Origin of the sequence: Knoellia tibetensis (genome assembly GCF_048606415.1) — a bacterium.
Lineage (GTDB): Bacteria > Actinomycetota > Actinomycetes > Actinomycetales > Dermatophilaceae > Knoellia > Knoellia tibetensis.
This window is the reverse complement of record NZ_JBMBWF010000006.1, coordinates 1-218516: the sequence shown is the minus strand read 5'-3', so window position 1 is coordinate 218516 and position 218516 is coordinate 1. Positions and strand designations below refer to the sequence as shown.

General features: G+C 72.1%; 199 protein-coding genes and 1 riboswitch. Of the genes, 86 read left to right on the top strand and 113 right to left on the bottom strand.

The features are described 5' to 3' along the window. From ACOJV7_RS17670 to ACOJV7_RS17660, 3 genes are all read right to left on the bottom strand, one after another. The coding region (locus ACOJV7_RS17670; protein WP_420191551.1) for a hypothetical protein at nt 1-260 on the bottom strand (260 nt) is incomplete at its 3' end. A 255-nt stretch (nt 261-515) separates the two neighbouring features. After that, a complete protein-coding gene (locus tag ACOJV7_RS17665) occupies nt 516-2309 on the bottom strand; it encodes an ABC transporter ATP-binding protein (RefSeq protein ID WP_420191550.1) in 1794 nt (597 codons plus the stop codon). Between the two features lie 16 nt (nt 2310-2325). Beyond that, nucleotides 2326-4107, bottom strand: a complete 1782-nt coding sequence (locus tag ACOJV7_RS17660; protein WP_420191549.1) for an ABC transporter ATP-binding protein — start codon at nt 4105-4107, stop codon at nt 2326-2328. Nucleotides 4108-4184: 77 nt separating this feature from the next. On the opposite strand from ACOJV7_RS17660, the gene ACOJV7_RS17655 reads away from it, so the two are divergent. The 3 genes from ACOJV7_RS17655 (at nt 4185) to guaA (ending at nt 7033) form a co-directional block, all read left to right on the top strand. Then, on the top strand, nt 4185-5021 hold the full coding sequence (locus ACOJV7_RS17655; RefSeq protein WP_420191548.1) for an SURF1 family protein: 837 nt from the start codon (nt 4185-4187) through the stop codon (nt 5019-5021). Then, nucleotides 5014-5382, top strand: coding sequence for a DUF3817 domain-containing protein (locus ACOJV7_RS17650; RefSeq protein WP_420191547.1), 369 nt, complete (start codon nt 5014-5016; stop codon nt 5380-5382). The genes ACOJV7_RS17655 and ACOJV7_RS17650 overlap by 8 nt, the downstream gene beginning before the upstream one ends. Nucleotides 5383-5449: 67 nt before the next feature. Then, nucleotides 5450-7033: a glutamine-hydrolyzing GMP synthase gene (gene guaA / locus ACOJV7_RS17645; RefSeq protein WP_420191546.1), complete on the top strand. Its 1584-nt coding sequence runs from the start codon at nt 5450-5452 to the stop codon at nt 7031-7033. 167 nt (nt 7034-7200) lie between these two features. On the opposite strand, the gene ACOJV7_RS17640 is transcribed toward guaA, so the two are convergent. After that, nucleotides 7201-7518: a hypothetical protein gene (locus tag ACOJV7_RS17640; protein WP_420191545.1), complete on the bottom strand. Its 318-nt coding sequence runs from the start codon at nt 7516-7518 to the stop codon at nt 7201-7203. Between the two features lie 124 nt (nt 7519-7642). On the opposite strand from ACOJV7_RS17640, the gene ACOJV7_RS17635 reads away from it, so the two are divergent. Both ACOJV7_RS17635 and asnB read left to right on the top strand, forming a co-directional pair. Then, on the top strand, nt 7643-11500 hold the full coding sequence (locus tag ACOJV7_RS17635) for a phage tail protein (protein ID WP_420191544.1): 3858 nt from the start codon (nt 7643-7645) through the stop codon (nt 11498-11500). A 90-nt stretch (nt 11501-11590) separates the two neighbouring features. Beyond that, nucleotides 11591-14266, top strand: coding sequence for an asparagine synthase (glutamine-hydrolyzing) (gene asnB / locus ACOJV7_RS17630; protein WP_420191543.1), 2676 nt, complete (start codon nt 11591-11593; stop codon nt 14264-14266). Nucleotides 14267-14344: 78 nt separating this feature from the next. Here the strand turns inward: asnB and ACOJV7_RS17625 are convergent, their stop codons facing one another. Beyond that, nucleotides 14345-15394, bottom strand: a complete 1050-nt coding sequence (locus tag ACOJV7_RS17625) for a lysylphosphatidylglycerol synthase domain-containing protein (RefSeq protein WP_420191542.1) — start codon at nt 15392-15394, stop codon at nt 14345-14347. Further along, nucleotides 15391-16245 carry a PIG-L deacetylase family protein gene (locus tag ACOJV7_RS17620; RefSeq protein ID WP_420191541.1) on the bottom strand — a complete coding sequence of 285 codons (855 nt, stop codon included), beginning with the start codon at nt 16243-16245 and terminating at the stop codon, nt 15391-15393. The genes ACOJV7_RS17625 and ACOJV7_RS17620 overlap by 4 nt, the downstream gene beginning before the upstream one ends. 26 nt (nt 16246-16271) lie before the next feature. Here ACOJV7_RS17620 and ACOJV7_RS17615 point away from each other — a divergent pair, with 26 nt between their 5' ends. Together ACOJV7_RS17615 and ACOJV7_RS17610 are read left to right on the top strand one after the other, a co-directional pair. Then, nucleotides 16272-17417 (top strand): glycosyltransferase family 4 protein, encoded by a 1146-nt coding sequence (locus ACOJV7_RS17615; protein WP_420191540.1) that lies wholly within the window; start codon nt 16272-16274, stop codon nt 17415-17417. Next, nucleotides 17414-18100: an NUDIX hydrolase gene (locus ACOJV7_RS17610; protein WP_420191539.1), complete on the top strand. Its 687-nt coding sequence runs from the start codon at nt 17414-17416 to the stop codon at nt 18098-18100. The genes ACOJV7_RS17615 and ACOJV7_RS17610 overlap by 4 nt, the downstream gene beginning before the upstream one ends. 61 nt (nt 18101-18161) lie before the next feature. On the opposite strand, the gene ACOJV7_RS17605 is transcribed toward ACOJV7_RS17610, so the two are convergent. After that, nucleotides 18162-18599 (bottom strand): hypothetical protein, encoded by a 438-nt coding sequence (locus ACOJV7_RS17605; RefSeq protein WP_420191538.1) that lies wholly within the window; start codon nt 18597-18599, stop codon nt 18162-18164. A 3-nt stretch (nt 18600-18602) separates the two neighbouring features. Next, nucleotides 18603-20117, bottom strand: coding sequence for a PspC domain-containing protein (locus ACOJV7_RS17600; RefSeq protein WP_420191537.1), 1515 nt, complete (start codon nt 20115-20117; stop codon nt 18603-18605). Between the two features lie 126 nt (nt 20118-20243). Here ACOJV7_RS17600 and ACOJV7_RS17595 point away from each other — a divergent pair, with 126 nt between their 5' ends. From ACOJV7_RS17595 to ACOJV7_RS17585, 3 genes are all read left to right on the top strand, one after another. Beyond that, a complete protein-coding gene (locus tag ACOJV7_RS17595; RefSeq protein ID WP_420191536.1) occupies nt 20244-21494 on the top strand; it encodes an ATP-binding protein in 1251 nt (416 codons plus the stop codon). Then, nucleotides 21494-22201 (top strand): LuxR C-terminal-related transcriptional regulator, encoded by a 708-nt coding sequence (locus tag ACOJV7_RS17590; protein WP_420191535.1) that lies wholly within the window; start codon nt 21494-21496, stop codon nt 22199-22201. Before ACOJV7_RS17595 ends, ACOJV7_RS17590 begins: the two co-directional genes overlap by 1 nt. 148 nt (nt 22202-22349) lie before the next feature. Next, complete coding sequence (locus ACOJV7_RS17585; RefSeq protein WP_420191534.1) at nt 22350-22691, top strand: hypothetical protein; 342 nt, start codon at nt 22350-22352, stop codon at nt 22689-22691. 30 nt (nt 22692-22721) lie between these two features. Here the strand turns inward: ACOJV7_RS17585 and ACOJV7_RS17580 are convergent, their stop codons facing one another. The 7 genes from ACOJV7_RS17580 to ligD are packed head-to-tail and all read right to left on the bottom strand — an operon-like array spanning nt 22722 to nt 28722. Further along, a complete protein-coding gene (locus ACOJV7_RS17580) occupies nt 22722-23723 on the bottom strand; it encodes a quinone oxidoreductase family protein (protein ID WP_420191533.1) in 1002 nt (333 codons plus the stop codon). Nucleotides 23724-23745: 22 nt separating this feature from the next. Then, nucleotides 23746-24795, bottom strand: a complete 1050-nt coding sequence (locus ACOJV7_RS17575) for a sulfate/molybdate ABC transporter ATP-binding protein (protein WP_420191532.1) — start codon at nt 24793-24795, stop codon at nt 23746-23748. Then, nucleotides 24792-25583 (bottom strand): ABC transporter permease, encoded by a 792-nt coding sequence (locus ACOJV7_RS17570; protein ID WP_420191531.1) that lies wholly within the window; start codon nt 25581-25583, stop codon nt 24792-24794. Before ACOJV7_RS17570 ends, ACOJV7_RS17575 begins: the two co-directional genes overlap by 4 nt. An 11-nt stretch (nt 25584-25594) precedes the next feature. Next, nucleotides 25595-26413: a molybdate ABC transporter substrate-binding protein gene (gene modA, locus ACOJV7_RS17565; RefSeq protein ID WP_420191530.1), complete on the bottom strand. Its 819-nt coding sequence runs from the start codon at nt 26411-26413 to the stop codon at nt 25595-25597. Next, nucleotides 26410-26802, bottom strand: a complete 393-nt coding sequence (locus tag ACOJV7_RS17560; RefSeq protein WP_420191529.1) for a TOBE domain-containing protein — start codon at nt 26800-26802, stop codon at nt 26410-26412. The genes modA and ACOJV7_RS17560 overlap by 4 nt, the downstream gene beginning before the upstream one ends. A 56-nt stretch (nt 26803-26858) precedes the next feature. Then, on the bottom strand, nt 26859-27719 hold the full coding sequence (locus ACOJV7_RS17555) for a uracil-DNA glycosylase (protein WP_420191528.1): 861 nt from the start codon (nt 27717-27719) through the stop codon (nt 26859-26861). Between the two features lie 13 nt (nt 27720-27732). After that, complete coding sequence (gene ligD, locus ACOJV7_RS17550; RefSeq protein WP_420191527.1) at nt 27733-28722, bottom strand: non-homologous end-joining DNA ligase; 990 nt, start codon at nt 28720-28722, stop codon at nt 27733-27735. Nucleotides 28723-28855: 133 nt separating this feature from the next. Between ligD and ACOJV7_RS17545 the strand changes: the two genes are divergently transcribed. Beyond that, the gene (locus tag ACOJV7_RS17545) at nt 28856-29689 is read left to right on the top strand and encodes a phytanoyl-CoA dioxygenase family protein (RefSeq protein WP_420191526.1); all 834 of its coding nucleotides are present in this window, start codon (nt 28856-28858) and stop codon (nt 29687-29689) included. A gap of 136 nt (nt 29690-29825) precedes the next feature. Beyond that, a complete protein-coding gene (gene pcrA / locus ACOJV7_RS17540; protein ID WP_420191525.1) occupies nt 29826-32303 on the top strand; it encodes a DNA helicase PcrA in 2478 nt (825 codons plus the stop codon). Nucleotides 32304-32428: 125 nt separating this feature from the next. Here pcrA and ACOJV7_RS17535 read toward each other — a convergent pair whose 3' ends face one another. Together ACOJV7_RS17535 and ACOJV7_RS17530 are read right to left on the bottom strand one after the other, a co-directional pair. Beyond that, nucleotides 32429-33127 (bottom strand): M23 family metallopeptidase, encoded by a 699-nt coding sequence (locus ACOJV7_RS17535; RefSeq protein WP_420191524.1) that lies wholly within the window; start codon nt 33125-33127, stop codon nt 32429-32431. A 246-nt stretch (nt 33128-33373) separates the two neighbouring features. Next, nucleotides 33374-34372, bottom strand: a complete 999-nt coding sequence (locus ACOJV7_RS17530; protein ID WP_420191523.1) for an esterase/lipase family protein — start codon at nt 34370-34372, stop codon at nt 33374-33376. Between the two features lie 170 nt (nt 34373-34542). Here ACOJV7_RS17530 and sucC point away from each other — a divergent pair, with 170 nt between their 5' ends. The 7 genes from sucC to ACOJV7_RS17495 all read left to right on the top strand — a co-directional run bounded on the left by sucC (nt 34543) and on the right by ACOJV7_RS17495 (nt 41525). After that, nucleotides 34543-35718 carry an ADP-forming succinate--CoA ligase subunit beta gene (sucC, locus tag ACOJV7_RS17525; RefSeq protein ID WP_420191522.1) on the top strand — a complete coding sequence of 392 codons (1176 nt, stop codon included), beginning with the start codon at nt 34543-34545 and terminating at the stop codon, nt 35716-35718. A gap of 39 nt (nt 35719-35757) precedes the next feature. Next, the gene (gene sucD / locus ACOJV7_RS17520) at nt 35758-36657 is read left to right on the top strand and encodes a succinate--CoA ligase subunit alpha (RefSeq protein ID WP_420191521.1); all 900 of its coding nucleotides are present in this window, start codon (nt 35758-35760) and stop codon (nt 36655-36657) included. Nucleotides 36658-36736: 79 nt separating this feature from the next. Next, the gene (locus ACOJV7_RS17515; protein ID WP_420191520.1) at nt 36737-37435 is read left to right on the top strand and encodes a hypothetical protein; all 699 of its coding nucleotides are present in this window, start codon (nt 36737-36739) and stop codon (nt 37433-37435) included. A gap of 70 nt (nt 37436-37505) precedes the next feature. Next, on the top strand, nt 37506-38753 hold the full coding sequence (locus ACOJV7_RS17510; protein ID WP_420191519.1) for a cell division protein PerM: 1248 nt from the start codon (nt 37506-37508) through the stop codon (nt 38751-38753). A gap of 22 nt (nt 38754-38775) precedes the next feature. Beyond that, nucleotides 38776-39375: a phosphoribosylglycinamide formyltransferase gene (gene purN / locus ACOJV7_RS17505; RefSeq protein ID WP_420191518.1), complete on the top strand. Its 600-nt coding sequence runs from the start codon at nt 38776-38778 to the stop codon at nt 39373-39375. Continuing rightward, nucleotides 39376-39454: riboswitch (ZMP/ZTP riboswitch) on the top strand. It abuts the gene before it with no gap. Between the two features lie 50 nt (nt 39455-39504). Further along, on the top strand, nt 39505-41142 hold the full coding sequence (gene purH / locus ACOJV7_RS17500; protein WP_420191517.1) for a bifunctional phosphoribosylaminoimidazolecarboxamide formyltransferase/IMP cyclohydrolase: 1638 nt from the start codon (nt 39505-39507) through the stop codon (nt 41140-41142). A 197-nt stretch (nt 41143-41339) separates the two neighbouring features. Continuing rightward, nucleotides 41340-41525 (top strand): hypothetical protein, encoded by a 186-nt coding sequence (locus ACOJV7_RS17495; protein WP_420191516.1) that lies wholly within the window; start codon nt 41340-41342, stop codon nt 41523-41525. 156 nt (nt 41526-41681) lie between these two features. Here ACOJV7_RS17495 and bar read toward each other — a convergent pair whose 3' ends face one another. The 13 genes from bar to ACOJV7_RS17430 form a co-directional block, all read right to left on the bottom strand. After that, nucleotides 41682-42830, bottom strand: coding sequence for a barbiturase (bar, locus tag ACOJV7_RS17490; protein WP_420191515.1), 1149 nt, complete (start codon nt 42828-42830; stop codon nt 41682-41684). Between the two features lie 24 nt (nt 42831-42854). Continuing rightward, nucleotides 42855-43823 carry a carbamate kinase gene (locus ACOJV7_RS17485; protein WP_420191514.1) on the bottom strand — a complete coding sequence of 323 codons (969 nt, stop codon included), beginning with the start codon at nt 43821-43823 and terminating at the stop codon, nt 42855-42857. A gap of 136 nt (nt 43824-43959) precedes the next feature. After that, nucleotides 43960-44820, bottom strand: a complete 861-nt coding sequence (locus ACOJV7_RS17480) for a class I SAM-dependent methyltransferase (protein ID WP_420191513.1) — start codon at nt 44818-44820, stop codon at nt 43960-43962. Nucleotides 44821-45040: 220 nt separating this feature from the next. Then, nucleotides 45041-46135 (bottom strand): alpha/beta fold hydrolase, encoded by a 1095-nt coding sequence (locus tag ACOJV7_RS17475; RefSeq protein WP_420191512.1) that lies wholly within the window; start codon nt 46133-46135, stop codon nt 45041-45043. 3 nt (nt 46136-46138) lie between these two features. Further along, a complete protein-coding gene (locus tag ACOJV7_RS17470) occupies nt 46139-47653 on the bottom strand; it encodes a carboxyl transferase domain-containing protein (RefSeq protein WP_420191511.1) in 1515 nt (504 codons plus the stop codon). Beyond that, on the bottom strand, nt 47650-48822 hold the full coding sequence (locus ACOJV7_RS17465) for a CaiB/BaiF CoA transferase family protein (RefSeq protein ID WP_420191510.1): 1173 nt from the start codon (nt 48820-48822) through the stop codon (nt 47650-47652). The genes ACOJV7_RS17470 and ACOJV7_RS17465 overlap by 4 nt, the downstream gene beginning before the upstream one ends. 108 nt (nt 48823-48930) lie before the next feature. Continuing rightward, the gene (locus ACOJV7_RS17460) at nt 48931-49209 is read right to left on the bottom strand and encodes a hypothetical protein (RefSeq protein WP_420191509.1); all 279 of its coding nucleotides are present in this window, start codon (nt 49207-49209) and stop codon (nt 48931-48933) included. Nucleotides 49210-49247: 38 nt separating this feature from the next. Further along, on the bottom strand, nt 49248-49565 hold the full coding sequence (locus tag ACOJV7_RS17455) for an HAAS signaling domain-containing protein (RefSeq protein WP_420191508.1): 318 nt from the start codon (nt 49563-49565) through the stop codon (nt 49248-49250). Continuing rightward, the gene (locus tag ACOJV7_RS17450; protein WP_420191507.1) at nt 49562-49906 is read right to left on the bottom strand and encodes a PadR family transcriptional regulator; all 345 of its coding nucleotides are present in this window, start codon (nt 49904-49906) and stop codon (nt 49562-49564) included. Before ACOJV7_RS17450 ends, ACOJV7_RS17455 begins: the two co-directional genes overlap by 4 nt. A gap of 58 nt (nt 49907-49964) precedes the next feature. Beyond that, complete coding sequence (locus ACOJV7_RS17445; RefSeq protein ID WP_420191506.1) at nt 49965-50441, bottom strand: nucleoside deaminase; 477 nt, start codon at nt 50439-50441, stop codon at nt 49965-49967. Nucleotides 50442-50463: 22 nt separating this feature from the next. Further along, on the bottom strand, nt 50464-51300 hold the full coding sequence (locus ACOJV7_RS17440) for an NmrA family NAD(P)-binding protein (protein WP_420191505.1): 837 nt from the start codon (nt 51298-51300) through the stop codon (nt 50464-50466). 4 nt (nt 51301-51304) lie between these two features. Beyond that, complete coding sequence (locus tag ACOJV7_RS17435; protein ID WP_420191504.1) at nt 51305-53302, bottom strand: hydantoinase B/oxoprolinase family protein; 1998 nt, start codon at nt 53300-53302, stop codon at nt 51305-51307. Next, nucleotides 53299-55407 (bottom strand): hydantoinase/oxoprolinase family protein, encoded by a 2109-nt coding sequence (locus tag ACOJV7_RS17430; RefSeq protein WP_420191503.1) that lies wholly within the window; start codon nt 55405-55407, stop codon nt 53299-53301. Before ACOJV7_RS17430 ends, ACOJV7_RS17435 begins: the two co-directional genes overlap by 4 nt. A 328-nt stretch (nt 55408-55735) precedes the next feature. Between ACOJV7_RS17430 and ACOJV7_RS17425 the strand changes: the two genes are divergently transcribed. After that, nucleotides 55736-55927, top strand: a complete 192-nt coding sequence (locus ACOJV7_RS17425; RefSeq protein WP_420191502.1) for a hypothetical protein — start codon at nt 55736-55738, stop codon at nt 55925-55927. A 118-nt stretch (nt 55928-56045) separates the two neighbouring features. On the opposite strand, the gene ACOJV7_RS17420 is transcribed toward ACOJV7_RS17425, so the two are convergent. The 7 genes from ACOJV7_RS17420 to ACOJV7_RS17390 form a co-directional block, all read right to left on the bottom strand. After that, nucleotides 56046-56978: a carbon-nitrogen hydrolase family protein gene (locus ACOJV7_RS17420; protein WP_420191501.1), complete on the bottom strand. Its 933-nt coding sequence runs from the start codon at nt 56976-56978 to the stop codon at nt 56046-56048. Beyond that, on the bottom strand, nt 56978-57655 hold the full coding sequence (locus tag ACOJV7_RS17415; protein ID WP_420191500.1) for an SRPBCC family protein: 678 nt from the start codon (nt 57653-57655) through the stop codon (nt 56978-56980). The genes ACOJV7_RS17420 and ACOJV7_RS17415 overlap by 1 nt, the downstream gene beginning before the upstream one ends. After that, nucleotides 57652-60045 (bottom strand): aerobic carbon-monoxide dehydrogenase large subunit, encoded by a 2394-nt coding sequence (gene cutA, locus ACOJV7_RS17410; RefSeq protein ID WP_420191499.1) that lies wholly within the window; start codon nt 60043-60045, stop codon nt 57652-57654. Before cutA ends, ACOJV7_RS17415 begins: the two co-directional genes overlap by 4 nt. 72 nt (nt 60046-60117) lie before the next feature. Continuing rightward, nucleotides 60118-60633, bottom strand: coding sequence for a (2Fe-2S)-binding protein (locus ACOJV7_RS17405; RefSeq protein ID WP_420191498.1), 516 nt, complete (start codon nt 60631-60633; stop codon nt 60118-60120). Beyond that, nucleotides 60630-61514, bottom strand: coding sequence for an FAD binding domain-containing protein (locus ACOJV7_RS17400; protein ID WP_420191497.1), 885 nt, complete (start codon nt 61512-61514; stop codon nt 60630-60632). The genes ACOJV7_RS17405 and ACOJV7_RS17400 overlap by 4 nt, the downstream gene beginning before the upstream one ends. 85 nt (nt 61515-61599) lie before the next feature. Beyond that, nucleotides 61600-63123: a uracil-xanthine permease family protein gene (locus ACOJV7_RS17395; RefSeq protein ID WP_420191496.1), complete on the bottom strand. Its 1524-nt coding sequence runs from the start codon at nt 63121-63123 to the stop codon at nt 61600-61602. A 165-nt stretch (nt 63124-63288) separates the two neighbouring features. Continuing rightward, nucleotides 63289-64437 carry an ROK family transcriptional regulator gene (locus ACOJV7_RS17390; RefSeq protein WP_420191495.1) on the bottom strand — a complete coding sequence of 383 codons (1149 nt, stop codon included), beginning with the start codon at nt 64435-64437 and terminating at the stop codon, nt 63289-63291. 119 nt (nt 64438-64556) lie between these two features. On the opposite strand from ACOJV7_RS17390, the gene ACOJV7_RS17385 reads away from it, so the two are divergent. After that, the gene (locus ACOJV7_RS17385; protein WP_420191494.1) at nt 64557-65843 is read left to right on the top strand and encodes a DUF1479 domain-containing protein; all 1287 of its coding nucleotides are present in this window, start codon (nt 64557-64559) and stop codon (nt 65841-65843) included. 158 nt (nt 65844-66001) lie between these two features. Here ACOJV7_RS17385 and ACOJV7_RS17380 read toward each other — a convergent pair whose 3' ends face one another. Continuing rightward, nucleotides 66002-67330 carry a PucR family transcriptional regulator gene (locus tag ACOJV7_RS17380; RefSeq protein ID WP_420191493.1) on the bottom strand — a complete coding sequence of 443 codons (1329 nt, stop codon included), beginning with the start codon at nt 67328-67330 and terminating at the stop codon, nt 66002-66004. Between the two features lie 77 nt (nt 67331-67407). On the opposite strand from ACOJV7_RS17380, the gene ACOJV7_RS17375 reads away from it, so the two are divergent. The 4 genes from ACOJV7_RS17375 (at nt 67408) to ACOJV7_RS17360 (ending at nt 71957) form a co-directional block, all read left to right on the top strand. Then, the gene (locus tag ACOJV7_RS17375; RefSeq protein ID WP_420191492.1) at nt 67408-68103 is read left to right on the top strand and encodes an oxamate carbamoyltransferase subunit AllH family protein; all 696 of its coding nucleotides are present in this window, start codon (nt 67408-67410) and stop codon (nt 68101-68103) included. Continuing rightward, nucleotides 68100-69596 carry an FdrA family protein gene (locus ACOJV7_RS17370; protein ID WP_420191491.1) on the top strand — a complete coding sequence of 499 codons (1497 nt, stop codon included), beginning with the start codon at nt 68100-68102 and terminating at the stop codon, nt 69594-69596. The genes ACOJV7_RS17375 and ACOJV7_RS17370 overlap by 4 nt, the downstream gene beginning before the upstream one ends. Further along, nucleotides 69593-71029: a YlbE family protein gene (locus ACOJV7_RS17365; protein WP_420191490.1), complete on the top strand. Its 1437-nt coding sequence runs from the start codon at nt 69593-69595 to the stop codon at nt 71027-71029. Before ACOJV7_RS17370 ends, ACOJV7_RS17365 begins: the two co-directional genes overlap by 4 nt. A 64-nt stretch (nt 71030-71093) precedes the next feature. Then, nucleotides 71094-71957, top strand: coding sequence for a bifunctional methylenetetrahydrofolate dehydrogenase/methenyltetrahydrofolate cyclohydrolase (locus ACOJV7_RS17360; protein WP_420191489.1), 864 nt, complete (start codon nt 71094-71096; stop codon nt 71955-71957). A gap of 90 nt (nt 71958-72047) precedes the next feature. On the opposite strand, the gene ACOJV7_RS17355 is transcribed toward ACOJV7_RS17360, so the two are convergent. From ACOJV7_RS17355 to ACOJV7_RS17340, 4 genes are all read right to left on the bottom strand, one after another. After that, nucleotides 72048-73514 carry a S8 family peptidase gene (locus ACOJV7_RS17355; RefSeq protein ID WP_420191488.1) on the bottom strand — a complete coding sequence of 489 codons (1467 nt, stop codon included), beginning with the start codon at nt 73512-73514 and terminating at the stop codon, nt 72048-72050. A gap of 323 nt (nt 73515-73837) precedes the next feature. Then, a complete protein-coding gene (locus ACOJV7_RS17350) occupies nt 73838-74881 on the bottom strand; it encodes a glutathione synthetase (protein WP_420191487.1) in 1044 nt (347 codons plus the stop codon). Beyond that, nucleotides 74878-76047 carry a peptidase MATCAP family protein gene (locus tag ACOJV7_RS17345; protein ID WP_420191486.1) on the bottom strand — a complete coding sequence of 390 codons (1170 nt, stop codon included), beginning with the start codon at nt 76045-76047 and terminating at the stop codon, nt 74878-74880. Before ACOJV7_RS17345 ends, ACOJV7_RS17350 begins: the two co-directional genes overlap by 4 nt. Further along, nucleotides 76044-76865: an N-formylglutamate amidohydrolase gene (locus ACOJV7_RS17340; protein WP_420191485.1), complete on the bottom strand. Its 822-nt coding sequence runs from the start codon at nt 76863-76865 to the stop codon at nt 76044-76046. The genes ACOJV7_RS17345 and ACOJV7_RS17340 overlap by 4 nt, the downstream gene beginning before the upstream one ends. Before the next feature lie 127 nt (nt 76866-76992). Here ACOJV7_RS17340 and ACOJV7_RS17335 point away from each other — a divergent pair, with 127 nt between their 5' ends. After that, nucleotides 76993-77811, top strand: coding sequence for a ceramidase domain-containing protein (locus ACOJV7_RS17335; protein ID WP_420191484.1), 819 nt, complete (start codon nt 76993-76995; stop codon nt 77809-77811). Between the two features lie 72 nt (nt 77812-77883). On the opposite strand, the gene ACOJV7_RS17330 is transcribed toward ACOJV7_RS17335, so the two are convergent. Then, nucleotides 77884-78873, bottom strand: coding sequence for a malate dehydrogenase (locus ACOJV7_RS17330; protein WP_420191483.1), 990 nt, complete (start codon nt 78871-78873; stop codon nt 77884-77886). Between the two features lie 96 nt (nt 78874-78969). On the opposite strand from ACOJV7_RS17330, the gene galE reads away from it, so the two are divergent. Together galE and ACOJV7_RS17320 are read left to right on the top strand one after the other, a co-directional pair. Beyond that, complete coding sequence (gene galE, locus ACOJV7_RS17325; RefSeq protein WP_420191482.1) at nt 78970-79983, top strand: UDP-glucose 4-epimerase GalE; 1014 nt, start codon at nt 78970-78972, stop codon at nt 79981-79983. Further along, a complete protein-coding gene (locus tag ACOJV7_RS17320) occupies nt 79980-80432 on the top strand; it encodes a GNAT family N-acetyltransferase (protein ID WP_420191481.1) in 453 nt (150 codons plus the stop codon). The genes galE and ACOJV7_RS17320 overlap by 4 nt, the downstream gene beginning before the upstream one ends. A 151-nt stretch (nt 80433-80583) precedes the next feature. Here the strand turns inward: ACOJV7_RS17320 and ACOJV7_RS17315 are convergent, their stop codons facing one another. Then, nucleotides 80584-82794: an NADP-dependent isocitrate dehydrogenase gene (locus tag ACOJV7_RS17315; protein WP_420191480.1), complete on the bottom strand. Its 2211-nt coding sequence runs from the start codon at nt 82792-82794 to the stop codon at nt 80584-80586. A 122-nt stretch (nt 82795-82916) separates the two neighbouring features. Continuing rightward, nucleotides 82917-83753: an aquaporin Z gene (gene aqpZ, locus ACOJV7_RS17310; RefSeq protein WP_420191479.1), complete on the bottom strand. Its 837-nt coding sequence runs from the start codon at nt 83751-83753 to the stop codon at nt 82917-82919. Between the two features lie 87 nt (nt 83754-83840). On the opposite strand from aqpZ, the gene ACOJV7_RS17305 reads away from it, so the two are divergent. Next, entirely contained in the window at nt 83841-85007 is a 1167-nt protein-coding gene (locus tag ACOJV7_RS17305) for a nucleotide sugar dehydrogenase (RefSeq protein ID WP_420191478.1), read from the top strand. A 69-nt stretch (nt 85008-85076) separates the two neighbouring features. Here ACOJV7_RS17305 and ACOJV7_RS17300 read toward each other — a convergent pair whose 3' ends face one another. Genes ACOJV7_RS17300 through ACOJV7_RS17290 form a run of 3 tightly spaced genes read right to left on the bottom strand, consistent with a single transcriptional unit; the run spans nt 85077 to nt 87494 of the window. Continuing rightward, nucleotides 85077-85706: an acetyltransferase gene (locus ACOJV7_RS17300; RefSeq protein WP_420191477.1), complete on the bottom strand. Its 630-nt coding sequence runs from the start codon at nt 85704-85706 to the stop codon at nt 85077-85079. Further along, nucleotides 85703-86347, bottom strand: coding sequence for a sugar transferase (locus tag ACOJV7_RS17295; RefSeq protein WP_420191476.1), 645 nt, complete (start codon nt 86345-86347; stop codon nt 85703-85705). Before ACOJV7_RS17295 ends, ACOJV7_RS17300 begins: the two co-directional genes overlap by 4 nt. A 7-nt stretch (nt 86348-86354) precedes the next feature. After that, nucleotides 86355-87494, bottom strand: a complete 1140-nt coding sequence (locus tag ACOJV7_RS17290; protein WP_420191475.1) for a DegT/DnrJ/EryC1/StrS family aminotransferase — start codon at nt 87492-87494, stop codon at nt 86355-86357. Between the two features lie 39 nt (nt 87495-87533). On the opposite strand from ACOJV7_RS17290, the gene ACOJV7_RS17285 reads away from it, so the two are divergent. Then, on the top strand, nt 87534-88343 hold the full coding sequence (locus tag ACOJV7_RS17285) for an exodeoxyribonuclease III (RefSeq protein WP_420191474.1): 810 nt from the start codon (nt 87534-87536) through the stop codon (nt 88341-88343). On the opposite strand, the gene galK is transcribed toward ACOJV7_RS17285, so the two are convergent. Further along, on the bottom strand, nt 88330-89499 hold the full coding sequence (gene galK, locus ACOJV7_RS17280) for a galactokinase (protein ID WP_420191473.1): 1170 nt from the start codon (nt 89497-89499) through the stop codon (nt 88330-88332). The two genes, ACOJV7_RS17285 and galK, sit on opposite strands and share 14 nt — an antisense overlap. 31 nt (nt 89500-89530) lie before the next feature. Here galK and trpS point away from each other — a divergent pair, with 31 nt between their 5' ends. From trpS to ACOJV7_RS17265, 3 genes are read left to right on the top strand one after another with little or no spacing between them, the layout of a single operon-like run. Next, on the top strand, nt 89531-90577 hold the full coding sequence (gene trpS / locus ACOJV7_RS17275; protein ID WP_420191472.1) for a tryptophan--tRNA ligase: 1047 nt from the start codon (nt 89531-89533) through the stop codon (nt 90575-90577). Between the two features lie 10 nt (nt 90578-90587). Continuing rightward, nucleotides 90588-91100, top strand: a complete 513-nt coding sequence (locus ACOJV7_RS17270; RefSeq protein WP_420191471.1) for a 2'-5' RNA ligase family protein — start codon at nt 90588-90590, stop codon at nt 91098-91100. 3 nt (nt 91101-91103) lie between these two features. Continuing rightward, nucleotides 91104-92252 (top strand): YihY/virulence factor BrkB family protein, encoded by a 1149-nt coding sequence (locus ACOJV7_RS17265; RefSeq protein WP_420191470.1) that lies wholly within the window; start codon nt 91104-91106, stop codon nt 92250-92252. 10 nt (nt 92253-92262) lie between these two features. Here the strand turns inward: ACOJV7_RS17265 and rfbD are convergent, their stop codons facing one another. After that, entirely contained in the window at nt 92263-93117 is an 855-nt protein-coding gene (rfbD, locus tag ACOJV7_RS17260) for a dTDP-4-dehydrorhamnose reductase (protein ID WP_420191469.1), read from the bottom strand. After that, the gene (rfbB, locus tag ACOJV7_RS17255; protein ID WP_420191468.1) at nt 93117-94112 is read right to left on the bottom strand and encodes a dTDP-glucose 4,6-dehydratase; all 996 of its coding nucleotides are present in this window, start codon (nt 94110-94112) and stop codon (nt 93117-93119) included. Before rfbB ends, rfbD begins: the two co-directional genes overlap by 1 nt. Nucleotides 94113-94185: 73 nt before the next feature. On the opposite strand from rfbB, the gene rfbA reads away from it, so the two are divergent. Together rfbA and ACOJV7_RS17245 are read left to right on the top strand one after the other, a co-directional pair. Then, nucleotides 94186-95064 (top strand): glucose-1-phosphate thymidylyltransferase RfbA, encoded by an 879-nt coding sequence (rfbA, locus tag ACOJV7_RS17250; RefSeq protein WP_420191467.1) that lies wholly within the window; start codon nt 94186-94188, stop codon nt 95062-95064. After that, nucleotides 95064-95657, top strand: a complete 594-nt coding sequence (locus tag ACOJV7_RS17245; RefSeq protein WP_420191466.1) for a dTDP-4-dehydrorhamnose 3,5-epimerase family protein — start codon at nt 95064-95066, stop codon at nt 95655-95657. Before rfbA ends, ACOJV7_RS17245 begins: the two co-directional genes overlap by 1 nt. A 51-nt stretch (nt 95658-95708) precedes the next feature. Here ACOJV7_RS17245 and ACOJV7_RS17240 read toward each other — a convergent pair whose 3' ends face one another. The 3 genes from ACOJV7_RS17240 to manA form a co-directional block, all read right to left on the bottom strand. Next, nucleotides 95709-96998 carry a D-alanyl-D-alanine carboxypeptidase family protein gene (locus ACOJV7_RS17240; RefSeq protein ID WP_420191465.1) on the bottom strand — a complete coding sequence of 430 codons (1290 nt, stop codon included), beginning with the start codon at nt 96996-96998 and terminating at the stop codon, nt 95709-95711. Between the two features lie 51 nt (nt 96999-97049). Continuing rightward, a complete protein-coding gene (locus ACOJV7_RS17235) occupies nt 97050-98216 on the bottom strand; it encodes a glycosyltransferase family 4 protein (RefSeq protein ID WP_420191464.1) in 1167 nt (388 codons plus the stop codon). Between the two features lie 73 nt (nt 98217-98289). Continuing rightward, a complete protein-coding gene (gene manA / locus ACOJV7_RS17230; protein ID WP_420191463.1) occupies nt 98290-99486 on the bottom strand; it encodes a mannose-6-phosphate isomerase, class I in 1197 nt (398 codons plus the stop codon). Nucleotides 99487-99580: 94 nt separating this feature from the next. Here manA and ACOJV7_RS17225 point away from each other — a divergent pair, with 94 nt between their 5' ends. Continuing rightward, nucleotides 99581-100666 carry a mannose-1-phosphate guanylyltransferase gene (locus tag ACOJV7_RS17225; RefSeq protein ID WP_420191462.1) on the top strand — a complete coding sequence of 362 codons (1086 nt, stop codon included), beginning with the start codon at nt 99581-99583 and terminating at the stop codon, nt 100664-100666. A 27-nt stretch (nt 100667-100693) separates the two neighbouring features. Here ACOJV7_RS17225 and ACOJV7_RS17220 read toward each other — a convergent pair whose 3' ends face one another. Together ACOJV7_RS17220 and ACOJV7_RS17215 are read right to left on the bottom strand one after the other, a co-directional pair. Continuing rightward, nucleotides 100694-102292 (bottom strand): ABC transporter permease, encoded by a 1599-nt coding sequence (locus tag ACOJV7_RS17220; RefSeq protein WP_420191461.1) that lies wholly within the window; start codon nt 102290-102292, stop codon nt 100694-100696. After that, nucleotides 102289-103203 (bottom strand): ABC transporter ATP-binding protein, encoded by a 915-nt coding sequence (locus ACOJV7_RS17215; protein ID WP_420191460.1) that lies wholly within the window; start codon nt 103201-103203, stop codon nt 102289-102291. Before ACOJV7_RS17215 ends, ACOJV7_RS17220 begins: the two co-directional genes overlap by 4 nt. A gap of 54 nt (nt 103204-103257) precedes the next feature. On the opposite strand from ACOJV7_RS17215, the gene ACOJV7_RS17210 reads away from it, so the two are divergent. From ACOJV7_RS17210 to ACOJV7_RS17195, 4 genes are read left to right on the top strand one after another with little or no spacing between them, the layout of a single operon-like run. Next, nucleotides 103258-103758 carry a GbsR/MarR family transcriptional regulator gene (locus ACOJV7_RS17210; protein ID WP_420191459.1) on the top strand — a complete coding sequence of 167 codons (501 nt, stop codon included), beginning with the start codon at nt 103258-103260 and terminating at the stop codon, nt 103756-103758. A gap of 35 nt (nt 103759-103793) precedes the next feature. Next, entirely contained in the window at nt 103794-105017 is a 1224-nt protein-coding gene (locus ACOJV7_RS17205) for an amidohydrolase (protein ID WP_420191458.1), read from the top strand. Next, nucleotides 105010-105408, top strand: a complete 399-nt coding sequence (locus tag ACOJV7_RS17200; protein WP_420191457.1) for a cytidine deaminase — start codon at nt 105010-105012, stop codon at nt 105406-105408. Before ACOJV7_RS17205 ends, ACOJV7_RS17200 begins: the two co-directional genes overlap by 8 nt. Before the next feature lie 40 nt (nt 105409-105448). Beyond that, on the top strand, nt 105449-106738 hold the full coding sequence (locus ACOJV7_RS17195) for a thymidine phosphorylase (RefSeq protein ID WP_420191456.1): 1290 nt from the start codon (nt 105449-105451) through the stop codon (nt 106736-106738). 13 nt (nt 106739-106751) lie between these two features. On the opposite strand, the gene ACOJV7_RS17190 is transcribed toward ACOJV7_RS17195, so the two are convergent. Further along, nucleotides 106752-107675, bottom strand: a complete 924-nt coding sequence (locus tag ACOJV7_RS17190) for an alpha/beta hydrolase (RefSeq protein ID WP_420191455.1) — start codon at nt 107673-107675, stop codon at nt 106752-106754. A 60-nt stretch (nt 107676-107735) separates the two neighbouring features. Beyond that, entirely contained in the window at nt 107736-108359 is a 624-nt protein-coding gene (locus tag ACOJV7_RS17185) for a TetR/AcrR family transcriptional regulator (protein WP_420191454.1), read from the bottom strand. A gap of 66 nt (nt 108360-108425) precedes the next feature. Here ACOJV7_RS17185 and ACOJV7_RS17180 point away from each other — a divergent pair, with 66 nt between their 5' ends. After that, the gene (locus tag ACOJV7_RS17180; RefSeq protein WP_420191453.1) at nt 108426-109511 is read left to right on the top strand and encodes an adenosine deaminase; all 1086 of its coding nucleotides are present in this window, start codon (nt 108426-108428) and stop codon (nt 109509-109511) included. A gap of 3 nt (nt 109512-109514) precedes the next feature. On the opposite strand, the gene ACOJV7_RS17175 is transcribed toward ACOJV7_RS17180, so the two are convergent. Continuing rightward, entirely contained in the window at nt 109515-110336 is an 822-nt protein-coding gene (locus tag ACOJV7_RS17175) for an RDD family protein (protein WP_420191452.1), read from the bottom strand. Nucleotides 110337-110378: 42 nt separating this feature from the next. Here ACOJV7_RS17175 and ACOJV7_RS17170 point away from each other — a divergent pair, with 42 nt between their 5' ends. After that, nucleotides 110379-111374, top strand: a complete 996-nt coding sequence (locus ACOJV7_RS17170; RefSeq protein WP_420191451.1) for a stage II sporulation protein M — start codon at nt 110379-110381, stop codon at nt 111372-111374. 4 nt (nt 111375-111378) lie between these two features. On the opposite strand, the gene ACOJV7_RS17165 is transcribed toward ACOJV7_RS17170, so the two are convergent. From ACOJV7_RS17165 to ACOJV7_RS17105, 13 genes are all read right to left on the bottom strand, one after another. After that, a complete protein-coding gene (locus ACOJV7_RS17165) occupies nt 111379-112566 on the bottom strand; it encodes a YibE/F family protein (RefSeq protein WP_420191450.1) in 1188 nt (395 codons plus the stop codon). Nucleotides 112567-112592: 26 nt separating this feature from the next. Further along, the gene (locus tag ACOJV7_RS17160) at nt 112593-113885 is read right to left on the bottom strand and encodes a DUF58 domain-containing protein (protein WP_420191449.1); all 1293 of its coding nucleotides are present in this window, start codon (nt 113883-113885) and stop codon (nt 112593-112595) included. A 16-nt stretch (nt 113886-113901) separates the two neighbouring features. Continuing rightward, a complete protein-coding gene (locus ACOJV7_RS17155; RefSeq protein WP_420191448.1) occupies nt 113902-114897 on the bottom strand; it encodes an AAA family ATPase in 996 nt (331 codons plus the stop codon). Then, nucleotides 114894-116072 carry a DUF4350 domain-containing protein gene (locus ACOJV7_RS17150; protein WP_420191447.1) on the bottom strand — a complete coding sequence of 393 codons (1179 nt, stop codon included), beginning with the start codon at nt 116070-116072 and terminating at the stop codon, nt 114894-114896. The genes ACOJV7_RS17155 and ACOJV7_RS17150 overlap by 4 nt, the downstream gene beginning before the upstream one ends. Beyond that, nucleotides 116069-116698: a DUF4129 domain-containing protein gene (locus ACOJV7_RS17145; protein WP_420191446.1), complete on the bottom strand. Its 630-nt coding sequence runs from the start codon at nt 116696-116698 to the stop codon at nt 116069-116071. The genes ACOJV7_RS17150 and ACOJV7_RS17145 overlap by 4 nt, the downstream gene beginning before the upstream one ends. Further along, nucleotides 116695-117945 carry a DUF7847 domain-containing protein gene (locus ACOJV7_RS17140; protein WP_420191445.1) on the bottom strand — a complete coding sequence of 417 codons (1251 nt, stop codon included), beginning with the start codon at nt 117943-117945 and terminating at the stop codon, nt 116695-116697. Before ACOJV7_RS17140 ends, ACOJV7_RS17145 begins: the two co-directional genes overlap by 4 nt. A gap of 63 nt (nt 117946-118008) precedes the next feature. Next, nucleotides 118009-120042 carry a vWA domain-containing protein gene (locus ACOJV7_RS17135; RefSeq protein WP_420191444.1) on the bottom strand — a complete coding sequence of 678 codons (2034 nt, stop codon included), beginning with the start codon at nt 120040-120042 and terminating at the stop codon, nt 118009-118011. Nucleotides 120043-120072: 30 nt separating this feature from the next. Next, the gene (locus tag ACOJV7_RS17130; protein ID WP_420191443.1) at nt 120073-121458 is read right to left on the bottom strand and encodes a magnesium chelatase ATPase subunit I; all 1386 of its coding nucleotides are present in this window, start codon (nt 121456-121458) and stop codon (nt 120073-120075) included. A gap of 78 nt (nt 121459-121536) precedes the next feature. Further along, nucleotides 121537-122154, bottom strand: a complete 618-nt coding sequence (locus ACOJV7_RS17125) for a uridine kinase family protein (protein WP_420191442.1) — start codon at nt 122152-122154, stop codon at nt 121537-121539. Next, nucleotides 122151-123065 carry an aldehyde dehydrogenase family protein gene (locus ACOJV7_RS17120; protein ID WP_420191441.1) on the bottom strand — a complete coding sequence of 305 codons (915 nt, stop codon included), beginning with the start codon at nt 123063-123065 and terminating at the stop codon, nt 122151-122153. Before ACOJV7_RS17120 ends, ACOJV7_RS17125 begins: the two co-directional genes overlap by 4 nt. A 2-nt stretch (nt 123066-123067) precedes the next feature. Then, complete coding sequence (locus ACOJV7_RS17115) at nt 123068-124507, bottom strand: aldehyde dehydrogenase family protein (protein ID WP_420191439.1); 1440 nt, start codon at nt 124505-124507, stop codon at nt 123068-123070. Between the two features lie 23 nt (nt 124508-124530). Then, nucleotides 124531-125544, bottom strand: coding sequence for a deoxyribose-phosphate aldolase (deoC, locus tag ACOJV7_RS17110; RefSeq protein ID WP_420191438.1), 1014 nt, complete (start codon nt 125542-125544; stop codon nt 124531-124533). An 83-nt stretch (nt 125545-125627) separates the two neighbouring features. Then, the gene (locus tag ACOJV7_RS17105) at nt 125628-126128 is read right to left on the bottom strand and encodes a DnaJ family domain-containing protein (protein WP_420191437.1); all 501 of its coding nucleotides are present in this window, start codon (nt 126126-126128) and stop codon (nt 125628-125630) included. Between the two features lie 68 nt (nt 126129-126196). Between ACOJV7_RS17105 and ACOJV7_RS17100 the strand changes: the two genes are divergently transcribed. Further along, nucleotides 126197-126763: a GNAT family N-acetyltransferase gene (locus ACOJV7_RS17100; protein WP_420191436.1), complete on the top strand. Its 567-nt coding sequence runs from the start codon at nt 126197-126199 to the stop codon at nt 126761-126763. A 9-nt stretch (nt 126764-126772) separates the two neighbouring features. On the opposite strand, the gene ACOJV7_RS17095 is transcribed toward ACOJV7_RS17100, so the two are convergent. Together ACOJV7_RS17095 and ACOJV7_RS17090 are read right to left on the bottom strand one after the other, a co-directional pair. After that, nucleotides 126773-128491: a phospho-sugar mutase gene (locus ACOJV7_RS17095; protein WP_420191435.1), complete on the bottom strand. Its 1719-nt coding sequence runs from the start codon at nt 128489-128491 to the stop codon at nt 126773-126775. A gap of 12 nt (nt 128492-128503) precedes the next feature. Then, nucleotides 128504-129352 carry a purine-nucleoside phosphorylase gene (locus ACOJV7_RS17090; RefSeq protein ID WP_420191434.1) on the bottom strand — a complete coding sequence of 283 codons (849 nt, stop codon included), beginning with the start codon at nt 129350-129352 and terminating at the stop codon, nt 128504-128506. 28 nt (nt 129353-129380) lie between these two features. On the opposite strand from ACOJV7_RS17090, the gene ACOJV7_RS17085 reads away from it, so the two are divergent. Both ACOJV7_RS17085 and ACOJV7_RS17080 read left to right on the top strand, forming a co-directional pair. After that, nucleotides 129381-130799, top strand: a complete 1419-nt coding sequence (locus tag ACOJV7_RS17085; RefSeq protein WP_420191433.1) for an NAD(P)H-quinone dehydrogenase — start codon at nt 129381-129383, stop codon at nt 130797-130799. Nucleotides 130800-130887: 88 nt separating this feature from the next. Next, nucleotides 130888-131682, top strand: coding sequence for an antitoxin (locus ACOJV7_RS17080; RefSeq protein ID WP_420191432.1), 795 nt, complete (start codon nt 130888-130890; stop codon nt 131680-131682). Between the two features lie 163 nt (nt 131683-131845). On the opposite strand, the gene ACOJV7_RS17075 is transcribed toward ACOJV7_RS17080, so the two are convergent. Further along, nucleotides 131846-133621 carry an acetyl/propionyl/methylcrotonyl-CoA carboxylase subunit alpha gene (locus ACOJV7_RS17075; protein ID WP_420191431.1) on the bottom strand — a complete coding sequence of 592 codons (1776 nt, stop codon included), beginning with the start codon at nt 133619-133621 and terminating at the stop codon, nt 131846-131848. Between the two features lie 57 nt (nt 133622-133678). After that, nucleotides 133679-134182, bottom strand: coding sequence for a MarR family winged helix-turn-helix transcriptional regulator (locus tag ACOJV7_RS17070; protein ID WP_420191430.1), 504 nt, complete (start codon nt 134180-134182; stop codon nt 133679-133681). Between the two features lie 39 nt (nt 134183-134221). Between ACOJV7_RS17070 and ACOJV7_RS17065 the strand changes: the two genes are divergently transcribed. Both ACOJV7_RS17065 and ACOJV7_RS17060 read left to right on the top strand, forming a co-directional pair. Continuing rightward, the gene (locus tag ACOJV7_RS17065; protein WP_420191429.1) at nt 134222-135223 is read left to right on the top strand and encodes an EamA family transporter; all 1002 of its coding nucleotides are present in this window, start codon (nt 134222-134224) and stop codon (nt 135221-135223) included. Beyond that, a complete protein-coding gene (locus tag ACOJV7_RS17060; protein WP_420191428.1) occupies nt 135199-136035 on the top strand; it encodes an aldo/keto reductase in 837 nt (278 codons plus the stop codon). The genes ACOJV7_RS17065 and ACOJV7_RS17060 overlap by 25 nt, the downstream gene beginning before the upstream one ends. A gap of 123 nt (nt 136036-136158) precedes the next feature. Here the strand turns inward: ACOJV7_RS17060 and ACOJV7_RS17055 are convergent, their stop codons facing one another. The 3 genes from ACOJV7_RS17055 to ACOJV7_RS17045 form a co-directional block, all read right to left on the bottom strand. Next, nucleotides 136159-137103, bottom strand: a complete 945-nt coding sequence (locus ACOJV7_RS17055) for a hypothetical protein (RefSeq protein ID WP_420191427.1) — start codon at nt 137101-137103, stop codon at nt 136159-136161. Nucleotides 137104-137236: 133 nt separating this feature from the next. After that, nucleotides 137237-138706, bottom strand: a complete 1470-nt coding sequence (locus ACOJV7_RS17050) for a VWA domain-containing protein (RefSeq protein ID WP_420191426.1) — start codon at nt 138704-138706, stop codon at nt 137237-137239. 32 nt (nt 138707-138738) lie between these two features. Beyond that, entirely contained in the window at nt 138739-139665 is a 927-nt protein-coding gene (locus ACOJV7_RS17045) for an AAA family ATPase (RefSeq protein WP_420191425.1), read from the bottom strand. A gap of 45 nt (nt 139666-139710) precedes the next feature. On the opposite strand from ACOJV7_RS17045, the gene ACOJV7_RS17040 reads away from it, so the two are divergent. Continuing rightward, entirely contained in the window at nt 139711-140634 is a 924-nt protein-coding gene (locus tag ACOJV7_RS17040; protein ID WP_420191424.1) for a PfkB family carbohydrate kinase, read from the top strand. 34 nt (nt 140635-140668) lie between these two features. Here the strand turns inward: ACOJV7_RS17040 and ACOJV7_RS17035 are convergent, their stop codons facing one another. From ACOJV7_RS17035 to ACOJV7_RS17020, 4 genes are all read right to left on the bottom strand, one after another. Next, complete coding sequence (locus ACOJV7_RS17035) at nt 140669-141391, bottom strand: LuxR C-terminal-related transcriptional regulator (protein WP_420191423.1); 723 nt, start codon at nt 141389-141391, stop codon at nt 140669-140671. Further along, nucleotides 141388-142647: a sensor histidine kinase gene (locus tag ACOJV7_RS17030; protein ID WP_420191422.1), complete on the bottom strand. Its 1260-nt coding sequence runs from the start codon at nt 142645-142647 to the stop codon at nt 141388-141390. Before ACOJV7_RS17030 ends, ACOJV7_RS17035 begins: the two co-directional genes overlap by 4 nt. Nucleotides 142648-143217: 570 nt before the next feature. Beyond that, on the bottom strand, nt 143218-143409 hold the full coding sequence (locus ACOJV7_RS17025; RefSeq protein ID WP_420191421.1) for a hypothetical protein: 192 nt from the start codon (nt 143407-143409) through the stop codon (nt 143218-143220). 59 nt (nt 143410-143468) lie between these two features. Continuing rightward, entirely contained in the window at nt 143469-143867 is a 399-nt protein-coding gene (locus ACOJV7_RS17020; protein ID WP_420191420.1) for a MerR family transcriptional regulator, read from the bottom strand. Nucleotides 143868-143930: 63 nt separating this feature from the next. Here ACOJV7_RS17020 and ACOJV7_RS17015 point away from each other — a divergent pair, with 63 nt between their 5' ends. The 3 genes from ACOJV7_RS17015 (at nt 143931) to ACOJV7_RS17005 (ending at nt 147903) form a co-directional block, all read left to right on the top strand. Continuing rightward, nucleotides 143931-145121, top strand: coding sequence for an acyl-CoA dehydrogenase family protein (locus tag ACOJV7_RS17015; RefSeq protein WP_420191419.1), 1191 nt, complete (start codon nt 143931-143933; stop codon nt 145119-145121). A 28-nt stretch (nt 145122-145149) separates the two neighbouring features. After that, nucleotides 145150-146733, top strand: a complete 1584-nt coding sequence (locus ACOJV7_RS17010) for an acyl-CoA carboxylase subunit beta (protein ID WP_420191418.1) — start codon at nt 145150-145152, stop codon at nt 146731-146733. A 105-nt stretch (nt 146734-146838) separates the two neighbouring features. Beyond that, the gene (locus tag ACOJV7_RS17005) at nt 146839-147903 is read left to right on the top strand and encodes a S8 family serine peptidase (RefSeq protein WP_420191417.1); all 1065 of its coding nucleotides are present in this window, start codon (nt 146839-146841) and stop codon (nt 147901-147903) included. A gap of 68 nt (nt 147904-147971) precedes the next feature. Here ACOJV7_RS17005 and ACOJV7_RS17000 read toward each other — a convergent pair whose 3' ends face one another. The 3 genes from ACOJV7_RS17000 to ACOJV7_RS16990 form a co-directional block, all read right to left on the bottom strand. Beyond that, the gene (locus tag ACOJV7_RS17000) at nt 147972-148640 is read right to left on the bottom strand and encodes a Maf family protein (RefSeq protein ID WP_420191416.1); all 669 of its coding nucleotides are present in this window, start codon (nt 148638-148640) and stop codon (nt 147972-147974) included. Nucleotides 148641-148825: 185 nt separating this feature from the next. Further along, nucleotides 148826-149173: a hypothetical protein gene (locus tag ACOJV7_RS16995; protein ID WP_420191415.1), complete on the bottom strand. Its 348-nt coding sequence runs from the start codon at nt 149171-149173 to the stop codon at nt 148826-148828. Between the two features lie 205 nt (nt 149174-149378). Continuing rightward, the gene (locus ACOJV7_RS16990; protein ID WP_420191414.1) at nt 149379-151283 is read right to left on the bottom strand and encodes a Na+/H+ antiporter; all 1905 of its coding nucleotides are present in this window, start codon (nt 151281-151283) and stop codon (nt 149379-149381) included. Between the two features lie 139 nt (nt 151284-151422). Between ACOJV7_RS16990 and ACOJV7_RS16985 the strand changes: the two genes are divergently transcribed. Beyond that, nucleotides 151423-152700 (top strand): lipase family protein, encoded by a 1278-nt coding sequence (locus ACOJV7_RS16985; RefSeq protein WP_420191413.1) that lies wholly within the window; start codon nt 151423-151425, stop codon nt 152698-152700. Nucleotides 152701-152795: 95 nt separating this feature from the next. Here the strand turns inward: ACOJV7_RS16985 and ACOJV7_RS16980 are convergent, their stop codons facing one another. Then, the gene (locus ACOJV7_RS16980) at nt 152796-154418 is read right to left on the bottom strand and encodes a DUF885 domain-containing protein (protein ID WP_420191552.1); all 1623 of its coding nucleotides are present in this window, start codon (nt 154416-154418) and stop codon (nt 152796-152798) included. A gap of 422 nt (nt 154419-154840) precedes the next feature. Then, nucleotides 154841-155755, bottom strand: coding sequence for an endonuclease domain-containing protein (locus ACOJV7_RS16975; protein WP_420191412.1), 915 nt, complete (start codon nt 155753-155755; stop codon nt 154841-154843). A gap of 68 nt (nt 155756-155823) precedes the next feature. Here ACOJV7_RS16975 and ACOJV7_RS16970 point away from each other — a divergent pair, with 68 nt between their 5' ends. After that, nucleotides 155824-156480: an MOSC domain-containing protein gene (locus tag ACOJV7_RS16970; RefSeq protein ID WP_420191411.1), complete on the top strand. Its 657-nt coding sequence runs from the start codon at nt 155824-155826 to the stop codon at nt 156478-156480. 165 nt (nt 156481-156645) lie between these two features. On the opposite strand, the gene ACOJV7_RS16965 is transcribed toward ACOJV7_RS16970, so the two are convergent. Next, the gene (locus ACOJV7_RS16965; protein WP_420191410.1) at nt 156646-156939 is read right to left on the bottom strand and encodes an acyl-CoA carboxylase epsilon subunit; all 294 of its coding nucleotides are present in this window, start codon (nt 156937-156939) and stop codon (nt 156646-156648) included. Beyond that, nucleotides 156936-158576, bottom strand: a complete 1641-nt coding sequence (locus tag ACOJV7_RS16960; protein ID WP_420191409.1) for an acyl-CoA carboxylase subunit beta — start codon at nt 158574-158576, stop codon at nt 156936-156938. Before ACOJV7_RS16960 ends, ACOJV7_RS16965 begins: the two co-directional genes overlap by 4 nt. A gap of 24 nt (nt 158577-158600) precedes the next feature. Here ACOJV7_RS16960 and ACOJV7_RS16955 point away from each other — a divergent pair, with 24 nt between their 5' ends. Genes ACOJV7_RS16955 through ACOJV7_RS16940 form a run of 4 tightly spaced genes read left to right on the top strand, consistent with a single transcriptional unit; the run spans nt 158601 to nt 162175 of the window. After that, on the top strand, nt 158601-159362 hold the full coding sequence (locus ACOJV7_RS16955) for a biotin--[acetyl-CoA-carboxylase] ligase (protein WP_420191408.1): 762 nt from the start codon (nt 158601-158603) through the stop codon (nt 159360-159362). A gap of 26 nt (nt 159363-159388) precedes the next feature. After that, nucleotides 159389-160447 (top strand): adenylate/guanylate cyclase domain-containing protein, encoded by a 1059-nt coding sequence (locus ACOJV7_RS16950; RefSeq protein ID WP_420191407.1) that lies wholly within the window; start codon nt 159389-159391, stop codon nt 160445-160447. Between the two features lie 27 nt (nt 160448-160474). Next, nucleotides 160475-161152, top strand: a complete 678-nt coding sequence (locus tag ACOJV7_RS16945; protein WP_420191406.1) for a response regulator transcription factor — start codon at nt 160475-160477, stop codon at nt 161150-161152. Between the two features lie 6 nt (nt 161153-161158). Beyond that, nucleotides 161159-162175, top strand: a complete 1017-nt coding sequence (locus ACOJV7_RS16940) for a sensor histidine kinase (RefSeq protein WP_420191405.1) — start codon at nt 161159-161161, stop codon at nt 162173-162175. An 11-nt stretch (nt 162176-162186) separates the two neighbouring features. On the opposite strand, the gene ACOJV7_RS16935 is transcribed toward ACOJV7_RS16940, so the two are convergent. Continuing rightward, nucleotides 162187-162693: a GtrA family protein gene (locus ACOJV7_RS16935; protein WP_420191404.1), complete on the bottom strand. Its 507-nt coding sequence runs from the start codon at nt 162691-162693 to the stop codon at nt 162187-162189. A gap of 69 nt (nt 162694-162762) precedes the next feature. On the opposite strand from ACOJV7_RS16935, the gene ACOJV7_RS16930 reads away from it, so the two are divergent. Both ACOJV7_RS16930 and purE read left to right on the top strand, forming a co-directional pair. After that, nucleotides 162763-163935, top strand: coding sequence for a 5-(carboxyamino)imidazole ribonucleotide synthase (locus ACOJV7_RS16930; protein ID WP_420191403.1), 1173 nt, complete (start codon nt 162763-162765; stop codon nt 163933-163935). A gap of 5 nt (nt 163936-163940) precedes the next feature. Beyond that, on the top strand, nt 163941-164468 hold the full coding sequence (gene purE, locus ACOJV7_RS16925) for a 5-(carboxyamino)imidazole ribonucleotide mutase (RefSeq protein ID WP_420191402.1): 528 nt from the start codon (nt 163941-163943) through the stop codon (nt 164466-164468). Between the two features lie 17 nt (nt 164469-164485). Here purE and ACOJV7_RS16920 read toward each other — a convergent pair whose 3' ends face one another. Next, nucleotides 164486-164938 carry a CoA-binding protein gene (locus tag ACOJV7_RS16920; protein WP_420191401.1) on the bottom strand — a complete coding sequence of 151 codons (453 nt, stop codon included), beginning with the start codon at nt 164936-164938 and terminating at the stop codon, nt 164486-164488. 61 nt (nt 164939-164999) lie between these two features. Here ACOJV7_RS16920 and ACOJV7_RS16915 point away from each other — a divergent pair, with 61 nt between their 5' ends. Continuing rightward, nucleotides 165000-166025, top strand: a complete 1026-nt coding sequence (locus ACOJV7_RS16915; RefSeq protein ID WP_420191400.1) for an LLM class F420-dependent oxidoreductase — start codon at nt 165000-165002, stop codon at nt 166023-166025. A gap of 115 nt (nt 166026-166140) precedes the next feature. Next, nucleotides 166141-167307, top strand: coding sequence for an acyl-CoA dehydrogenase family protein (locus ACOJV7_RS16910; RefSeq protein ID WP_420191399.1), 1167 nt, complete (start codon nt 166141-166143; stop codon nt 167305-167307). Between the two features lie 87 nt (nt 167308-167394). Here ACOJV7_RS16910 and ACOJV7_RS16905 read toward each other — a convergent pair whose 3' ends face one another. Then, nucleotides 167395-168696, bottom strand: a complete 1302-nt coding sequence (locus ACOJV7_RS16905; protein WP_420191398.1) for an LCP family protein — start codon at nt 168694-168696, stop codon at nt 167395-167397. Between the two features lie 84 nt (nt 168697-168780). On the opposite strand from ACOJV7_RS16905, the gene ACOJV7_RS16900 reads away from it, so the two are divergent. From ACOJV7_RS16900 to ACOJV7_RS16890, 3 genes are read left to right on the top strand one after another with little or no spacing between them, the layout of a single operon-like run. Continuing rightward, complete coding sequence (locus ACOJV7_RS16900) at nt 168781-169821, top strand: glycosyltransferase family 2 protein (RefSeq protein ID WP_420191397.1); 1041 nt, start codon at nt 168781-168783, stop codon at nt 169819-169821. Between the two features lie 46 nt (nt 169822-169867). After that, the gene (locus ACOJV7_RS16895) at nt 169868-170665 is read left to right on the top strand and encodes an ABC transporter permease (protein WP_420191396.1); all 798 of its coding nucleotides are present in this window, start codon (nt 169868-169870) and stop codon (nt 170663-170665) included. Next, nucleotides 170665-171411: an ABC transporter ATP-binding protein gene (locus ACOJV7_RS16890; protein ID WP_420191395.1), complete on the top strand. Its 747-nt coding sequence runs from the start codon at nt 170665-170667 to the stop codon at nt 171409-171411. The genes ACOJV7_RS16895 and ACOJV7_RS16890 overlap by 1 nt, the downstream gene beginning before the upstream one ends. Nucleotides 171412-171443: 32 nt before the next feature. Here the strand turns inward: ACOJV7_RS16890 and ACOJV7_RS16885 are convergent, their stop codons facing one another. Both ACOJV7_RS16885 and ACOJV7_RS16880 read right to left on the bottom strand, forming a co-directional pair. After that, a complete protein-coding gene (locus ACOJV7_RS16885; protein WP_420191394.1) occupies nt 171444-172787 on the bottom strand; it encodes a cytidylyltransferase domain-containing protein in 1344 nt (447 codons plus the stop codon). A 95-nt stretch (nt 172788-172882) separates the two neighbouring features. Then, the gene (locus ACOJV7_RS16880) at nt 172883-173920 is read right to left on the bottom strand and encodes a PseG/SpsG family protein (RefSeq protein ID WP_420191393.1); all 1038 of its coding nucleotides are present in this window, start codon (nt 173918-173920) and stop codon (nt 172883-172885) included. A 154-nt stretch (nt 173921-174074) separates the two neighbouring features. Here ACOJV7_RS16880 and pseB point away from each other — a divergent pair, with 154 nt between their 5' ends. Genes pseB through ACOJV7_RS16865 form a run of 3 tightly spaced genes read left to right on the top strand, consistent with a single transcriptional unit; the run spans nt 174075 to nt 177024 of the window. After that, entirely contained in the window at nt 174075-175061 is a 987-nt protein-coding gene (gene pseB, locus ACOJV7_RS16875; RefSeq protein WP_420191392.1) for a UDP-N-acetylglucosamine 4,6-dehydratase (inverting), read from the top strand. 2 nt (nt 175062-175063) lie between these two features. Next, on the top strand, nt 175064-176191 hold the full coding sequence (locus ACOJV7_RS16870) for a DegT/DnrJ/EryC1/StrS family aminotransferase (protein WP_420191391.1): 1128 nt from the start codon (nt 175064-175066) through the stop codon (nt 176189-176191). Nucleotides 176192-176196: 5 nt separating this feature from the next. Beyond that, nucleotides 176197-177024, top strand: a complete 828-nt coding sequence (locus ACOJV7_RS16865) for a hypothetical protein (RefSeq protein ID WP_420191390.1) — start codon at nt 176197-176199, stop codon at nt 177022-177024. A 21-nt stretch (nt 177025-177045) separates the two neighbouring features. On the opposite strand, the gene ACOJV7_RS16860 is transcribed toward ACOJV7_RS16865, so the two are convergent. From ACOJV7_RS16860 to ACOJV7_RS16840, 5 genes are read right to left on the bottom strand one after another with little or no spacing between them, the layout of a single operon-like run. Beyond that, entirely contained in the window at nt 177046-178701 is a 1656-nt protein-coding gene (locus tag ACOJV7_RS16860; RefSeq protein ID WP_420191389.1) for a class I SAM-dependent methyltransferase, read from the bottom strand. Further along, nucleotides 178698-179528, bottom strand: coding sequence for a hypothetical protein (locus ACOJV7_RS16855; RefSeq protein WP_420191388.1), 831 nt, complete (start codon nt 179526-179528; stop codon nt 178698-178700). Before ACOJV7_RS16855 ends, ACOJV7_RS16860 begins: the two co-directional genes overlap by 4 nt. 16 nt (nt 179529-179544) lie before the next feature. Beyond that, nucleotides 179545-181887, bottom strand: coding sequence for a glycosyltransferase (locus ACOJV7_RS16850; RefSeq protein WP_420191387.1), 2343 nt, complete (start codon nt 181885-181887; stop codon nt 179545-179547). Nucleotides 181888-181903: 16 nt separating this feature from the next. After that, the gene (gene pseI, locus ACOJV7_RS16845) at nt 181904-182974 is read right to left on the bottom strand and encodes a pseudaminic acid synthase (RefSeq protein WP_420191386.1); all 1071 of its coding nucleotides are present in this window, start codon (nt 182972-182974) and stop codon (nt 181904-181906) included. After that, a complete protein-coding gene (locus ACOJV7_RS16840; protein WP_420191385.1) occupies nt 182971-183474 on the bottom strand; it encodes a GNAT family N-acetyltransferase in 504 nt (167 codons plus the stop codon). Before ACOJV7_RS16840 ends, pseI begins: the two co-directional genes overlap by 4 nt. A 130-nt stretch (nt 183475-183604) precedes the next feature. On the opposite strand from ACOJV7_RS16840, the gene ACOJV7_RS16835 reads away from it, so the two are divergent. Genes ACOJV7_RS16835 through ACOJV7_RS16820 form a run of 4 tightly spaced genes read left to right on the top strand, consistent with a single transcriptional unit; the run spans nt 183605 to nt 186222 of the window. Further along, the gene (locus tag ACOJV7_RS16835) at nt 183605-183856 is read left to right on the top strand and encodes an acyl carrier protein (protein ID WP_420191384.1); all 252 of its coding nucleotides are present in this window, start codon (nt 183605-183607) and stop codon (nt 183854-183856) included. Then, nucleotides 183853-185076, top strand: a complete 1224-nt coding sequence (locus ACOJV7_RS16830) for an AMP-binding protein (protein WP_420191383.1) — start codon at nt 183853-183855, stop codon at nt 185074-185076. Before ACOJV7_RS16835 ends, ACOJV7_RS16830 begins: the two co-directional genes overlap by 4 nt. Then, a complete protein-coding gene (locus tag ACOJV7_RS16825; RefSeq protein ID WP_420191382.1) occupies nt 185069-185818 on the top strand; it encodes an SDR family NAD(P)-dependent oxidoreductase in 750 nt (249 codons plus the stop codon). Before ACOJV7_RS16830 ends, ACOJV7_RS16825 begins: the two co-directional genes overlap by 8 nt. A gap of 14 nt (nt 185819-185832) precedes the next feature. Next, entirely contained in the window at nt 185833-186222 is a 390-nt protein-coding gene (locus ACOJV7_RS16820; protein WP_420191381.1) for a hypothetical protein, read from the top strand. On the opposite strand, the gene ACOJV7_RS16815 is transcribed toward ACOJV7_RS16820, so the two are convergent. Next, complete coding sequence (locus ACOJV7_RS16815; protein ID WP_420191380.1) at nt 186219-187838, bottom strand: hypothetical protein; 1620 nt, start codon at nt 187836-187838, stop codon at nt 186219-186221. The genes ACOJV7_RS16820 and ACOJV7_RS16815 overlap by 4 nt on opposite strands. Nucleotides 187839-187937: 99 nt before the next feature. On the opposite strand from ACOJV7_RS16815, the gene ACOJV7_RS16810 reads away from it, so the two are divergent. The 4 genes from ACOJV7_RS16810 (at nt 187938) to ACOJV7_RS16795 (ending at nt 192511) form a co-directional block, all read left to right on the top strand. Continuing rightward, nucleotides 187938-188804, top strand: a complete 867-nt coding sequence (locus ACOJV7_RS16810) for a glycosyltransferase family 2 protein (RefSeq protein ID WP_420191379.1) — start codon at nt 187938-187940, stop codon at nt 188802-188804. 11 nt (nt 188805-188815) lie between these two features. Further along, entirely contained in the window at nt 188816-189805 is a 990-nt protein-coding gene (locus ACOJV7_RS16805; RefSeq protein ID WP_420191378.1) for a hypothetical protein, read from the top strand. Nucleotides 189806-190016: 211 nt separating this feature from the next. Continuing rightward, complete coding sequence (locus ACOJV7_RS16800) at nt 190017-191954, top strand: N-acetylmuramoyl-L-alanine amidase (protein ID WP_420191377.1); 1938 nt, start codon at nt 190017-190019, stop codon at nt 191952-191954. Between the two features lie 47 nt (nt 191955-192001). Beyond that, nucleotides 192002-192511: a GtrA family protein gene (locus ACOJV7_RS16795; RefSeq protein ID WP_420191376.1), complete on the top strand. Its 510-nt coding sequence runs from the start codon at nt 192002-192004 to the stop codon at nt 192509-192511. 77 nt (nt 192512-192588) lie between these two features. On the opposite strand, the gene ACOJV7_RS16790 is transcribed toward ACOJV7_RS16795, so the two are convergent. Then, entirely contained in the window at nt 192589-193353 is a 765-nt protein-coding gene (locus ACOJV7_RS16790) for a glycosyltransferase family 2 protein (RefSeq protein WP_420191375.1), read from the bottom strand. Between the two features lie 5 nt (nt 193354-193358). Continuing rightward, entirely contained in the window at nt 193359-194033 is a 675-nt protein-coding gene (locus ACOJV7_RS16785; protein WP_420191374.1) for a methyltransferase domain-containing protein, read from the bottom strand. Between the two features lie 119 nt (nt 194034-194152). Between ACOJV7_RS16785 and ACOJV7_RS16780 the strand changes: the two genes are divergently transcribed. Further along, nucleotides 194153-196417 carry a hypothetical protein gene (locus tag ACOJV7_RS16780; RefSeq protein ID WP_420191373.1) on the top strand — a complete coding sequence of 755 codons (2265 nt, stop codon included), beginning with the start codon at nt 194153-194155 and terminating at the stop codon, nt 196415-196417. Between the two features lie 4 nt (nt 196418-196421). Here ACOJV7_RS16780 and ACOJV7_RS16775 read toward each other — a convergent pair whose 3' ends face one another. After that, nucleotides 196422-197057 (bottom strand): 3-oxoacid CoA-transferase subunit B, encoded by a 636-nt coding sequence (locus ACOJV7_RS16775; protein WP_420191372.1) that lies wholly within the window; start codon nt 197055-197057, stop codon nt 196422-196424. A 3-nt stretch (nt 197058-197060) separates the two neighbouring features. Then, nucleotides 197061-197846, bottom strand: a complete 786-nt coding sequence (locus ACOJV7_RS16770) for a CoA transferase subunit A (protein WP_420191371.1) — start codon at nt 197844-197846, stop codon at nt 197061-197063. Nucleotides 197847-198157: 311 nt separating this feature from the next. On the opposite strand from ACOJV7_RS16770, the gene ACOJV7_RS16765 reads away from it, so the two are divergent. Further along, nucleotides 198158-199996 carry a peptidoglycan-binding domain-containing protein gene (locus ACOJV7_RS16765; RefSeq protein WP_420191370.1) on the top strand — a complete coding sequence of 613 codons (1839 nt, stop codon included), beginning with the start codon at nt 198158-198160 and terminating at the stop codon, nt 199994-199996. A 30-nt stretch (nt 199997-200026) separates the two neighbouring features. Here the strand turns inward: ACOJV7_RS16765 and ACOJV7_RS16760 are convergent, their stop codons facing one another. Beyond that, nucleotides 200027-200752 (bottom strand): TIGR03089 family protein, encoded by a 726-nt coding sequence (locus tag ACOJV7_RS16760; RefSeq protein WP_420191369.1) that lies wholly within the window; start codon nt 200750-200752, stop codon nt 200027-200029. 105 nt (nt 200753-200857) lie between these two features. On the opposite strand from ACOJV7_RS16760, the gene ACOJV7_RS16755 reads away from it, so the two are divergent. Next, nucleotides 200858-202975: a hypothetical protein gene (locus ACOJV7_RS16755; RefSeq protein WP_420191368.1), complete on the top strand. Its 2118-nt coding sequence runs from the start codon at nt 200858-200860 to the stop codon at nt 202973-202975. Here ACOJV7_RS16755 and ACOJV7_RS16750 read toward each other — a convergent pair. The 4 genes from ACOJV7_RS16750 to ACOJV7_RS16735 all read right to left on the bottom strand — a co-directional run bounded on the left by ACOJV7_RS16750 (nt 202962) and on the right by ACOJV7_RS16735 (nt 206080). After that, a complete protein-coding gene (locus ACOJV7_RS16750) occupies nt 202962-203750 on the bottom strand; it encodes an inositol monophosphatase family protein (RefSeq protein ID WP_420191367.1) in 789 nt (262 codons plus the stop codon). The genes ACOJV7_RS16755 and ACOJV7_RS16750 overlap by 14 nt on opposite strands. Before the next feature lie 90 nt (nt 203751-203840). Next, nucleotides 203841-204602: an alpha/beta hydrolase family protein gene (locus tag ACOJV7_RS16745; RefSeq protein WP_420191366.1), complete on the bottom strand. Its 762-nt coding sequence runs from the start codon at nt 204600-204602 to the stop codon at nt 203841-203843. A gap of 15 nt (nt 204603-204617) precedes the next feature. Then, complete coding sequence (locus ACOJV7_RS16740) at nt 204618-205658, bottom strand: succinylglutamate desuccinylase/aspartoacylase family protein (RefSeq protein WP_420191365.1); 1041 nt, start codon at nt 205656-205658, stop codon at nt 204618-204620. Next, complete coding sequence (locus tag ACOJV7_RS16735) at nt 205655-206080, bottom strand: ATP-dependent zinc protease family protein (protein WP_420191364.1); 426 nt, start codon at nt 206078-206080, stop codon at nt 205655-205657. The genes ACOJV7_RS16740 and ACOJV7_RS16735 overlap by 4 nt, the downstream gene beginning before the upstream one ends. 79 nt (nt 206081-206159) lie before the next feature. On the opposite strand from ACOJV7_RS16735, the gene ACOJV7_RS16730 reads away from it, so the two are divergent. After that, on the top strand, nt 206160-207350 hold the full coding sequence (locus ACOJV7_RS16730; protein ID WP_420191363.1) for a RimK family alpha-L-glutamate ligase: 1191 nt from the start codon (nt 206160-206162) through the stop codon (nt 207348-207350). Between the two features lie 421 nt (nt 207351-207771). Then, complete coding sequence (locus ACOJV7_RS16725) at nt 207772-208464, top strand: class I SAM-dependent methyltransferase (RefSeq protein ID WP_420191362.1); 693 nt, start codon at nt 207772-207774, stop codon at nt 208462-208464. A gap of 24 nt (nt 208465-208488) precedes the next feature. Here ACOJV7_RS16725 and ACOJV7_RS16720 read toward each other — a convergent pair whose 3' ends face one another. Beyond that, complete coding sequence (locus tag ACOJV7_RS16720; RefSeq protein ID WP_420191361.1) at nt 208489-209124, bottom strand: trimeric intracellular cation channel family protein; 636 nt, start codon at nt 209122-209124, stop codon at nt 208489-208491. 71 nt (nt 209125-209195) lie between these two features. Between ACOJV7_RS16720 and ACOJV7_RS16715 the strand changes: the two genes are divergently transcribed. From ACOJV7_RS16715 to ACOJV7_RS16690, 6 genes are read left to right on the top strand one after another with little or no spacing between them, the layout of a single operon-like run. Next, complete coding sequence (locus ACOJV7_RS16715) at nt 209196-210419, top strand: MFS transporter (RefSeq protein ID WP_420191360.1); 1224 nt, start codon at nt 209196-209198, stop codon at nt 210417-210419. Between the two features lie 11 nt (nt 210420-210430). Next, on the top strand, nt 210431-211561 hold the full coding sequence (locus ACOJV7_RS16710) for a glycosyltransferase family 2 protein (protein ID WP_420191359.1): 1131 nt from the start codon (nt 210431-210433) through the stop codon (nt 211559-211561). Continuing rightward, nucleotides 211554-213494, top strand: a complete 1941-nt coding sequence (locus ACOJV7_RS16705) for a glycosyltransferase family 4 protein (RefSeq protein ID WP_420191358.1) — start codon at nt 211554-211556, stop codon at nt 213492-213494. Before ACOJV7_RS16710 ends, ACOJV7_RS16705 begins: the two co-directional genes overlap by 8 nt. A 30-nt stretch (nt 213495-213524) precedes the next feature. Beyond that, on the top strand, nt 213525-214457 hold the full coding sequence (locus ACOJV7_RS16700) for a lysylphosphatidylglycerol synthase domain-containing protein (protein WP_420191357.1): 933 nt from the start codon (nt 213525-213527) through the stop codon (nt 214455-214457). Next, a complete protein-coding gene (locus ACOJV7_RS16695; RefSeq protein WP_420191356.1) occupies nt 214454-215314 on the top strand; it encodes a class I SAM-dependent methyltransferase in 861 nt (286 codons plus the stop codon). Before ACOJV7_RS16700 ends, ACOJV7_RS16695 begins: the two co-directional genes overlap by 4 nt. Continuing rightward, a complete protein-coding gene (locus ACOJV7_RS16690; RefSeq protein ID WP_420191355.1) occupies nt 215311-216243 on the top strand; it encodes a DNA-3-methyladenine glycosylase family protein in 933 nt (310 codons plus the stop codon). The genes ACOJV7_RS16695 and ACOJV7_RS16690 overlap by 4 nt, the downstream gene beginning before the upstream one ends. 77 nt (nt 216244-216320) lie before the next feature. Here the strand turns inward: ACOJV7_RS16690 and ACOJV7_RS16685 are convergent, their stop codons facing one another. Together ACOJV7_RS16685 and ACOJV7_RS16680 are read right to left on the bottom strand one after the other, a co-directional pair. Beyond that, nucleotides 216321-217991 carry a vWA domain-containing protein gene (locus tag ACOJV7_RS16685; protein WP_420191354.1) on the bottom strand — a complete coding sequence of 557 codons (1671 nt, stop codon included), beginning with the start codon at nt 217989-217991 and terminating at the stop codon, nt 216321-216323. Nucleotides 217992-218119: 128 nt separating this feature from the next. Further along, the coding region (locus tag ACOJV7_RS16680) for a hypothetical protein (RefSeq protein WP_420191353.1) at nt 218120-218516 on the bottom strand (397 nt) is incomplete at its 5' end.

Here is a 218516-nt window from a genome sequence, read left to right as displayed (position 1 = left end):
GTGGGGACGCCGCCCTTGCCCAGGACGGTGACGCGGGCGGTGCCGCCGGCGGTGATGGGTCCGGTGGCGCCGAGGTTGGTGCGGGTGTCGAGGACGCGGGCGGGGGCGAGGGACACGAACGAGCCGGGCTGCGTCGGGGTCGCCGCAGCGACAGCCGACTGGGACGCGGGAGCCACCGCCTGGTTCGCGAGGGCCGGCGCGGCACTCAGGGCCAGGGCGGCGACGGTCAGGGCGGCAAGGCGTCGAAGCGTGGTCCTCATCAGGGGCCTTTCGCGGGTACCGGCGGCGGGGCAGCCCTGGACGCCATCGGCACACGAAGGTCGGCGAGGTTCCCCTAACGAAGGACCGCGCAGGCGCGCTGTCCGAGGGCAGTCTCGGGCCACGCCCGCGTCGCTACGACCGAACGATGGAGAATCATCCTTCCGGACTACTCGGGCCTAGTCCTCCGCCCCACTCGCGAGTGTGGGACCCCGGGCCTCTACTCCGCGCACGCAGAGCGTGAGACCCGGTCCCGCTTACTCCTCATCTCGCCAGGCGCGCCACAGGGCGGCGTAGGCACCGTCGCGCTCGATGAGCTCGTCGTGGGTGCCGAGCTCGGTGATCCGCCCGTCCTCCACGACGCAGACCCGGTCGGCGTCGTATGCCGTGTGCAGCCGGTGTGCGATCGCGACCACCGTGCGGCCCTGGGTCACCGCCGCGAGCGACCGCTCGAGGTGGCGGGCCGCGCGCGGGTCGAGCAGCGACGTCGCCTCGTCGAGGACGAGGGTGTGCGGGTCGGCGAGCACGAGCCGGGCGAGCGCGAGCTGCTGTGCCTGGGCCTCGCTCAGCTCGTGACCGCCGGACCCGACCCTGGTGTCGAGTCCGTCCGGCAGGGCACGGACCCAGCCGTCCGCGTCGACCGCGGCCAGCGCGGCATACATGTCGTCGTCGGTGGCCTTGGGCCGCGGGAGCCGGAGGTTGTCGGCCACGGTGCCGACGAAGACGTGGTGCTCCTGCGTGACGAGGGCGACCTCGCCGCGCAGCGTCGACAGCCGGAGGTCGACGAGCGGCACGCCGCCGACGGTCACGCGGCCGGTACGCGGTCCGTCGATGCCCGCCATGAGCCGGCCGAGCGTCGACTTGCCGGCGCCCGAGGGCCCGACGATGGCGAGCCGCTCGCCCGGTCGCAGCGTGAGCGAGACGCCGTGCAGGACGTCGCGGCCCTCGCGGTAGGAGTAGCGGACGTCCTCGACCTCGATGGTCTCGCCGCGAGGCTCCTCGCCGGTGGCGATCCGGTCCGGCGGCACCTCGCCGACGCCGAGCACGCGCGCGAGCGAGGTCGCGGCGAACTGGATCTCGTCGAGCCAGCTGATGAGGTCGCCGAGCGGGTCGAGCATCTGCTGGATGTAGAGCGTGACCGCGGTGGCGGCGCCGATGGACACGTGACCGTTCCAGGCGAGCCAGCCGCCCCAGAGCACCGAGACGGTGATGGGCAGGAAGAAGCCGATCTCGAGCCACGGGAACCAGCGCAGCCGCAGGCCGACGCCCACCCGCTCCGCGCGACCCGCCTCCTCGAGGGCCTCGTCGAACCGCGCGGCGCGTTCGGCCGAGAGGCCGAGGTTGTCGATCGTCCGCAGGCCGTCGATCGTCTCAGCGCCGACCGAGTTGAGCCGCGCGTAGCTCGCGTGCTCCCAGAGGTAGACCCGCCCCGCGCGCTTCAGGTACCACCGGGTCGAAGGGACGTGGAGCAGGAGCGGGGTGAGCAGCGCCAGCGCGGCCAGCGGCGAGGTGAGGACCGCTGCCACGACCGTCGCCGTCACCGACATGACCGACACGACGACCGCCGGGATGCCGAAGCGGATGACGTGCGTCATCGCGTCGATGTCGTTCGTCGTGCGCGCGACGAGGTCGCCGGTGCCGGCCCGCTCGAGCGTCGACAGCGGCAGGCGCACGGCGTCGCGGACGAAGTCCTCGCGCAGCCGGGCGAACACGTGCTCGGAGAGGATGAACGCCGCCCGCCGCGCGAACCAGGTGAGCACCGTCTGCGCAAGGATCGCGGCGACGAGGACGGCGATGAGCACGTCGATCCGCTGCAGGCTCGCCGCGCGCGGACCGGAGCGTGTCACCTCCTCGACGACCTGGCCGACGACCCACGGGCCGACGAGCCCGACGAGCGCGGCGAGCCCGTGCAGGACGAGGACCACGAGGAGCGGACGGCGATGGTCGCGCAGCAGCACGCGGGTGTGCGCGACGACGGTCTGCCGGCTCGCGATGGGCAGCGACCGCTTGGCGTGGTCGGTCTCGCCGAGCTGCTGGAGGATCGGGGTCATCGCTCAGTCCTCATCATCATTCGTCCTCCACTTCGCGGAGCACGACGCGCCTGTATGCCGGTGAGCTCCGCACGAGGTCGCGGTGCGTTCCGACGGTGGTCACCCGTCCGTCCTCGACGAGGAGGACCCGGTCGGCGCGGTCGAGCAGCAATGGGCTGGCCGTCACGACGACGGTCGTGGAACCGTTGCGGTGCTTGGGGATCCGCTCGGCGATGCGCGCCTCGGTGTGCGCGTCGACGGCGCTCGTCGGCTCGACGAGGACGAGGACCTCTGGGTCGCGCACGAGCGCGCGGACGAGGGCGAGGCGCTGGCGCTGGCCGCCGGAGAGAGAGCGTCCGCGCTCCTCGAGCTCACCGTCGAGGCCGCCGTCGATCGACTCCACGGCGTCCATGGCGTCGGCGGTGTGCAGCGCGGCGAGCAGGGCGTCGTCGTCGGGCTGGTCGAGGGCGCCGAGCTCGCGGCGGACCGGCCCGCTGAAGAGGTGGGGGTCGGCCTGTGAGACGACGATCGTGCGCCGCACCTGCTCGATCGGCACGTCGTCGAGTGCGACGCCTGCCCAGGTGACGCCGTGGCGTCCGGGCACAGTGCGGCCGAGGCGGGCCGCGATCGCCGCGGACTCCTCCGGGCGGGCGGAGACGATCGCCGTGAGCTCGCCGGGCACGATGCGCACCCCGGACACCGGGTCGACGAGGTCGACGTCCCCCGACCCGAGGTCTTCCGGCCGCGGCGGCGGCAGGACGTCGGAGCCGAGGGACCCGTCAACCGACCCACCGACCGACGCCGGCGTGGGCGCGTGGTCGGGCTCGGACGCGAGGATCGAGACGAGCCGCCGAGCCATGACCCGGGAGTTGATGAGCTTGTTGACGAACTCGGTCGCCGTCCGCAGCGGCATCGTGAGGAAGGCCGTGTAGCCGTAGAACGCGACGAGCTGTCCGGGCGAGATGTCCCCGGCCACCGCCAGGTGCGCGCCCAGGCCCGTCACGACGACGACGAAGACGCCGGGCAGCAGCACCTGCGACGCGTCCAGCACCGCTTGCACACCCGAGAGGCGCACACCGGCGGCACGCACGCGACCGGACTGGCCGGCATACCGGCTCAGGAAGGTCTCCTCGCCACCGACGCCGCGCAGAACACGCAGCCCGGTGACGGTGTCGGCGCCGAGGGCTGTGAGCTCACCGGACTCGGTGCGCTGCGCCTCCTGGCGCTTCTGCAGCGGGCGCATGACGAAGGCGAGCGAGGCGAGGAGCAGAGGACCGCCGACGAGCATGACGAGCCCGAGCAGCACCGAGCCGCGGAGCAGGATGACCGACACGACGACGAAGCTCGCGATCGCGCCCGCGAACCGGGCCGAGACGTCGAAGGCCATGCCGACCTTCCAGAAGTCGTTGGCGAAGGCGGTGAGCACCTCGCCGGCGGGCTTCTCCCGCGTCAGCGCCGGACCGGCTCGACGGACGGCGCGCTCGGTGACGATCGCCGACCGGAACGCCGCGAAGAGCCAGTTGCGCACCGCGAACCAGTGCCGCAGGTTCGTCGTCGCCGCGCTGACGAGGCCCATGCCGAGGATGACCGCCGACCAGAGGACGAGCGCCCGGCCGTCGCGCGCGACGAGCCCGTCGTCGATGGCCTTGCCGATGGCGGCCGGCACGAGCGCGATCGAGAGCATCCACGGGATCCCGAAGGCCGCGCCGGCGAGGAGGGTGCGCCACTGCCACCGGACGAGCCAGAGGAGGAGGCGGTCGGCGTCGTGTGGGGGAGTGGCCTCGTCGGGAAGCGAGTAGGTCCAGGGTGTCGTCGGCATGTCAGGTCCACGGTAGGAGCCCGCACCGACGCCGATCCACCGAGTTTCGGCTCAGGTCAGCGGTTTAGGCTCCAGACGTGCTCCGGACCGCGATCAAGCCCCGCAACCTCGCGTTGCTGGCGGTCGCCGTCCTCGTCGTCATCGCCTTCGTCCAGCTCGGCCGGTGGCAGCTCGGCGTCGCCGAGGACGAGGCGCTGCGCGAGTCGCTCGAGAAGGCCCGCTCGCAGCAGCCGGTGGCCATCGAGACCGTCCTGCGGCCGCACACCGACTTCCCCGGCGAACTGGGCACGCGCCCGGTCACCGCGACCGGCGAGTTCGGGACCGACCAGGTCGTCGTCGCCAACCGGCGCCTTGACGGGCGCCCCGGCTTCTGGGTCGTCGCCCCGCTGCGCGTCGCGTCGACGGGTGCGACGCTGCCCGTGCTCCGCGGCTTCGTCATCTCGCCCACGGACCTCCCGCCGGTCCCGTCGGGATCGGTCACCGTCACGGGTGGGCTGGCTCCACCCGAGTCCCCGTATGCCGGCCAGTCACCTCCCGAGGGCCAGCTCGGCTCGGTCGACACCTCGGTCCTCGTCGGGCGCTGGCCGGGTGACCTCTACAACGCCTTCGTCTTCCAGCAGGAGGAGTCGCCGGCCGCGACGCCGGCCACGCTCGGCTCGATGGAGCGGGTGCCCACCCCGTCGGGTGAGACGGGCTTCAAGTGGCGCAACGCGGCATACGCGTTCCAGTGGTGGGCCTTCGCGCTCTTCGCGCTCTACATGTGGTGGCGGATCGTGCGCGACGAGCAGCGGGATGATGACGAGGCGAAGGCGGAGGCGGCTGGTGTGGGGCCGGGCGAGGAGGCTGCCGAGAAGCAGGACGAGGCCACCGCGGAGGCTCTCAGGGGGAGCAGTGACAATGGGCCGCGTGAGTGACGTGAGCCAAGCCAGCGCGCAGAGCGGGATCCGGGACGAGACGGCGGCGCGCAAGGCGCTGACCTTCTTCAAGGTCATGGCGTTCATCGTCGGCGTCGGGCTGCTCGTGCTCGTCGTCGAGATGGTGCTCGAGTACGCCACGTCGATGAGCGGCGAGCAGAACCCGCTCAGGTGGTGGCCGCAGCCGCACGGCTTCATCTACATGGTCTACCTCGTCGCCACCGCCAACCTCGGCTTCAAGGTGGGCTGGTCGCTGCCGAAGATGGTCGGCGTCATGCTCGCGGGCTGCGTCCCGTTCCTCTCGTTCTGGGTCGAGCGCCGCGTCGCCGCCGAGGTCGAGGGCCGTCTGGGCGCCCGTTGACCGACCGGACCGTCCCGGGGCCGGAACTGCGTCCGGGCCGGGGTCCCGCCGCCGGTAGCCTGTCTGCGTGAGCGAGACCCCCCACCTGTCCGACCGCCCGGTGCTCGTCGTCGACTTCGGCGCCCAGTACGCCCAGCTCATCGCGCGCCGCGTGCGCGAGGCCAACGTCTTCAGCGAGGTCGTCCCCTCGACGATGGCCGCGAGCGAGATGCTCGCCAAGGATCCGGCTGCGATCATCCTCTCCGGCGGGCCGAGCTCGGTCTACGAGGAGGGCGCACCCAGCCTCGACGCCTCGCTGCTGGAGGCAGGGGTGCCGGTCTTCGGCATGTGCTACGGCTTCCAGGCGATGGTCCAGACCCTCGGCGGCACCGTCGAGCGCACCGGTCTGGGCGAGTACGGCTCGACCCCGGCGCAGGTCTCCGACACCCACTCGACCCTCTTCAACGGCCAGCCCTCCGACCAGTCGGTGTGGATGAGCCATGGTGACGCGGCGACGGCCGCGCCCGAGGGCATGCGGGTCACCGCGACGACGTCCGGCGCGCCGGTCGCCGCCTTCGAGGACGACGAGCGCCGGCTCTACGGCGTGCAGTGGCACCCCGAGGTCATGCACTCGACGTTCGGCCAGCGGGTGCTCGAGAACTTCCTCCTGCGCGGCGCCGGGCTCGCGGGGGAGTGGACGGCGCACAACGTCGTCGAGTCGCTCGTCGAGCAGGTCAGGGAGACCGTCGGCGACAAGCACGTGCTCTGCGCGCTGTCCGGCGGTGTCGACTCGTCCGTCGCAGCCGCGCTCGTGCAGCGCGCCGTCGGCGACCAGCTGACCTGCGTCTTCGTCGACCACGGGCTGCTGCGCTCGGGCGAGGCCGAGCAGGTCGAGAAGGAGTTCGTCGAGGCGACCGGTGTCGACCTCGTCGTCGTCGACGCCAAGGAGCAGTTCCTGGGCGCCCTCGCCGGGGTCTCGGACCCCGAGGAGAAGCGCAAGATCATCGGGCGCGAGTTCATCCGCGTCTTCGAACAGGCCGCCCGCGACGTCGTCGGCTCCGCCGAGCGCGACGGCCACCCGGTCGAGTTCCTCGTGCAGGGCACGCTCTATCCCGACGTCGTCGAGTCCGGTGGCGGCACCGGCACGGCCAACATCAAGTCGCACCACAACGTCGGCGGACTGCCCGACGACCTCCAGTTCACGCTCATCGAGCCGCTGCGCCTCCTCTTCAAGGACGAGGTGCGCCAGGTCGGCCTCGAGCTCGGCGTGCCGGAGGGCATCGTGTGGCGCCAGCCCTTCCCCGGGCCCGGCCTCGGCATCCGCATCGTCGGCGAGGTGACCGCGGAGCGGCTCGACATCCTGCGCGCCGCCGACCAGATCGCCCGCCAGGAGCTCACCGCGGCCGGTCTCGACCGCGAGATCTGGCAGTGCCCGGTCGTTCTCCTCGCCGACGTCCGCTCGGTCGGCGTCCAGGGCGACGGGCGCACCTACGGTCACCCCGTCGTGCTCCGGCCGGTCTCGTCGGAGGACGCCATGACGGCGGACTGGACTCGCGTGCCCTACGACGTGCTCGCGAAGATCTCGACCCGCATCACCAACGAGGTGCGCGAGGTCAACCGGGTCGTCCTCGACGTGACGAGCAAGCCGCCGGGCACCATCGAGTGGGAGTGACCTCGGCAGGTCGCTGACCTGCGGGGACGGGTCAACGTCGAAGATGGCCCGCGAGGTTTCCACCGGTTTCGCCATTCGCGTGGTAGGCGCTTCGACGGTGCCCTAGCCTGACACGGCCACACGTCGAATCTTTCCCCCGGGGGACCCCCAATGGCTGCACCTTCTCGTCATCTTGCGCTGCCCGCGCGCCTCATCCTGGCGCTCGCGCTCGTCGTGAGCCTGCTGCCTGCCATGGGGTCGGCCGCACAGGCCGCGGTCGTCGCGCCCACCGAGCTGTCGTCGAGCCCTTCCGGTTCGTCGACGCCGACTCTCTCGTGGAAGCGCGTCGCGTCGGCGACGAAGTACGACGTCGAGGTCTCGGCGTCGTCGGCGTTCTCGACGACGCTCTTCAAGCAGTCCACGACGAACCGGATGATTGTGCCTACGGTCCTCCTGCCGGGAGGAGTGGTGTATTGGCGGGTCCGGGCAGTCGAGGGCTTCACCACGACGAGCGCCTGGGCCTCAGCGACTCACTCCGTTGGTGGCCAGACGGCCCCGCAGCTGAAGACCCCCTTGGACAGGTCGGCTCTCGAGCAGCCCTCCGACCCGCCTCTGTTGACGTGGTTGGGCGTGACCGGTGCGACCGCCTATCAGATCGAGGTGGACTCCGATGCCGAATTCATCGAGGCATCGAGCTACACCACGAAGAGCACGTCATTCGTCGTCCCCGACCCCAAGGCCGACGGCACCTACTTCTGGCGAGTGCGCGCACAGCTGAGCAACGGGCTCTACACCGCCTTCTCACCCGAGCGTAGTTACACGATTGGGCAGTTGCCCAAGGTCGAAGGCACGTTCCCGCTCGACAACGAAGACGGGGAGATTGACGACGTCGTGCTCAAGTGGGCGGCTGTCCCGGGCGCGAAGACCTACGACCTTCAGGTGAGCACCGACCAGCAGTTCAATACGATCGTCGACACCCGTGTGGGCATCAAGAGCACCCAGTACTCCCCGCCGGTCACCTACCTCAACGACCAGTACTACTGGCGCGTGAGGGCACGGAACAACCAGGACCAGACCTTCGACTGGTCCTCCCTCGAGGTGAAGCGCTACAACTTCCAGCGCAGCTGGGCCAGTGCTCCGACGCTCGTGCATCCCCTCAACCAGCTCACTCCCGCAGTCCCGGATGACTTCTACTTCCAGTGGACTCCGGTCGACCGAGCGACGACGTACCAGCTCGACGTGGGCACCGACCCGAACTTCTCCAGCCAGAACGTCACGTACCAGACCTGCTACACGGCGGGGACGACGTACGCGGCGGGGTATCTCGTTCCGCCGAACATGATGCCGACCGACAAATGCATGCCGAGCCAAGGGGCGGTGACGTACTGGCGCGTGCGGGGCCTCGACGAGCCCAAGGGCGTGCAGGGCATCTTCTCGCCGATCCAGTCCTTCGTGTACTCGTCGGGAGTCGTCCAGCGCCAGTCGCCCGTGGACGGCGGAACTACAGCCGTGCCGACGCTGACGTGGCTCGCGGCGCGGGACGCCGTGAAGTACCGCGTGACACTGACGAACAGCGCAGGCCTTTCCCGGACCTATGACACGCACTCGCTGAGCTGGACTCCCACGAGCTCGAGCTTCTTCGACCCGACGAAAGGTCCCTTCCGCTGGTTCGTCCAGTCCGTCGACGGTGACGACCGGCTCTCTCCCAGGCCCCCGGACTGGACCTTCACCTTGGAGGGCACCCCACCGACCACTGGTAAGGTTCCATTGACTCCGCTCACCCCGGCGGGCACGCAGTCGACGCGCTTCCCGAACCTCACGTGGGAGCCGCACCCGGACGCGAAGCAGTACGTCGTCAGCATGGGCATCGCCGGCAGCGGTTTCTACTTCGGTCGCGACTACGCGCCGATCCTCAAGGACAACCACCTCTACCCCTCGGCGACGGACACGGGTGAGGTGCTGCTCAACCCCGGGCTCTACGACTGGCAGGTTCAGGCCCTCAACGCCACGGGCGGTGTCATCGCCACGGGCTCCGTCAGCAACTTCCGCATCCTCGACCTGCCTGCGGTCACCGGGCAGAGGATCGCCCTCAACGGGAGGGGCTTCGACCCTGCCTCTCCGGCGTTCTGTGCTGCCCGGCTCGCTGCGACGTCGGGTCCGACCAAGTGCGAGGGCGTCCCCGCGACCCCAGTGCTGGACTGGGCGCCGGTGGCTGGTGCCGGTCTCTACAAGGTCTACGTGGGCCAGGACCAAGAGCTCACCAGCCTGATCTACGACAAGGTCCCGGCCACGGTCGGCAGCATGTGGACGCCGCGCGCGAGCGACTTCACGATCATCCCCTCAGCGCTGCCTGACAGCCAAGCGGGACAGGCGTACTACTGGTACATCCGCCCGTGCAAGACGAAGAACGTCTGCGCACCCGACCCCGTGTCGACGAAGGCCGCGGCAACGAACGCCTTCAACAAGACGTCCCCGGCAGTCGAACTGCAGAAGCCACTCGACGCCAAGGCGTATCCATCCACTCGCGTAGCGAACCAGGTGACCTTCGAGTGGAAGGACTACCTGGAGACGAACGAGGCTGCCAGGTACCCGCTCAGCACCACCACTCCCAGCTGGCAGGCCGCGAAGCACTACCGCATCCAGGTGTCGACCTCGCCGAGCTTCGCGACGCTCGTGGACACCCAGCTCGTCGACCAGACGACATACACCGCCTTCGACCGCACCTACCCCGAGGGCACCTACTACTGGCGCGTCCAGGCTGTCGACGCGGCGAACAACGGCCTGACGTGGTCACCGACCCAGTCCTTCGTCAAGCAGAGCCCCGCACCTGTCCTCGACACTCCGACAGGCGGGGTCAGCACCTCCGGGCTGACTGCCTTCAAGTGGGCTCCGACGACCTTCGCAGGCAGCTACACGCTTGAGGTCTACAAGAACAACGACTCCAACTGGTCTCCCGCCAACCGCGTGGTGAGCGTCACCGGCAAGCAGGTCGCCTACGCCCACTCGACGCCGTTGCCGGCCAGCGCGTCCGCCTATGTCTGGCGCGTTGCCAGGCTCGATGCGGACAACCGCCCCGGCCAGTGGTCGACCACGGGCAGGTTCTTCTCGAAGGGTGCTGCGCCCGCCCTGACGTCCCCGACCCCGGGCGCGACCATGAGCGGCTACAGCCCGATCTTCGACTGGTCCGAGGTGACCGGCGCCGTGACCTACCGCTTCGAGCGGCGCGCCAAGGGCTCCTCAACCCTCGCCGAGAACGTCGTCACGGCCGCCACCTCGTGGGCGTCTCCCGCTGCCATCCTCAACGGCACCTGGGAGTGGCGCGTCACGGCACTCGACGTCACCGGCTCGACCCTCGGTGAGAGCACGTGGCAGTCCTTCGTCGTCGACAACGACAAGGGCATGTTCACCGCGATCTCGCCGACGCGTGTCCTCGACACCCGCTCCGGCCTCGGTACGTTCATGGCGCGCAAGATCGGCGCGGGCCAGTCCATCAACGTGACGATGCCGAACCTCGCTCCCGGTACGACCGCCGTCACCCTCAACGTGACCGCGGTGAACCCGACGGCGAGCAGCTACCTCACCGTGTGGCCCTTCAACCAGCCACGCCCGACGGCGTCGAACGTCAACTTCGCCAAGGGCGCGACCGTCCCCAACCAGGTCATCGCCAAGGTCGGTCAGGGCAACCAGGTGAGCATCTACAACGCCAACGGCACTGTGGACGTCCTCGCCGACCTTGCGGGCTACTACGCCCCCGACCTCGGCTCTGCCTACACGCCGGTCGCACCCAAGCGAGTCCTCGACACCCGCAGCGCGCTCGGCACCTCGAGCACGAGTAAGGTCGGACCGGGTCGTGAGGTCGTCCTCGACATCACCGACCTCCCGGCCGGTGCCGAGGCGGTCACGCTCAACGTCACGGCCACCCAGCCGACGGCGCCGAGCTACGTCACCGTCTGGCCTGCCAACGCCAGCCGGCCGAACGCGTCGAGCCTCAACTTCACGACCGGGCAGACCGTGCCCAACCTCGTGACGGTCAGGGTGAGCCCGGACGGCAAGGTGCGCCTGTGGAACGCGGGCGGCAGCACCCACCTCTTCGCCGACCTCGCCGGCTGGTTCGCCAGCGACACGGCCGGCAAGTACACCGGGGTCGCCCCGAAGCGCGTGCTCGACACCCGCCTCGGCACCGGCGCACCCAAGGCCAAGCTCGGCGCGGCCCCGAGGACGATCACGCTGACCGTCCCGGGCATCCCGGCGGGCACCACCGCGGTGGCGCTCAACGTCACCGCCACCGGCCCGACGAAGACGAGCTGGCTCACGGTCTACCCGGGCAACGTCGGCAAGCCCAACGCGTCGAACCTCAACTACGTCGCCGGCCAGACGGTCGCCAACATGGTCGTCGCCAAGGTGGCGCCGGGCAACCAGGTGACCTTCTCCAACGCCGTCGGCAGCGTCGACGTCATCGCCGACCTCGCGGGCTACTACACCCCCTGACCCTGACCTCGTCCCGGTCCCGCCCACCACGGGCGGGGCCGGGACGAGTGGGTGGTGGGCGGCCGGCATACGGCCATTAGGGTTGGTCGCATGTGCGGCATCGCGGGCTACTACGGACTTCCGGCGGACGAGGCTCTCCTCGCCACGATGAACGACTGCCAGCAGCACCGCGGTCCCGACGGTGACGGCCTCTTCGTCGAGGGGCCGTGCGGCCTCGCACACCGGCGCCTGTCGATCATCGACGTCGCCCACGGCCAGCAGCCCATGGCGACCGCCGACGGGCGCTTCACGATCGCCTACAACGGCGAGGTCTACAACTACCTCGACCTGCGGGCCGAGCTCGAGGGTCTCGGCCGCACCTTCGAGACCGACAGCGACACCGAGGTCGTCCTGCAGGCCTTCGCGCAGTGGGGCGGCGAGGCGTTCGACCGCTTCAACGGCATGTTCGGCCTCGCGATCTGGGACCGCGACGAGCAGCGCCTCACCCTCGCGCGCGACCACTTCGGCATCAAGCCCGTCTACGTATGCCGGGTGCCCGCCTCCGACGGTGACGTCACCGGCGAGGCCCTCCTCTTCTCCAGCGAGATCCGGCCGATCCTCGCCAGCGGCCTCTACGAGAAGAAGCCCAACGAGCGCTCGATCTACCGCTACCTGCGCTTCCGCGCGCACGAGGACGGCACCGAGACCTTCTTCGACGGCATCGAGCGGCTCCAGCCCGGCGAGATGCTCGAGGCCGACGCCGACGGCATCCGGCGCTCGATGTTCACCCGCCTGCGTGAGGAGCTCGCCGAGCTCGCCCTCGAGCAGCGCCCCTACGACGACGCCGCCGCGGCCGAGTACAAGGAGCGCTTCGTCGAGGCGGTGCGGCTCCGGCTCCAGTCCGAGGTCCCGGTCGGCACGTCGCTCTCCGGTGGCCTCGACAGCTCGGCCGTCGCCGTCGTCATCAACCAGCTCATCAACGAGGGCGACGAGCGCACCCAGTCGGTCGGTGTGCAGCAGAACACCTTCAGCGCCGTCTTCCCGAACTCGATCAACGACGAGGAGCAGTACGTCGACGCCGTCCTCGACATCTGCAAGGGGCACGTCGACGGCCACAAGATCCTCCCGACGGCCGACGAGTTCAAGGCCGACCTGCGCGACTTCGTGCGCACGCAGGAGGAGCCGCTCATCTCCAGCGGCCCCTACGCGCAGTACCAGGTGATGCGCGAGGCGACCAAGCACGTCACGGTCCTCCTGGACGGCCAGGGCGCCGACGAGATGATGGCCGGCTACATCCCCTACTACGCCGTCTACCTCCGCCAGCTGCGCGCGCAGGGTGCCAAGGTCGCCGCCGCGGAGCTGAGCAAGAGCCTCGACGTGCTCTTCCGCCTCGGCCGCTTCCGGGTCAAGGCCAAGCTCAAGGGCCGCAAGGACGTGCCGGTGACCTCGCTGCTCAAGCGCGACTTCACCTCGCAGTTCACCGACGAGCGCTTCCCCGTCGAGCAGTCGAACCTCAAGAAGCGGCTCATCGAGGACCTCTTCCACAACAGCCTGCCGAGCCTGCTGCGCTACGAGGACAAGAACACGATGCGGTTCTCGCTCGAGGGGCGCGTGCCGTTCCTCGACAAGGAGGTCGTGAAGTTCATCTTCAGCCTCACCGACGAGGCGATCATCAAGGACGGCTGGAACAAGCGCATCCTGCGCGATGCCACCCGCGGCCTGCTGCCCGAGTCGATCAACCGTCGCCGCAACAAGATCGGCTTCACGACCCCCCAGTCCGAGTGGTTCATGCGGCTCAAGAACCACTTCTACTCGATCTTCCTCAGCGAGTCCTTCGCGGGCCGCCCCTACTTCGAGCAGACCGAGGTCCTCCACGCCTTCGAGGGCTGGATCAAGGGCAGCAACAACGCCGACACGATGATGTTCTGGCGCTTCCTCAACCTCGAGCTGTGGCTCCAGGAGTTCTTCGACGAGGCCCCGCAGGAGGACAAGGCGCAGGTCCAGGCCGCGCCGAAGTCCGACCTCGAGCCCAACGCCGGCAAGGTCCTCGACATCACGACCGAGCGCGGGGAGACCGTGCGCCGCTACCCGCTGCGCACCGAGCTCTTCGCCGCCGACGACGACCTCGACGCCAAGGTGCTGCCGCGCATCGAGGAGTTCTTCGCCGCCCTGCCCGAGGGCGGGCCCGAGCACGACGCCGCGACGAAGGGCCGGTGGTACCTCTTCATCTCCGAGAAGATCATCGCCATCACCCAGGGCCGGTCCTACTTCATCTGGGACATCAAGGTCGGCAAGCCGGCGCGGATCCTCTCCAAGTACGTCACGCGCACGCCGGCCGGCATCGGTCTCGGCTCGCCGTTCACGATGCAGCTCGCCATCGAGGAGGCCGGCCTGCCGCGCGTCCTCTACGCCGCCGCCGGTGGTGCCGTGGGCAAGGCGATCGGTCGCAAGGGCCTGTTCTACGAGCTCGTCGGCAACGACATCAGCGCCATCGACGGCCCGACCGAGTACTCCGCCTACCCGTCGAACGTCTCGGCCAAGCTCGCGCCCAAGGACCCCGACCGGGTCGCCGCGCGGCTCTCGCGCGCGATCCGCGACCGGGTGCCGACGGCATACCAGGGGCAGTTCGCCGGAACGATCGTCATGGACGCCAACGACATCGGCCGCAACGTCCTCGGCAGCGACGTGCCGGGCGACAAGGCGCGCTTCGAGGAGATGTTCGCCGACAACCCGCTCGGGCAGGGCAGCGAGCAGACCCCGATGGCGATCGTCTTCGTCCGGGACTGACCCCGACTTCTTGCGAGTCCTGGCGGCTCTGGACGCCCGTCACCGACCGCGGAAGCGCCAGAACTCGCAATACGTCGGTCAGTGGCCGGCGACGGCCTCCACCGGCTCGTCCTCGCCCGAGGCGCCCGTAACCCGCGGGGTCATCGACCAGGCGAGCCAGCCGAGCGCCCCGAGCGGCACCTCCAGGAGGTGGGTGAAGATCGAGAAGAGGAAGATGCCCGCGGCCGCGGCCTCGGGCGGGGCTCCCCAGCCGACGAGCGCCGCGACCGAGGCGATCTCGGTGACGCCGACCCCACCGGGCGTGACCCCGACCGCGGTGAGCAGCCGGCCGATGGCGAACGCCGCGAAGAGGATGCCCAGCGGCATGTCGACACCGACGGTGCGCATGATGAGGACGAAGAGCAGGTAGTAGAACCCGAAGAAGCCGATCATCCCGAGCGTCATCTGCACCCAGCCGGTCCGGACGACCTCGTTGATCCGGCCGCGCATGTCGTGGACGAGCTCGCTCACGCTCATCGTGCGCTTGCGCCGGCGGAAGAGCGGGCCGAGCACCCGGTCGAGCCCGCGTCCGATGCTCTGGGCGGCCTTCTCGCTGGCGAGGATCGCGACGAAGGCGGCGAAGATCGCCAGCCCCGAGATGGTGGCCGCCCAGGCTGCACTCGTCAGCGACCTCGGCAGGCCGTCGTTGCCGACCCACAGCATGATGATGGCGACGATGGGCAAGGCAATCCGCGCGAGGGTGTTCCAGACGCCGGTGACGATCGCGGAGGTCGAGACGTCGCGGTTCCTGAAGCCCCACGACCGCAGGATCGTGTAGGTCGCCGCGAGTCCGACCGCCCCACCCCCGGGCAGGAGGTTGCTCACCGACGAGCCGCAGATGTTGACGATGAAGGCGCGCCACTGGCTCAGCCCGGGCAGCGACCCGGTGAAGGTGAAGGTGTAGCAGCCGAGGCCGAGCAGCACGAGCCCGAGGAACCCGAGGGACTCCACGACGGTCACCCGATGCAGCTGGTCGAAGACCTCGCCCCACGTCGTCTTGGCCACCTTGGGGAAGCCCCAGCCGAGCAGCGCGACCGCGAGCGCCAGCCCGATGACGGCACGCAGCACCTGCTTCGCGCGCGGGCTCACGAGAGCCCCTCGAAGACATCGGTCCGTATGCCGTCCGCACCCGACCCGCCGCCGTCGCGCCCCACGCTCGGGTCGCGGAACCACTCGCGCCCGAAGACGAGGTCGTAGAGCGGGCGCGGGATCCTCAGGAACGCGGCGAGGGTCCGGTCCCCGCTCTGCGAGCCGTCGTTGGAGGCCTGCGAGGCGTGGGCGCGCATCGACGCGCGCTTGGCCGGGATGTGACGGCGGACGTCGACGCGGTGGGTGATGTCGGCCCGCGCGGTGAACGCGCGCTCGAAGCTCGTCGGGTCGAACTCCTTCGGGAAGGGATAGACCTTGCCCGCGAGCCGCACCGCCCGCGCGATGGTGTCGCGCGGGACGGTGGCCTCGAGCACCCGCTGGGTGCCGGCGATCTCGGCGGCTAGGGCGCCGACCTCGTGCACGCGCACGTGGTCGCGGTGCCCATATCCACCGGCCGCGTCGTAGGTGAGGAGCACGTCGGCGCGCTCGGTCGTCAGCACGGCGGCGAGGCGCTCGGCGGCCTCCTCGACCGGGGCCCGGCAGAAGCGCACCCGCCCGGGCGGGTCCGCGGGCACGGGGCCGTCGTGGCCGGAGTCGGCGTAACCCAGCCACTCGACGTGGTCGACCCCGAGGACCTCCGCGGAGGCGCGGGCCTCGTCGAGGCGGGTGGCGGCGAGGTCGCCGTCGGTGCGGAAGTCCTCGGACGCCAGGCCCAGCGCGCCGTCCGTGGCGACCACGAGAACGACACGGTGCCCCTGCGCTGCAGCCTTGGCCATGGTGCCGGAGGTGAGGAGGGCCTCGTCGTCGGGATGGGCGTGGAAGGCCACGAGCGTGCGAGTCATCGCGCCCATCCTGACGCATGGCAGGCTGGTCGCTCGTGAGGATCGCCCTTTTGTCGGACTGCTACCTGCCGCGCCTCGGCGGAATCGAGGTCCAGGTGCACGACCTCGTGCACCGGCTCGCCGCGGCCGGGCACGAGGTCGACGTCGTCACCGCTACCGCGGGTGAGACCCGGCAGCACTCGACGACCTCCACGGGGGCCGTCACGGTCCACCGCCTCCCGCTGCCCGTCCCCGGGGCGCCGCCGGTCAACCCGTTCGTCAAGGACGAGGTCCGCGCCCTCCTCGACGAGGGACGCTTCGACGTCGCGCACGCCCACATGGGCGTCGTGAGCCCGTTCGCCACCGACATGGTCGGCGTCGCGCTCGCGGCGGGCCTGCCGACGGCGACGACGTGGCACTGCGTCATCGACCGCAGCGCGCCGGTCTTCCGGCTGCTCGGCCACGCGCGACGCTGGCACGAGTCGGGGGTGGCGCTGTCGGCCGTCTCGGGAATGGCCGCCGAGCGGGTCGGCGACGTCGCCGGCACCACGGACGTGCGCGTCGTCGGCAACGGCATCGACGTCGACCACTGGCGACCGCCGCAGGACCTCGGCAGGCCGCGCCCCGACGACGGCGTCGTGCGTGTCGTCAGTGCCCTGCGCTTCGTCCGGCGCAAACGACCGGGTGCCCTCGTCGAGGTGCTCCGCAGCGCCCGCGAGCGGCTCGACACCCTGGCGCCGGGCGTCCGGCTCGAGGCGCACCTCGTCGGCGAGGGACCCCAGCGGCGCCTCGTGCGCGCCGTGCTCGACCGTCATGGCCTCGACTGGGTGCACACCCCGGGCCGCCTCGGCCGTGACGCGCTGCGCGACCTGCACTGGCGCAGCGACGCCTACCTCACCACGGCCCGGCTCGAGGCCTTCGGCATCGCCGCCCTCGAGGCGCGCACCGCGGGTCTCGCGGTCGTGGCCCGGCAGGGCACGGGCGTCGACGACTTCGTGCAGGACGGGCGCGACGGCATACTCCGCTCGTCCGACGAGGGGCTCGCGACCGCCCTCGCAGAGCTCGCTGCCCACCCCGAGGAGCTGGCGCGGCTGCGCGCCCACAACCTCGCGACGCCGCCTGCACAGTCGTGGGAGCGCGTCGTGGACGCGACGCTCGACGAGTACGCCCGGGCGCGCACCCTCCATGAGGCGGCGCGGTGATCGCCGTCGTCGCCCTGCACGGGGGAGACGAAGTGGTCCGCTTCGAGCTCGGCCACGGCGCGGACCCGGCGACGGAGCTCGCCGCGCTCGGCTGGACCGGCTCACCGCTGTCCGCCGACCGCAGCGCGGTCGACGACCTCGAGATCCGGTATGCCGTGAAGCGCTTCCGTGGCGACCTGTCCGCATTGCCGGGGCCGAGCGTGCCGCGCGACGACGGTCTCACCGAGGTCGACGTCGCGAACGCCGTTCCCTACCAACGCATCGCGGCGTATGCCGTCGTGCGCAGCATCCGTGGCGTGCTCCTCACCGAGCTGTCCGAGCGGACCAACGCGGCCGGGCTGTGGAACCTCCCCGGCGGCGGGCTCGACCCCGGGGAGGAGCCGGTCGACGCCGTCGTCCGCGAGGTCCACGAGGAGACCGGTCAGCGGGTCACCGACGTGCGGCTCGTCACCGTGCTCACGCGGCACTGGGTCGGTCGGGCGCCGAGCGGGAGGGTCGAGGACTTCCACGCGGTGCGGCTCTTCCACACCGCGACCTGCCACGAGCCGACCGACCCCGTCGTGCTCGACGTGGGTGGGTCGACCTCCGCAGCCAGGTGGGTGACGAGGACCGAGCTCGCGAGCCTGCCGCTCGCGAGCTCGGTCCCCGATGCACTCGCCGTCGCCGGCGTGCCCGCCCAGTGACCTCTCCGCCTTCCGCGGCGTCGGCACTGAACGGACGTCACCTGGGTGCCTGCGTCGATCCTCAGCCCCTGTACCGCTGACCACGCAGACCCGCCAGCCCGAGGACGACGAGCAGGACTCCGGCGCCCACCACGGCGACGGGTCCGACGACACCCCAGGGGATGTCGAGATCGGTGGCCTGCGCGACGAGCACCGCGATGACGGTGAGCAGGCCGAGGAGGCCGACGACGGAGGTCGTCGGGGCCGGACCCGACTTGAACTCGGGCGTGGCCCGGTGGGCGTCGTAGGGCGACCAGCTCGTGGTCGCGCCCGTGGCGCCGGACGCCTCGGTGGTGCGGGGCGCCTCGGTGGCGCCGGAGGCCTCGGCGGTCCGGGGCGCCTCGGTGGTGCTGGACGTCTCGCTGGTGCCGGGGTCCTCGGTGGTGCCGGGCTCCTCGCGCGAGCCGGACTCGTCGAGAAGGGTCTCGATGCGGGTCGTGTCGTCGTGCTGCTGGCTCATCGGTCAGCCCTCCTGGATGGTGATCTGGCCGACGGTGATGTCGGCGCGGATGATGACGTCGGGGGCCCCGGTGCCGAGGTCGAGGCTCAGCGTCTCGCTCGGTCCGTCGTTGCGCCCGTCGTCGCGGTTGGAGAAGCCCTCGGGCAGGTTGCCGACGACACGGACCTCGCCGAACTCGGCGTTGGCCCGGATCTGGGCGTTGGCGCCGGCGGGGACGAGGATCGTCATCTCACCCGCGCCCTGCTCGATGTCGAGGTCCTGCGGCGCGACCGCGGGGTCGGGGACGGGCACCGAGCCACCGGACGGCGTGGGCCGGGCCGCGAGCGAGGCGAAGAGCGGGCGCAGGTCGATCGTCGTGCGGCCGACGCTGTGGTCGAACTCCTGCGGGGTGGTCGACGCCGACGGGGTCCAGGTCCGGAGGCCGCGGTCGCCCTCCCACGAGCTCTCGACGATGCCGGCCGTGCCGACGCCGAGGCCGAGGATGGCGACGAGCGTGGCCGAGAGGAGGCTGCGGCGTCCCGTGAGGCCGATGATCATCGTCGCGAGCGAGGCCGCGCCGAGGGCGAGGACGCCACCGAAGAGCTCCCGCGACCCGGGGAAGCCGACCGGGCCGTCGAGCATGAGCCCGGCGCCGTAGCCCACGACCGCGAGGCCGAGGACGAGGGCGAACCCGGCGAAGCCGGCGGTGCGGCGACGCGGACGCGGCGGGGGCGGGGGTGCGAGCGGCACGTGGGCACGCGGCGGCACCGGGGGTGCCGGCGGCGGCTGCCACGAGCCGGTCGGCGGCACGTGACCGCCGGGCGTCGCGGGACCGAACGGGCCGGCGGGAGCGCCCGGACCCATCGGACCGGCCGGGCCGGTCGTCGGAGCCGTCGGGGCGCCGGCCGTGGCCGTCGCGCCCGCTGCGAGCGGGACGCCAGCCACGGGAGCGGTCGTGCCGGGGGCGGTGGTGCCGACCGGAGCGTTCGCCCAGGCGGGAGCGGGAGGTGCGCTCGCGGCATACGTCGTCGTGGTGCGGTCGGGGCTCGCGGCACCGCGCGCGGACTGCCACGACGCGTTGCGCTTGCCCTGCTCGTGGCGCCAGAAGAGCCAGCCGACGATCGCGAGCGGGATCACGCCCCAGCCGATGAGGATGCCGTTGTCGCCGAAGACGATCGCGGCGATGACGAGGACGGCGATGACCGAGAGGACGATCGCGCCGCTCGCGTCGGCGCCGTTCTGGCGGTCGAGCGCGTCGCGGGCCATGATGCGGCCGCTCTCGTCCGGCAGGAGCAGCCAGGCGACGAGGTAGGCCACGATGCCGAACCCGCCGAAGAGCGTGAGGGCGATGAAGGCCGCGCGGATGAGGACCGGGTCGACGTCCACCCGGCGGGCGATGCCGGAGCACACACCGGCGAACCACTGGCGGGAGCGGTCGCGGCGGAGCCCGGTGGAGAGGATGTCGTCCCAGAACCTGCTGCCCTGCGGGCGCTCCTGGGAGGCGGCGCCGGTCTGCGCCTGGTGCGGTGTCTGCGTCATGTCCTCAAGAGTGCTCGACCACGACGACCCCTGCCATGAGGGTCGACCCTGACGACTCCCTGAGGGGACCCCCACGACACCCCTGCGGGGGTCACCAGCACGGCGATCGTGCGTCAGGATGGACTCGTGCCCACCCCCTACGAGCGCGTCACGACGCCGGCGGACCTCCCCACCCCGGGACGCCCGCCGCTGACCCGACCCCTCGACGGGCGCTGGGTGGGCGGGGTGTGCGTGGGCATCGCCGAGCACCTCGACGTCAGCCGCCGGGCCGTCCACATCGTCTTCGTCGTGCTGGCCCTCCTCGGGCCGGGCCTGCCGATCTACCTCTTCCTCTGGGCGGTCACCCCGTCGAGCGACACCGTCGGCGGCCAGCGCGAGCCCGGTGCCCTGCGCGCCGTGAGCGGTCTCGGCGAGTCGCGCTGGGGGCTGTTCGTCGCCGGCGGCGCGCTGCTCGTCCTCATCGGGGCCGTCGTGGGCCTCCAGCTCTCGGGCGTCGACGTGCGCGCCGGGGTGCTCCTGCCGCTCATCCTCATCGCCGTCGGCGTCACCGTCGCGTGGTCGCACCTCGACGACGCCGAGCGCACCAAGTGGCTCGGCACGCAGCAGCAGGACCGCGGCATGCTCTGGCTGCGCCTCGGTCTCGGCATCGTCGTCGCCGTCATCGGCATCCTCGTCCTCACCATCCGCGGCGGGTCGCTCGCCGAGATGGGCGACGCCCTGCTCGCCACGGTCGCCGTCCTCGTCGGCTGCGCGCTCATCGCCGCGCCGTGGGTCGTCCGGCTCTGGCGCGACTACCGGGAGGAGCAGGAGGTCGCCGCTCGCGCGAACGAGCGCGCCGACATCGCCGCCCACCTCCACGACTCGGTCCTCCAGACCCTCGCTCTCATCCAGCGTCGCTCTCACGACCCGGCCTCGGTGACGCAGCTCGCCCGCGCCCAGGAGCGCGAGCTGCGCTCGTGGCTGTATGCCGGCCCCGCCGGTTCCGACGAGACCCTCGCCTCGACCGTGACCGCCGCCGCCCACGACGTCGAGGACCACAGCGGCGTCGTCATCGACCTCGTCGTCACCGGCGACCGGCCCCTCGAGGAGCACGGGACAGCCCTGGCCCGGGCGATGCGCGAGGCCATGCTCAACGCGACGCGGCACGGCAAGCCGCCGGTGACGGCATACGTCGAGATCGGCCCGACCGGGGTCGAGGCGTTCGTGCGCGACCGGGGGGACGGCTTCGAGATGGACGACATCCCCGAGGACCGGCTCGGCGTGCGGGCCTCGATCCTCGGCAGGATGGAACGACACGGCGGCACCGCCCGGCTCCGCCGCCGTGAGGACGGGACCGAGGTGGAGCTCACGCTGCCGCCTCTCGAAGGAGACGAGTGATGTCCACCCAGCCCAAGCCGCAGGGAACCGCGGCCCCCGTGCGCGTCGTCCTCGTCGACGACCACCGGATGTTCCGCACCGGCGTGCGCAGCGAGCTCGCCGAGGAGGCGGGCGCGGCCATCGAGATCGTCGGTGAGGCGCCGGACGTCGAGTCGGCGGTCAAGGTCGTGCGCGAGACACAGCCCGACGTCGTCCTCCTCGACGTCCACCTGCCCGGCGGCACGGGCAAGGGCGGGGCGGACGTCATCAACGGCTGCTTCGGCGTCGAGTCGCTCGCCGGTGCGCCGGTCCGCTTCCTCGCCCTGTCGGTCTCGGACGCCGCCGAGGACGTCATCGCCGTCATCCGTGCGGGCGCCCGCGGCTACGTCACGAAGACGATCACCGCCCGCGACCTCGGGACCGCGGTGCGGCGGGTCGCCGACGGCGACGCGGTCTTCTCGCCGCGGCTCGCCGGGTTCGTCCTCGACGCGTTCGGCGCGGCCGCCGGCGAGATCGCCGAGGTCGACGAGGAGCTCGACCGGCTCTCCGCGCGCGAGCGCGAGGTGATGCGGCTCATCGCCCGCGGCTACCAGTACAAGGAGGTGGCCAAGGAGCTCTTCATCTCGGTGAAGACGGTCGAGACCCACGTCTCGTCGGTGCTCCGCAAGCTCCAGCTCTCGTCGCGCCACGAGCTCACGGCGTGGGCCATGGGGCGGCGTCTCGTCTGACCGAGGGGCCCGGCAGGCTCTGCGCCGGTCGCGCGAGCGGCGCTCAGATGGGTGACCGGCGCACGTGTGGGGGCGCCGTTGGTCAGGTTCTGCGCCGTTGGCGTGACCGGGGCACGGATGCCGCGACCTCGGTGTTTAACCTCGAGCCATGGATGCCCTCAAGATCGTTGTGCTCGTGCTCCACCTCCTCGGCCTGCTCGCCATCGTCGGCAGCGTGGTCGTGAGGCGGGGCGTTCCGACGCCGGCCCTGGTCTGGGGCGCGCGGGCGCAGATCCTCACCGGTCTGGTCCTCGTCGGCATCAACGAGGCCGGCGACGGCGAGGTCAACCACACGAAGATCGCCGTCAAGCTGCTCGTCGCCCTCGGAGTCGCGGCGTGCGCGGAGATCGCCGCAGGTCGCGAGCGCCGCGGTCAGGGCAACCCCAACCTCGTCCACGCCGCGGGCGCGCTCGCGATCGTCAACACACTCGTCGCCGTCCTCTGGAACTGACGACACCTGCCACGGGGCCGGTCCCGCCCCTCAGGGGACGAGGACGAGCTTGCCCTGCGTGCGGCGTCCCTCGAGGTCGTCGTATGCCGTCCGGGCGTCCTCGAGCGGGTAGCGCCCACCGATCGTCACCTTCACGTCGCCGGACTCGATCCACTCGAAGAGCTCGGTCGTGCGAGCCCGCAGCTCGTCCGGGGTCGCGATGTAGGCGCCGAGGCTCGGGCGGGTGACGAAGAGCGAGCCCATCGCGTTGAGCCGCTGGAGGTCGAACGGCGGGACCTGCCCGCTCGCGCCGCCGTAGAGAACCATGAGCCCGCGCGGCTTGAGCGAGGCGAGCGAGGCCTCGAAGGTGTCCTTGCCGACGCCGTCGTAGGCGACGTCGACACCGACACCGTCGGTGAGGTCGCGCACGGCGGCGGCGAGGTCGTCGACCTGGCTGTAGTCGAGAAGCTCGTCGGCGCCCCGCTCCCTGGCGGTCTGCAGCTTCTCGGGCGAGCCGGCGGTCGCGATCACCCGCCCGCCACGCAGCTTGACCATCTGCGTGAGGAGCTGGCCCACGCCACCGGCCGCCGCATGGACGAGGGCCACGGTGCCCTGCTGCACGGCATACGTGCTCGTCGAGAGGTAGTGCGCGGTGAGGCCCTGGAGCATCGCGGCGGCCGCGGTCTCGAGCTCGACGCCCTGCGGGACGTGGACGAGGTTCCTGGTGTCGACCGGGGCGTAGGCCTGCGAGGAGCCGAGGCCCTGCCCCCACGCGACGCGGTCACCGACGACGAAGTCGGTCACGCCCTCGCCGACGGCGACGACCTCCCCGGCGCCCTCGCTGCCGGAGACGAACGGCGTGGGGATCGGGTAGACACCCTCGCGCTGGTAGGTGTCGATGAAGTTGACGCCCGCGGCGGCCACGCGCACGAGGACCTGTGCGGGACCCGGCTCGGGCAGCGGCTGGTCGCGGACCTCGAGCACGTCGGAGCCGCCGTTGCGGGGCACGACGAGGGCCGGGGCGGTCTCGGGCAGCGCGGAACCTGAGGTCATCACCTCAGGCTAGCCATGGCGATCATGCCGGGTGCAAGTGGACCTCGGTCGCCTTGACCGAGAGGACGACGGCGGTGCCGCGGCGCAGGTCGAGGTCGGCGACCGCGGGCGGCGTGATGTCGGCGCTGAGCAGGTCGGTGCGCACCCGCACGAGCTGTCCGTGCGGTTCGAGGTCGGTGACCGTCGCGTCGAGGCTGTTCCGAGGGCTGCCGTGCGGCGGCTCGAGGTGGACGCTCACGGCCGACGGCGAGACGACCGCCGACGCCGGGTCTCCGTCGACGAGCGGCGTCTCGGCGATGCCGTGGAGGACGCGACCGTCGGTCATCCGGAGGTCCCCGCCGCTGGCGACGCCGCGCACGAGGTTGAGCCCGGCGAACCGCGCCCCGAAGTCGCTCGTCGGCCGGCTCAGCACCCGCCCGGTCTCGCCCTCCTCGACGACCCGGCCCTCGTGCATGACGGCCACCCGGTCGGCGAGCAGGGCGGCGTCGAGGACGTCGTGGGTGACGAGGACCGTCGTGCGGTCGTGCGTCACGCGGCGGAGCAGGTCGCGCACGTCGGGCGCGGACTCGACGTCGAGCGCCGCGAGCGGCTCGTCGACGAGGAGGACGTCGGGCTCGGTGGCCAGCGCCCGGGCGATCGCGACCCGCTGCGCCTGGCCTCCCGACAGCTCGCGTGGCCTGCGTCGTTCGGATGCCGTCATCCCCACCTCCGCGAGCCAGTGCGCCGCGCGCTCGCGGGCCGCGGCCCGCCCCTCGCCGGAGGCGGTCGGGCCGAAGGCGACGTTGTCGAGGGCGCTGAGGTGGGGGAAGAGACGGGCGTCCTGGGCGAGGAGCGCGATGCCGCGACGGTGGGGCGGGACCCACGTGTGCGCCTCTGCGTCGGACAGGGTGCGGTCGCCGAGCCGCACCGTGCCGGAGTCGGGGGCGACGAGCCCGGCGATGGCGGCCAGGACGGTGGACTTGCCGGCGCCGTTGGGCCCGAGCAGGGCCAGCGTCTCGCCGGCGCCCACGGTGACGTCGACGTCGACACCCCTGGCGTCCACGCCGACCCGCAGGTGCAGGGGGAGGGTCACGACACGACTCCGACGGGGTCGCGCCGGGCGCGGGTGAGGCCGATGACGAGCACCGCGACGGCGACGAGGACGAGGCTGAGCGCGACCGCGGCTCGCGGGTCGCTCTCGCGCTGGAGGTAGATCTCGAGCGGCAGTGTGCGGGTCGTTCCCTGGAGGCTGCCGGCGAAGGTGATCGTCGCGCCGAACTCGCCGAGGCATCGGGCGAAGGCGAGGATCGTGCCGGAGAGGAGGCCGGGGAGGGCGAGCGGCAGCGTCACCCGGCGGAAGGCCGTCGTCGGCCCGGCGCCGAGCGTCGCCGCGACCTCCTCGAACCGCGTACCCGCCGTCCGCAGCGCCCCCTCGAGGCTGAGCACGAGGAACGGCATCGCGACGAAGGTCTGGGCGATGACGACGGCGGTCGTCGAGAAGGCGACCTGGAGCCCGGCGACCTCGAGGGTCGACCCGAGGAGGCCGCGCCGCCCGAAGGCCTGGAGCAGGGCGATGCCGCCGACGACGGGCGGGATGACGAGGGGGACGAGGACGACCGCGCGGAGCAGGGTCGCTGCCGTCCCGGAGGTCCGGGCGAGGACGACGGCGAGGGGGATCCCGAGGAGGAGGCAGAGGACGGTGGACACCGCCGCCGTGCGCAGGCTGAGGAGGAGGGCGTCGGTCGAGGCGTCGCTCGTGACAAGGGAGCCGAAGCTGCCCCAGTCGACGCTCAGCGCCATCGCGACCACCGGCAGCCCGACGAAGAGCGTGCCGAGCGCGGCTGGCACGAGCAGCCAGCGCGGAAGGGCCAGCCGGGTCACGGTGCCCGTCCTCACGGCGCCCGGAAGCCGGCGTCGAGGAGGATCTCCCCGCCCTCGCCGCCGGTGACGAGGGCGACGAACTCGGCCGCGAGGTCGGCGTCGACGGCGTCTCGCAGGGCCGCGATCGGATAGGTGTTGACGACCGCGGACGCCTCGGGGACGTCGATGCCGACGACCTCGGCGCCGGCGGAGGCCACGTCGGTGACGTAGACGAGCCCGGCGTCGGCCTCGCCGGACCGGACCTTGCCGAGGACGTCGGTGACCGACTGCTCCTCGCTCACCGGTCGGATGTCGACGGCCGCCGCCTTCTCGAGCGCGGTGCTCGCAGCTCCGCACGGGACGGCCGGCGCACAGAGGACGACCTGGGTGCCGGGCCTCGCGAGGTCGGCGAGCGACTGCACACCGGCCGGGTTGTCGGCCGGCACGACGACCTGGAGGGTGTTCGAGGCGAAGGGCTTCGGGTCGCCCGTGATGAGGCCGTCCTCCACGGCGTCGGCCATCGTCGGCTCGTCCGCGGTGGCGAGGACGTCGCCCGGCGCCCCCTCGGAGAGCTGGGCAACGAGGCCCGACGACCCGCCGAAGCTGAAGCGCACGGTGACACCGGCGTGGGTGTCCTCGAAGAGCCGGCCCATCCGCTCGAAGGGCCGCTGCAGCGACGCCGCCGCGAAGACGGTGAGGTCGCGCGACGTCGTCACCCGTGGGTCGGGACCGCCCAGCGGCTCGAGGGTGCCCGTGCCACTCGAGCACGCGCTGGCCAGGAGCGCCACGGAGGCGGCGACGACCGCGGAGGCCGCGCGGACGGCATACCGGCTTGTCCGCGCGGCGCTCACGGGGTCTCGACGATCACGGACGTCGACTTCACGACGGCGACGGCGACCGAACCCAGCTCGAGCCGCAGCTCCCGGACGGCTTCCGACGACATGAGGGAGACGACGCGGAACGGGCCGCACTGCAGCTCGACCTGTGCCATGACGGTGTCCATCGTGATGTCGGTGACGAGCCCGACGAACCGGTTGCGGGCGCTGCGCCCGACGGTCGACGGGTCGGCGACCGCTCGTGCCTGCTCGCGGGCGAGGAGGGCGACGGCGTGCCCGTCGACGACCTTGCGGCCGGCGTCGTCGGTGTCGGCGTCGAGGGCTCCGCTGTCGACCCAGCGACGGACGGTGTCGTCGCTGACCCCGAGGAACTGGGCGGCTTCGGCAAGACGCATCTGCGGCATGCGTACCACCTTAGCCCCGCATCTGCGGCGTCAGCAGCCCATCAGGGGCACTGGGGTCAGGTACGGAGGCTGATGAGGACCTCGTCGAGCATCGCCGGGGTGAGCCGCCCCGTGTAGGTGTTGTGCGGGCTCACGTGGAAGCACCCGACGAGGCGGACCGGGTGGCCGGTCGGCGTGTGCAGGGTCGTCTCCGCGGCGTGGCCGAAGCGCGGCCGCGGGCGCGGCACCTCCCAGCCCAGCGTCGTCGCGGCGGCGAGCACGCCGCGCCAGCCGATCTCGCCGAGCGTCATGACGACCCGCAGCCGGTCGCCGAGTAGCTCGACGTCCCGGCCCAGCCAGGTCGCACACGTCGCGCGCTCCGCCGGTGTCGGAGCGTTCGCCGGTGGCGCGCACCGCACCGCCGCGACGATCCGTATGCCGTCCAGCTCCAGCCCGTCGCCGGCCGCGACCGAGGTCGGCTGGCTCGCGTAGCCGGTGCGGTGGAGCGCGGCATAGAGGAAGTCGCCCGAGGCGTCGCCGGTGAACATGCGCCCGGTGCGGTTGGTCCCGTTGGCGGCCGGGGCGAGGCCGACGATGAGCGCGTCGGCGTCGGGGTCGCCGAACGACGGCCCCGGCCGGCCCCAGTAGGGCTGGCCCGCGAACGACGCCCGCCGGCCCTCTCGCGCGACGCTCTCGCGCCAGTCGACGAGGCGCGGGCACGCCCGGCACACCGAGACGCGGGCGTCGACGTCGGCGAGCGACACGGCGGACGCCGCGAGCTCCGTGACGTCGGTGGGGGAGTGCGCGACGGGCGTGCCCGCGTCAGCGGGGTCGCGTGGCCAGCCGGTGCCGGGAGGCACGGGCGAGAGGAAGGGCTCGCCCGTCACCGGGTGCGGGTCCGGGCCCACCCGCACGACGCCGTCGTCGGCCGTGCTCATGACCGGCGAACGCTCATGGCGCGGTGTCGTCGTCCTCGGGCTCGGGCGGGGTGTCGGCCCCCTCCTTCTCGTCGCGCTCGGCCCACTCGAGCAGCGGCGCGATGTCGAAGACGGCGTCGTCGATGTCGGCGTGCAGGTCGCCGAGCTCGGCGAACCGCTCCGGGACGGTGGCGATCGTGCAGTCCTGCGGCTCGACGTCGTCGACCTCGTCCCAGCGGATCGGCGTCGAGACGGTGCCGGCCGGGTTGCCGCGGACGGAGTAGGCGCTCGCGATCGTGTGGTCGCGGGCGTTCTGGTTGTAGTCGACGAAGACCGCCTCGGGGTCGCGGTCCTTGCGCCACCACGTCGTCGTCACGTCCTCGGGTGCACGCCGCTCCACCTCGCGTGCGAAGGCGAGGGCCGCGCGGCGGACGTCCTTGAAGCCGTGGTCGGGCCTGATCCGGACGTAGACGTGGAGGCCGTGGCCGCCGCTCGTCTTCGGCCACCCCGTCGCGCCGAGCTCGTCGAGGACCTCGTGCGCGACGTGCGCGACCCTGCGGACCCGCTCGAAGGGGGCATCGGGCATGGGGTCGAGGTCGATGCGCCACTCGTCGGGCTTCTCGGTGTCGGCGCGCCGGCTGTTCCACGGGTGGAACTCGACGGTGCTCATCTGCACGGCCCAGACGACGTGGGCGAGGTCGGTCGGGCACAGCTCGTCGGCGTGCAACCCGTAGCGCGGGAAGTGCAGCCGCACCGTCTCGAGCCACGGGGGAGCGCCGCGTGGGACGCGCTTCTGGTGGACCTTGTCGCCGTCGACCCCGTCGGGGAAGCGGTGGAGCATCGTCGGCCGCTCGCGCAGCGCGTTGACGATGCCGTCACCGACCGAGACGTAGTAGTTCGCGAGGTCGAGCTTGGTCTCGCCTCGCTCGGAGAAGTAGACCCGCTCCGGGCTCGACAGCCGGACCTCGTGGCCCGCCACGTCGAGGATCACCGGTTCGCCGAACTTCCCCTTGCTCGAGGCCATGCACGACACCGTATGCCGTCCGCGCGCCTCCGCGCGGCTTCTTGCCAGCCCCTTCCAGCGGTGCTTCACTGCTGTCGATCATGGGCCGGCCACAGGTGCTCCGGCCCGCTGAACAGGGAAAAGGTGACTGACAATGGTGTCCGTCAGTGGTGTGAACGTCGACGAGTACTGGCAGAAGGGGTTCACGATCGTCCGGGGTGTCTACTCCCCGGCCGAGATCGCGGACTTCCGCAAGAAGGCGCTCGCGGAGCAGGGCAAGCATTCCGGTGACCTGCTCTCGCACCCCACGCTGCGCAGCGTCGTCACCGACGGCCGGCTGCTCGACGTGGCCAAGCAGATCCTCAAGCGCGACGACATCGTCTACTACGGCGACAGCGCGGTCGCCATCCGCGAGGGTGCGCCGGGCTTCCACAAGGACAACGCCGACCGCACCGACCCCAAGGCGCCGGACTGGAAGTCCGACTACACCCAGATCCGGTTCGGGATCTACCTCCAGGACCACCACACCCACAGCGGCGGCCTCAACGTCCGCGAGGGCTCGCACAACCTCGTCAACACGACCGAGGGCAAGGTCCGCCAGCTGCGCACCAAGGTCGGCGACCTCGGCGTGTGGAGCATGCGGACGTCGCACAGTGCGGCCGGCACCATCCTGCGGTGGCCGTTCAACTTCGTGCAGCCGCACTACAGCGAGGTCAAGAAGTACCCGAAGTGGCTCCTCGCCCCCAAGGACGGGCAGCGCATCGCCCTCTTCTCGGCGCTCGGTGCCGACGACGAGCACCTCGACCGCTACCTCGAGTACATGAAGTCCCGGGCCTACGTCCTGCCCATCTGGCGGGCGTCGGTGTGGTCGCCGGAGGCGATCGCCGAGGCCGAGGCGTCCGGGCTGCGGCTGCGCAACGCCCCGGCGGAGATCATCGGCGTCGAGGGCCTCGGCCAGAACGTCGACTACAAGCCCATCCCGTACTGACACGACCATGCAGCGGCGGCCGGGAGCACCTGCCGGCCGCCGCTGCACGTCGGTCCGCCAGGCGGTGATGGTCCAGGCGTGAGTGCCGCGGAGGCGTCGGGCGCTGTGGGCGCGACGACGTAGGGTTGGACCCGAGATGAGCACCCTTTTCGACGGCATGGACTTCGGTTCACCCGACTCCGCCAAGGCCCCGCAGACCGACCCCGCCACGCACGACAGCGCCCACGCCGCGCTCGTCAACGCGGCCGGCGTCCCGTCGTGGGCGGTCGCCGAGGGGGCGGGTGGCGAACCTGCCGCCGCCCCAGCGTGGGGCGGTCGCACCACCGACCCCGACGAGCTCCTCGAAGGGCTCAACGAGGAGCAGCGCGAGGCAGTCCTGCACGCCGGGAGCCCGCTCCTCATCATCGCCGGCGCCGGCTCGGGCAAGACCCGCGTGCTCACCCACCGCATCGCCCACCTGCTCGCCGCGCGCGGCGTCCAGCCCGGGCAGGTCCTCGCGATCACCTTCACCAACAAGGCCGCCGCCGAGATGCGCGAGCGCGTCGCCGACCTCGTCGGCCCCCGCGCCAAGGCCATGTGGGTCATGACCTTCCACAGCGCGTGCGTGCGCATCCTGCGCCGCGAGGCCGACAAGGTCGGCATGAGGTCGACGTTCTCGATCTACGACGCCGCCGACAGCCAGCGGCTCATGTCGATGGTCATCCGCGACATGGACCTCGACCCCAAGCGCTACAACCCGCGCACCTTCAGCCACCAGGTCTCCAACCTCAAGAACGAGCTCATCGACGAGGAGACGTATGCCCTCCGCGTGGGCGGGGAACCCAGCGCCGAGAACCCGGGTGGCACCCACACCGAGCGGCTCCTCGCCGAGGCCTACACGGCATACCAACGTCGTCTGCGGCAGGCGAACGCGCTCGACTTCGACGACATCATCATGCTCACGGTCCACATGTTCCAGGCGTTCCCCGACGTGGCCGAGCACTACCGGCGCCGGTTCCGGCACGTCATGGTCGACGAGTACCAGGACACCAACCACGCGCAGTACCAGCTGATCCGCGAGCTCGTCGGGCACGAGAGCAAGCGGAACGAGCACTCGGTCGAGCCGAGCGAGCTCGTGGTCGTCGGTGACGCCGACCAGTCGATCTATGCCTTCCGTGGCGCGACGATCCGCAACATCGTCGAGTTCGAGGAGGACTACCCGGACGCCCGGACGATCCTGCTCGAGCGCAACTACCGCTCGACGCAGACGATCCTCACCGCCGCCAACGCGGTGATCTCTCGCAACGAGTCGCGCCGCAAGAAGAACCTCTGGACCGACTCCGGCGCCGGCGCACAGATCATCGGCTACGTCGGCGACAACGAGCACGACGAGGCGTCGTTCGTCGCGCGGAGCATCGACAAGCTCGGCGACGACCACGGCACCAAGCCCGGCGACGTCGCGGTGTTCTACCGGACCAACGCGCAGTCGCGTGCCCTCGAGGAGGTCTTCGTCCGGGTCGGCCTGCCCTACAAGGTCGTCGGCGGCACCCGGTTCTACGAGCGGCGCGAGGTCAAGGACGCGTTGGCCTACCTGCGGGTGCTGTCGAACCCGTCCGACACGGTCAACCTCCGCCGCATCCTCAACGTGCCCAAGCGCGGCATCGGCGACCGGGCCGAGGCCGTCGTCGCCGCCCTGGCGGAGCGCGAGCGCATCTCCTTCGTCGAGGCGCTCGGTCGCCCCGAGGACGCGCCCGGCATCGCCACCCGCTCGGTGACGTCGATCAAGGCGTTCACCGCGCTGCTCGAGGAGCTCGGCAAGGTCCGCGACGACGACGAGGCAGGGGTCGCCGACCTGCTCGAGGCCATCGTCGAGAAGTCGGGCTACCTCGCCGAGCTCCGCGCCAGCCACGACCCGCAGGACGAGACCCGCATCGAGAACCTCGCCGAGCTCGTCGCCGTCGCGCGCGAGTTCGACGAGGCCCGCGCCGAGACGGGCGAGGTCAACAGCCTCGAGGACTTCCTCGAGCGCGTCTCGCTCGTCGCCGACGCCGACGAGATCCCCGACTCCGCCGAGGCCGAGGAGCAGGGCGTCGTCACCCTCATGACGCTCCACACGGCCAAGGGCCTCGAGTTCCCGGTCGTCTTCCTCACCGGCATGGAGGACGGCACCTTCCCGCACCTGCGCTCGCTCGGCGACCCCAAGGAGCTCGAGGAGGAGCGGCGCCTCGCCTACGTCGGCATCACCCGGGCCCGCGAGCGGCTCCACCTCTCCCGCGCGGCCGTGCGCTCGGCGTGGGGTGCGCCGCAGTACAACCCGCCCAGCAGGTTCCTGGACGAGATCCCCGGCGACCTCCTCAGCTGGGAGCGTGAGCTGAGCGGCGCCGCCGCCATCGGGAACCGCGGCCAGCGGCCCGCCGTCGCCTCGCTCGCGGCCAGGCCGGGCGTGCGCTCGCCGGGCAACCGCCCGATCATCCCGCTCTCGCCGGGCGACAAGGTCACCCACGACACCTTCGGCATGGGCAGCGTCGTCCGCACGATGGGCGAGGGCGACAAGACGCAGGCCGAGGTCGACTTCGGCGGCGACACGGGCGTCAAGCGCTTCCTGCTGCGCTTCGCCCCGCTCGAGAAGCTCTGACGCCGCGCCGGCGGGCGCCCGGCCGCCCCGGGTGAGCCGCGCCCGCCCACCTGGGCGGACGGCATACACGACAGGGCGGCACCCTCATCGGGTGCCGCCCTGTGCGACGTGGAGTGAGCCTCAGCTCATTGGAGGCCCTTGTCGGCCAGCCACGGTGCGGGGTTGACCGCGCCGCCGCCGTCCGGGTGGATCTCGAGGTGCAGGTGCGGGCCCGTGGAGCGACCGGTGTTGCCGGTGCGGCCGACCATGTCACCCGGCATGACCGACTCGCCGACCTGGGCCGAGAAGCTGTCCATGTGGGCGTAGTAGGACTCGGTGCCGTCCCAGTACTTGATGCGGACGAGCTTGCCCATGTTGCCGTGGTAGCCGACGAAGGTGACGGTGCCCTTGGACATCGCACGGAGCGGCGTGCCGACGGAGGTGCCGAAGTCGTTGCCCCAGTGCATGCGCCCCCAGCGCATGCCGTAGCCCGACGTGAAGGTGGCGCCCTCGATGGGCATGACCCACCGCTTGCCCTCGCGCTCGGCCTTCGCGGCGGCGGCGGCCGCGGCGGCAGCCTTGGCCTTGGCGACGGCGGCGACGCGGGCGTTGTTGCGGGCGACCCGCTGCTGCTCGGTGACACGGCCCTGCAGGGCCGCGCTCTGGAGGGCGACCTGCTGACGGCGGGAGGAGAGGTCGGCCTGGTCGGCGACCTCGGTCGCGGCCTGGTCACGGGCCGTCTGCGCCTGGGCTGCGGTCAGGTCGAGGGTCAGCGGTGCCGACTCGGCAACGGATGCCCCGGTCGCCGTGACGACCAACGCAGCGGCAGCGGCGCTGGGCAACACGAAGCCCGGGTGCAGGGCGCGGGGGACTCGGCTGGTCGCAGGTTTGCGATGCCGACCCCGGTGGCGCCCCTCGTAGGGGGTACTCAAGGCAGGGAAACCTCACGTGCAGGGGACACGGGAGCGACCACCGTACCGTGACCTGACCGTTATCCAAACCCGGGTGTGGGAATCAGCGACCGGGGGAGCGCGCGCGGCCACTGTTTCCGCCGCTCTCACCACGATGTTTGCCTCGCGATGTGACGCGCGTCACTTTCCGGACGACGCCGTATGCCGTCCGCTCACCCCGCGCGCGAACCGGCGCGCGTCGCCGCCGGACCGTTCCCGTGGCGCGAGCGGAGTGACGCCCGGCGTCACCGTCGCGCCGTCGTGGTCCAGCTCGGCGAGCGCGGTCGAGATGCCGTGGACGACGTCGCCCACGACGGCGAGCGAGATGTGCCCGACGCCGTGGAGGCGGATGTTGCGCACCGACAGGTCGGGGTGGCGCAGCGCGCCGCTGCCCTGCGGGACGATGACGAGGTCGCTGTCGGACCAGTAGCAGATGAACCGGGTCGAGCAGCCGGTCGCGGGCTCGTCGAGCTCGCGCAGGAGACCGCTGCCGGGGCGCATCTGGGCGGTGAGGCGCGTCGGTGAGGCGTACGCGGCATACGTGCCCTGGTGGGGCGTGCCGAGGGTGACGAGCGTGTGGACGCGCTCGTCGCCACCGAGGCGGGTGACGTAGTAGCGGGCGATGAGGCCACCGAGGCTGTGGCCCACGACGTGGATCTTCTCGTAGCCGGTCTCGGCGACGATCGCCTCGATCTCCTCGCCGAGCTGCGCGGCCGCGGTGCGGACGTCGGCGGTGAACGGCGAGTAGTTCATGGCGTAGACCGAGCCGAAGCCGCGGCGGGTGAGGCCGCGGCGGAGCAGGGTGAAGATCGAGCGGTTGTCGATGATGCCGTGGACGAGCAGGATCGGCGTCCCCGCCGCCTCGACGTTGGAGATGAGCAGGCCGCGCTGCACGGGGGCCAGGTGCTCGATGCGGTAGCCGCGCCCGCCGTCGGCCTTCGCCTGGAAGATCCCGAGCGGGTAGGTCGCCAGGTGGGTCGTCATCCACGCCGTCTCGATGGCCATCCCGACCATGGCGCGCGGGGTGAGGAGCGGCCCCAGTCCGCGGGCGGCGGCCGTGGCCGATCCGAGGGCGCGGCGGGCGCGAGCCATCGTCGACGCCCGCTGGGCCGCGGGGTGCATCCACATCGAGGCATCCATGGTGCGGTCACCGTATCTCCCGCCATGGGGCCTTCGGGGTGTCGTGCGAATCACCGTTGCCGACGTGTCCGGATCGAGACCCGCGGGCGTTCGGCCCCTCGCGGCGGCGCTAGAGTCGGCCCGAACGGACCAGTGGTCACCCAATGACACGTGAGGACGGGAACGAATCCGTGGACCTTTTCGAGTACCAAGCACGCGATGTGTTCGAGAAGCACGGTGTACCCGTGCTGGCCGGTGCAGTCGCCACCACCGTCGAGGAGGCCCGAGCGGCCGCCGAGACGATCGGGCAGAAGAGCGGAGGCGTCACCGTCGTCAAGGCGCAGGTCAAGACCGGCGGTCGCGGCAAGGCCGGCGGCGTCAAGGTCGCGAAGTCGGCTGACGAGGCCGGGCAGCTCGCCGGCGAGATCCTCGGCATGGACATCAAGGGCCACACGGTCCACCAGGTGATGATCGCCCAGGGCGCCCAGATCGCCGAGGAGTACTACTTCTCCGTGCTGCTCGACCGCACGAACCGCACCTACCTCGCGATGTGCAGCAAGGAGGGTGGCATGGACATCGAGCAGCTCGCCGTCGAGCGTCCCGAGGCCCTCGCGCGCATCGCCGTCGACCCCAACGTCGGCATCGACACCGCCAAGGCGCAGGAGATCGTCGACGCCGCCGGCTTCGACGCCGAGACCGCCGCCGCGATCGTGCCCGTCCTCGAGAAGCTCTGGACCGTCTACCGCGACGAGGACGCGACGCTCGTCGAGGTCAACCCGCTCGTCAAGACCAACGACGGCGACATCGTCGCCCTCGACGGCAAGGTGACGATCGACGAGAACGCCGAGTTCCGCCAGCCCGAGCACGAGGCGCTCGAGGACAAGGCCGCGGCCGACCCGCTCGAGGCCAAGGCCAAGGCCAAGGGCCTCAACTACGTCAAGCTCGACGGCCAGGTCGGCATCATCGGCAACGGCGCCGGGCTCGTCATGAGCACCCTCGACGTCGTCGCCTACGCCGGTGAGGAGCACGGCGTGAAGCCCGCGAACTTCCTCGACATCGGTGGCGGCGCCAACGCGCAGGTCATGGCCGACGGCCTCGACGTCATCCTCGGCGACGAGCAGGTCCGCTCCGTCTTCGTCAACGTCTTCGGTGGCATCACCGCGTGCGACGAGGTCGCCAACGGCATCAAGGGTGCGCTCGAGATCCTCGGCGACTCCGCGACGAAGCCCCTCGTCGTCCGCCTCGACGGCAACAACGTCGAGCAGGGCCGGGCGATCCTCGACGAGCTGAACCACCCGCTCGTCACCCAGGTCGACACGATGGACGGCGCCGCGGCCAAGGCCGCCGAGCTGGCCGCCGCCAACTGACCCGCCGACGGTCGACGAACTTCAAGGAAGCGCACACACATGTCTATCTACCTCAACGCTGACAGCAAGATCATCGTCCAGGGCATGACCGGCGGGATGGGCTCGAAGCACACCGCCCTCATGCTCGACGCCGGGTCCAACATCGTGGGCGGCGTCAACGCCCGCAAGGCCGGGACGACGGCCGAGATCGGCGGCAAGGAGCTGCCCGTCTTCGGCTCGGTCAAGGAGGCCATGGAGGCCACCGGCGCCAACGTCTCGGTCGCCTTCGTCCCGCCGCCCTTCGCCAAGGACGCCGCCATCGAGGCGATCGACGCCGAGATCCCGCTGCTCGTCGTCATCACCGAGGGCATCCCGGTCAAGGACACCGCCGAGTTCTTCAACTACTCGATCGGCAAGAAGACCCGGATCATCGGCCCGAACTGCCCCGGCATCATCACGCCGGAGGAGTCGCTCGCGGGTATCACGCCGCACACCATCGCGGGCAAGGGCCCGGTCGGGCTCGTCTCGAAGTCGGGCACGCTGACCTACCAGATGATGTACGAGCTGCGTGACTACGGCTTCTCGACGGCCATCGGCATCGGCGGCGACCCCATCGTGGGCACCACGCACATCGACGCCCTCGAGGCGTTCGAGGCGGACCCGGAGACCAAGGCCATCGTCATGATCGGTGAGATCGGCGGCGACGCCGAGGAGCGCGCGGCCGACTACATCAAGGCGCACGTGACCAAGCCGGTCGTCGGCTACGTCGCCGGCTTCACCGCCCCCGAGGGCAAGACGATGGGCCACGCCGGCGCCATCGTCTCCGGTTCGTCGGGCACGGCGCAGGCCAAGAAGGAGGCCCTCGAGGCCGCCGGCGTCAAGGTCGGCAAGACGCCCTCCGAGACGGCCGAGCTCATGCACGAGATCCTCAAGGGAATGGGGCTCGAGCCGCGTTCCTGACGCGTCCACGCACCGCGAGCGGGCGGCATACCGAGAAGGCTGCGGTATGCCGCCCGCTCGCGTTCGTCACAATGGTGCGGTGAGCGGTGATGGTGTGACGGGAGAGCGGCTCGAGGTCGCTGTGCGGGCGAGCGCGGCCTGGTATGCCGACGTCTTCGAGGTGCACGGAATCCCCAACGGATCCGAGGACGGGTTGTGGAGCGCCGCCGCCGAACCGCCGCGGTGGCACTCGGCCGCCAAGACGCTGCGACCCGGCGTGCCGGCCGAGCGGGTCGTGGCTGCAGTGCAGCGGTTCCGGGAGTGCTCGGTGGCGGACTCGTACGGCGACCTCGACCTGGGGTCTCACGGCTTCAGGCGGCTCTTCAGTGCGTCCTGGGTCCACCGTGACCCTCGTGAGGGTGGGGCCACCTGGCCAGAGAGCTGGTCGGTCGTCGGGGACGCGGCTGACCTCGCCAGGTGGAACGCGCTCCACGACACGCAGGACGTGCTGCTGCCCGCCCTGCTGACCCACCCGCGGTTCACCTTCCTCGTGCGGCACGACGGCGACGAGATGGTGGCGGGGGCCGTCCTGCGCGACGTGGGCGAGGCGGTCGAGCTGTCGAACACGTGGGCGACGTCGGACGGGGCGGACGAGGTCACCTCCCTCGTCGCCTGCGCCGCTGTGCTGCACCCCGGCCTGCCGATCGTCGGCTACGACCGCGGCGAGGCGCTGGCCCGGCTCGTCGACGCGGGGTTCGCCGAGGTGGGCCCGCAGGTGGTGTGGGTGCGCGAGCCCTGAGCCTCGGATTCGCCCCGGCTCGGCGTGTGCGGCCGGGTCGCGGACGCGTCGCGGGGGAGACTGGGCCCCGATGACGGTCCTGGAGATGCTTCGTGGTGCGCGCCCCTCCGCCGACGCGGACGACACGGGGGGCGAGCCCACGCCGTCGTGGCTGCCCGAGCCCGTGCGTGACGTCGGTGTCGGCCTGCTCACTGCTCTCGTCTCGCTCCTCGTCGTGGTCGTGCCCACCGTCCTCGGATGGCTGCTCGACCCGCGCGCCGGTGACTCGTTCGCCGACCCCCTCGGCGCCGGTGCGTCGCTCTGGCTGCTCATCCACGGCGCGCACCTCGGCGCCGGGGCGACCAACGTCGCGTTCGTCCCCCTCGTGCTCGGCGCCCTCGTCGTCTGGATCGCAGCCCGCGGCGCCGGCCGCGCCCTCGACACGGCCGACGTCGACGACGCCTTCGCGGCGGACCTGCTGCCGCGCTCCGTCCTCGTCGTCGCCGGGCGCTGGTGGCTCGGGTATGCCGTCGGCACCGGTCTCGCCGCGGCCCTCACCCTCGCCGGGTCCCTGCCCCTGCGCTGGCTGAGCCTGCCGGTGGCGCTCGCCGTCGTCCCTCTCGTCGCGCTCGCGCTCGCCCTCCGCCGCCTCGCCCGTGCGGCCGACGTGCTCGGACCACGGCTCGACGCCGTCGTCCTGCCCGACACCGTGCGCCGGGCCGCGGGTCCGGCCGCCCGTGGGCTGGCCCTGCTGCTCGGAGCCGCCTCGCTCGTCGTCGTCGGGGCCGTCGCGCTGCGCTGGGGTGAGGTGACGAGCCTTCAGTCCGAGCTCGGTGCCGGCTTCCTCGGCGGTCTCCTCCTCGTCGCCGCCCAGCTCGCGGCGCTGCCCAACCTCGCCCTGTGGGTGGTCGGCCTCCTCGCCGGGCCGGGGTTCTCCGTCGTCGACGGAGCGCACACGTCGCTGGCTGGGGCGACGAGCGGGCTCATGCCGCTCGTGCCGGTCTTCGGCGCGATGCCCGGACCGGGGGAGTTCCCGTGGTTCGTGCGGCTGCTCGTCCTCGTGCCGGTGCTCGTCGGCGGCCATGTCGGTCGCCGCTCGCTCGCCTCGGTCGCCCGCCTCTCCTCGCTGCGCACCAAGGCGTCCGTCGCCGTCGTCGCCTGCTGCCTCGTGGCCGTGGCAGTCGGGGTCCTCGACGGCCTCGGCGGCGGGTCGCTCGGCGCCTACCGTCTCGGTGACATCGGCACCCCGGCGTGGTGGACCGCGCTGGCGGTGGCGTTCGAGCTCCTCGTCGGCGCGCTCACCGTCGTCGCGTGGGACGCCTGGCGACTGCGCCGCTGACCTCTCGACCGCGGTCGGTAGGGTGCTCGGCGTGAGCGCACCCGCCGGCATCGTCGTCCTCGTGTCGGGGTCCGGCACCCTCCTCCAGGCGCTGCTCGACGCGAGTCTCGACCCGGCATACGGAGTTCGAGTCCTCGCGGTGGGAGCCGACCGGGACGACATCGAGGGCCTGCGCCGCGCGGAGCGTGCGGGCGTTGAGACCTTCGTATGCCGGGTGCGCGACTTCGCGGACCGCGGCGCCTGGGACGTGGCGCTGGCCGCCGAGATCGCCTCTCGCGCACCGGACTTCGTCGTCACGGCGGGCTTCATGAAGATCCTCGGCCCGGCGACGCTCGAGGGTCGGACGATCCTCAACACGCATCCGGCGCTGCTGCCGAGCTTCCCCGGCGCGCACGCCGTGCGCGACGCCCTCGCCCACGGCGTGAAGGTGACAGGGACGACGGCGCACCTCGTCGACGCGGGCGTCGACACCGGGCCGATCCTCGCGCAGCGGGCGGTCCAGGTCCTCGACGACGACACCGAGGAGAGCCTGCACGAGCGCATCAAGGTGCAGGAGCGCGAGCTGCTCGTCGAGCTCGTCGGCGCGATGGGGCGCGGCGAGGCAGGTCCAGCGGGCCGTTAGACTCGGGGCGACGACTGGCGAGGGTGGACCACCACCGGGGAGTCAACGAGGGAGCGCATCGCCCGCCTGGGTGCACCCGGCCACCTGACCGCACGCCCGCACCCCTCGTCGCTGAATTGGAGCCTTCGCATGGCCGTCTCCGTCACCCCGCCCGGACCCACGCAGGACCGCCGCCCGATCCGTCGGGCACTCGTCTCGGTGTTCGACAAGACCGGTCTCGAGGACCTCGCCCGCGGCCTGCACGAGGCCGGCGTCTCGATCGTCTCCACCGGTGGCTCGGCCGCGCTCATCGAGGGCCTGGGCATCCCGGTGACCGAGGTCGCGGACCTCACCGGCTTCCCCGAGTGCCTCGAGGGGCGCGTCAAGACGCTGCACCCGATGGTGCACGCCGGCATCCTCGCCGACACCCGCAAGCCCGACCACGTGTCGCAGCTCGGTGAGCTCGGGGTGGAGCCGTTCGACCTCGTCGTCGTCAACCTCTACCCGTTCGCCGACACGGTCGCGTCCGGTGCTGCGGCCGACGACGTCGTCGAGAACATCGACATCGGCGGGCCGTCCATGGTGCGCGCGGCCGCCAAGAACCACCCGAGCGTCGCCGTGGTCGTCGACCCGACGGCATACGACGCGGTGCTCGAGGCCGCGCGCGGCGAGGGGTTCACCTTCGAGGAGCGCAAGGCGCTGGCCGCGAAGGCCTTCGTGCACACGGCGACCTACGACGTCCACGTCGCGTCGTGGATGGGCAACGCCTACGTCGACACCTCCGACGGGTCGGGCTTCCCGGCGTGGGCGGGCGCGACGTGGACGAAGACGGCGGTGCTGCGCTACGGCGAGAACCCGCACCAGGCCGCGGCGCTCTATGCCAACGGGTTCGCGCCCCAGCCCGGGCTCGCGCAGGCGAAGCAGCTGCACGGCAAGGAGATGTCCTACAACAACTACGTCGACGCGGACGCCGCGGTGCGTGCCGCATACGACCACGGCGACCAGCCGACGGTGGCGATCATCAAGCACGCCAACCCGTGCGGCATCGCTGTCGGCACCGACGTCGCGGAGGCCCACCGCCGCGCACACGCGTGCGACCCCGTGTCGGCCTTCGGCGGGATCATCGCGACGAACCGGCCCGTCACCGTTGAGATGGCCCGGACCGTCGCCGACATCTTCACCGAGGTCGTCGTCGCCCCGTCGTTCGACGAGGACGCCCTCGAGGTCCTGAGGGCGAAGAAGAACATCCGTCTGCTCGAGACGGCCGCGCCGTCGCGCGCCGGCGCCGAGATCCGGCCGATCTCGGGTGGGCTCCTCATGCAGCACCGTGACGCGGTCGACGCCGTCGTCCGGGACGAGTCGGGCGAGGTCGTCGGCGGCGACGACGCGGCGTCGTGGCGGCTCGTGGCCGGCGACGCGGCGGACGAGGCCACCCTCGCTGACCTCCAGTTCGCGTGGCGTTCGGTGCGCGCGGTGAAGTCCAACGCGATCCTGCTCGCCTCCGACGGTGCGTCGGTCGGCATCGGCATGGGCCAGGTCAACCGGGTCGACTCCTGCCACCTCGCGGTGTCACGGGCGAACTCGGGCAAGGTCGAGCGTGCGGCCGGGGCCGTGGCGGCTTCCGACGCGTTCTTCCCGTTCGCCGACGGGCTCCAGGTGCTGCTCGACGCGGGTGTGCGTGCCGTCGTGGCGCCCGGTGGCTCGATGCGCGACGCCGAGGTGATCGAGGCGGCCCAGGCGGCCGGCGTCACCCTCTACTTCACCGGCACCCGCCACTTCGCCCACTGACCTCCTCCGCCGCAGCCTCCGCACTGATTGCGCAGGAGCGACACTTCAGGGCCGAATTTCCGGTTCTTCGTGTCGCCCCTGCGCAATCAGTGGGGATGGGTGGAATGGTGCAGGTCCGGCCTCTTTCCCGACCCTCCGCTCCGCTGGCACATTGGGGGCCAGCCGAGGCAGGGGCTCCGGCGGAGAGGGGTGGTCACATGTTCTGGACCGTCACGGGGATCGTTCTGCTCGTCGTCCTCCTCCTGGCGTGGGTCTACGACCGCCGCACCGGAGGGCGAGACCTCACCGCGAGGGACCGTGCGGCATACACCCGCGAGACGCACGATCGCGCGCACGCCGACGGGTCGGTGACCCAGCTGGGGCAGTGGAACGGTCCTGACTGACCTCGGGGAAGGCTGGAGCGGCCGGCCCACGTCGACCGACCCCGGGGCTGACCGTCGCTGCCGCCCCGGCTATCCGGAGGGAAAGTTGAGGGTCCGGAGGCTTGCACGCCTCCGGACCCTCAACGTTCCCCCATGGGGAGCAAAAGCTGTGGTGCGTCAGGTGGTGGGTGCCCCCGGAGCGGCGTAGCCGGTGGGCTCGCCCTCGCCGAGGTCGACGATCGCGGCCACGGGGCCACCGCCGTCCGGGCCCTGGTGGGCTGCCGACACCGAGACGAAGACGGCCGGGTCGCCGGTCACCGAGGCGGTGACGCCACCGACGGCGGACTTGATCTGGCGGTGCCAGTGCACGTCGGAGTCGTCGAGCATGGCGTTGCGGCGTCCGCGGACCTCGCCGTCCTGGCTCACCTCGCACTTGAGGAAGACGTTGACGAGGCGGCCCTTGATGTCGCTGGTGTGCGCGCGCTCGGGCAGCTCGAGACCGGCGTCCTTGATGGCCTCCCAGATGCCGTCGGCGTCGAGGGCGTCGCGCATGACCGAGTGGCCGATGCGGTAGCGGCCGCCGACACCGCGGGCGTTGCCCACGACGACGACCTGCGCCTGGTCGAGCTCGACACCCGACGAGCAGGAGGCGACGGACGAGTAGAGCGAGCGGTTCTCCATGACGTCGGCGTCGGTCGGCATCTCGATCTCGCCGAGGGCGACGGCGATGCCGAGGCCGGTCGTGCCGTTGGACAGGTCCATCGACTCGTGCGTGTGGTGGGTCCACACCTTCTTGCCGCGCGACTCGGCGTCGCGGATCGTGTGGATCGTCAGCAGCGGCGTCTTGGTCTGGACGTAGTGGACGTCCTTGGGGTCGGTGATCCCGGCCCGCTCCATCGCGACCTTCACGGCCTCGGCGACCTTGGAGATCATGCCGGTGTAGCCGATCTCCTCGGGCAGGATCGGCTCGCTCATGGCGAAGCCGACGGTGAGGCGGAGGTCGTCACTCGGCTCGGCCTTGTCGGCGGGCACCGTGGCGAAGATCGTCGCGTGCGGGCTGATGATGCCGTCGGTGCCACCGGACCAGACGATCGGGACCTGCTTGACCTGGTCGGCGGGAGCGCCCTTGGCGACGAGCACCTCGCGGAACGCGCGGTCGGCGATGATCCGGGTGTAGTCGTTGACACCGCCGTTGCCCTCGGTCTTGCCGATGATGGCGATGACGCGGCTCGCCTCCATGACGCCGTCGTCGATGAGCTTCGCGAGCTCGGAGGCGTCGGAGACGCTGTGGATCGGGACCTTGCGGACCTCGATGGCTTCTGGCACGGCTGAACCTCTCTTTGTTGGGACCTAGTCCTCGGGACTGGTGTCGATGACGGTGCCGAACTCGCTCTCGACCGCGTCGGTGATGTGCTCGAGGGACGTGATGATGCTGCGGCCTCCGGTCTCTGCGAAGCGCAGCGCGGCGTCGACCTTGGGACCCATGGAGCCGGACGCGAACTGGCCGTCCGCGGCATACGCCTGCATCTGCGCGAGGGAGGTGAAGCCGAGGGCGCGCTCGTCCGGGGTGCCGTAGTCGACCATCGCGTGGTCGACGTCGGTGGCGATGATGAGGATGTCGCAGCCGAGCGTCCGGGCGAGAAGGGCGGCAGTGAGGTCCTTGTCGATGACCGCCTCGACGCCGCGCAGCGAGCCGTCGGCGTCGCGCACGACCGGGATCCCGCCACCGCCGGCGGCGACGACGACGTGGCCCGCCTCGACGAGGACGCGCAGGGGGCCGAGGTCGAGGATCTCGCGGGGCTCGGGCGAGGCGACGACGCGGCGCCAGCCGCGCTCGCCGCGGTCCTCCCACTGCTGCCCGTGGTCGATCATCTGCTGGGCCTGGTCGGGCGGCAGGTAGCGGCCGATCGGCTTCGTCGGCGACTGGAAGTGAGGGTCGTCGGCGTCGACGAGGGTCCGCGTGACGAGGGCCGCCACCGGGCGGTCGACACCGCGTCGGGCGAGCGCCGTCTGGAGCGCGTCGAGGATCGTGAAGCCGATCGTCCCCTGCGTCTGCGCACCGCACCAGTCGAGTGGCACGGGCGGGACGACGTGGGCAGCGACCTCGTTCTTGACCAAGAGGTTGCCGACCTGTGGCCCGTTGCCGTGGGTGAGGACGACGTCGTGCCCGGCGGCAACGAGCTCGGCGACGTGCTCCATGGCGCCGGTGATCGCGCGGACCTGGTCGCCGGGCGTGGCCGTGCCGTCGGGAGCCGTCATGGCGTTGCCGCCGAGAGCCACGAGTACCCGCACCGACCCCACCTTCCGCTTCTCGGACACACCCCGTCGGTATGCCGTGACGCGAGCCTAGGGAGGGGGTCGGGGCCGGGCGTTGGCATGACCTGACAGGTGCGGCTCCCTCGTTTGTCAGGTGTGACGGTGCGCCGGGGTCGGTGCGGGTGCCGCAGGGAGCCGCTCAGGTCCGGGTGGCCGTGAGCAGGAGGTACTCCCAGTCGAGCACGGTCGATCCGGTGCCGCGGTCGAACCGTTCGGCCAGGGCGACCAGGTCGGCGTCGAGCGCGGCCACCCGCTCCGGGTTCTCGGCGATGTGGCGGTAGACCGCGATCGTCGGGCCGTAGTTCGCCTTGAAGAAGTCGACGAAGTCCCGGGGCGTCGCGAAGAGGTCGACGACGAGGTCCTGCTGGACCGCGCTCTCGATCCGGACACGGTCGCCGAAGAGACCACGCACGTGGTCCACGTGGCCCCACAGCGGCGGGGGCTGGGCGCCGGGCGGGGGTGGGGGAGCGTAGGGCTTCATCGCCGCGAACATCTGGCCGATGAACCCCTCGGGGGTCCAGCTGAGGAGTGTGATCGTGCCGCCGGGCCGGACGACGCGCACGAGCTGGTCCGCGACCGCCTCGTGGTGCGGCGCGAACATCACGCCGACACAGGACACGACGGTGTCGAACTCGCCGTCGTCGCAGGGCAGGTGCTCGGCGTCGGCCGCGACCCACTTCACCGTGAGCCCTTCGGCCTCGGCTGCCTGCCGTCCACGCTCGAGCAGCTCCGGGGTGAGGTCGGTGGCGACGACCTCGGCGCCGGTCCGGGCCGCCGGCAGGGCGACGTTGCCCGAGCCGGCGGCGACGTCGTGGACCCGCTGCCCGGGTCCGATGCCCGCGGCCTCGACGACGATCGGGCCGAGCGGTGCGATGACCTCGCTGGCGACGGCGGAGTAGTCGCCGAGTGCCCACATGGCGCGGTGCCGCGCCTTGAGCGCCGCGTCGTCGTACGCCGTCGGCGGGGGCTGGGTCTGGTCGGTGGTGGTGGTGGTGCTCATGGTGCGCTCCTCGTCGGTGTGGTTCGGGTGCTCCCAACGTAGGAACGCGGACCGGACCCCCGCATCGGCGCGTGCACGCAGTGAGGCACGCGGGCACGGAGGTGCGCTGACGGCATACGCGTATGCCGTCCCGTGCCCCGCCGTGCACAACTCACCAATTCCTCCCCTCCGGTACGCGGCCCCGGCAGCCGGCCCACGGCGGGGAGAACTCGGAAGGCGGTCAGGTCGCGCTGAGGAGGCGCGCGACGGCGGCCGTGCGGGCCGATTTCCCGTGCAGGTCGAGCTTGGCGTAGACGTTGCTGAGGTGGCGCTCGACGGTGCGCGTGCTGAGGACGAGCTCGCCCGCGATCTCGTCGTTGTCGAGACCTCGGGCGGCGAGCGAGAGGATCTCGCGCTCGCGGGTCGAGAGGGTGGAGAGGGAGGCCGGCGCCACCGTGGCGGCAACGGATCCGACTGTGCGAGAGGGGTTTTCGAGGAAGTCGCGCAGCTCGGCCCGGAAGACGGGCCATGCGGGTTCGTCCTCGAGGACGATGTGGTTGTCGCTGTCGAGGCAGACGAGCCGGGCGCCGTCGATGTGCGCGGCGAGGTAGCGGGCCTCGGAGAAGTCGTTCATCCGGTCGCCGCGCGAGTGCAGGACGAGCGTGGGCACGTCGAGCGACCCGAGGAGGTGCGAGGCGTCCGCGGTGAGGCGCTGGCGGCGTGACGTGCGGGCCGTCTCGGCGTCGGTCGAGACGCGCTGCAGCTCGTCGAGCCAGGTGTGCTGCTGCTCCGTCGCGTTCGGGATCATGAGCGAGGTGAAGACGCGGCGGAACGCCGAGTCCGGCCGGGCCCACCCGACCTTGATGAGCGCGTCGAGGGTGTCGTTGAGCTCGGACTCGGTCGCGTCCTTGCCCTGCTGGCCGGAGTAGCTGCCGTAGAACGCGAGCCGCGACACGCGCTCGGGGTGCTTCGCGACGTAGGCGATGGCGACCGGGCCACCCTGCGCCATGGCGAGGAGGTCGAAACGCTCGTGGCCGGCGTCGTCCACGACCGCCTCGAGGTCGGCGAGCCGCAGCTCGAGGGAGTGGTCCGTCACCCCACGGTCGGACAGGCCATGGCCGCGCTCGTCGAAGCGGATGACGGTGCGGTAGCGGCCCCACTCCTCGAGGTAGTGGCGCCAGACGGGCGAGACCCAGTCGTGCTGGAGGTGGCTCAGCCAGCAGGAGTCGACGAGGAGCGGCGGGCCCTGTCCGTGGACGGCATACGCGATCTGCACCCCGTCGGCGGAGCGACAGAAGCGGATCTCTTGCCGTGGTGACGGTGCCTCAGCGGCCACGCCTCATCGTAGGACCGGGCTACTCCCGAGGCGGCGGTATCGCGAGTGCCGCCCGTCGAGGCGTTCGACCGGGTCGAGCTCGCCGAGGTCGGTGAGCTCGTGCCGGATCGCCTGCGCCATGCGGCGGCAGAACGCCTCGGGCTCCTGCGCGGCGTCGGGGTGCTCCGCGACGATCCGGTCGATGATGCCGTCCTCGAGGAGGTCGAGGGAACGCACCCGCTGGCGCTCGGCGAGCTCGGGCGCCCGGTCCGGGGTGCGGTGGAGGATGGCCGACGCGCCCTCCGGGGGCAGCGGTGAGAGCCATGAGTGCTGCGCGCTGATGACCCGGTCGGCCGGCATGAGCGCGAGGGCGCCGCCGCCGGTGCCCTGGCCGAGGAGGACGCAGACCGTCGGCACCTCGAGGACGACGAGCTCGGCGAGGCAGCGGGCGATCTCGCCGGCCATGCCGCCCTCCTCGGCCTCCTTGGACAAGGCGGCGCCGGCCGTGTCGATGATGCTCACGAGCGGCAGGTCGAGCTCGGTCGCGAGCCGCATGCCGCGACGGGCGACCCGCAATCCCGACGGCCCGAGCGGAGCCTCGGTCTGCTCACCGCGGCGGTCCTGCCCGAGGACGACGCAGGGTGTGCCCTCGAACCGGGCGAGGGCGAGGAAGAGAGAGCGGTCCCACTCGCCGGCGCCGGTGCCGAAGAGCGGCAGGACGTCGGTGGCGCCGAGCTTGAGCAGCGCGCGCACACCGGGGCGGGCTGTGTTGCGGGAGCGGATGATCGAGTCCCAGGCCGGGACGTCGGGCAGTGGCTCCTTGGGCACGTCCGGTGCGGGCTGGGTGTCGTGCGGAGCGAGCACGAGGTCGAGGAACCTCGCGGCCGTGGCGGTGAGCAGCTCGACCGGCAGGACGGCGTCGAGGAGTCCGTGGGCGAAGAGGTTCTCCGCCGTCTGCACGCCCTCGGGGAAGGGCTGCCCGTAGAGCGCCTCGTAGACGCGCGCACCGAGGAAGCCGATCGTCGCGCCGGGCTCACCCACGGTGACGTGGCCGAGTGAGCCCCACGACGCGAAGACCCCCCCGGTCGTGGGGTGGCGCAGATAGGTGATGTAGGGCAGGTGCTCGCGCTTGTAGGCCGCGACGGCGGCCGAGATCTTCACCATCGTCACGAACGCCGGGGTGCCCTCCTGCATCCGCGTGCCACCGGAGGCCGGCGCGGCGAAGAGGGGGAGGCGCTCGCGGGTCGCCCGCTCGAAGGCGAGGACGATCCGCTCCGCGGCGGCGACCCCGATGGACCCGGCGAGGAACCTGAACTCCCCGGCGATGACCGCGACGCGGTGACCGCCGATCCGGCCCTCGCCGGTGACGATGGACTCGTCGGTGCCGGCCTTCTCGGCAGCGGCGGTGAGCTCGACGGCATACGGGCTTCCCTCGGGGGCGACGGCGAGCGGCGCCTCGTCCCACGACTGCCACGTGCCGTCGTCGAGGACGGCGGCGATGAGCTCGCTCGACGTCGGCCGGGCCGGCTTGTCGCTCACGCGTGGTCCTCCTCGGCGAGCCACGCCCGGACGCTGTCGTTGTGCTGCCCGAGGGTCGGGGGAGCGAGGTGGGTCTCACGACCTCCGGCAAAGGCGTTGTCGTCCAACCGGATCGGCGGCCCGGGGATCTCGATCGAGCCGAGCACGGGGTGGTCGACGTCGAGGACGAGCCCCTGCGAGCGGGTCTGGTCCCAGTCGTAGACGCGGTCGATCGTGCGGACCTCGCCGGCCGGGATGCCGAGCTCGTCGAGACGGGGGAGGAGGTCGTCGAGCCGCCACGTCGAGAAGGCCTCGTTGAGGGTCGCGGTGACGCGGTCGCGGTTGGCGGTGCGCTCGCGGTTCGTCGCCATGCCGGGGGCGGCGGGGTCGATGTCGAACGCCTCCGCGAGCCGGACCCACAGCGACTCCGAGCCGCAGGCGACCTGCACGTCGCCGTCGGCGCAGTGGAAGAGACCGTAGGGCGAGAGGGCCGGGTGGTGGTTGCCCTGCGCGTGCCCGACGTGCCCGGCGACGGTGTAGGCCGTGCCTTGGAAGGCGTGCGCCCCGACGACGGCGGCGAGCAGCGAGGTCCGCACGACGCGACCGATGCCGGTGGCGTTGCGCTCGTGCAGCGCGCTGACGACGCCATAGGCGCCGTACATGCCGGCGAGGAGGTCGCCGATGGGGACGCCGATGCGCTGGGGGGAGTCGGCGTCGGGACCGGTGACCGACATGAGCCCGGCCTCGCCCTGCGCGATCTGGTCGTAGCCGGCGCGTCCGCCCTGCGGCCCGTCGTGCCCGAAGCCACTGATGCTCAGCACGACGAGACGCGGGTTGAGGTCGTGGAGACGCTCGTTGCCGAAGCCGAGGCGGTCCATGACGCCGGGGCGGAAGTTCTCGATGAGGACGTCGGCGCGCTCGACGAGGCGCGTGAGGACGTCGCGCCCGTCGTCGGACTTGAGGTCGAGGGTGATCGACTCCTTGTTGCGGTTCGCGCTGAGGAAGTAGGTCGAGATCGGGTCCTCCTCCGGCCCGACGAAGGGCGGGCCCCAGCCGCGGGTGTCGTCACCCGTCGGTGACTCGACCTTGATGACGCGCGCGCCCATGTCGCCGAGCATCATCGCCGCGTGCGGGCCGGCGAGGGCGCGGGAGAGGTCGACGACGATGACGTCCTGCAGGGGTCCACTCATGTGCCGAGCCTAGGGAGCCGCGTCCGGCGGGGGTTCGGTGCATCCGTGGCAAGACGCGGCAGTCGTGGTGTCACCTTCTGCCAAAGAGCCCCGCCGTATGCCGTGTGCTCACCTCGGCCCGCCGCGTCGCCCGGCTGAGCGGACCAGACGGACCAGGACGCCGACGGCCATCGCCAGGGCGAGGGCCGAGACTGCAGGACTGAGGAGTGAGACGTCGGCCAGCCCGGCCGCGGACAGCGCCGCGAGCGTCACCGGGTAGAGAAGGATCGACCGGAACTTGTCCGCCGCCCCCCAGACCTCCGTCATGGACGTGAGCACCACGAGGCAGAACCAGGGGAGGAGGAAGCCCGTGGCCGCGAAGACGACCTCGGAGGCATGAGGCTGCACGGATCCGGACCCGAGAGAGCGGAGGAGGGTCAACAAGATCAGCAGGGCCAGCCCCGCAGCGTTGAGGAAACACGCGACGTGAGCCAGCCACGGCGAGGGGCGCGGGCGCCGAGCCGGGTGACAACGCTCGCCAGCTGGCCGGCATACGTCTCGTCGGCGACGGACTGCGGTGAGCCGAGGTCGGCGAGCACGCGGCGGACGTCGGCGTCGCTCGACCCGGGTGGGAGGGTCGCGTCGAGGTGCTCGTGCACGCCGGCGAGGACCTCGGCGCGCTCGCCCGGTTCGACGCCGTGGAGCAGGAGGTCGAGGTCGCGTAGCCAGGCGGCGACGAGTGGGTGCGTCGTGGCTGGAGTCATGCTGGGCCCCCTTGGATGGCGGAGTCGACCGCGTCCCGGAACGGCTTCCAGGTGCGGGTGAAGGTGTCGAGGGCGGTGAGCCCGTCGCGGGTGAGGGCGTAGTAGCGCCGGGGCGGTCCCTCGGCGGACTCGCGCCACGTCGTGTGGACGAGCCCGGCCTTGCGGAGCCTCGCGAGGAGGGGATAGAGCGTGCCCTCGCCTGACAGGAGGATGCCGTCGGTGCTGAGCCGGCGGGCGATGTCGAGGCCGTAGAGCTCGTCGTCGCGCAGCATTGCGAGCACGCAGTACTCCAGCGCACCGCGTCGTAGGTGCGTCAGGATGGCGTCGTCGCCGGGTACCATGCGACACAAGATAGCGCATCGGGTGAAGCGGCGGAGGGGTTCTGCGACAGCGGCGGCGTCAGTAGTCGGTGCGGTCCGTGGTCCGGGCCCAGGCGTCGAAGGGCTCCTGCGACCGCGGCGTCGGCACGTGGAGGCGCTGCAGCGGCCAGGCAGCGAGGTCCGGTGTGGGGTCGAGAAGCCCGTGGAAGACGGCGTCGTCGAACCCCGCCCCTGCCGCTGCGTGACGGTCGGCCGCGTGGACGACCGCTTCGACGCGTGCCCACAGGGCGGCGGACAGGCACAGCGGGCAGGGCTCGCACGAGGCATAGACCGTGGCGCCGACGAGTGAGAAGTCCCCGACGGCCCGGCAGGCCTCACGGATCGCGACGACCTCGGCGTGGGCGGTCGGGTCGAGGGTGGCGGTGACGCGGTTCGCACCCTCGCCGACGACGATGCCGTCCCTCACGACGACCGCTCCGAACGGGCCACCGCCGTCGGCGACGTTGGCGATCGCGAGGTCGACGGCACGGTCGAGGAAGCCCTGGTGGTCGGTCACCGGCTCATGGTGCCACTGGCTCTCAGGCGGCACGCACGAGCACGTCTCGCCAGGTGCGCGGCTCACGACCAAGGAGGGCCCGCAGGTCGGACGGGTCGCCGACCAGCCCTTCGCGGTCGTAGCTGCGGAACATCGCGGCCAGGTCGTCACGCGCCTGCTCTGGCAGGGAGGCAGCGGCCCCGTCCAGCCACTCCTGCAGCGGCACGGCCACGGTCTCGACCGGTCGCTCCAGCACCTCGGTGGCGACCGCTGCCAGGTCCCGGACGGAGAGGCTCTCGGATCCGGCGAGGTCGTGCGTCGAACCCTCGTGCCCCTCCTCGGTGAGCACCAGCGCGGCGACCTCGGCCACGTCGTCGAGGTCGACGTTGGTGAAGGGCGTGTCGAGCGAGTAGGGGACGGCGATCCGCCCCGCGAGGGCCGCGTCGACGAGGTTCTGGTGGTAGGCCGCCGGTCGCAGCACGACGGCGCTCGGCACCACGTCCCGGACGGTCCGCTCGGCCTCGCCCTTGCGCACGTGGTGCGGCATCGACGAGTCGTCGGGGTGGAGCACCGAATGGAAGGCGAAGTGCGAGATGCCTTCTGCCGCAGCGGCTTCGGCGACCCGTCGAGCCATGCCCACCTCGTCGGGGTGGACGTTGGGCGCGAGGTGGTAGACCGCGTCCACCCCCGCCACAGCGACCGGTAGGCCGGTGCCCGACACGAGGTCGAGAGGCACGACGTGGACCGACGGGCCGGCATACGGCGTGCTCGTCGACCCGGGACGCACGGCCGCACGCACGACCGCACCACGCGCGAGCAGGGCCCGCGTCACGGCGCGGCCGGTCTTGCCGGCCGCACCGATGACGAGGACCTCGCTCATGCGGTCACATCCAGTCGTACTCACTCGCCCGCGCACCGTCCGGCGCGAGCTGCGCATAGCCGGGTCCGCGGTCGAAGAACGGCTCGTCCGAACGCTCCTCGCGCATTCGCGCGCGCAGCTCCTCGCTCGCCTCGACGTCGATGCTCACGTCGTCCTTGCCGCCCGAGGCGACGACGCCGTATGCCGTCCGCGCGCCCTCGAGGGACACCTTGCCCCAGCGCAGGTCGCGCTCGACCTCGTCGAGGGGGCGGTCGAGGGGGTCGCCCCAGCCGCCACCACCGGTGGTGCGGATGCGGATGACCTGACCGGCCTTGACCGGCTCGGCGTCGGCGAGGGCCTCGACGACGCGCTCGTCCGGCCCGCCCACGTCGATGGTGACGTGGAACGGCATACCGGCCTTGCCGCCCTTGACGCCCCAGCAGGCGAGGATCGAGCGGTCGGCGATCGACATGAAGTGCGCGTCCTCGAGCATCCGGATGTGCTTCTCGTAGCCGAGGCCGCCGCGGTAGCGACCCGCGCCGCCGGAGTCGACGGCGAGGCCCAGGCGCTCGACGATGAAGGGGAAGCGCGACTCGGTGAACTCGGTCGGCAGGTTGCGCGAGTCGGGCACGACGTGGATGGTGTCCTCGCCGTCGGCGTAGTAGCGGCCACCGGAGCCGCCTCCCAGGACCTCGCGCATGAGGTAGTCGTTGCCGTCGCGGTCCTTGCCGTAGACGCCGGTGTAGCGGATCGTCTCCTGGTCGGCCGGCATCTGGCCGTCCACCGCCTTGGCGACGACGCCGGCGAGCACGCCCAGCAGGCGCAGGATGACGAACGTGCGGGCGTTGGTCGGCGCGGGGTAGATCGGCGTGAGCAGCGTGCCCTTCTCGGGGAAGCGCATCTCGATGAGCGGCACGATGCCCTCGTTGACGTCGAGCTCGGCCATCCGCTCGGGGGTGTCGGCGAGGTTGCGCAGGATCGGCGCGAGCCACTTCTTGAGGAAGTTGCCCCCGACGTAGTCGCCGCAGTGGTTGATCGGGCCCTTGGCCTGGGGCGCGGTGCCGGTGAAGTCGACGATGAGGCGCGGGCCGCCGGGGAAGTTCGTCTCCGGGTCGGCCGGGGCGTCGTCGACCTTGGTGAGCGTGATCCGCTGCGTGTGCAGCTGCGGCTCGTCGACGCCGTCATGCTCGGCGTAGTCCTCCCACACGTAGGTGCCGGCGGGGATCTTGGACAGGATCTCGCGGCGGTAGGTCTCGGTCGTGCTGTCGAGGATCGCGTCGAATGCGGCCTCGACGCTGTCGCGGCCGTAGCGGGCGAAGAGGTCGGAGAGGCGGCGGGCGCCCATGAGGCAGGCCGAGCACTCGGCGTCGAGGTCGGCGGCGAGGCTGTCGGGCATGCGCGAGTTGCGCGTCATGATGCGCAGGGCGGCCTTGTTGGGCACGCCGGCGTCCCAGAGCTTGATCGGCGGGACCGAGAGACCCTCCTCGTGGACGCTCGTCGCGTTGCTCGGCATCGAGCCGGGGACGGCGCCGCCGATGTCGTCGTGGTGGCCGAAGGCCTGGACGAAGGCGACGACCGCGCCGTCGTGGAAGACGGGGACGGTGACGCAGAGGTCGGGCAGATGGCCGATGCCGCCCTCGGACTCGTAGACGTCGTTGTGGAAGAAGACGTCGCCCTCGTTCATCTCCTCGAGCGGGAAGTCGCGCACGATCGGGTGGACGAGCGCGCTGTAGGAGCGGCCGGTGAGCTTGCGCAGCTGGCGGTCGTGGATGCCGGCGCGGAAGTCGTGGGCGTCGCGGATCATGGGGGAGCGCGACGTCCGCGAGATCGAGGTCTCGACCTCCATCTCGACGCTGGCCAGCGTGCCCTGGACGATCTCGACGAGGATCGGGTCGACGCTCGTGCCGGGGTCGGTGAGCCGCTTGCCGTGCTCGTATGCCGTGGGCAGGCCGGCGGGGTTGGCCGGCGGTCCGGACGGGGCCTGCGGGGCCTGCGGCGCCTGCGTCGAAGCCGTGGTGCTCACTTGTCCTCCTTGGTGATGACGAGGTTGCCGTAGGTGTCGACGCGGACGACGAAGCCGGGGTGGACCGGGACGGTCGAGCCGAACTCCTCGATGATCGCGGGGCCGGTGACGACGTCGCCTGCGGCGAGGTCGGGGCGCCACCAGACGCCCGTGTCGACGTAGCCGTCCTCGGCGTCGAAGCAGACCTGGCGGGTGGAGCGGTGGGCCCGCTCCTTCGCCGATCCGCCCTCGGCAGAGGGCAGCTCGCGCAGCTCGGGCCGCGTGATGGGGCCGACGCCGGTGACGCGGAGGTTGACCCACTCGACCTGCTGGCTCGGGTCGTTCCTGAAGTCGTAGCCGTAGAGCTGACGGTGCTCGTCGTGGAACGCCTCGGCGACGTGTCCGGCATACGCCTCGTCGATCGCGGCGTCGGCAGGCGCGGTCACCCGGACCTCGTAGGCCTGGCCGAAGTAGCGCAGGTCCACCGTGCGGGTGAACTGGTGCTCCTCGGCGGCGAAGCCCTCCTTGGCCAGCGCGGCCGCGGCCCGCTCGGTGAGCGAGGCGAAGGTCTTCTCGATCGCCGCGTGGTCGAGGGCGGTCTGCTTGGCGACCTGCGTCTGGACGTAGTCGTTCTTGACGTCGACGGTGAGCAGGCCGAAGGCACTGACGTTGCCGGGGTTCGGCGGGACGACGACACCGGCGAGGTCGAGGATGTCGACGAGGCGGCAGGCGAGCAGCGAGCCGGATCCGCCGAAGGTCGTGAGCATGAAGTCACGGACGTCGAGGCCGCGCTTGACGCTCACCTGGCGCAGGGCGTTGGCCTGGTTCCACGCCGAGATCTCGAGGATGCCTGTGGCGCAGCGCTCGAAGTCGAGCCCGAGCCGCTCGGCGAGCGCGGTGATGCCCTGCCGGGCCGCGTCGACGTCGAGCGGGATCTCGCCGCCGAGCAGGTGCGGAGGGATCCGGCCGAGGGTGACGTGGGCGTCGGTGATCGTCGGCTCGGTGCCGCCCTTGGCGTAGCAGAGCGGGCCCGGGTCGGCACCGGCCGAGTGCGGGCCGACCTTGAGCGCGCCCTCGGGGGAGACCCATGCGATCGAGCCGCCACCGGCGCCGACGGTGACGACGTCGATCATCGGGATCTTGCTCGGGTAGGCGCCGACCGTGCCCTCGGTCGTCAGGGTGGGCTCGCCGTCGAGGACGACGGAGACGTCGGTCGAGGTGCCGCCACCGTCACAGGTGAGGATCTTGTCGAAGCCGGCCTTCTGGGCGATGAGCGCGGCGCCGAGGGCACCGGCCGCGGGGCCGGAGAGGACGGTCGTGATCGGCTGGTGGACGACCTCGTCGGCGGAGAGGACGCCGCCGTTGGACTTCATGATGTAGAACGGGATCTCGCGCTTCGTGCCCTCGGTCCCGCCGGTGAAGCCGTCGAGCCGCTCGTGGATGTTGGTGACGTAGCGGCTGACGTTGGGCTTGACCGCGGCGTCGACGAGGGTCGTCATCGAGCGCTCGTACTCGCGGTACTCGCGCAGCACCTCGCTCGAGATCGAGACGATCGCCTCGGGGTGCTCCTCGCGCAGGATCTCGCGCATCCGCAGCTCGTGCTCGTCGTTGGCGTAGGAGTGCAGGAAGCACACGCCGATCGTCGTGATGCCGTGCTCCTTGAACCAGCGGGCCGCGGCGACGGCGCCCTCCTCGTCGAAGGGGCGGATCTCGTTGCCCTCGAAGTCGAACCGGCCGCCGACGGTGCGCACGGCGTCCGCGGGGACGATGCGCGCCGGCTTCACCCAGAAGTAGGAGTTGCCGTAGCCGTCGGGCACGGCCTGACGGGCGATCTCGAGCATGAACTCGTAGCCCTCGGTCGTGATGAAGCCGAGCTGCTCGACCTTGCCCTCGAGGAGCTTGTTGGTCGCGACGGTCGTGCCGTGGCAGACGGCGGTGATGTCGTCACCGCTCGCGCCGAGCAGGCCGAGCACCTTGTCGATCCCGTTGATGAAGCCGTCGGCGGGGTTGCTGGGGGTGCTCGGCGTCTTCGTCGTGACGAGGTCGCCCGAGTCCTCGTCGAAGGCCACCACGTCCGTGAACGTGCCGCCTGTGTCGATGCCGATCCGAATGCGTCGCGAAGCCATGGCAGAGATTCAAGCCGGGTATGCCGGGGCCTCGCCTTGTCAATGAGTGCCAACGGATGGCGGGTATCGCCTCAAACCCCGCCAACCCAGACCGGCGAGCCCTCCGGCACCACAGGATGACCGGAGCCGGCGCGCTGGAGCCCGGGTCCGGCATACGCCGTCCTGGTGTCGGACATCCGGGGCCATCCTGACCGGGCCAACCCCGGGAACCCGACACCCGCCGCCACCCGGATCTGTTTGTCCTGGCCCGGACCGGGTAACCCCCGACCTGCGCGTCCGACCAGCAGGCAACAACGACCACGACGACCACACGAAGGAAGGGCAGAGCATGTCGCAGGCACCCAGGGGCGGCTTCCGCCTCGGTCCCGTCCCGCACTACTCGACGACGACGAGGAACGGCACGCGGGTGTCGTGCGGCGGCTGCTGCCTGCCCATCCCGCTCGGCTGTCTCACCGGCGTCGTCGCCCTCGGCGTCCCCTGGGCGGTGGGCGCCATCGGCCGCCGCCTGGCAGCCCGCTAGGTCACTACGCCCAGGCAGCCACCGAGGGTCGCGACTGATTGCGCAGGAGCGACGCGAAGGGCCCTGATCCTGGGTCCTTGGCGTCGCTCCTGCGCAAGAAGTGGTCAGGCGGGTTGGGTCAGTCGCCCTCGGGCTTGTGGTCGGGGCGCGGTCCGCCGTGCGGGAACGACGTCTTGGCCGGCGACTCGAGCTCCTCGCGGTGGCCGCGGATGAGGTCGAGGTTGCGGTCGCGCAGGTGGTCGAACCCCTGGTGGATGTTGGACCCCGGCGTGAGCGACGACAGCGCCGTCTCGGGGTCGAGTCGGGCCGACACCCAGCCCTCGTGCGAGGCCGCTTTGGCGACGATCGTCGCGTTGGGCGTGACGATGTGGCTGTTGCCGAAGTAGATGACGCCGGCCGGGTCGATGCCCGTCGCGTTGGCGCCGACGACGAAGACGTGGTTGTCGTAGGCCCGGGCCCGCGACGTCAGCTCCCAGATGTCGGCCGACCGGAGCAGCGCCGACGGTCGGCAGATGACCTCCGCCCCCTGCACGGCCTGGATGCGTGACAGCTCGGGATAGTCGCCGTCGAAGCAGATGATCATGCCGATGCGGCCGAGTGCGGTGTCGGACACCGTGACCGTGTCGCCGGGAGTGACCCAGCCGCCGCCGGAGACCGCCTCGGTGCAGAACGGGTGCGTCTTGCGATAGACCCCGAGCAGCGAGCCGTCGCTGTCGCAGAGGATCGACGCGTTGTAGACCGTGCCGCGCTCCGGGCCGCGCTCGTAGGTCCCCACGCAGAGGACGATCCCGAGCTCCCGGGCGAGGTCCTGGAACGGCTCCGACATCGCTCCCGGCAGCTCGCTCACGAGGTCCCAGAGGTCCTCGACCGAGCAATCGGGCGTGAAGCCGGTCGTCGCCGACTCCGGCAGGACGACGAGCTCCGCGCCGGTCTCGGCGACACAGCGCCGCACGAAGTCGAGGCAGCGCTCGATGTTGGCCTCGACGACCTGTGGGGTGAGCGACCCCCGCACGGGCGCGACCTGGATGGCAGCAGCAGTGAACGGACGCATCAGCGCCGACCTCCGATCAACCAGCCGACGACGACGCCGGCGAGGGCGACGCCCGCTCCGAAGAGGGCGCCCTGGACAAAACTCGAGCCGGAACCGGCGCCGACAGCGGAAGCCGCGGAGCCGGCATACACGGTCGTATGCCGTCCGCCCACCTCGGCGGGCGCGGCACCCTGGGCGCCGACCGCGGCACCGGCGGCACCCGCGGCACCGGCACCGGCGGGTGCGGCCGCGGGGTGCCCGCCGGCGATGTCGGCGTCGAGCGCGGCGAACATCTGACCGGCCATCTTGCGGGCGACACCGGCGAGCATCCGCTGGCCGACACCACCAACCGGTCCGCCGACCACGGCATCGGCCTCGTAGGCGATGGCGGTTCCTCCGTCGTCGCCGGGGGAGAGAGCGACGTCGACCGTGGTCGCGATCGTGCCCGGCGCTCCCGCCCCCTCGGCCCGCATCGTGAACGCGCTCGGCTCGGTGACGTCGGTGACCTCGACCTCGCCGTCGTAGGAGCCCTTGATCGCCGCGACGCCGGCGACGACGGTCATCGCGTAGCGGCCGGTCGCGAGCTCGCGCAGCGACTGGCACCCGGGGATGCAGCGGGCGAGCACGGCCGGGTCGTGGACCGCGGTCCACACCTGCTCGGGGCTCGCCTTCATCGTCGCGTTGCCGGTGATCTTCATGCGGTCTCCTGGTTGGTGCGGGCGTGCTGCCGCCTCAGGTCCCACAGCTCGGTGGGGCTGATCGGCATCGAGCGGATGGGGAACCCTTCGGCGTCCTCGATGGCCGACGCGATGACGGCGCTCACGGGGATCGTGCCCGCCTCGCCCGCGCCCTTGATGCCGAGGGGGTTGAGCGGGGAGGGCGTCTCGAGGTGGTCGGTCTCGATGTGCGGGACCTCGGAGGCGTAGGGGATGAGGAAGTCCATGAACGAGGCGTTGAGCAGCTGGCCGGACTCGTCGTAGGCCATCCGCTCGTAGAGCGCGCCGCCGACTCCCTGCGCGACGCCGCCGTGGACCTGGCCCTCGACGATCATCGGGTTGACGACGGTGCCGCAGTCGTGGATGACGCAGTAGCGCAGGATCCGGATCTCGGCCGTGACGGGGTCGGTCTCGACGACGGCCGCGTGCATGCCGTTGGCGAAGGTCGCCTGCGTGGGGGAGTAGAAGTCCTTGCCCTCGAGCCCGGGCTCGTCGTCGTCGGCGACCGGCGGCTTGTCGGGGTCGAACGCCCCCGCGAACTGGGTCGCCGCCTTGGCCGACTCGTCGAAGGCGTAGCGCAGCGGGTTCGACATGACCGCCACGGTGGAGAGCGCGATCGACGCGTGCGGCGCTCCCTTGACGCTGATCGTGCCGTCCTCGATCTGCAGGTCGGCCTCGCTCACCTCGAGCGCGTCGGCGGCGATCCGCAGCGCCTTGGCGCGCACCGCCCGGGCGGCGAGGGCCACGGCGTTGCCCGACATGACGGCGCCGCGCGACGCGAACGTCCCCACGGCATACGGCATCCGGCGCGTGTCGCCGGTCGTGACGTGGACGTCCTCGATCGAGACGCCGAGCTCGTCGGCGACGATCTGGGCGAGGATCGTCTGGTGGCCCTGGCCCTGGGTGGTGAGGCCGGTGGCGACGTTGACCCGCCCGCTCGTCTCGACGTGCACGTGCCCGCCCTCGTAGGGGCCGACGCCGGTGCCCTCGACGTAGCAGCCGATGCCGAGCCCGACCTTGCGCCCCTCGGCCTCCGCCTGCTTCCTGTATGCCGTGAAGTCGTCCCAGCCCACGAGCGCCTTGAGCTTGGCGAGGGAGGCGGGGAAGTCGCCGGAGTCGTACTTGAGCGGCCGGCCGTCCTGGAAGAGCAGGCCCTGGTCGTAGGGCATCTCCTCGGGCTGGATGAAGTTGCGCGAGCGAACCTCGGTGCGGTCGATGCCGAGCTCGGCGGCGATGGCGTCCATCGTCCGCTCCATCGCGAAGCAGCCCTGCGGGCGGCCGGCGCCCCGATAGGGCGTCACGAGAACGGTGTTGGTGTACATCGACCAGAACTCGACGCGGTAGTTCTGCGGCTTGTAGGGGCCGAGGAGCTGGGTCGCGGTGATGATCGGGACGATGACGCCGTAGGGCAGGTAGGCGCCGTTGTCGTGCCAGAACCTCACGTCGAGCGCGAGCAGCCGTCCGTCGTCGTCGAAGCCGACGGTGACCTGCTGGAGCTGGCCGCGCTCGTGGGCGCTGGAGGTGAAGTGCTCGCGCCGGTCCTCGGTCCACTTGACGTCGTGGTCGAGCCGGCGGGCGGCCCACGGAATGAGGACCTCCTCCGGCCACGGGTGCATGATCTTGACGCCGAAGCCGCCACCGACGTCGGGGGCGATGCACTCGACCTGGGCGAGGGGCAGCTGGAGCTTCGCCGCGACGGCTGCTCGCACCCCGGTGCTCGTCTGGGTGGAGGAGTGGATCCGCATCCGCTGCTCGTCCGAGTCCCAGTGCGCGAGAACGCCCTTGCCCTCCATCGGCATGCAGGCGCTGCGCTCGATCTCGAGGTCGAGGGTGAGGGTGTGCGGGGCCGTGGCCATCGCGACCTCGACGTTGCCGACCTCCTGGAGGAGGTGCGCCGCGACGTTGCCGGGGGCGTCGTCGTGGACGAGGTCGTCACCGTCGCGCGAGGTGGCGATGCCGACGACGGGCTTGAGGGGCTCGTAGGTGACGACGATGCGCTGGGCGGCGTCCTCGGCGAGGTAGCGGTCGCGCGCCACGACCATGACGACCGCCTCGCCGACGTGGTTGACGTCGTCCTTGGCGAGGGCGTGCCCGGTGCGGCCGGCGACGATGCTCGGGTGGGGGATGAGCAACGGGAGCCGGTCAGCGGCGGGACCGTCGAGGTCCTCGTGGGTGAAGACGGCGACGACGCCCTCCACCTCGAGCGCGCCGTCGACGTCGATGTCGACGATGCGCGCGTGGGCGTGCGGGCTCCGCACGAACGCGACCTCGTATGCCGTGTGCCCCAGGTCGTCGAGGTAGCGCCCGTTGCCGGTGACGAGACGGGGGTCCTCCTTGCGCAGGACGGGGGAGCCGAACTGGCGTGTGGTCATGCGACGACAGCCTGAGGACACGAGCGACGAAGGAGCGAGGCCCGGAAGGCCGAGGAGCATGGCCACAGAAGTTCAGTCATGCGTCAGGTTCCTTTCGCGGGTGATCTCGGCGGCGCGGACGACGGCCTTGCAGATGTTCTGGTAGCCGGTGCAGCGGCAGAGGTTGCCCGAGACGGCCTCGCGGGCCTCGTCGAGTGTCGGGTCGGGGTTCTCCGCGATGAAGGCGGTGATCGTCGTGACGAACCCCGGTGTGCAGAAGCCGCACTGGAGTCCGTGGCACTCGACGAACGCCTGCTGCACGGGACCCATCGCGTCCTGCGTGCCGAGTCCTTCGACGGTCGTGATCTCGTGCTCCTGGGCCGACACCGCGAACATGAGGCAGGACCGCATCGGGTCGCCGTCGACGAGGACGGTGCACGCGCCGCAGACGCCGTGCTCGCAGCCGACGTGGGTGCCGGTGAGCCGCAGGTCGTGGCGGAGGAAGTCGGAGAGCAGCCGGCGCGGCTCGACGGTGCGGGTGTGCTCGACACCGTTGACGCGCAGGGTGACGTCGACGGTCGTGGGGGCGGTCTGGTCGAGGTCGGTCATGCGGCCCCTCCGGTGGACTCGGTGGTGAGTGAGGTCAGGGCGCGTCGGGTGAGCTCGGCCGCGAGGGCGCGCCGGTAGTCGCTGCTCGCGTGGATGTCCGCCTCAGGTGCGATGGCGGCCTGCACGAGGTCCTCGACCGCGCTCCAGTCCGGCGAGGGGACCGGCTGTCCCGCAACCGCTTCGGTGAGGTCGACCACCACCGGGATGTCGGTCACGGAGACGTAGGACGCACGGGCTCCGCGCACGACGGCGTCCGCTCCCTCGCCCTCGACGTCGACCGCGAGGCCGAGACCGGCGAGGGCGTAGTCACCGTGTCGACGGGCGGACTCGACGAACGTCGTGCGCGTCCCGGGAGCGAGGCGGCCGAACCGCACCGCCTCGACGAGCTCGTCGGCCTCGAGGACGGTCTGGAGCGGACCCTCGAAGAACTCGGCGGACGGGATCTCCCGGCGGCCACGGGGCCCGACGGCCTCGATGACCGCCTCGGTGAGGACGGCCACCGACGGCATCTCGCCGGCCGCGTCCGCGTGCGCGATCGAGCCGACGGTCGTGCCCCTGTTGCGGATCGCCGGGTGGGCGACGTTGCGGAGCGCCTGCCGCAGGAGGGGGAGGACGGCATACGCCTCGTCGTCCTTCTCGAGCTGCGCGTGCCGGACGGTGGCGCCCACCCGGACCGAGGTGCCGCTGACCGTCACGGTGTCCAGCCCCGCGACCCGGTTGATGTCGACGAGGTGCGCGGGCTGCGCGAGCCGCATGTTGAGCACGGGGATGAGGCTCTGCCCGCCCGCGAGGACCTTGCCGTCGTGCCCCACCTCGCCGAGGACCGAGACGGCCTCGTCGAGGGTGCGAGGGGAGTGGTGCACGAACGGTGCCGGTTTCACTCTGGGGGCTCCTGCCTGGTGGTCGAAGGGGGGAATGCCGCCGCCCCGCCCGGAGTCGGGCCCCGGGCGGGGCGGCGGGGACGTCTCAGACGCGTCGGTCGCGATCGCGGTCGGGGTCCCGTCGGGTGTGGTCGCCTCGCTGGCCGGACTGGTAGAGGTCGTCGATACCGTCCTCGTCACCGTAGACCCGGTCGCCGGTGGTGATGGCGGTGCCGCCGAGACCACCCGAGCCGGGTCCGTCGGCGCGGTCGCGCAGGTCTGCCGGCGCGATGGCGCGGGCCAGGTGGAAGGCGCCGATGGCGACGATGGTGCCGAGGGCGATGCCGCTCAGGGTGAAGTCCTCGGAGAACTTCATCTTGACGTCACCGATGCCGATGACGATGCCGGCTGCGACGGGCACGAGGTTGATCGGGTTCGCGAAGTCGACGCCGTTCTCCTTCCAGATCTTGGCGCCGAGCAGGCCGATCATGCCGTAGAGGACGACGGTGATGCCGCCGAGGACGCCACCGGGCACGGAGGCGACGAGCGCGCCGAACTTGGGGGAGAGGCCGAAGAGGATCGCGACGATCGCCGCGACGTAGTAGGCCGCGGTCGAGTAGACGCGGGTGGCGGCCATGACGCCGATGTTCTCGGCGTAGGTCGTCGTGGGGGAGCCACCGACGGCGCTGGCGATCATCGTGCCCACGCCATCCGCGCCGATGGCGCGGCCCATGTCCTTGTCGAGGTTGTGGCCGGTCATCTCGGCGACGGCCTTGACGTGGCCGGTGTTCTCGGCGATAAGGGCGATGACGGCGGGCAGCACGAGGAGGATGGCGGCGGTCGAGAAGCTCGGGCCGTGCCAGCCGGCGACCTCGGTGCCGTCGCCGTTGAAGATCGTCTTGGCCGGGAAGCCGAACCACGCCGCGTCACCGATGCCGTCGGTGTTCCAGCGGAAGTGGTCGGTGGCCTCGGTCGCACCGCCGAGGACGGAGTTGATCTGGCCGACGGTCCTGTCGAGGATCCACGAGAGGGCGGTGCCGAAGATGAGCGCGAGGAAGATCGCGATGCGGCTGATGAAGCCCTTGAAGGCGACGGCGCAGACGATCGTGAAGAGCATCGTCAGCAGGGCCACCCACTGGTCCTGGGGCCAGTAGATGTTGGCCACGACCGGCGCGAGGTTGAAGCCGATGAGCATGACGACGGCACCCGTGACGACCGGCGGCAGCACCTTGTGCAGGATGCTCGACCCGACGAAGTGGATGGCCAGGCCGACGAGCGCGAGCACGAGACCCGCGACGAGGATCGCGCCGGTGACCTCGGAGGAGTCGCCACCCTGGGCGCGGATCGCCGCGACACCGCCGACGAACGCGGCGGACGTGCCGAGATAGCTGGGCACGCGCCCCTGGACGATGAGCAGGAACGCGATCGTCGCGATGCCGCTCATCATGATGGCGAGCTGCGGGTTGAGCCCCATGACGAGCGGGAAGACGAACGTCGCGCCGAACATCGCGACGACGTGCTGCGCGCCGAGGCCCACGGTGCGTCCCCAGTCGAGACGCTCGTCGGGCGCGACGACCTCGTCGAGGCCGAGCGCACCCTCCTTGACCTTCCAGCCGAGCCCAAGTGCCATCTGTGCCTACTTTCTTCAGCGGACGACGGGCAGGGAGTCACGTCGTCGTGGTTTCACAGGACGCTAGTTGTGCGGTCCCGCGGGGGCATTCGTCAATTCGTGACAGGGGAGCCCGTGAACCGTTGGCAACTCGGGGTGGCCCGTGTCACACGGCTGTCACAGGCGTCATCGTGGCACGACGCCCGGCTCGGCGGACCAAGTCGCGAGCAACTCGCCGAGCGCGAAGATCCGAGCTCCGGTGAGTGGCGCGTCGTCGGTCACCTCCGCCACCGCGACCGTGGTCGCCACCCCTCCCGCGGCGCCGAGCGCCGTGGTCACCGCCTCGACGATCTGGGTATGCCGTCCCCAGCGTCCACTGAGCACGACGACCTCGGGGTCGAGCAGGTAGGCGTGGGCGAGCGCGACCTCGGCGACCGAGGCGGCGAGGGTGCGTGCCTGACCGGTGCCGCGGTCGAGGTCCTCCAGGAGCGAGGGGACGTCGACGGACTTCGTCCCATCGGTGAGGTAGCCGAGCGCGTCGACACACTCCATGAGGGTGCCGCTGGAGGGAGTGCGGCTGCCGCGGCCCCGGACGGAGGCGCGGGAGTAGGCGATCTCGCCGGCGAGGCCGCGCGCGCCGTGGAGGGGGCGGCCACCGGCCCACATCGCAGCGCCCATGCCCTCGTCGAGATAGAGGTGGAGCACGTCGTCGACGCCCTGCGCGGCGCCCTCGGTGTGCTCGGCGAGCAGGGCCCAGCTCACGTCGTTGTCGACGACGGGTCGGACGGGCACGACGTCGGTGAGCAGGGCGACCGGGTCGAGCTCGCCGACGAGGAACGGGCTCTCGGGCAGCTCGACGACCCGTCCGGTGCGTCGGTCGACGGGGTCGGCGACGGACACGGCGGCGGCGCGGACCGGGCCGGGGGAGTCCGCGGTGAGCGCACGGCATACGGCGGTGAGGGCCCGGCCGAGGGAGCCCGGGGTGACGGGCGCGCTCAGGGCGCGCCGTCGGGTCGCGAGGACGCGCCCGTCGAGGGCGAGGACCTCGCCGACGACACCCTCCGGGCCCGCCTGGACGGCGAGGGCGCAGCCGGCGGTGTCGTTGACGGTGAGGTAGGTCCCGGCACGGCCGCGTCCTCCCGTCGTGCGCTCGCCCTCGACGAGGACGCCCGAGCCGAGCAGGCGGGCGACGCTCTGCGAGACCGTCGGCTTGGAGAGGCCGGTGCTCGTCGCGGCGGCGGCCCGGGTGAGCCGGCCGGCGCTCGCCACGGCGGCGAGGACGTGCCGGTCGCTCAGGCTGCGCAGCAGGTCGAGCGAAGGGAGGTCGGCGGCCACGGGCCATCCTTTCGTTAGGAGTCCTTGCAAAGTAGCAGACGGTGCCGCTACGCTGGCGCAACGAGTTCATGTCAGGACTCCTAACCAATGAACGACCGAGCACAGAGGAGTGGTCGAGGATGACCGCGAACGTCGAGGCCCAGCCGCTGCCGCACTGGGAGACCAAGCCCGAGGACGTCACCGGCGCCACGGTCGAGATCAAGCGCGCCCTCCGCGCCCGGATCGCGCAGAGCGGGCGCACCGTCGAGGAGCACTTCGCCGAGCTCGAGGCACGCATCGCCCGCCGTGTCGAGGCGATCAAGGCCGAGCGCGAGGCCGGCGAGCAGGTCTGGCCGGTCATCGACTTCGCCGACATCGAGGCCGGCACGGTCCCGGCCGAGCTCGTCGCCAAGGTCAAGGAGCGCGGCTGTGCCGTCGTGCGCGGCACGTTCCCGCACGAGCAGGCGCTCCGGTGGGACCGCGACATCGTCGACTACACGACGCGCAACAAGTTCTTCGAGACCTACTCAGGGCCGGCCGACGACTTCTTCGCGAGCGTGGAGAGCACGCCCGAGATCTACCCGATCTACTGGTCGCAGCCCCAGATGGAGGCGCGCCAGAGCCCGCGAATGGCCGCGGTCCAGGGCTTCCTCAACAGTCAGTGGAAGCACGAGTCCGAGGGCAGGCAGTGGTTCGACCCCGACCGCGACTCGCTCTATCCCGACCGCATCCGCCGCCGGCCGCCGGGCACCGACTCCGCCGGCCTCGGCACGCACCTCGACACCGGGTCGATCGACCTCTACATGACCGAGGGCTACCAGCAGGTCTTCCGCCACCTCTTCTCCGGCGACGTCGCCAGCTACGACCCGTGGGACGCCGCCCACCGCACGGACGCGGTGAACTACCCGGCGTCGACGATGTGCTCCGCCTTCCGCACCTTCCAGGGCTGGACCGCGCTCTCCGACATGGGTTCCGACCAGGGCGTGCTCCACACGGTGCCGATCCCCGAGGCGATGGCCTACCTCATGCTCCGCCCGCTGCTCGACGACGTCGCCGACGACGAGCTCTGCGGCATCGCGCACAACCAGACCTTCCCGATCTCGTGGAAGTGGCACCCGCTGCTCATGGAGGCGGTCTCGGGCATCCCCGACGTCCAGGCCGGCGACACGGTGTGGTGGCACTGCGACCTCATCCACTCGGTGGCTTCGGTTGAGGACCAGGTCGGCTGGGGCAACGTCATGTACATCCCCGCCGCACCGTGGTGCCCCCGCAACGAGGCGTATGCCGTCTCCGTCCGCGAGGCCTTCCTCACCGGTTCCAGCCCCAGCGACTTCCCGGAGGAGCACTACGAGCGCGACTGGGAGGGCCGCTTCCAGCCCGAGCAGCTCAACGAGATCGGCCGCCGCGGCCTCGGCCTCACCGACTGACCTCGCGACCGCCCCGACCGGCGCCCCATTTCCCGCCCCACAGACCCCGACTTATTGCGAGAAAGCGACACTTTCTGGGCCTTTCGGCCCCGAAAAGTGTCGCTTTCTCGCAATAAGTCGACCGGGTTGGGCGCCGGGTTGGGCCCGGGGCCAGCGGGTCAGACGCCGCGCATCTGGCGGATCCGCAGGGCCAGGGCCAGGGTCAGCCGGAGCTGCGGGTCGGTCGTGAACGGCCCGAGCATCTGCTCGAGCTTGGCGATGCGGTAGCGGAGCGTGTTGTAGTGGAAAAAGAGGATGCGTGCGGTCTCGGCGACGTTGAGGTTGGTGTCGAGCAGAACCTGGAGCGTCTGGCGCAGGTCGGCGTAGGACGTCTGGTCGTCGGTCGCGAGGTCGCCGAGCGCCTCGTCGACGAACGCCCGCAGGTCCGCGGAGTCAGGGATGAGCGAGAGCAGGCGATAGATCCCGAGGGCGTCGAAGTGCATGACCGCCGACTCGCCCTGCATCTGCCGTCCGACGGCCACCGCGCGCAGCGCCTCGGAGTAGGCCCGCGGGATCTCGGCGACCGACTCGACCGGTCGTGACACCCCGGTCGAGAAGGAGCGCCGCCCGCCGCCTCCGTCACCACGCACGACCTTGATGACCTCGCCGACCGAGCGCATGACGGCGTCCTGCTCCCCGTCGCCGCCGCACGGCGCGGGCATGAGGGCGACGACCTCCTGCGAGAAGCCGGCCACCGGAGCCTTGGGCTCGCGGGTTCGCACGGCCTGCACCCACGCCCGCACGAACCGGTCCTGCAGCGAGCGCACCTCCTCGCTGGCTCGCGACGTGTGCGAGTCGTCCTCGTCGGTCTCGGCGACGACGACGACCATGCGGCGGTCGAGGTCCCAGCCGAGCGAGGCGGCGTGGGCCACGGCCTCGGCCGGCGCTCCCACACGCCCGACGAGCGTGTCGCGCAGGAACTCGGCGCGGTACTTGCCCTCGACCGCCGAGACCGCCTGCTCCTTGGTGATGGCGAGCGCGGCGACCGTCGCCGCTCGCTCGAGCCCGTGGACGTCGGTCGTCGTCAGCACGACACCGGGGGTGAAGACCGCGAGAAGCCCGTGGTCGGAGGTGCCGGCGACGATCCGCACCATCGTCCGCTCGGACTTCGCGTCGCCCGGCTCGCGCACGCCCACCGGCTCGTCCTCGACGATGAGCCGCCCGGTGCGGTCGAAGCAGTCCAGCGAGATCACCGTCGCCACGTCGTCCTCGGACCCCGCCTTCGTGAGCACGCGACCGTCGGTCGTCGCCACGAGGGCAACGCCACCGAAGAGCTCGACGAGTGACTCGCACAGGTCGCCGAGGGACCCGCCGCGCAGCACGGTCTGGACGAGGATGCGGTTGACCTCGTCCTCGCGTCGCAGCAGCTCGGCCTGGTGGTCGACGACGCGCCGCAGCGACTCCACCGTCGCGCCGTCCTCGACGGTGCCCGGGCGCGCCGATGGCAACTGCTGGCCTTGGACAGCCGGATCGTTGGCAACTTTCACCATCCGGTCAGAGTAGCCGCGCTGGCTAGCGTCGTGGCGTGCATCCCAGAATCCCGGCCGCGGCCTCACCGCTCACGCTGGGACTCCTCACGGGCACGCCCCGTCCGGCCGTCGTCCTCGCGGCGTTCCCGACGGCGCTCTACCTCGGGCTGCCAGAGCACGCGACCGTCCTGCCGGTCGTCACGAGCGACGCGCTCGTGCTCCCGACCGCGGTCCGCCTGCCTACGCCGGGCCCGCGCGACTGGGGCGTCGCCGTCGGTGACGTCGTCAACGTCGGTGGCTACGTCGTGTCGCTGCCGTCGCACGGCATACGGGTCGTGCGGTCATGGCGACCACGTCAGGTGACCGCGGCGCCCCGGCTCCCCGACTGCTACGACTGGTCCCCGCTCCTCGACGACGTCGGTCTGGGGGAGGGGCTCACCCCGCGGGCGGACGACGTCCTGTGCGGAGCGCTGCTCGCCGCGCGTGCACTCGGCCTCGACCTGCCCACCGAGCTGCCGCTCACCCGCACGACGAGCCTCTCGGCATCGCTCGTGGCCGCCGCCGCCAAGGGGTATGCCGTCCCGGCCGTCGTCGACCACGTCACCTCCGTGGCCGCCGGGTGCGCGGACATCGACTCCACCCGCGCTCGGGTCCTCGCGATCGGCCACACGTCCGGCGAGGCCCTCCTCGAGGGTGTCGACCGCATCCACGAGTTCGTCAACACCCATCTGCCGGAAGGAATCCCGTCGTGAGTGTCACCCACGTCGACGTGCGCCGAGGCGCCTACCACGACTCCGTCACCCTGCTCCAGGTCTCACGCACCGTCGCCGACGTCGACGGCGTCGAGGCGGCGCAGGTGGCGATGGCGACCGAGCTCAACGTCGAGGTCCTCGGCGGCATGGGCTTCGACGTCCCCGAGGGAGCGAGTGCCAACGACCTCGTCGTCGCGGTCCGTGCAACCGACGACGCCGGTGTCGCCGCGGGCATCGCCGCCGCCGAGGCCGCCCTCTCTGCGCGGTCCACGACGCCGAGCGGCGGCTTCGGTGACGCGCCCGCACCCAGGACGACCGCCGCGGCCGTCCGCGCCGGCAACGCCGACATCGCGCTCATCTCGGTGCCGGGCCGCTTCGCCACGGCCGAGGCCCTCGACGCCATTGCGACCGGCGCCTCGGTCATGCTCTTCTCGGACAACGTCCCGGTCGAGGACGAGGTCAGGCTCAAGGACGCGGCGGCGGCCGCCGACGTCCTGGTCATGGGCCCGGACTGCGGGACCGCCGTCGTCAGCGGCGTCGCCCTCGGCTTCGCCAACGTCGTCGGCGCGGGCCCGATCGGCATGGTCGCCGCCTCGGGCACCGGCGCCCAGCAGGTCATGTGCCTGCTCGACGCCGCCGGTGTCGGCATCTCGCACTGCCTCGGCGTGGGCGGCCGCGACCTCAAGGACGCCGTCGGCGCCCGCTCCACCCGTCAGGCGCTCGCAGCCCTCGCCGCGGACCCGTCGACTACCTCGGTCGTCGTCGTCTCGAAGCCGCCGGACGAGGCCGTCCTCACCGACCTCGAGGCGTATGCCGGCGGGCTGGGTCTCCCGGTCCGCTGGGCCACGCTCGGCGCGGGACGCCCCGACCTCACCTCCGCGGTCGAGGCGCTGCTCGAGGCCGAGGGTCGCGAGGTGCCCCAGTGGCCGGCCTGGGTCGCGAACGACGACCCGGCAGCAAGGTCGGTGCAGGGCAGCCTCCGTGGGCTCTTCTGCGGGGGCACCCTCGCGGACGACGCGATGCTGCTCGCCGCCGACGCGCTCGGCGACATCCGCTCCAACATTCCGCTGCGCGACGACCTCGCCCTCGGCGCCGACCTGCGCGACGACGGCCACCTCGTCATCGACTTCGGCGACGACGGCCTCACCCAGGGCCGGGCCCACCCGATGATCGACCCCACCCTGCGCATGGAGCGGATCGACGCCGAGGCCGCCGACCCGACGTGCGGCGTGCTGCTCCTCGACCTCGTGCTCGGCCACGGCGCCCACCAGGACCCTGCCGGCGAGCTGGCCGACGCAATTCGTGGGGCCAAGGCGGCAGCGAAGGCCGGTGGGCGCGACCTGCCCGTCGTCGTCTCCGTCACCGGCACCGAGTCCGACCCGCAGGGACTCACCCGCACCGCCGAGACGCTCGCCGCTGCCGGCGCCTCGGTCTTCCTCTCCAACCGCGATGCCACCCGGCACGCCCTGTCCTTCCTCGGGAGCGCGCGATGACGACGACCACCTCCACCGGACCTGCCACAGGCGCGGCACCCCTGCGCGGCCTGCTGTCCGCAGAGTCCCCGACCGTCGCCACCGCCGGTGTCGGGCTCTTCGCCGACGCCCTGCGCGGTCAGGCCGTCACCGTCGTCGAGGCCGACTGGCAGCCGCCGATGCCCGGCACCGAGGGTGACCTCGCGCGGGTCCTGGGAGACGCGCGGCGCGCGGAGGCCAACGCGACGGCATACGCGCGGATGGTCGCCGCGGGCGCCGAGCTCTGCGACGTCAAGCAGGCCAAGGACGCACTGGGTCTCGAGCGCGGGACGTTCCTGCACGCCGGGCCGCCGATCGAGTGGGAGCGCATGTCGGGCCCGCTCAAGGGCGCACTCATCGGCGCCGTCCTCTTCGAGGGGCTGGCCGACGACCCCGAGGCGGCCGAGAAGGCGCTCGCGGCAGGGCAGTTCGCGTTCGAGCCGTGCCACCACCGCGACGCGGTCGGCCCCATGGCCGGCGTCGTGTCGCCGTCGATGTGGATGTACGGCCTGCGCGACGAGGTCCACGACGCGTGGTCCTGGTGCTCGCTCAACGAGGGCCTCGGCAAGGTGCTGCGCTACGGCGCCTACGGCCCCGAGGTCGTCGACCGCCTGCACTGGATGACCGACGTGCTCGGCCCGATCCTCCAGCAGTCGGTGCGCGCGACCGGCCCCTTCGACATCCGGTCGATCCTCGCGCAGATGCTCCAGATGGGCGACGAGGGCCACAACCGCAACCGCGCCGGCTCGCTCATGCTCCTGCGCGAGCTGCTCCCCGGCATGATCACCGCGAAGGCGTCGTCGGACGACATCGCCGAGGCGGTGCGCTTCTCGGGCGCCAACGAGCACTTCTTCCTCAACCTCGGTATGCCGGCCTGCAAGCTCGCGACGATGGCCGCCCACGGTGTGCCCGGGTCGTCACTCGTGACGACGATGGCGCGCAACGGCACCGACTTCGGGATCCGGGTGTCGGGCACCGGCGACGCGTGGTTCACGGGTCCGGCGAACACCCCTCAGGGCCTCTTCCTCGGCGACTACGGACCCGACGACGCGAACCCCGACATCGGCGACTCGGCCATCACCGAGACGGCCGGCATCGGCGGGTTCGCCATGGCGGCGGCCCCGGCGATCGTGAAGTTCGTCGGTGGGGACGTGCCGTTCGCGCTGCGGGCGACGCAGACGATGTACGAGATCACCCTCGGCGAGCACCCGATGTACCAGGTGCCGATCCTCGACTTTCGCGGGACGCCGACGGGGATCGACGTCGTCTCGGTCGTGCGGACGGGGATCCTGCCGCAGATCAACACGGGCATGGCCGGACGGGTCGCCGGCACCGGTCAGGTCGGCGCGGGACTCGTCACGCCGCCGGCCGAGTGCTTCCCCGCGGCGCTCGCCGCGCTCGCCACCCGCGCCTGACCCCCGCGGTCCGGGACGCAGGGGTGGGGCAGCCGGCGGCCGGTGGTCTGGGAGGATGGCGGCCGTGACGGCTCAGACACTGGACGGCAAGGCGATCCTCGCGACGATCAAGGAGGAGCTGCGCGGTCGCGTGGCCGCCCTCGCCGAGCGTGGCATCACCCCGGGGCTCGGCACCGTGCTCGTGGGTGACGACCCCGGCAGCGCCTGGTACGTCGGCGCCAAGCACAAGGACTGCGCCGAGATCGGGCTGTCGAGCATCCGGCGCGACCTGCCGGCGACGTCCACCCTCGACGAGGTGCTCGACGTCGTCCGCGAGCTCAACGCCGACCCGGCGTGCACCGGCTTCCTCGTCCAGCAGCCCACCGGGCTAGACGAGAACCGCATCCTCGCCGAGGTGGACCCCACCAAGGACGTCGACGGCCTGCACCCGATGAACCTCGGCTGGCTCGTGCTCGGGAAGGATGCGCCGCTGCCCTGCACGCCCGTCGGCGTCGTCGAGCTGCTCCGCCGCCACGACGTGCCGATCGCCGGGGCGCGGGTCGTCGTCGTCGGCCGCGGCATCACCGTCGGCCGCCCGCTCTCGCTCATCCTCACCCGCCGCTCCGAGAACGCGACCGTCGTCCAGTGCCACACCGGCACCGTCGACCTCGCCGCCGAGGTGCGTCGCGCCGACATCGTCGTGGCCGCCGCGGGTGTGCCCGGCCTCGTCACCGCCGACATGGTCAAGCCCGGTGCCGCCGTGCTCGACGTCGGCGTGAGCCGGGTCGTCAAGGACGGCAAGTCGGTCATCGCCGGCGACGTCGCCGCCGATGTCGCCGAGGTCGCCGGCTGGGTCAGCCCCAACCCGGGCGGGGTCGGGCCGATGACGCGCGCGATGCTCCTCACCAACGTCGTCGAGATCGCCGAGAAGCAGGCCGGCATCCGCTGACCGCACCCGTGACGGCACGAGGCCCGTGTCCCTCAGGGAGGGAACACGGGCCTCGTGGTTCAGCCGGGTGTCAGCTGCTCAGGAGCGTCGTCACGGGGTGACGGCGTCCAGGGCGTCGACGAGGCCGGAGCCGTAGTAGCCGAAGCCGTTGGCGCCGCCCTCACAGGTGGCGTCGTTGACCCCGTCACGGTTGGCGTCGTAGAACTCCGGGCAGGCCAGGGTGTCGGCCTCGCGCTCGAGGGTCTTCATCGCCTGCTTGGCGTTCAGGCCGGTGTCGGTGCCACGGATCAGCGCGACGACGCCCGCGGCGTGCGGCGAGGCCATGGAGGTGCCCTGCTTGTAGCCCCAGCCGCCACCGACGACGGTCGAGAGGATGCGGCCGTTCCTGTCGGGGGTGTCCGCGGCGACGCGCGAGTCGCCACCGGGGGCGGCGACGTCGACGACGTTGCGACCCCAGTTGGAGTAGTAGGACTTGACCGCCGTCGGGCCGACAGACGAGGTGGTCACGGTGTTGCCGACCTCGGTGGGCATGTCGTAGCAGCGCTGGTCGGTGTCACGCGGCGTCGGCTCGGGCGTGTTGTTGGGGCTGCCCGTGTCGGTGATCGGCTTCGAGAGGTCCCAGGCCGAGTTGCCGGCGGCGGCGACGTTGACGACGTCCTTCTTCTCGCTGTACTTCAGCGCGCGCTCGACGGCGAGGATCGCGGCCTTCTCGTCGAGGTTGGCCTTGCACCACAGGGCGTAGGGGTCGATGTAGTAGGAGTTGTTGGTGACCTCCATGCCCTTGTCCGCGGCCCAGATGAAGCCGCAGATGGCGTACTCCGGGTAGATGTAGCCGGCGTCCTCGACGACCTTGACCGAGGCGAGCTTGACGTTGGGGGCGACACCCACGATGCCGACCCCGTTGCGGGCGGCGGCGATGGAGCCGGCCACGTGCGTGCCGTGGTCGGACGTCGTGGGCTGCCACTTCGTCGGGCTGGTGTTGGGGACGCCGCGGTCGGTGCAGTCGACCGACTGCGATGCGTCGACGTTGGCGGCGAGGTCGGGGTGGTCGGCCTCGACGCCGGAGTCGAGCACGCCGACGGTGATGTCGCGGTTGCCGTCGGTCTTGAGGTGGGCCTTGTCGGCACCGATCTGGCGCATGTCCCACTGGTTGGCGTTGAGCGGCTCCTTGGTGTCGTCACCACCAGCAGTGCCGGGGCCGAGGCCCTTGACCGAGCCGTCGGGGACGATGGCCGAGGCGGGCTCGTAGGCCTGCATCGCGCGCGAGGGGCCCGCGGCGACGATGCCGGGCGCGCTGCGCGCCTTGTCGTCGAAGGTGTCGTCGGTCGCGCTCGCGACGACGACACCGATCTGCGGCCACTCCTGGACGACGGTGCCGCCCGCGGCCTCGACGGCGGCGACGGCCTTGTCGGTCCCGGTGCCGCCCTGGGCGACGAGGAACGACGTCTCCCCGATCGGGGCTGCCCCGGCGGGAGCGGACGTCATGGCGGTCGCGGCAACGGCACACGTCGCGGTGGCGGCGATGGCTGCGGCCTTGCGCATGAAGGTCGAGTTCACGTTTTCCTCCTGGTTGTGGGCCGCCCCATCGCGGCCCCACGCAAACATTGCCGACTCGTCAGCGGGGAATCAATGGGTGTGCACAAGATTTTGTGCAATCCATACCTCGCCTCCCCTCTCACGCCGGTATGCCGTCCGCCCACCTGGGTGCGGCGGGAGGGCAAACGGCATGCCCAGCCGTGCCGAACGGGAGGAATCGGCGAGCTGTGCACGGTGCCGAACAGGAGGAATTGGCGAGTTGTGCACGGTGCCGGCTTGGCGGGACGGCATACCGGAAAGGGGGGGTGGGACCGGCCTCAGAGAGCCGCGAGGCGCAGGTTGCCTCAGAGGGTGGCGAGGCGCAGGTTGGTGAGCTCGTCGGGGTAGTGGCGCCTGATGGCGAGCTTGCGCTCGAGGTCCTCGATGATCGGTGGCGCGTAGTCGTGGCCGTAGAGCTGCTGGCACGAGCCGAGGCCGCCCGGGCTGAAGACGTTGACCTCCATGAGCTTGTCGCCGACGATGTCGAGCCCGACGAGGAACATCCCGTCCGCGACGAGCTTCGGGCGGACCGCCTCGACGAGCTCGAGCATCTCCTTGGTGATCGCCACCTTGCTCGCCTTGCCCCCCGCCGACATGTTGCTGCGCAGGTCGTCGCCGCTGCTCTTGCGGCGGAACGCGGCGATGCGGCCGTCGACCTCGAGCGGCCGGCCGTTCATGACGAACATCCGGACGTCGCCGTCCTCGGCGGCGGGGAGGTACTCCTGCGCGACGACGTAGCCGTCGCGCGCGATCGCCTCGATGATCTGGCTGAGGTTGGGCGACTCGTCGCTGTTGACGAGGAAGACGCCGCTGCCGCCCGAGCCCTGCAGCGGCTTGAGCACCGCCCGCCCACCCAGGTCGGAGATGAAGGTGGCGATGCGGTCCTCGTCGCGGGAGATGAGGGTCTGCGGCCGAACCGCCTCGGGGAAGTGCTGGAAGTAGGCCTTGGACAGGGCCTGGGCAAGGTTGGTCGGGTCGTTGACGACGAGGACGCCGGAGGCGGCGAAGAGCTCGCCGAACGCCACGGCCGCGGTGTTGGCCCATGGCCGGTCCTCCGCGTCCTCGGCCGGGTCGTTGCGCAGCATGACCACGTCGAACTCGCCGAGCGGGAGCCGCTCCTCCACGTCCGGCTTCTGCACGTCGTCGAGGTAGCGCTCGAGGGAGCGGTAGTTCTTGGCCTTGCCACCGCGCGCCCGGGCCGTGAGCGACCCGTCCGGCTCGTAGGCGAAGTCGCCGATGCCCATGAGGTAGGCCTCGTGTCCCATCTGCGTGGCCGCCATCGCGAGCCGCGTCGTCGTGTAGACGGGCTTCTCGCTGTGGACGTCGTTGACGACGAATCCGATCTTCATGCTGCTCCTTCGATGAGGCCCGCCACGTCGTCGGCCCGGTCGGCCGCGGCGGCGAGCCGGGTCTGTGCAGCGGGGTCCTCGAGGTAGCGAGGGCGCAGCCGTGGGGGGTTGAGCACGCCTCGGTCGTCGAGGTCGCGGATGAGCGGCAGGTCCTCCAGCGAGAACTTGCCGAGCCAGAGCAGGTCGAGCTCGCCGCCGCCACGCAGGTGGACGAGGAGCTCGACGAGGCCGCGCAGGTAGATCGCGTCCTTGCTCAGGCCGCCCGAGCGGAAGGCGCGCATCGTCGTCGTGAACGCGCTGTTCTCGGGGAAGCCCTCGTCGACGAGCGCCCGCCACGCCTCGACGAAGTCGGCGCCGGAGTGCATGCGGTGCACGGTGAGCACGCGGGCGGCGAGCTGGCGCAGCCGGAAGGGCGTGAGCTGACCGCAGCCGATCTCGGCGAGGACGGCGAGCCCCTCCTGGGTCTCGTCGTAGCCCGCGAGCCCGGACCCGAGGACGCGCACCGGCTGGGCGGTGCCGTTGACCTGCGTGACCAGGTGGGTGCCGACCTCGTGCTGGATGAGGGCGTTGGCACGCGACACCTGGACGGCGGAGTCGGTGTCGATGAGCAGGGTGTTGCCGCTCACCATGACGCCGTTGACGTCGTCGCGCATCTCGGCGTGGATGTCGATCTCGGGGTCGACCTCGCGGTAGTGGTCGATCTCGGCCTGCGCGAGCGCGAGGAACGCGGGGGCGTCGAGGCTCTCGCCGGGGCCCTCGGTGCGGTGGACCCGGTCGAGGATGCTTGCGGCCTGGGCCCGCAGCTCGGGCGACGCGGCGCCGTAGAGCTGGATGCTCAGGGCGCTGAAGTCGTCGGTGTCGCGGGCCTTGAGCATCTCGATCTGGAGGGCGAGCTCGCGGTGCTTGGCGCGCAGCAGGTGCCCCAGCGTCGGGTCCTCGACGGACGCGACGTCGATGTTGTCGAGGGCCTTGGCGAGCACGTCAGGCGACACCTCGAGCGGCCGGTAGGTGAACTCCGGCGGCCCGACCCGTCCCTCCGCGAACTCCTGACGGACGTGGTCGGCGTTGACCGGCGTGACGTCGAGCAGGAACTGCATGCTGCCCGCCGTCTGGGCGAGGGTGTGGTCGATCGCGAGGTCCGCGACCGACAGCTCGGTGCGGCTCATCCGCGCGCGGGGCCCGAGCCGTCACCACGGGCGGCGAGCGCGCGCAGCACCGGGTCGACGGTCTGGCCGAGCGCGCGAGAGAGGTCGGCGATCCGGGTGTGGTCGGGGCGGCCGGTCCACTCGTCCATGTAGGTCTTCTTGAACTCGAGCGCGAGGGCGACGCCACGGTCGGGGTAGCGCTCGTGCACCCAGGCGCAGAGGTTCGCGCCCTTGAACCGGACGTTCTCGCGCACGTCGATCTCGCCGCCGGCGGTGTCGGTGCTGGCGAGGGTCGACATGAAGACGTCGACGACGTCGCCCCAGCGGTCGCGGTCGAGCGAGCCGGTGCCGACGTTGACCTCGGGGTTCTCCTCTCCCGGGGCCTCGGGCTCGTCGGCGCCGTCACGGCGGTGGTTGTAGGAGTGGACGTCGTAGAGCACGAACGGGCCCCGTGCGGCCACCGCGTCGAGCCGCTCGCCGAGGGCGGTGTAGAAGGCGTCGTGGACGGCGAGAGAGCCCTCCGTCAGGTCGTCCGGCAGCTGCGACTCTCGCCACACGTGCAGGTCCCAGGCGTCCTCGGGGCGTCGGTAGACCGCCTGCTCGCGGGGCCGGTTGAGGTCGATCTCGAAGCGCGACCGGTGGACGACGACCCGGGCCGGGCACTCGGCTCCGATGAGGTCGGTGAAGGGGTCCTCCTCGCGCAGCCGGGTGTCCTCGTCGAGCACGAGGTGCGAGGCGATGTCGTCGCGCAGGTCGTGGCCGGTGTGGATCGCGGTCGCGACGAGCTGTCCGCTCCAGTCGCCGCTGAACGAGAAGGCATCGGTGCTGGTCGGGGGCATGCGCCCTGTCTACCCGACGGTCGTCGACGATGGGGGCAGACCTGCGGGCCATCGTGTACCCGCGACCTCGGGGCGCCAAACGTCCGTATCGCGAGCGATAGCGTGGCGGCGTGAACGGGCGGGGCGCATGAGCGAGCGCGACCTGCGGCCGGTGGTGCTGGGTGGGCTCACCGCGGTCGCGTCGGTGGCGGGAGTGGTCGCGGCCTCCCGCTGGGGGTGGCTCGGTCCGGACGTCGGCCGTGGTGACGGCTTCTGCGAGGCAGCCCGTCCCGGCTGGGTGCGCCAGCCGGCGAACACGTGGAGCAACCTCGGGTTCGTGGTCGCAGGGGTCTTGGTGTCGGCGCACGCCGGCCACCGCGTCCGCCTGGGGCTCACCTTCGGCCGACACCCCGGTCTCGCCGTGGCGTTCGGGGTCCTCGTGGTCCTGCTGGGTCCGGGGAGCATGGCGATGCACGCCACCCAGAGCAACCTCGGCGGCCACCTCGACCTGCTGAGCATGTTCCTCGTGTCGGGCTTCGCGCTGGCCCATGCGCTCATGCGCTTCGTCCGTCGCGGACCCGGGCTCTTCGTCGTGGTGTTCGTCGCCGCCGTCCTCGCCGGCATGGCGGTGCACCTGCGCGGTGGCGACGTGCCCGTCCTCGGGCACGTCGGCAACGCCGCCTTCGCCGTCGAGCTGTGGGTCGCCATCGGGCTCGAAGTGGTGCTCTCGCGTCGCGCCGAGGCCAGGCAGGACCGGGGGTGGGCGCTGGCGTCGGTCCTCACCCTCGGCGTCGCCTTCGCGATCTGGACCACGGGCATGCGCGGCCACGCGTGGTGTCGCCCGGACTCGCTGCTCCAGCAGCACGCTGCGTGGCACCTGCTGTGCGCCGCCGCGGCCTACCTGCTCTTCCGGCACTACGCGGCCGAGCGGCCCCGGGAAGGCGAGCACCCGGCATACCTTGCGTGAGAAGCAGGTATGCCGGGTGCTCGCTTCGCGCTGTCGCGCGCGGCTCAGGTGTGTCTCAGATGAGGCACGCCCTCAGATCAGACCCAGGCCCTTGACGGCGTCGCGCTCCTCGGCGAGCTCGGCCACGGAGGCGTCGATCCTGCCGCGGGAGAACTCGTCGATGTCGAGGCCCTGGACGATGCTCCACTGGCCGTCCTTGACGGTGACGGGGAAGGAGCTGATGAGGCCCTCCTCGACGCCGTAGGAGCCGTCGGAGCGGACGGCCATCGAGACCCAGTCGCCCTCGGCGGTGCCCTCGACCCAGGTGCGGGCGTGGTCGATGGTCGCGCTCGCGGCGGAGGCGGCCGACGAGGCGCCGCGCGCCTCGATGATGGCCGCGCCGCGCTTGGCGACGGTCGGGATGAAGGTGCCCTCGAGCCAGGCCTGGTCGCCCACGGCCTCGGCGGCGTTGCGGCCGCCGACCTCGGCGTGGAAGAGGTCGGGGTACTGGGTCGCGGAGTGGTTGCCCCAGATCGTCATCTTCTTGATCTCGGTGACCGGGACGCCGAGCTTGGCCGCGAGCTGGCTGATCGCGCGGTTGTGGTCGAGGCGGGTCAGCGCCGAGAACTGCGAGGTGGGGATGTCGGGGGCGTTGCTCATCGCGATGAGCGCGTTGGTGTTGGCCGGGTTGCCGGTGACGGTGACGTGCACGTCGTCAGCCGCGACCTTGTTGAGGGCCTTGCCCTGCGGGGCGAAGATGCCACCGTTGGCCTCGAGGAGGTCACCGCGCTCCATGCCCGGGCCGCGGGGGCGGGCGCCGACGAGGAGGGCGTGGTTGACGCCGTCGAAGATCTTCTCGGCGTCGTCGCCGATCTCGACCTTGGCGAGCGTCGGGAAGGCGCAGTCGTCGAGCTCCATGACGACGCCCTCGAGGGACTTGAGCGCCGGGGTGATCTCGAGCAGGCGGAGCTCGACGGGGGTGTCGGGACCGAGCAGGGCGCCGGACGCGATGCGGAACAGCAGGCTGTAGCCGATCTGACCGGCAGCGCCGGTGACGGCCACCTTGACGGGGGTCGGGCTCACGATGGATACCTCTTCATGCGGGGACGAGAGTGGTCGTTCGTGACGCTATCAGCGCCCGGACAGGGAGGGGACGGGGCCCGGGCCTAGTCTGGCTCCATGCACGTTCTCGTCTCCGGAGGTGCCGGCTACATCGGCTCGCACACCGTCGTCCAGCTCGTCGCCGCCGGCCACGAGGTCACCGTCGTCGACTCGTTCGCCAACGCGAAGCCGTCGGTCGTCGGGCGGCTCGAGGCGCTCACCGGCACGCGGCTGGACGTGCGCTCCTTCGACCTCACCGACCGCGACAAGACCGAGGCGACGTTCGTCGACACCCAGATCGACGCGGTCGTCCACTTCGCCGGGCTCAAGGCGGTCGGGGAGAGCGTCGCCGAGCCACTGTCCTACTACGAGAACAACCTCGACACGACCCTTTCGCTGCTGCGGGCGATGGACCGGCACGGGGTGCGCAAGCTCGTCTTCTCGAGCTCGGCGACGGTCTACGGGGCCAACCCCGTCGTGCCGATGACCGAGGAGGCGCCGACCTCGGCGAACAACCCGTACGGCTGGACCAAGGTCATGAACGAGCAGGTGCTGCGCGACATGGCCGTGGCCGACCCGACCTGGCGGATCGCGCTGCTGCGCTACTTCAACCCGGTGGGTGCGCACCCGAGCGGGACGATCGGCGAGGACCCGAGCGGCCACCCCAACAACCTCATGCCCTTCCTCGCGCAGGTCGCCGTGGGCCGCCGCGAGAAGCTGTCGGTCTTCGGCGACGACTACCCGACCCCCGACGGCACCGGGGTCCGCGACTACATCCACGTCGACGACCTCGCCGCCGGGCACGTCGCCGCGCTGCACCGCCTCGCCGCCACCGACGTCCCGCTCAACACGTGGAACCTCGGCACCGGTCGCGGCACCTCAGTCCTCGAGCTGATCCACGCCTTCGAGCGCGCCGTCGGCCACGAGCTGCCCTACGAGGTCGTCGACCGCCGCCCCGGCGACATCGCCGAGTCCTACGCCGACCCGCGCAAGGCCGAGGCCGAGCTGGGCTGGAAGGCGACGCGCACCATCGACGACATGTGCGCCGACACCTGGCGGTGGCAGAGCGGCAACCCCGACGGCTACCCGTGAGCGCGCCGGTGATCCGCCGGGCGACGAGGGACGACGTCCCGGCCATCGTGGGCATGCTCGTCGACGACCCGCTCGGGGCGACCCGTGAGCCTGCCGGCGACCACACGGCATACCTCGCGGCGTTCGAGATGATCGACGCCGACCCGGCGCACCAGCTCGTCGTCCTCGACGACGGCGGCGAGGTCGTCGGGACGCTCCAGCTCACCCTGCTGCCCGGCCTGTCGCGCGGGGGAGCGCTGCGTGGCCAGATCGAGGCCGTGCGGGTGGCGTCGAGCCGGCGCGGCCAGGGTCTCGGCGAGCGGCTCTTCCGCTGGGCCATCGACGAGGCGCGTGAGCGTGGCGCCGTGCTCGTGCAGTTGACGACGGACGCGACGCGCCTGGACGCGCAGCGGTTCTACGAGCGGCTCGGGTTCGCGCCGAGCCACGTCGGGATGAAGCTCCCGCTCTGACGCCCGACCCGCGCGGGTGTCGGGGATCCGGGCTGACGCACCCGGCGGTGCAACCCGATCCCCGACACCTCACGCGTCCGAGGCCACAAGCACGTATGCCGTGCGCTCCCGGTGAGGGGAGCGCACGGCATACGTGCGTGGTCGGGTCCGGTCAGGACAGGGAGGCGAGCGCCTCGTTGAACGTGGCCGAGGGACGCATGACCGCCGAGGTCTTCTCGGGGTCGGGCCGGTAGTAGCCGCCGATGTCGGCCGGCGAGCCCTGGACGGCGAGCAGCTCGTCGTTCACCTTCTGCTCGTCCCGCGTGAGCGACTCGGCCACGCCGGAGAACGCCTGCGCGAGGTCCGCGTCGTCGGTCTGCTTGGCGAGCTCCTGCGCCCAGTAGAGCGCGAGGTAGAAGTGGCTGCCGCGGTTGTCGATCTGGCCGACCTTGCGCGCCGGGCCCTTGTTCTCCTGGAGGAGGGTCTCGGTGGCGCGGTCGAGCGTCTCGGCGAGGACGCGGGCCTTGGCGTTGTCGGTCGAGTCCGCGAGGTGGCGGAACGACTCCGCGAGGGCCATGAACTCACCGAGGCTGTCCCAGCGCAGGTAGTTCTCCTGGACGAGCTGCTGGACGTGCTTCGGGGCGGAGCCGCCGGCGCCGGTCTCGAAGAGGCCACCGCCGTTCATGAGCGGCACGACCGAGAGCATCTTGGCGGAGGTGCCGAGCTCGAGGATCGGGAAGAGGTCGGTGTTGTAGTCGCGCAGGACGTTGCCGGTGACCGAGATCGTGTCCTCGCCGCGACGGATGCGCTCGATGGAGACCTTGGTGGCCTCGACCGGGGACGTGATGGAGATGTCGAGGCCGTCGGTGTCCTCGTCCTCGAGGTAGGTCTTGACCTTGGCGATGAGGTTCGCGTCGTGGGCGCGCGCTTCGTCGAGCCAGAAGATCGCGGGCGTCCGCGAGGCGCGGGCCCGGGTCACGGCGAGCTTGACCCAGTCGCGGATCGGGGCGTCCTTGGTCTGGCAGGCCCGCCAGATGTCACCGGCGGCGACCTCGTGCTCGAGGAGCACGTCGCCGGCGGCGTTGACGACCTGCACCCGGCCGGCCTCGGCGAGCTCGAAGGTCTTGTCGTGCGAGCCGTATTCCTCGGCCTTCTGGGCCATGAGGCCGACGTTGGGAACCGAGCCCATCGTCGTCGGGTCGAAGGCGCCGTGGGCGCGGCAGTCGTCGAGGACGGCCTGGTAGATGCCGGCGTAGGAGCTGTCGGGGATCACCGCGAGGGTGTCGGCCTCCTGCCCGTCCGGGCCCCACATGTGGCCGCTCGTGCGGATCATCGCGGGCATCGAGGCGTCGATGATGACGTCGCTCGGCACGTGCAGGTTGGTGATGCCCTTGTCGGAGTTGACCATCGCCAGCTCGGGACCCGCGGCGAGGCCGGCCTCGATGTCGGCCTTGATCTCGTCGCCGTTGTCGAGGGCCGAGAGGCCGTCGAGGATGGCGCCGAGGCCGTTGTTGGGGGAGAGGCCGGCGGCCTCGAGGGCGGCGCCGTGCTTCTCGAAGACCTCCGGCAGGAACGCACGCACGACGTGACCGAAGATGATCGGGTCCGACACCTTCATCATCGTCGCCTTGAGGTGGACGCTGAAGAGGACGCCGTCGGCCTTCGCCTTGGCCACCTGCTCCTCGAGGAACGCGTCGAGAGCGGCGGCACGCATGACGGTGGCGTCGACGACCTCGCCCTCGAGGACCTTGAGGCCGTCCTTGAGGACGGTCGTGCCGGAGTCGGTGACGAGCTGGATGGTCAGGGTGTCGGCCTCGTCGAGGACGACCGACTTCTCGTTGCTCGCGAAGTCGTCGTGGCCCATCGTCGCGACGTTGGTCCTGCTGTCGGAGGACCAGGCGCCCATCGAGTGCGGGTGCGCCTTGGCGTAGTTCTTCACCGACGCGGGGGCGCGGCGGTCGGAGTTGCCCTCACGCAGGACCGGGTTGACGGCGCTGCCCTTGACCGAGTCGTAGCGGGCCTTGGCGTCACGCTCGGCGTCGGTCGTCGGCTCGTCGACGTAGGCCGGGAGGTCGAAGCCCTGGCCCTGCAGCTCCTTGATCGCGGCCTTGAGCTGCGGCACGGAGGCGCTGATGTTGGGGAGCTTGATGATGTTGGCCTCGGGCGTCTTGGCCAGGTCACCGAGCTCGGCGAGCGCGTCCGCGGTCCTCTGGTCATCGGGGAGCCGGTCCGCGAAGGCGGCCAGGATGCGCGCGGCGACGGAGATGTCGCGCGTCTCGACGTCGACACCAGCGGTGGAGGCGAAGGCCTCGATCACCGGGAGGAAGGAGTAGGTCGCGAGGAGCGGGGCCTCGTCGGTGAGCGTGTAGATGATCTTGGCCATGGGCCGAAATCTACCGAACGACGGAGAGTCCTCCGTATGCCGTCCGCCCACCTATGACTGATGGCGACTTCGCAGAGTCCCTCGCTGCGCTCGCGACTCTGCGAAGTCGCAAGAAGTCGGGCTCAGACCGTGGTGCGCGGGGCGTCGGGGTCGACACCGTCGGGGACGACGACGTCCTCGGCCCGGACCTGGCCGGTGATGTCGCGGTCTCGGCGGTCGACACCGGTGATGAGGTGGAAGGTCGCACCCGCGATGGCCGCACCGATGACCGGCGCCAGCCAGAAGAGCCACAGCTGGCCGGGGGCGCCGTCGCCGTTGAAGAACGCGACCGCGGTCGAGCGGGCCGGGTTGACCGAGGTGTTGGAGATCGGGATCGAGATGAGGTGGATGAGCGTGAGGCAGAGGCCGATGGCAAGTGGTGCGAAGCCGGTCGGGGCGCTCTCCCGGGTCACCCCGAGGATGACGTAGACGAAGAACATCGTGAGCAGCACCTCGGCGCAGAGCACGGCGAACATCGAGTAGCCACCGGGGGAGTGCTCGGCGAAGCCGTTGGCCGCGAGGTTGCCGGTGGTGACGAAGCCGTCGCGTCCGCGGGCGATGGCCCACAGCGCGCCGCCGGCGGCCAGGCCGCCGAGGACCTGCGCGACGACGTAGAGCGGCACGTCCTTCCACGCGAAGCGCTTGGCGATGGTGAGGCCGATCGTCACGGCCGGGTTGAAGTGCGCCCCGGAGACGTGCCCCACGGCATACGCCATCGTCACGACCGTGAGACCGAAGGCGAGCGCGACACCGAGGAAGCCGATCCCGAGGTGCGTCGGGGCGCCCGAGCCGAGCGTCGGCGTCGAGAGGAAGCCGGCCGCGAAGACCGCGGAGCCGCACCCACCGAAGACGAGCCAGAACGTGCCGACGAACTCCGCGAGCAGGCGCTTCGACATCTCAGGGATCAGCATGGCTGCCATTGTTGCCCAAACCGGTCCGCCGGAGGGTGATGCGACGGAGGCGCTGCGCCGTGTCGGCGCCGCGGCGCGCCCCGGTAGGTTGGCGCCGTGAAGATCTCCGTGGTGGGCCTGGGTTATGTCGGCCTCTCCAACGCCGTCGTCCTCGCCCAGCACCACGACGTCATGGCCGTCGACCTCGACCCGGAGCGGGTCGACCAGGTCAACCGTCGCGAGTCGCCGCTCGTCGACCCCGAGCTCGAGGACCATCTCGCGCACCACGACCTCTCGCTCACCGCGACGACCTCGGCCGACGACGCGCTGCCGGGCTCGGACTTCGTCGTCGTCGCGACCCCCACCGACTACGACCCGGACCGCGACTTCTTCGACACCTCGTCGGTCGAGTCGGTCATCGCTTCGGTGGAGCGGCTCGCGCCGGAGGCGACCGTCGTCGTCAAGTCGACCGTGCCGGTGGGGTTCACCGAGCGGATGCGCGCCGCGCACCCCGGGCTCGACGTCGTCTTCTCGCCGGAGTTCCTCCGTGAGGGTCGCGCCCTCCACGACAACCTCCACCCGAGCCGGGTCGTCATCGGCGGCTCGAGCGACGCGGCGCACCGCTTCGGCGAGCTCCTCGTCGAGGGCGCGCTCGACGACGACATCCCGGTGCTGCACACCGAGCCCACCGAGGCCGAGGCGATCAAGCTCTTCGCCAACACCTTCCTCGCGATGCGGGTCGCCTACTTCAACGAGCTCGACACGTATGCCGTGTCGCACGGTCTCGACACCCGCTCGATCATCGACGGGGTCGGCCTCGACCCGCGGATCGGGTCGCACTACAACAACCCGTCGTTCGGCTACGGCGGCTACTGCCTGCCCAAGGACACCCGCCAGCTGCTCGCCAACTACGACCAGGTGCCGCAGAACCTCATCCGCGCCATCGTCGACTCCAACACGACGCGCAAGGACTTCATCGCGACCGACATCATGCGCCGCAAGCCGCGGGTCGTCGGGATGTACCGCCTCATCATGAAGGCCGGCTCGGACAACTTCAGGGTGTCGAGCATCCAGGGGATCATGAAGCGGATCAAGGCGAAGGGCATCGAGGTCGTGCTCTTCGAGCCGGCGCTGCGCGAGGACCGCTTCTACAACTCCGAGGTCGTCCGCGACCTCGACGAGTTCAAGGCCCGCGCCGACGTCATCGTCGCCAACCGGCTCAGCGCCGACCTCGACGACGTGGCCGACAAGGTCTACACCCGCGACCTCTTCGGCCGCGACTGACCGCGGTCCCTGCAACGTCCGCAACTGTGGTTGCCGGGCGGTCGTCCTGCCGGACGTCGTCGTATGCCGTCAGCGTGCCGGGACGCCCTTGACCGTCACCCCGGCAGGCACGTCCCGCGTGACGACGGCACCGGCCCCGACGACGGCGTCGGACCCCACGGTGAGCCCCTGGAGGACGGTCGCACTCGCCCCGACGAGTGCGCCATCACCCACGACGACCGCACCCGACACGCAGGCCTGGGGGTTGAGCCGGCAGTGGTCGCCGAGCGTCGCGTCGTGGCCGACGGTGGCGTTCTGGTCGACGTGGACGTGCCGGCCGACGGTGATGTTGGTGCTCAGGCGCGCCCCGGCGGCGACGACGCTCCCGGCGCCCAGCTCGACGTCCGTTCCGACGGTGGCGTCGGGGTGCACGAGAGTCGCCCACTCGAGACCGGGCCAGCGGGCGGCAAGGCTCGAGCGCACCTGCGGGCTGCCGATGGCGAGCACGGCGGCGCCGTCGCCTACGTGGCCCTCGAGCGAGTCGAGCCCGCCGAGCGCGTCGACCCCCAGCCGGGCCAGGTGCTCCACGGCCGCCGGGCTCGGGTCGTCGTCGACGACCCCCACGAGGTCCCACGTCGGGTCGACCGCGTTGACGGCGGCGACGAGGGCGACGACCTCGCGCCCGAACCCCCCGGCGCCGCAGACGACGAGCCGCCTCATCCGGCCGACGCCTCGCTCGGGTGGTCCCGGACGGCGGGCGGAGGGCTGCCCATGAACTCGGGCATCGTCACGTGGCCCTCCGCGGTGACACCGTCGCGTCGCAGCACGGTGGCGACCGTGCGCCACAGGATGCGCAGGTCGAGCGCCATCGAACGGGTGTCGACGTACTCGACGTCGAGGGCGAGGCGCTCCTCCCACGTGAGCGCGTTGCGACCCGAGACCTGGGCCAGCCCCGTGAGCCCGGGCCGCACCTCGTGGCGGCGGGCCTGCTCCGGGGTGTAGCGGTCGAGGTACTGCGGCAGGAGGGGCCGCGGCCCGACGAGGCTCATGTCACCGCGGACGATGTTCCACAGGGTCGGCAGCTCGTCGAAGCTCGTCGAGCGGAGGAAGGACCCGAAGGGCGTGAGCCGCTGCTCGTCGGTGACGAGGCCGTGGGCCTCGTCGACGTCGCGCATGGTGCGGAACTTGCGCATGGTGAAGAGCTCGCCGTGCAGTCCGGGTCGCTCCTGGCGGAAGAGCGCGGGCGAGCCGAGCCGCCGCCGCACCGCGACGGCCACGACCGCCTGCACGGGGAGGCTGAGGACGAGTGCGGGAGTGGCGAACGCGAGGTCGAGGACCCGCTGGGCGTCGAGGCGGCTCACCGGCGGCTCACCGGACCCCCAGCGCGCCGCGGAGCGAGGCGATGACGCGGTCGATGTCGTCGTCCGGGAGCTCGGACCCCGAGGGGAGGGTGACACCGGTGCGGAAGAGCCGCTCGGAGGTGCCGGTGATGAAGGCCCGTGCACCGGTGAAGACGGGCTGGAGGTGCATCGGCTTCCACAGGTGGCGGGCCTCGATGTCGTCGGCACCGAGCGCCTCGATGACCGAGCCGGGATCGGCGTCGACGACCGACGGGTCGAGGAGGAGTGCGGTGAGCCAGCAGTTGTCCTCGGCGTCGGAGCGGCCGCCGTTGCGCCCCAGCAGCTCGACCCCGTCGACGTCGGCGAGCGCCGCGGCATAGCGGTCGCGGATCTCGCGGCGACGGTCGACCATGTCGGGCAGCCGCTCGAGCTGTGCGACGCCAAGGGCGGCGAGGACGTTGGACAGCCGGTAGTTGTAGCCGACCTCGGTGTGCTCGTACCACGGCACCGGCTCGCGGGCCTGGGTCGAGAGGTGGCGCGCGTGCCGGATGAGCTTGTCGTCGTCGCTGAGCAGCATGCCGCCACCGGAGGTGGTGAGGATCTTGTTGCCGTTGAAGGAGAGTGCCGCGGCGACGCCGAAGGACCCGGCCGGACGCCCCGAGGAGGACGCGCCCAGCGCCTCGGCCGCGTCCTCGATGACGGGCACGTCGAGCTCGGCGAGGCCGTCGAGGAGCCCGTCGTAGTCGCAGCACCGGCCCATGAGGTCGACCGTCATGACGGCGGCGACGCGCACGCCCTCCGACCGCAGCGTGCGGACGGCGTCGAGCAGCAGCCCGGGGTCGACGTTGGCGTCCTCGCCGGAGTCGACGAGGACCGGCTCGGCACCGGTGTAGGTCACCGCGTTGGCCGACGCCGCGAACGTCATCGACGGCACGACGACGACGGTGCCCGGCCCGGCCCCGACCTCGAGCAGCGCGAGGTGCAACGCGGCCGTCCCGGACGACAGCGCGAGCGCGTGCGCGACCCCGGTGCGCTCCGCAACCGCCGCCTCGAAGCGGTCGACCATCGGGCCCAGCGGCGCGACCCAACCCGAGCGCAGCGCCTCCATCACGAGCTCCTCCTCGAGCTCGGTGATGTGGGGTCGCGAGAGGTGGATCCGACCGGCCATGTGTGGAGGGTATCCACCGGAGGGCTAGCATTTCCGGCGATGCGTCTCATCTCGGCCAACGTCAACGGAGTCCGCGCGACAGCACGCAGGGGAGGCCTCGAGTGGCTGCAGGCGCAGCACGCCGACGTCATCACCCTCCAGGAGGTGCGCGCCGACGACGACCAGCTCGCCAAGGTCCTCGCCGACGGAGGTCTCGGCGACTGGCACGTCGCGTCGGCGCCGGGCCGGGTCAAGGGGCACGCGGGCGTCGCCGTCCTCACCCGGCAGGCACCCTTGCGCGCGAGCTCGGACATCGGCCACGTCGAGTTCACCGACGCCGGCCGCTGGGTCGAGGTCGACATCCGCGGGCCCGAGGGGCCGGTGACCGTCATCTCGACCTACGTCCACACCGGCCAGGCGGGCACGCCGCGCCAGGACGAGAAGCTGCGCTTCCTCGACGCCATCGGCTCACGTCTCGCGTCACTCACCGAGAACGGCGCGTATGCCGTCCTCACCGGTGACCTCAACATCTGCCACTCCGCGCACGACCTCAAGAACGCCAAGGGCAACGTCGGCAAGTCCGGCTTCCTCCCCGAGGAGCAGGCGCACCTCGACCGGTGGGTCTGCGACCACGCCTGGGTCGACGTGCACCGGACCCTCCACGGCGCGGGTCCCGGTCCGTACACGTGGTGGTCGTGGCGGGGCAAGGCGTTCGACAACGACGCCGGCTGGCGCATCGACTACCAGTTCGCGAGCGCCCCGCTCGCGCGACTGGCGACGCGTGCCGAGGTCGGCCGCGCGGCGGCATACGACGAACGGTGGAGCGACCACGCACCGCTCATGGTCGACTACGACCTCACTCTGGGCTGACCGCGTCCCGTGCGGCCGAGCCGGCCGCGGTGACGGCGAACGACACCGGCGCCGTGAGCCGCGCCTCGGCGAAGGCGTCGGCGATGGCCCGCGTCACGCGGTCGACGTCGGCAGCGCGCACGAGGGCGATGGCCGAGCCGCCGAACCCTCCACCGGTCATCCGCGCGCCGAAGGCACCCTCCGCCACGGCGGTGTCGACGACGAGGTCGAGCTCGGTGCAGGACACCTCGTAGTCGTCGCGCAGCGACTCGTGCGAGGCGACGAACAAGCGGCCCACCTCGTCGAGGTCGCCGTCGCGCAGCGCATCGACGACCGCGTCGACGCGCTCGATCTCGGTGACGACGTGACGGGTGCGCCGGCGCAGCTCGTCGTCGGGGAGGGCGTCCAGGGTCTCGTCGATCGGCCGCCCGACGACGTCGCGGAGGAACTCGACACCGAGCAGGTCCGCCGCCTTCTCGCAGGCGTCCCGTCGCGCGCCGTACTGGCCGTCGGCCAGCGCGTGGCTCGCTCGGGTGTCGGTGACGAGGAGGACCGCGTCGTGCGCCTCGAGGTCGAACGGCACCTGCGAGAACGCGCCGTCGCGGCAGTCGAGCCGCAGCGCGTGCGCCGGCGTGCAGTGCATCGCGGCGGCCTGGTCCATGCCGCCCGTCGGGGCTCCGGCGATGTCGTTCTCGGCGCGCTGGCAGGCGGCGGCAAGGGTTGCCCGGCCCTCCGCCGACTCGAGCAGACCCAGCCCGAAGAGGTCCGAGGCCGCGGCAGCCACCGAGCACTCGAGCGCGGCCGAGCTCGACAGGCCCGCCCCGAGGGGCACCCGGCCGTCGACGAGCACGTCGAGGCCGCGGACGGCATACCCGGCGTCTCGAAGCGCCCACAGGACACCCGCGACGTATGCCGCCCACCCGCTCGGGTGCCCGGCTGCCACCTCGTCGAGGCTGACCTCGACGGCCGACTCCTCCTGGAGCGAGGCGATCCGCAGCACACCGTCGTCACGCGCCGAGGCCGCGCACGACGTGCGGTGGGGGAGGGCGATGGGCAGGGCGAGGCCACCGTTGTAGTCGGTGTGCTCGCCGATGAGGTTGACGCGGCCCGGCGCCGACCAGACGCCGTCCGGGGCGTGGCCGTAGAGGTCGCTGAAGGTCTCCGGGAGGCGCGGCACGGTGCGAGTCTAGGTGCAGCCACCTGACACAATGACGCGCATGTCCGCACCCGTGACCCCGCAGGCGGCTCCCCGGATCCTCTCCGGGATGCAGCCCACCAGTGACTCCCTCCACCTCGGCAACTACCTCGGGGCACTGGTCAACTGGGTCACGTTGCAGGACGAGTTCGACGCCTACTACTTCGTCGCCGACCTCCACGCGCTCACCGTCCCGACCGACCCGGCGGTGCTGCGCGAGCGCACCCGCAAGACGGCGGCCCAGTTCATCGCGGGCGGGGTCGACCCGGAGCGCTCTGCGGTCTTCTGCCAGAGCCACGTCACCGAGCACGCCGAGCTCGGCTGGGTCATGAACTGCCTCACCGCCGACGGCGAGGCGCGGCGCATGACGCAGTTCAAGGACAAGGTCGCCAAGGGCCAGAACGCCAACGTCGGGCTGCTCACCTACCCGATGCTCATGGCCGCCGACATCCTCATGTACGACGCCGCCTATGTGCCCGTCGGCGAGGACCAGCGCCAGCACCTCGAGATCACCCGAGACCTCGCCGAGCGCTTCAACACCCGCTTCGGTGGCGGCCTCGTCGTGCCCGAGCCGTGGATCGTCAAGGGTGCGGCGAAGATCCAGGACCTCCAGGACCCGACGGCGAAGATGAGCAAGACCGGGTCGTCGCCCAAGGGCCTCATCGACCTCATGCAGGACCCGGGCAGGATCGCGAAGAACATCCGGTCCGCCGTCACCGACACCGAGGCCGAGATCCGCTACGACGTCGACGCCAAGCCCGGCGTCTCCAACCTGCTCGTCATCCACTCGGTCCTCTCGGGCACGCCGGTCTCCGAGCTCGAGCAGGCGTTCGCCGGTCGTGGCTACGGCGACCTCAAGAAGGAGGTCGCCGACGTCGTCGTCGCGGCGATCGAGCCCTTCCAGGCACGGATGCGCGAGCTGCTCGACGACCCGGCCGAGCTCGACCGGATCCTCGCCACGGGTGCCGACCGTGCCCGCGAGGTCGCCCGCGCGACGATGCAGCGCGTGCGCGACCGCGTCGGCCTCCTCCCCGCTGCCGTGACGGTTTCCGCCCGGTAGGGTCGGGAGCATGCCCACCCACGGAGTGGCCATCACCGTGCCCGAACCCCACGGGACGGTCCTGCAGGACGCGCGTGAGAGGTTCGGCGACCCGCTGGCGAGGTTCATCCCGCCGCACATCACCCTGCTGCCACCGACCGAGATCGACGCGCTGTCGCTCGAGGCGTTCCAGACCCACCTCGGCGTCGTGGCCGCGGCGCACGCGCCCTTCCGGATGACGCTGTCCGGCACCGGCACCTTCCTGCCGCTCTCACCGGTCGTCTTCGTCCAGGTCTCGTCGGGCATCTCGCAGTGCGAGCTGCTCGAGACGGCCGTGCGCAGCGGGCCGGTCGAGCGCGACCTCGAGTTCAACTACCACCCGCACGTCACGGTGGCGCACCACCTCGCCGAGGAGGCGCTCGATGCCGCCTTCGACGAGCTCGTCGACTACCGGTGCAGCTTCGAGGTCACCTCGTTCGAGCTCTTCCACCAGACCGACGACGGCGTCTGGCGTCCCCTCTCGACGTTCCCCCTGGAGGGGTGAGGGGTGGACCGCCTCAAGACCTGGTGGACCGCGCTCCAACGAACTCGCCTCTGGCACGCCTGGAAGCGCTACGGCGACGCCCGGGGCAACCTGCTCGCCGGCGGCATCGCCTACTTCGCCTTCTTCTCGATCTTCCCCGTGCTGGCGCTCGCGTTCACCGTCTTCGGCGTCCTCCTCCAGGACAACCCGCAGTGGATCGAGCAGATCAGGGACTACCTCAACGAGACGCTGCCGGGCTTCATCAAGGACGGCGACAAGGGCCTCATCCCGCTCGAGGCCCCCGGCGACAACGCGTTGACCCTCGCCGGTCTCATCGGCTTCGCGGGCCTTTTGTATGCCGGTCTGGGCTGGCTGAGTGCCCTGCGCGACGGCATCCGGACGGTCTTCGGGGCCGAGGGCGCCCCGGGCAACGCGGTGACCGCCAAGCTGCGCGACCTCGGTGTGCTCGTCCTCCTCGGGCTCGCCATCGTCGTCTCGGCCGCCGTGACGGGCGTGGCGAGTGCCCTCACGGGCTGGATCGCCGAGGCCATCGGTCTCGGCGGACAGCAGTGGCTGCTGCGCGGCATCGCCCTGGTCATCGGTGCGGCGCTCGACGGACTCGTCGTCCTCGTCATGCTCCGGCTGCTCTCCGGGGTCGACGTGCCGTGGCGCGGGCTGCTCGGTGGCGCGGTCGTCGGTGGCATCGGGCTCACCGTGCTCAAGGTCCTCGGCACGACCCTCATCGCCGGGACGACGCAGAACCCGCTCTTCGCCTCGGTCGCGCTCGTCGTCGGCCTGCTCGCGTGGCTCAACTTCATGTCGCGGATCATCCTGCTGTCGGCCGCGTGGAGTGCGAACTCGCTCGAGGCCGAGGCGGTCGCCGACCTCAGCGAGGGCCAGCGGACAAAGATGGTCGAGGGACCCGAGGTGCCGGTGTCCGCGGCCCTCGACCCCGCCGCCCCCGACCCCGTGTGGCTCGGCGTGCCGCCAGAGCCGAACCCCGGGGCGCGGCATGCCGGCACGACCGGGCGCTCGGCCGACCGGGTCGTCGTGCCCCGCGCCCGCCGAGCGGACGACCGGGTCAACCTCGCCCTCGGTGCCGCGCTCGGCGCCTCGGCCGCGGCCGGGCTCGGCCTCGCGGGCCGGCTGCTCCGCGGGCTCCGGCGCCGCTGATCGCTCCCGCTCAGACGGTCCCGAGGACCGTCGGAGCCGCGCGCCGCAGGGCGTCGCGCCAGTCCGGCAGCGGATCGAGCCCGGCCTCCTGCCAGCGGTCGTGGCCGAGGACGGAGTAGGCTGGCCGTGGCGCGGGCCGCGGGAAGGCCTCGGTCGTCGTCGGCGTCACCCGCTCGGGGTCGAGGCCGAGCACCTCGAAGATCGCGCGGGTGAACCCGAACCACGTCGTCTCGCCCGCGCTCGTGCCGTGCCAGATGCCGCCGGGGGCGTCCGCGTCGACGAGCCGCACGAGGGCGTCGGCGAGGTCGGCGGTCCACGTCGGCTGTCCGCGCTGGTCGTCGACGACGGCGAGGGTCTCGCGCTCGCCGGCGAGCCGGGCCATCGTCGCGGCGAAGCTCGGCCCGCCCGCACCGTAGAGCCAGGCGGTGCGCACGACGAGCGCCGACGGGCAGTGGGCGAGGACCGCCCACTCGCCTGCGGCCTTGGTCCGCCCGTAGGCCGAGCGGGGAGCGACGGGTGCGTCGACGGCATACGGGATGGTGGAGTCGCCGGCGAAGACGTAGTCGGTGGAGACGTGCACCATCCGTGCGCCGCTGCGGGCGCATGCCGAGGCGAGGTTGGCCGCGCCGACCGCGTTGACGGCGAAGGCGTCCGCCTCGGCGCTCTCGGCGTCGTCGACAGCCGTCCACGCGGCGAGGTTGGCGACGACGTCGTGGCCCTCGACCGCGCTGGCGCAGGCGCCGGCGTCGGTGACGTCGAGGTCGGCGCGGCGCAGCGCGGTGACCTCGTGGCCGGCCGACGTGAGCCGGGGGAGGAGGTCGGCGGCGAGCATGCCGCCCGCCCCCGTGACGAGCCAGCGGGCCATCAGCGTCCCAGCCGGTCGTAGCGGGCCTCGGCGACGACCTTGGCGGTGCGCCACCAGTCCTCGTTGTCCTGGTACCACGAGATGGTGTCGGCCAGGCCGGAGCGGACGTCCGGGTGGGCCGGGCGCCAGTCGGTCTCGGCCCGCAGCTTCGACGCGTCGATGGCGTAGCGCAGGTCGTGACCGGGGCGGTCCGGCACGTGGTCGTACCAGTCGGCGGGCTTGCCCATGAGCTCGAGGATGAGCGCGATGACGTCGCGGTTGTTCATCTCGCCGTCGGCGCCGATGAGGTAGGTCTCGCCCTCGCGCCCCTGCTCGACGATCGCGATGACGGCGTCGTTGTGGTCGTCGACGTGGATCCAGTCGCGCACGTTGAGGCCCTCGCCGTAGAGCTTGGGCCGGATGCCGTCGATGACGCCGGTGATCTGGCGCGGGATGAGCTTCTCGGGGTGCTGGCGCGGGCCGTAGTTGTTGGAGCAGTTCGACAGCGTGGCGCGCAGCCCGAACGACCGCACCCACGCGCGCACGAGGAGGTCGGCGCTCGCCTTCGACGCGGAGTAGGGGCTCGACGGGTTGAGCGGCGTCGTCTCGGTGAAGCGGGCCGGGTCGTCGAGCTCGAGGTCGCCGTAGACCTCGTCGGTGGAGATGTGGTGGAGCCGCTTGTCGTGCCGGCGGACCGCCTGCACGAGCTGGTAGGTCCCGATGATGTTGCTGTCGATGAACGGCCACGGGTCGTCGAGCGAGTTGTCGTTGTGCGAGTCGGCCGCGAAGTGGACGACGAGGTCGTGGGCGGCCACGAGCTCGTCCACGAGGTCGGCGTCGGTCACCGAGCCCTTGACGACGTCGACGTCGCCGATGACAGGGTCGAGCGAGCCGATGTTCGCGGCGTAGGTCATCGAGTCGAGGACGGTGAGACGCCAGTCCGGCCGCACCTGCCGGGCCCGGATGACGAAGTTGGACCCGATGAACCCGGCGCCGCCGGTGACGAGGACCTTCATGGGCCGCAGGCTATCGGAGCCGCGACGAGCGTCCGGTCGGCAGTGCGGCGGCCGGTCAGTAGGGTGGCGCCCCATGAAGGGCATCATTCTCGCCGGCGGTTCGGGCACGCGTCTGCACCCGATCACCAAGGGCATCAGCAAGCAGCTCATGCCGGTCTACGACAAGCCGATGGTCTACTACCCGCTGGCGACGCTCATGATGGCCGGCATCCGCGAGATCCTCGTCATCACGACCCCCGCGGACCACGACCAGTTCGAGCGGCTCCTCGGTGACGGCAGCGAGTGGGGCATCGAGATCTCGTATGCCGTCCAGCCCAGTCCCGACGGCCTCGCCCAGGCGTTCGTCATCGGTGCCGACTTCATCGGGTCCGACTCCGTCGCCCTCGTCCTCGGCGACAACATCTTCTACGGCACCGGCCTGGGCCGCGCCCTGCGCGGCCTCACCGACGTCCACGGCGGGCACGTCTTCGCCTACCACGTGGGCAACCCGACGGCATACGGCGTCGTGGAGTTCGACGACGACGGCACGGTCATGTCGATCGAGGAGAAGCCGGAGCGGCCGAGGTCGAGCTATGCCGTGCCGGGCCTCTACTTCTATGACAACGACGTCGTCGAGATCGCCCGTGGCCTCACCCCCAGCGCGCGCGGCGAGCTCGAGATCACCGGGGTCAACGACGTCTACCTCAAGCGGGGTGAGCTGTCGGTGACGGTGCTCCCGCGCGGCACGGCGTGGTTCGACACCGGCACCTTCACCGGGCTCATGGAGGCGAGCCAGTTCGTCCACGTCATCGAGGCCCGGCAGGGGACCAAGATCGGCTGCGTCGAGGAGATCGCGTGGCGGGCGGGGTGGATCGACGACGGGCAGTTCGCGGCGCTCGGCGACGCCCTCGTCAAGAGCGGCTACGGCGACTACATCCACGCGTGCCTCGCCGAGGGCAAGGGGCTGCGCTGATGGAGTTCGAGCCGCTCGTCATCGAGGGTGCGTTCGTCGTCACCCCGCGCCAGTTCCCCGACGACCGGGGTGTCTTCCTCGAGTCCTTCCGCGGGGACCTGCTCGCCGAGCACCTGGGCCACCGCCCCGACATCGTCCAGACGAACGTGTCCGTGTCGTCGCGGGGGACCGTCCGCGGCATCCACTTCGCCGACGTCCCGCCGGGGCAGGGGAAGTACATCACCGTGCTCAGCGGGAGCCTCGTCGACTACGTCGTCGACCTGCGCGAGGGCTCGCCCACGTTCGGACGCGTCGAGGAGGTCCACCTCGACACGGTCGACCGGCGAGCGGTCTACCTCACCGAGGGGCTCGGCCACGCCTTCTGCGCGCTCGACGACGACACGACGGCGATGTATCTCTGCACCGCCGCCTACAACCCCACGGGCGAGCACGGCATCCACCCCCTCGACCCCGAGGTCGGCCTCGCGATCCCGGAGGGCCTCGAGGTCACCCTGTCGCCCAAGGACGAGGCTGCGCCGACGCTGGCGCAGGCGCGCGAGAGCGGGCTGCTGCCCACCTGGGAGCAGTGGCAGGAGCTGCACGGCCGGGGCTGACGCCCCGCTGGCCCGTTCCCTCGGCCTCGCACCCGGGCGGGGAGTGGGTCGTCAGTCGCGGTGCCGGCCCCCAGGTCCTCGGTGGGCTCGCTCACGCCGCACCCGGCCGGCCCGGAGCCGGTGGAACCGCGTCACGAGCAGCAGGCCGACCAGGGCAGCACCGCCCGCGATCGGGATCAGCGAGGGCGTCACGGCCCCCTTGGGGGCGTGGGGCGCGACGGCGGCGACGACGGAGTCGTCACGGGGAGTCGCACCGCGTGCGGTCTCCTTGCGAGCCGTCGCGGGGGCGGGTGGCGCGGGCGGCGCGGGCACCTCGCCGCGCTCGACGAGCCGGCCGATGGGCCGCACCTCGTCGCCGTGCACGAAGGCCCAGTCGAGCAGCGAGGCCGCCGGGCGCCAGCTGCTGCCGGTGCCGTACATCTCGGTGACGAGGTAGGTCCGGCCGTTCCGGCGCGCGGCTCCGATGAAGGTCCGGTGGGCGGCCTTGGTGAAGCCGTTCTTCACCCCGATGGTGCCGGGGTAGTTCCACAGCAGCCGGTTGTGGTTGCCGATCGCATAGGTCGGGCGCGTGCGCGAGGCCCGGTCGATCCGGGCAGGGAACGTCGAGGTCTTCGTCGTCGCCAGCCGCACGTAGTCGGGGTTCGCGATCGCGGCGCGACCGATGAGCGCGAGGTCGTAGGCGCTGCTCTGCTGGCCGGGGGCGTCGAGCCCGCTCGGGTCGACGACGACGGTGTCGTGGGCGCCGAGCTCGTCGGCGAGCGCGTTGAGCTCGGCCACGGTCGTCGGGATGCCACCGTTGAGCGCGGACAGCCCATAGGCGGCGTCGTTGGCCGACGACATGACGAGCGCCTCGAACAGCTGCGCGGCGCTGTAGGTCTGGCCGGCGACCATGCCCACCCGCGTGCCGTCGGCGTCGGCCTCGGTCGAGGTCGCCGTGAGCACCTTCGCCGGGTCGACCCGCGGCAGGAGGTGGATCGCGGTGAGCGCCTTGAGCGTGCTCGCGGGCAGCAGCGGTGCGTGTGGGTTGCGGGCGGCGAGGATCTCACCGGTGTCGGCGTCGGCGACGAGCCACGCCACGTCGGCCACCGCCGGGGGCGCCGGAACCCCGGCCGGTGCGTCGACGAGCACGGTGTCCATCGGCGCCAGGCCCGGCCCGCCGACGCTGCGCTCGGGGTCGAGCACGCGCGTCACGGCGGGCAGGGTCGCGCTGGGACTCGGGGACGCGGTCGTCGGGGCGGCAGGACGGGGCGTCGGGGTCGGGGCGGCGACCGCGGGTGAGGACCCCAGGACGGCCGCGACCGCGAACGTCGCGGCTGCGGCAGCGAGCGCACCGGTGCGCATCCGGCCTCCTCTCGACCCGCCCGCATCGTGCGAAACGGGCCTCGAAGGACCTTACGCGACCCGCCGCGAGCGAGTGGCCCGAGCGGCGTCGTAGTGGCCGACGAGGCGTTCGGTGAGCGTCTCCCACGAACGGCCGCGCACCGTCCGCTCGGCCTCGTCGCCGAGCTGTTCGCGCCACCGCCGGTCCCCGACGAGGGCGTCGACGTGGTCGTGGAGCGACCCGGGCCGGTCGGGGTCGAAGAGCAGCCCGGTGCGGCCGTGGTCGACGAGGTCGAGCGGCCCGCCACGGGCCGGCGCCACGACGGGCAGTCCGGTCGCCGCAGCCTCCTGGAGCGTCTGCCCGAACGTCTCGCGGGTGCCGGTGTGCACGAAGACGTCGAGGACGGCATACGCACGGGCGAGGTCGTCACCGGAGCGGCGGCCGAGGAAGACGGGGGAGCGGTTGGGTCGCCCGGGCATCGAGGCGACGGCCTCGGTGAGCCGGGCGCCGATCTGCGCGCGGCCTGGCCCGTCGCCGACGATGACGAGACGGGTGCCCGGGATCCGCGCCACCTCGGCCAGCCGCCACAGCTCCTTCTCGGGCGCGAGGCGACCGACGTAGCCGAGGAGCACCTCACCACCGGGTGCGAGGGCGCGGCGCAGCTCGGCGGTGCCCGGGTCGTCGCGCCAGCGCCGCGAGAACTGGCCGGTGTCGACGCCCCGCGCCCAGAGGTCGGTGCGCGGCACGCCGTGGGCGCGGAGCTCGTCGAGGGTGGGTCGGGACGGAGCCAGGGTGAGGTCGGCGTGCGCGTGCATCCGGCGGATCCAGCGCCAGGCGGCGCTCGCGGCGCCGGTGCCGAGCCGGCCGGGACCGTGCTGGCGCAGGTAGCTCGGCATGTCGGTCTGGTAGATCGCCACGGCGGGCGTTCCGCTCCGGTCGGCGAGCTGGAGGGCGCGCGCACCGAGGACGAAAGGCGACGCGGCGTGGATGACGTCGGGGGCGAACTCGTCGAGCGCCCGGCGCAGTGCAGGCGTGGGCACCCCGGTCGGGAACTGCCGCACCGTCACCGACGGCAGGCCGCGGACGGAGAACCCCTCGAAGGTCACCGGGGCGGGGCCCGGCGCGAGGATCACCGCCTCGTGGCCGAGGAGACGCAGCGACTGCGCGACCCGGCAGACGCTTGTCGTCACGCCGTTGAGGGTCGGCAGGAAGGACTCGGTCACCATGGCGACTCGCACGTCCACACCGTCGCGGACGGACGTGCCGCACGAGCAGAGTGCTGTGGGACGTCGGGTGAGCAGTGCGTGAACGTCAGGCCGAGGGCAGCGTGACGAGGTAGACCTCGCCGCTGCCCGTCACCCTGACGTCGGCGTCGCGCGCCGAGAGGAAGGCCGCGCGCACCGGCCCCAGGGTCAGCGTCGACCCCGGTCCGTCGTCGGAGGTGGCGAGCACGACCTCACCGTGCAGGCAGAAGACGATGCGCGGGGTGCCGTTGCCCGGGAGCAGCAGCCCCGACGGGTCGTGGATGCGGCGCAGCGCGAACCGGTCCGAGCAGCTGGGGAAGCGCACCGTCGCCGGCAGGTCGGGGTCCGGCTCGGCGCGCCCGGCGTGGCCGTCGGCTTCGGGGTCGACGATGCGCAGCAGCTCGGGGACGTTCCGCGCCTTGCCGGTGAGCCCGGCCCGAACCACGTTGTCGGAGTTGGCGAGGACCTCGATCCCCAGGCCGCCGACGTAGGAGTGGAGCACCCCGGCGGGAACGTCGATGAAGTCGCCGGGCTCGAGGACGCGGTGGTTCATGAGCAGCAGCACGGCGAGCCCGATGTCGTCGGGGTGGTCCTCGGCGACGCGGACGACGGCGGCGCAGTGGTGTCCCTCGGCGTCCGGGCTCGACGAGACGCGGACGCAGGCCGCGACGAGCTCGCGCACGAACCCGGCGTGCTCCGCCTCGGGGATCGCGAGGACGGCGGCGAGCAGGGCGTGGGCCGGGTCCGGGGCCGACGAGACGTCGTCGACGAGTCCCGAGAACCGCGGTACGCCGAGCCGCTTGGCGAGGTCGGCCGTCTCCTCCGGCGTGCGCATGCCCACGAAGACCCGGAACGGCGAGATGGCGACGAGCATCTCGGGCTTGGCCCAGTCGTCGACGTAGGTCGCGTCCGCGTCGCCGGCCTCGCGGTCCCTGCGGCGGACCTCGCTCGCCTGCTCGGCCGTGGGGTGCGCCTGGATCGAGATCGCGCGACCGGGCGCGAGCACCTTGAGGAGGAAGGGCAACCGCCCCTCGTATGCCGTGCAGCACTCCGCGCCCATCTCGCCCTCGGGGTCGGCCCGGATGACGTCGGCCAAGGTGGTGGCCACGCCGTCGCGGGTGATGCCGCACGGCCCGCTCTCGTGGGCGCCCATCCAGAGCTCGGACTCGGGCTCGGCGCTCGGGATCGGGCGACCCTGGAGGCTGGCGATCGACACGTGGGAGCCCCACGCGTCGTTGAACAGCACCGGCTCCAGCAGGTCCACCGCCAGCACCTCCCCGTGTCTCGTCGTCGCCGCCGCGTCGGCGACGTGCCCAAGGATCCTAAGAGGGTGCCATGTGACTCGTTAGCCTGACGCCATGTCTGACATTCCCGGCTTCTGGGCGGTCATCCCCGCGGGGGGCGCCGGCACCCGCCTGTGGCCCCTGTCGCGGGCGGGCCACCCCAAGTTCCTCCACGACCTCACGGGGTCCGGGCGGAGCCTGCTGCAGGAGACGCTCGACCGCGTCGAGCCGCTCGCGGTCGAGCGGGTCGTCGTCGTCACCGGGGTCGCCCACGCCGACGCCGTGCGCCAGCAGCTGCCGTCTCTCGCCGAGGACTCGCTGCTCGCCGAGCCGTCCCCTCGCGACTCGATGGCCGCGATCGGCCTCGCGGCCGCGTTCGTCGAGGCACGTGACCCCGAGGCGATCATCGGGTCGTTCGCCGCCGACCACGTCATCCCCGACGCGGAGGCGTTCCGGGCCTGCGTCGCCGAGGCCGTCGGGGTGGCCCGCGACGGGCAGGTCGTCACCATCGGCATCGAGCCGACGCACCCGTCGACGGGCTTCGGCTACATCCAGATGGGGCGGCCGATCCCCGGGGCCCCGACCGCCCGGCGGGTGCGCCAGTTCGTCGAGAAGCCCGACGCGCGCCGGGCGACCGCCTACCTCTCCACCGGCGAGTTCCGTTGGAACGCAGGCATGTTCGTCGTCCGCGCGGCCACGCTGCTCGATCTGCTGCACCGCTGGCACCCGGAGCTCGCCAAGGGCCTGCGGGTCATCGCCGCCGACCCGTCCCGGCTCGACGAGGTGTGGCCGACGCTCGAGAAGATCGCCATCGACCACGCGGTCGCCGAGCCCGCTGCCGACGCCGGCGTCGTCGCCGTCGTCCCCGGCGACTTCGCCTGGGACGACATCGGTGACTTCGCCAGCCTCTCGGCCCTCCTGCCGGAGCCCGGCGACGAGCACGGGGTCCGGGTCCTCGGCGACGCCGCACTCGTGCACGCCGTCGACTCGACCGGCCTCGTGTCGCCCCGCGGCGGTCGCCCGGTGGCGGTCGTCGGGCTCGAGGGCGTCGTCGTCATCGACTCCGGCGACGCTGTCCTCGTGACGACGCTGGACCGGGCGCAGGACGTCAAGAAGGTGGTCGAGCGCCTCAAGGAGCAGGGCCGCACCGACCTCACCTGACGGCTCCGACCGGGACGGCGTCGGGCATCAGGCGTTGTCGAGGTCCCGGCGGCGGTAGCCCCAGTGACCGAGGGCCACGAGCGCCCCGGCGACGAGGAGCTCGACGAGCGCGGGCCGGACGACGAGGTCGTCCTCGGGCACGCCCGGCAGGTGCCAGAACGGTGACAGCCCGTTCACGACGTCGGGCAGGCGCAGGATCGCGCCGAGCATGACCTGGAGCCCGACGAAGGCGACGACCGCCCACGCCACGAGCGCCAGCCGGGGCGCGAGTCCGACCGCCGCCACGGCGACGGCGGCGACGACGAGCGCGGCCGGGGCATAGGTCACCTGCTCCCCGACCAAGGCGACGGAGCCGGACCACCCGCCGCCCGCGAGCCCGCGTCCGATGGCCAGGCCGACGCCGGCGAGGACGAGGACGAGGAGTGTCCCGGCCGCCGAAGTGAGGACCGTCGCCGCCAGCCATCGGCCGCGTGGCGTTGCCGTCGCGAGCACGTTCTCGGACCGGCCCGCCTCCTCCTCGGAACGCATCCGCAGGACGCTCGACACGGCATACCCGGTCGAGGCGACGGCCATGAAGAGGAGGATGTAGCGCAGGAAGGCGTCGGTGACGGCATCCTCGGCCGCACCGCCGGCGCCGATGTAGTCGGCGATGTCGGGGTTGGAGGCGAGGAGGTCCGGCACGGTCGGCAGGACCGCGCCGTAGACGAGACCGAGCAGGAACATGCCGACGGACCACCCGAGGACGGTCCCGCGCTGGAGCCGCACGGTGAGACCGAGGGGAGTGCCGAGCCGGTTGCTCGCGCGCGGATGGCCGGGGCGGGGCTGCACGAGGCCGCTGCCGAAGTCGCGACGGGCGGTGAGCCGGGCGGCGGCGGCGAGCAGCCCAGCCGTCGCGGCGGCGAGCAGCAGTACGGGCCACCACCGCTCGTCGCCGAAGGCGTTCATCGACTGGGCCCAGCCGAAGGGGGAGAGCCAGACGAGGGCGTTGTCCTGCATGGCGCCGACGCCGCGCGCGAGGTAGCCGAGCGCGACGAGCGAGCCGCCGATGCCGAGGGCGCCGCGTGCGCTGCCCGAGACCTGCGCCGCGACGAGGGCGACGGCGGCGTAGCACGTGCCGAGGAACGCGAGCCCGACGCCGTAGGCGACGCTCCCCGTTGCGTCGAGGCCGGCCGCGAGCATCGTCCCGGTCGTCAGCGCGCCGATGGCTACCGCGGCGGTGACGGCGTAGCCGAGCGCGGCGAGCGTGGCCGCGTGCCGTCCGAGGACCGTCGAGCGCAGCAGCTCCGCCCGCCCCGACTCCTCCTCGGCGCGGGTGTGCCGCACGACGAGGAAGAGCACCATGAGGCAGACGCCGAGCTGCGCGACCTGCGAGATCTCGTTGGCGGTGATGCCGCCGATGGTGTCGATCCCCGGCTGCCGGCCGGACATGAGATGGCTGACGGGGCTCGCGCCGACGGTGGCGGCGTAGCCCGCGACCTTCGCAGGGGTGTCGTAGACCGTCGGCACGGCGAGTGCGCTCCACGCGATCGTGCCGCCGAGTCCGACGAGCCAGAGCGGCAGCCGGACCCGGTCGCGTCGGAGGACGAGCCGCAGGAGGTGGCGGCTGCCGGTGAGGGCGCCGGTCACCGCGACCCGACCTCGACGTCGTCGCGCGGCTGCTCGCCGTAGTGGCGCAGGAAGAGCTCCTCGAGGGTCGGCGGATGCGCCGTGAGCGAGCGGATGCCGAGCCGGGAGAGGGCGGCGACGGCGCCGTCGAGGTGGTCGGAGTCGACGTCGAAGGCGATGCGCCCGTCGGAGACCTGCGGCTCGTGGACGCCGGGCAGGTCGGCGAGCCCGGCGGGCGGCGAGGCCGTCTCGGCGGTGACCGTGGTCCGGGTGAGGTGGCGGAGCTCGGCGAGCGTGCCCGACTCGACGGCCCGTCCGGCCTTGATGATCGTCACGCGGTCACTCAGCGCCTCGGCCTCGGCGAGGATGTGGCTGCTCAGCAGGACCGTCGCGCCGTCGGCCCTGGCCTCGTGGACGCAGCGCCGGAACTCCTCCTCCATGAGCGGGTCGAGGCCGGACGTCGGCTCGTCGAGCAGGAGCAGCTCGACGCGCGAGGCGAAGGCGGCGACGACGGCGACCTTCTGCCGGTTGCCCTTGGAGTAGGTCCGCGCCCTCTTCGTCGGGTCGAGGTCGAAGCGCTCGAGGAGCTCGGCCCGCCTGCCCTCGTCGAGCCCGCCGCGCATCCGGCCGAGGAGGTCGATCACCTCACCGCCGGTGAGGTTCGGCCACAGGCTCACGTCGCCCGGGACGTAGGCGATGTGCCGGTGCAGGTCGGCCGCCTCGCCCCACGGGTCGCCGCCGAGGACGCGGACTTCGCCCGAGTCGCTGCGGAGGAGCCCGAGCAGCACCCGGATCGTCGTCGACTTGCCGGCGCCGTTGGGGCCGAGGAAGCCGTGCACCTCGCCGCGAGCGACCGTGAGGTCGAGCCCGTCGAGGGCGACCGTGGGTCCGAAGGTCTTGCGCAGCTCGCGAGTCTCGATGACGTTCTCCACGCGCTCGAGCGTACTCTTCTTTCAGAATTGCGTGAATGCTCTAAACTCTTCCGTATGCCGTCCCGCCGCGCCCCTGCCGCCCCCGCCTCCCAGCCCGGGACGGGTGCGTCGCACGCCGTCGTCGAGCGACTCGGGGCAGCCCTCGCGACGGCCGGTTTCCCGCCCATGCCGGCGCGGGTCTTCGCCGCGCTGCTCGTCGACGAGGACGGCCGGATGACCTCGGCCGAGATCACCGCGGAGCTGTCGGTGAGTCCGGCCGCCGTCTCCGGCGCCGTCCGCTACCTCTCCCACGTCGGCCTCCTCCGCCGCGAGCGTGAGCGAGGAGGGCGCCGTGACGTCTTCGTCGTCCTCGACGACGCCTTCCACGGCGCGCTGACGAACACCGACCAGGTCTATGCCGGCATGATCCGCGCGCTGGCCGACGGCGTCGAGCACCTCGGCGCCGGCTCGCAGGCGGGCCGGCGGCTCCAGCTCTCCCGCGAGTTCCTCGAGTTCGTCACCGACGAGATGGGCGGCATCCTCGAGCGGTGGGAGGCACGCAAGGCGACGCGCTGAGGGGGCGTCGTCGCGCCAGTAGCATGGGTGCCCTCATGACTGACACCCTTTCCGCCCTCGGCGCCAGCGTCGCCTCGGCGCTGCCCGAGCTCCTCGAGATCCGCAGGGACCTGCACGCCCACCCTGAGCTCTCCCGTCAGGAGACCCGCACCACCGGCATCGTCGCCGCCCGCCTCGAGCAGGCGGGCATCCGCGTCCGCAGGCTCTCGGGCACGGGACTCGTCGCCGACCTCGGAGCCGACCAGCCGGCATACCGGGTCGCCCTGCGCGCAGACATGGACGCGCTGCCGGTCCAGGAGCACACCGGGCTGCCGTTCGCCTCGGTGACCGACGGCGTCACGCACGCGTGCGGCCACGACGTCCACGTCACCGCGCTCCTGGGTGCTCTGCTGGCCCTCAAGGAGCAGGAGCAGGCGCTGCTCGAGCGGGGCACGGCGGTGCGCGCGATCTTCCAGGCCGCCGAGGAGGTCATCCCCGGAGGTGCCCTCGAGGCCATCGCCGAGGGCGTCATGGAGGGTGTCGACGCGGTCTTCGCGGTGCACTGCGACCCGTCGCTCGACGTCGGCCAGGTCGGGCTGCGTGAAGGTCCCATCACCGCGGCCTGCGACCACCTCCGCGTCCACCTCACCGGTCGCGGTGGGCACACGTCGCGTCCGCAGCTCACCGAGGACCTCACCTACGCCCTCGCCAAGGTCGTCACCGATGTCCCGGCGGCCCTGTCGCGCCGGCTCGACCCGCGCGCCGGAGCCGCCCTGGTCTGGGGCACCGTGCGAGCCGGCACCGCGAGCAACGTCATCCCGAGCACGGGGGAGTGCAGCGGCACCCTGCGCATGCTGGACGCCAACGCCTGGCTGTCCGTCGGGCCGCTCCTCGACGAGATCGTGCAGGGCGTCGTGGCGCCCTACGGTGTCGAGGCCCGGCTCGAGCGCGTGAAGGGCGTCCCGCCGGTCGTCAACCAGGCCGACGCCATCGACGCGCTCCGCTTCGCGTGCCTCGGCACGGGGCTGCAGATCGCGCCGACGATCCAGTCGCTCGGCGGTGAGGACTACTCCTGGTACCTCGCCCACGCGCCCGGCGCCATGGCCCGGCTCGGCACCCGCACGCCCGGCGGGCGGACCTACGACCTGCACCAGGGTGACGTCGTCGTCGACGAGGACGCCATCGGCTGCGGCGCACGCCTGCTCGCCTCCGTCGTGGTCGCGCACACGGTCAAGGCAGGCGGCGACATCATCGACATCAGGACGGGTGCTCATGAGTGACATCGACTGGGATGCGTTGCGCGACAGGGCGATCGAGATGACGAAGCGTGCCTACGCGCCGTACTCGAACTACCCCGTCGGGGTCGCCGGCCTCACCGACGACGGTCGCGTCGTCGCCGGGTGCAACGTCGAGAACGCCGGCTACGGCGTGACCCTGTGCGCCGAGTGCGGCATGGTCTCCGAGCTGCACGCGACCGGTGGCGGCCGGCTCGTCGCGGTCTACTGCGTGGACGGACGCGGCGAGGCGCTTATGCCCTGCGGCCGCTGCCGCCAGCTGCTCTGGGAGAACGGCGGCGCCGAGTGCCTCCTCATGACTCCCGAGGGGGTCCATCCAATGACCCAGGTGCTGCCCCAGGCGTTCGGCCCGGACAACCTCGCCCAGCGTCCCTGAGCCCGGTCGGCGCCCTCCGCGCGGGTGACATGATGACGCCATGAGCGAGAGCCACGACGCCGTCGACGTCATCACGACCAAGCGCGACAAGCGAGAGCTGAGCGACGACCAGATCCGCTGGGTCATCGACGCCTACACGCGAGGCGTCGTCGCCGACGAGCAGATGAGCGCACTCGCGATGGCCGTGCTGCTCAACGGCATGAACCGCCGCGAGATCGCGACGTGGACCTCGGCGATGATCGCGAGCGGCGAGCGGATGGACTTCTCCTCGCTGTCGCGCCCGACCGCCGACAAGCACTCGACCGGCGGGGTCGGCGACAAGATCACGCTCCCGCTCGCCCCGCTCGTCGCGGTCTTCGACGTCGCCGTCCCGCAGCTGTCCGGGCGCGGACTCGGGCACACCGGCGGCACCCTCGACAAGCTCGAGTCGGTCCCCGGGTGGCGCGCCGACCTCACCAACGAGGCGATGCTCGCCCAGCTCGACGACGTCGGTGCCGTCATCTGCGCTGCCGGGTCGGGCCTCGCGCCCGCCGACAAGAAGCTCTATGCACTGCGCGACGTCACCGGCACCGTCGAGGCGATCCCGCTCATCGCGAGCTCGATCATGAGCAAGAAGATCGCCGAGGGCACGGGCGCGCTCGTCCTCGACGTCAAGGTCGGGTCCGGCGCGTTCATGAAGAACCGCGAGGACGCGACCGAGCTGGCCCGCACCATGGTCGAGCTCGGCACCGACGCGGGGGTCAAGACGGTGGCGCTGCTCACCAACATGCAGACTCCGCTCGGCCTCACAGCCGGCAACGCCCTCGAGGTCCGCGAGTCGGTCGAGGTGCTCGCCGGAGGCGGTCCCGAGGACGTCGTCGAGCTCACGGTCGCTCTCGCGCAGGAGATGCTCGAGGCCGCCGGTCGTGGCGGCGAGGACGTCGGCGCTGCGCTCAAGGACGGCCGGGCGATGGACGCCTGGCGCCGGATGGTCGCGGCCCAGGGAGGCGACCCGGACGCCGAGCTGCCGGTGGCACGGCATACGGAGGACGTCCTCGCGCCCGCGGACGGTGTCCTCACCGAGCTCGACGCCTATGCCGTGGGGGTCGCAGCGTGGCGCCTCGGCGCGGGCCGGGCCCGCAAGGAGGACCCAGTGCAGGCCGGTGCCGGCATCGAGCTGCACGCCAAGCCGGGCGCGGTCGTGCGTGGTGGCGAGAGGCTCATGACGCTGCACACCGACACCCCGGAGAAGTTCGAGCGGGCCAAGGAGGCGCTCGAGGGCGGCTTCACCATCGCCCCCGAGGGTTCGCGGCCCGACCTCCTGCCGCTCCTCATCGACCGCATCTCCTGACGCGCGGTCGCGTTCAGGCGCGACTCGCGCGTGCCGACTCGGCCCGTATGCCGTCCGCGGCCGAGCCCGCGAACTCCGTCACCTGCTTGACGACCTCCGGGTCCCACAGGAGCCGGCGGTGTCCCAGGCCGCGGGTGACGACGAGGCGTGAGGCGTGCCAGGCGTTCGAGACGTCGAGCGCGCCCGTGAAGGGCGCCTCGGGGTCGTCCTCGTCGTGGACGAGCAGCAGGCGCGGCAGTCGTGGGTGGGACGAGGCGAGGGAGAGCAGGTCGAACTCGCCCATGCGGCGCCCGATCCGGCGCTCGACGAGGGTGCGCATGACCGCGGTCGAGCGCGGCCCGACGCCGAGCGCGCGCACGAAGGTCGCGACCATGTCGTCGATCCTCGCCGGCACCGCGACGAGGACGAGCGCCTCCGGGTGCGGCAGGGAGCGATGACCCTCGGCCGGGTCGGTGGGGCGCGCCATGGCGGTCATCGTCGCGAGGGCGCCGGCCGAGTGGGCGACGACGACGGTCGGTCGCCCGAACTCGCGCTCGACGGCGGCGAGGGCCGCGGCCATCTCGAGGAACGTCGTCGTGCGTCGGCCGTCACGACCCCGGTCCGACGCGCCGTGTCCGGGGGCATCGAAGGCGACGACACAGAGCCCCTCGTCGACGAGCGGCTGGACGAGAGCGCCGAGCTGCTGCCACCAGCCGCCCCAGCCGTGCACGAGGTAGGCCGTCGGCCGGCCCCAGTCGCCCCAGACACGACCGCGCACGACGCCGTGGCCGGCCGCGACCTCGAAGGGCTCGCCACCAGCCGGGGTGCGACGGTCGCGCGCGGCGGCCGGCGGACGGGGAGGGAGGCGGAACCACAGCCGGGTGGCGAGGTGCCCGCCGAGGGTCGCGGAGCGGTGCTCCAGGGTGGCGAAGAGCGACGCAAGCAAACGAACGTTCATGCTTTTTTGAGGTGACACGACGGGACTCCTGCAGTGCGGTGGGGGTGGTGGGCCGCCCGGTCAGGCCGGGGCGGGGGAGGCGGCGTCGGGTGCGGCGCCGGCGACGAGCCGGTCGAGCGCGGTGTGGGCGCGCTCGCGGGCGGCGGGGTCGCGCAGCAGGCGGCTGGCGACGTGGTGGCCGAGCATGAGGCCATAGAGCTCGTGGGCGAACTGGAGGGTGTCGAGGTCCTCGCGCAGCTGGCCCTCGCGGATCGCGCCGCGCACGACAGTCTCGATCGAGTCGAACCACTGCGTCTGCTGGGCGACGAGCCGGTCGCGCACGGGCCCGTCGGGCTCGTCGTCGAACTCCATCGTCGCGGAGATGAAGATGCACCCGCCGGGCATGGCCCAGTCGGCGTAGCCGTCCCATCCGAGCCAGAGGTCGACGAGGGCGCGCAGGCGCTCGAGGCCCCGCGGTTCCTTGAGGGCGGGCTGGATGACGGTCCGCGTGAAGAGGTCGGCAGCGTGGTCGAGGACGTCGACCTGGAGCTGCTCCTTGGAGCGGAAGTGGGCGAAGAGGCCGCTCTTCGACATCGAGAGGGAGTCGGCCAGGGTGCCGATGGTGATGTTCTTGAGGCCGACGTGGCTCGCCTGTGCGAGCGCCTCACGCAACGCCGTGTCCCGCGTCTGGAGCCCCTTCGACATGTATCCATAAAAGCACGGTCGTTCGATTCGGGCAAGGGTCGAGCGGCGAGCGGCTAGGGTGAGCGCGTGCCGGCCTCAGCAGACCTCGTCAAGCGCGCACCCAAGGCGCTCCTCCACGACCACCTCGACGGCGGCCTGCGGCCGCAGACCATTCTCGAGCTCGCCGGCGAGTCCGGCTACGACGGGCTGCCGGCGACCGACGCCGAGTCGCTCGGCACGTGGTTCCGCGACAGCGCCGACTCGGGCTCGCTCGTCCGCTACCTCGAGACCTTCAGCCACACCGTCGCGGTCATGCAGACGCCGGACCAGCTCCGCCGAGTCGCCCGCGAGTGCGCGCTCGACCTCGCCGCCGACGGTGTCGTCTATGCCGAGTCGCGCTTCGCGCCCGAGCTGCACGTCGAGGGCGGGCTCGACCTGCCCGAGGTCGTCGAAGCCGTCCTCGCCGGTCTGCGCGAGGGCGAGGAGGAGGCGGCGGCCGCCGGCACACCGATCCGCATGGTCTCCCTCCTCACGGCGATGCGTCACGCCGCCAAGAGCGACGAGATCGCCGCGCTCGCCGTGCGCTACCGCGACCAGGGCGTCGGCGGGTTCGACATCGCCGGCGCGGAGGCGGGCTTCCCGCCCAGCCGGCACCTCTCGGCCTTCGAGTACCTCCGGCGCGAGAACGCCCACTTCACGATCCACGCCGGTGAGGCCTTCGGGCTGCCGAGCATCTGGGAGGCGATCCAGTGGTGCGGCGCCGACCGGCTCGGTCACGGCGTCCGCATCGTCGACGACATCACGAGCGAGGGTGACACGCACACGCTCGGCCGCCTCGCGGCATACGTGCGCGACTGCCGGATCCCGCTCGAGATGTGCCCCACGTCCAACCTCCAGACCGGCGCGGCCGAGTCCATCGCCGAGCACCCGATCACGATGCTCAAGGACCTGCGCTTCCGGGTCACGATCAACACCGACAACCGGCTCATGTCGGGCACGTCCATGTCGCGCGAGATGCAGCTCCTCGTCGACGACGCCGGCTGGACCCTCGACGACCTGCGCTGGGCGACGATCAACGCGATGAAGTCGGCGTTCATCCCCTTCGACGAGCGGCTCGCGATCATCGAGCGCGTCGTCAAGCCGGGGTACGCCGCCCTGTCCGCCGCGACCTGACGCTCAGCCCAAGGGGTCGGGGGGCAGGAGCCGCCGGGCCCGGTCCGACTCGGAGCCGAGCCGGTCGAGGTCGCGGCGACGGCGCTCGGCGAGGACCGCGCGCAGCACCCACTCGGGGTGGACGCCCGACGGCGGTGGGGGAGAGACATGCCGCAGCACCTGCGCGGCGAGGTCGTGGCCGAGGTGGGCCCGGGCCTGCGGCGTCAGGCCACCGGTGCGGGTGAGGAACTGCCGCACGCCGATCGTCAGCGAGGCCGGCATGGGGCCGAGATCGGTGCCGCGGACCCAGTGCTCCAGTGCCGGGGGCGCCTCGGGCGGAGCGGTGACCTGCAGCTTGTGTCGCAGTGTCATCGCGTAGGTCCCGGCCGCCATGTCGCCCAGACGCTTGGCGCGTGGGTGCACGACCGCGGCGACGACCGCCGGCGCACCCTGCAGGAGATAGAACTCGACGAACCCCACGAGGTGCCGGATGACGCTGTGCCGCACCGTGATCGGGCCACCGTCGTCACGGACGACGCAGAGTCCGAGCGCGTACTTGCCCGGGCTGCGGCCCTTCGTGAGCACCTCGAAGAGAACGGGCAGGATCACCGTGATGCCGACCACCAGCACGATGACCGCGGCCTGCCCGACGGCGTCCGACATCGACCCGACGAGCATGCCGACGGCGAAGACCCCGCCGACGGCGAGGGCGAAGGTGATGACGAGGTCGATGAGGCGTGCGGCGACACGGCTCACGACACCCGCGACGGGGACCTCGACGCTCACACCCTCGCCGGTGACGACGTCGTCGCCGGCATAGGTGCGGTAGCCCCCGTCGATGCTCATGGACCGAGGCTAGCGCCGGTCCGCCCGACATAGAGTGGCGCCGTGGACCTCGACGCCTTCATCGCCACCCATGTGGGCCAGTGGCGTCGTCTCGAGGACCTCGTGGGGCGGCGCCGGCTCACCGGGGCCGAGTCCGACGAGCTGCTCGACCTCTACCAGCGCGTCTCGACGCACCTCTCGCTCGTGCGCTCCTCCAGCCCCGACCCCTCGGTCGTCAGCTACCTCTCGGCGCTGCTCGCCCGGGCCCGGCACACGGCCACCGGCTCGCGGGCGACGACGTGGCGTGACGGGGCCAGGTTCTTCACCGAGACCTTCCCGGCCGCCCTCTACCGGACCCGGGCCTGGTGGCTCGCGACGACGTTCGGGAGCGTGCTGCTCGCGCTCGTCGTCGGCGCGTGGGCGGTGCGCCACCCCGAGGTCTTCACCCAGCAGATGACGCGCGCCGAGATCGACGCCTACGTCGGCACCGACTTCGAGAACTACTACTCCGAGTACCCGCACCACGAGTTCGCCACGCTCGTGTGGACCAACAACGCCTGGGTCGCAGCGCAGTGCATCGCGCTCGGCGTGCTCGGTCTGCCAGTGCTGTGGGTGCTCGCCCAGAACGTCGTCAACGTCGGCCTCGCGGGTGCGCTCATGGTGAGCCACGACCGCGGCTCGCTCTTCTTCGGGCTCATCCTCCCGCACGGCCTGCTCGAGCTCACCGCGATCTTCGTCGCCGCCGCCGTCGGGCTCCGGCTCTTCTGGTCGTGGATCGAGCCGGGGGCGCGCAGCCGGCTCGACTCGCTCGCGGCCGAGGGGCGCACCGCCGCCGCGGTCGCGCTCGGGCTCGTCGCCGTCCTCTTCGTCAGCGGTGGCATCGAGGGGTTCGTCACCCCCTCGGGGCTGCCCACATGGGCGCGCATCCTCATCGGCGTCGTGGCCGAGTCGGTCTTCCTCGTCTACGTCCTCGTCATCGGCAGGCGCGCCGCCCGCCGAGGTGTCACCGGTGACGTCGACGACAGCCAGCAGGCGGCCGCCGCCCCCACCGCCGCCTGAACGCTCACGCTGGGGCGGGGTCCCGCGGCGCCGACTCGTGCGCGGCGAGGACGGCGAGCAGCGTCGTGATGGGCACGGCCGCGATGAGCCCGATGGTCGCGACCGCGCTGCGGACGATCTCCTGCGCGATGACCTGATCGGTGACGACGTCGCCGATGCCGCTGTTGTCGGCGACGATGAGGACGAGGAGCGGCAGGGACGATCCGGCATACGCGAGCACGATCGTGTTGATGACCGATGCGATGTGCGCCCGACCGACCCGGATGCCGGCGCGGTAGAGCGGTCCGACGCCGTAGCCGGGGTTGGCGCGCGAGATCTCGCCGACGGTCGCGGCCTGGCTCACCGTGACGTCGTCGAGGACACCCAGCGAGCCGATGACGATGCCGGCGAGCAGCAGACCCTGCATGTCGACGCGGTGTTGCGTCCCGAGGTAGGTCGAGATGTCGTCGGTGATGCCGGTGAGGTGGAGGGCCTCGACGCTGAGCCACGACAGCAGGCCGGTGAGACCGAGGCTGGCGAGGGTGCCCACGACAGCGACCGTCGTCGAGAGCGAGAAGCCGTGGGTGAGGTAGAGGACGGTGAGGATGATCGCCGACGAGGCCACGAGGGCGACGACGACCGGGGAGGCGCCGCCGAGGATCGACGGCACGACGAAGACGAGCAGCAGTGCGAAGGTGACCGCGAGCCCGAGCAACGCGGTGACGCCGCGCAGCCGCCCGAAGGCGACGACGGCGAGCGCGAAGGCGGCGGCGAGGACCCAGAGCCCGCTGGCCCGTTGGTGGTCGACGATCGCGAACTCCGTGCCGTCGGCGCCCTGCGAGGGAGCGACCGAGACCTGGTCGCCCTCCTCGACCTCGGGCGCGCCCGGGCCGCCGGGCACGGGCGCCTGCACTACCTCGCCCTCGCCCGCGCCCTCGGTGATCCGCACCTGAAGCGTGCCGCAGTCGGTCGGCGCGGTCGGGTCCGGCTTCCCGCCCTCGGGTGGCGGGCAGGGCGCCGACTCCACGGACGTGACGACCGCCGCCACCTGGGGCAGGGCCTCGGAGCTCCTGGTTTTCGACAGGGGATCGGGCCACATCCACACGATGGCTGCGAGGGTGAGCAGCGCGAGCGGCACGACGACCGCGACGGCCAGCCGCCGCATCCGGGAGGACTCCGGTGCAGCGTGCCGTGAGGCGTGGTGCGAACCCACGGGTGCTCCTCTCTGGTGGCGAAGGGTCAGAGTAGGCCTTGGCGCTTGAGCGCCAGGTAGTGGTCCACGAGGGCGAGCGGCAGCCGTGAGGGGACCTCGTCGAGCACCTCGACCCCGAGCGAGCGGAACGCTCCCGCGGTCCGCTCCCGCAGGGCGACGGTGCGCTCGGCCGCTGCTGCGGCATACACGTCCGTGGCGGAGTCGCGGCCACGACGCATCCGGTCGACGGCGGGATCGGCGACCGAGGCGACGACGACCCGGTGCCGGGCGGCGAGGGCTGGGAGCACGGGCAGCAGACCCTCCTCGAGCGCGGATGACTCGAGCGGGGTGATGAGGACGACGAGGGCGCGCTGGGTCCCGACTCGCGCGACCTCGGAGGCGAGCAGCCGCCAGTCGGCCTCGACGAGGCGGGCGTCGACGGGCGCGAGCTCGGAGATGGCGTCGTGGAGCACGCCGACGCGGTCATGGCCGGAGACGTGCGCCCTCACCTCGCGGTCGCCCGCGATGACGTGGACGCGGTCGCGGGCGTGACCGGCGATGGCGGTGAGGAAGAGTGCGGCGTCCATGCCGGAGTCGAGGCGAGGCGCGTCGTCGATCCGGCCGGCGCTCGTGCGCGAGGTGTCGAGCACGATGACGATCCGTCGGTGCTGCTCGGGCTGCCACGTCCGCACGACGAGGTCGCGCCGCCGGGCGGTCGCCCGCCAGTCGATCGAGCGCACGTCGTCGCCCTCGACGTAGTCGCGCAGCGAGTCGAACTCGGTGCCCTGGCCGCGGGTCCGCATGGCCGCCCGGCCGTCGAGCTGGCGCAGCACGGCCAGCCGGCTCGGGATGTGCCGCCGCGACGGGAACTCGTGCAGGACCCGGAGGGTGCCGGGCAGCTCGACCGACGCCTGTCGGGCGGCGACGCCGATCGGGCCACGCAGCCTCAGCGTGACGCGGTCGGCGACCCGGTCGCCGCGACGGGTCGGTGTGAGGACCGTCGTGAGACGCGCGCGCTCCCCGCCGGGAAGCCGGAGCGTATGCCGGGTGCTCCCGGCCCCCGCGGACGGCGGCCACGCGTCGCGCAGCACGCCCCGGACGACCCGCGTCCCCGGGTTCGTCACGAGGACCGAGGTGCGCGCGCTGTCACCGAGGCGGACCGAGGTCGGCAGCTCCCGTTCGAGCTGGAGAGACCTCGGCCGAGGTGCCAGCAGCACGTCCACCATCACCACCACGGCGCAGAGGAGCAGCCACAGCCACACCGTCGACGCGGCGGGCCGGAGCACCACCGGGACGATGCCGAGGAGGACGAGCCACAGGGCTCTCGGGGTCAGGGCCATGACGCGGGTGCGGGCCTCAGCGGGGGACGGGGACGGCGCCGAGCGCGCTGTCGAGGACGGCAGAGACGTCGACGCCCTCGAGCTCGGCCTCGGGACGCAGGGCGAGCCGGTGGGCGAGCGTGGCGTGGGCGAGCGACTTGACGTCGTCGGGCGTGACGTAGCCACGGCCGTTGAGCCAGGCCCACGCCCGCGCGGTCGACATGAGCGCGGTCGCACCGCGCGGGCTGACGCCGAGCGAGAGCGAGGGCGAGGTCCGCGTCGCCCGGGCGATGTCGACGACGTAGGCGGCGACGTCGTCGCCGACCTCGACCTGGCGCACGGCGCGCGCGCCGGCCTCGAGGTCGGCCCCGGAGGCGACGGGTCGCAGGCCGGCCGCGGAGAGGTCACGTGGGTCGAAGCCCTCGGCGTGCCGGCGAAGCACGGCGACCTCGTCCGCGCGCGGCGGCAGCGGCAGCGTCACCTTGAGCAGGAAGCGGTCGAGCTGGGCCTCGGGCAGCGGGTAGGTGCCTTCGTACTCGACCGGGTTCTGGGTCGCCGCGACCATGAAGGGCGAGGGCAGTGCGTGCGGCTCGCCGTCGACGCTGACCTGCCGCTCCTCCATCGCCTCGAGCAGCGCGGACTGGGTCTTCGGCGGCGTCCGGTTGATCTCGTCGGCGAGCAGGATGTTGGTGAAGACCGGCCCCTGCCGGAAGGTGAAGTCGCTCGTGCGCGCGTCGAAGACGAGCGAGCCGGTGAGGTCTCCGGGCATGAGGTCGGGCGTGAACTGCACCCGCTTGGTCTGCACGTCGAGCGCCTGCGAGAGCGAGCGGACGAGGAGCGTCTTGGCGACGCCCGGCACCCCCTCGAGGAGGATGTGGCCACGGCACAGCAGGGCGACGAGCAGGCCGGTGACGGCGGCGTCCTGCCCGACGACGGCCTTGGCCACCTCGGCCCGCACGCGTAGCAGCGCGTCGCGTGCCTCGGGGGCGGCGGCCTGCGGCGCCGGGGTCCGGGTGCTGGGTGTCTCGGTCATGGGCGGTGTGCCTTCTCCTCGAGGTCGGACAGGTCCTGGGCGAGCCGCACGAGGGCGGCGTCGTCACGGGGCGGGGGGCCGGCGACGAGGTCGAGGACCCCGGACACCGGGCGACCGCTGGCGGCGGCGATGGCGCGCGCCACGGTCTCGACGGAGTCGCCGCGTCGCAGGCCGAGCCTGCCACGCAGCCGGTCGAGCGTCGCGAGGCGCAGCACGGCGGCGGCGCGCGGGCGGTCCTGCGCGCGCCGGTAGAGCCGTCCGCGGCTCTCGGTCGTCTCGACCGCGCGCACGACGACCGGCAACGGCTCGCGCACGAGACCGCCGAGCCGCCGCCCGCGCACGAGCGCGAGGACGACGAGAGCGGCGCCGAGCAGCCCGAGGGTCGGTGCGAGCCAGCCGGGCAGCAACGATCCGCCCTCGTCCGCGTCGTCCGAGCCGGCGAGGTCGGCGACGTCGGGCTGGTACCAGACGAGCCGGGGGGAGCCACCGAGCAGCCGTAGCGCGATGGCGGCGTTGTGCTCCTCGGTGATCGCGCCGTTGGTGAAGCCGGTCGTCGTGCCGACGACCGTCATCGGCGGGTGGGCCGACGTCGAGGGCAGCTGGACGAGCCCGACGCCGTGATCGTCCTCACCCTCGCTGCCGTCGAGGGTGAGCGGGAAGCACACCGCGGACGACGGGACGCCGCTGCCGGGCTGGTAGCGGACGTCGATGCCGACGAGCGAGTCGCCCTCGTCGACGGTGCCGATGTCGCACCGGCTCTCGACGCGCACAGCGGCGCCGATGGGCAGGGCGGTCGCGTCGGCGCGCAGGGCGCGCAGCTGCTCGGTCGACGGCGAGAGCACGACGAGGCGGTCGAGCCCGAGCGACTCCTGCCGGAGCGTGCTCGCCGCCCCGGTACCGAGGTTGCTGGTGTTGGCGACGACGAGCGAGGTGTCGTCGTCACGGTCGGCGAGGGCGTCGCGCACGTCCCCGATCGAGGTCGCTGTCTCGACGTCGACGCCGTTCTGCTCGAGGACGGCGACCAGGGCCGCACCGCCACCCGGCCCGACGTCGTCGGGGTCCATCGCCGCGCCCGGTGGCGTCGTGGCGATGGCGATCGCGGCGAGGGCGGCGATGCCCACGACGACGGCGAGGGCCCAGAGCCCGGTGCGGCGCCAGCGGTTCAGCCGGCTCACCGCAGCGCTCCGGCATCGACGTGGCGAGGGCGGGCGCGGGTGAGGCGCTCGTCGAGGGCGAGCACCTCGCGGGCCTCGACTTCGGTGGCCCGGCCGTGCCCGTACCTCACGGCGTCGAAGCGGTCCGCGGCGGCGCGCAGCGCCTCCGCCTCGTCGGGAAAGGCCCCGGAGAGGGCGAGCGAGGCCTCGTGGGCGGTGCGGCCGGGGAGCTCGTCGAGCACGGTGCGCTCGACCGCCTCGGCGACGACGGCGCGGTAGCCGTCGAGCACGACCGTGTCCCAGCGCCCCTGTCGCAGGGCGTCGCTCGCGCGCGACCTGTATGCCGTCGCGTCGACTCCGCGCTCGTCGAGGACCCCGCGGTCGGTCGCCGACCGCTTGGCCCGGGCCTCGGGTCGCAGGAGCAGGATGACGGCGAGGGTGAGGACCGCGACCACGACGAGCGCGACGAGGGCGAAGACCCACGAGGGCAGCCCGGGGCCGGTCGTGTCGAGGAGGCCGAGCAGCCACTCACGGAAGCGGTCCCACAGGCTGGGCTCGACGGCATACCGCGGCTTGGCGAGCTCCTCCTCGAGCAGGCGACGGCCCTCGCTCCGGGTGGGGTCGAGCGGTGGCGTGTCCAGGATCATGAAGCGGCGCGGGGCCACGGCGGCGCGGCGGTGCCCTGCGCGGTCTGGACGAGGTGGACGTCGAGGCCTTCGCGGCGGATGCGCTGGTCGACATAGAGGAGCGCGTCGATGCCCGCGGTGACCGGCGTCGTGATCGCACCCGCGACGACGCCGGTGGCGCCGGTGATGACCGCCTGCCAGATGAAGACCTGGTCCAGTGGCAGGCCCGTGAAGGTGAGGGCGGCAGCGAGGATCGCGAGCGGCGCGGTGATGAGCGAGCCCACGATGCTGATGCAGATCGCGGCGAGCAGCCGGATGCCGAGCAACCGCCAGAAGCCGGAGCCGGTGAGCCGCCACGACCTGGCGAAGGCTGCACCGACCCCGAGGTTCTCGAGGACGACCGACGGGGTGACGAAGGCGAGGCGGGTCCAGATGAAGAGCAGCGCCGGGATGGCGAGGGCCAACGCCAGGAGCAGCAGGACGAACCCCGCCGCCACGGTGCTGTCGTCGCCGCCGGCCCCGCCCGCCACGAGGAGCACGACGGGGATGCCGAGGATGACGCCGAGCGTGAGCAGGATGGCGAGCGAGCTGAGCAGCGTGGCACCGGCGAGGGCCCAGATGCGCGGAATCGTGCCACGCCACGTCTCGCCGGCGCTCACCTTGCGGCCGAGGACCGCCTGGCCGATGACGTAGGCGAGGAACCCGGCGAGCAGGATCGTCGAGAACCACGACCCGATGGACGGGATCATCGAGCCGGCGGTGCCGACGAGCCCCGCGGTGCCGTCGGCGACCGACTCCTCGAGGGTCACCGACTCCTCGGTGCTCGACACCCACGCGCCGAACGCGGTGAAGGGGACGAGGAAGACGAGCGAGGTGAGGGCGGCCAGGCCCACCGTCGCCGCGACGTTGCCGCGGACGGCGCGGAAGACCCCACCGAAGAGGTCGTTCATCGTCAGCGGGCGCAGCGGGATGATTCCCGGCCGGAAGTCGACGTAGCGCGGCAGCTGCGGCGGCGACACGTAGGGCGGCTGCTGGCCCGGGGGACGGGGCTGGCCGGGGTGGGCCGGCGGGTAGCCCTGCGGGGGCGCATATCCCTGCGGCGGTGGATATCCCTGCGGTGCCGCGTGGCCCTGCGGTGTGGCGTAGGCCTGGTCGGGCGGGGGGACGGCGGGACCGGGGACGGGACCGGGACCGGGGCGGCCGGCATACGGGTCCGGCTCAGGACGCCCGGAGGGCGCTCCCGGTGCGGTCCAACCCTGGTCGCTCATGTGCGTGCCTCCCCGTGGCGCTGACTGGTCAGAACCCTAACCGAGGGGCGGTGCCGCGACGGGTCAGACCCAGAAGCCGCGACCGCCGCCCCAGTCGCCGAAGTGGTCGCGGTAGGACGTGCCCGGTCCGCGCGAGCCGAGGTAGGACCCGACGACGGCGGCGCCGAGGTCGTCGAGCTCGGGACTCACCATCCGGCCGTCGACCCGGCGGGCCATCGACTCGATGAACCGGGCCAGCCCCGGGTCCTCGCCGAGGCGGAAGAACGTCACCTGCGCGCCGAGGCGGGCCGAGGCGTCGAGCTCGCGGACCGAGTGCGCGATCGTCAGCGGGTCCGGGGGATAGGCGAACCACACCTCGCCGTCGGCCTCGAGGTGGGCGGTCGGCTCGCCGTCGGTGACGACGAGGAGGACCGGCTGGGCGTTCGGGTGCTTGCGGAAGAACTGGTTGGCGAGGAGAAGGGCGTGATGGAGGTTCGTCCCCTTGGCCCACCTGGCGTCGAGGGCGGTGAGCTCCTCGATCTCCATGACCTCGGCGTGGCGGCCGAAGCCGATGAGCTCCAGGTGGTCGCCGCGGAAGCGTGAGCGGATGAGCTGGTGCAGGGCGAGCGCGGTGCGCTTCATCGGCACCCAGCGCCCGTCCATCGCCATCGAGAACGACGTGTCCACGAGCAGCGCGACGGCAGCCTGGGTGCGAGCCTCCGTCTCGACGACCTCGACGTCGTCGATGTGCAGCCGCAGTCGCGACCCACCGTCGCGCAGCCGTGGACCGCCGTCACGCAGGACCGCGTTCGTGATCGTGCGCGGCACGTCCCACGGCTCGGTGTCGCCGAACGCCCACCGCCGCGACGCACCCGAGGGCTCGCCGGCGAGACCGGTCGTGCGCGACTCGCGGGTGCCGGCTCGGCCGCTCATCCGCTCGGCGACGTCGCGCAGCAGGGCCTTGCCGAGCTCGCGCATGGCCTTGGGGGAGAGGCGCAGCTCGCCGTCGGAGCCGCGCTTGAGGTAGCCGCTGTCGCGGAGCGCCCGCTCGAGCTCCTGGAGGGTGCGCGCCTCGACGGCCGCCTCGTCGCCGAGCTGCCGGGCGAGGGCGTCGAGGTCGAGGTCGTCGAGCCGCGCGCCCGAGTAGGACTGGGAGAGCTGGTCGGAGAGCGCGTCGATCTGGGCGAGGTCCTGGAGGGCGCCGGTGCCGTCGCCGAGCCCCAGCCCCTCGCCGCCCTCGAAGGTCTCCGAGCCCGACCAGTCCTCGCCCGGGCGCAGCGCGCGCAGGTTGTCGTCCATGCGGGCGAGCTGCTCCATGAGCCCGGGCGACCCGAACGCCTGCTGCGACAGCTGCAGAAGCTCATCGCGCTGCTCCGGTGTCATCGACGCGAGCATCCGCTGGGCGGCGGCGGCCCGGGACGCCAGCGCGTCCATGAGCTCGTCGATGTCCTTGGGGTTCTCGGGGAAGAAGTCGCCGTGCTTGTCCATGAAGTGCTCGAACGCTCGGTCGACCTCGGCCCGGTCCTCGGGCGACCCGTCGGAGAGCCGCTGCTTCTCGAGAAGGTCGTTGAGGTCGGAGAGCATCTCCTGCACCGCGGCGCGGTCCTCGTCGGTGGCGCCCTCGAGGGCCTGCTTCATGCCGGCGAAGCGCTGGTCGAGCAGCTCGCGGCCGAGGAGGTCCTTGATCTGCTCGTAGGCCGCGCGCGCGTCCGAGCTCTGCCAGTCGTAGGACGACAGCTCGCTCACCGCCGCGGCCGTGGAGGCGGGCAGCCCGTCGAGCTGCATCTCGCGGAAGGCCCGGTCGTCGTCGTCCATCGTGATGTCGCGGGCGAGCTGACCGCGCTCGGCGGTCACCGCCTTGTCGAGGAGCTGCGCGACCTCGCGCATCGTCCCGTCGAGATCGTGGCGCTGAAGGATGTCTCGGCGTCGTTCGGCCAGCCGGCGGGCGAGGTCGTCGAGGCCCGGCTGCCCGTCGCTGCCGCGCCGCAGGAACTCGCGCATGGCCCGCTCGGGGGAGGCTCCCGCCATGACGTCCTGGCCGATGGCGTCGAGGGCCTCGGCGAGGTCGACCGGTGGGGCGAGCGGGTCGCCGCCGTCGTAGCGGCGGTAGCGGCTCACGGTCGGGACCACCCGGCGTGCGTCGGGGTGTCAGCCATAGACGGTCTCGCCTCCACCGGACTCCTTGCCGATGCGGCGCGCGAGGAAGAGCCCCTCGAGGGCGAGCTCGATCGCTCCGGCCCTCGTCCCGTCGTCGTCGGCGCCGAGCCGGTCGGTGACCTCGTCGTAGAGGTCGGACTCGCCGAGCACCGGCAGCCCTTCGAGGAAGTCGCGGGCACCGACGCGGGCACCGGTCGTCACCATCGCGCCGTCCTCGATCGCCTCGACGAGCAGGCGCAGGTCCACCCCGGCGAGGTGCGCCCGGACCGTGTCGGCGATCGCGCTGCGCAGGAGGTGGGTGAGGATCGCGGACTCGCGCCCCTCCTCACCGGTCTCGAACTCGATCTTGCCGCCGAGCACGTCGACGGCCGTCTCGAGGTCGACGACGCGGGCCACGGCGGTGTCCTCGCCCTGGGTCGTCGCGCGGTGCAGGGCAGCGGCGGCGATCGTCTCGGCACCCGCGATGGCGAACCGGGCGCTCACGCCGGAGCGCTGGTCGACGCTCGAGGAGTCCCGCAGGCCGCGGGTGAAGCGGGCGAGGATCTCGAGCAGGTGGTCCGGCACCCGCGCGACGAGCTCGGCCTCCTGCGCGATGACGGCGATCTCCTCTGCGATCTCGCGGGGGTAGTGGGTGCGGATCTCGGCACCGAAGCGGTCCTTGAGCGGGGTGATGATGCGACCGCGGTTGGTGTAGTCCTCGGGGTTGGCGCTCGCGACGACGAGGACGTCGAGGGGGAGCCGCAGGACGTAGCCGCGGATCTGGATGTCGCGCTCCTCCATGACGTTGAGCATCGCGACCTGGATGCGCTCGGCGAGGTCGGGCAGCTCGTTGATGGCGACGATGCCGCGGTGACTGCGCGGGATGAGCCCGAAGTGGATCGTCTCGGGATCACCCAGGCTGCGCCCCTCGGCGACCTTCATCGGGTCGACGTCGCCGATGAGGTCGGCGACGCTCGTGTCGGGGGTGGCGAGCTTCTCGGCATAGCGCTCGGAGCGGTGCCGCCACGTCACCGGCAGGTCGTCGCCGAGCTCGGCCGCGCGCCGGATCGACCCCGGGGTGATCGGCTCGAACGGGTGCTCACCGAGCTCCGACCCCTCGATGACCGGCGTCCACTCGTCGAGCAGCTCGACGAGCGCCCGCAGGAGGCGGGTCTTGCCCTGCCCGCGCTCACCCAGGAGGACGACGTCGTGGCCCGCGAGCAACGCCCGCTCGACCTGGGGGATGACGGACTCGGAGAACCCGTGCAGGCCCGGCCACGGGTCCCGCCCGGACCGCAGCCTCTCGAGGAGGTTGTCGCGGATCTCCTGACGCAGTCGCTTCGGCTCGTGGCCGGCCGCGCGGAGCTGGCCGACGGTGCGGGGCTCGGGTGCAGTCACTCCTCCACGCTAACCCCGGGCGCAAGGGCCTCCACAGGCCTTGTCCGTATGCCGTCCGCCCGCCACGGTCGGAACGGCTCAGCCGTGCGCGTGGCTGAGCCGCGCCTCGACGTCCTTGGCGCGGGCCGAGGCGGCGCCGAGCGCCTCCTGCCGGCGGATGACCTCCGGCTCGGCCCGCATGAGCGCGAGCCCGCGGCGGACGAGCACCATCGGCGGCTTGCGACGCTCCTTGAGGTCGCGGGCCAGCCGCCGGACGAAGGTGACGAGCGGCCGGTGATGGATGCACCACGCGCTGTGCAGGATCCCCGCCGCACGCAGCTCCTCGACGACCTCGGCGGCGAAGATGCCCTCCGCGAGGACGAGCTGGCCGTCGCGCACGGCCACTGTCGTCGAGTCGACGGCGCGGCTCAGCGAGAGGTCGTAGACCGGGGTCCGGGTCGAGCCGGTGTCGACGAGCTCGACGAGCGAGGCGACGGCGGCCGCCTCGTTCCACGAGTCCGGGTGGTCCCAGTCGATGATCCCGAGCTCCTCGCTCCTGGGCATCGAGGGGTCGTCCTCGTCGCGGTAGAAGTCGTCGAGCCGCACGATCGGCCAGCCGTGGGCGGCGTGCAGCCGTTCGGCCAGCCGGGACTTGCCGGCGCCGCTGGGCCCGGCGAGGACGACGACGCGCGCCCGACCGGTCTGCTCCGCGGTCACCGGCCCTTGGGGTGCCAGACCGTCTTGGTCTCGAGGAAGGCGGTGAGGCGGGACAGGTCGGGCGTCTGGGTCCAGTCGGGCTCGACCGCCTCGGCGCCGGTGCCGGCGGGCCGGACGACGCGCTTGAGGTTGTCGGCGCTGGCCTCCTCGAGGGCGGCCCAGTCGACGCCCTCGGCACCGGCGGCGCCGGCGAGGTCGATGGCGTTGACGTCGCGGTGGCTCGCGAGCCACGGCGCGATCTCACCGGCGCGGCCGCTGATGATGTTGACGACCCCTCCGGGGACGTCGGAGGTGGCGAGGCACTCGGCGAGGGTGATCGCGGGCAGAGGCCGGTCGGCGCTCGTCACGACGACGACGGTGTTGCCCGACACGATCGCCGGGGCGATGACCGACACGAGGCCGAGCAGGCTCGACTCCTGCGGCGCGAGGACGGCGACGACGCCGGTCGGCTCGGACGCCGAGATATTGAAGTACGGCCCCGCGACCGGGTTGAGCCCACCGAGGATCTGGACGTACTTGTCGGACCACCCGGCATACCAGACCCAGCGGTCGATCGCCTGCGAGACAACGGCTTCCGCGGCAGCGGCGGTGAGGCCCTCGGCGTCGCGCACCTCCTGGACGAGCTGCGGGCGACGCGACTCCATGACCTCAGCGACGCGGTAGAGGACCTGACCGCGGTTGTATGCCGTGGCGCTCGCCCAGCCGGGCTGCGCGGCGCGCGCTGCGGTCACCGCGTCACGGGCGTCCTTGCGCGAGCCCTGCGCCGCGTTGGCGAGGAAGCGCGGAGCTGAGCCGGCACGCGCGCGACCGGACGGCGCGGCATACACCTCGTAGGAGCGGCCGCTCTCGCTGCGGGGGAACTTCCCGCCGATGTAGAGCTTGTAGGTCTTCTTCACGTCAACGCGGCTCACGCTCAGGCTCCCGTCTTCACGTAGGGCTCGAGACCGTGGCGACCGCCCTCGCGGCCGTACCCGGACTCCTTGTATCCACCGAACGGGCTCGTCGGGTCGAACTTGTTGAACGTGTTGGCCCACACGACACCGGCCTTGAGCTGGTCGGCCATCCAGAGGATGCGCGAGCCCTTCTCGGTCCAGATGCCCGCGGACAGGCCGTAGGGCGTGTTGTTGGCCTTCGCGACGGCCTCCTGCGGCGTGCGGAAGGTGAGCACGGACAGCACCGGGCCGAAGATCTCCTCCTGCGCGATGCGGTGCGTCTGGGTCACGCCCGTGAAGACGGTCGGCCGGAACCAGAAGCCCTTGCTCGGCAGCTCGCAGCCGTTGTCCCAGCGCTCGGCGCCCTCGGACTCACCGGCGTCGGTGAGCGCGACGATGCGGTCGAGCTGCGCGCGGCTGTTGATGGCACCCACGTCGGTGTTCTTGTCGAGCGGGTCGCCGACGCGCAGGGTCTGGAGGCGGCGCTTGAGGCGGCGCTCGACCTCTCCGGCGATCGACTCCTGCACGAGGAGGCGCGAGCCGGCGCAGCAGACGTGGCCCTGGTTGAAGAAGATGCCGTTGACGATGCCCTCGACCGCCTGGTCGATGGGGGCGTCGTCGAAGACGATGTTGGCGGCCTTGCCACCGAGCTCGAGCGTGGCCTTCTTGCGGGTGCCGGCGATGGCGCGGGCGATCATCTTGCCGACGCCGGTCGAGCCGGTGAACGCGAGCTTGTCGATGCCGGGGTGGTCGACGATCGCCTGGCCGGTCGGGCCGGCGCCGGTGACGATGTTGACAACGCCCGGGGGCAGGTCGGCCTGCTGGCACACCTCGGCGAAGAGCAGCGCGGTGAGCGGGGTCGTCTCGGCGGGCTTGAGGACGACGGTGTTGCCGGTGGCCAGCGCCGGGGCGATCTTCCACGCGAGCATGAGCATGGGGAAGTTCCACGGGATGATCTGGCCGACGACGCCGTGCGGGCGCGGGTTCGGGCCGAGCGAGGCGAACTCGAGCTTGTCGGCCCAGCCGGCGTTGTAGAAGAAGTGCGCCGCCGCGAGCGGGATGTCGACGTCGCGGCTCTCCTTGATCGGCTTGCCGTTGTCGAGGCTCTCGAGGACCGCGAACTCACGGGCGCGCTCCTGGAGGATGCGTGCGATCCGGTAGAGGTACTTGCCGCGGTCGGCGCCGCTCATCCGCGACCAGACCCGCGTGTATGCCGTCCGCGCAGCCCTGACGGCCGCGTCGACGTCCGCGTCGGTCGCCTCGGAGACCTCGGCGAGGACCTCCTCGGTGGCCGGGCTGATCGACTTGAAGGCGGTGCCGCCGCCGTCGACGAACTCGCCGTTGATGAACAGGCCGTAGCTGGTCCGGAGGTCGACGACGGACCGGGACTCGGGGGCCGGTGCGTACTCGAAGGTGGGCATCTGTGCGTTCCTCTGTTCCGTGCTCAGTAGGCCGTGGAGGGGGAGTCGTCGGCGATGTAGCTCGCGCCGGAGTAGGCGCCGGTCGTCATCCGCTGGCGCTGGAGGAGCAGGTCGTTGAGCAGGCTGCTCGCGCCGAAGCGGAACCACTGGTTGTCGAGCCAGTCCTCGCCGGCGACCTCGCTGACCGTGACGAGGAACTTGATCGCGTCCTTGCTCGTCTTGATGCCGCCAGCGGGCTTGACCCCGACCATCTCGCCGGTGAGGTCGCGCCAGTCGCGCACGGCCTCGAGCATGATGAGCGTGACGGGGAGCGTCGCGGCGGGCTGGATCTTGCCCGTGCTCGTCTTGATGAAGTCGCCGCCGGCGAGCATCGACAGCCAGGAGGCGCGGCGGACGTTGTCGTAGGTCACGAGCTCGCCGGTCTCCATGATGACCTTGAGCCGCGCGTCGCCGCACCACTTCTTGACCTCGGCGATCTGGTTGAACACGGTGAGGTAGTCGCCGCTGAGGAAGGCGCCCCGGTCGATGACCATGTCGATCTCGTCCGCACCGGCGCGGACGGCGTCGCGGGTGTCGGCGAGCTTGACCGCCATGCTCGCGCGGCCGCTCGGGAAGGCCGTGGCGACGGCCGCGACCTTGACGCCGCTGGCGCCGAGGGCCTCCTTGGCGGTCGGGACCATGTCGCCGTAGACGCAGACGGCGGCGGGGCGCGGGGTGCTGTGGTCGCTCGGGTCGGGCAGCAGGGCCTTGGCTGCGAGGCCCCGGACGCGGCCGGGGGTGTCGGCGCCCTCGAGCGTCGTGAGGTCGATCATGGAGATCGCGAGGTCGATGGCCCACTGCTTGCTCGTCGTCTTGATCGAGCGGGTGCCGAGGGCGGCGGCGCGGGCCTCGCAGCCAACCTGGTCCACGCCCGGCAGGCCGTGCAGCCAGGTCGTCAGGGCCTGGTTGGTGAGGCGCGAGACGCCGATCAGGTCGCGGGCCCGGGCGGTGCCGTCGACCGCGGTGTCGACGGTGGTGCTGTCAGTGGTGGTGCTCACCCCGGGAGTCTACCGGCGGGGACGGGGGCCTCCTACCGCGTCGACGGGCCCCTCGGCAGCGCTTGCGTCTGCGCTTTCGGTGGTCAGAACCGCCGCTTCCGCAGACGCAAGGAGCGAGTCATCCGGGCCAGCCACCCGTGAGGCCCGGGACGAGTCTCCGGAGGGCCCTCCTCGGGTGGGGGCGGCGGGGCGACAGACGACCGCAGCGCCCGCCACTGCTCGACCATGTCCTCGACGTCGACGGTCGGCGCCCAGACGGGCGCGTCCCGGCCCAGGGCGGGGCGGCGACGGTCCTCCACGACCCGGGCGTTGTAGTCGCGCAGCACCTCGCGTACCCCCTCCTCGGAGCGCATCTCCACGAGCGACTCGGGGAAGGACGCGCGCTCTCGGCGCAGGAGCATGACCGGCGGCAGGGCGTCGGAGGCGTCGAGCCCTTCGCGCTCCATCATCTTCTTGACCCACCAGTCCGGGTCGGGGTCGTCGAGTCCGCGCAGCGGCTTGCCGGCGCCGGGCAGGTCGTCGAACTCGCCGCGCTCCTGCGCCTCACGGATCAGCTTCTCGACCCACGACTCGTGGAAGGCCATGACCCCATTGTGCGTGGCGCCCGGAAAAGCGTTGGTGCCGCTGCCGGTGCCTTGGGCATCCTGCCGCTATGCCGCAGCTGCACCTTCGCACCGCGCGTCTCGACCTCGTCCCGCTCGCCGACGAGCACCTCGAGCTGGAGGTGGAGCTCGACTCGGACCCTGAGGTGATGCGCTACCTCTCCGGTCGGGCGAGCACTCGCGAGGAGGTGGTCGCCAGCCACGGCCGGCGGATGGCGCTCGGCCGGAAGGTGGACGGGCTCGGGTACTGGATGGCGTTCACAGCAGACAGCGCGTGCGTCGGCCTTCTCATGCTGCCTCCGGCACACGGCCCGGACCAGCCCGACGACCTCACCGTCGCGGACCTCGGCTACCGGATCTTCCGACGGCACTGGAGGCGCGGCTATGCCAGCGAGGCCGCCACCGAGCTCGTCGAGCACGCCTTCAGGACGGTGGGCCTGCGCAGGGTCATCGCACAGACAATGGCGGTCAACGCGGGGTCCCGGGCGGTCATGGAGAAGGTGGGCCTCCACTACGTGCGCACCTTCGACGGCGCGTGGGACGAGCCGCTGCCGGGTGCCGAGCTCGGCGAGGTGGAGTACGAGCTCACCGCCGAGGAGTGGCTGGGCCGCCGCTGAGGGGCCGCGTCAGGGGACGGTCAGCGCCTCGAGGTCGGCACGGATCGCGGCCAGCCGCTCGGCGGCGCGCGAGCGGGCACCGCCGAGGTCGTCGCCGTCGACCGGCTCGATGACCTCGAGGTAGACCTTGAGCTTGGGCTCGGTCCCGGACGGCCGGACGATGACCCGCGAGTCGTCGGCGAGGAACCAGCGCAGCCCCTCGGTGGGCGGCAGTCCGCCGTCGCCAGCAGCGAGGTCGTCCACGCGCGAGACCTCCACTCCCGCAACGCTGCTCATCGGCTCGGCCCGCAGCTGCGCCATGATCGTGTCGATGAGCGAGAGGTCCTGGACGCGCACCGAGAAGGCGTCGGTCGCGTGCACACCGTGCTCGACGGCGAGCTCGTCGAGGCGGTCGGTGACGGAGCGGCCCTCGGCCTTGAGCGACGCCGCGATCTCGGCGACGACGAGCGCCGCCGACACCCCGTCCTTGTCGCGCACGCGCTCCGGGTCGACGCAGTAGCCGAGAGCCTCCTCGTAGCCGTAGCGAAGCCCCGGCACCCGCGAGATCCACTTGAAGCCGGTGAGGGTCTCCTCGTGCGCGACTCCCCGCGCCCGGCAGACGGTGGCGAGCATCCGCGACGACACGATCGAGTTGGCGAAGACGTCGCCGTCACCGACGCCACGGTCGAGCAGGTGCGCGCCGAGCAGCACGCCCACCTCGTCACCGCGCAGCATCCGCCAGCCGCCGGGGCCGGGCACCGCGACGGCACAACGGTCGGCGTCGGGGTCGTTGGCGATGACGACGTCGGGGCCGGTCTGCTCGGCGAGCTCGAGCGCCGCGTCCATCGCGCCCGGCTCCTCCGGGTTGGGGAAGGAGACGGTCGGGAACGCAGGGTCCGGCTGCGCCTGGCTCGGGACCGGCAGCGGGGCGGCGTAGCCGGCCGCCTCGAACGCCCGCGCCACGGTCTCCGACCCCACCCCGTGCAGGGCCGTGTGGACGACGACGAGGTCGCGGGGCGAGTCCGCCGACACGACGCCGGTCACCTCGCGCAGGTAGCTCTCGAGCACCTCGTCGTCGAGCGTGTCCCAGCCGTCGTCGGGCAGCGGCACGTCGGCAACGCGGTCGACGCGCGCGATCTCCGCGGCGATCCCGACGTCGGACGGCGAGACGATCTGCGAGCCGTCGCCGAGGTAGACCTTGTATCCGTTGTCCTGGGGCGGGTTGTGGCTCGCCGTCACCATGACGCCGGCGTCGGCGCCGAGGTGCCGGATCGCGTAGGCGAGCACCGGCGTCGGCAGCGGCCGTGGCAGGACGACCGCGCGGCCACCGGCACCGACGACGACCGCCGCGGTGTCTCGTGCGAAGACGTCGGAGTTGGTGCGGGCGTCGAACCCGACGACCACAAAAGGCTCAGCACGGCGAGCTCCGCTGTGTTGGAGGTATGCCGTGAGGCCGGCTGCCGCTCGGATGACCACCGAGCGGTTCATCCGGTTGGGACCGGCCCCGAGCGCGCCGCGGAGCCCGGCGGTGCCGAACTCGAGCATCCCCGCGAACCGGTCGCCCAGATCGGCCAGTGCCGCCTCGTCGCCCGCGCTCGCCGCGTCGACGACGTCACGCAGCTCGGCGCGGGTGGCCTCGTCCGGGTCGTCCTCGACCCACGCCTGAGCGGCGGCGAGGAGCTCGGAGGAGTCGGCGACGCCGCCGGCAGGTGAGGTGGGCGCGGACTCGTGGCGGCCGGCATACGACATGGCGGTTGCCTCTCAGATCTTGGCGACGACGGCGGCGAGAAGGCGGCCGCAGCGCTCGGCTGCCGCCTTGCCGGCCTCGAGGACCTCTTCGTGGTTGAGCGGCGTCTTGGAGATGCCGGCCGCGGGGTTGGTCACGAGGGAGATGCCGAGGACGTCCATGCCGCTCTGGCGGGCCGCGATGGCCTCGAGCGAGGTCGACATGCCGACGAGGTCGCCGCCGAGAACCTTGGCCATCTGCACCTCCGCGGGGGTCTCGTAGTGAGGGCCGCGGAACTGGACGTAGACGCCCTCGTCGAGGTCGGCGTCGACCTCGCGCGCCAGGTCGCGCAGGCGCGGGGTGTAGACGTCGGTGAGGTCGACGAAGTTCGCGCCCTCGATGGGGGAGTGCGCGGTGAGGTTGATGTGGTCGCGGATGAGGACAGGGGTCCCGGGAGGCCACTCCTCGCGCAGGCCTCCGCAGCCGTTGGTGAGGACGACGGTGCGGCAGCCGAGGGCGGCGGCGGTGCGGACGCCGTGGACGACCGAGCGGACGCCACGGCCCTCGTAGAAGTGGGTGCGGGTGCCGTAGACGAGCGCGCGGCGGCCGGTGTCGCCGATGGCGACCGAGCGCATCGTCCCCGAGTGGCCCGCGACCGCGGCCTTGCCGAACCCGGGCACGTCGGTGTTGTCGATCTCGGTGAGGGTCTCGCCGATGAGGTCGCCGGTCTGGCCCCAGCCCGAGCCGAGGACGAGGGCCACGTCGTGGCTCTCGACGCCGGTGCGCTCGCGGATGACGGCGGCAGCCGCCTCCGCGACGGCGAAGGGGTCGGTGCCGGGGTCGGCGAGGTCGAGAGGGCCCGGGGCGGCGTCGGTGTCGGTCACGCGAGCAGGGTATCCGCAGCGTGGTTGGATGGTCCGCGTGAATGCGCGAACGACCCGAGTGGTCATCCTCGGTGGCGGTCCCGGCGGCTACGAGGCGGCCCTCGTCGCCGCCCACCTCGGTGGAGAGGTGACGATCGTCGACCGTGACGGGCTCGGCGGGGCGGCGGTGCTCACCGACTGCGTGCCCTCGAAGACGCTCATCTCGACGGCTGACTACATGTCCGAGTTCGAGACCGCCGCCCACCTCGGCGTCCACCTCGAGGACGGCGAGGGCGACGAGGTGAGCGACGCCAAGGCCGAGCTCGCCGAGGTCAACAGCCGCGTCAAGGACCTCGCCGCCGCCCAGAGCCGCGACATCACCGAGCGCGTCGAGGAGGTCGGGGTCCGCATCGTCTCCGGCACCGGCCGCTTCCTCTCGCCGACCCGTGTCGAGGCCACGCTCGCCGGTGGCGGCACCGAGACGATCGAGGCCGACGTCGTCCTCGTCTCGACCGGTGCGACGCCCCGGGTCATGGACACGGCCAGGCCCGACGGCGAACGCATCCTCACGTGGCAGCAGATCTACGAGCTCGACGCGCTGCCCGAGCGGCTCGTCGTCGTCGGCTCGGGCGTCACCGGCGCCGAGCTCGCCCAGGCCTACCTCGGCCTCGGCGCCGACGTCGTCCTCGTCTCCTCGCGCGACCGGGTCCTGCCCGGCGAGGACCCCGACGCCGCGACCGTCATCGAGGACGTCTTCAAGCGACGCGGCATGGAGGTCCTCGGGCGCTCGCGCATGGCCGGGGTCGAGCGTCGCGGCGACGGGGTCGTCGTCCGCCTCGAGGACGGCCGTGAGGTCGAGGGCTCGCACGCCCTGCTCGCCGTCGGTTCGGTCCCGCAGACCGCCGGCATGGGGCTCGAGGAGATCGGTGTCGAGCTCACGCCGTCGGGGCACATCGCCGTCGACCGTGTCTCGCGCACGTCGGTGAGAGGCGTGTATGCCGCGGGCGACTGCACCGGGGTCCTGCCGCTCGCGTCCGTGGCCGCCATGCAGGGCCGCATCGCGATGTCGCACGCGCTCGGCGACGCCGTCGCGCCGCTCAACCTCGGGGTCGTGTCGGCCAACATCTTCACGGACCCCGAGATCGCCACCGTCGGCATTTCGCAGAAGGCGGTCGACGAGGGGACGGTCGACTGTGACGTCGTCACGCTCCCACTGTCCCGCAACCCGCGCGCCAAGATGGCCGGGATCAACGACGGCTTCGTCAAGCTCTTCGCGCAGAAGGGGTCCGGCGCGGTCATCGGTGGCGTCGTCGTCGCCCCCCGAGCCTCCGAGCTGATCTTCCCGGTGACGCTCGCCGTCCACCACCGGCTCAACGTCGACCAGGTGGCGAGCACGTTCACCGTCTATCCCTCCCTCTCGGGCTCGATCGCCGAGGCGGCTCGGCGCCTGCACACGACCGGCAGCTGACCGCGCGGGCCACAAGTCCCACAGGGCAGCGGCTCGTGGCTAGTTTGGGGAGCATCCGAAGCTTCTCGAACCAGTGGGAGTGAGAGTGATGAGCGACCCGAAGCGTCCGATCAGCGGCGACGAGGCCTTCGACAAGGCCAAGGAGTACGCCAGGGACAACCCCGAGGGCCCCCGCAGCGCCATCGACAAGGTCGAGGACTTCCTCGACTCCAAGACCGGGGGCACGTTCTCCGGGGCCATCGACAAGGGCGGTGACTTCGTCGAGAAGTCGCTCGGCCTGCCGAGCAACGAGGGCGGCACAGCCCCCTCGGACCCGTCGGGGCCCACTCCGACACCGGCGCCATCACCGACGCCCACGCCGGAGCCCACTCCGACACCGTCACCGACACCGACGCCGTCTGACCCCGGCCTGCCCACCAACCCGAGCGCGCCGCCGGCCGACCCCGGAGGCACCCCGACGACACCGGAGCAGCCGTCAGAGGTCCCGGCACCGAACCCCTCGCCCGGCACGAACGACCCGCAGCCGCAGCAGGACCCGGCCGCGCCGAGCGACCCGACCGCGCCGAGCGACCCCACGGCACCGGGTGACCCGACCGCGCCGGTCGACGGTCCCGACACGACGACGCCGCCGTCGACGATCCCCGGCGACGGCTTCGACCAGGCCCCGGACCCCTCCTTCCCGCCGGCCGACGCCGGGCCCGCGCCGCAGGGCTCACCGAGCCCCGGAGAGCAGGGCGGCCTGCCCGAGGGCGGGACGACGCAGCAGGGCGACCCCGGGTCCACGACGGCGCCGGGTGGCACCCAGCCCGAGGACGGCGGTGGCCGGATCGACCTCGGCCAGGACGACGTCTCCGGCGGTGGGGGCGCGCCGCCCCGTCGCTGACGCGACCACGACCCGACGAGCGAACGCCTCGTGTGCCGGCTGACCGGCATACGGGGCGTTCGTGTTCTCGCCTGACCGGCTTCAGCCGGGACGAGAGCGCGGCGCCTCCCGGTTGGGAGGCGCCGTGTGCGCGTGTGGACTGCCAGCCGAAGCCGGTATGCCGTCAGGCGTCCTTGATCTCGCAGAGCACCTGGCCGTTGGTGACCGTCGCACCGACCTCGGCGGCGAGGCCGCTGACGACTCCGGCCTTGTGCGCGGTGATGGGCTGCTCCATCTTCATCGCCTCGAGCACGACGACGAGGTCGCCCGCGGCGACCGTCGCGCCGTCCTCCACACCGACCTTGACGATCGTGCCCTGCATGGGAGCGGTGAGCGAGTCGCCGGAGGCCGCGGCGCCGGACTTGCCGCCGCCCGAGCGCTTGGGCGCCTTCTTCTTCGCGGCGGCGCCACCCCCGCCACCGAGCGCGAGCCCAGCGGGGAGGACGACCTCGAGCCGGCGACCGCCGACCTCGACGGTGACGCGCTGGCGCTCGCCGGCCTCCTCGCCGTCGGCGGCCGCGGCCTCGCCGGCGAAGGGGGCGATCTGGTTGTCGAACTCGGTCTCGATCCAGCGGGTGTGGACGGTGAACGGCTCGTCACCCTCAGGCGCGAACGCGGGGTCGCTGACGACGGCCTGGTGGAAGGGCAGGACCGTCGGCATGCCGTCGACCTCGAGCTCGGCGAGCGCGCGGCGCGAGCGCTCCAGCGCCTGGTGGCGGGTGCGGCCGGTGACGATGAGCTTGGCGATCATCGAGTCGAACGCGCCCGCGACCGTGTCACCCTCGACGATGCCGGCGTCCCAGCGGACACCCGGGCCGTGGGGCACGACCATGCGCGAGACGGTGCCCGGCGCGGGCATGAAGTTGCGGCCGGCGTCCTCGCCGTTGATGCGGAACTCGAAGGAGTGGGCGCGCGGGGCCGGGTCGTCGAAGCCGAGCTCCTCGCCGTTCGCGATGCGGAACTGCTCGCGCACGAGGTCGATGCCGGTGACCTCCTCGGTGACCGGGTGCTCGACCTGGAGGCGGGTGTTGACCTCGAGGAAGCTGATGGTGCCGTCCTTGGCGACGAGGTACTCGCAGGTGCCGGCGCCGACGTAGCCCGCCTCCTTGAGGATCGCCTTGGAGGCGCGGACGAGCTCGGCGTTCTGCTCGTCGGTGAGGAACGGCGCGGGCGCCTCCTCGACGAGCTTCTGGTTGCGTCGCTGGAGGGAGCAGTCGCGGGTCGAGACGACGACGACGTTGCCGTGCTGGTCGGCGAGGCACTGGGTCTCGACGTGGCGCGGCTTGTCGAGGAACTTCTCGACGAGGCACTCGCCGCGACCGAAGGCGGTGACGGCCTCACGGACGGCGGAGTCGTAGAGCTCGGGGATCTCCTCGAGGGTGTGGGCGACCTTGAGCCCGCGTCCGCCACCGCCGTAGACCGCCTTGATGGCGATGGGGAGGCCGAACTCCTTGGCGAGCGCGACGACCTCGTCGGCGTCCTTGACCGGGTCCTTGGTGCCGGGCGCGAGCGGGGCGTCGGCCTTGACGGCGATGTGCTTGGCCTTGGCCTTGTCGCCGAGGGCGTCGATCGCCTCGGGCGATGGCCCGATCCACGTGAGCCCGGCGTCGATGACGGCCTGGGCGAACTCGGCGTTCTCAGCGAGGAAGCCGTAGCCGGGGTGCACGGCGTCGGCCCCGGCCTCCTTGGCGACCTCGATCAGCTTGTCCTGGAGGAGGTAGGAGTCGCCGGGGGTCGAGCCGCCCAGCGCGTAGGCCTCGTCGGCGACCTTGACGTGGAGGGCGTCACGGTCGGGCTCGGCGTAGACGGCGACGGAGCCGATCCCGGAGTCCTTGCAGGCGCGGGCGATACGGACGGCGATCTCGCCGCGGTTGGCGATGAGGACTTTGCTGATGGCCATGCCCCGGAGCGTAGTGGGTCGGCTGAGGAGCCGCCGTCGAAGGTCTCGCGGGGTCCGTCACACCCCGAACGAGCGCGCGAGGGCGAGCAGCCCACGCTCCAGCCCGGCCCGCTCCGTGGGGGAGAGGACCTCGAGCAGGCGCGCCTCGTTGGTCATGTGCGCGGTGAACGCGCGGTCGATGAGGTCGCGTCCCTTCGGTGTCAGGGCGACGAGCCGCGAGCGGCCGTCGGTGCCGCTCGGACGCCGCTCGACGAGGCCGAGGGTGACGAGCCGGTCGACCCTCTTGGTCACCGCACCGCTCGTGACGACCGTCTGCTCGGAGAGGTCGGAGGGGGTGAGCGCGCAGTCACCGCCCTGCCGGCGCAGCGTCGCGAGCACGTCGAACTCGCCTTCGCCGAGACCGTGCTCGTTGTAGACCCGCACGAGCTCGGTCGTCAGCGCCGCGGCCACCCGGTGCAGGCGGCCGATGACGAGGAACGGCGTCGGGTCGAGGTCGGGTCGCTCGGCGCGCCACTGCTCGACGATCTGGGCGGCGCGGTCCGGGGCGAGGTCGGTGGGCATGGCTGGAATATACCTTCCTTGGAAGGTATTGTGTCTTCCGTGGAAATTATCTCGCGCAGACCGCTCGGTGGGCTGGGGCTCGTCGCCCTCACCGCGGTCGCCCCGGTCGTCTGGGGGTCGACGTATGCCGTGACGCACCTCTGGCTCCCGCCGGACCGCCCGCTCTTCACGGGCGTCATGCGGATCCTGCCGATCGGGCTGCTCATGCTCGCGTGGCACCGGCGCCTGCCGCGGGGGTCGTGGTGGTGGCGCTCGGTCGTTCTCGGCACGCTGACAATGGGGCTCTTCGTCGCCCTGCTCTTCGTGGCTGCGACCCGGCTGCCGAGCGGCCTGGGCGCGACGATGACCGCCGTCGCGCCGCTCGTGACGATCGCGCTGGCCTGGGGCATCCTGCGCGAGCGGGCCACGAGGGCGACGCTGGTCGCGTCCGTCGTCGGAGCGCTCGGTGTCGTCCTTCTCGTCGTCCAGGGCGACGGGGCGGGGCACGTCGACCTCCTCGGGGTCCTCGCCTCGCTCGGGGCGGTGACGTCGGCGAGTGCCGGCTTCGTCCTCACCAAGAGGTGGACCTCGAGCGAGGGTGTCCTCGTCACCACGTCGTGGCAGCTCGTCGCCGGCGGGTTGGTGCTCGCTCCGGTCGCCCTCCTCGTCGAGGGCGCGCCGCCGTCGCTCCCGCTGTCGGGCTGGCTCGCGCTCGCCTACCTCGGGCTCATCGGCTCCGGCGTGGCCTACGTCGCGTGGTTCAAGGGGCTCGCCTCGATGAGCGCGGGCGCCGTCGCCGTCATCGGGCTGCTCAACCCCGTCGCGGGCACCCTCCTCGGCGTCGTGCTCCTGGGTGAGCCGTTCGGACCGGTCCACCTCCTGGGCATGCTGCTCGTCCTCGGGAGCGTCGTCCTCGCGCAACCCCAGACCCGCCACCTCCTTGCGTCCGCGTCCTCGGCGGTTCCAGCGGCCCGATCCGCAGACGCTGGGGGAGGTGGGGTGACGCGTGAGGTGGGCACCCGGCATACGGTGGAGGCATGCCCATCAACGACATCACCCTGACGTCCGGCACGCAGCAGGTCACGATCCCGCAGGTCGGGTTCGGAGTGTGGCAGGTCCCCGACGACGAGGTCGACGCGGCGGTGCTCGCGGCCCTCGAGACCGGCTACCGGCACATCGACACGGCCAAGCTCTACAACAACGAGTCCGGTGTCGGCCGGGCGCTCGCGGCGACCGACGTGTCGCGCGACGAGATCTTCGTGACGACCAAGGTGTGGCCGAGCGAGTACGGCGCGCAGGAGACGACCGACTCGTTCAACGCCTCGATGGACCGGCTCGGGCTCGAGACGCTCGACCTGTTCCTCCTGCACTGGCCGTTCCCCGAGCAGGGCCGCTATGTCGAGGCGTGGAAGGCGCTCCAGGCACTGCGCGACGCCGGACGGGTGCGTGCCGTCGGCGTGTGCAACTTCCACGTCGACCACCTGCAGCGGCTGTTCGACGAGACCGGGGAGTGGCCCGCCATCAACCAGGTCGAGCTGCACCCCTACCTGCAGCAGCGCGAGGTCGTCGAGTTCAACGCCGAGCACGGCATCGTCACCGAGTCGTGGAGCCCGCTCGCCTCGGGCAAGCAGGTCCTGGACGACCCGGTCATCGGCGGCATCGCCGAGCGGCTCGGCGCCACCCCGGCCCAGGTCGTCATCGCGTGGCACATCGCCCGCGGGTTCGTCGTCCTGCCCAAGTCCGTCACGCCGTCGCGCATCACCGAGAACTTCGAGGCGGCCGAGCTGTCGCTGTCGGAGGCAGACATGGCCGAGATCGCCGCGCTCGACCGAGGTTTCCGCACCGGCCCCAACCCCGACGAGTTCAACGGCTGACCACTGGCTCCAGCCTCGCCCGGCTCCTGCACGGCGCCTGGCGAGGCTCACGAGTGTCGGGGATTCGGGGCTTCTGTGCCATACGAAGGCCCGGATCCCCGACACTCGGCCGGGCTCGACGGGTCAGCCCAGCAACAGGCGGGTGAGCCGCTCGCGCAGCGCGTCGCGGTGCCGCGGCGAGGTGAGGCTCAGGGATGTCATCTCGACGTAGGTGAATCCGGCGTCCTCGAGGCGCGCCCGGCGCTCACGCTCGTACTGCCACTGAGCGCGATCCGTCCGGTGCTGGTCGCCGTCGTACTCACCGACGACCCGACGAGCCCGCCACAGGAAGTCCGGTCGCGCGAGCCATCGTCCGTCGGACGTGTGGACGTCCGCGTTGAGCTCGGGCTCGGGGAGTCGCCATGTCAGGAAGGCATGGCGGGCCTTGCTCTCCCACGGCGACGCCGAACCAGCGCGGGCCAGGGATGCGCACCGTCTCAGGGCCACGGAGCCGCGCGTGCTCCGGTCCGCCGCGATGCGTTCGAGGTCCTTCGGCCGGGTCCGGTCGCGGGCGAGCAGGTCGTCCGCGATCGCCAGCAGGTCGTCTTCGGCCAGTTCGTGGGCGAGGTCGGCCCAGGTCTCGAGCGGGTCGGTGACGGCGAGACCGTCGACGAAGTCGGTGAGCCGCCGCTCCAGCCCCCGGTGGCCGTGAACTCCTGCGCGCGTCAGCAATGAGGTGCCCTTGGGGCGCATGACGTGAAGGCGCTCGTCCGGCGTCCAGGGTCGAGGTGTCGGCAGGCCGAGCAGGCGAGCCGCCGTGAGATGGGAGAAAGCGAAGGGTGGCGGCAGCACCAGGGCGTAGGCCCGCGCCGTGTTGTGCACGTCCACCTCGGCTGCTGCTGGGGAACGGACTCCCGCCGTGGGCGTTCGCAGGTCCTTCGCTCGGAGTCGGTCGGGTCGGACCCCGGCGCGGTGGGCCTGCGCCGTCGTGAAGGTGGGTCGCAGTGCGTCGGGCAGAGGTGCGGGTCGGCGGGCCATGCCGGACAGGCTCGCCTCGGCGAGGCGGTGGGGCATCCTGTGGTCGGGCACCTGTGGACGGTTGCCACTGGAGCGTCGCGCTGTGGATGGTGACGAGAGTCGGATCCCGGGGGTCTCCGTCGTGTGCGATGACCCAGTTCTCCGACACTGGGTGCGTCCACCGAGTCGGTGGGCCGCCGCGAGCCTAAACGGGGAGGAGGCGGGAGACGAACTCGCGGAGCTGGGCGACGTTGCGGCACTCGTGCATGTCCACGATCTCGCTGTAGCCGAGCGCGACGGAGTCGCCGCTGCCCCACATGCGCGCCGGCTCGGGGTTGAGCCACGAGACGTGCCGCGCGCGCGAGGCGATCTCACGGAGCATGTCGAACTGAGGGTCGGTGTGGTTGGAGCGGGCGTCGCCCAGGACGAGCACCGCGGTGCGGTGGCCGATGGCGTCGAGGTGGTGCTCGACGACGTCCGCGAAGACCGCGCCGTAGTCGCTGTTGCGGTGCCAGCGGGTCATCCGCGACAGGTCGTCGAAGGCGTCACCGAGGTCGCTGCCGGGTGGGGCGCCGATGACGCGGTCGGTGAGGTCGTCGACGCGGTTGACGAACCCGAGGATGCGCACGCGCCGGAACTGGGCCGCCAGCGCCTGGACGAGAAGGATCGTGAACCGCGAGAACCCGGCGACGGACGACGAGAGGTCGCAGAGGATGACGAGGTCGGGCCGGTGCGGGCTCGCGTGCTGCATCGCCGGCCGGATGGGGACCCCACCCGTCGACAGCGAGCGGCGCAGGGTCCGTCGGATGTCGATCGAGCCGCGGGACGCCCGGCGACGGCGAGCAGCGAGCCGGGTGGCGAGCTTGCGGGACAGCGGCTGGATCGCGCCGCGCAGCTCCTCCAGCTCGGCCGGCCCGGCGAGGAGGAAGGGCGTCTGCTCGGCAGGTGCGCGGACGGCATACCGGCTGATCCGGTCGGCCCCGCGGACCTCGGCGTTGCGGCGGCGGGTCTCGGCTTCGACGCGGCGGCGGAAGGCCGCGACCTCGGTCCGCAGCTTGTCGCGGGTGAAGCGCGACGCGAAGCCCTGGCCTGACGCGGGACCCGACACGCCGGCGCCCGCACCACCCGCACCCCCGCTGCCGTCGCCCGACCCTCCTGGTGCGTCGAACCCCGCGTCCTGGAGCCGGGTCAGCGCCCCGGCGATGGCGGTCTGCGGCGCGAGGGTGTCGAGGGCCTGCTGCGCCGAGAACGACCCCGTGCCGGCGGCGTTGGCCAGAGCGCCGAGCTCGGCGACGACACGGGCCGCGAGCTCCTCGAGGGCGCGCGCGTCCCCCGCGGCGAGGGCGCGGGACAGCTCGTCACGCAGCTCCGCCGCGCGAGCACGCCTGTCCGGCAACGTCGTCGGCGGCGCCTCGGTCGAGACCCCGGCACGCCCACCGACGGCAGCGGGGAACCACACGTCGAAGAGGTCGTCGAAGACCTGTCGCTGACCGGCGCGGCGCAGCAACGCGGAGGCCAGGCCCTCGCGCAACCGGGCCCGGTCCTCCAGGCCGAGCACGAGCGCCGCGGCCCCTGCGTCGACGACCTCGCTCGTGCCCACGACGACGCCGTGCCCGCGCAGGGCACGCGCGAACCCCACGAGCCGGGAGTCGAGGGCGGTGGACACGGTGGACACGGTGGACACGGTGGACTCGGCGGCCGCGCGGGTCAGCTCGCCGGCAGGTCGAGCGCGACGGCGGCGCGCTCGATGTCGTCCCGGTGCTTGAGCAGGACGCCGAGGTTGTCGCGCACGAGCCCAGCGCTGAGGTCGCCGTCGGCCGTGGCTCCGAGGGCCAGCAGCGTGCGGGCCCAGTCGACGGTCTCGGCGACCGACGGCGCCTTGCGCAGCCGCAGCTCGCGCAGCCGCTGGACGAGCCGCACCACCGAGGCGACCAACGCGTCGTCGAGACCCGGAGCCCGCAGGGTGACGATGCGCTGCTCGAGCTCGGCGCTGGGGTAGTCGATGTGGAGGAAGAGGCAGCGTCGCCGGAGCGCCTCCGACAGCTCGCGCGTCGCGTTGGAGGTGAGGACGACGAACGGCCGGTGCGTCGCGGTGATCGTCCCGAGCTCGGGCACCGTCACCTGGAAGTCGCCGAGGATCTCGAGCAGCAGTCCCTCGATCTCGACGTCGGCCTTGTCGAGCTCGTCGACGAGCAGGACGACCGGCTCGTCGCTGCGGATCGCGGCCAGCAGCGGCCTCGGCAGGAGGAACTCGTCGCTGAAGATGTTGTCCCGCAACGCATCCCAGCCATCGGAGGCGTCGCGTTCGGCGGTGATGCGGAGCAGCTGCTTGGCGTGGTTCCACTCGTAGAGCGCCCGCGACTCGTCGACGCCCTCGTAGCACTGGAGCCGGATGAGCCGGGCATCCGTCGCAGCCGCGACCGCCTTGGCGAGCTCCGTCTTGCCGACGCCGGCCGGCCCCTCGACGAGCAGCGGCTTCCCCAGTGCGTCGGCGAGGAAGGTCGTCGTCGCGATGGCGTCGGACGCGAGGTAGCCGGTGTCGCCCAGCCGGTCGCGCACCTCGTCGATCGACGAGAAGCGACGTGCGCCGGGGGCCTCGGGGACCTCAGGAACCTCAGGGGCCGAAGTGCTCACCGCGACATCCTCGCAGCCGGGAGCATCCGGCATACGCTGCGGTCCATGTCTCCTCGGGTGATCCACACCGCGCAGGCCCTCGTCGACGTCGTCGTCGAGGTCCCGTCGATCCCGCGCCGGGGCGGCAACGTCATGGCGCCGCCGCCGAAGGAGTATGCCGGGGGAGCGGTCAACATCCTCCTCGCCGCCGCGCGGCAGGGCGCCGAGTGCGTCCACGCCGGCGCGACCGGCACCGGTCCGCACGGCGACCTCGTCCGGTCGGCGCTCGCGGCCGAGGGCGTCACCGTGTCGAGCCCCGTCGTCCCCGACCTCGACACCGGCATCTGCGTCGTCATGCTCGAGCCCACCGCCGAGCGGACCTTCGTCACGACCCAGGCGGCCGAGCGCCACATCAGCGTCGCGTCGCTCCAGACCTCACGTCCGGAGGCCGGTGACCTCGTCTGCGTGAGCGGCTACAGCCTCACCGGCACGACGCGGGACCCGTTGCTGCAGTGGCTCACCGGGCTGCCCGACGGCGTCGAGGTCGTCCTCGACCCCGGCGCGATCTTCGCCGAGCTCGACGACGGGACCCGCCGCGCGATGCTCGACCTCACGACGGTCTGGACCGGCAACGCCGAGGAGAGCGAGGCCCTCACCGGCGAGTCCGACATCGTCCGGGCGGCCGCCGCCTGCATCGCGCACCTGCCGACTGACGCCGTCGCCATCGTCCGCGACGGCCCCGAGGGCTGCGCCGTCCACGCCGACGGGACGACGACCGACCTCGACGGCTATCCCCAGAAGCCGGTCGACACCAACGGAGCCGGCGACACCCACACCGGCGTCCTCGTCGCCTGCCGCGCCGCCGGCTTGGACTGGGTCGAGGCCGCGCGCCGGGCCAACGCCGGGGGAGCGGTCAAGGTGACCCGGCGCGGTCCCGCGACGGCCCCCACGGCCGCGGAGATCGACGCGTTCCTCGCCGCGCGCAACTGACCCCCACACGAGGCACTGCCCGTATGCCGTCCGCTCACCTCGTGGGGCGCAGCCGCCACCACGGTGCCGCGCGCCGCTCGGCGACGGCCGGGGCGGCGACGGTCGCGACCGGGTCCGGCCAGTACTCGAGCAGGTCGCCCGGACCGAGGCCCAGGGCGTGCTCGAGCTCGGCAGGAACGACGCGCTGGAAGTGCTCGGACACGTTGCGGCTCACCTCGGCCCAGTAGCCGCGCAGCGTCGACTCGGACAGGTGCAGCTGGCTGCTCATCTCGGCGTAGGTGAGCCCGCGCGCCCGGCCGGCGAGCACCTGCCGCTGGCGCTCCGAGAGGATCGTCAGGCTGTTGCGGCGCACGAGCACCTCGACGAGGCCGATGACCGACGGGGGCACGACGACCTCGCCCTCGGCCACCGCGGTGATGACCTCCTCGGCGCGGGCCGTTGGCGCAGACTTCGAGACGACGCCACTCGCGCCCGCCGCGAGGCAGGCGGCGAGGACGAAGCGGCGCTCCTCCTGGCTGAAGACGCAGACGCGGTAGCCCGCCGACACCGCGGCCCGGATGGCCGCGACGCCCTGCCGGACGTCTGGCTGGCTCGCGTTGCTGAGGTGGAGGTCGAGCACGAGCGCGTCGGCGACGGGTCGGGCCGCGAGCATCTCCTCGATGGTCGACCACCCGCCGGCGAACCGCAGCCGAGGCATGAGGGCGGGCAGCGACTCGCGGATGACGGTGGCGTCGTCGACGACGGCGACGGTCCTCACCGCGCCCCCTCTCCGGACATGGTCAGGCACGGTCCGGTGAGGGTCACGGTCGTGCCGACCCCGGGCGTCGAGGTGATGGAGACGTCGATGTCGCGCCGGCGCATCTCGCCGATGACGACCTCACGCAGCCCGACGCCCATCGTCGCCTGGGACACGTCGAACCCGACGCCGTCGTCGTGGAGCGTGACGACCCACGTCTCGTCCTCGCCGGGCCCGACCGGGGGAGCGTCGGCGTGCACGACGACCGACTCCGCGTCGGCGTGGTCGCGGACGTTGAGCAGGAGGCTGGCGAGCGCCTGGTCGAGGGCCGCGGCACGCGCTGCGTCGACACGGGCACCCTCGGCGAGGTCGACGTTGAGCTGGAGCGGGAGGTCGAGGAAGCGGTCGCACGTGGCGCTCACGACGGCCCGCAGCTCGACGCCGTCGGCGCCGGCCGCGAACGCGTCGTCGCTGGTGCCACGGCCCTGGAGGTAGGAGCGCATGCGGGCGGACTCGAGCTGCGCCTCCTTCTGCAGGAAGACCCGGGTCTCGTCGTCGATGGTCGGGTCACTGAGCATCCGGATCACCGCCGCCCCGTTGTGGATCGCGAGCTGGGCGCGTCGCTCCTCCTCGCGCCGGCCGAGCTCGGTCGCCTCGGCCCGGGCGCGGTCCCCGTCCTCGGCCACCCGTCGGAAGTAGCCGAGGATGAGCCGGCCCACGCTCGAGAGGACGACGAGCGTGAGGACGTTGGCGACGATCGTCGTCGCGGTGTCGCGGGTCCACGCCGGTGAGGTGAAGACGGCACTGGACGCGATGGCCGCAGCCACCCAGGCGACCCACTGCCACCGCGGGAGGAGCACCGTCGCGCCCGAGCAGACGACCGCCAGCAGGTGCGCAGGGAACGGCGCCACCCACGAACCGATGAGGTAGGCGTCCGGAACGGTGAGCGGGCCCAGCAGCATGAGCGCCATCGCGACCGACAGGTCGACCGCGAAGCCGCGCCGGGTCAGCGGACCGCCACGACGGAACACGACGACACTCACCACGAGACTGCTGGCCGCCGCGGCCGCCCAGCACACGGCATACAGGGTCGGTCGTGGCGAGACCGAGATGCCCTGGAGCAGACCGGGGACCATCTGGACGAGGGTGCCGAGCCGCACGCCGAGGACGAGGAGCGCGACGGCGTACTCCGTGCCTCGCGTCGTGGTCGGCAGCGGACCGGCGTATGCCGTCCAGCGGCTCCGCGTTCCCTCGCCGGAGCCTCTCGTCGTCACCACGGGTGGAATCTTGCCGCACGCGCGTCGAGGTCGCTCGACGCGATCCGGGCAGGGAGGAGTTCAGGACGTGCACCGAGCCAGTCTCGGGTCGTGCGGCCTGCCCCGACACCAACGAAAGCGCGGACCTGTCGGCGAGCTCGCGCAAGGTGGCCGGTGTCGCCCAGCGACACCCGGTGGCAGGTTGCCGCCATCGGCCGGAACCGTGGACGCCGGGACCTCGAAGGGTGCATGCTGAGAAACGTGGCGGAGCCACCCCTGCGGCGCCGAGCCGGCGGCACCTGGGCCTGACGCCTCCGCGTCCCCGAGGTCGCCTGAGCCGGCACCCGACCTCCTCATCTCATGACCATGCCCCTGCGCCGTCGAGAAGACACGTGTCGCGACGATCAGCCACGGCGGCACCATCAGCAGCCAGTCCCGGCAGGTTGGCTGACTCGGTCCCACCCACGGCCGGGTCGGGGCTCCCTCCCCTCTGGGGGCTCCGGCTCGGTCCCACCGAGGTCCACAGGACCGGCGAGGCCGGCGTTTCTCCTCAGGGCGCCGGCCTCGTCAGCGCGCCGACCTCAGGGAAGATCAGCTGGGGTGGCCCTCTGACTCCGCCTGCTCCGCCTCGTCGGCTGCCGTGGCCGCAGCGGCCTCCGCCTCCTGGGCGGCCCTCGCGTGCCGGCGGTCGAGCAGGAACTTGCCCAGTCCGCCGGCGACGACGACGGCGACCGTCCCCGACATGATCCAGGCGAACGCGGACGGTTCGTCCGAGCGGTCCATGGTGCTCTCCTCGTGGTGGTGGGGCGGGAACGACGGACCGGGCGAAGGTCAGGGCGACCTCAGCGCGGGATCCTCGACAGGTCCTCGCGACAACGCTCCTCGAAGCGGGCGAGCTCGGTCAAGGCGTCGTCCAGGTCGCGGCGTCGCTGCTCGAGGTCCGAGCGCCGCTCGTCGATCTGGCCGAGGACGTACTCGAGCTGGCTGCGCCGGCCCCGGGGCGCGTCGTAGAGGTCGATGATCGTGCGGATCTCGTCGAGGGGGAAGCCGAGCCGCTTGCCGCGCAGGATGAGCCCGAGGCGGGTGCGGTCGCGCCGGCGGTAGACCCGAGTCGTCCCACGCCGCTCGGGCGTGATGAGCCCGAGCTCCTCGTAGTGCCGGACGGTCCGGTGGGTCACGCCGAACTCCTCGGCGACCTCACGGATCGTCCAGGTCTGCTCGTCGTCGGCGCGGCTTGCCATGGGAGCACATGCTGCTTTACGTTGACGTCAACGTCAAGACCTGACCGCCACGAGAGGACGACGATGTTCGAGCTCAGCCAGGACCATGAGGACTTCCGCAAGGTCGTGCGCGACTTCGCCGAGCGTGAGGTCGAGCCGCACGTCGCGCAGTGGGACCGCGACGCGCACTTCCCGACCGACCTCGTGCCCAAGATGGGTGACCTCGGTCTCTTCGGGCTCGTCGTCCCCGAGGAGCTCGGCGGCAGCCTCGACCCCGAGGAGGGCGGGGCGTTCACGAGCCTCTGCGTCGCCATCGAGGAGCTCGGCCGGGTCGACCAGTCGATCGGCATCACCCTCAGCGCCGGCGTGGGTCTTGGCATCAACCCGATCCTCAGCTACGGCACCGACGAGCAGAAGCAGCAGTGGCTGCCCGACCTCGTGGCCGGCCGCGCGCTCGCCGGTTTCGGCCTCACCGAGCCCGACGCCGGCTCGGACGCCGGTGCCACGCGCACCAAGGCCGTCCGCGACGGCGACGAGTGGGTCGTCGACGGCGCCAAGGCGTTCATCACGAACTCCGGCACCGACATCACCTCGGTCGTCACCGTGACCGCCCGCACCGGCACCGACGACAAGGGCCGTCCCGAGATCAGCGCGATCATGATCCCTTCTGGCACACCGGGATTCACCGTCGAGGAGCCCTACCACAAGCTTGGCTGGCACATCTCGGACACCCACGGCCTCAGCTTCGCCGGGGCGCGCGTCCCGGCCGCCAACCTCCTCGGCGAGCAGGGCAGCGGCTTCAAGCAGTTCCTCAAGACCCTCGACGACGGACGTATCGCCATCTCCGCCCTCGCGCTGGGACTGATCGAGCGCATGCTCGCCGAGAGCACGGCATACGCCTCGTCGCGCACGGCGTTCGGCAAGCCGATCGCGGTCAACCAGGGCATCTCGTTCCAGCTCGCGGACCTCGCCGTCATGGCCGAGACGAGCCGCGTGCTCACCTACAAGGCCGCCTGGCTCAAGGACGAGCACGACGCCGGCCGCCGCTCGGTCGCCGAGGTCAAGAAGGCCGCAGCGATCGCCAAGCTCTACACGAGCGAGGCCGCCGTGAGTGCCACCCGCATCGCCACCCAGGTCTTCGGCGGCAACGGCTTCATGGAGGAGTACCCCGTCGCCCGCTTCTACCGCGACGCCAAGATCCTCGAGATCGGCGAGGGCACCAGCGAGGTGCAGCGGATGGTCATCGCGCGCCACCTCGGTCTCCCGACCGCCTGAGCCTGCACCGCACTGAGAGAGTGAGCCCATGCCGGTGAGCGACCCGTCGCAGCAGTCCTCGTCCAGCGACCCTCGCGTCGCGGACGTCCGCGCCCGCCTCGAGGCGGCCCACGCGGCGTCGGCATCGGCGCCGGAGAAGGCCGCTGCCAAGCTGGCCGCGCAGGGCAAGCTCTATGTCCGGGACCGGATCGCGCTGCTCGTCGACGAGGGCAGCTTCGTCGAGGACGGCCGCTACGCCAACGCCCTCGCGACGGGCCTGCCCGCCGACGGCGTCGTCACCGGCCGCGGCACGGTCGACGGCAGGCCGGTCGTCGTCATCGCCAACGACCCGACGGTCAAGGCGGGGTCGTGGGGCTCGCGCACCGTCGAGAAGATCGTGCGGGCCACCGAGATGGCGCTGCGCGAGGAGCTCCCGGTCTTCTGGTTCGTCGACTCCGCCGGGGCGCGCATCACCGACCAGGTCGAGATGTTCCCCGGTCGCCGTGGCGCCGGCAGGATCTTCCACAACCAGGTCGCGCTCTCGGGCAAGGTCCCGCAGATCTGCTGCCTCTTCGGCCCGTCCGCGGCCGGTGGCGCCTACATCCCGAGCTTCACCGACCTGCTCATCATGGTCGAGGGCAACGCCTCGATGTACCTCGGCAGCCCGCGCATGGCCGAGATGGTCGTGGGGGAGAAGGTCTCGCTCGAGGAGATGGGCGGCGCGCGGATGCACTGCACCGTCTCGGGCGTCGGTGACATCCTCGCGTCGGACGACGCCGAGGCGATCGAGCTCGCCCGCCTCTACTTCTCCTACATGCCGCAGAACTGGCGCTCGCCCCTGCCCTCGTATGCCGTGGAGCAGCCCTCCGTGCCCCTCACCCGCGCATCGGTCCCGGAGCGCGAGAGCCAGCCCTTCGACGTCCACGAGGTCATCGACGGGCTCGTCGACGACGACAGCTTCTTCGAGATCAAGGCCCTCTTCGCCGCCGAGCTCGTCGTCGGGCTCGGCCGCATCGACGGCGAGACCGTCGGCATCGTCGCCAACAACTCGATGGTCAAGGGCGGGGTCCTCTTCACGGACAGCGCCGACAAGGCCGCCCGCTTCATCTGGCTCTGCGACGCCTACTCGATCCCGCTCGTCTACCTCGCCGACGTCCCCGGCTTCATGATCGGCTCCGAGGTCGAGCGCGGCGGCATCATCCGGCACGGGGCCAAGATGGTCTCGGCCGTGTCCTCCGCGACGGTGCCGCAGTTCTGCGTCGTCGTCCGCAAGGCCTACGGCGCCGGCCTCTATGCCATGGGCGGGCCGGGCTTCGGGCCCGATGCGACGCTCGCCCTGCCGACGGCCCGCATCGCCGTCATGGGTCCCGAGGCGGCCGTCAACGCCGTCTACGCCAACAAGATCGCCGAGGTCGAGGCCGCCGAGGGGCCCGAGGCGCGCGACGCGTTCGTGGCGGCTCGCCGGGCGGAGTACGAGCAGGACGTCGACCTCGAGCGCCTCGCCGCCGACCTCGTCATCGACCACGTCGTCGAGCCGGAGGACCTGCGTCAGGAGCTCGTCCACCGGCTGCGCTACGCCGCGGGGCGGGACCGTGCGTTCGCGACCAAGCGACGCGGCATACCGCCCGTCTGACGGTCGTTGCGCCTGCCACGTCGGTCGCGCGACAATGGTTTCTCTGGGTAACCTCGACAGGTCAGGCCTCAACGTCGAGGCTGAAGCCAGCGAAAGGTTCCCCTGATGCGCGCCCTCCGCCGCACCACCGCCCTTGCCGGAGTCCTCGGGCTCACCGCACTCGCCGCCACCGCCACGCCAGCGAGCGCGGCGACGAACGACCCACTGCGCTCGAAGCAGTGGGGCCTCACGCAGGTCCGCGCCGAGCAGGCGTGGCCGACCTCCCGCGGCGCCGGCGCGACGATCGCCGTCGTCGACACCGGTGTCGACCTCGCCCACCCGGACCTCGCCGCCAAGCTCGTGCCCGGCGCGACCTTCGTCGGCTGTGGCGTCAGGACCACCGTCTGCAGCGACGGCAACTGGAAGGGCACCGACGGTGTCGGTCAGGACGTCGACTCGCACGGCACCCACGTCTCTGGCATCGCGGCTGCGATCACGGGCAACGGCACGGGCGTCGCCGGTGTCGCGCCCGACGCGAAGATCATGCCGATCAAGGTCCTCGAGGACGGTTCGGGCACGACCGTCGACATCGCCAACGGCATCCGTTGGGCGGCCGACCACGGCGCCGACGTCATCAACCTCTCGCTCGGCTCCCTCCCGGGTACGCAGGTGCTCTCGATCACCGGTCTCGACACCGACGTCGAGGACGCCATCGACTACGCCCGCACCAAGGGTGCCGTCTCGGTCATCGCCGCGGGCAACACCTCGACGGTCGCGTGCACGAGCCCGGGCTTCTCGAGCACCGGCATCTGCGTCGGCTCGACCGACAAGAACGAGCTCCACTCGGCCTTCTCCGAGCTCCCCGTCAAGCCCGACCTCAAGGTCGTCTCGGCTCCCGGCGGCTTCGCCTTCGGCGCGTGCGACGACGACGTGTGGTCGACCGTTCCCACCGGCGCCACGAGCAGCTGTGGTGTCGCCGGCTACGACGCGTTCGCCGGCACCTCGATGGCGACCCCGCACGTCGCCGGCGTCGCCGCGCTCCTGCTCGCGCAGGGTCGCACCGTCGACCAGACCGAGAAGGCCATCCTCACCACCGCGCGCACGCCCGTGCTCGGGGTGCGTGGCCAGTTCAGCCCGCTCTACGGCTACGGCGTCGTCGACGCCCAGGCGGCCGTCGCGTCCGCCCGCTGACGCAAGCGCAGGTATGCCGTGGCGCACGTCGTGCGTCACGGCATACCTGCGTCGTGGCTCGGTCCGGCTCAGCCGGTGCGAAGGTCCCGCCACGCGACACCGAGGTCCGCGAGGAGCTCGCGCAGCAGCGGGAGTGAGACGCCGACGACGTTCGAGGGGTCTCCCTCGATCGCGGTGACGTAGGGCGCGCCCAGCCCGTCGAGGGTGAAGGCGCCGGCCACGCGCAGCGGCTCGCCGGTCGCGACGTAGGCGGCGATCTCCTCGTCGTCGAGGTCGGCGAAGTGCACGGTCGTCGACGCGGTCGCGCCGAGGCTTCCACGCGTGCCGCCGTCGTCGGGGCTGCGGTCGTCGATGACCCAGTGCCCCGTGTGGAGCACACCGGACCGGCCACGCATCCGGCGCCAGCGCTCCGTCGCCTCGGTCGCGTCGGCGGGCTTGCCGTGGACCTCGCCGGCGAGCTCCAGCACCGAGTCGCAGCCGAGCACGAGCGACTCTGCCTCCTCGGCGCCGCGGCGGACGCCGGCCACCGCCTCGGCCTTGGCCCGCGCGAGGAGCAGCGCGACATCGGCTGGTTCGAGCCGGCCGTGGACCTTCTCGGCGGACGCGACCGCGGCGTCCTCGTCGACGTCGCTCACGTGCACGTGGGGCTCGACGCCGGCGGCTCGGAGCGTCGCGAGGCGGGCGGGCGAGGCGGAGGCGAGGACGAGGGCGGTGGCGACCGGAGGGTGTGCTGACACGTCCCACACCGTATGGTGTTGGGCGTTTGTGTGAAGAAGACCCGCAGGGGACGACCGAACGACGAACAGGAAGTGCGCATGCGATCGACGAGCCGACGGGACCGCACCCGTGCCCTCAGGGCGACCCGACGGATCCTGGTTCTGGGGTCCGCGCTGGTCCTCGTCGGGGCGGCCGCCGAGGTCCGTCAGACGCTCGAGGCCGACCGGATGCCCGCGGCCCAGGACGCCGCCGAGGCGTCGCCGTCTGCCGTCTCGCCCTCCACGGCGACGCCGACCGGGTCGGCGACGTCCGCCGCGGTATCGGTGCCGACTGAGGCGTCCTCTCCGTCGGGGCCCGAGAGGCCGGACGTCGCGCCGACCGCCTCTCCGAGCACCACCACCGTCGCGCCTGACGTCAGCCGCTCGACGCCCGCCTCCCGGTCCGCCACCCGCACGGCTCCGCCGACGACGTCGCCGGAGCCCAGCGACACCGAGACCGCGACCCCCACCCGTGGACCGCGCTCCCCGCGGCCCACCCCGTCGAGCTCGCCCAAGCCGTCGCCGAGCGAGGACGACGACTCGATGCTGGGCGGGCTTCTCGACCTCTTCGGCAACGGGGGACGAGCCGCCAGCTGAGCGGGCGCGACGCCGCATCCCGCAGCGTCGAGATACCGCCCCCGGCCGTTCGCTGCCGGTCGTGGCCGGTTGTGGCCGGTCGGTCAGCCCGACGGATGTTCGGTCAGCCCGACGCCTGGTCGGTCAGCCCAGCGCCTGGTCGACGAAGCACCAGCGCCAGGCCTCGCCCGGCTCGAGCGAGCGCATGACGGGGTGCGCCGTCGCCTCGAAGTGACGGCTCGCGTGCTGGCCCGGTGAGGAGTCACAGCAACCGACGTTGCCGCACCGCGTGCAGATCCGCAGGTGCACCCACGTGAGGCCCTCGCGCAGGCAGTCGACGCAGCCCTCGGAGGTGCTGGGCACGGCGCAGTCCGCTTCGGACTCGAGGTGCTCGCAGGCCGTGGCGACCTGGTCCGGTGCGCGCAGCTCGGCGTGGCCGAGCCGAGCGCTCCTCGCCGAGCCCCACGACAGGGCGGCCTCCTCGGCGTCGAGCTGGTTCATCACGCCCGAGAGGATCTCGTGGTCGACGTCGACGTCGTCCTCGTCGCGGATGCGGAGCAGCTCGGCTCGCTCGGCCTCGAGCATGACGGTGCGCAGCCGCCGCCTCATCTCGCTCGGCGTCTCCGCGTCCCGGGGGCCGAGCGTGCCGAGCCGCTCCCAGATCCGGTTGACGCGCAGCTCCGCGCTGCCGTGCAGGTCGCGCTGGATGTCGGGGTCGAGGTCGGGCTGGGCGTCGAGCGCCCGGAGCCCGGCGCCGGTCGTCGCGCGGACCACGGTCGCCTCCTGCAGGGCGTCCTCGCGCGGGTCCGGACCGCGGACGTCGAGGGCCCGGGCGAGCATGGGCAGCGTCGAGGACTGCAGGGCGAGTGTGCCGACGGTGACGATGAGGGCGATGAGGACGAGTGCGGGACGGTGCTCGGTCGACTCCGGCAGGGTGAGGGCCGCAGCGAGCGTGACGACGCCCCGCATTCCGGCCCACGAGGTGACGCTCGTGCTCGGCACGTCGAGCGGTGCTCGCTCGGCCGAGCCCAGCCGTCCGGCGAGCCAGGAGAACGGGAAGATCCAGAGCGGTCGCAGGACGAGCACCGCGAGGAGGACGACGAGGCCGACGACAGCCGCACGGCCCAGCGAGATCTCGCTCGCCTCGACGTCCTGGACGAGCCGCGAGAGCTGGAGCCCGATGAGGAGGAAGACGGCGTTCTCGAGCAGAAAGGTGATGCTCGCCCAGTTGACGCTCTCACTGAGCCGTGACGCCGCCGACTGGAGCACCGGTGCCTTGTGGGCGAGCAGCAGGCCGGTCGTCACGACGGCGAGGACGCCGCTGGCCCCGAGCAGCTCCGCCGGCAGGTAGGAGAGGAAGGGCGCCGTGAACGACAGCGCGGTGTCCGACGACGCCTCGGTGAGGTGCTTGCGGATGAGCCCGATGAGGGCGAAGACGACCCACCCCACCCCGACGCCGCCGACGACCGCGAGCCCGAAGTCGCGGGCGACGGAGCCGACACCCACCTCGCCGTGCGACGCGAACCCGTGGTGTGACGTCGCCAGCCCCGCTGCCGCGATCGCCGTGCGGAGCGTGACGAGGGCCGTGGCGTCGTTGAGCAGCGACTCGCCCTCGAGGATCGTCGTCACCCGTCGGGGCAGCCCGATGCCCCGAGCGACGGCCGTCGCGGCGACCGCGTCCGGGGGAGCGACGATGGCGCCGAGCGCCACGGCGACGGCGAAGGGGATGGGCAGCAGCCACCACGCGACGAGGGCGACGCCGAAGGTCGTGAAGAGGACGAGGCCCACGGAGAGTCCGAGGATCGCGCGGCGGTTGGCGCGGATGTCGACGAGCGACGTGCCGCGCGCGGCGGCATACAGCAGCGGCGGCAGCAGGCCGAGGAGGACGACGTCTGGCTCCAGCGACACCTCGGGCACGAAGGGCAGCACCGAGGCGACGAGTCCGACGAGCAGGAGAGCGATCGGGGAGGGCAGGCCGACCGGGGCGCAGAGGCGCGCGACGACGATGACCGTGACGGCGATCGCGACGAGGGTGAGGGCGAGGGTCACCCGCACATTGTGGGGCAGGCCCCACGCCGCGTCCGCCTCGGACCGGGTCCGCATCTGTTGCGGCACTGGTTACTCCTCGGTAGTTTCACGGGAGGCGTATCCGTCCCGGTCGACGCCACCCACCGAACGAAGGCTGACAATGACGTCACGCGTGTTCCGCCGGACCCTCGTCCCGCTCGCCGCCCTCGGGCTGCTCGCCGCCCTCGCGGCGCCGGCCTCCGCCGGCCCGGACTCGGTGCCCGGCACCGCCGGTGCCACGACGGTGACGGACACGCCCGAACCGGCACGGCCGGCGTTCTACGAGCCGCCGGCGACCGTGCCGGGAGCGCCGGGAACGGTGATCCGCACCGAGCCGGCGACCTTCCTTCTCGACCCGCTCGGGCTCTCGGACGTCAGCCTCAGCGCCACGCGCGTCATGTACTCCTCCCGCGACCGGCTCGACCGACCCATCGCCGTGACCGGGACCGTCTTCGAGCCGAGGACGCCGTGGGTCGGCCTCGGTGCACGTCCCCTCATCAGCTATGCCGTCGGCACCCAGGGCATGGGCGACCGCTGTGCCCCGTCGCGGCAGATGGCCGAGACGCTCACGGAGTACGAGCACTACCTCCTCAAGGGCTACCTCGTGCGCGGCTACGCCGTGGCGCTCACCGACTACCAGGGCCTCGGCACCCCGGGCACGCACACCTACGTCAACCGGGTCGCGCAGGCCCGCGCCGTCCTCGACATCGCGCGGGCGGCCCTGCGCCGCAGCGGGACCTCGCTCACGGCGTCGACGCCGGTCGGGCTCTACGGCTACTCGCAGGGCGGCGGTGCGACCGCCGCGGCCGCCGAGCTCGCGCCGGCCTATGCGCCCGAGCTCCGCGTCAAGGGAGCGCTGGCCGGCGCCCCACCTGCGGACCTCACCAGGGTCGCGGCCAACCTCGACGGCAGCCTCTATGCCGAGTTCCTCAACTTCGCCCTCCTCGGTCTCTCGGCGGGCTACGGCGTCGACATCGACGACTACCTCAACGACAGGGGCCGGGCCGTCGCAGCGGCGACCGAGAACCACTGCGTCTTCGACCTCGCCACGGCCGCCTTCCAGAAGTCGAGCACCCTCACCCGTGACGGCCGCCCGCTCACGGCCTACCTCGCCGAGGAACCCTTCGCGTCGATCGTCGCCGACAGCCGGATCGGCCGGATCAAGCCGGCCGTGCCCGTGCTCGTCTCGCACTCGGGGCTGGACGACGTCATCCCCTACGCCGTGGGCCGCCAGCTCGCCAAGGACTGGTGTGAGAAGGGTGCCAACGTCCGGCTCTCCACCAATGTCGTCCCGCTCCACGTCGGCGGCGTCGCCCCGTCGTCGGCCGAGAGCTACGCGTTCTTCGAGGCCCGCTTCGCCGGGCTCCCACAGGTCAACGGCTGCTGGGCGATCTGGTGAGCATGCCTCGCCCGCAACGCGTCTGACAGACAGAGGTATGCCGTCCGCCCGAGTGGGCGGACGGCATACCTGCGTCGTATCGGTTGTCCCGAGCGTCAGGCGCGCATGGCCTCGACGAGGACGTCGAGCCCGACCGAGCCGACGTCGAGCGCCCGGCGGTGGAACGCCTTGGGGTCGAAGGCGTCGCCCTGCGCGGCTGCGGTCTCGTCGCGCAGCTGCATCCAGATGCGCTCGCCGATCTTGTAGCTCGGGGCCTGACCGGGCCAGCCGAGGTAGCGGTCGAGCTCGAAGCGCAGGGAGGCCTCGTCGTTGCCGGCGTGCGCCGAGAGGAACTCCCACGCCTTGTCGTAGGTCCAGTCGCCGCCGCCGACCTCCGCGGGCGCCTCGAAGCCGCAGTGGATGCCGATGTCGAGGACGACGCGGGCGGCGCGCAGCGACTGCGCGTCGAGGAAGCCGAGGTAGTTGCCCGGGTCGTCCATGAAGCCGAGCTCCACCATGAGGCGCTCGGCATAGAGCGCCCAGCCCTCGCCGTGACCGCTCACCCAGCAGAGCATCCGGCGCCAGCGGTTGAGCAGCTCCGCGCGGTAGGTCGTCTGCGCGACCTGGAGGTGATGGCCGGGGACACCCTCGTGGTAGACGGTGCTCAGCTCGGCCCACGTGCCGAAGGTCTCGACGCCCTTGGGCACCGACCACCACATGCGGCCCGGGCGGGTGAAGTCCTCGCTGGGGCCGGTGTAGTAGATGCCGCCGGTCTGGGTCGGCGCGATCCGGCACTCGATGGTGCGGACCGGCCCGGGGATGTCGAAGTGGGTGCCGTCCAGCAGGTCCATGACCTCGTCGGCCTTGGTCTGCATCCAGGCCTGGAGGGCGTCCGTGCCGTGGAGGCGGTAGGCCGGGTCCTCGTGGAGGTGGGCCATGGCCTCCTTGACGGTCGACCTGGGGAGGATGCGCTCGGCGGTGCGCTGCATCTCCGCGGCGATGCGCGCGGTCTCCTCCTGGCCCCAGGCGTAGGTCTCCTCGAGGTCGACCGTGGCGCCGAGGAAGTGCCGGCTGGCGAGCTCGTAGTGCTCGCGCCCCACGGCGTCCTCCACGCGGGCGCGGGGGAGGATCTGGTCGCCGAGGAAGGTCTTGAGCTCGGCGTAGGCGTCGGCCGCGCGGCGCCCGGCGGCGGCGAGATCGGCGGCCAGTGCTTCGGGCAGGTGCTCGCCGTCCTGCGTCCGCGCCCGGGCGGTGAAGGTCGCGAAGAAGCCCTTGTCGCCGACGAGGTCGTCGCACTGGAGCATGCACGACTCGACCTGGCGGCGCGCCGAGATCCGGGCCGGGTCGGCGTCGACCGAGGCGAGGAGCGAGCCCTGCCACTGCTCGAGCGCCTGCGGGATCGCGCCGAGGCGGCGGGTGATCGTCGCCCACTGCTCCTGCGTGTCGGTCGGCATGAGGTCGAGGACGTCGCGCACCGACTGCATCGGCGAGGCGATGACGTTGAGGTCGCACTGGTCGAGCCCCGCCTCGTGGAGGTCGACGTCGAGCCTGAGGCGCTCACGCATCGCGGCGACGGTCACGCGGTCGATGTCGTCGGCGGGCTCGACCGTCTCGAGCCGGGCGAGCGTCGCGCGGGCGAGGTCGGCCCGGGCGCGGTAGCCCTCGGGCGAGAAGTCGTCGAGCTCGTCCTGGCGCACGTCGACACCGAGGTAGGTCGCCTCGATCGGGCTGTTCTCCATGACGGCGTCGAAGTGCGCCTCGGCGACGGCGTCGACGGCGGTGGGCGTGCGCGTCGGGGCGGGCGTCCCGGGCTGGACGGTGGTGGGGGAGTCGGTCACCCGACGGACGTTACCCCGGCCCTCTCGCGCCCAACTCACCAATTCCTCCCGTTCGGTACACCACCAGCCGGTATGCCGTCCGCCCCGACCCGTGCGCAACTCACCAATTCCTCCCGTTCGGTACACCACGAGCCGGTATGCCGTCTGACCCCTCCCGTGCGCAACTCACCAATTCCTCCCGTTCGGTACACCACGAGCCGGTATGCCGTCTGACCCCTCCCGTGCGCAACTCACCAATTCCTCCCGTTCGGTACACCACGAGCCGGTATGCCGTCTGACCCCTCCCGTGCGCAACTCACTAATTCCTCCCGTTCGGCACGGCGTCAGGCCACCCGGCCACGCGGCTGGAACCAACGCCGGTAGCGCCGGTTCGGCCGCACGTCCCAGCCGCGGCCGCGGAGCGCGGCGGTGACCTCGTCCACCACCGAGTCGGGCGCGTCGTACAGGTCCTGGGCCCTGATGACGATGATGATCCAGCCGTCCGCGCGCATCTCCGCCCGCCGACGCTCGTCCTTCTCGCGCTGCTCCGGATCCTCGTGCCACCGCCCGTCATACTCGAGGGCCACCTTGACCCCCACCCAGGCAAGGTCGAGTCGGAAGCGCTCCACGCCGTCGACGAGGAAGGGGTGGTTGCAGACGGGCTCGGGCAGCCCGGCCAACACCATGAGCAGCCGCGACTGCGTCTCGGGCACCGACTCCGATCGCTCCCGGACCAGTCCCGCAGCGGTGATCGCAGCGCGGCGCCCATGCCCCTGCCATGCCTCCGCGGCGGCGACGAGGTCGACGGTGGAGATCGCCTCACGTGCCACCAGCCGGTCACCGAAGGACACCAGCTCGATGAGATCCAGCCGCACGGCGAGGTGGATGAACGTCATCGCGGGCCCCGTGGTCGGCATCCCGTGCCTGTGCCACCGCTCCATGGGATAGCGGAAGCGATGGGTGCGGATGCCGTCCCCGATCGTCTTGACGCTGCGACTGAAGGCCAGATGAACGTCGCTCGAGCTCGGCCACGACGGCACCCACAGCTGAGCCGCGGTGTCGTGACTCAGCAGCGCGTGCTCGGGAGCGCGAAGGAGCGCGGCACGGGCACGCACGACCAGGGTGTCGGGGACCGAGGCATCGATGTGGATGCCCCGGAAGAGCTGCCGGTATGCCGGCCCCGCCAGCTCACGTCGTGTCACCCCAGCCGTCAGGGCCCAGTCCGTACGGAACGGACGCCGCGGGTCGAAGTCGGACATGGGCCGACTGTGCCGAACGAGCGCCACATCGAGGCGGAGTTATCCACAGCGTGCCTAGGATGCGGGGCATGTCAGCGCATGTGCTCTCGGTCAACGTCGGACAGCCGAGGGACGGAATCATCAAGCGGCCCACGGGCATCGACAAGCGCCCCGCCGACGAGATCCACGTCGCCGATCCGGGCCCGAAGGGCCGCGGCGGCAGCGGTGTCGAGGGCGACGCGGTGATGAACCGCAGGCACCACGGCGGCAGCGACCAGGCCGTGTACGCGTTCGCGCGTGAGGAGCTCGACTGGTGGGGGCTGGACCTCGGCCGGGACCTCGGATCGGGGATGTTCGGCGAGAACCTCACGACAGCCGGCTTTGATGTCGACGCCGCGGTCATCGGCGAGCAGTGGCGGGTGGGGCGCTCGGTGGTGCTCACCGTGACGGCGCCGCGCGTTCCCTGCGCGACCTTCTCGGCGCACATGGGTGAGCGCGGGTGGGTCAAGGCGTTCACGGCCCGGGGGCGGACGGGCGCCTACCTGTCCGTGACCCAACCCGGCACGATCCGTCCCGGCGACGAGATCCAGGTGCTCTGGCGTCCGGGGCACGGCTTCACGGTGCCCATGGCCTTCCGGGCCTGGATGGGTGACCGCGAGCTGGCGCAGGCCATGCTCGACGGAGCGGTGTTGCCGCCGGCCGGGCACGCCGAACTCGCCCGGAAGCACGCCCGCCGGACGGCGTAGGGGAGCGCCCGGCATACGGGTTGTGTGTGCGGAACGGGAGGAATTGGCGAGTTGTGCACGGCAGGATGGGGGCACCTCCGGGCGTGCCGGACCCGAGGAATTGGCGAGTTGTGCACGGCAGGGTGGGCGCGCTCCCGGGCGTGCCGAACCCGAGGAATTGGCGAGTTATGCGCGGAGCGAGCGCGACCAGGCGCCGGGGCCGGGAGCCACGGGGCGGCGCACGAGACCGGCCGGTGACGACCACGCGGACGTATGCCGTGCCGGCGCCTCCGTGACCGCGGCGCCCGCCGCTGCCGAGAGGACCGCGACGAGCGCGGCGACCTGCTCCGGCGTCGCGTCACCGACGACCTCGATGACGGGCGCGCCGGTCGTGACGGCCTCGACAGGCTGCTCCTGCTCGGACTGCGACATCATCAGAGCGCCGGGTCCCCCTGAGCTCTGAGCCTGCGAAGAGGTCATAGGGGAATGTTTCCGTGCTTCTTCGGCGGCAGGGTCTCGCGCTTGGTGCGCAGCGCCCGCAGCGCCTTGGTGACGTTCATCCGGGTGTTCGACGGCGTGATGACGGTGTCGATGTAGCCGCGCTCGGCCGCGACGTAGGGGTTGGCGAGCGTGTCCTCGTACTCGGTGATGAACTTCTGGCGGGCCGCGTCGACGTCGTCACCGCGCTCGGCGGCGGCTGCGAGCTGCTTGCGGTAGAGGATGTTGACCGCGCCCTGCGCGCCCATGACGGCGATCTGCGCGGTCGGCCACGCGAGGTTGATGTCGGCACCGAGGTGCTTGGAGCCCATGACGTCGTAGGCACCGCCGTAGGCCTTGCGGGTGATGACGGTGACGAGCGGGACGGTGGCCTCGGCGTAGGCGTAGATGAGCTTGGCGCCGCGGCGGATGATGCCGTCCCACTCCTGGTCGGTGCCCGGCAGGAAGCCCGGCACGTCGACGAAGGTCAGCACCGGCACGTTGAACGCGTCGCAGGTGCGCACGAAGCGCGCGGCCTTCTCGGAGGCGTCGATGTCGAGCGTGCCGGCGAACTGCATCGGCTGGTTGGCGACGACGCCGACGGAGCGGCCCTCGACCCGGCCGAACCCGCAGATGATGTTGGGCGCGAAGAGCGGCGCCACCTCGAGGAACTCGCCCTCGTCGAGCACGGTCTCGATGACCTGGTGCATGTCGTAGGGCTGGTTGGGGCTGTCCGGGATGATGTGGTCGAGCGCGCGATCGGTGTCGTTGACCTCGAGCGACAGCTCCTCGTCGCCGAAGGTCGGGGGCTCCTCCATGTTGTTGGAGGGCAGGTAGGACAGCAGCGCCTTGACGTACTCGACGGCGTCCTCCTCGTCGGTCCCCATGTAGTGCGCGACACCGGACTTCGAGTTGTGCGTGCGCGCGCCGCCGAGCTCCTCGAAGCCCACGTCCTCGCCGGTGACGGTCTTGATGACGTCGGGCCCGGTGATGAACATGTGTGAGGTCTGGTCGACCATGACCGTGAAGTCGGTGACGGCGGGGGAGTAGACCGCGCCGCCGGCGCACGGGCCCATGATGAGCGAGACCTGCGGGATGACACCCGACGCGTGGACGTTGCGCCGGAAGATCTCGCCGTAGAGGCCGAGCGAGACGACGCCCTCCTGGATGCGGGCTCCACCGGAGTCGTTGAGGCCGACCACGGGGCAGCCGACCTTCATCGCGAAGTCCATGACCTTGGTGATCTTCTCGCCGAAGACCTCGCCGAGCGAGCCGCCGAAGACGGTGAAGTCCTGCGCGAAGACCGCGACCGTGCGCCCGTCGACCGTGCCGTAGCCGGTGACGACGCCGTCGCCGTAGGGGCGGTTCGCGTCCTGGCCGAAGGCGACCGAGCGGTGCCGGGCGTACTTGTCCATCTCGACGAACGAGCCCTCGTCGAGCAGCATCTCGAGGCGCTCGCGGGCGGTCTTCTTGCCACGCGCGTGCTGCTTCTCGACCGCACGCTCGGATCCGGCGTGGGCGACCTCACCGACGCGCCGCTTGAGGTCGGCGAGCTTGCCGGCCGTGGTGTGGATGTCGATGCCCGTGTCGGCGTCCGGGAGGTCGGTTCCGCCCATGGGCTGGGTGTCGGTCTGCGCCATGCAGGCGACTCTAGCCTTGACCCCGTGACCCTTCCTGCTGCCTCCCGTCCGATGGATGCGTCCCTCATCACACCGGGCCCGCCGTGGCTGCCGGCCGACGTCCGCGACAGCGTGGGGTCGACGAACGCCGTGCTCGCGGCCGACCCGCGACCGTGGCGCGTCGTCACCGCGGAGGAGCAGACCGAGGGGCGTGGCCGCCTCGACCGGGCGTGGACGACGACGCCCGGCACGAGCATCGCGGCGAGCGTCCTCGTGCCGCGTCCCTCGCGCGCGCCGCTCGGCTGGGTGCCGCTCGTCGTCGGCCTCGCCCTGCGCGACGCCCTCACGTCCGTGGCGGGGGTCGAGGTCGCCCTCAAGTGGCCCAACGACCTCCTCCTCCCGGCGGACGGCTCGCGCAAGGTCGCGGGCATCCTCGCCGAGCTCACACCGCACGGCGTCGTCGTCGGCACCGGCGTCAACATCGACCAGGAGCGATCCGACCTGCCGGTGGAGACCGCCACCTCCCTCCGTCTCGCCGGCGCGCCGGGAGTCAGCCGAGAAGCCGTGCTCACGGCATACCTTCGTTCTCTCGCAAGGCTTCTGGGCAACCTCGAAGCCGACCCGTATGCCGTCCGTTCGGCCTACGTCGCCGCGTGCGACACCGTGGGCCGGCAGGTGCGGGTGCTGCTGCCGGGGTCGGAGATCGCGGGTGTCGCCACCGACGTCGACCCAGACGGCAGACTGTCCCTGACGACGGGGTCCGGCACGCGTGCCGTGGCTGCCGGTGACGTCGTCCACGTCCGGTAGTCCCGCGAGCCCCGAGGAGGGTCCACGTGCCCGAGCAGCCCCGCGACCTCGAGGCCGAGATCGAGGAGCGCCTTCTCGGCCGTCGCGCGACGATGGGCCGACGCGAGATCAGCCGTGAGGCGTCGGTGTCGGTGCAGTCGGCCCGCAAGCTCTGGCACGCCCTGGGGTTCCAGATCGTCGACGACGAGGAGGTGATGTTCACCGAGGCCGACCTCGGGGCGCTCATCCGGGTCTCCGACCTCGTGCGCGACAACGACCTCGACGAGGACCTCGCGCTCTCGATGGCCCGGGCCTTCGCCCGCACCTCCGACCGCCTCGCCGTGTGGCAGACCCAGCTCGTCGCGGAGTACCTCACCCCGGCCGACCAGGAGGCCGAGATCGGGGAGAAGGACGCCCGCGCCGTCCCCGAGCGCGGTGTCGCCGAGGCCGCGGCCACCCAGCTCGCCGACCTCGTCGACCAGCTCGAGCCGCTCATGGTCTATGTCTGGCGGCGCCACCTCACCTCCGCGATCACCCGCATGCTCGAGGACGCACGCGACACCGACCACGACCCGAGCGCGCCGCTGCGCGTCGTCGGGTTCGCCGACCTCGTCTCCTTCACGACGCTCGTGCGACGGATGACCGAGCGCCAGCTGGGCACGCTCGTGCAGCGCTTCGAGGAGCTCGCCAGCGACGTCGTGACCACGCACGGCGGGCGGATCATCAAGACCGTGGGCGACGAGGTCCTCTTCGTCCACGCCGAGGCCGACGCCGCCGCCGCGATCGGCCTCGACCTCGTCGACTCGATGGCCGAGGATCCCCTGCTGCCCGACGTGCGGGTCGGCATGGCCTCGGGCAAGGTCATCAGCCGGCTGGGCGACGTCTTCGGCACGACGGTCAACCGCGCGAGCCGCCTCACCGCGGTGACGCCACCCGGCCGGGTCTTCGTCGACGACGAGGTGGCGCGCCGCCTCGCCGCCCTCTCGGGCTTCTCGATGGTCGAGCAGCGCCCGCGCCACCTGCGCGGGATCGGAGAGGTCCGGCCCTTCGAGCTGGCCCGCTCCACGGGGGCGCGGCGCGCGCGCCCCTGGGACCACCACGCGTGAACCGCGTCCCACCACTAGCATCGCCGCATGACCCGTGTGCTGCTCGCCGAGGACGACCCGGCGATCTCCGAACCCCTCGCCCGGGCCCTGCGCCGTGAGGGCTACGAGGTCGAGGTCCGCAACGACGGGCGAGAGGCCCTCGAAGCCGCTCGTGACAACCCCGACCTCGTCGTCCTCGACCTCGGCCTGCCGACGATGGACGGCCTCGAGGTGTGCCGCCGGCTCCGTGGTGAGGGCTACACCGTGCCGGTTCTCGTCCTCACCGCCCGCGCCGACGAGGTCGACACGGTCGTCGGCCTCGACGCCGGCGCCGACGACTACGTCACCAAGCCCTTCCGCCTCGCCGAGCTGCTCGCGCGCTCCCGCGCCCTCCTGCGGCGGGGCATCCCCGAGGCGCCGGTTCCCGGTGACGTCGACGTGCGGGTCGACACCGAGTCCCGCAGGGTCTTCCTCCACGGCGAGGAGATCCAGCTCACCGCCAAGGAGTACGAGCTGCTGCGCGTCCTCGCCCGCAACCAGGGCAAGGTCATCTCGCGCGAGCAGCTCATGCGCGAGGTGTGGGAGACCGCCTGGTACGGCTCGACCAAGACCCTCGACATGCACATCTCGGTGCTGCGCAAGAAGCTCGGCGACGACGCGATGCAGCCGCGCTACATCACCACCATCCGGGGTGTCGGCTTCCGGTTCGACCCCGCGGGGGAATGACGCTCGATGCGTCGACTCCTCCTGAGGTCCACGCTCGCCGCCGTCGGCGCTGCCCTGGCGATCTTCGGCATCCCGATCCTCGTCGTCGGCATCCTCGTGACGCTCGCGCCCGCAGAGAGTCGCTCCGAGGTCGTCTCGCGCACGACCGGCGCCCCCGGGGTGCTCATCGTCACCGGCTTCGTCCTCGTGCTCGTCCTCTTCGGGCTGGCCGCGGGCTGGTTCGTGGCGCAGCGACGAGCCCGGCTCCTCGGTGACCCGCTCACCGAGCTCGCCGCTCGGGCCGAGCGCCTCGGCGCGGGTGAGTCCCGGTTCATGCCGCTCGACTCGGGCATCGGCGAGCTCGACCGGATCAGCGACGTCCTCTCACGCAGCGCGCACCAGGTGACCCGCAACCTCGCCGCCGAGCGTGACTTCGCCGCCGACGCCTCGCACCAGCTGCGCACCCCGCTCACCGCCCTGCTCATGCGGCTCGACGAGATCGCCTCGACCGACGACCTCGGCGTCGTCCAGGAGGAGGCCCAGGTCGCGATCGAGCAGGTCGAGCGGCTGAGCAAGGTCGTCGACGACCTCATGGGCCGCACCCGGGTGAGCGACCCGACCCGCCCCAGCGTCTCGCTCGACGCCGTCCTCGCCTCGCTCCAGCGCGAGTGGCAGCCGGCCTTCGCCTCCTCGAAGCGGAGCATGCGCATCCACGGCGAGCGCGGGCTGCGGGTGCGTGCGACGCCGGTGGCGCTCTCCCAGATCCTCTCGACCCTCGTCGAGAACGCGCTCGCCCACGGTCGCGGCACCGTCGACATCGCGGCGCGCCGCACGGGACCCTCGGTCGTCATCGAGCTAGGCGACGAGGGCGAGGGCGTCGCGCCCGGACTCGCTCCGCACATCTTCGAGCGTTCCGTGTCGTCGACCGGCTCGGGCCTCGGCCTCACCCTCGCGCGCGACCTCGCCGAGGACAACGGCGGCCGGCTCGAGCTCGTGAGCACCCAGCCGGCCGTCTTCGCCGTGTTCCTCTCCGAGGCCGACTGACCTCAGCCGCGTCAGCGGTCGTGGTGGCGCAGCTCGGCGAGCGGCGACGTGTCCTCGTCGATCGGCTCACCGGAGAAGACGAACTTGCGGTAGGCCCAGAATCGGAAGAGCGTCCCCAGCCCGATGGCGACGACCTTGGTGATGTTGTCGGCCGTGAGCGAGTCGAGCTCGAGGACGTAGTGGACGAACGCGATCGCCGCCGCCTGGATGACGAGCGCGACGCCGTTGGTGCCGGCGAAGAGTGCGGCCTCGTGGTGCGCGGGCCGGTTGCGCCGGTGCCGGAAGGTCCACGTGCGGTTGCCGACCCACGCGAACGCCGTCGCGACCGACGCCGAGACGATGACCGCCGCCGTCGGCTTCTCCTCGAGGAGGGTGCGGCGCAGGACGTTGAAGGTGCCCATGTCGATGACGAACGCGAGCAGGCCGATGACGCCGAACTTGATCGCCTCTCGGTAGAGGACGTCGATGGCTCCGCGGAGCCGGTCGAGGAGCCCCCCACCGGGGGTCGTGGACGTCACCGGCCGAGCGTAGCCGCCGAACCCGGTCCCGTATGCCGTCCGCCCACCACGCGCCGATATCCTCCCGGGGTGACTGCCCCGCTGCGCGCCCCCGGAGGATTCCCCGTCGTCGGCATCATCGGCGGTGGGCAGCTCGCGCGGATGTGCGCGGCGCCCGCGGCCGAGCTCGGCATCACCCTCAGCGTGCTCGCCGAGGCACCCGACGCCAGCGCGGCGCTCGTCATCCCCTCGGCCCCGGTCGGCGCGCACGACGACGCCGAGGCCGTGCTCGCCTTCGCCGCTGAGTGCGACGTCGTCACCTTCGACCACGAGCACGTCCCCGCCGACGTGCTGTCGGCACTCGCCGACGCCGGCACGGTGATGCACCCGAGCCCCGAGGCGCTCGTCTTCGCGCAGGACAAGCTCGAGATGCGCGCCCGCCTCACCGAGCTGGGCGTGCCGTGCCCGCGCTGGGCCGCGGCGACCACCGTCGAGGAGGTGGCCGCGTTCGGCGACGAGGTCGGCTGGCCCGTCGTCGCCAAGACCCCACGCGGTGGCTACGACGGCAAGGGCGTGCGCGTCGTCGGGTCCGCCGACGAGCTCACCGACTGGCTGGAGCGTGCCGCCGGCGAGGACTCGCCGCTGCTCCTCGAGGAGAAGGTCCCCTTCACCCGCGAGATCGCCGTCCTCCTCGCCCGCAGCCCCTCAGGCCAGGCCGCGGCGTGGCCGGTCGTCGAAACCGTGCAGACAGACGGCATCTGCACAGAGGTCATCGCCCCGGCCCCCCACCTCGACGACGACCTGGCGGCGCGGGCCACGGAGGCTGGCCTGCGCGTGGCCGGCGAGCTCGGCGTCACCGGCGTCCTCGCCGTCGAGATGTTCGAGCTGCCGGGCGGCGAGTTCGTCGTCAACGAGCTCGCGATGCGCCCGCACAACAGCGGCCACTGGTCGATGGACGGCGCGGTCACCGGCCAGTTCGAGCAGCACCTGCGCGCCGTCCTCGACCTGCCGCTGGGCTCGCCGCGCCCGCGGCACCGCTGGACCGTCATGGGCAACGTCCTCGGCGGGCACCACACCGAGCTCTACCCGGCATACCGTCATGTCATGGCACGCGACCCCGAGGTCAAGGCGCACCTCTACGGCAAGGGGGTCCGGCCGGGTCGCAAGATCGGGCACGTCAACGTCAGCGGCGACGACCTCGCCGACCTGCGCGAGCGGGCGCGGCACGCGGCCGACTACATCGAGGGAGCGATCACAGAATGACGAGCATGAGCAGCAGCGCCGCAGGGCCGCCGGTCGTCGGCGTCGTCATGGGCAGCGACAGCGACTGGCCCGTGATGGAGGCCGCGTCCACGGCCCTCGACGACTTCGGCATCGCCCACGAGGTCGACGTCGTCTCGGCCCACCGCATGCCCGACGAGATGGTCGCCTACGGCCAGCAGGCGGAGGAGCGCGGGCTGCGCGTCATCATCGCCGGCGCCGGGGGAGCGGCCCACCTGCCCGGCATGCTCGCCTCGGTCACGTCGCTGCCGGTCATCGGCGTGCCGGTGCCGCTGAAGTACCTCGACGGCATGGACTCGCTGCTCTCGATCGTCCAGATGCCCGGCGGCGTGCCGGTCGCCACTGTCTCGGTGGGCGGGGCCCGCAACGCCGGGCTGCTCGCGGCGCGCATCCTCGGCGCCGGCCAGGGCGAGGAGGCAGCCCGGATCCGTGCCGCGATGGGCGAGTTCCGCACCACGCTGCGCGACGAGGCGCACGCCAAGGGCGCCGCCCTGCGCGAGCGCCGCCGCGCCTGACCCCGACCTGCTGCGACTTAGCGGGCGGAGCCCTCGCCCCTCACCCGCGGCCACTCGATGCGCGGGCACGTGTCCATGACGACCTCGAGTCCGGCCTTGCGGGCCCGCTCGGCGGCAGCGGTGTCGACGACGCCCTGCTGCATCCAGATCGCGTCGATCTGCAGCCGGTCCTTGTGCTCGATGGCCTGGTCGACGACCGCACCGACGTGGTCGGAGTTGACGAAGCAGTCGATGACCTTGACGTCCTGGTCCGGGATGTCGGCGAGGCTCGCGTAGCCCTGCTCGGCGTGCACGGTCTCGGCCTTGGGGTGGACCGGGATGATCCCCTTGTGCAGCTCGTGCTTGAGCCACTGGGCCACGCCGTATGCCGGCCGCTGCCGGTTGGTGCTCAGTCCCACGACCACCCAGGTGCCGGGGTCGTTGAGGAGCTCGCGGATCGTGTCGGGGTCGTTGCGGTGTCGAAGCGTCACCACTGCATCATGCCCCGCGGACGGGCTTGCGGAGGACGGGGTGTGCGGGTTGGGTGGGGGCATGAGATTCGGCATCTTCGTCCCGCAGGGCTGGCGTCACGACCTCGTCGGCATCGACCCCGACCAGCACTGGGGCGTCATGGCCGGTCTCGCCCGGCGGGCCGACGGCATCCGGGACTGGGAGTCGATCTGGGTCTTCGACCACTTCCACCCGGTGCCGCACCCGACGCAGGAGGCCGTGCACGAGGCGTGGTCGCTCATGGCCGCCTTCGCCGGCGTCACCGGACGCGTCCGGATCGGGCAGATGTGCACGTGCATGAGCTACCGCAACCCGGCCTACCTCGCCAAGGTCGCGGCGACCGTCGACGTCATCTCCGAGGGCCGGCTCGAGATGGGGATCGGCGCCGGGTGGTACGAGCACGAGTGGCGCGCCTACGGCTACGGCTTCCCGGGCGCCGGCGAGCGCCTTGCCCGGCTGCGCGAGGGCGTCGAGATCATGCAGCAGATGTGGACGACCGGCACGGCGACCCTCGCCGGCGAGCACTACCAGGTCGACGGGGCGATGTGCTTCCCGAGGCCGCTCCAGGGCACGGCGTTCGAGGGCTCGGAGCGCAACGGCATCCCGATGTGGGTGGCCGGCGGCGGCGAGCGCAAGACGCTGCGGATCGCGGCGGAGTACGCCGACTACACGAACTTCCTCGGGCAGCCCGACGTCTTCGCGCACAAGAGCGAGATCCTGAGGGGCCACTGCGCCGACGTCGGCCGCGACTTCGACTCGATCGTGCGGTCGTCGAACTTCAACGTCGTCATCGGGCGTAACGAGCGCGAGGTCGAGGAGCGGTTCCGGTGGATCGAGTCGCACCTGCGCGGCGCCGGCGTCCCCGACGAGGCGGTGGCGCGTTCGATGAACGACTACCGCAAGGGCACAGCGGTGGGCACCCCGGACCAGGTCGCGAGCGCGCTCGCCGACATGCAGGACCTCGGGATGACCTACGCCATCACGAACTTCGTCGAGTCGGCCTACGACCTCTCCGGCGTCGAGCTCTTCGAGCGCGAGGTCATCCCGGCCCTGCGGGACCACCGCTGAGCCCACAACGGCCCGCGTCGGGCCCGGGGACGCCGGGCCGAGGTCCAGTGGCGAGTGGCGGGACCCACACCGGAGGCGGCGGGGACACGGCATACGCGTCGGTAGGATTCGCGGCGTGAGTGCGAACCCCGACTTCCCCCTGTTCCAGGTCAACGAGGACCACGAGGCGATCCGGGAGGCGGTCCGCGAGATCGCCGAGGCCCGGATCGCGCCGTTCGCGGCCGCGGTCGACGAGGAGTCGCGCTACCCGCAGGAGGCGCACGACGCACTCGTCGCCTCCGACTTCTTCGCGCCCCACGTGCCGGAGGAGTACGACGGCGTCGGCGCCGACGCGCTCGCGACGTGCATCGTCATCGAGGAGGTGGCCCGCGTCTGCGCGAGCTCCTCGCTCATCCCCGCGGTCAACAAGCTCGGCTCGATGCCCGTCATCCTCGGCGGCTCCGAGGAGGTCAAGGCGAAGTACCTCCCGCCGCTCGCCCGCGGCGAGGCCGGCTTCTCCTACGGCCTGTCCGAGCGCGAGGCCGGCTCCGACACCGCCGCGATGAAGTGCCGCGCGAAGGCCGACGGTGACGACTGGGTCCTCACCGGGCAGAAGTCGTGGATCACCAACGCCGGTGTCTCGGAGTACTACACGGTCCTCGCCGTCACCGACCCCGACGGCGCCCGCGGCAACAACATCACCGCGTTCGTCGTCGAGAAGTCCGACGAGGGCTTCTCCTTCGGCGAGAAGGAGCGCAAGCTCGGCATCAAGGGCAGCCCCACCCGTGAGCTGATCTTCGACAACGTCCGCATCCCCGGCGACCGGATCGTCGGCGCGCCCGGCGAGGGCCTCAAGATCGCGCTGCGCACGCTCGACCACACCCGCGTCACCATCGGCGCCCAGGCGGTCGGCATCGCCCAGGGCGCCCTCGAGCAGGCCACGGCATACGTCAAGGAGCGCAAGCAGTTCGGCAAGCACATCGCCGACTTCCAGGGCATCCAGTTCATGCTCGCCGACATGGCGATGGAGCTCGAGGCCGCGCGGCAGATGGTCTACGTCGCCGCCGCGAAGTCCGAGCGCGGCGACGCCGACCTGCCCTTCTTCGGCGCGGCCGCGAAGTGCTACGCCTCCGACGTCGCGATGAAGGTGACGACCGACGCCGTCCAGCTCCTCGGCGGCGCCGGCTACACCCGTGACTTCCCGCTCGAGCGGATGATGCGCGACGCCAAGATCACCCAGATCTACGAAGGCACCAACCAGGTGCAGCGCATCGTCATGGCCCGCCAGCTGCTCAAGGGCTGACCCGACCACAGAGGCAGGTATGCCGTCCGCCCACGTGGGCGGACGGCATACCTTGTGCTTTGTGGCTGGGGCCCTTGGAGGCGCCGGTCAGCCCTCGCTGGGCTTGCCGTCGGTGCCGGCCGGGGGCGCCTCGAGCGGCTGGTCCTCGCGGAGCATCGTGAAGAGCGCCTTGGCGCGCTCGGTGTCCCACTTGACCGAGGAGCCGGCGGCGGTCTGGAAGTTCGCGCTCTGGATCGGCACGGTGAGGCTGAGCGTGGAGCCGTTGCCGGCACCACGCATCGCGAGCAGGATGTTGGCCGCGTCGCGGATCCCCGTCTCCTGGCCGACGCCGACGGCGCCGGCGGCCGTGTGCGTGAACGCCCAGTAGCGGAACGGGTTGAGGACGGTCGACGGCGTGGCCGCGCCCTTCATGATCGCGCCGAGGAACTGGCGCTGGCGGTCGGCGCGGCCGATGTCGCCGCGCGGGTCCGAGTAGCGGGCGCGCACGAAGCCGAGGGCGTTCTTGCCGTCGAGGACCTGGCAACCCTTCTTGAGGTCGATGTGCGCCTTGGGGTCGTCCATGTCGAACGGCACGCAGATGTCGACGCCGCCGAGGCTGTTGACGACGTCGGCGAAGCCGCCGAAGCCGATCTCGAGGTAGCCGTCGATGCGCAGCCCGGTGACCTGCTCGAGCGTCTGGACGAGGAGCTGCGGACCGCCGATCGAGAACGCCGCGTTGACCTTGTTGCGGTTGTGGCCCGGGATCGGCATGTAGCTGTCGCGCGGTATCGAGATGATGACCGACTTGCCGCCGCCCGCGGGGACGTGGACGAGCATGATCGAGTCGGTGCGCCGGCCCTCGGCGCTGCCCGTGCCGAGCTCCTTGCGTTGCTCGGCGGTGAGGTCGTCGCGCGAGTCCGACCCGACGAGCAGGTAGGTGTTGCCGGGCGTCTCTGCCGGGCGCTCGCCGGAAGGGATGTCGTCGACGCGCGAGACCGTCCCCCATGCGTGCAGCGGGCTGAAGACGAGGAAGGCCAGCCAGGCGAGCAGGACCACCGGGACGATTCGCCACCAGCGGCGGCGACGGCGGGGTGCGTCGTCGACGGGGCTGATCGGGCGCTCGACGCGCTCGACGCGCTCGACGCGCTCGACGCGCTCAGGGGGACGCTGGACGCGCTCGGGGCGCTGGGCGCGGCCATCGACGGTGCGGGCGGCGTCGCGCGGGTCGGGACGACGGGTCGGTCGTTCCTGTCGGCGCTCGCGAGGGGGTAGCGAGGAGCTCGTCCGGCGCCGTCCGCGGGTGTCGACGGTGTAGACGGCGTCGTCCTCGTGCCCCGGGCGCGACGCGTCGGGGCGTCCTCGCTGGGGGATCGGGCGGGCGTCGTCTCCGCGACTGGGGCGATCGGGCACGCCCCATAGTGAGCGCGGGGTGACCCGCGACGCAAAACGGCGCGCCGGACCCCACCCCTTCCCGGAGCCGTCCCCGCCTGAGGGATGATCGTCGCGATGAATGCGCCTTCCCCCACCGACGACGCAGCGACGGCGGCCCCTCCGGTCAGCGTGGTGATCCCGGTACTCAACGAGGAGCGGCACCTTCGCGACGCCGTGCGCCAGGTGCTCGGACAGGCGTATGCCGGTGACGTCGAGGTCGTCCTCGCCCTCGGGCCGTCGACGGACGCCACGGACGAGGTCGCGGCAGAGCTCGCCGCCGAGGACCCGCGTGTGCGCACGGTGGCCAACCCGACCGGCCGGACACCGGCCGGCCTCAACGCCGCCATCCGCACCGCCAGCCACGACATCGTCGTCCGGGTCGACGGCCACGCCGAGATCCCCGACGGCTACCTCGCGACCGCCGTCCGCACCCTCGCCGAGACCGGCGCAGACAACGTCGGCGGGATGATGAAGGCGGTCGGGCAGACGCCGTTCGAGCGCGCGGTCGCGCGGGCGATGCGCAGCCGGATCGGCGTCGGTGGCGGGTCCTTCCACGTCGGCGGGTCGGCCGGGCCGGTCGACACCGTCTACCTCGGTGCCTTCCGCCGCAGCGCGCTCGAGCGGGTCGGCGGCTACGACGAGCGCTACACCCGCACCCAGGACTGGCACCTCAACCTGCGCCTGCGACAGACGGGCGGGACGGTGTGGTTCACCCCCGACATGGCCGTCGTCTACCGCCCGCGTTCCACCGTGGGGTCGCTGGCCCGGCAGTACTTCGAGTACGGCCGCTGGCGCCGCGTCGTCATCCGCGAGCACCCCGACACGGCGAGCGCCCGCTACCTCGCGCCGCCGGCAATGGTCGTCGGCACGACCGCCGCGACGCTCGCTGCTCTCGTCTGGCCCGTGACCCTCGCCGTCCCTGCCGCGTATGCCGTCGCCATCGGTGTCGGGGGCGTCGCCATCAGCCGCGGCGAGCGCGCTGCGGTCCGGCTGCGCACCCCGCTCGCGCTCGCGACGATGCACTGGTCGTGGGGTGTGGGGTTCCTCACCAGCCGTCGGCTACCGACCGGCGACTCGTCGGCGGAGCCGCCGCCCCCCGTGTGACAGACTGAGCGGCCGTGTGACGTCGGGAACGAGGAGAGTGCAGTCGGTGGACATCAGCCACCTCAAGGCCCTGTGGGCCCGTCGGGAGATCCTCGGCACCCTCGTGCGTCGCGACCTGAGGGTCCGCTACGCCCGAAGCGTCCTGGGCTACCTGTGGACGATCCTCGACCCACTGGCGATGGCACTGATCTACTTCATGATCTTCGCGGTCATCTTCAAGCGCCCCGACGCCGGCTACCACCCGTACTTCCTCTACCTGCTCGTCGGCCTGCTCGCCTGGCAGTGGTTCAGCTCCTCGGTCACCGAGACCTCGCGGGCCCTGCTCGCCGAGGCCAAGCTCGTCCGCTCGACGAGCCTCCCGCGTGAGCTCTGGGTCATCCGGGTCGTCATCGCCAAGGGCGTCGAGTACCTCCTGTCGCTGCCGATCCTCGTGGCCTTCGTCATCGTCTACATGATCACCGGGGACACGACGCCCAACTGGCGGCTCGTCCTCATCCCCGTCGGGTTCGCGCTGCAGTTCCTCGTCCAGATCGGCATCGGCCTGCTCCTCGCCCCGCTCACGGTGCTCGTCGACGACACGCAGCGTGTCGTCCGGATCGTCATGCGGATGGCGTTCTACTGCACGCCGATCATCTACAGCCTCGACACCGTGCCCGACAGCCTGCGCACCCTGCTCTACCTCAACCCGCTCAGCGGTGTCCTCGAGTTCTACCGAGCCGGTCTCTTCGACGAGCCCATGCAGGCCGAGCCCATCCTCGCCTGCCTCGCCGTCACCGTGCTGTTCCTCTTCTTCGGGACGTGGATGTTCAACCGTCTCGAGCGCTCGGTCCTCAAGGAGATCTGATGCCCGACGTCATGATCGAGGTCGCGGACCTCGGTATCGAGTTCTACCGGTCGCGTCGCCGCAACCTCTCGCTTCGCGAGATGGTCCTCATGGGCCGCAACACCGCCCCGAAGGAGACCTTCTGGGCCCTGCGCCACGTGAACTTCACCGTCGGGCACGGTGAGGCCGTCGGCCTCGTCGGCTCCAACGGCACCGGCAAGAGCACGCTGCTCAAGACGATCGCCGGCGTCCTCATCCCCGACGAGGGGCACGCCCGCGTCAACGAGGGCGTCGCGCCGCTCATCGAGCTCACCGGCGGGTTCCTCGGCGAGCTCTCGGCCCGCGAGAACATCTACCTCACCGCCGGCCTCCACGGGCTGAGCCGCGAGCAGGTCGACGAGCGCTTCGACGACATCGTCGACTTCGCCGGGCCCCAGGTGCGCGAGGGGCTCGAGATGCCCTTCCGCCACTTCTCGTCGGGCATGCAGGTCCGCCTCGGCTTCGCGGTCATCACGACCCTCGACGAGCCGATCATCCTCGTCGACGAGGTCCTCGCGGTCGGCGACGTCGCCTTCAAGGAGAAGTGCTACAAGCGGATGGAGGAGCTGCTCTCGCAGAACAAGACGCTCTTCCTCGTCTCGCACTCGGAGAACGACCTGCGTCGCTTCTGCACCCGCGGCATCTACCTGCGCCGCGGCGAGCTCGTCGCCGACGGGCCGATGGACGCGGTGCTCGGTCAGTACCGCCGGGAGTCCGCGGGCAGCTGACGCCCCCCGCGGTCCGGCCCTCGCGGGCCGAGTCAGGCGCTGGGCCGCGTGCTTGTCCCCGTACCGTGGGCACCTTCCGCCGCGCGCTCGACGGCTGCCAGGACGTCGGCCGGCGTGCCGGCGGGCACGACACCCACGACCCCGGCGGGCGCCGGGGTGTCGGCGGCGTCGAGGTCGCACGACACGACCGCACCACTGCCGACCCGCTCGGCGAGGCGTGCGGCCTTGTCGGCATCCTTGACGTGCAGCCACCCGACTCGCGCAAGGAGCTCGGCGGTGACGTGGGCGCCCACGGGGAGGGCGAGGCCGAGCCGGACCGCCGCACCGGCCTCCACGTAAGAGGCGAGCCGGCCGAGGGCCGTGGCCGCCCGGTCGAGGTCGTCCCCGGCGTCGAGCAGCAGGGTGTCGACGCGGCGCGCGAGGTCACCGAGGATGCGCTCGACCTCGACGTCGAGTGCAGCCGGGGAGGCGTCCATCGGCAGGACGACCCGCGCGACGACCGACATCCGCTGCTTGAGGGCCGGGTCGCTGCCGGTGCGGAACCGTGCCCGGGCCGTGGCGTCGTCGAGCAGGGCGTGGCTCACCCCGTGCGTCACGGCCGTGGTGAGGAGCGAGCGCAGGGCGGCGCCGTCCTGCGGCAGGGCGGACGAGCCGAGCATGACTGGTGACACTCCAGCGACGCGCGGCAGCACCGGCCCTTCTGCCAGGACGCGCTCGCCGATGCGGGCCACGAGCTCGCGCCACGGCATACGAAGGGGGTCGGTGACGCCCGCGAAGGCGCCGCACACGCGGTCGTAGTCGTCGAGGCAGTCGACCGTGCAGCGGTAGGCGTGGAGGTCGGTGGGTGCGTCCTCGGGGACGAAGAGGTGCTCGCCGGTCCGGCGGATCCACGGCGTCACGTGCTCGCGGTCGTAGGGGGCGACGGCCTCGGCCGCCGCCGCGCGCAGGACGCGTGCCGAGAAGACCTCGGCGCCGAAGCCCTCGGGGACCCGGTCGATGTCGACGCGGCCGTAGTCGTGGGGGGAGGCGTCGACCGCGGCGAGGAGCTCGTCGATGAGCGAGCCGTCGGCGACGGGGTTGTCGCCGGTGAGCCGGACGACGCGGTCGGTCGGGTCGAGGCCCTCGGTGGCGGTGACGAAGCGGCCGAGAACGTCGTCGAGGGAGCCGCGAACGACGTCGATGCCGACGGACTCGAGGTGCTCGGCGATGCGCCGGTCGTACTGCTCGTCCGAGGTCGCGACGACGACCTCGTGCCCGGTGTTGGCGGCGCGGCGGGCCACGAGCTCGACCAGGGGCATGCCGGCGAGGCTGAGCAGCGCCTTGCCCGGGAGCCGGGAGGAGTTGAGCCGTGACTGGATGACGACTCGGGTCCGCATGGTTCCTCCGGTCGGGTGGCTGGATCGGCGCGCCAAGGCTACCCGCCGAGGCGTGGGCGGCCCCGGACTGTCGGCGGCGCGCTGCGCGACCTCCGTCAGCGGCGGCGGGCGACCGCGTCGAGCAGGGCGTCGGCCACTCGCTGCCTGCCCCGACCGTCGACGAGCCGGCGCGCCTCCGCGCTGAGCCGCTCGCGGTGGGCCGCGTCGGTGAGCAGCCGGGTCAGCTCGGCCGTCGCCGCCTGACGGGCGCGCGGGGAGGACACGAGGTCGTCGAGGGCGCCGACGGGCGCGACGACGCCGCGGCCGGAGATGTCGGCATAGCTCGCGAGCTGGTTGTCGGCGACGGCGACGACCCCGGTCGGGACCCCGAGGAGCAGGAGCTCCCAGACCGACGACCCGGCCGCGCTCACGGTGACCGTGCTCGCCGCTGCCAGCGCCATGACGTCGGGCGTGGGTGGGAGCACCCGCACCGACTGGCCCGGAGTGGTGGGCAACGCCGCGACGACCTCGCCGACCTCGGGCCGGGCGACGATGCAGGTGAGCTCGAGGTCGACGCCGGTCCCGAGGACGAGCGGGGCCACGATCTCGGCCGCGCCGCGGGGGTCGGTGCCCCCGAAGACGGCGAGCACCGTCGTCCCGCCGTCGTCGGGCCGGGGTGCGGACGCGAGGTCGAGCACCCCCCGACGGAAGAGGGCGTACTCCACCCCGGCGAGCGCGACGTGCCCCCTGCCGCCAGCGGGGTGGGGCGTGGAGCCGAGGTTCTGGTCGAGGTGGACGTCGGCCTCCTGGGCCGCGCCGAACTCGCCGTCGTGGAGCGCGAGCACGACGAGCCCGTCCCGGCGCGCGGTGGCACCGAGGTCGGGGTCGAGCTCGTAGCCGTCGACGACGAGCGCGTCGAGCCCGAGCTCGCGGCACAGCGCGACGACGTCGTCCGCGGACGTCGGGGCGGGGACGACGCGCAGTCCCATGAGGTCGACTGCTGCGCGCAGCCAGTCGACGGACACCTCGCCCAGGAGGATGACGGCGCAGCCCCGGTCGAGGAGCTCCTCGGCGAGGGCGAGGCACCGGACGGCGTGCCCGACCCCGATGGTGGGGGAGGCGTCCGCGCGGATACCGACGGTGGGCTGGTTCATGGCGCTCCTCGGGTCCGCCCGCGTCGTGGTCGAGCGGGCGTCGGGCATCTGAGATGCTAGCCTCGCGGCTGGCCTTCGTTCGGTCAGCCGGGTTTGCGACGCTCGTGCGAGCGACGTGCCGCCCCGCAGCCAGAACGTCTAGGAGTTAACGCGCGTGAGCATTCTCGAGGGTTCGTCGATTCTCGTCACCGGAGGCACCGGGTCCTTCGGCAAGGCCTTCATCCGCAAGGCCCTCGACGACCTCAACCCCAAGAGGATCGTCATCTTCTCGCGCGACGAGCTCAAGCAGTACGAGTGCCGCCAGCTCTTCGGCGACGACCCCCGTCTGCGCTGGTTCATCGGCGACATCCGCGACCGGCACCGCCTCAACCGTGCCATGCACGGCGTCGACTACGTCGTCCACGCCGCCGCCCTCAAGCAGGTCGACACGGCCGAGTACAACCCCTGGGAGTTCGTCCAGACCAACGTCGTCGGCTCGCAGAACGTCATCGAGGCCTCGATCGACGCCGGCGTCAAGAAGGTCGTCGCGCTCTCGACCGACAAGGCGTCCTCGCCGATCAACCTCTACGGCGCGACCAAGCTCACCGCCGACAAGCTCTTCATCACCGGCAACCACTACGCCGCCGCCTACCCGACCCGCTTCTGCGTGGTCCGCTACGGCAACGTCATGGGCAGCCGCGGCTCGGTCATCCCGTTCTTCCGCCGCCTCGCCGACGCGGGCGAGTCGCTGCCCATCACCGACCTGCGCATGACGCGCTTCTTCATCACCCTGCCCCAGGCGGTGAAGTTCGTCACCGACTCCTTCGAGATGATGCAGGGCGGCGAGCTCTACGTCCCGCGCATCCCGTCGATGAAGATCGTCGACCTCGCGCAGACCGTCGCCCCCGGTGCGGCCATGCACGAGATCGGCCTGCGCCCCGGCGAGAAGCTGCACGAGGAGATGATCTCCGCCGAGGAGGGTCGTCGCGCGCTCCTCATCGGTGACCGCTACGTCCTCCAGCCCGACCTCGCGTCGTGGGGCTACTCCGCCCCCGAGGACGGCGAGCCGGTGCCCGACGGCTTCCACTACACGTCGGACAACAACGACCAGTGGTTCTCCGGCGAGCAGATGCTCGAGATCCTCGGCGACGAGGGTCTCTGAGGATGATCCAGTACGGCCGCCAGTCGATCAACGAGGACGACATCTCGGCGGTCGCCGAGGTCCTGCGGGGTGACTGGCTCACCACCGGTCCCACCGTCACCGCCTTCGAGGACTCGCTCGCCGAGCTGAGCGGCGCCACGCGCGTCGTCAGCGCGACGAGTGGCACGGCCGCGCTCCACGTCGCCTACGCCGCCGCCGGCGTCGGTGCCGGTGACGAGGTCGTCACCACCCCGATGACGTTCGTCGCCACCGCCTCGTCCGCCGTGGCCCTCGGCGCGAGGATCACCTTCGTCGATGTCGAGGAGGACACGGCCAACATCGACCCGGCGGCCGTCGACGCCGTCGTGTCCGACGCGACCAAGGTCGTCGCCGGTGTCGACTACGCCGGCCACCCCATCGAGGTCGACGCGCTGCGCCCGGTCGCCGACCGCGTCGGCGCCCTCCTCCTCGAGGACGCGGCGCACTCGATCGGCTCGACCTACAAGGGCCGCCCGGTCGGCTCGCTCGCCGACCTCACGACGTTCTCGTTCTTCCCGACCAAGAACATGACGAGCGCCGAGGGCGGGGCCGTCGCCACGCTCGACGCCGACCTCGGCCAGCGCGCCCACGAGTTCCACTTCATCGGGCTCGTCCGCGACCGCGACCGGATGCGCTACCCCGACGAGGGCCCCTGGCACCAGGAGGTCCACGAGTACGGCCTCAACTACCGTCTCCCTGACGTGCTCGCCGCGCTCGGCCTCAGCCAGCTGCGCCGGCTCGAGGCGTTCAAGACGCGCCGCGCCGAGGTCTTCGCCCGCTACCAGGAGGGGCTCGCCGGCCTCGACGGCGTCCGCCTGCCCGTGCAGCGCGAGCACGTCGACCCGATCTGGCACCTCTACCCGCTGCGCGTCCTCGACGGACGCCGCCGCGAGGTGTTCGACGCGATGCGCGCGGCCGGTGTCGGCGTCCAGGTCAACTACATGCCGGTCTACTGGCACCCCCTCTTCGAGGACATGGGCTACCAGCGCGGCATGTGCCCCAACGCCGAGGCCTTCTACGCCGAGGAGCTCTCGCTGCCCATGCATGCCGAGCTCACCGACGCGCAGGTGGACCAGGTCATCGACGCGGTGCGGACTGCCGTAGCAGGCTGACGCCTGTGCACCACGCGAACCACTTCTACGGCCACGCGGCCATCATGGCCCGGTATGCCGGCCTCGACGAGACCCCGCCGATCCTCGGCTACCTCCAGCACGGCTGGAACCTCCACGACGGCTTCGCGGTCGGCACCGCCTTCGCGCCGGTCTACCCGCGCCTCGTGTGGTCCGAGGTCGTCGCGCGGCGCGCGTGGGCGACCGGCCTGCGCCACCTCAAGGTCGTCTCGGCCCCGTGGCACTATCTCGTCCTGCTCGAGCCCGAGACGGAGAACGCGGGCCACGAGCGCGAGGGCACGATCGTCTACCCGTTCCACGGGTGGGAGGGCCAGCAGATCGTCGGCAGCCACGACGAGTACGCCCGGGTCCTGCGCGACACCGAGGGCGACGTGCCGATCACGATGTGCCTCTACTTCAACGACTTCGAGGACGCCGGGATCCGCCGCACCTACGAGCGCCACGGCTTCCGGGTCATCACCCATGGCCGGCGTGGCTACATGGGCGTCGGGCACGACCCAGAGTTCCTGCGCCGCCAGCTCGTCGAGCTCCGTCGCCACCGCCGGGTCGTGAGCAACCGGCTCGGCAGTGCCCTGCTCTACGGCGCGTCCGTGGGCGCCGAGATCGGCGTCTACGGCGACCCCATGGTCATCGGCAACGACCACGCGGTCCTCGGCGGCATGGCCAAGCAGCAGCGGCTCTTCCCCGAGCTCCACCAGGCGGCCGTGCCCGCCGCCGTCGCACGCCAGGCCGTCGTCACCGAGCTGGGCTGGGACGTCGTCCTGTCACCGGCCGAGGTCCGCCGGACCTTCGGCTGGGAGGACGCCGCGGGCTGACCCGCGGTCCCGCCCACCGGGTCAGCGCCGCTTGCGCAGCTCCTTGCCGGCGCGCTTCTTGACCGCGACCGCGAACTTCCTGGGGTCCCTCACCTTCGCCGCCTTGCGGACGACCTGGTATGCCGGGTGGTTGCGGATCCGCTCGACCTTCTGGAGGTCGGAGTGCAGCTTGCGGATCTTCTCCTCGCGGGTGAGGAGCTGCTTGTCGCGGAAGCCGATCGTGCGCTCGAGCCCGGCGATGTGGCCGTGCGCCTCGTGGAGCTGCTTGACCGCCTCCTCGACGTCGGCGCGTGCCGTCCGCACGTCGACGATCTCGGGACGCGGCTCGGCGGTCTCGGTCGCGAAGCCGCGGGCGGACTCGAGCACCTCGACGGTAGCGGTCACGCCCGACATCGAGGACCAGATCGCGGTGAGGTCCTCGCCGAGGACCCACGGCGGCCACGGGTGGCGCCGGTGCTCGTGCAGGAGCCGGTCCTGGAACCGAAACCAGCCGGCGGCCAGCGCCTGGGGCGGCTCGACGTCGGCGGCCTCGTCGGAGCGGGGGAGGACCTCGACGAACCCGTCCTCACCGTCGCGCACGAGCCGGTCCAGCGCCAGGGCGGGACCGCTCCCACGGGAGCCGACCCACTGACCCAGGCGGCCGGCATACGCACGGAATGCCGGGACGTCCTCGCGCTCGGCGAGGTCACGCAGCTCGCTCTCGACGGTGGGGGCGTCGACGAACTCGGTCGCCGAGCCGCCCGGCGCGGTCACGGTCCAGCGCGGCCCGTCCTCCGAGGGGGCGAGGCGTCCGGTCCACGAGGCGTCGCCGGCGGAGCCGTAGGCGGTGGCGGTCGTCGCCGCGGTCCGGCCGCAGACGACGAGGAAGCCGTCGGCGACGGTGGAGAGGGCACCGGCCCGGGCCGCCGAGACGAGCGCCTCGTCGGGGAGCGCGAGCAGGGGAGCCGTCGTCGTCCGGCTCGCGGCGCTCGCCATCGTCGTGACGAAGCCATCGGCGAGAGCGGCGTCGGTGGCGTCGACGGAGGCGACGAGGCCGGGGCGGGCCTCGGGCCCGTACGTGGCCCACAGGCTCGCGACGGACCGACCGGTCGCGCCGACGGCCGCGACGAGCTGGGCGGGGGAGCACGGACGACGCCGGTCGCTGTGGACCGGGCGCCACTCCTCGTCGCCGTGGCGGTCGCGCGCGACGCGGGCGTCGAGCACGGTGCTCAGCGAGAACTCGTTGGCGAGGCCGAGGACGAGGACGGCGTCGGGTCCGGCGAGCGCGCTGACGCGAGCCAGCCGCTCGGTCCACGAGAGGTCCTCGCTGTCGGGGGTGAGCACCCGGTCGAGCCCATCGGTCGCGAGCACGACGTCGAAGGGCCCCTCGGTCTCCGGGACCCCGTCGAGGGCGCCGACGACCAGGTCGAGACCCTCGGGGACGGCCTCGCGGACCGCGTCGGCGTCGGAGGGGGAGCGCAGGAGCGCGGTGACCGAGTCGGCGCGCGTGACCAGCCCACGGAGGAGCTCGGGGTCGTGCGGACCCACGACGAGCCACCGCCCACCGGTCGGGAGGACGTCCTCGAGCCAGGCGCGGACGGCGGCGCCGCGCACCGGACCGGGCTGCGGGCCGAGGTCGGTCCACGGCTGCATCTCACCGGGCACGGCGCGGACGGTGGTGGGGGCCAGGTCGGTCATGGTGCCTCTCCGTCGAAGATCATCGGGCGCAGCTCGTGGGGCGGCATGAGCCACGGGACGCCGAGCTCCTCGGAGACGATCTCCTTGGCCACGGCCTGGTCGATGTCCTTGCCGTGCAGCTCGGGCCACAGCCGCTGCACACGGGCGTTGCCACCGAAGAGCGGGTCCTCGCCGCCCATCGTCATCGGGTCGCCGTAGACCGCGACGTCGCACCCGACCGACGCTCCGTAGAACATCGCCGTCGCGAGCCGGTTGCCGGCCACCCTCTTGCGCCGGCGCAGGGCCTCGAGCTGCTTGAACAGGAACTTGCGGTCGGTGCCCTCGTAGGAGAAGCCACGCTTGCCGAAGCTCACGACGTCGAACCCGGCGTCCAGGTAGGCGCGACGGATCTCGGGGCGCTCGTACTCGGTGTAGTAGAGGCTGAAGGTCACCGGACCCGGCTCGGTCTCGCGGATCTCGTCGATGAGGCGCTTGTGGTCGCCCTCGATCTTGCCGCCCTCCCAGCCGTGGAAGAGGAACCACAGGGTCCCCTCGCGCTCGGCCTCCGGGACGACGCCGAGGTCGGGCTCCTGCTCGAGGAGGTAGAGCCAGGGGGCACCGATCGCGTGGTAGTTGCGGCGGCCGAGGATGTGACCGCGTCGGCGGGGCGCGTCGCTCCACGTCCAGCGCCACGCCCCGTCGAAGAACTCGTGCTGCGGGTTCCAGCCGTCGCCGACGTTCCAGCCGTGCTGGAGGTAGCCGCGGATCCGGGGCGGGTGAAGGTCGGGGAGCCCGCAGTAGCGGGCGAGGATGTGGGAGTGCCCGTAGTAGTGGTTGTGGTGGTGCATCGTCTCGTCCTTCCGCTCAGCCGCGGTCGCTGACCCGGAAGTGGAGGGTCTCTCCGATGGGCAGGAGGGTACCCGTGCGCGAACCCGCGACCTCGACGAGCGGGAGCGTCGTGAGGAGGAACGGGTCGGGCACGACGGCCGCCGCGTCCCGGCCGTCCCAGGCGCAGAAGAGCACCCACTCGCCGCGGTGCTGCAGGTCGAGGGCGTCGGCCGTCGTCTCGAGCAGCGGCGCGAGCGGGGTGCGCAGACTCCAGGTGCCATCGGCGACGACGAGCTCGCTCTCCTGCTCGATGTAGTCGTCGGAGTTCGGGAGGTACTGGCGCCACGCGACATGGAGCTCGCTCGAGCCGGTCCAGTTCTTGCCACCGACGACGAGCTCGCCGTCCTGGACGCCGGCCGTCTCGGCGACGAGGCGCACCGGGCTCTCGATGAGGTTGACCCGGTTGCCCGGCGAGCGCGTGACCCGCACGAGGTGCTGGCCGAGGGTGACGCCCACGCCGTGCTCGGGCGCGCGCCAGAGGAGGAGCTGCGGGGCCTCGTCGGTGCCGAGGTCGGGATCGAGAGCGAGGCCGCGGACCGACTGGTGGAGGAAGGGGTCGTCACCCGAGATCGACCCGACGACGTCGGCGACGGCGATGTCGACCGTGACCTCGGTCGTCGAGCCCTCGCCCCGCGGCAGGGGCCTCGCGGGGAAGACGAGGTCGGGGTCGGTGCTGCCGGCCCGGGCGTCGACCCGCAACGTCGGCGCGGGTCCGAGGGCACCGGTGCCCGCCAGCGTGAGGCGCAGGCCGCGGTCGCCCGCCTCCACGTGGCTCACCGTCCACGGGGCGCGTAGCCAGGAGACGACGAAGTGCCGCTGGCTCGTCGTGGCCGGCTGGGCCCAGACGTCGTGGCCCACCTGCACCGACGGCGTCCACTGGGGCGCGCCGGGACCGGCGCCGTGGAGGCGCCCCTTGCGGGTGGTGCGCCCGGCGTGCACGGTGACCTCGATGGAGCTCACCGGGTCACCGGCGGCCTCGAGCGTGGCGAGGAGTCCCGCGTCGAGCACGACCTCGAAGCCGACCCGCGAGATGTCGCCGTGCGAGTCCTGGGCCTCGCGGAGCGTGACATCGAGCGGGTGCCACCGGCGCCCGCCACCGACCCGCATCTCGACTCGCGCTTCGTCGTCGCTGCGATGGTGGCGCACCTCGGCGGTGCCGCGCAGGACGAGGTCGCCGTCGCGGTCGACGACGTCGGCCACGGTGGTGCGCAGCGACACCTGGTCGCGCGGGACGGCATACATCGACCTCGGGACCGACGCGGAACCCAGCCCGGGGTAGGGGAACTCGAGGCGCCAGGGCAGGCGAGGGTGACGCGAGCCGCGGGCCCGGCCCTGGAGCCCGCCACCCCCGCGGAACTCGGCCAGCTCGCGGAGCAGGTCCGCATCGCCGGCGCGCAGCGCGCGGTACTGGAGGAACGTGTAGGGGTGCCCGTGGTTGAGCGCGTTCTCGCCGAGGCGGTCGGCGAGCCGCTCGCCGAGGGCGAGGAGCGAGGCGACGTCGGAGTCCGGCACCGTCGCGAACGCCTGGACGATCGTGACGAAGTCGGAGTCCTTGAGGGCGTCGTAGACCTCGAACCGGACTGCGGGGGAGGACGTGTCGGCCTGGTCGAGGACCATCTCGGCGGAGACGACTCGGTCGAGCAGGTTGTCGTAGCGGTAGGCCTGCTGGGTGATCGAGTCACCGGACTCGCGCTCACGCCAGTAGTAGATCGGGTCCGACAGCACGTCGACGGTGACCGCGTCGAGGTGCGCCTTGAACGTCACCGGGTAGTCCTCGTAGCGGATCGGCGGGAACGCGTAGCCGTACTCGTCCCAGAAGGTCCGGCGGTAGATCTTGTTCCAGACCATCCGGTCACGTGCGAGCACGGGGAACTCGAGGATGTGCGTGGCGACCTGGGTCTCGGCGAAGGCCTGCCGGTGCGACCACGACTGGCGGATGCCCGACGAGTTGTTGAAGCGGCGCGCGTTGCCACCGGCGAGCGATGAGCCTGAGGAGTTGAGCATCCCGACCATCGTCTCGAAGCCGCCGGCGCTCACGAGGTCGTCGGAGTCGACGAAGGTGAGGTACTCACCGGTGGCGTGCGAGGTCCCGGTGTTGCGGGCCGGCCCGAGCCCGGCGTTCTCCTGCGTCACGAGGGTGAAGCGCGGGTCGAGGGCGACGAACGTCTCGGCGATCGCCCGGCTGCCGTCGAGCGAGCCGTCGTCGACGAGGATGACCTCGATGTCCTGCAGTCTCTGTCGGCGGATGCTCTCCAGGCAGGCCGCGAAGTAGTCCTCGACGCCGTAGAACGGCACCACCACGCTCAGCTCGGGGCTCACAGGACCCCTTCCCCGCTCAGACCAGGTCCCACGAGAGAGGCGTCCCCTTGGCGGCGTCGGTGCGGAAGGTCCGGCCCTCGACGAGCCCGAAGAGGTCGGGCGCGAGGCCGCCGGCGGGGCGGATGGACCGGACGTTGGCGCTCGTCACGGGGTCTCCGGCCTTCACGTCCTCGACGACGAAGAGCGAGCGGCGGAACCGCAGCCCCTCCTGCTCGGACTCGCGAGCGGCGATCTTGGCCTCACCGAGCGCCTGCCACGCGGTGCGCGTCTCGGAGACGAGGAGCGCGAGCTCCTGCGGCTCGAGCGAGAAGGCCGAGTCGACGCCACCGCCCTCGCGCGAGATCGTCACGTGCTTCTCGACGACCGAGGCGCCGAAGGCGACGGCCGCGACGGCGGCACCGATGCCCATCGTGTGGTCGGAGAGGCCGACCGGCACCTGGAACGCACCGGAGAGCAGCGGCAGCCCGCGCAGGTTGGACTGGCGCGGGTCGGCGGGGTAGCTCGTCGTGGCCGACAGGACGATGATCTGGTCGTTGCCGGTGCTGCGCGCGGCCTCGACGGCAGCGGCGATCTCGCCCATCGAGGCCATGCCGGTCGAGATGATGACCGGCTTGCCCGTGCCGGCGGCGAGCCGGATGAGCGGCAGGTCGACGATCTCGGACGACGCGATCTTGTATGCCGGCACGTCGAGGTTCTCGAGGAAGCTCACCGCGGTGGGGTCGAACGGGCTCGAGAAGGCGTGCATCCCGAGCTCGCGGGCGAGGCCGAAGATCGGCTCGTGCCACTCCCACGGGGTGTGAGCCTCCTCGTAGAGGTCGTAGAGGCTGCGACCGCCCCAGAGCTCGTGGTCGTCGCTGAGCCGGAAGTCGGGGGAGTCGACGTCGATCGTGATCGTGTCGGCGGTGTAGGTCTGGAGCTTGACCGCGTGCGCACCCGACTCGGCCGCGGCGCGCACGATGTCGAGCGCCTTGTCGAGGCTTCCGTCGTGGTTCCCCGACATCTCGGCGATGATGTAGGGCTCCGCGTGGACGCCGACCTCACGGTCGCCGATCCGGACGCGGGGGGTGGTGCTGGACTCGTCGCTCACTGGGTCTCCCGTGGGGTAGTCGCGCGGACGTGGTGGACCACGACGCGCTCGCCGTCGATCTCTCGTTCGTCGGTCTCGATCTCCTCGAAGCCGTTGCGCTTGTTGAAGCGTCGCACGGCCGCGTTGTCGTCGAGGACCTCGCCGTGCAGCTCGGCCAGACCGAGCTCGTCCCACGCGAACCGGACCGCCTGCCGCTGGATCTCGATCCACGCCGGCAGCAGCTCACCACGCTCGGTGAGCCCGTCGTTGTCGAGGTAGTAGCCCCACCACGACGAACCGGCCTCACGGTCGAGGTCGAAGAAGGTCACGACGCCCGAGGGGACGCCGTGACGCTCGTAGACGAGGACCTCGCGGTCGTCGCGGTCCTTCGTCGAGGACCACCACGCCTCGTGCTCCTCGGGCGCGATGACGTGGCGGGTGAGGGACACCGCACGCACGTCGGGGTGGTTGCGCCACGCGAGGACGGCATCCATGTCGGCGTCAGCAGCAGGGCGAAGCATGCGCACTCCGTCGAGGTCTGGGGGGCACGCACCTCGACGTCGCGGCGCGGCTGGTCACGGCGACATCGGTCGGATGCGGGGACTTCGTTACACTACCTCAGGCCCCATTCCCCCAACTTCGAGGCAACCGATGAGCGCACTGAGCCGTGACCAGATCCGCACGATGATGGCGGAGGTCCTCGCCTCGCAGGGCAAGGAGATGCCCGCCGAGGACACGGCCAACCTGGAGCAGCTCGGCTTCCGCTCGCTCGACTTCTCCGAGCTGGCGCTGCGCGTCGAGGACGAGACGGGCGAGGAGCTCAACTTCGACGCCCCCGGCCTGCGCCAGATCCAGACCGTCGCCGACGTCCTCGACTTCCTCGAGCAGCTGCAGGCCGCGTGAGCGAGGCGACCCCCGCCGGCCTTCCGTGGGGTGCGGGCAACCGCCTCGTGACCCGCGGCACCGACACGACGTGGGCCGAGCTCGAGACGCTCGACCTCCCCGAGGCGGCAGGGGTCCTCGTCGAGGACAACCTCCAGGCCGCCCGCGCCGTCTGGACGCACGCCACGACCTCGCGCGAGACCCTCGTCACCTCGCGCACCCGGGTCACGCCCGAGCTCGCCGACGACCTGCGCGGCGAGGGCCTCGCGCTCGTCAGCGGCTCGGAGGTGCAGCCGGCGACGCTCGAGCGGGCGGCCGAGCCCGGCCGCATCTGGCTCCTCACGAGCGGCAGCACGGGCCGGCCCAAGCGGGTCGCCCACACGCTCGACTCGCTCACGACCGTGGGCGGCGACCAGCCGGCCCGCACCTGGCTGTGCCCCTATGCCCACGGCGCCTACGCCTGGTGGCAGGTCGTGACCCTCGGTCTCACCGTGCCCGGCCAGGACGTCGTCTTCATCGAGCCCGACGAGCTCGACTCGTGGCCGCGCACCGCCCTCGACGCCGGTGTCACCGCGGCGTCCGGCACCCCGACCTTCTGGCGGCAGGCGCTCTACCGCGACCCCGAGGCCGTCGCCGCGCTCCCGCTCGAGCAGGTGACGCTCGGTGGCGAGCCCGTCGACCAGGCCATCCTCGACCGGCTCACCGAGCTCTTTCCCAAGGCGCGGGTCTCGTGGATCTATGCGTCGAGCGAGGCCGGCGCCTCGATCGCCGTCCACGACGGCACGGCCGGCTTCCCCGAGGCGTGGCTCGACCGCGACGTCCCCGGCCGGCCCCGGCTGAGCATCGTCGAGGGCGAGCTCGTCATCGCCTCGCCCAAGCGGGGCGAGGGCATCGACGAGCACCTGCGCACCGGCGACCGGGTCGAGGTCGTCGACGGCCGCGTCCTCATCACCGGGCGCCTCGCCTCCGACGAGATCAACGTCGGCGGCTCCAAGGCGTCGGCGTCGCAGGTGCGCGACGTCCTCCAGGCCCACCCCGCCGTGGCCTGGGCCTCGGTCAAGGGACGCAAGGCGCCCATCGTCGGCAACATCGTCACGGCCGAGGTCGTGCCGTCGGGCCCGCTGACCGAGGAGGAGCTCGGCGCGTGGGCCCGCGACCGCCTCCCCGACTACTCCGTGCCCCGACGGGTGCGGTTCCTCGACTCCATCCCGATCAAGGAGACCCTGAAGAGCGATGTCTGACCCCATCCCCGCCATCGGTCCCGCGTCCGTCGTGGTCGTCTCCGGTGGCTCACGCGGCCTCGGACTGGCCATCGTCACCGACATCCTCGACAAGGGCGCCAAGGTCGCGGCCTTCGCGCGCACGATCACGCCCGAGCTCCAGCAGCTGGCCGACGCCCACCCCGACCGGGTCTTCGTCTCGTCGGTCGACGTCAACGACACCACGGCGCTCACGACGTTCATCAAGGAGGCCGAGGCTGCCCTCGGTCCGATCGACGGGCTCGTCAACAACGCGGCGGTCGGCCAGGACTCGATGCACATCCACACCTCGCCTCAGCAGATCGCCGACATCATCACGACCAACCTCACGTCTCCGCTCGTGCTCACCCGCGCGGTGCTCCGCCGGATGATGGCCCGTGGCGGTCGCGGTCGCGTCGTCATGGTGACGTCGGTCTGCGCGCAGCGCGGCTACTCCGGACTCGTCGCCTACTCCGCCACCAAGGGCGGGCTCGACAGCGCGATGCGCACCCTCGCCCGCGAGATGCACGGCCGCGCGCTCGTCAACAGCGTCGCCCCGGGCTTCTTCGCCTCCGAGATGTCGTCGGTCCTCGGCGACCAGCAGCTCGAGACGATCGCCCGCCGCACCCCGTCGGGCCGGATGGTCGAGCCCGACAACATCGTGCCGGTCGTGCGCACCCTGCTCTTCGAGGACACCAACCTCAACGGCCAGGTCATCACCATCGACGGCGGAAGCAGCATCTGAGCACCCTCCTCGACGTGCCCGGTGCCGGAGGGCTGCGACTGCACCCCGGCACCGGGCACGCGTGCGTCACGGGCACCCACAGCCACCTCGCCGACGGCGGCACCGTCTGCTGGCAGCCCGGACCCGACGCGACCGGGCGGCATGCCGTCGACGCCGAGTGGGCGGACCAACCGCTGCCGCCGTCCCTCGCGCGCCGGATGCCGGACGAGGTCGCTCACGACCCGTGGGGGGCGTGGACCCGGGCCGAGGTGTGCGCCAAGCTCCTCGACGTCCCGATCCTCGTGTGGGTGACGACCCGTCCCTGGCCGGACGAGGGCGATCTCGTCGTCGACGGCCACAGGCTGCACCTCGCGACCCACCGGGTCGAGGGCCTCGTCGTCAGCCTCGGCCGCCTCGGGGCCTAGCTGCGCTCGCGACGGTCGAGGTAGGCGCGCGCCCGCCGCTTGAGCGCCGGAACCGGCCGCCCGAGCTGGTGCACGACCTTGTATGCCGCCGAGCTCTCGACCGAGATCGCGCGCTCCAGCGTGCGGATGCGGCGGTCCCGCGCCCGGAGGGTCCCCTCGAGCCACGTCACCTGTCGGCGGGTCTCGCCGAGGGACTCCTCGGCGGAGCGCAGCCGCAGGAGGAGGGCCTGGCGCGACGTGGGGGAGGGCCGTGCGTCGGCGTCGTCGATGGCGTCCAACCCGTTGATGGGCTCGCTCGGGTGGGCAGCCGCCTCGGCACCGCTCGCCGCGGGGGCGGAGGAGGTGCCGGAGGTGGCGCCCACCATCGACAGGAGGTCGGCGAGAACGAGCGCCGGAGTGGGGGCGACCCACAGGCGCGCGGTGCCGTCGGCGCAGACGCGCTCGGCGAAGTCGGTGAGAGCCCGCTCGAGGTCGTCGCCGCCCGCGACGGCCGGCGCGGCACCGTCGACGAGCGAGTGCACGCCCGCACCGTCGACGAGCACGTCGCGCAGGTCCGCGGACGAAGTCGCGGGGTGTGTCTCGGACGGTGCCTCGGGATGGGCTGCTCCGGTGGAGTCGGTGGGTTTCGTGGAGTCGGAGAGCCCGGCGAGCCAGGCGGCGTAGGCGGTGACGACCGCCCGGGTGCGGTTGTGGCTGCGGCTGGCGACGGCCTCACGCAGCCGCGACTCGACCAGCTGCGCTTCCGCCGGGACGGCGGGTGCGGGCGCCTCGGGCGCGCCGCCGCGCACGACGACCCACGCGGGGGCGAGGGCCAGGCCGAGGCCGGTGTCGAGGAGCGTCGTCGCGGTCGACCAGACGTCGCGCACCTTCTCCCGCTCGTCGAGGTGCGCGGCGAGCGCGCGAACCGCCAGCTGCCCGGCACCGGTCGATGTCGCGATGTCCTTCGCGGAGACCACGAGGTCCGGCTCCTCGAGCGAGGGGTAGGCGGCGAGGACGTCCCAGCCGGCCTCGAAGGTCGCGAGGGCGAGGGGCTCCTCGTGCTGGTCGCCGACGCTCGCCCAGGCCTCGTCGCCGTCGGGGCGCCCGACACCGACGAGTCGGTCGAGACCGGCGGGGTTGGCGACCGAGGCGACGACGGCACCGCCGGCCCCGGCCAGCTCGCGGACGACGCGGAGCCACGACCGCGCGCCCGGAGTCGTCGAGTCCGGCGCCAGGGTGGCCTCGGGTCCCCCCAGAGCGACGACGAGGTCGAAGGTGTCGCCGGCGGCGTGCAGCCGGTCCAGCGCACCGGCGATGACCGCCATGCCCGATCGGGCCGGCTCCACGGACGGGGTCCCACCCACGGACGAGCCGGACCCGTCGGCGAGGGCCCGGGCGTCGGGCAGCCCGCGCACGAGGACCGAGACGTCGAGCGCATCGGGGAGGCGGTCGCGGAGGCGGGCGGACGGCATACCGGCAAGAAGGACGCGCGCTCCCGGGGCGAGCCGCTCGGCCGCGCCGACGACGAGCCGCTCGACGGCCGCGGGGGTCGCGTCGGGGGTGAGGTCGGACCACTCGGGGATCTCGCCGCCGACCATCCGCACGCCCGAACCGGGGTCGATCTCGTGTGGCAGCACTGCGGCCTTCCTCGTTCTCGGCGTCGCGCGGAGGCCTGTCCGCGGTGCCCTACAGTAGCCGCCAACCCCACCCGTGCCCGAGACCCGGAGGCCGACGCGTTGACAGCCAGACCGAGCATCGGGGCCGTCGTGCTCTCGATGGGCGACCGGACGCAGGAGCTCGCCAAGGCCCTCGAGACGCTGCTCGCCCAGGAGGGCGTCGACCTCGACGTCGTCCTCGTCGGCAACGGCTGGCTGCCGACCGGTCTGCCCGACGGCGTCCGCACCGTGCACCTCGAGGAGAACGTCGGCATCCCGGAGGGTCGCAACGTCGGCGCCCGGGAGGCACGCGGTGAGTACCTCTTCTTCTACGACGACGACGCACACCTGCCCACGACCCATGTCCTCGCCCGGCTCTCGGCCGCGATGGCGGACCCGGCGGTGGCGGTCGCCCAGCCCCGCGGTGCCGACCCCGACGGTCGGCCGTCCCCGCGGCGGTGGGTTCCCCGTCTGCGCACCGAGGGCGGTGGCGCACCCGGTGAGGTCGTCGTCTTCTGGGAGGGCGTCTGCCTCATCCGGCGATCGGCCTTCGACGAGGTCGGCGGGTGGCCGGGCCACTTCTGGTACGGCCACGAGGGCATCGACCTCGCGTTCCGGCTCATCGACGCGGGGTGGAGGCTGCAGTACTGCCCCGACGTCGTCGTCCACCACCCGGCGACGCAGGCCGCCCGGCACGCCGTCTTCTACCGGATGAACGCCCGCAACCGGGTCTGGGTCGCGCGCCGCAACCTGCCCGCCCCGCTCGTCCCCGTCTACCTCGGCGTGTGGACCGGTGCGACGCTCGTCCGGGTCCGCCAGGTCGAGCCGCTCAAGGTCTGGTTCAAGGGGTTCCGCGAGGGCTGGAGCGCGGACCCGGGCGAGCGGCACCCCATGCGGTGGAGCACGGTGTGGAAGCTGACCCGGGCCGGCCGGCCCCCGGTGGTGTGACGAGCGCACCTGTGGTGCGGGTGACGCTCGCCGGCGTCCGCAGCGCCACCCACCTCGTCCACGCGGGAGGCTGGCTCCGGCACCTGCTCGCCCACGAGGACGCCGACGTCGTCGTCGACTACCTCGGCTCGGGCTCCTTCCTCGGTCGGGACAACGTCGCCGAGGAGCACGTCCGCGAGTTCCTGCCCGACGGCCCGCGGGTCCGGCTCCGTCCCGTCGGCGCGCCGGACCACGGTCGCCCCGTGCTGGGTGAGCGCCGGGTCCTGCTGTCGGTCGGCGCTCCGGGGATCAAGCCCTTCCTGCGCCTCGTGGCCCGCGAGCGCACCCGGCCCGAGGTCGTCGTCATCGACGAGGGGATCGGGACCTACGGCGACTGGCGGACGAGGCGCGACGCCTGGCGACGCCAGGGCGGGCGCGAGCCGTGGCCGACCGTGCGGGCCGCTGCGGTCTCGACGGCTGCTCGGGTCCTCACCGACCGGCGTTGGGCGCTCTACGAGAGGACCGGGGCGGCCTGGCGGGTCGTGCCCGAGGTGGCGGCCGCCTTCACGTCGGTGGAGCTGCCGGCCGAGGAGCCGACAGCGGTCTACCTCACCCAGCCGTGGGTCGACATGGGCCTGCTCGGCGAGGACGCCTACCGTCGCCACCTCGAGGACGTCGCCGCGGCCTGCGAGGCAGCGGGACTCGCGTTCGCGGTGCGGCCCCACCCCGCCGAGGCGGGTGGGCGCTACGCGGCGTGGCGCGAGCTGCCGCGGACGCGACCGGCCGAGCTCGACCCGCACGTACTGGCCGGGGCAGTCGTCCTCGGCACCGACAGCACCGCGCTCCTCAACCTCGCAGCCGTGCACGGGAAGCGGGCGCTGCGGGTGTCGCTGGCGGAGCTCGACCACCTCGAGTCGGCCCTCGGTGGGGACCAACGCAGCCTGCTCGACGCCTTCCTCCCGGCGCCCGTCCCGGCCCGGGACGGTGCGGTGCTCACCTCGGCGCTCGCGTCGCGCCGTTGAGGCTGCTGGGCTGCCGTGGGGCGGCTCGGCTGAGTGGCGCATCTGGCTGGTCGTCGGACTGGCTGCCGTGGACTGACCATGGGCTTTCGCACGTGGGAACCATGTGACAGGTGGTTCACATGGTGACATTTTTACCTGTTGCTTAACCCGAACGAACTACTTCCCGGGTTCAATGGTCGGGCACCGCACCCCAGTACCGGAGGCCTCTCCCATGCCCACTTCCGTGTCCGTGCACCGCCGCCGCGCACTCCGTCGCGTCGCCCGGCTCACCGTCCTCGCCAGCCTCGGAGCCCTCGGGCTCACCGCTCTTCCGGTGACCGGGTCCGCGGCTCCCGCGCCGCGTCCCGTCTCGCCGTCCGTCGCCCGGGTGGCCCTCGACGACGCGCGCACGGTCGCGCCGGACACGCTCGAGGTGGACCGTGGGGCACCGCTCGTCGCCGTGACCTGGGGCGCCGACAGCGCGCCGCCGGCGGAGTCGACGGTCCTCGTGCGGGCGCGGGCGGCCAAGGGCGGCTGGGGCGCCTGGCTCGAGACCACGGTCGAGGCGACGAAGGACCCGACGACCAGCCGGACCCAGCGGGTCGGCACCGAACCGGTGTGGCTCGGCATGGAGCCGAAGGCCGTCCAGGTCCGCCTCCCCAAGGGCGTTGCCGCGCAGGACGGCGCCGAAAAGGGCCGGGTCGAGCTCATCGACCCGGGCACGAGCCCCGCCGACGACCAGGGCTCCTCGCTCACCGGGGCGCGGGCGGTCGCGAGCCGTCCCTCGATCGTCTCGCGCCAGGGCTGGGGCGCCGACGAGTCGCTGCGCACCTGTGGCCCCAACTACGGCGACACCCTGCGTGGCGTCTTCGTCCACCACACCGCGGGGTCCAACAGCTACACGGCGGCCCAGTCGGCGTCGATCATCCGCGGCATCTACGCCTACCACACCAAGAGCCTGGGCTGGTGCGACATCGGCTACAACGTGCTCGTCGACAAGTACGGCCAGGCGTTCGAGGGACGGGCCGGAGGGCTCGACCGCCCCGTGACCGGCGCCCACGCCCTGGGCTTCAACACCGACACGTGGGGCGTCTCCGTCCTCGGCAACTACGAGACCGCGACGCCGACCTCGGCGACGATGTCCACCCTCGCCAAGGTCATCGCGTGGCGGACCAGCTCGTTCTACAAGTGGCCGGCCACGACGACGACCCTGACGAGCGCGGACTCCGGCTCGAAGTTCCCCAAGGGCACCAAGGTCACCCTCCAGTTCATCAGCGGGCACCGCGACACCAACAAGACCTCATGCCCCGGCGCCAACCTCTACTCCCGCCTGCCGGCCCTGCGCACGGCCGTGGCCCAGATCGCCGGCTACGGCGACAGCCCGGTCTACCAGAGCTGGATGGCCAAGGGCGGTGCCCAGGAGCTCGGCTGGGTGAGCGTGGGGGAGCGGCCGACGCCCTTCGGCGTGCGCACGATCTTCACGTCCGACGTCTCGCTCTGGTCGACGCCGGGCGGGGTCTTCGAGATCGGACCCGAGACGACGTCGTTCTATGAGGCGCAGGACGGCGAGGACGGCTGGGGCGCACCGACGGCCGATGAGCGGACCATCATCGGTGGCAGCCGCACCGACTTCTCCAAGGGCGTCTCGGCCGTCCGGTCCGACGAGCTCGAACGGGTGCATTCCGTCCACGGCGGCATCCGCACCTACTGGGACGCCAAGGGGGGCCCGACTTCCGAGCGCGGAATGCCGGCCGCGGAGATGTGGAAGCCGACGACGCTCGGCTGGATCCAGACGTTCGAGAACGGCCAGGTCCACTACACCGGCCAGACCGGCGCCTTCTCGGTGCAGGGCACCTTCTATGCCCGGCTCTGGCAGCTGGGTGGACCCGCGGGCCGGCTCGGCTACCCGAAGGCCGAGCAGGAGCAGGTCGGCGGCGGCATCACCCAGGCCTTCCAGGGCGGAGCCCTCTGGTCGCAGCCAGGCACCGGCGCCTGGTCGACGGTCGGCGGCATCCACGGCCGCTACGTCGGGGTCGGTGGCGCGAGCTCGTCGCTGGGCTTCCCGCTCAACGAGGAGCACGCCTGGAGCGGCGGCATGGAGCAGGACTTCGAGGGCGGCACCATCCGCTGGGAGCGAGCGACCGGGCAGATCACGGTGATCGAGAGCTGACCGGCGGGTTGCTACGGTTGGCCTCTCTCCTTCACGAAAGGCTGCCGGTGGCGTCCCGCTTGATCTCCTCCTCCGTCGTCCGACAGCTCGCCCGCTTCGGGGTGGTGGGTGCCCTCGGCTTCGCCACCGACGTCGGCGTCTTCAACCTGCTGCGCTTCGGCGGGGGCGAGGGACCCCTGCACGACTACCCGCTCAGCGCCAAGGTCGTCTCCGGCGTGCTCGCCACGCTCGTGGCGTGGTTGGGCAACCGCTTCTGGACCTTCCGCAGCACCCGGCGGGACAAGGCGCACCACGAGTTCCTCCTCTTCGCGGCCGTCGCCGCGTTGGGCACGCTCATCTCGATGGGGTGCCTCTGGGTGTCGCACTACGGCCTCGGCTTCCGCTCACCGCTCGCCGACAACATCTCGGCCAACGGGATCGGCATGGTGCTCGCGACCGGCTTCCGGTTCTGGGCCTACCGGCGCCACGTCTTCAGCCAGCACGGCGACCACAGCGGCCTCAGCGAGATCGCCGAGGGACACCTCGCGCACGAGGAGCCCAGCACCCCGCGCGCCTGACCGGGCACACGCAGGACGACAACGGCGGAGGGCGGGGAGCCATGCTCCCCGCCCTCAGCCGTTCGTGCTCCGGCTCGTCAGCTGGGGCGCACCTGGCGGTGCGGGCCCTTGGGCGTGCGGAGGCCACGGCGGATCGAGCGCGCCCGCAGCCGCATCTTGAGGGTGAGCAGGATCATCTCGGTGCCGAGGGCGATGGTCTTGCCGAGCTCGCCGGTCACCGACGAGACCCCGACGCGCGGGTGGTAGTTGACCGGGATCTGCACCATCCGGGCCTTGCTGATGACCGAGATGAGGAGCATCTCGAGGCCGTAGGCGGACCCGTCGAGACGCGAGCGCTCGAGGATGACCTCGGCGTGCTCCTTGGTCATGACGCGGAAGGTGCAGCCGACGTCGCTGAGGTGGTTGGTGTTGTAGAGGACCTCGATGAGCTTGGCGACCGCCCAGTTGCCCCACTGGAGGAACCAGCCCATGTTGGCGCCGCGCCAGATGAAGTTCGAGACCGTGCGCGAGCCGATGACGACGTCGCACTCGGGCAGGAAGGCGAGGAGCTTGGTGAGGTCCTCGGGGGCGAAGGTGCCGTCGGGCTCGCAGATGGCGATGAGGTCGGTCTGAGCGTCACGCATGCCGCGCTTGATCGCCGCGCCGTAGCCCTGGGTCGTCTCGACGATCTCGGTCGCACCGGTGGTCGCGATCTCCTCCGAGGTGCCCTCGGCGGCGTTGTTGTTGATCGCGATGACCTGGTCGACCTCGGGGATCGCCTCGAACCGCCGGATGCACTCGGCGATGCTGTCCTTCTCGTTGTAGGTCGGGAGAACGACGGCGAGAGTCTTGCCCTGCCACATGGAGGTCAGGCCCCTTCCGGGTTGGCGACGAGGAGCATCTGCCCGGCGAGGGGCTTGATGGGGGAGCGGAGGTACCACGGCACGACGAAGGTGAGCTTGGACCCGCGGGACTTGAGCGTGAGCGGCATGAACCGCGGCAGCACCTTCTCGATCGACCAGCCCTGCGCCACGAGGTAGTCGCTGAGCGACTGGTCGGTGAAGATCGCGACGTGCGTGAAGTCGTCGAAGTAGCGACCGGGGTTGAGCCGGAAGTTCGGCTGCATGAGGATGATCCGCCCGCCGGGACGCAGCACCCGCCGCGCGTGGGCGAGGAGCGAGTCGGACTGGTCGCGCTGGAGGTGCTCGAGCAGGTTGCTCGCGAAGACGACGTCGAAGCTGTCGTCCTCGAAGCGGGACAGGTCGGTGCAGTCACCGACGACCGACTCGACGTGCTCGGCCGCGGCCTTGTGCACGGTGGCGTCGAGGTCCATCGCGACGACGCGGCGGGCCTTGACCTGGTTCGAGAAGTCGCACCACCCGGCGCCGAGCTCGAGGACGTCGGCGTCAGCGGGGACGAACCGGCCCAGGTAGGTGCACAGGTGCTCCCACACCTTGGCCCTGCTTGCATCCTGCTTGAGACGGGTCTCGAAGTACCCCGGTGTGTAGACCCCGGACGAGCTGTCGGGTGTGCCGGACTCCATCGACATGGTCGTTTCGAACTCCTGCGCAGGGGGTGTAAGGATGACCCGGGGACTCTAACAGTCACCGTGATCGAGGTCGGCCCACGCGTCGACCGCCCGTGTCCGCCAGCAGGAGTGACGTGAAACAGACGCGTGCCCGTGCCCTCCCCGGGCGTCCCTCGTCGGAAGCCGCCCCCGCGGCCCTTCGGGACAACCTCGTCTCCGGACTCGTCCTCCTCCTCGCGGTGTCCGGCTACATGGCGTATGCCGTCCGCACAGGCCTGCCCGTGGGCGCCGCTCTGTCGTCGCTCGCCGCCATCGCGGTCACCCAGGTCCTACCCGGCGCCCTCGTGTGGCGCGCCGTGCGCCCCCGCTCGGGGTGGCTGCTCGAGGACCTCGCCATGGGGTTCGCCATCGGCATCGCCCTGTCGGTCCCGACCCAGGTCGTCGCGGGGCTCACCGGCCAGCGGTGGCTGGCGGTTCTGCTCCCACTGCTCGTCGCCGCCGCGCTCCTGCTGACCCCTGCGACGAGGCGGCGCATCCGGTCCGCGCAGTGGGCACCCCTGGCGTGGTGGCTCACCCCGCTCGTGTCGGTGGTGTCGCTGTGGACGGTGCGACAGCTCGTCAGCTACATCCGCAACGACGAGGTGACGTGGACCCGGATCGGCGGCCCCCACATCGACGCCTACCTCCACCAGGCGCTCGCGTCCCAGCTGCTCCAGCGCGGCCCGACGAGCTGGCCCACGGTCGCCGGTGAGGACCTCGGCTACCACTGGTTCACCCACGCCTGGCTGGCGCACGTCACCGCCGTCTCGGGCGTCGACCTCGACCTCGTCCTCCTGCGGGTCATGCCGGCCCTCATGCCGCTCACGGTGGCGGTGTGCGTCATGGTGGCCGGGCTGCGCCTCTCCGGCGGCAGCGCCAAGGTCTCGCTCCTCGCCGTCGTCCTCGCCCTCTGCGCCTCCGCCGGCAACGCGTTCTCGGTGGCGAGCGTCTCGCTGCCCCTCGACCCGAACTCGCCCACCCTCGCCCTCGGCGTCCCCACGCTGCTCGCGCTCGTCCTCCTCCTCGACCAGCGCTGGCGCGGCGACCTGTCTCGCACCGGCTACCTCCTCGTGCCCTGGCTCTCGGTCATCGCGGCCGGCACCAAGGGCGCCACCTCACCGCTCGTCGTCGCGGGTCTGGGCCTCGCCGCCGCCGCGATGCTCCTGTGGAACAGGTCGTTGTTCAAGCAGGTCGTCGTCGACCTCCTCGTCGTCGCCGGTGGGCTCGTCTTCGCCGTCATCGTCGTCTTCCACGGGTCGAGTGCCGGGCTCGCGCTCGGCGTGCCCGCGGCCGCCAAGCAGACCTACCTCGGAGCGATCCTCGGGGACCTGCCGACGCACCAGCTCCAGGTCACCGCGGCGGCACTCGTCATCATCGGCGGGCTCACCCGGGCCGCCCTCGCCTTCGCGCCGCTCTTCGGTCGGACGTCGCGGCGCGACCCGATGCCGTGGCTGCTCGCCGGGGCGGCCATCGCGGGCGCTTTCGCGGTGGGCATCTTCTCGCACCCCGGGCTGAGCCAGGGCTACTTCCTCACGACGGCGATCCCGCTCGCCGCGCTCGGCTCCGCACTCGGGGCACGCACCCTGGTCCGCGCCCTGGGCTGGCGCCAGATGGCGGTCCTCATCCCCGTCGCGGTCCTCGGCGCGGGGCTCGTCTTCCACGGGCCCACCGGCGTCCTCGGCACCATCCGGCGAGGGACCTACGGGATCTTCTACGACACGGTCCTCCTGGCTGCGGCGGTCGTCGCGGTGGTCGCCGTCGCCGGCTTCCTCCTCGCCCGCCGGGGTCGCCGGGTGGCCGCCGCGCTGGCGACTGTGGCGATGGCGGGCCTGGCGACCGGCGGCTTCGCCGCCGCCGACTCGGTGCGCAACCCGCTCTTCCCGGCGGCCAAGCCCCCGACCTCGCTCACGCAGCGCCTCGCCGTCTCGCAGGCCCAGATCGACGCCGCGCGGTGGATCCGCGACCACTCGGACGCCGACGACCTCGTCATGACCAACCGGCACTGCACGGTGGTGCGCGAGCCGCGGAACGGCTGCGACAGCAGGCGCTGGGTCGTCACCGCCTTCAGCGAGCGCCAGTCGCTCGTCGAGGGGTGGACCGCGACGCCCGAGGCGACGAAGCGGGCCCCGGTCGGGCGCGAGTCGATCACCGTCGACTACTGGAAGCCCGAGATCCTCGAGCTCAACGACGGCTTCATCGCCGCGCCCACCGAGGAGGCGCGCCAGCGGCTGTGGGACCTCGGGGTGCGCTGGGTCTATGTCGACAAGCTCCAAGCGCACGCCGACACGCTCGCCCCCTACGCCGAGCTCGGGTTCGACTCGCCCGACGCCTCGGCGTGGAAGCTGCTCCCGCCGAGCTGAACCCTCAGAGCGAGAACGTGAGCGCAGGCCCGGTCTTCTCGCGCAGCTCGTTCTCGGTGACGCCGGGGGCGAGCTCGCGCACGACGAGCCCGTCCGCGGTGACGTCGATGACGGCGAGGTCGGTGATGATCCGCTGGACGACGCCGAGCCCGGTGATGGGCAGGTCACAGTGCTCGACGATCTTGTGGCTGCCGTCCTTGGCGACGTGCTCCATGAGGACGATGACCTTCTTGGCGCCGTGGACGAGGTCCATCGCGCCGCCCATGCCCTTGACCATCTTGCCCGGGATCATCCAGTTGGCGATGTCACCGGCGGCGCTCACCTGCATCGCGCCGAGGATGGCGGCGTCGACCTTGCCGCCGCGGATCATGCCGAAGCTCGTGGCGCTGTCGAAGTAGCTCGCGCCGCGGCGCGTCGTCACGGTCTCCTTGCCGGCGTTGATGAGGTCGGGGTCGACGGCCTCCTCGGTCGGGTAGGCGCCGACGCCGAGGATGCCGTTCTCGGACTGCAGGACGATCTCGACGTCGTCGGGGACGTGGTTGGGCACGAGCGTCGGGAGGCCGATGCCGAGGTTGACGTAGGAACCGTCGGTGAGCTCCGAGGCCGCGCGGGCCGCCATCTCGTCTCGCGTGAGCGCCATCGCTCAGGCCTCCTTCGTGGTCTGCGTGGTCACCGTGCGCTTCTCGATCCGCTTCTCGGCGGCCTGCTCCGGCGTGAGCTCGACGACGCGCTGGACGTAGATGCCGGGCAGGTGGATCTCGTCGGGGTCGAGCGCGCCGGGCTCGACGAGCTCTTCGACCTCGGCGATCGTCACGCGGCCCGACATGGCGCACAGCGGGTTGAAGTTGCGCGAGGACTTGTTGAAGACGAGGTTGCCGTGGCGGTCGCCCTTCCAGGCCCGCACGAGCCCGAAGTCGGCGGCGATGCCCTCCTCGAGGACGAAGGTGCGCTCCTCACCGCCGAGGGCGAAGGTCCGGGTCTCCTTGGGAGGCGAGGCGACCGCGACGCTGCCGTCCGCGGCATACCTCCAGGGGAGGCCGCCGTCGGCGACCTGGCTGCCGACACCGGTCGGGGTGAAGAAGGCGGCGATGCCGGCACCGCCGGCGCGCAGCCGCTCCGCGAGCGTGCCCTGCGGCGTGAGCTCGACCTCGAGCTCTCCCTCGAGGTACTGACGCGCGAACTCCTTGTTCTCCCCGACGTAGGAGGAGACCATGCGGCGGATCTGCTTCGCGCCGAGGAGGATGCCCAGGCCCCAGTCGTCGACGCCGCAGTTGTTGGAGAAGACCTCGAGGTCCCGCACCCCCTTCGCGTGCAGCTCGCCGATGAGAACGCTGGGGATGCCGCAGAGCCCGAACCCGCCGACGGCCAGGCTGGCGCCGTCGCGGACGTCCTCGAGGGCTGCGGATGCAGAGGGAACGACCTTGTCCATGCGCCGAACTCTAACCACCGCCCGTCAGGGGTCCGATGTGGCCGGGGTCCAGTGGTCCTGCCGGATCATGGGGTGACGACACGCGCCGTGGATCATCCGGCCATATGGTCTGGTCACCGAAGATCCTTCGGTAACTATGGGGGTCGGACGAAGTACATCCGTGTAATTTCCGCGTTTGGCTTGCGCAACCAGTGTGACGGATGGGACAACTGACTGGCCAACGTGTCTGGAGTGACGCCTGTGACGTCGCAACGGCCACCTGACCACCGTCTTTTTCCCTGAGAACTCCGCTCGCCCCTGAGGAGCCCCCGTTGACGCGCGCCACCCTGCCTGCCACGTCGCACCGAGGACCGGTCCGTGCCCTCGGTGCCGTCTCCGTCTCCCTCCTGTCGATCCCGCTCGGGATCTCCGTGGCCACCGGCAGCGCCGCTGCCGTCGCGGCCGGAGTCCCGTCGCCTCCGACGAAGCCGCTGCCGGCCGACCTCGACATCGCCCCGAAGTACCAGGCGGGCTACCGCTGCCTCACGGGTGACCTGCCGGGCCCGACGGCGTTCGCGCAGCTGCTCAACAGCCACTACGGGCGCCACATCTACGGCATCAACCGCACCTGCGCGGCCGAGCACGGCGAGGGCCGCGCGCTCGACTGGATGGTCAACGCCTACAGCGCCGACGGGCTCGAGCTCGGCAACGCCATCACGCGCTGGCTCTCCGCTCCCGACTCGCAGGGCCGCCCGGGCGCGATGGCCCGGCGCTTCGGCATCAACTACATCATCTGGAACCGCCAGATGTGGCGGGCCTACGACCCGGCCCGCGGCTGGGCCCCCTACAGCGGCGCCTCGCCGCACACCGACCACATCCACATCTCCTTCACGTGGGACGGCGCCTACAAGCAGACCTCGTGGTGGACCGGCACGGCCCTCACCGAGGTGCGCTACACCGGCCCGACCTCGGGTGCCGACGTCCCCGTGCCGGTCGTCACGCCACCGCTGACGGCGAGCGGCTACCCGCTGCTCAAGCGTGGTGACACGGGCAAGGACGTCATGCTCGCCCAGGGCGTCCTCGGGCTCACGAAGGACGGGTCCTTCGGGCCGGCGACCGAGACGACGCTCAAGTCGTGGCAGACCCGCAACGCGGTCCCGGTGACCGGCCAGCTCGACAACGCGACGTGGACCAAGATGGTCGCGCTCAAGCTCGTCCCCTCGCGCAACGGCGGGTCGACGACGACGACGAGCCCGCTGTCGGCCTACGTCAAGGTCGTCCTCCAGCGCGGCTCGAAGGGCTCGGCCGTCGTCGCGCTCCAGAAGGCGCTCGGCCTCTCGGCCGACGGTGCCTTCGGTCCCGCCACGGAGACCAAGGTCAAGGCCTTCCAAGCGGCGAAGCGGATCACGCCGACCGGTGTCGTGGCGACCTCGACGTGGAACGCGCTCATCGGCGTGACGCCGACCTCGCCGACCGCGCACCCCCTCGCGCAGTTCGCCTCGCAGGTCCTCCAGCGCGGCTCGAAGGGTGTGGCGGTCACGGCGCTCCAGAAGGCGCTCGGCATCGCCGCCGACGGCTCCTTCGGCCCCGGCACCGAGTCCAAGGTCATCGCCTACCAGAAGACGAAGGGCCTCACCCCGACCGGCGTCGTCGCCGCCACGACCTGGGCCGCGCTCATGGGCCAGACCTCGACCGGCACGCCGACGACGACCACCCCGCCGCCCGCGCCGAGCGGACTCCCGACGACCGAGCTCACGGCATACAAGGGGGTCACCCTCAGGGTCGGCTCCACCGGGGTCGCGGTCAAGGCGCTCCAGGCGGCCCTCGGCGGTCTCGCCGTCGACGGCTCCTACGGCTCGCACACGGCCGGCGCGGTCAACGCCTTCCAGCGCTCGGTCGGCCTGCCGATGACGGGGATCGTCGACCGCCGCACGTGGGACCGCATCGAGCTCAAGGTGCACCCGCTGCTGCCCTACTGGAACGCCGTCGCCAAGCGCGGCTCGCGCGGCGCACACGTCGTCGCCGTCCAGAAGGCCCTGCGCCTGACCGCCGACGGCTCGTTCGGGCCGGGCACGGAGGCCGCGGTCAAGGCGTTCCAGACGCGCGTCAAGCTCGCCACCACCGGTGTCGTCGCGACGCTCACGTGGAAGGCACTCGAGAAGCAGATGTGAGCCAGCGCCCGGGTCGAGGCGACGCGCCGCTCAGGGGCCGGTCGCGCCCTCGACCCGGGACCGCTCCGCGAGGACGTCCGCCGGCGCCTCGCCGCGACTGAGCACGACCGAGCCGTCTGCCGCCCAGAGGGCGAGGCAGGCGGAGAGGAAGTCGGCCGTGTCCGTCGTGGTGAGGTGCCGGCGTTCGGCCGAGTCCTCCTGCGGCGCAACGAGATCCGCGTATGCCGTCCGCTCACCTCCGCGCACGAGCGCGATGTCGTCGTCGTCCGGCTCCTCCCACGGGTCGAACTGGTCGCCGTGCGTGCTCAGCTCCCGCGCCTCGTCCATGGCGCCGGCTGGCACCGGAACGCTCGCGGCCCGCGCGAGGGCGGCGAGGGTGACGAGGACGGCACGAGTGCCGGCGTCGCCGGCAGCGCGGGCGGCCTCCGGCTCGGTCGTGACGAGGACGTCGTCGGGCGCGTCACCCGGTGCCGGCGTGCCCACGCCGACCGTGCCGCCGACCGACCACGTCGCGAGGGCCCAGTAGGCCGTCCGCCAGTGCGGCGGCAGATCGAGCCGGACGACGGAGCCGGGCGCGACGTCGAGCTCGTCCTGGAGCGCGTTGGCGGCCTTGCTCACCCAGTTCGACAGGACGCGAGCGGAGAGCTCGATGCGCTCGCCGCGGGTGGGTCCGTCGGTGTCGTCGTAGGTCGTGATCCGCGGTTTGGCGGAGTCGGAGCGGAGCATCTGCTGCAGGACGTCTGCGGGTCGGGTCACGCACCCGAGGGTAGGCCCCTCTGTGCTGCGTCCGGCAGAACGACGACCTGGCCACCGGAGTTGCGGACGCAGGGGAGGGTGGGGTGACGGATACGGTGGGGCATCATGAGCCGCTCGCCGCTGGTCGCTGACGAGGACCTACCGACGACGACCCTCGAGCGGCGGGTGGGGCAGTGGCTGCAGACGGTCGTCCTCGGTGCGGCGACCTGGGTCGTCGTCATGTCGCTCCTCGCCGTCGTCCTCGCCGGCCTCGGCGCCTGGTTCCCATGGCTCGTCCTGCCGCTCGCGGTCGTCGCCGCGGGCGCGAGCGGGTGGTGGGCACACGGCATACCTGCTCGGTCCCTGCCCGTGTGGACCGCGTCGCTCCTCGTCGCCGTGTGTGCAGGCGCCGGCATCTGGACCGCCGCGACGCACTCGGAGCAGGTGGTCCCGAGGCGTGACTCGGCGAGCTACCTCCAGACGGCGGTCTCGATGGCCGAGACCCACCGCCGGGTCGTGCCCGTCGACGCCGCCGACGTCGGCGGTCCGGAGGTGCTCGCCCTCGAGGGAATCACTCTGTCGAGCCCGGCGTTCTACGAGGTCGGCAGCGACGAGGAGCCCTCTGTCCAGCCGCAGTTCGTCATCGGGCCCGGGGCGGTGTGGTCGCTCGGCGTGTGGCTCGGCGGACCGGGTGCGGCCATGCTCCTGCCCGCCCTCGCCTCGGCTGTCGGGCTCCTCGGCATCGGTCTCCTCATGGCACGGTGTGGCGCGCCCCGATGGTCGCCGGTCGCGGCGGCGGGCGTGGCGCTGCTCTTCCCGGTGCTGCACACCGCGCGCTCGACCTACTCCGAGCCGCTCGCGATGGTCACCCTCGGCGGCGGGCTGCTGGCACTCACCGTCGCCTCCCGCCGCAGCGCACGCGGTGAGGCCGGGCGGGCCGCACTGCTCGCCGGCGTGCTCATCGGCGGCACGGCCTTCGTGCGGATCGACGGGCTGCGCGAGACGATCCTGCTCATCCCCGTCGCCGCCCTCGCGCTGGCGCAGGGGCACCGGTGGATGCGGACGACGCTCCTCGGGGCCGGCGCCTCGACCGCGCTCGCCGGCCTCTCGGCCCTGTGGCTCTCGAACGAGTACCTCGGCACGATCGCCGCCAGCCTCGTCCCGCTCGTCGCACTCGGCGTCCTCATGGGCGCCGGGACGGCGGCGCTGCTCTGGTGGCAACGGCGTGGAGGCGCTGTGCCACAGGCGATCTCGCGACGCCTGCCCGACGCGCTCGGTCTGGCGGTCGTGGTCCTCGGGCTCTTCCTCGCGAGCCGTCCGTTGTGGCAGACCGTGCGCCAGTCACCCGACGACCCGGGCTCGCGGGTCGTCGCGGGGCTCCAGCTGCGGCAGGGACTCGTCGTCGACGGCGGGCGGACCTATGCCGAGCAGACCGTCGCCTGGCTGTCGTGGTGGGTGGGGGTCCCGGCACTCGTCATCGCGCTCTGCTCGCTCGCGTGGGCGGTGCGGACGGCGACGACGTGCTGGACGCAGGGGGAGCGGCTGCCGTCGTGGACTGGCGCGCTCCTCATCGCTGCCGGCTCGACCGTTCTCACCCTCTGGCGTCCCGGCATCACGCCCGACCACCCGTGGGCCGAGCGTCGCCTCCTCATCGCGCTGCCCTTCGTCGTCGTCCTCTGCGTGGCAGCCGCCGCGTATGCCGTCCGCCATCTCTCGCGACGAGCGCCCGTCCTGCTCGCGGTCGCCGCCGGCACGGCCCTGCTGGTGGCCACCCTCGTGCCGACGGCAGCGGCCACGTGGCCGCACCGCTCCGAGAGGGTCGAGCTGGGAGAGCTCGCGGCCGTCGAGCGAGTGTGCCAGGCACTGGAACCCGAGGACGTCGTGCTCGCCGTCGACTCACGCGCCGCCAACGAGTGGCCCCAGGTGGTGCGCGGCCAGTGCGGGCGCCCGGCGCTGTCGACGACGAGCGCACTGCGCAAGGACCCCGATGCCCTCAGGGTCGCGGCGGCTCGGGTGGCCGGTGCGGTCCAGGCGAACGGAGGGCGCCTGGTCCTTCTCGCCGCCGACTCGACGGCCGCGCTGGAGTCGATCGACGCCGGATCGGGCGAACCGGTGCTCGACACGACCGTCCTCGAGGACATGCGGCTCCTCGAGCGGCGGCCCGACCACCTCGTCACCCTGCCGCTGCAGGTCTGGCTGGCGCCCTTGCGGACCGGCCCCCAGGGCACGCTCAGCGGCGGCTGAGGTCCTTGGGCATTCGCCGCGCGACGGCGGCATAGGTCGTCCGGTCCGCGGCGACGACGAGCCCGGGCTGGGTCGAGCGCGGTCCGTAGGTGACACCGTCGAGGTGGCCGACGTGCCCGCCGGCCTCGGTGACCATGAGCGATCCCGGCGCGTGGTCCCAGGCGTTGGAGCGGCTGTAGAGGATGTAGTCGACCTCGCCCTCGAGGAGCTTGGGGTAGTCGACGCCGCAGCACACCCACGACGGGCGCAGGGCGGGCAGGTCATCCAGCGCGTGCCCGCGCAGCGACCAGATGGACGTCGCGCCACGGGGGTCGTCCTCGTCGGCCACCGGGCGGCGGGTGATGCGCTCGCCGTCGCGCTCGACCCCGGCGCCTCGCTCGGCCACCCAGGCGACCTCGTGCTCGGGCTGCCAGATCCACCCGCGGGTCGTCTCGCCCGCGCGGGTCTCGGCGATCATCACGGCGTGGTCGGGGCTGCCGTGGACGAAGTTCTTCGTGCCGTCGACCGGGTCGACCGTGAAGGCGTGGTCGGCGCCGAGGTAGCGCTCGAGGATGCGCGGGTCGGCCGCGTGAGCCTCCTCGCCGAGGACGACGGCGTCGGGATAGGCCTCGTTGAGCGCCCGGGTGATGAGGACCTCGGCCTCTCGGTCGGCGACGGTGACGAGGTCGCCGGGGTTCTTCTCGATGACCTCACCGTCGGCGAGGGATCGGAACCGCGGGGTGATGACCTCGGCGGCCACCTGCTTCATGAGCTCGAGAACTGCGCCTGTGTCCACGGGCACACACGCTTCCACAGGTGGTGGCGCGGTGGCACATCGGGTACGCCCACGGCATACGGGTCGTGCGAGAGCCGGAGGCCTGGGTGGTCAGCCGAGGGCGAGGTACTGGTCGGCCCACGCGCTGATGATGCGTCCGGCGCGGCGCGCCTGGCCCGGCGCGGTGAGGAGGTGGTCGGACCCCTCGAGCGAGACGAAGTTGCGGGGGTGGCGCGCGGTGCGGAAGATCTCGCTCGCGTTGGCGATGCCGACGGTGTTGTCGGTGGGGGAGTGCATGACGAGCAGCGGACGGCGCAGGGTGCGGATGCAGTCGCGAAGGTCGGCCCGCCGGACGTCCTCGACGAAGTCCCGGCGGAGGGTGAGGGCCTTGTCGCCGAGCCGGACCGGGGCCTCGCCCTCGGCCAGGACGCGGTCGAGGACCGCGTCGTAGTTGTGCTCGACGTGAGAGGGGTCGAACGGCGCAGCGACGGTGGCCACGGCACGCGCCTCCGGGATGTCACCGGCCGCCGCCAGCACGGCCGCGCCGCCGAAGGAATGGCCCACGAGGAGCTCGACGGCCCGGCCGGTCGACGCCATGAACCGTGCCGCCTCGACGGTGTCGGCGACCTTGTGCGAGAACGAACCGTCGCCCCAGTCGCCCTCCGAGTCGCCGAGCCCGAGGTTGTCGAAGCGCAGCATGCCGATGCCCTCGGCGGCCAGCTGCTTGCAGATGCGCGACGCGGCGGGGCAGTCCTTGCCGAGCGTGAAGCCGTGGGAGAACACGCCCCAGCCGCGGACGTCGCCGTGCGGCATGTCGACGAGTCCGGCGAGGAGCTCACCGGAGCTGCTGGGGAAGCGAACCTTCTCGGCCATGGGGCACCTCGCCGGTCAGAGGACAGGGATCTCGTCGAGGGCGTCGAAGGCCTCGGCGGCGTCCGGGTGGTCGGGCACGCCGGGGGGCTCGGCGCCCTCGATCTCGGCGATGTGGACGAGCGCGTCGCCGCGGTTGACGAGGGGTGCGGTCGTGCGCCCGATGACGAGTCCGGCGCGGTCGGCGCGAACGAGACGGAGGGTCTTGCCGAAGGAGTCGCTGAGCCCCCCGAGGCGGTCACCGACCTCGACCCGCTGGCCGAGCGTCGCGTCGAGGTGGACGATGCCGCTGCGCCCGGCCCGCAGCCACCCGCCGCGGCGGCTCACGAGGCTCGGCGGGGGAGTCGGTCCGCCGTTGGCGTCGACCATGTCGAGGGCGGCGAGGACGCGCATCACGCCGGACACGCCGGCCTCGATCGCCCACTGGTCGAACCGCATCGCCTCGCCCGACTCGAAGAGCAGGACCGTCGCACCGCGCTCGCGGGCGGCGGCGCGCAGCGACCCGTCGCGAAGCTTCGCGTGCAGCATCACCGGGGCGCCGAACGCCTCGGCGAGGCCGCGGGTGCGCGGGTCGTCGAGGTCGGCGCGGATCTGCGGGAGGTTCGTGCGCCGGTCCGAGCCGGTGTGGAGGTCGATGCCGACCTCGGACTTGTCGACGACCTCGCGCATCATGAGGTTCGCGATCCGTCCGGCCAGCGAGCCGCGGGCCGAGCCGGGGAACGACCGGTTGAGGTCGCGGCGGTCGGGCAGGTAGCGGTCGCCAGCCATGAAGCCGTGGACGTTGACGATAGGGACGGCGATGAGCGTGCCGCGGAAGGTGCGCGGCGAGAGGCTGGCGAGGACGCGGCGGATGACCTCGACGCCGACGACCTCGTCGCCGTGGATGGCGGCGTTGACCCACACGACGGGCCCGTCCTGGCGGCCGTGGAGGACGCGCAGGGGAAGGCTCACCTCGGCGCCGGTGACGAGCTTGGTGATGGGCAGCCCCATCTCGCGGGTCTGGCCGGGGCGGATCTTCACCCCGCCGATGGCGAAGGACGGCCTGGTGACCGGGCTCATGCCCGACCCCGGTTGCGGCGCCGCAGGTGCAGCTTGGGGCGTGGGCCGAGGTAGGACTCGGCGGGGTCGACGAGGAACCCGTGGCGCAGCGTCTCGCGCCCGATGAGCATGCGGAAGCCCATCTCGTCACGGCGGCTCAGCGTCACCTCGGTGGTGAGGCGGCGGCGGGCGAGGACGAGCTCGAGCTCGACGACGAGTCGGGTCTCGGAGTGGCCGTTGGAGGAGCGCACGACGCGCTCGTCGACGACCGGGCGCTCGAGCACGACGGCGTCGTCGTCGCTCGACTGCCAGGGGTGGATCGAGAAGCGGACCCACGGGTCACCGTCGCGCTCGAACCTCTCGAGGTCGAAGGCGTGGACGGCCGACGAGCGGGCTCCGGTGTCGATCTTCGTCTTGATCCATGGGACGTTCGCGGACGGCATACGCACCCACTCACGCCATCCGACGTGGATGGTTGGATGGGTTGCTCCGTGCACCCGACCATCCTCGCAGGTACCCCACATGAAGCTCGCCATCCTCTCGCGCGCGCCGCGGGCCTACTCGACCCAGCGACTGCGCACCGCCGCCCTCGACCGCGGGCACGACGTCAAGGTGCTCAACACGCTGCGCTTCGCGATCGACCTCTCCGGGCCGGAGCCCGACCTGCAGTTCCGCGGACGCGCGCTGTCGGACTACGACGCGATCCTGCCGCGCATCGGCAACTCGGTGACCTACTTCGGCACGGCGGTGGTGCGCCAGTTCGAGCAGATGGACGTCTACACGCCCAACACCGCCAACGGCATCTCGAACTCGCGCGACAAGCTCCGTGCGACCCAGATCCTCTCGCGCCACCAGATCGGTATGCCGGCCACGACCTTCGTGCGCAACCGCGCCGACGTGCCGGCCGCGATCGAGCGGGTCGGTGGGGCGCCCGTCGTCATCAAGCTGCTTGAGGGTACCCAGGGCATCGGCGTCATCCTCGCGCCCGACAACAAGGTTGCCGAGGCGATCATCGAGACGCTGCAGAGCACGAGCCAGAACGTCCTCATCCAGAGCTTCGTCAAGGAGAGCAAGGGCCGCGACATCCGTGCGCTGGTCGTCGGTGACCGCGTCGTCGCGGCGATGCGGCGGACGGCGCAGGGCGACGAGTTCCGGTCCAACGTCCACCGCGGCGGCTCGGTCGAGGGGGTCACGCTCGACCCGGCGTTCGAGGAGGCGGCGGTGCGGTCGGCGCAGATCATGGGTCTGCGCGTCGCCGGTGTCGACATGCTCGAGGGCGCCGACGGCCCCCAGGTCATGGAGGTCAACTCCTCGCCCGGCCTCGAGGGCATCGAGGCCGCGACCAAGCTCGACGTCGCCGGCGCGATCATCGACTACATCGGCAACCAGGTCGCCTTCCCCGAGATCGACGTGCGCCAGCGGCTCACCGTCTCGACGGGCTACGGCGTGGCCGAGCTCGTCGTGCACGGGTCGGCCGACCTCGTCGGCAAGACGATCGCGGAGTCGGGGCTGGAGGACCGCGACATCACCGTGCTCACGCTGCACCGTGGCACCTCGGTCATCCCCAACCCGCGTCGTCGGACCGCTCTCGAGGCGCAGGACCGGCTGCTCTGCTTCGGCAAGCTCGAGGAGATGCGGTCGATGATCCCCGAGCGCCGTCGTCGTCGGGCCAAGGTCCGCAAGCTGCCCAAGGAGCCCATCCACGAGGGGTGAGGGTCTCGTCCTTCCGCAGACCCCCGCCGGTCATGGGGTCGAACCCGCACCCAGTGGCGCGATCGGCCATGAACGTGACTCTTCAGGAACCGTCGCCGCCGAGGCCCCCGCCTCCGGTGTAGTTCATGCCCCAGTTCGCCTCCGGGGCCTTCGTGCCGGGCGCCGCGCCGTGGTAGCGCCGACGCCCGCATCGGGTGCAGGTTCCCACCTGCATCTCGTCCTCGAGGGAAACATGCCAACGGTGCGAGCCGATCCTGCACGCGATTCCCCTGGTCGTGTCCATGCCCCATGGTGTCGGTCCCGCGCGAGGCATGTCCACGCTTTCCCCGCAGATGGCGCGTCCCGGTCTGTCGGCTTGGTCGAGGATCGCGCCGGCGGTACGAAGGACGTCCACGCCTGTGATGCGAACCGGGGGGCTTCGATGACAACCGACTACGACGACTTCGCCGCTGCCTACGCGGCCGAGAACGAGAAGGGCCTCTTCAACGCCCACTACGCGCGCCCGGCGATCGTCAGCCTCGCCGGTGACGTGGCGGGGCGCCGGGTGCTCGACGCCGGCTGCGGCTCGGGCCCTCTCATGGAGTCGATGCGCGCTGCCGGGGCCGAGGTCGCCGGGTTCGACGTCAGCGCGGCCATGGTCGATCTGGCCCGGGAGCGGCTGGGCGAGGACACCGCCCTCCTCGTGCACGACCTCAAGGAGCCACTGCCCTACGACGACGGCGAGTTCGACGACGTCATCTGCTCGCTCGTCCTGCACTACCTCGAGGACTGGGGCGGGCCGCTCGCCGAGCTCCGGCGTGTCCTGCGCCCCGGCGGCCGCCTCCTCGTCGCGGTCAACCACCCCACGGCATACGCCGTCGTCTATCCCGACGCCGACTACTTCACGGTCACGCAGTACACCGAGGACTACCGGTTCGACGGGCGCGAGGTCTTTCTGACGTTCTTCCATCGCCCGCTGAGCGCGATGAGCGACTCGTTCAGCGAGGCCGGGTTCCGCATCGCGGTCCTCAGCGAGCCGCCCCTGTCGCCGGACACCCCGCCCGAGCTGCGGCCGCCGGGCTTCGAGGGCGAGGCCTTCATCTGCTTTCTCTTCCTCGTCCTCGAGGCCGTCTGAGGGCGGTATGCCGTCCGGCTCGCCTCAGCGGTGGACGCGTCGTCCCCGTCCGGTCTGCCAGTCGAGCGACCACGACGACATGCGCACCGCGATGACGACGCCTACTCCGACGAGTGCCGACACGAGGACCGGCATCTCGAGCGCGCGGAGCACGAAGTAGGCGACGCACCCCGGCACCGCCGCGAGCACGTAGAACGACCCGGGCTTGAAGTGCTCGGGCGTCGTGTTGATGAGGACGTCACGGATGAGCGCGCCGCCGACGCCGGCCACCGTTCCGACGAAGACGCACGAGATGGGCGGCAGCCCCACGCTGATCGCCCGGTCGGTGCCGAGGATCGAGTACATCGCGAGCGACATCGCGTCGAGCATCGTGAACGCGACGTCGCGCCGGAACCGCAGCGGCCCGACGAGCTTGAGCAGCGGCGCGACGAGCACGCCGCCGACGAACGCCGAGGGCAGCAGCCACGGCGACGTCAGCGCGCGCACCGGCACCTGCAGCAGGAGGTCGCGCAGCAGCGCCCCGCCGAGCCCGCCGATGACCGCGAGGAAGAGCACGCCGACGATGTCGAACCCCTGCCGGCGCGCCGCCAGGGCACCCGCGAGCCCACCGAACCCGACGGCCACGACGTCGAGCCAGAGGGGGATGGCGAGCGAGTTCACGCGAGCAGGCTAGTGGGCGGACGGCATACGGGCGGGTCTCGTCCGGGAGCGGCATGCGGCAGGATGCGGACGTGCTGCAGCGACTGGGATTCCCGCGGGTGGGGGAGCATCGCAGGTTCGTCTCGGCGATCGTCGCCGACACCGTCGGGAGCGGGCTCTTCCTCCCGCTGACGATCCTCTACTTCGTCAGGGTCACCGACCTCACCCTCGTGCAGGTCGGCTCGGCCCTGAGCATCTCGGCGCTTCTGACGATGCCGGCCGCGTTCGTCATCGGCACCCTCGTCGACCGGCTCGGTGGCCGTCGGATGATGCTCCTCGGCAACGTCGTCCAGGCGGTCGGGATGCTCGGCTACCTCTGGGTCGAGGAGTTCTGGCCGGTCGCGCTGTGCACCGTCCTCCTCAACCTCGGTCGTCAGGCGTTCTGGGGCTCGTTCGGCAACGTCGTCACCGCGATCACGAAACCGGGGGAGCGCGAGCTGTGGTTCGGCTTCCTGCAGGCGCTGCGCAACCTCGGGTACGCCGTCGGCGGCGTGCTCGCCGGCATCGCGCTCCAGGTGGGCACGGAGACGGCCTTCAGGACCGTCGTCGTCGCCAACGCGCTGACCTTCGTCGTCGCCTTCGTCCTCCTCCTCGACGTCCCCGACCACCGCTCCGTCCCCGCCGACCAGGTCGCGACGGGCGGGGGCTGGGGCGTCGTCCTTCGCGACCGGGCCTACCTGCGGCTCGTCCTCGGCCAGCTGACCTTCGTCGTCGGCATCATGGTGCTCAATTTCGCCCTGCCCGTGTATGCCGCCGAGACGCTCGCGCTGCCGGGCTGGCTGGTCGGGGCGATCTTCACGCTCAACACGGTCATGGTCGGGCTCGGGCAGGGGCTCATGGTCCGGTGGATGACCGGCCGGGTGCGCGCCCGGATGATGGCGCTCGCGCAGCTGCTCTTCCTCGCCGGCTACGCGACCTTCGTCCTCGCCGGTGTGCTGCCCGTCTGGCTCGCCGTCGCCGCGATGCTCCTGGGAGCGGTCGTCTACACGAGCGGCGAGCTCGCGGGCGGCCCGGTCTTCTCGGCCACCGCGGCCGAGGCGGCACCCGACCACCTGCGCGGGCGCTACCTCGGTCTCGTCCAGCTCGTCTGGGGGGTCGGCGGCACGGTCGCACCGGTCGCCTACACATGGCTGCTCGAGCACGGCACCGCGACGATCTGGCTGGTCCTCGGGCTCGTCGCCCTCGTCGGAGCCGCCTTCTGCCTCACCCTGCCGCGCGCCCTGCCGACGGCGGGTGAACGCGTCACCGCCGGGTAGTCTCGACACCGATGAACGAGCACCCGCAGACCCCGGCCCCGACCGTCGTCCCGCCGGCCCCGACCGCCCAGCCCGCGACCGTCGAGCCCGCCCCGGCCACCGAGCCGATCACCGTGCGCACGGGCGAGCTCGCGGGCGGGAGCGACGACCCAGGCGACGTCGGCACGCTCGCCGCGCGGCCGGCATACGACCCGACGTTCCAGACCACGACGGCGCTCGACCCGCGACCCAAGGTGCTCGAGGACGGCAGCGAGCGGCCCTACGTGACGATCGTGCTGCCCTGCTACAACGAGGGCGCGCACGTCCTCAAGGAGATCGACCGCATCACGACGGCGATGAACGCGAGTGAGTTCACCTACGAGCTGCTCTGCATCGACGACGCCTCGACCGACGACACCCTCGCGGTGCTCGAGCAGGCGGCGCGCGACTACGCGAACCTGCGGATCATGCCGTTCCGGCGCAACGGCGGCTCCGGCACCGCCCGGCGCATCGGCACCCAGCAGGCCCACGGCGAGATCGTCGTGTGGACCGACGCGGACATGACCTACGAGAACGAGCGGATCCCCGAGCTCGTCCGGATCCTGCGCGACGACCCGAGCTACGACCAGGTCGTCGGCGCGCGCACCACCGAGGAGGGCACGCACAAGTGGGCCCGCGTCCCGGCGAAGTGGCTCATCCGCAACATCGCCCAGTGGCTCACCAAGACGCGCATCCCCGACCTCAACTCGGGGCTCCGGGCCTTCCGTCGCGAGGTCTCGCTGCCCTACCTGCGGCTGCTGCCCGCCGGGTTCTCGTGCGTCACGACGATCACCATCGCGTTCCTCAGCAACCAGCACGACATCAAGTACGTCGAGACGTCCTATGCCAAGCGCGCCGGCGTGAGCAAGTTCCACTTCGTCAACGACGCCTACCGCTACATCCTCCAGGTGCTGCGGATGGTCATGTACTTCGACCCGCTCAAGGTGCTCATGCCGCCGGCGCTGTGGCTCGTCGTCATCGGCTTCGTCAAGGGCGTCGTCGACATGGTCCGTCACCCGTTCTACTTCCCGGCGTCGACGGTGCTGCTCGTCGTGAGCGGCATCATGATCGGCTCGCTCGCGCTGTTGTCCGACCTCGTCGTGAGGTCTCGCGACGGTGTCTGACGCCGCGCCGGGCTCCGCATCGCTGCGGGTTGCCGTCGTCGGGCCGACCCACCCCTACAAGGGCGGCGTCGCCTCGCACACGACCGAGCTGTGCCACGAGCTCGCCGAGGCCGGCCACGACGTCACGCTCGTCTCGTGGAGCCACCTCTATCCGTCGTTCCTCTACCCCGGCGAGCAGGCCGTGCCCGGTGGCGCGCCCGACGTCGAGCCCTTCCCGCGCACCGTCCGCGCGCTGTCGTGGTCCCGCCCCGACACGTGGGTGCGCACCGGTCGCCGCCTGCGCGACATGGACGCGATCATCGTCGTCCACGTCATCCCGCAGGGCGTGCCGTCGAACCTCGCCGTGCTGCGCGCCGCCGGTGTCGGTCGCACGTCGTCGTCGGGTCGGGGTCCGCGCTCGATCGTCATCGCGCACAACGTCCTGCCGCACGAGGCCCGGCCCGGTGACCGCCGGCTCATGGAGGCGTTGCTGCGCCGCGTCGACTCGGTCGTCGTCCACTCGGACTCGCAGGCCAAGCTCGCGACCGAGCTCGGGGCCGGCCACGTCCGCGAGCTCGACCTGCCGCCGCACCTGCCCGGTGGCGAGCCCGAGAAGCACGTCGACTCGACCGGACCGACGCGGCTGCTCGCGCTCGGGATCGTCCGCGACTACAAGGGCGTCGACCTGCTCCTCGACGCGATGCTCGACGTCCCCGACGTGAGCCTCACGGTCGCCGGCGAGATGTGGGGCGACAGCGGCCGCCGCGTCAAGGAGCTGGCCGCCGACCCCCGCCTCGCCGGCCGCGTCGAGGTCCACAGCGGCTACGTCCCCGCCGACCGCATCGCCTCTCTTCTCGCGCGTCACGACGTCCTCACCCTGACCTACCGCTCCGCGACCGCCTCGCAGAACGTCCTGCTCGCCCGCCGCCACGGCCTGCCCGTCCTCGCGACCCACGTCGGCACCTTCGGCTCACAGGTCCGAGACGGTGTCGACGGGCTCCTCGTCCCGCCCAGTGACCGGGACGCCCTCGTCGACGCGTTGCGTCGCCTCTCCGACCGCTCGTATGCCGGTGAGCTGCGTTCCGGGGTCCGCCCACCGGACCTGTCGGGACCGTGGGCGCACTACGTCGGCGGCATCGAGGCGCTGGCGAGCGCCGAGTCCGACGCGTTCGCCGACTCCGACGACGAGGGCGACGAGCCCGTGCCGGCCGACACCGTCGTGCAGCGGGCCAAGGACCTGGTGACGGCCGTCCGACTGCGCCGACGCCACCGGCTGAGCCTGAGGCCGAGCGACTTCCCCGAGTGGGTGCGTGCCTCCGACGTGCTCGCCCTCGACAGCGACGCGCTCGACGCGCAGGCGCTCGCGAAGGACCTCGGGCTCCCGAAGTGCTCCGACGCCGTGGCGGCGTGGGCCGCCGTGGGTGCCGTGGCCGCCGTGCTCCGCATCCGCGACGACGGCCGGCGCGGTGCCGTCATCGTCGATGAGTCGGGCACGAAGAGCCCCTTCTCACGGTGGGTGCGTGCCCTCGGCTTCGAGCCGGTCGAGCTCGAGCTCACGGGTCGCCGCACGTCGGTCGAGGTGCTCGACGTCGACACCGCGAGCCTCGACGTCATCGCCCGCATCCACCCCGGTGGCTGCGGCGCCGACGACATCGACCACGCCGTCGGGCAGGCGTCGTGGGCGCTGCGCTCGGGCGGTCTGCTCGTCCTCACCCTGCCGATCGGCGAGGGCGACCCGGAGTGGGCGGTGAGCCCGGCCGACATCCGCGGGGTCCTCGCCCGTGCCGACGACCTCGGGCTCGTGCTCGTCGGTGACGTCGACGGTGACATCACCGAGCGCATCCGCGCGGCCTCGACCTCGGCGCGCGAGGTGCGTGCAGCGCAACCCGAGGGGCGTCGCGAGGGTGCGACGCCGGCATACGGGATCCTGCGACTGACGTTCCGGCGCCGGTGACCCGGTGTCTCCGACGGCCCGGGTGACGAGGTGACGCGCTCACGGGGATTCGACCTCGTCCGCATCGTCGTCGCCCTGCTCGTGCTCGTCGCCGTCGTCGTCGCGGTGTGGCGCAACTGGTCCGACGTGTCGGACCACCTCGGTGACATCCCCCTGGGCACGCTGGTCGCGGCGTTGGTCCTCTCGTTGTCGTCGCCGGTCTTCACCCAGCTCGGGTGGCGGGTGCTGCTCGCCGACCTCGGAACGCGGCTGCCTCTGCCCGCCGGCGCGAGCGTCTTCTTCGTCGGGCAGCTCGGCAAGTACCTCCCCGGTTCGGTGTGGAGCGTCGTCGCGCAGGCCGACATGGGGTCTCGTCTCGGGGTGCCGCGCCGGCGCATGGGCGTCGTCGGGCTGCTGTCGATCCTGCTGTCGGTCATCACCGGTGCCATCGTCGGCATCCCGGCGGTGCCGCTGCTCGTCGCGCGCTCGGGCGAGGTGACGTCGCTGTGGTGGTTCGCCCCGGCGGTCGTCCTGCTGCTGCTCCTGTGGCCGCGGCTGCTCAACTGGGGGATCGCCACGCTGCTGCGGCTGCTGCGGCGCGAACCGCTCGAGCACTCGCTCACCGCACCGGCGATCGCGCTGACCTCCATGTGGTTCGTCCTCGCCTGGCTCAGCGCGGGAACGTCGATCCTCCTGCTCGCGCACGCGCTGTCGTCGGGGACGCCGGTACGCGACCTCGTCGTCACGTCGGTGTGCGGCTTCGCGCTCGCGTCGGCGATCGGGATGTTCTCGATCTTCGTACCCGCCGGGGTGGGTGTGCGCGATGGTGTGCTGGCGCTGCTGCTTGGGGCGCTCATGCCGTTCCCCGCGGCGATCGCGGTCGTCGTCGTCTCGCGGTTCTTCTCGGTGGCGGCCGACGTCGTCGTCGCGGCCGTCGGCTGGGGCTGGGCCCGAACCCACCACCTCCTAGGATCGCGGACATGAGCGAGCAGCCGAACGACGGGGCCGGCAGGCCGGCGCGCGAGGAGCAGCTCGCCTACTCCGAGCTCATGGACAAGATGCTCGACGAGAAGGCCCGTCGGCAGAAGGCCGCCAAGCTCATCTCCGTCATCGCCCACGGCCTGGGCCGGTCGGGCGCCGACCCCGGTGGTCCGCTCGCCGGGCTCACGGCGGTCGACGTGGGCTGCTCGGCCGGGTTCATCGCCGACGAGCTCGCCCTCGCGGGGGCGCGGACGACCGGTGTCGACATCGACGAGCCGGGGCTGGCAAAGGCGCGCGAGCGGTTCGGGTCGCGGGTCGACTTCCGGCTCGCGCGCGGCGAGGACCTGCCGTTCGAGGACGGGTCCGTCGACGTCGTCGTGCTCAACCACATCTACGAGCACGTCGTCGACCCCGAGGCCGTCGTCGCCGACATCCACCGCGTGCTCGCGCCCACGGGCGTCCTCTACCTCGGTATCGGCCACCGCTGGCAGGTCATCGAGCCGCACCACCGGCTGCCGTTCCTGTCGTGGCTGCCGCAGCGCGCCGCCGACCGCTACATGCGGCTCACCGGCAAGGGTGACCACTACTACGAGCAGTACGCGACGCCCGCGGGGTTGAGGCGCATGTTCGCCGCCTTCGACGTCTGGGACTACACCCTGCCCGTCCTCGCCGACCCCGAGGCGTTCTCCGGCGGTGACGTCATCCCCGAGTGGGTGGGGCGGGTGCCCGAGCGCGCTCTGGCCGCGGCTCTCCCTCTCGTCCCGACCTACGTCTGGTTGGCGTTCCGCTCGCCGTCGAGGCCGGCCGGGCCCAGGCTGCGGGTGGCGCCTCGGCACGTCCTCACCTCTCGGCCGAGATGACGGCGGCCCCGGACCTCACCCGGACCTTCCGACCGAGCCGGCCGCTCCAGCTCGGGGCCGTGGTCCGGATCTTCATGCGCGGCGCCGGCGACCCGACGTCGTGGTCGGACCGCAGCCGGGCGTGGGTCTTCGCATGGCGGACGCCGACCGGGCCGGTGACGCTGCGCCTCGTCGACCACCCCCGTCTCGGTGAGGTCGAGGCCCATGCGTGGGGCGAGGGGGCTGAGTGGATGCTCGACCGGCTCCCGTCACTGCTCGGCGAGGATGACGACGGCAGCGGTTTCGTCGCGCACCACGACGTCGTGCGTGAGGCCCGGCGGCGCTTCGACGGCTGGCGGGTGCCCGCGTCCGGACTCGTCGTGCAGGCCCTCATCCCGACGATCATCGAGCAGCGCGTCACTGGCAAGGAGGCGTTCGCCGCATACCGGATGCTGGTGCGCCACAACGGAACTCCTGCTCCGGGGATCGGCGCCGACCTGCGGCTCGTCGTGCCGCCGGAGCCACGCACGTGGGCGCTCATCCCGTCGTGGGAGTGGCTGCGCGCGGGGGTGGACGGGGCCCGCTCCCGTCCCGCGGTGACCGTCGCCACCCGAGCCGGTCGCCTCGAGGAGACGGTGGGTATGCCGTTGCCCGACGCGCGTCGCCGGATCGAGTCCCTGCCGGGTGTCGGCCGGTGGTCGAGCGCCGAGGTCGCGCAGCGGGCGCTGGGCGACGGCGACGCGGTGAGCTTCGGTGACTACCACGTCGCGAAGAACATCGGATGGGCGCTGACGGGGACACCGGTCGACGACGAGGGCCTCGCGGAGCTCCTCGAACCGTATGCCGGCCACCGCTACCGGGTGCAGCGCCTCCTCGAGCTCGCCGGGGCGATGCGACCGCGGCGTGGCCCTCGTTTCACCCTGCCGACGCACCTGCCGGGCCGCAGCTGAGAGATGTGTGGTGGTTGGGGCTGCGGCTGCGGGTGGGGTGGGGGCGCCGGCTCGGGGAAGGAGACGGCCCGAGCTGCTCAGTCCACCGAGCGCACGGCCTCGACGAGTGAGGCGAGCTCCGTCGCACCCGGGGCCTCCTCGTCCTCGAGGGCCTGGACCCGGCGCACCAGGTCACGGGGGAGGGTGCTCTGGCCGCTCTGGACGAGGCGGGCCACGTCGACGACGGCCGCCGCGACACCGAGCGCGCCTCGTGGTTGCTCGGTCGGTCCGAGGCGGAGGGTGAGGGCGTCCTCGTTCTGCTCGCCGTCGACGGTCGAGCGCCATCGCACCCGTGCGCTGCCGAGACTGACCCCATCGTCGGCCAGCCTCGTCGTGCGGACCTCATAGAGCGCGGTGACGCGATGACCTGCGCCGATCTCGCCGGCATCGACGGTGGGGTCGTCGAAGTCCTCGTCGGCGAGGGCTCGGTTCTCGTAGCCGACGAGCCGGTAGGCCGACACGGTCTCGGGGTCGAACTCGACCTGGATCTTGGTGTCCTTCGCGACCGGGGTGAGCGTGCTCCGAAGGTCGTCGACGAAGAGGCGTCGGGCCTCCTCGAAGGTGTCGACGTAGGCGTAGAAGCCGTCGCCTCGGTCGGCGAGCTGTTCCATGAGGTGGTCGTTGTAGCTCCCCATGCCGTAGCCGACGGTGACGAGGTGGATGCCGCGACGACCGTTGTCGCGGATAGCCGAAGCGAGCTCGCGGCCGTCGGTGACGCCGACGTTCGCCACGCCGTCGGAGGCGAGGAGGACGACGTTGGTCGCGTCGGAGCGGAAGGCCTCCCGGGCCCGGTCGTAGCCGAGGAGGAGCCCTGCCTCGAGGTTGGTGCTGCCGCCGGCCCGGAGTCGGTCGATGGCGGTGAGGATGGTGTCCGTGTGCCGCACCGGGGTCGGCTCGAGCAGTGGCAGGGCGTCGGTCTCGTAGGTGACGATGGCGATGGTGTCGGTGGGGCGCAGGTTCTGGACGAGCACGGCGAGGGAGGCCTTGACGAGACCGAGGCGCTCCCGGCTGTCCATCGAGCCGGACGTGTCGACGACCATGGTGAGCGCCACCGGCGGCCAGTCGCTCTTGTCGATCTGCCTGGCCTGCAGGCCGATTCGCACGAGCCGCGTCTCGCCGGTGGGGGAGAGCGCCTGGTCCGAGCGCAGCTCCAGGTCCTTGCGGGCCGGTGTCGGGAAGCCGCTGTCGAAGGCGTTGAGCCACTCCTCGACCCGCACCGTGTCCGGGGAGGGCAGCACGCCCTCGTCGAGACTGGCTCGCGCGAACCGGTAGGAACCGGTGTCGACGTCCGCCCCGAAGGTCGACGTCGGGCGCACTCGTGTCTCGACGAAGCCACCGGGTTCGACATCGCGGAGATCGGGGTCGGTCGGACGCGGGTCAGTGGGTGGCACCGGCCACGACTGGCGTGGTCCGGTGGGTCCGGTGGGTCCGGACGGTGCGTACGGGCCGGGCGGGCCGTTCGGCGCGGTCCCGCCCTGCGGTGAACCGCCCAGTGGCGAGGCGCCCTGTCCCGGGCCGCCCTGTCCCGAGCCGCTGCTCGCGGATCCGTTGCGTCCGGAGCCGGTCGAGCCGCTGGAGTCGCCGCCCTGCTCAGTGTAGCTGTCGTAGTAGCTCTTCGCGTCGGCGGACCCGTCGGACCCAACGGAGGTCGAGCACCCGGAGGCGACGACGACGATGCCGGCCAGCAACGCTGCGGGAAGGGTTCTCATGCCCGGTCGGACGGGGATGCCCTGGTGCTGGTTCCATCACTCTGCGGCCGTTGCCCAACCGCAACCTCGGGGCCTCGCTTCCCGGGGCTCCTCTCCGCCATGGCCACCGGGCCACGCGGGTGGCCGGGTCAGAACGGCGGGGGACTCGTCTCTGGTCTCGACGGGCGTGGGTCGATGGTCGGGATGTCGACCGCAGCGTTCCGTGGTCCGAAGTGGCACTCCACCGCGAGTGCGGCCTTTTGTGGTGGTGGTTCGGGGCGTCGCTGGATCGAGGTGTCCTCGTCCGGGCTGAGCTCGTCCAATGAGTGCGGGACGGAGACGAGGTCGAGGAGGCGGGCGAGGGCGAGCTCGGCGAGGCTGTGCGGCGCCACGGGTGGACTCGACATGAGCGCAGCGAGAGTTCTCTGCGTCAGAGTCGGCAGCTGATAGGTGTTCAGGGCTCGTGCAGGGAAGGTGGCGTCGGCGGACGGGTCGAGGTGAAGGACGCGGTCGAGGTGGTCGACGGGTGCGGTGGTGGTGTGGCGG

Coding starts and splice junctions, on each gene's coding strand:
- ACOJV7_RS17665 (WP_420191550.1), bottom strand. CDS start 2,309: ATGACCCCGATCCTCCAGCAGCTCGGCGAGACCGACCACGCCAAGCGG.
- ACOJV7_RS17660 (WP_420191549.1), bottom strand. CDS start 4,107: ATGCCGACGACACCCTGGACCTACTCGCTTCCCGACGAGGCCACTCCC.
- asnB (WP_420191543.1), top strand. CDS start 11,591: ATGTGCGGCATCGCGGGCTACTACGGACTTCCGGCGGACGAGGCTCTC.
- ACOJV7_RS17620 (WP_420191541.1), bottom strand. CDS start 16,245: ATGGGCGCGATGACTCGCACGCTCGTGGCCTTCCACGCCCATCCCGAC.
- ACOJV7_RS17605 (WP_420191538.1), bottom strand. CDS start 18,599: ATGAGCCAGCAGCACGACGACACGACCCGCATCGAGACCCTTCTCGAC.
- ACOJV7_RS17600 (WP_420191537.1), bottom strand. CDS start 20,117: ATGACGCAGACACCGCACCAGGCGCAGACCGGCGCCGCCTCCCAGGAG.
- ACOJV7_RS17590 (WP_420191535.1), top strand. CDS start 21,494: ATGTCCACCCAGCCCAAGCCGCAGGGAACCGCGGCCCCCGTGCGCGTC.
- ACOJV7_RS17585 (WP_420191534.1), top strand. CDS start 22,350: ATGGATGCCCTCAAGATCGTTGTGCTCGTGCTCCACCTCCTCGGCCTG.
- ACOJV7_RS17580 (WP_420191533.1), bottom strand. CDS start 23,723: ATGACCTCAGGTTCCGCGCTGCCCGAGACCGCCCCGGCCCTCGTCGTG.
- ACOJV7_RS17560 (WP_420191529.1), bottom strand. CDS start 26,802: ATGCCGCAGATGCGTCTTGCCGAAGCCGCCCAGTTCCTCGGGGTCAGC.
- ACOJV7_RS17555 (WP_420191528.1), bottom strand. CDS start 27,719: ATGAGCACGGCCGACGACGGCGTCGTGCGGGTGGGCCCGGACCCGCAC.
- ligD (WP_420191527.1), bottom strand. CDS start 28,722: ATGGCCTCGAGCAAGGGGAAGTTCGGCGAACCGGTGATCCTCGACGTG.
- ACOJV7_RS17545 (WP_420191526.1), top strand. CDS start 28,856: ATGGTGTCCGTCAGTGGTGTGAACGTCGACGAGTACTGGCAGAAGGGG.
- pcrA (WP_420191525.1), top strand. CDS start 29,826: ATGAGCACCCTTTTCGACGGCATGGACTTCGGTTCACCCGACTCCGCC.
- ACOJV7_RS17530 (WP_420191523.1), bottom strand. CDS start 34,372: ATGGATGCCTCGATGTGGATGCACCCCGCGGCCCAGCGGGCGTCGACG.
- sucD (WP_420191521.1), top strand. CDS start 35,758: ATGTCTATCTACCTCAACGCTGACAGCAAGATCATCGTCCAGGGCATG.
- ACOJV7_RS17510 (WP_420191519.1), top strand. CDS start 37,506: ATGACGGTCCTGGAGATGCTTCGTGGTGCGCGCCCCTCCGCCGACGCG.
- purH (WP_420191517.1), top strand. CDS start 39,505: ATGGCCGTCTCCGTCACCCCGCCCGGACCCACGCAGGACCGCCGCCCG.
- ACOJV7_RS17495 (WP_420191516.1), top strand. CDS start 41,340: ATGTTCTGGACCGTCACGGGGATCGTTCTGCTCGTCGTCCTCCTCCTG.
- ACOJV7_RS17480 (WP_420191513.1), bottom strand. CDS start 44,820: ATGAGCACCACCACCACCACCGACCAGACCCAGCCCCCGCCGACGGCG.
- ACOJV7_RS17465 (WP_420191510.1), bottom strand. CDS start 48,822: ATGAGTGGACCCCTGCAGGACGTCATCGTCGTCGACCTCTCCCGCGCC.
- ACOJV7_RS17455 (WP_420191508.1), bottom strand. CDS start 49,565: ATGACTCCAGCCACGACGCACCCACTCGTCGCCGCCTGGCTACGCGAC.
- ACOJV7_RS17450 (WP_420191507.1), bottom strand. CDS start 49,906: ATGGTACCCGGCGACGACGCCATCCTGACGCACCTACGACGCGGTGCG.
- ACOJV7_RS17440 (WP_420191505.1), bottom strand. CDS start 51,300: ATGAGCGAGGTCCTCGTCATCGGTGCGGCCGGCAAGACCGGCCGCGCC.
- ACOJV7_RS17430 (WP_420191503.1), bottom strand. CDS start 55,407: ATGGCTTCGCGACGCATTCGGATCGGCATCGACACAGGCGGCACGTTC.
- ACOJV7_RS17425 (WP_420191502.1), top strand. CDS start 55,736: ATGTCGCAGGCACCCAGGGGCGGCTTCCGCCTCGGTCCCGTCCCGCAC.
- ACOJV7_RS17420 (WP_420191501.1), bottom strand. CDS start 56,978: ATGCGTCCGTTCACTGCTGCTGCCATCCAGGTCGCGCCCGTGCGGGGG.
- ACOJV7_RS17415 (WP_420191500.1), bottom strand. CDS start 57,655: ATGAAGATCACCGGCAACGCGACGATGAAGGCGAGCCCCGAGCAGGTG.
- cutA (WP_420191499.1), bottom strand. CDS start 60,045: ATGACCACACGCCAGTTCGGCTCCCCCGTCCTGCGCAAGGAGGACCCC.
- ACOJV7_RS17405 (WP_420191498.1), bottom strand. CDS start 60,633: ATGACCGACCTCGACCAGACCGCCCCCACGACCGTCGACGTCACCCTG.
- ACOJV7_RS17395 (WP_420191496.1), bottom strand. CDS start 63,123: ATGGCACTTGGGCTCGGCTGGAAGGTCAAGGAGGGTGCGCTCGGCCTC.
- ACOJV7_RS17385 (WP_420191494.1), top strand. CDS start 64,557: ATGACCGCGAACGTCGAGGCCCAGCCGCTGCCGCACTGGGAGACCAAG.
- ACOJV7_RS17365 (WP_420191490.1), top strand. CDS start 69,593: ATGACGACGACCACCTCCACCGGACCTGCCACAGGCGCGGCACCCCTG.
- ACOJV7_RS17350 (WP_420191487.1), bottom strand. CDS start 74,881: ATGAAGATCGGATTCGTCGTCAACGACGTCCACAGCGAGAAGCCCGTC.
- ACOJV7_RS17345 (WP_420191486.1), bottom strand. CDS start 76,047: ATGAGCCGCACCGAGCTGTCGGTCGCGGACCTCGCGATCGACCACACC.
- ACOJV7_RS17340 (WP_420191485.1), bottom strand. CDS start 76,865: ATGCCCCCGACCAGCACCGATGCCTTCTCGTTCAGCGGCGACTGGAGC.
- ACOJV7_RS17335 (WP_420191484.1), top strand. CDS start 76,993: ATGAGCGAGCGCGACCTGCGGCCGGTGGTGCTGGGTGGGCTCACCGCG.
- galE (WP_420191482.1), top strand. CDS start 78,970: ATGCACGTTCTCGTCTCCGGAGGTGCCGGCTACATCGGCTCGCACACC.
- ACOJV7_RS17315 (WP_420191480.1), bottom strand. CDS start 82,794: ATGGCCAAGATCATCTACACGCTCACCGACGAGGCCCCGCTCCTCGCG.
- aqpZ (WP_420191479.1), bottom strand. CDS start 83,753: ATGGCAGCCATGCTGATCCCTGAGATGTCGAAGCGCCTGCTCGCGGAG.
- ACOJV7_RS17300 (WP_420191477.1), bottom strand. CDS start 85,706: ATGAGGCGGCTCGTCGTCTGCGGCGCCGGGGGGTTCGGGCGCGAGGTC.
- ACOJV7_RS17290 (WP_420191475.1), bottom strand. CDS start 87,494: ATGGCCGGTCGGATCCACCTCTCGCGACCCCACATCACCGAGCTCGAG.
- ACOJV7_RS17285 (WP_420191474.1), top strand. CDS start 87,534: ATGCGTCTCATCTCGGCCAACGTCAACGGAGTCCGCGCGACAGCACGC.
- trpS (WP_420191472.1), top strand. CDS start 89,531: ATGACGCGCATGTCCGCACCCGTGACCCCGCAGGCGGCTCCCCGGATC.
- ACOJV7_RS17270 (WP_420191471.1), top strand. CDS start 90,588: ATGCCCACCCACGGAGTGGCCATCACCGTGCCCGAACCCCACGGGACG.
- rfbD (WP_420191469.1), bottom strand. CDS start 93,117: ATGGCCCGCTGGCTCGTCACGGGGGCGGGCGGCATGCTCGCCGCCGAC.
- rfbB (WP_420191468.1), bottom strand. CDS start 94,112: ATGAAGGTCCTCGTCACCGGCGGCGCCGGGTTCATCGGGTCCAACTTC.
- rfbA (WP_420191467.1), top strand. CDS start 94,186: ATGAAGGGCATCATTCTCGCCGGCGGTTCGGGCACGCGTCTGCACCCG.
- ACOJV7_RS17245 (WP_420191466.1), top strand. CDS start 95,064: ATGGAGTTCGAGCCGCTCGTCATCGAGGGTGCGTTCGTCGTCACCCCG.
- ACOJV7_RS17240 (WP_420191465.1), bottom strand. CDS start 96,998: ATGCGCACCGGTGCGCTCGCTGCCGCAGCCGCGACGTTCGCGGTCGCG.
- ACOJV7_RS17225 (WP_420191462.1), top strand. CDS start 99,581: ATGTCTGACATTCCCGGCTTCTGGGCGGTCATCCCCGCGGGGGGCGCC.
- ACOJV7_RS17210 (WP_420191459.1), top strand. CDS start 103,258: ATGCCGTCCCGCCGCGCCCCTGCCGCCCCCGCCTCCCAGCCCGGGACG.
- ACOJV7_RS17205 (WP_420191458.1), top strand. CDS start 103,794: ATGACTGACACCCTTTCCGCCCTCGGCGCCAGCGTCGCCTCGGCGCTG.
- ACOJV7_RS17200 (WP_420191457.1), top strand. CDS start 105,010: ATGAGTGACATCGACTGGGATGCGTTGCGCGACAGGGCGATCGAGATG.
- ACOJV7_RS17195 (WP_420191456.1), top strand. CDS start 105,449: ATGAGCGAGAGCCACGACGCCGTCGACGTCATCACGACCAAGCGCGAC.
- ACOJV7_RS17190 (WP_420191455.1), bottom strand. CDS start 107,675: ATGAACGTTCGTTTGCTTGCGTCGCTCTTCGCCACCCTGGAGCACCGC.
- ACOJV7_RS17185 (WP_420191454.1), bottom strand. CDS start 108,359: ATGTCGAAGGGGCTCCAGACGCGGGACACGGCGTTGCGTGAGGCGCTC.
- ACOJV7_RS17175 (WP_420191452.1), bottom strand. CDS start 110,336: ATGAGCATCGACGGGGGCTACCGCACCTATGCCGGCGACGACGTCGTC.
- ACOJV7_RS17160 (WP_420191449.1), bottom strand. CDS start 113,885: ATGGCCCTGACCCCGAGAGCCCTGTGGCTCGTCCTCCTCGGCATCGTC.
- ACOJV7_RS17155 (WP_420191448.1), bottom strand. CDS start 114,897: ATGACCGAGACACCCAGCACCCGGACCCCGGCGCCGCAGGCCGCCGCC.
- ACOJV7_RS17145 (WP_420191446.1), bottom strand. CDS start 116,698: ATGATCCTGGACACGCCACCGCTCGACCCCACCCGGAGCGAGGGCCGT.
- ACOJV7_RS17140 (WP_420191445.1), bottom strand. CDS start 117,945: ATGAGCGACCAGGGTTGGACCGCACCGGGAGCGCCCTCCGGGCGTCCT.
- ACOJV7_RS17115 (WP_420191439.1), bottom strand. CDS start 124,507: ATGCCCACCTTCGAGTACGCACCGGCCCCCGAGTCCCGGTCCGTCGTC.
- ACOJV7_RS17105 (WP_420191437.1), bottom strand. CDS start 126,128: ATGGCCTTCCACGAGTCGTGGGTCGAGAAGCTGATCCGTGAGGCGCAG.
- ACOJV7_RS17100 (WP_420191436.1), top strand. CDS start 126,197: ATGCCGCAGCTGCACCTTCGCACCGCGCGTCTCGACCTCGTCCCGCTC.
- ACOJV7_RS17095 (WP_420191435.1), bottom strand. CDS start 128,491: ATGTCGTATGCCGGCCGCCACGAGTCCGCGCCCACCTCACCTGCCGGC.
- ACOJV7_RS17085 (WP_420191433.1), top strand. CDS start 129,381: ATGGTCCGCGTGAATGCGCGAACGACCCGAGTGGTCATCCTCGGTGGC.
- ACOJV7_RS17080 (WP_420191432.1), top strand. CDS start 130,888: ATGAGCGACCCGAAGCGTCCGATCAGCGGCGACGAGGCCTTCGACAAG.
- ACOJV7_RS17075 (WP_420191431.1), bottom strand. CDS start 133,621: ATGGCCATCAGCAAAGTCCTCATCGCCAACCGCGGCGAGATCGCCGTC.
- ACOJV7_RS17070 (WP_420191430.1), bottom strand. CDS start 134,182: ATGCCCACCGACCTCGCCCCGGACCGCGCCGCCCAGATCGTCGAGCAG.
- ACOJV7_RS17060 (WP_420191428.1), top strand. CDS start 135,199: ATGCCCATCAACGACATCACCCTGACGTCCGGCACGCAGCAGGTCACG.
- ACOJV7_RS17040 (WP_420191424.1), top strand. CDS start 139,711: ATGTCTCCTCGGGTGATCCACACCGCGCAGGCCCTCGTCGACGTCGTC.
- ACOJV7_RS17025 (WP_420191421.1), bottom strand. CDS start 143,409: ATGGACCGCTCGGACGAACCGTCCGCGTTCGCCTGGATCATGTCGGGG.
- ACOJV7_RS17020 (WP_420191420.1), bottom strand. CDS start 143,867: ATGGCAAGCCGCGCCGACGACGAGCAGACCTGGACGATCCGTGAGGTC.
- ACOJV7_RS17015 (WP_420191419.1), top strand. CDS start 143,931: ATGTTCGAGCTCAGCCAGGACCATGAGGACTTCCGCAAGGTCGTGCGC.
- ACOJV7_RS17010 (WP_420191418.1), top strand. CDS start 145,150: ATGCCGGTGAGCGACCCGTCGCAGCAGTCCTCGTCCAGCGACCCTCGC.
- ACOJV7_RS17005 (WP_420191417.1), top strand. CDS start 146,839: ATGCGCGCCCTCCGCCGCACCACCGCCCTTGCCGGAGTCCTCGGGCTC.
- ACOJV7_RS16985 (WP_420191413.1), top strand. CDS start 151,423: ATGACGTCACGCGTGTTCCGCCGGACCCTCGTCCCGCTCGCCGCCCTC.
- ACOJV7_RS16980 (WP_420191552.1), bottom strand. CDS start 154,418: ATGGAGAACAGCCCGATCGAGGCGACCTACCTCGGTGTCGACGTGCGC.
- ACOJV7_RS16975 (WP_420191412.1), bottom strand. CDS start 155,755: ATGTCCGACTTCGACCCGCGGCGTCCGTTCCGTACGGACTGGGCCCTG.
- ACOJV7_RS16970 (WP_420191411.1), top strand. CDS start 155,824: ATGTCAGCGCATGTGCTCTCGGTCAACGTCGGACAGCCGAGGGACGGA.
- ACOJV7_RS16965 (WP_420191410.1), bottom strand. CDS start 156,939: ATGACCTCTTCGCAGGCTCAGAGCTCAGGGGGACCCGGCGCTCTGATG.
- ACOJV7_RS16960 (WP_420191409.1), bottom strand. CDS start 158,576: ATGGCGCAGACCGACACCCAGCCCATGGGCGGAACCGACCTCCCGGAC.
- ACOJV7_RS16945 (WP_420191406.1), top strand. CDS start 160,475: ATGACCCGTGTGCTGCTCGCCGAGGACGACCCGGCGATCTCCGAACCC.
- ACOJV7_RS16940 (WP_420191405.1), top strand. CDS start 161,159: ATGCGTCGACTCCTCCTGAGGTCCACGCTCGCCGCCGTCGGCGCTGCC.
- purE (WP_420191402.1), top strand. CDS start 163,941: ATGAGCAGCAGCGCCGCAGGGCCGCCGGTCGTCGGCGTCGTCATGGGC.
- ACOJV7_RS16915 (WP_420191400.1), top strand. CDS start 165,000: ATGAGATTCGGCATCTTCGTCCCGCAGGGCTGGCGTCACGACCTCGTC.
- ACOJV7_RS16900 (WP_420191397.1), top strand. CDS start 168,781: ATGATCGTCGCGATGAATGCGCCTTCCCCCACCGACGACGCAGCGACG.
- ACOJV7_RS16890 (WP_420191395.1), top strand. CDS start 170,665: ATGCCCGACGTCATGATCGAGGTCGCGGACCTCGGTATCGAGTTCTAC.
- ACOJV7_RS16885 (WP_420191394.1), bottom strand. CDS start 172,787: ATGCGGACCCGAGTCGTCATCCAGTCACGGCTCAACTCCTCCCGGCTC.
- ACOJV7_RS16880 (WP_420191393.1), bottom strand. CDS start 173,920: ATGAACCAGCCCACCGTCGGTATCCGCGCGGACGCCTCCCCCACCATC.
- ACOJV7_RS16870 (WP_420191391.1), top strand. CDS start 175,064: ATGATCCAGTACGGCCGCCAGTCGATCAACGAGGACGACATCTCGGCG.
- ACOJV7_RS16860 (WP_420191389.1), bottom strand. CDS start 178,701: ATGACCGACCTGGCCCCCACCACCGTCCGCGCCGTGCCCGGTGAGATG.
- ACOJV7_RS16855 (WP_420191388.1), bottom strand. CDS start 179,528: ATGCACCACCACAACCACTACTACGGGCACTCCCACATCCTCGCCCGC.
- ACOJV7_RS16840 (WP_420191385.1), bottom strand. CDS start 183,474: ATGCTTCGCCCTGCTGCTGACGCCGACATGGATGCCGTCCTCGCGTGG.
- ACOJV7_RS16835 (WP_420191384.1), top strand. CDS start 183,605: ATGAGCGCACTGAGCCGTGACCAGATCCGCACGATGATGGCGGAGGTC.
- ACOJV7_RS16825 (WP_420191382.1), top strand. CDS start 185,069: ATGTCTGACCCCATCCCCGCCATCGGTCCCGCGTCCGTCGTGGTCGTC.
- ACOJV7_RS16800 (WP_420191377.1), top strand. CDS start 190,017: ATGCCCACTTCCGTGTCCGTGCACCGCCGCCGCGCACTCCGTCGCGTC.
- ACOJV7_RS16790 (WP_420191375.1), bottom strand. CDS start 193,353: ATGTGGCAGGGCAAGACTCTCGCCGTCGTTCTCCCGACCTACAACGAG.
- ACOJV7_RS16785 (WP_420191374.1), bottom strand. CDS start 194,033: ATGGAGTCCGGCACACCCGACAGCTCGTCCGGGGTCTACACACCGGGG.
- ACOJV7_RS16775 (WP_420191372.1), bottom strand. CDS start 197,057: ATGGCGCTCACGCGAGACGAGATGGCGGCCCGCGCGGCCTCGGAGCTC.
- ACOJV7_RS16770 (WP_420191371.1), bottom strand. CDS start 197,846: ATGGACAAGGTCGTTCCCTCTGCATCCGCAGCCCTCGAGGACGTCCGC.
- ACOJV7_RS16755 (WP_420191368.1), top strand. CDS start 200,858: ATGAGCCGCTCGCCGCTGGTCGCTGACGAGGACCTACCGACGACGACC.
- ACOJV7_RS16745 (WP_420191366.1), bottom strand. CDS start 204,602: ATGGCCGAGAAGGTTCGCTTCCCCAGCAGCTCCGGTGAGCTCCTCGCC.
- ACOJV7_RS16740 (WP_420191365.1), bottom strand. CDS start 205,658: ATGAGCCCGGTCACCAGGCCGTCCTTCGCCATCGGCGGGGTGAAGATC.
- ACOJV7_RS16735 (WP_420191364.1), bottom strand. CDS start 206,080: ATGCCGTCCGCGAACGTCCCATGGATCAAGACGAAGATCGACACCGGA.
- ACOJV7_RS16730 (WP_420191363.1), top strand. CDS start 206,160: ATGAAGCTCGCCATCCTCTCGCGCGCGCCGCGGGCCTACTCGACCCAG.
- ACOJV7_RS16725 (WP_420191362.1), top strand. CDS start 207,772: ATGACAACCGACTACGACGACTTCGCCGCTGCCTACGCGGCCGAGAAC.
- ACOJV7_RS16710 (WP_420191359.1), top strand. CDS start 210,431: ATGAACGAGCACCCGCAGACCCCGGCCCCGACCGTCGTCCCGCCGGCC.
- ACOJV7_RS16695 (WP_420191356.1), top strand. CDS start 214,454: ATGAGCGAGCAGCCGAACGACGGGGCCGGCAGGCCGGCGCGCGAGGAG.
- ACOJV7_RS16690 (WP_420191355.1), top strand. CDS start 215,311: ATGACGGCGGCCCCGGACCTCACCCGGACCTTCCGACCGAGCCGGCCG.
- ACOJV7_RS16685 (WP_420191354.1), bottom strand. CDS start 217,991: ATGAGAACCCTTCCCGCAGCGTTGCTGGCCGGCATCGTCGTCGTCGCC.